A 230686-nucleotide genomic window follows, 5' to 3' on the forward strand; every position below is an offset into this window, starting at 1 on the left:
ATGGAAAAAACGTGTACAAGTGTTTGGGAAAGTTGTCTTGCAGTCATAAAAGATAACATACCAACGCAAAGTTTTAAAACATGGTTCGAGCCCGTTAAAGCTGTACGTCTTGAAGGAAACGTTTTAACTATTCAAGTACCTAGTTTGTTTTTCTATGAGTGGCTAGAAGAACATTATGTAGGTATTCTCAGAAAAACAGTTAAAAAATTCTTGGGCGAGCAAGGTCGTTTGGAGTACAACATCGTTGTAGAAAAATCATCTGCAAACCCACCTTACACCACCAACATTCCTTCAAATGGAAATGGTGCTGAAGGAAAGAAACAATCTATTCCTGTTCCTGTTGCATTGAATAAGAACATCAAGAATCCTTTCGTGATTCCGGGCTTAAAGAAACTGCAAGTTGATCCTCAATTAAATCAAAATTATACTTTCGACAACTTCATTGAAGGAGAATGTAACCGTTTGGCTCGTTCGGCTGGATATGCTGTCGCAAATAAACCCGGAGGAACTTCTTTCAACCCTTTAATGGTCTATGGAGATGTTGGATTGGGAAAAACCCACCTTGCTCAAGCAATTGGTAATGAAATCAAACGTAATCTACCAGATAAGTTGGTGATCTACGTGTCATGTGAAAAGTTCTGTCAACAGTTTGTTGATTCCCTTAAGAACAATACCATCAATGATTTCGTGAATTTTTACCAAGCGATGGATGTCATCATCATGGATGATGTACACAATTTTGCAGGTAAAGAGAAAACACAGGATATTTTCTTCCACATTTTTAATCACTTACACCAAACTGGTAAACAAATCATCCTGACATCGGATAAAGCGCCAAAAGATCTTTCTGGTCTCGAAGAAAGGCTGTTGAGCCGCTTTAAATGGGGATTATCTGCAGATATTCAAGTGCCTGACTTGGAAACAAGAATGGCTATCCTCAAGAAAAAGATGTATTCAGATGGTATTGAGCTCCCAGAGAATGTAGTGGAATACGTGGCGAATCAGATTGACAACAGTGTCAGAGAATTAGAAGGTGCTATGGTTTCTTTATTGGCTCAATCCACTCTTAACAAAAGAGAAATTGACCTGAATTTAGCAAAGTCAATGTTGAAAAACTTTGTGAAGAATACACATAAAGAAATATCAATGGAGTACATTCAGAAATTAGTATGTGAATACTTTGAGGTACCAGTTGAAATGGTTAAATCGAAAGTTCGTAAACGTGAAATCGTACAAGCAAGACAGATTTCAATGTATTTGGCAAAAAATCACACCAAATCATCCCTGAAATCAATCGGTAATTTCTTCGGCGGTCGCGACCACTCTACCGTAATCTATGCTTGCCAAACAGTAGAAGACCTTATCGAAACGGATAAGAAATTCAAAACCTATGTGCAAGACATACAAAAGAAATTAAAAGCGTCTTAAAAACAACAAAACATTGTAAAGAAAAGAAATTTAAAAGCTTGGGATATTCTCCCAAGCTTTTTTTTTGTTGAAACGCAAGTCAACCCTATGCTCAGGCCGGCGCGTAAGACTTGCGTTAGCAAATCCTAAAGATGGCTGGTGTCACCACCAGCCATGGCGTTCAATAAGTTTGGTTCACGAAGCCGTGGTCGGTGTCCTCACCGACCACTATGAGGCGACAAATTGCTGGCTGGTGGGGACATCAGCCAGGGCATAATGCTGAGGCCTCGGTGCGTTGGGCTTACCCTTCGACTCCGCTCAGGGACCGCCCATCGACTCCGCCCATGGACCGCCCTCCGTTTTCTAGCTTCGGCAGAACCCATTCCATAAGACGTTTAATATCTCAAATCTCAAATCCCACATCCCAAAAAACCAAAAAAGGGACTGCACCTCGTGCAATCCCTTTTCTTATTTATGAAACATGAATATTAGTTAGCTTATTGTACTTGTGGTTCAGGCATCTTTTTAGTTGCGCGTTCTTCCACGATTTTAAACGTACAATGGTTTTTGTTCATCTGTCAAAATTTCACTTACTTTTTTGTCTAAGTCAGCATTTAAAGCCTCAATTTGTTGAACTTGAGCCTCTGCTGCAACAGTAGTATCTGATTTTAAAGCATGTTTTGATTTTTTATGCTCTAAGACAACTGTATAGATAGCTGTTTGTTGTTCTGGTGTTAGTTGCAACTTCTCAGTCCATTCGGTAACTGTTGCTTTTGCTTTTTCTTCAGGATTTACTTCCTGTGCGAATGTTAGACTTAACGAAAATAATACTGCGGATACTGCTAAAAATAACTTTTTCATGATTTTAATTTTTTTGTTTAACACTTTTATTATTTACTCCGTTTCTGTACAATAAATAACAACCCTTTCGTATGTTTTATTGTGCAATTGTATCATGTTTGTTACTTTTTAACATTTCTTAACAAGTTAAGGAATTCAACTAAGGGTGATTTTATTATTCAAATACTGGCTTAACATAGGGTTTAAGCAAGATTTCAGTTAAATTATATTTATTTTAGTTGAATAGAAAAAAAAATATATATCTGTTACAACAATCCTTGGGAAAAGAGAATACAAGAATTAAGGATGGGACATTTATAGTCTCGAGTTCAATAAATAATAACCTTGATTTTTAGAATTAATTTATCTTAATATAGAAGTTTCCAATTCTTGGAAAAATTGATCTTCATCTTCTATTATTATATCGATAGGAATATAATATACAGGAATGCCTTCCAATCTATTTAATAAAAGTCTTTGAGCATCCTTTTCGGTAGTCAATAGAATACAATCTCCGTCTGCGTTTAATTTCTCAAACCTGGCATTGATTACCTTATAATCAAATTCATCAAAGTTGTGGTGGTCAGGAAACTTGAGATGCTCCTTTTTTACGGCATTTATCCTTAAGTATTCTGCTAAAGGTTGCGGATTCGCAATACCCGTTACCAACAAAACATTTTTTGGGAGACCTATGATTCCTGTGGCGTTTTCAGATATAGGAATCAATTCTTTATAACCAATTTTGCTGTAATAAATAGTAGTCGTTTTGTTGTATGATTTTATTTTGGACTCAATTTTATTCTTTTCCATGGCCGGAATTTCATCTGGACATTTAGTGATGAGAACAATATCTGCTCTTTTGGTTTGATTAAAAGTATCTCTATAATTACCAGTAGGTAATAAAAAGATCGGATTGAGAATGGAGTTATATTCAAAAAGGAGAATAGAACATTTTGGAGTTACCTTACGGTGTTGAAAAGCATCATCCAATATTATTAAATCATGATCTTTCTGAAGGATTTCTATTCCTTCTGTTCTATTTTCATTAACGGCAATAGTAATATTTGGGAAGTTCTTTTTAAACTGTAAAGGTTCATCACCAACATTTTCAACACTGTCTTCTACTTCCACCAATCTAAAGCCTTTGGTTTTTCTGCCGTACCCTCTGCTTAAGGTAGCGACACGGTATTTGTTGCTAAAGTATTGGATTAGTTTTTGGGTCAGCGGACTTTTGCCAGCACCTCCGACGGCCAAATTCCCAACCACAATAGTCTTGACAGGAAAAGTTTGTGAGGGGAAGACCTTTAGGTCATACAACTTGTTTCTAACCCATATGATAAGGGTATAGAGGATGGTAAAAGGAAATAGTAACCATCGAAGCCATTGCATAATTATCTCTTTATAATCTTGATACCAACATCGTTTATTCCCCTTAATGGGTTTTCACGCATAGACTGACCAACAGAAAAAACATATTTTCCCGTATCTGGAAAGGTGAAATTCTCTCTTAACAGAACTGTTTGCCCATATAGGTTGCCGGCAGAGTTTCCCAACCATCTACCGTCGGATTCAGCCAATTTAATCTCCGAACGGATTATGCTGTCTTGAAGCTGTTTCTGTTCTATATAAAAGGAGAAGTTAGAATAAGGATAATAGGCGGTATGTCGAATATTAAAGAACAGATCGAATCGATCCTCTTTATTTTCCACCTCGACTTGGAATTGAGGTTTAAAACTGCTATCCCACAGTTGTTTGGGGATAGCAGAATTTCTTTCATAGAAGGGCCCTTCCTGACAGGAGGTCAGCAAAAGCGTAACAATAGCTATAAATACATATTTGCGCATTGGATTAATAATTAACCCTCAGAGTTATTGTCTTTGTTTCTATTATTATTGTTGTTGTTTCTTCTATTTCTGTTCTGAGGTCTTCTTCTATTTTGATTAGAGTCGTCCCCATTTTCAGCTTTTCCTTGATTTTCTCTAGGCTTGTTCTGATTTTGACCGTTATTCGGGTTCTTGTTTTCAGGCTTTGGCCTTTGAGGTTTGTTCTCAGCGTTTTGACCTTGTGCATTTTGAGCATTCTCAGGCTTACGTTTCGGTTTACGCTTTTTCTTCTTTTTGTTTCGCTCATCAAGACGAGTTAAGCTGTCCTGTCCTACCACATTTTCGTAATCTGGATTAGGAACATTTACAACCTCTTCTTTTTCAGGAACGATTAATTCCTGAGGTTTCTTGCCCTGTGAGTTCAATTCAGCAAATTCCTTAACTTGATCTACCGTCAACGGTATCCAAGACTCTGCATGTGGGTATGAAAACCACATTGTTTTCTTGAAAATATCCGTTTTCTGCAAATAAGCAACACCTGAATGTGTTTCAATGCGGTCAATATTGTTTGGAATATCTTTTAGAGCATCCATATAGCTGTCTAACTCATAGTTCAGACAACATTTTAATTTTCCGCATTGTCCCGCTAATTTCAATGTGTTCAAGGACAGATTCTGATATCTTGCAGCTGAAGTTGAAACCGTTTTAAAATCCGTTAACCAAGTTGAACAACATAGTTCACGGCCACATGAGCCGATACCACCAAGTCTGCTGGCTTCTTGGCGCATCCCGATCTGTCTCATTTCGATACGGATACGGAAGGCCTCAGCCATTCTTTTGATCAATTCACGGAAATCCACACGGCCTTCAGCCGTATAATAGAATGTCGCTTTCGTCTTGTCACCCTGATAATCAACATCAGAAATCTTCATGGACAAACCCAGTTCGAGCGCTAGATTACGCGCTCTATGCATGGTTTCCCATTCGAGATCTTTGGCTAAATTATACTTGGCAACATCGTTCTCATTCGCCTTTCTATATACTTTCTTTACAACGTCGTCAGGTTTAACGTTGTTCTTTTTCAATTGAAGCCTTACCAATTCACCAGTCAGTGAAACATGGCCAATGTCATATCCGCCTGTATTAGGCTCAACAACAACCATCTCTCCCATTTCAAGGTAAATATTGTCCGTATTTACAAAAAACTCCTTTCTAGAGCCTTTAAAACGAACTTCAACAATATCAAAAGGTTTATAGTTAGATGGTAAGTCCATATCGACTAACCAATCGTAAACATCCAATTTATTACATCCGCTGGTCATGCACGTACCATTGTTATTGCAACCTGCTGGTACTGTGCCTAGTGATTTACTTCCGCAACCACCCCCGGATGAGCAACTGCCACATCCCATATTTGTTTAATTATATATATTGAGTCCCCTTAGGGAACGTATTGTATTTAAATAGTAAAACTAACTGCAAAGATAAATCTAAAAATAATATTTTAGGATTTGCATTTCTTTCAACAGAATAATGCGTTTTCTCAAGCATATCTATCGCAGTTTCCAACTTCTCCAAAGTCGTTATCTCGCTGAACTTTTGGACAAAATCCAATTCAGCATTCTTTAAAAAGACTAGTTCATGCAGCCCTTGGTTTAATAACACAATCTGTCTTAAGACATTGATGCTATACATCAAGAACAATTTTTGGTTCTCCCGCCCCAATTTGCTGATCTCATCATCACAGATTTGAATAATATTCAAACCCGCATCAGTGACGATACATCTTAACCAACGAATCAACAGATCGAAATTTTCATTTGATGCTTCCGCAATTTGATCAAGAGCAGTCTGAATATTGCCCTCAGCAATGAAGGAAATCTCATTTGCGCGATTGGCCTCAATGCCCTTTTCGTCAATCAGGTATTGCATCAGCTCTTCATGTGAATACTTATTCACCTTTACCAATTGCGTTCTTGAGATTATCGTATTTAAGATTTTATCCTGATTCTCTGCAACCAATAAAAAGAGGGTCTTTGCTGGCGGCTCCTCAATGAGCTTCAACAATGCATTCCCTTGCGTATCCAAATATTCGGGCAGCCACACGATCAAAACCTTGTATTCCGCTTCAAAGGATTTAAGGCTTAATTTTTTGATGATATCATGTGCCTCAGCAATGTTGATGTTTGCTTGTTTGTTTTCCGCCTCCAATTGATTGCGCCAATGCCCTAAGCTCATATAGGGGTTTTCTAAAAATGCCTTCCGCCAATCTTCAATAAAAGTCGTGGCAGTGTCATCTTTGTGCTTGGCAAAAAATGGGTAAGAAAAATGAAGGTCAGGGTGGATCAATTTATCATATTTTATGCAGGATGGACAGGTGCCACAACTATCAATTTCCAAGCGTTGCTCACAATTGATAAATTGCGCGTAAGCCAATGCCAATGCTAAACTACCAGACCCCTCAGGGCCTAAAAATAGTTGTGCGTGACTTACACGGTTTTCAGCAACCGTAGAAATTAGATGTTGTTTGAGCTCCTGATGCCCTACGATATTTTTAAATTGCATACCTAATCTTACAAATGTACAAATTTTAATGCAGTGCTTTTTAATGTTTATGTAAGCGAAGTCTAATTTGAATTGCAAAAAATCAGATTCTTTTCTGTATAATTGCAATAAAATCTATTAGCTAAAAGAAATGAGATTTATTGTATCAACATCTATATTACTGAAACAATTACAAGCTATTAGTGGCGCCTCTAGCTCCAGTACGGTGCTACCTATTCTAGAGAATTTTTTGTTTGAGATCAAAGACAACATCCTGACTATTTCAGCAACCGACTTGCAAACCAGTATGGTTACTACTTTGCAGATTGAAGCAAAAGAAGAAGGACGTGTGGCCATGCCATCAAAAATCTTGATCGAAACCCTAAAAACTCTCCCAGATCAACCTGTAGCATTCTCAGTAGATACTAAAACTCTAGCAATCGAGATTTCTGCCGGTGACGGTAAGTACAAACTTAGCGGTGAAAACGCCGATGATTTCCCGAAAATTCCTGTCGTAGAAAATATATCAACAGTAAATATTGCTGCACCAATTCTCTTGGAAGCAATCAATAAAACAATCTTTGCAGTGAGCAACGATGAACTTCGACCAGCAATGTCCGGTGTGTATGTTCAATTGGCTGAGCAATCAACCACATTTGTCGCTACAGATGCACACAAGCTTGTACGTTATCGTAGAACTGATGTAAGCGCCGAAAAACCTACATCAATCATTCTGCCTAAAAAAGCACTAACTCTTTTAAAATCGTCACTTCCATCAGATGATGTGAATGTGTCAATTGAATACAACAACACAAATGCTTTCTTCCAATTTGGCACCATTAACCTGATCTGTCGTTTGATCGATGAGCGTTATCCAGATTATGAAGCTGTTATTCCGCGCCTCAACCCGAACAAACTTACCGTAGACCGTTCTTTATTTTTGAACACCCTACGTCGTGTCGTAATCTTTGCAAACAAAACAACCCATCAGGTTCGTTTAAAGATTTCAGGAAGCGAATTGCATATCTCTGCTGAAGATCTGGACTTTTCAAATGAAGCACATGAAAGATTGAGCTGCCAATTTGAAGGGGAAGACATGGAAATCGGATTTAATGCTAAGTTCTTGGTTGAAATGCTTAATAACTTGAATTGTGAAGAAGTAGTTCTTGAAATGAGCACGCCTAATCGTGCAGGTTTATTAGTTCCAGCAGTAAAAGAAGACCATGAGGATATCTTAATGTTGGTAATGCCTGTAATGTTGAACAATATTTAATAGCATAGAACTTTGGATTTAATTTATTCCCTAATTGACTTTATCCTCCATATTGATGACCATTTGGTGGAAATCGTCAATAACTATCAGACTTGGACCTATTTGATCCTGTTCCTGATTATTTTTGCCGAAACAGGTCTTGTTGTGACACCATTCCTTCCCGGAGACTCACTTTTATTTGCTGCAGGTGCTATTATAGCAAAACCTGAAACAAACCTGAACGTTTTTGTAATGTGGGGATTGTTAATGGTTGCGGGAATTCTAGGAGATATGGTCAACTACCATATCGGTAAATACATTGGTCCAAAAGCATTCTCAGGAAAATATAAGTTCCTGAAAAAAGAATACCTGGAAAAAACAGAGAAATTCTACGAAAAATACGGTGGAAAGACCATTATCTATGCGCGCTTTGTCCCAATCGTTAGAACATTCGCCCCATTTGTAGCTGGTGTAGGATCCATGTCCTATGGTAAATTCGCCTCATACAATGTAATCGGTGCAATCCTGTGGGTAACCTCATTCTTATTTATTGGCTATTTCTTCGGTGGTCTGCCAATTATCAAAGACAACTTTACAATCGTAGTATTTGCAATTATATTCTTGTCAATACTCCCTCCAATCATAGAGATCGTAAAAGAAAAATTTTCAAAAAAGAAGGAAGCTGAGTAAGCTTCCTTTTTTTATGTCTTGCGGGTCCTGCGTGGAGGAATTGGAAAGTTAAATCGCACTACCTTGGTTCAATTGTTGCTTTATACAGATTGAATATATTATCATGGAATTTATATCTGCCTTAATCGATTTTATTCTTCATATCGACAAACATCTGATCGATATCACGCAAGAATATCAAACATGGACTTACTTGATTCTTTTCTTGATCATCTTTGCTGAAACGGGCCTTGTTGTAACCCCTTTTTTGCCGGGCGATTCTGTTTTGTTTGCCATGGGTGCTTTGATTGCAAAGCCAGAAACAAATCTTAGCTTATGGATAATGATGCTTTTATTGATTGCCGCAGCTATTATTGGCGATTTTGTAAACTACGAAATTGGTAAGCATTTTGGTCAACGCGTCTTTACCAAGGATTCCAAGATATTTAAACTTTCCTACCTTGAGAAAACACAGAACTTTTATGGCAAATACGGATTAAAAACCATTATTTATGCTCGTTTTGTTCCCATTGTAAGGACATTTGCGCCATTTGTTGCAGGAATAGCCAAGATGCCTTACTCAAAATTTGGACTCTACAATATTGTTGGGGGCGTGTTATGGGTGAGCATGTTCCTTTTGGGCGGTTATTTTTTCGGACAGATCTCTTTTGTCAAAGAAAATTTCTCCATTGTCGTTCTTGCTATTATCGGTATTTCTCTCTTACCTCCTATTATTGAGTTGATTAAGGAGAAAACTTCAAAAAAAACGGTTTAAAATGAAAAGCCTGTTTAAACGTTGAGTTTTAAACGGAGTCTTTATTCTTAAACATTTCTATGAGGTATCTATTATTTGCTTTTATCCTATGGGCCCAGCCTATCTTGGCTCAAAATATTCGAGTTGACCGTCGTGAGGCCAAACAGGCCTATAATTATTTGAACGATTTTAGGATGAATCCTAAAAAATATGGCCGACAAATCCGTGTTAACAATCTTAGAAACGTAAAACAATCAAAACTTGTTTGGAATGATAAGCTTGCCAAGGTTGCTGAAGAACGCGCAAAAGACATGGCAAGGCGCAATTATTTCGACCATACCGACCCAGATGGATATGGTCCCAACTATCATATCAGCCAAGCTGGATATGCACTGAATCCTGATTGGTTGAAGAAAAGATCTACCAATAATTTCGAATCCATTGGTGCCAACCATGATACGGCCATCGAAGGAATCCAATCTTTTATTGTCGGAAAAGGATCTCCGGGTTTTATGCACCGAAAACATATGTTGGGCTTAGATGCTTGGAATGCCTCCTTGAAAGACGTAGGAATCGGATTTGTAAGGGTAAAAAAAGGTGCTGCCTATAAAACATATCTCTGCGTATTAATCGCAAAGCATGATTGGTAATTTCTTTTCGTAATTTTTATACCTTTGCATATGATAAAATCGATGACAGGTTATGGTATTGGTACTGCAGAGAACGGTACTGTAAAATATACCGTAGAGATCAAATCCTTAAATTCTAAGTTCCTCGAACTAAACCTTCGCTTGCCAAAAGCTGTTTCCGACAAAGAATTATTACTGCGTGGGGAATGTAGCAAGTTAATCGAACGTGGTAAGGTAAATATTAACATCAGCACCGAATACGTTGATCAGACCACCAAAGGGGCAAACATCAATGCAGACTTATTAAAAGCATATTACAAGCAATTGCAGGATATCGGCTTTCAATTGGGCGATACCAAGGCAAATATGTTTGAATTAGCATTGAATATGCCGGAAGTAATCAGCCATGATGATGAGATCGATGAAGAAGAAGGAAAGGTATTAGTAGATGCATTTCACGCTGCCGTGGTTCAGTTCAATAAATTTAGGGGAGATGAAGGTGCTGTCCTTAAGAAAGACCTTCAGCATCGTGTATCCTTGATTTTATCATACTTAAAAGAAGTTGAAGCAGTAGAAGGTAGCCGCATTCCTTTGATCCGTGAAAGGATCAACCAATATATGGAGGAAGCTGTAGGGAAAGAAAATGTCGATATGAACCGTTTCGAACAAGAATTGGTGTTCTATATTGAGAAATTAGATATCACAGAGGAAAAGGTTCGCTTACGCTCACACTGCGACTATTTTGTACAAGCATTAAACAGCGATGACTCAAACGGTAAAAAACTAGGTTTTATTTCTCAGGAGATGGGTCGTGAGATCAATACTCTTGGTTCAAAAGCCAACAATGCGCAGATCCAACAAATCGTTGTTAAAATGAAGGATGAGTTGGAAAAAGTAAAGGAACAACTATTAAACGTATTGTAATATGAGCGGCAAACTAATTATTTTTTCTGCTCCTTCTGGCGCAGGAAAAACCACTATTGTCAGAAGATTATTGGATAAACATGGCGACAAGATTGCTTTTTCGATCTCTGCAAGTACACGCCAACCACGTGGTGCGGAAGTCGATGGGGTTGACTATTATTTTGTTTCCAAAGAAGACTTTTTGCACAAAGTTGCTAAACACGAGTTTATAGAATTTGAAGAGGTTTATTCAGGAACATTCTATGGAACTTTACGTTCTGAAGTTGAGCGTATTTGGAATGAAGGAAAGCATGTAATCTTTGATATTGATGTAGTAGGAGGTCTGAGATTGAAATCGAAGTTTCCTAATGAAGCGCTCGCTATATTTGTTAATCCACCATCACTGGAAATATTGAAAGAAAGGCTTGCTGGGAGAGGAACAGATTCTGAAGAGAAACTGAAAGAGCGATTTGCCAAAGCGGAACATGAGCTGAGCTTTGCCAACAAATTCGACGTTATTCTACAGAACAATGATTTAGAAACAGCCTGTGCTGAAGCCGAGAAATTAGTCCTGGATTTTATTAATTCTTAATATGTCAAATAGTAAAGTTGGTTTATTCTTCGGTTCGTTCAATCCTATTCACATAGGACACCTGATTATAGCCAATTATATGGCCAACTATACTACCTTGGATGAAGTGTGGTTTGTTGTATCTCCCCAGAATCCTTTTAAAGATAAAAAGAGCCTCGGGAATATGTATGACCGCCTTGAAATGGTAAACCTTGCTATTGAAGGTTCTGAAAATTTGCGCGCAAGTGATATCGAATTCAGTCTGCCACAACCATCCTATACAATAGATACCCTAACACATCTTGCCGAAAAATATCCGAATAAAGACTTCTTACTGATTATGGGTGAGGACAATCTGCAGGGGTTGATGAAATGGAAGAATGCAGATATTATCTTGCGGGATTATAAAATCATTGTTTATCCTAGGCCGGGCTATAATGCTGGCGAAATGAAAGAACACCCGTCCGTATTGATGACTGATACACCTGTAATGGAACTTTCATCGACTTTCCTCCGAAATGCTATCAAAGAAGGTAAATCTGTAAAATTCTATACCCCTGATGCGGTAATCGATTTTATTGATAAAAAAGGGCTGTATTCTTCTTAAGTACCAAGTTTATCAATTAACATTTTTTCACAAAACCATTTTTTTCAGCTTCTGTTTAACCTTTATAATTAAACAATAGGAGGAAATTTAAAATGGATAGATTAGATTTAAAAGGAAAATGGAACGAGTTGAAGGGTAAAATCAAACAACAGTATGCAGAATGGACTGATGATGATTTAGCTTATGAAGAAGGAAAAGATGATGAGTTATTAGGAAAGCTTCAACAAAAATTGGGAAAATCCAGAGAAGAGGTAATTGACTGGTTGAATAAACTGGGTTAATCCCTAAACAAAATAGTGAAGGCCGACAAAACTGTCGGCTTTTTTATTTTCCACTGTCCTGGAATTCCACGTCCCTGGAAATCCACTGCCCTGGTTGGTGTCCCCACCAACCAGACATTCAAGTTTGTCAATGCCCTGGTTTACCAATATCATTAGGTTAAGAAAAAAATCGCCCCGTTTTCCTCACGACATGCTTGTTCATTCCTTATCGCAAGATAAGGAAACTAATTTTGTGAAATAGATAAAAGAAAATAGACAATTCACAGTTCAGTGGCAGGTGGAGACACCAACCCACGGCTTTGCTAGCGCCTTCCTATCTCATATCTCATATCTCAGATCTCAAATCTCACTCATATCTCACATCTCACATCTGACTTTTTTTTCCACTCTTCTTCCACTCTCGTTCCTACCTCGTTCCACTCTCCGTCCTCTTTCGTTCGGACCTTGTTCGGACCTTGTTCGGGTGTTTTCCGAAGCAGCTCCGAACGAGGTCCGAAGGAAGTCCGAACGAGAGACGAACGAGAGTGGAAGGAGAGTATAATGAGAGTGGAAGGAGAACGAATAGAAAGTATAAATAAACCTCCAATGCTGTCTTAATAAAAGTTTAACATCTTACTGATTTAAGTCACATCATTTTGAAGGCATATTTTACTAACTTAGCGCTATGACAAAAAAGAGACCCACTATACTTGTTGTAAATGATGACGGTATTACTGCTCCAGGAATCAAGGTTCTTTTAGAGGTGATGCAAGAGATCGGGGATGTTGTAGTTGTTGCTCCTGACAGCCCACAATCAGGAATGGGACATGCTATAACGATCGGAAAGCCATTGAGGTTAGATAAAATCGACCTTTATGAAGGTGTTGAGATGTATAAATGCTCAGGTACTCCTGTAGACTGTGTTAAATTGGCAGTAAACAAGATCTTCAAGGGCAAGAAGCCAGATTTATGTGTTTCTGGAATCAACCATGGCTTGAACTATTCTATCAATGTGTTGTATTCGGGCACGATGTCTGCAGCAGTGGAAGGAGCCATAGAAGGAATTCCATCAATTGGTTACTCTTTGGACGACTTTCATCACAATGCAGATTTCTCGCATACGAGACCTTGGGTAAAGACAATCGCAGAGCAGGTTCTGTTAAATGGATTGCCTAAGAATTCTTTATTGAACGTTAACTTTCCGAACAAAAGAGAGGAAATCAAGGGCATTAAGATCTGTAGGCAGGCGAACGCGAAGTGGTTTGAGGAGTTTGATGAAAGGTTGGACCCATATAACAGGGAATATTTCTGGATGACTGGAAACTTCGATCTTCAGGATCGCGGTGAGGACACGGATGCTTATGCTATCCTTAACGGTTATGTATCCATTGTTCCGACGCAATTTGACATGACGGCTCATCACGTTATACCGGAGTTGAATTCATGGTCTTTTGACAAATAACAACAGGTCTATGAAGAACAGTATTGGTTTGGGTTTTGTTGTTGGCTTGATGTGTCCATTGGCGGCTTTTTTGCTGATGCGGTACAGTAATGTGCAGGCGGATTTTTTTCCGGACAAACCGGCGGGTTTGTATGTTATTGCTGCAGCGATCAATTTGGTTGGTTGTTGGATCAGTTATAAAAAGGAATTGGACAAGTTTGGCAATGGTCTTGTTTTGGCTACATTTCTAGGTATGTTAGCCTTGGTGTTCACCAAGAACATCAGTATATTTTAATAATTAGAGAATGGAATTAACATTGGGGTTTTCTCCCTGTCCTAACGATACATTTATTTTTGACGCCTTGATCCATGACAAGATAAACTGCGAGGGCTTACAGTTTCACGTGGAATATCATGATGTGGAGACTTTGAATGCCAAGGCGTTCCGCGGCGACCTGGATATCACCAAGCTGAGTTACCACGCCTTTGCCTATGCTGTAGAGGATTATGAGCTCCTGGATGCGGGTTCAGCGTTGGGATTTGGCGTCGGTCCACTTTTGATCTGCAAGGACAAGGATCTGGCAGCCGAACTTTCGCAATATGTAGGCAAGGATCTTCCCGAAAAACTGAAAGACCTAAAGGTTGGCATACCAGGTAAATATACAACCGCCAACTTCCTGCTCGGTCTTGCATTTCCTGAGTTGCAGCAGAAAGAAATCATGGTGTTTTCCGATATCGAGAAATCTCTTTTGGATGGCACTATCGATGTAGGGTTGATCATCCACGAAAATAGATTCACCTATATGGACAAAGGACTCCATAAAATCGTAGACCTGGGCGACTATTGGGAACAAACGACAGGCTCCCCTATTCCATTGGGCGGAATTGTGATCAAAAGATCCCTGCCAGAAGAGGTTAAGAACAAAGTCAATAGGCTGATTGCTGAAAGCGTAAAATTTGGGTTTGACCATCCGAAGTCAGGGCTGGATTATATCAGATTCCCATGCTCAGGAAATGGATGAATCAGTAATGTACAAACATATTGAACTGTATGTAAATAAGTTTTCAGAGAACCTTGGAGACGAAGGAAAAAGAGCTATAAACCAGATGTTTGAAAAGGCTCGGGAATTAAACTTGGTACCTAGTACGGAGAAAAATTTGTTTTTGGTAAAATAATTAATAAAAAAGAATGGGGAAAGTATTAGTTATCAACCTTAATAACTAAATTTGCCCGATTAATGTCAAAATGTCTGCTTAATTGAATTGGAGTCATTATTGTACATGCGAATAGAGAAATAGAATATTATGTTAAAGTTTTTAAGCAAATTATTTGGTAGTAAGTCTGAGCGAGATGTCAAAGGAGTACAACCATTAGTAAATAAAATCAAGGAAGAATACGAGAAACTATCCTCATTAACACATGATGAGTTGCGTGGGAAGACAGCAGATTTTAAACAAAGAATCAGCGACTATTTGCAGGATATCGACAATGAAATCAACGGTCTGAAAACAGAGGCAGAAGCTACCGAAGATATGGAGCTGAAAACTTCAACCTACGACAAGATTGACAAATTGACAAAAGATCGCGACAAAAAGCTTGAGGAAGTATTATTAGATATATTACCTGAAGCTTTTGCTGTTGTTAAGGAGACTGCACGTCGCTTTACAGAAAATAAAGAAATCGAGGTTACAGCTTCGCAATTCGATAGAGATATTGCAGCTCGCAAACCAAATGTTACCATAGAGGGTGACAAAGCACGTTGGAAAAATACATGGACGGCAGCCGGTACTGAAGTTACCTGGAATATGGTTCACTATGATGTTCAGTTGATCGGTGGTATCGTTCTGCACCAAGGTAAGATTGCTGAGATGTCAACGGGTGAAGGTAAAACTTTAGTAGGAACATTGCCGACCTATCTGAACGCATTGGCAGGTCAAGGAATACACATTGTAACGGTGAATGATTACTTAGCACGTCGTGACTCGGAATGGAATGGTCCAATCTTCGAGTTCCACGGAATGAGTGTTGACTGTATCGACAAATACCAACCTAACTCACCACAACGCCGTCAAGCCTATATGTGTGATATCGTTTATGGTACAAACAATGAGTTTGGTTTTGACTATTTACGTGACAACATGACCAATACCAAGGAGTCTATGGTTCAGCGCAAACTTCACTTTGCAATGATCGATGAGGTGGATTCGGTATTGATTGATGATGCCCGTACGCCATTGATTATCTCTGGTCCTATCCCATTGGGAGATCAACATGAGTTCTATCAGTTGAAACCTAGGATCGAGCGTTTGGTAAATGCTCAGAAAGCATATATCAATACGGTATTGAACCAAGCTAAGAAAGCTATTGCAGACAATGATACCGATCCTGAAAAAGGAGGATTGGCATTGTTCCGTGCTTATAGAGGTTTGCCAAAGAACAAAGCATTAATTAAATATTTGTCTGAAGGCAATCACCGTCAGATTCTTCAAAAGGTTGAAAACTACTATATGCAAGAGCAGAATCGCCATATGCCTAAAGCAGATGCGGAATTGTTCTTTGTAATTGATGAGAAAAACAACCAAGTTGAACTTACTGAAAAAGGAATTGAATTAATTACAGCAACAGGTGAAGATCCAAACTTCTTTATCCTTCCAGATGTAGGTACCGAGATCGCTGAGATCGAAAAATCAAGTATTCCTGTTGAAGAGAAAGCACAAAGAAAAGAAGAGTTAATGCGTGATTATTCTGTTAAAGCAGAGCGTATTCACTCTATCAACCAATTGTTGAAAGCATATACCTTATTTGAAATCGATGATCAATATATCGTTGATGATGGTAAAGTAAAGATCGTTGATGAGCAAACTGGTCGTATCATGGATGGCCGTCGTTATTCTGACGGGTTGCACCAAGCGATTGAGGCGAAAGAAAACGTTAAGGTTGAGGATGCAACTCAAACATATGCTACCATTACTTTACAGAACTACTTCCGTATGTACCATAAATTGTCAGGTATGACTGGTACAGCCTCTACTGAAGCGGGTGAGTTATGGGAAATCTACAAATTGGATGTGGTTGAGATACCTACAAACAAGGCTATCCAGCGCGATGACCGTCAGGATTTAATTTATCGTACGGCTCGTGAAAAATATAATGCGGTTGCACAAGAGATCCAAACGTTGACAGAACAAGGCCGTCCGGTATTGGTTGGTACGACCTCTGTTGAGATTTCGGAATTATTGAGCCGTATGTTGAAGTTACGTGGTGTTAAGCACAATGTATTGAACGCGAAATTACACCAGAAAGAGGCTGATATCGTTGCTGAGGCAGGTCGTCCAGGTCAGGTAACTATTGCTACCAACATGGCTGGTCGTGGTACGGATATTAAGCTTACTTCTGAGGTTATCAATGCAGGTGGTTTAGCAATTATTGGTACGGAGCGTCACGAATCTCGTCGTGTTGACCGTCAGTTAAGAGGTCGTGCAGGACGTCAAGGTGACCCAGGATCATCACAGTTCTTTGTATCACTTGAAGATCCATTGATGCGTTTATTCGCTTCAGAGCGTATTTCAAACCTAATGGTTAAGATGGGTGTTGAAGATGGTGAGGTGATGCAACATGGTATGTTGACTAAGTCCATCGAAAGAGCACAACGCAAAGTCGAGGAAAACAACTTCGGAACACGTAAGCATTTGTTGGAATATGACGACGTGATGAACTCACAGCGTACTGTAATCTATACTAAACGTAAAAATGCGTTGTTCGGTGAGCGTTTAGACGTTGATTTGAACAATACAATTTATGATGTTGTTGAAGACGTTGTTTTGGAAGCAAAACAAGACAATTCATTTGATGAGTTTCAAATTGAGGTGATTCGTATTTTTGCGATCAACCCTGAGATTTCTCAAGAAGAATTTGCAAGTAATTCTGCTCCTACATTAGTTGACAAGCTATTTGACCAAGTTATTTCACATTACCACCGCAAGGCAGTAAATATTGCTGAGCAAACCCTGCCAGTCCTTACAAATGTATTGGCTGAACGTGGTGGAATGATAGAAAATATCATCGTTCCTTTTTCAGATGGAATTCGTGGCATTCAAGTTGCTACAAATCTTCAAAAAGCTGTAGAAAGTAAAGGTAAAGAAGTTTTCAAATCATTCGAGAAAGGCATTGTATTGGCTTTGATCGATGAGGCATGGAAAGAGCATCTTCGTGAGATGGATGATTTGAAACAATCTGTACAGAATGCTAGATATGAGCAAAAAGATCCGATCATTATCTATAAAATGGAGGCTTACAACTTATTTAAAACGATGTTGGCCGGCATGAACAAAGATATTGTCAGCTTCTTGTTCAAAGGCGAAATTCCTGGACAGCAGCAAGAACCTCAAAACATTCAAGCAGCACGCCCAGAGGCACCGAAGGTAAAGGTAAAAGAGACAAAAGAAGAGTTAAGTTCACCAACAGGGGTATCAGAGGAAGACTTGAATACACAAGAGCCTCAAGTTACTCAGCCGATCCGTAAAGATCAGGCAATTGGTAGAAACGATGAATGTCCTTGTGGTTCTGGGTTGAAGTACAAAAACTGTCACGGGAAACAAGGTTAATAAAACAATGAAATACAAAGGATTTATAGTAAGCTGTTTAATTCTATTTGCTACAGTTACAATTTCTAAAGCACAAGAGAATAAGGTATTGGTTGAAAAAGATTCATTAATTGGTCTTTTGCAGGAATATCGGTCATTTTACGCATTAAATCCAACTACTTCTACAAAAGCAGTAAGTCTAGAGCCTAAAACCATAGATAAATCGAGAGCTACTCGTGTTAAAGTCCGTGGTTTTAGGGTTCAGATTTTCTCAGGGTCAAGCCGTAGGGAGGCTGAAAACGTTCAGCGTTCTTTCCAAAGCCAAAACTCTGATATCAATGCTTATTTAGATTATGTAGAACCAAACTACAGAATCAAAGTAGGCGACTTTACAAGCCGTTCTGCAGCAACTGCATATATGAGAGAACTTCGAGGAAAATACAGAAATGTTTTTGTGTTTGTCGAAGATGTCTGGACATGGCAATAGTGGAGGATCATCATGCCAATAACAAAACAACGAATTCAAGAACTAGCGAATTCCTATTTTCAAGATACCGTAGATAACAGAAGGTTTTTACATCAGAACCCTGAACTTTCATTTGAGGAGTATAATACTTCTGCATATGTGAAGCAAAAGTTAACTGATCTGAATATTCCCTTTGAATCTATGGCCAACACTGGAGTTGTAGGGATTATCAAAGGTGATTTACCTTCACATAAAGTATTGGCGTTAAGAGCCGATATGGACGCCCTTCCCATTACTGAGGTTGAAGGTCGATCCTACGGTTCGAAGAATATTGGTGTTATGCATGCATGTGGACATGATGTCCATACCTCTTCCCTTTTGGGCGTAGCCAAAATCTTAAATAATCTGAAGTCAGAGTTTGGAGGAACTATAAAGTTGATTTTCCAACCTGGTGAGGAACGTCTTCCGGGTGGAGCATCATTGATGATCAAAGAAGGTGTTTTACAGAATCCAGAGCCACAAGGGATTGTTGGCCAACATGTGATGCCATTTATAGAATCTGGCAAAGTTGGTTTTCGATCTGGGAAGTACATGGCTTCCTGTGACGAGTTATTTATGACTGTGAAAGGTAAGGGTGGTCATGGTGCCATGCCTCACCAAAATATAGATCCTATTGCGATTACTGCACAAATTATCACCGCTTTGCAACAAGTCGTGAGCAGGAATGCTGATCCAAGAACGCCTTCCGTGCTTTCTTGGGGTAAGATTATCGGAAATGGAGCTACGAATGTTATCCCTGACGAAGTTAATTTAGAAGGTACATTCCGTACTTTTGACGAGAAATGGAGAGCAGATGCGCATGAGAGAATGGTGAAAATGGCCGTTGGTATTGCTGAGAGCATGGGGGCAACCTGTGACTTTGAAGTAAGAAAAGGCTATCCATTTTTAGTCAATGAACCAGGCATCACTGCTGCTGCACAATCTTATGCTATCGAATACTTAGGCGCAGAAAATGTCGTTGAATTAGATTTATGGCCGGCAGCGGAAGATTTCGCCTATTATTCTCAAGAAACCAATGCTTGTTTTTATAGATTGGGTACAGGAAATAAAGAAAAAGGTATAAATTCTGCCGTTCATACACCAACATTTGATATAGACGAAAAAGCGTTGGAAACCAGCATTGGGTTGATGTCTTATATTGCTGTCCAGTATTTAGGGAATTAATACTATTCGTATGTCATCCCATCACATAGTCCGTGAGAATCAGGAACCAGCCCTGTTTATAGCAAACCCAGACTGTCTTGCTGACGACTATTTGAATCAACTCCTTGAATGGAGCCCTACCATAATAACTCTTTCTGAGCATTATGATTTATTAAAATCTCGAGAAATAAAAGTTGACGTGGTCCTTGATAACCAAGGGATCGACATTAAAGAAATAGAAGAAAACCTTATCCTAATACCCTACTCCCAAAACTATTTTATTCCCCTCTTTAAATACCTTGATAAAAAGAAAAATCATGCTGTCAATATCTTAACAGAACGAGTTAACATCGTTGATTACGAGCCGTATTTGGAGGATTTTGTCATTATTTTATTAAATGCTGAGCGGAAATCACTTTTATTAAAAAAATATGAGAAATGGCTTCCCAAAGGATATTCATTGATTATTGAGAATTATAGAGGGAATGAGGAAGATTTGAAGAATTTAACCCATCTTGATAACAACTGTTATGTAGTGGCGTCTGATGGTTTTATTTCTATCCCAGAACAAGACAATTACCTATTAATATCTGAAGAGCTATGATCCAGATTATAAAAGCAAAGATTGAGGACGCAAAATTGATTCAACAATTGGCTCATGCAATTTGGTATCCTACCTATACTGAAATCTTATCTAAAGAGCAGATAGATTTTATGCTTGAACACCTATATTCCATAGAAACACTTCAGAGTTCTATACTAGGAAACACAACATTTTATATTCTGTATGAAGGGAATGTTGCGGTTGGATTTATTGGTTTTGGTCCTAAGGGAGATGTTTTGAAGATTGATAAAATCTATTTGTTGCCAAGTACGCAAGGAAAAGGCTTTGGCAAAATGCTGATTGATCTTGCTGCGGAGGAGGCGAAAAACCTCGGTTTTAAAGAGCTTGAACTGAACGTAAACAGATTCAATAAAGCTTATAATTTTTACCTTAAGCAAGGTTTTAAAGTAGTAGAGGAAGTTGATATCCCCTACTACGAATTTTTTCTAAATGATTACGTTATGCGTAAATCCTTAATCTCTTAGTTTTTCTACTCTACTAGGTGTTTGAGATCCATTAATGATTCCAATTGCACCAGTTGCAATTGCTTCAATGCTGGATTTGATATTATTGATATCTAGCGTGCTTACTTCGTCCTTTACAGTGTGGTAATACTGATCTTTGTCGATTTGTGATGTTGAAAACGTATGTGCTGGAACACCCAATGCTGCCAATACTGCATTATCACTTCTATAGAATAGGTTTTGTGTGGTATAAGGGTCTGGATGAAATGTAAATGCTGATCCCTTTAGGTTTTCTTGCATTAGCTTTCCTAAGTTTGACGCTTCATATCCTGTTATATATAGGCTATTTGGGCCAAACTTTGAATCCTTTCCTATCATCTCAATATTGATCATGGCAACCACTTTTTCGGGATCTATATTGTTAGAGAAGTATTTAGAACCAAACATTCCAATTTCTTCACCCGTAAATGCTACAAAAATCAATGTTCTTTCGTTGTTGTTCAGTTTCTTATAATACCTTGCCAATTCTATCATTGCTGTTGTTCCTGAGGCATCATCATCCGCACCATTAGCTATTGAATCTTGTTCCACAGGTTGAATAATGCCAATATGATCATAATGGCAAGAAATGATCACGAATTCATCTGGTTTTGATTTTCCAGGAATAATGCCAGCAACATTGAACATTGAGAATTCCTGGCTATCCTTCTTTTGAGAAATATTATATTTATTTTCAATTCCATCAGCAATAATGAAAACCTTGGCCCCTTTTGAGAGCGTGTTTTGGTCTTTAAACTTAACTTGTTCTCTGTTGTAGATTTTTTTAAACCTTGCTAACAGCGGAGCATGTTTTTTACCAACAAGGATCACTGCTGTGGAGGTATCTTTCTGTACAATATTTCGGAACTCTTGAGAGAAATCTTGTTCATCCGTAATGGTATATTGTTTAGTGTTTTTGTCTTTTTCGGTTATGGTACCTTTAAGGTCTCCCCATATCAGGAATTCATCTTCAGGGAGATTTTTTTTGCCGAATTTTACATTTTGTTCGGTTACTTTGGAGCGTTCGACTATAAACGATTGTCTAAAGGTTTCTTCTGCATATGGTTTAAGTCCGATTTCTTTGAATTCATTGGCAATAAAATCTGCAGCTTTTCCGATATCATTGATATTTAGAGCCGACCTTCCTCTCATATCATCAGAGGCAAGTGTGTTCAATATTCTGGAAATATTTTCAGTATTTGTTATTTGTGTTTCCTGTGCTATGCTGAAGTTGGACAGCAAGGCTATAAATAGCAGGGATAATAATTGATTTCTCATATATAATTTTTTTACGATGAAAATAACAAAAATTCTAAACTATTTGGGGACAGTTTGAATTCAAAAATCTTTATATTTGATAAAAAGCACACTATGAAGGAAATTAGCGTTCAAGAATTAAAGGACATGATGGACCACAACGTTGAGTTTCAATTGATCGACGTTCGTGAGCCTTTCGAATATGAAGTATCTAATTTAAATGGGATTAACATTCCATTGTCAGGAGTTGTAATTGAGTCTGAAAAGATTTCAAGAGATATTCCAGTAGTGATTCATTGTCGTTCAGGAAAACGTAGTGCTCAAGCAGTTATGTTGTTGGAGCAGGAAGGATTTACAAATTTATCGAATCTTCAAGGCGGGATTTTAGCTTGGAAAGAAGCATTTGATCCTGAAATGGATGTTTATTAAAAAACAGTAAATCAATAAAAAGCTCAAGGACACCTTGAGCTTTTTATTTTTAAGGCTATTTGTTGCATAAATAGCAATTTTTGGGCGGTCTTATTAATATTTGTTAAAAAATTATGTTTTTATTTCTTTCTGCATTGTAAAAATTATAAAAGAGCTAACTTTATATCATTGTACCAAGAGTAAACAAAAACATAATTTTATGTCACAACATTCCAACACAACTCAGAGCTTCTTTCAAGGAGTAGGCCGTAATTTTGACAAGGCGGCCAAGTTTACCAAATTCTCTTCTGGCATACTTGAACAAATCAAGGCATGTAATTCTATTTTGAGGGTTAGATTCCCTGTTAAGATAGGAGATAATGTAGAAGTTATCGAAGCTTATCGTGTTCAGCATTCGCATCATAAATTACCATGTAAGGGCGGGATCCGTTTTAGCATGGAAGTTGATCAGGATGAGGTGATGGCCTTGGCATCTTTGATGACTTACAAATGTGCCATTGTAAACGTTCCTTTTGGAGGAGCTAAAGGTGGGGTAAAAATCGATACCAAAAAGTATACTGAATATGAACTGGAAAAGATTACCCGTCGTTATACTACAGAGCTGGTAAAGAAAAACTTTATTGGACCGGGAACAGATGTTCCTGCCCCAGATTATGGTACTAGTGCAAGGGAAATGAGTTGGATCGTTGATACCTATACTACCTTAAACCCCAATGATATCAATGCTCAGGCTTGTGTAACTGGAAAACCTGTTTCTCAGGGCGGTGTTCGCGGAAAGAACGGAGGCTACAGGTCTTGGTGTTTTCTTTGGTGTCAGAGAAGCTTGTAAGAATGAAGAGGACATGCAAAGACTAGGTCTTACAACTGGAGTTGAAGGAAAAAAAGTGATTGTTCAAGGTTTAGGAAATGTAGGTTACCATGCTGCTAAGTATTTTGAAGAAGGCGGTTCGATCTTAGTTGGATTAATTGAATACGAAGGAGCAATTTATAATGAAAACGGGTTGGATTTGGAGGAAGTTGTTGCTCACCGTAAATCAACAGGATCCATATTAAACTTTCCAGGAGCTACCAATATTGAAGACCCTTCCAAAGGATTAGAATACCCTTGTGATATATTGATTCCCGCAGCATTAGAGTCTGTAATTAATGGTTCAAATGCCGAACGTATCCAAGCACAAATTATTGGGGAAGCAGCAAATGGTCCATTGACACCTGACGCTGATGAAGTATTCAACAGAAAAGGAAAATTGGTAATTCCTGATATCTATCTAAATGCCGGCGGTGTAACTGTATCTTATTTTGAATGGTTGAAAAACTTAAGCCACGTAAGGTATGGAAGATTGGAAAAGAGATTTAGCGAAAATATGTTTGCAGAAATTCTGAACATTATCGAATCTATGACCAATCAAAAGGTTTCAAAATTAGAACGTAAAATCATTTTAAGAGGTCCTGATGAAGTTGATTTAGTTTACTCGGGCCTTGAAGATACGATGATTGGTTCTTATCAAGAAATCCATCAGATTTGGAAGAATACAGAAGGAGTTGAAGATTTAAGAACTGCAGCATTTATTTGTGCTATCAATAAAGTTGGAGAATCCTACAAAGAGTTAGGTATTTTCCCATAACCAAGGCTAGGGAATTTATCCTTAACTTTGTTTTATGAATAAATTATTCCACCAGACTAAACAGGCATTCCTATTTAGTCTGGCTTTTTATGTTTTGTCCCTAATCCTTTTTGTGCTGAAGGTTGGCTTTGCTCCTATCCTATTGAGTATCTCCACATTACTGTCTTTGATATGGGTCATATTAGTTTTATTGGAGATCATGCGGTCTACGAGAATATCAAATGGTGAGCGCTTAATATTGGTTTTATTCATTATCATGGGTAATATTTTGGCGGGAATAGTGTATTTTTATTTCATTCGGGAACGGGTTACAGGATTTAAAGTAATAAAGAAAAGATGACAAAGAAGTTTATATTGAATTTACTGCTCAATCTAGGGATTGTATTTTTAGTGTTGAGTGCTTGGGCAGGATATAATAGTGGCCAAATGCTTTATTTGGGTATTTCTATTGCCTTATTGGTGGTGTTGATTTATCTGAAGATTGTATTGTTGAAGCAAGTGAACAGGGATGTTCGTGCAAAACAAGAAGAAAGAGCTAGGTTGGCTCAACAAGAAATGAAACAAAAGAAAAGGGCTAAAAAATAGCCCTTTATTTTTTGAGTTCTTTATTATTTTACAAACGGAGGTTTTCTTACCACAGCTTTGATCGGTTGGTTTCTGATAGAAATAAAGATTTCTGATCCGTCTTTTGCGAAGGCAGCATCTACATAACCTAAACCAATAGATTTTTTAAGGGAAGGTGATTGTGTACCTGAGGTAACACGACCAATCTTGTTTCCTTCAGCATCAACGATTTCGTAATCATGACGAGGGATTCCTCTATCGATCATTTCAAAACCCACTAATTTTTGTGATACACCTTTTTCTTTTTCTGCTTTTAGGTTTTCTGAGTTAACAAAGTCTTTAGTGAATTTTGTTACCCAACCTAGTCCAGCAGCTAACGGTGAAGTGCTATCATCGATATCATTGCCATATAAGCAGAATCCCATTTCCAGGCGTAAAGTATCTCTTGCTCCCAAACCGATTGGTTTGATGCCATACTCTTTTCCTGCTTCCATAATAGCGTTCCATACTTTCTCAGCATGTTCATTTGCAACATAGATTTCGAAACCACCAGCGCCAGTATATCCTGTAGCAGATACCAATACATTTTCTACGCCTGCAAATACACCTTTTTGGAATGAATAGTATTCCATTGGTGCCAATTCGATGTCGGTAAGTTTTTGAAGTGCATCGGCAGCTTTTGGTCCTTGAACAGCAAATAGCGAAGTCTCATCGGAGATATCCTTCATTTCAACACCTTCCGTATTGAATTTGCTGATCCAATTCCAATCTTTTTCGATGTTTGAAGCATTTACTACCAATAAGTATGTGGTCTCGTCAATTTTATAGGTCAGAAAATCATCTACAATACCGCCATTTTCATTTGGCAAATATCCGTATTGAACTTTGCCATCATAAAGTTTGGAAGCATCGTTGGATGATACTTTTTGAATAAGGTCCAAAGCTTTTTCTCCTTTAAGGATAAACTCGCCCATATGACTTACGTCGAACATTCCCACAGCAGTACGTACTGTTTCATGTTCGTCATTGATGCCAGAATATTGAACGGGCATATTAAATCCGGCGAAAGGTACCATTTTAGCTCCTAAAGCGATATGAACGTCTGTTAACGCAGTATTTTTCATGTTATTTCAATGATTTTTAGTTAATGCAAAAGTAGGAATTTTATTCTTTATTTGCCATTACATGGCAAAGGTCGTTTTTTTAATTATGCCAATAATGACATGGCTGGTGGCTCCATGAACGCCAGGTTGGCGGCAACACGACCGCCATGGTTGGTGTCCCCACCAACCATCCATCGGCTGAGCTAATCTTCACTAATTAATAATGCCATTTCATGGCAAGATGACGTTACTTTTGAGGCGCAAAAGTAACCAAAAACGCTTGCTCATTTAAGGTGGCTTGTCGCACAGAGCCAATGCACATGGACAAAATGCCTTATTGCCGAGGATACCGTTCTAATCAATTATCTCTTTTGAGGAGATAATTGCTTGAAAGCATCCAAGGGCAATCCCAACCGCACAATGGCCGCGGCATTTTATCCATCCTGCCGCCACTGAAAATGAGCGGGCTGAAGATTGACGGCCATGTTTGAGAGCTTGAGGCCGATTTTTGGGGGAATGTTGTTGCGGCTCGCCGCAACAACATTCCCCCAAAAATCGGCCTTTTTAAAAAAAAAGGCGTCTGTCATCGAGCTTTAGCTCGGGAAACTATTTAGGCGCTATAATAGTTACAACCCTACAGGGTTTAATGCCGTTGTAAAATCTTTTCTATAATAGTTCCGACCCTCTGGGGCGGCATGGCGTGATATGTCTTTTGAGTGGCTGGTGGGGACACCAGCCACGGCAGAGGGTTATGACCTGCGCCAGCGTCTGGGATTTCTATTGATTTTACACCGGGGGCTTCGGCTCCGCTCAGCCACCGTCGTCTACAGATGATGTATCGTTGGGGTTAGGCTGCCGGGGGCTTCGGCTCCGATCGGCCACCGTCGTCCACTGATGATGTATCGGTGGGTTAGGCTGACGGGGGCTTCGGCTCCGCTCGGCCACTGGCGTCTACTGTCTTATGTCTTGAGTCTTATGTCTACTGTCTACCGTCTACTGTCTTATCCCCAAAATCTCCAATGCTCTGGTGAATTCGGACTGTAGATTTGCTTGCATGTGTATATTTTCTTGTGTTCTGGGGTGTTGAAATTCAATGGATTTGGCGTGGAGCAACATGGTATCATGTTGGAATGTTTCTTTCCAGAGTTTATTTTGTTTGTTGCAGCCATGGGGCCTATCCCCTATTATTGGATGGAAGATATGGGCAAAGTGCCTTCTAATCTGATGCATTCTTCCTGTTTGTGGCTTTGCTAGTACCAAGGAGTACCTGGATGTTGGGAACTTGCCGAAAGGTAAGTCTATTTCAGAAAGAGAAATTGTTTGATAATGTGTTAGTGCCTCTTGGAGGGTGCCATTATCTTTTTTTAAGGGGTAATCTATAGTTCCTTCCGGATCTGTATGTCCACGGAGTACAGCAAGGTATTCCTTCTTGATTTTATTTAAGGAAAAAGCCGTCTGAATCAGGCTGTCCATTTCCTTGTTTAAGGAAAACAGCAAAACTCCTCCGGTTTTTCTGTCGAGGCGGTGAGCTGGATACACTGTTTTTCCGATTTGATCTCTCAGGATCTGTAATGCAAATTCTGAAGTATCAGCAGCAATTGATGATCGATGAACCAATAGCCCATGGGGTTTATTAACAGCAATTAGTTCGTCATCTTGGTAGATAATTTCCAGCATTATTGGTTTTTTAATGCGTCCATCAACATACCTGCTTTTTCATCGATCTTGTCACTGATCCAAACTTGGCCAAAAGCCCCTCCTCCTATTACCACTTCTTCACTGTTCCAATTGATTTTAGTTAATGAAAAAAGGTAATAGTTATCCGTATGTGTATAGTTATTGACGAATTCTTTAACGACTTGATCTCCAAAAAGCATCATTCCGAAATCTACAGCATCTTTATGTTTGTAGTCAAGTTGATTTTTCAGTATTTCTTTAGCTTTCAGGGTTAATTTATCGTTTATTTTTTCCTTAGACGGATTAGTGAATACCGCTGTTAACATAATAACGATTCCCAACAATGCAAATATTCTTGTTTTGCTCATGGCTACAAAATTATGTTATTTTATTAACAACCATTAAAATATTAATCCCATTAACCAAACAGTCAATGCATACATGGCATAAATAAACAGAACGATGAGAATGAAAAGTACCAATCCTAATGTTATGAGTATTCTTTTTGCACTGCCCTGATGTTTGTTGTCGTAATAATGTTCTTTCAATAGTTTGATGTTCTTCTCATTCGCCTTGTTGAAGAAGTCAAAAACGTTACCGAATAGCGGTATTGATCCTATTAATGCGTCCCAAGTAACGTTAAGCAACATTTTTACGGCTACTTTGCTACTTGCGCCATTTCGATACATGACAGAAACAAGTACCAAAGAGATTATAAAAGTTGCGATTTGACCACCAAAAGGTATAAAATTTAGGATTGGGTCTAATCCAAATCTGAAGTTTCCAATGCGGAAACGACTATCCATTAATACAGATAGTCGTTTAACCCATTGAAAATCTTTATCTATTTTTTCTAAATTATAGGTAGATCTATTTTCCATTTTTATTTGAGCTCGAATACAGCGTCTATATTGCAAGTAAGTTTTATCGGGCGAACCTCAAGGTCTAGACCGTTATTGGCAGAATCCATTTCTGCATTGCTTGCTTTCAATGCATACATGCGCGGTTGTGGAGCGATTTCATTCCAGTTAAAGCTGCTGTTATCATTTATTAAAATCACTTTTCCTACGTTTTCTGCATCAGCGGCAGCTAAAATCTCTGCATTTGTTCTAGCATCCCTAACGGCCAATGTTTTAAGTTCTTTTTCTATTTCACGTTTTTGTGAATGGTCATAACCTGAGATATTGGTGCTTTGTAATCCCCTAGCATCTACTTCTTCAAGCATGGTGTTTAATTTCTTAAGGTCGGCAACTTTGATTCTATATTGCCTAGCTTGAAGTAACTCGTTGTTTTTCTTTTTATCGGCTACGTTGTAGCTATAGATGTTTTGAACTGTAAAGTCTTCTTTTTTTACACCGTTTTTCATTGCTGCATCGAAAAGTTGTTTTTCCAATTGATCAATTGCTACTTTCTTTTTGGTATTACCATCTTGGTAATATTCTTTCAGAGAAATAGATAAATAGACGATGTCTGGCGTAATTTCTTTTTCAGCATAACCACGAGTTGCTACTCGCCTAGTGTTTTCCATATTATTAGTTTGTGCGTTTACTGCAGTAAGCATTCCGAAGAGTGCAATAAGTGTTAAAAATTTTTTCATGTCTCTTTAAATTAAAATGTTGTTGACAAAAACCTTTCCAATTTCTGCGTTTTAAAAAATAGACTCTTAATAATTGAAAATGTTTATTACATTTAACGATTAAATTTAATTGGTATTCAAAAAATAATGATACCTTTAGAAAAAACAATAGTAATTATTATGCAAGAAGGAGTAGTAAAATTCTTTAATGAAGCCAAAGGTTTCGGCTTCATCATTCCAAATTCTGGCGAGAGTGAAATCTTCGTTCACGTTTCTGGATTAGTTGACAAGGTTCGTGAAAACGACCATGTTTCTTACGAAGTACAACAAGGTCGTAAGGGACTAAACGCGGTAAATGTAAAACTTATCTAATAATTAGATTCAATATATTTATTGTGGAAACCCATTGGAATACAAACTCCAATGGGTTTTTTCATGCCTTAATTTCCAAAAATTTCTTCTAGGATGTAAAGGGAATTTACTTCTCCAAAATTCTCTGTATGGAGCCGATAATAATCGACAATTTTTTGCAATAAATATGATCGATCTTCTCTTGTAAGCTTAATCTTGTTACAATTTGTGAAACTACTTTGCAATATTTCCCGGAAGCATGCACTATAAGGTTCTTGCAAAACATGAACATGGCCCGGAAGGCTGTTTGTGAATTGGCCTTCGATCAGATCAAAATAAGGTAAATTACTTATTATGGGCTTAAAACCTAGGTAGTGGGTTAGTTTGGCAAGAAATACAAGGTGATAGTTTGCTAACCCGTCGTTTGCCTCATCCAGCCAAATAATTGCATTTTCTAAGAATTGAAATAGTTGTGGTTCAGGGTGCTGATGTCGCAGTACTTTGTACAGTACTTCGTTCAAGAACATAGCTATTGAACTTTTAACGATATCTAAGGGTATTGTTTTTAAAGGAGGAAATTGTTGAGCTTCTTTTATTCGTTGCAGGTTGTTGTTTTCCTTGTTGTATACCACCAGCTCCAGCAAATGGAAAGGCTGCAACATATTATTTCCGATTTTTGCTTTTGGTTTTCGCGCTCCATTGATTAAATAGGATTGCAATCCCAATGATTCCGTATAGATCTGGGCGACCACGCTACTTTCGGAATAGTTGGTCACTTTGAGTGTAATTCCTTTTGTTTGTTGCAGCATTAATTGTTCTGCTTTTTATTGGATTTACGGTGATCAATTATGGTGTTTCTATCAATTTTACGGAACATTCGATAAATCAAAGTAATAAATCCATATCCAAAGGATAATACACCAGCGATCAATAGGATTTTGTACCAGAGGTTATCGGTGAGGTCCGATTTCATGAGATTTATGCCATAATACAGGCATAATATACCGACTACTGTAAAGGCCGTTCCCCTAATTAAATATTTGTTCATTGTGAATTGTTGAAAACTATTGTTGTCTTCCTTTTAAAATATAATGCAAAATACAGTAATTTTGTTGACTTTAGACTCCTTTCCACGAATATTTTAAAATAATTCGAGAATTAATGTTGTATTTCCGAAAAGAAATATAGATATTTGCACACTCGTTTCTAAGGGACGATAATTGAATAAGAACAACATTAAAAATCGAATATCATGTCAAGAATTTGTGATTTAACAGGCAAGACGGCATTAAAAGGAAATAACGTATCACACTCGAACGTTAAAACTAAGCGTAAATTTTATCCTAATTTACAGACTAAGCGTTTTTATCTTCCAGAAGAAGATCGTTGGATTACTTTAAAAGTATCTACATCAGCGATTAAAACGATCAACAAGAACGGTATTACAGCCTCTATCGAGAAATTTATTAAAAAAGGTCACATTTAATAGATAGTAGCCTGTTATATCAACAGAAAACAGAATCATGAAATTCACCCGTGAGGGTATAAATAAAGTAAGGCAATGGCAAAAAAAGGAAATAGAGTACAAGTTATCTTAGAATGTACTGAGCACAAAGAAAGTGGTCTTCCAGGAATGTCTCGTTACATTACCACAAAGAACAAAAAGAACACTACTGAGCGTTTGGAGTTGAAAAAATTCAACCCTGTATTGAGAAAAGTAACAGTTCACAAAGAAATTAAGTAATTAACGTATTGGATTTTAAGGATCCATATTAAAAATAGTATACCATGGCAAAGAAAGCAGTTGCATCATTACAAAAAGGTGGTGGTAAAGAGTTTACAAAAGTTGTTATCACTACAAAATCTGCAAAAACTGGCGCTTATACTTTCAAAGAAAGTATGGTACACAACGACAAGGTAAAAGAGGTTGTTGCTGGGGCTTCTAAATAAGCAGTTAGATATTCCTTTTTTTAAAGTTTTTCTTTAAAAATCTTATAATTAGCCGTTTTGGGTGTACCAAAAGGGCTTTTTTAGTATTCTCTATTTCAGTATCTTTGATACTGTTCAGAATCCATTATCTATAACATATCCATCATGGGATTATTTGATTTTTTTAAAAAGAAGCAAGAAACACCTGAAGCTCAAGAGGCTTTGGACAAAGGTTTAGAAAAGACCAAAGAAGGTTTTTTCAGCAAGATTACTAAAGCAGTTGTAGGGAAGTCTACCATTGATGATGAGGTGTTGGATAATCTGGAAGAAGTATTGGTCACTTCAGATGTTGGGGTTACAACAACCCTGAAGATCGTGGACCGTATCCAAAAACGCGCTGCTCAAGACAAATATGTTACTACTGATGACTTGAACCGCCTCCTAAAAGATGAGATTCAAGGATTATTGGCAGAAAATAACAGCAACGATTTTGAATCTTTTTGAATATGGAAATCAAAAACCATACGTGATTATGGTCGTTGGAGTCAATGGCGTTGGTAAAACAACCACTATTGGAAAGCTTGCGCATCAATTAAAAGAAGCTGGCAACAAGGTTGTGTTGGGTGCTGCGGATACGTTTAGAGCTGCTGCGGTAGATCAAATCCAATTGTGGGGTGATCGGGTAGGAGTACGTGTTGTTGCCCAACCGATGGGATCAGACCCTGCTTCAGTTGCATTTGACACCGTTAAATCTGCAGTAGCAAATGGAGATGACGTAGCGATAATTGATACAGCAGGACGATTGCACAATAAAGTAGGCTTAATGAATGAGCTTACCAAGATCAAGAATGTGATGCAAAAGGTAATTCCTGATGCTCCACACGAAATTCTATTGGTTTTGGATGCTTCAACTGGCCAAAATGCAATCGAGCAAGCGACACAATTTACCCAAGCAACTGATGTGAACGCCCTGGCGTTGACAAAATTAGATGGTACTGCCAAAGGTGGCGTCGTGATCGGAATCTCAGATCAGTTTAAAATTCCTGTTAAATATATTGGAGTGGGAGAGAAGATCGGTGATTTGCAATTATTTAACAAAAAAGACTTTGTAGACTCGCTATTTAAGTAGGCTACAACATAATATGAAAACGAAACAATCAAAAATTGCTCCCAGTGTAGCAAAACCACGTGTGAACGTGGTGACCTTGGGTTGCTCTAAAAATATACACGATAGTGAAGTTCTGATGGGCCAGTTAAAAGGCAATCAGATGGAAGTTGTGCATGAAGCAAGCAATATTCAGGCGAATGACATTGTCGTAATTAATACCTGTGGGTTTATTGACAATGCTAAGCAAGAGTCCATTGATACTATTCTACAATTTTCAGAACTGAAAGATCAGGGAAAAGTTAATAAAGTAATCGTTACGGGCTGTTTATCGGAGCGGTATAAGCCAGAATTGCAATCTGAAATCCCTAGTGTTGATGCATTTTTCGGTACAAATGATCTTCCTGAATTATTATCGACCATAGGAGCTGATTACCGACATGAATTATTAGGGGAGCGTTTGCTGACTACGCCTTCACATTTTTCTTATTTTAAAATTGCTGAGGGTTGTAACCGTCCATGTTCATTCTGTGCGATTCCTTTGATGCGTGGTAAACATGTGTCAAAATCGATTGATGACCTGGTCAAAGAAGCTAAATTTTTGGCTTCCAATGGCACGAAAGAATTGATTTTAATTGCTCAGGATCTAACCTATTACGGATTGGACATTTATGGCAAGCGTAATTTATCTGATCTTTTGAGACATCTTTCTGATGTTGAAGGGATTGATTGGATCCGTTTACAATATGCATACCCATCCGGTTTTCCGATGGATATCTTAGACGCCATGAATGAGCGTTCCAATATCTGTAATTACTTGGATATGCCCCTACAGCATATTTCTGACTCGATGTTGAAGTCTATGCGTAGAGGAACTACCAAACAAAAACAGATTGATTTAGTAAACCAAATTCGTGATAAAGTTCCTAATATTGCATTAAGAACGACTCTTATTTGCGGTTACCCCGGTGAAACGGAGCAGGATTTTCAGGAGATGTTGGAATGGGTTGAAGAGACAAGATTTGACCGTTTAGGGTGTTTTACTTATTCACATGAGGAGAAAACTCATGCTTATGATTTGAATGACGATGTTCCTGAGGAAGTTAAGCAGGATCGTGTAGATCAAATCATGGAGGTTCAACAAGGCATTTCGTATGACATCAACCAAGAAAAAGTTGGAAAGACCTTTAAAGTTTTGGTGGATAGGGTAGATGGCGATTATTTTATCGGCAGAACAGAATTTGACTCACCAGAAGTTGATAATGAAGTTGTATTGGAAGCCAAGAATAATTACGCAAGAATCGGAGACTTCGTTCAGGTAAAAGTAGACCGAGCTGAGGACTTTGATTTATACGGCAATATTGTCAAATAACTATAACAATTGTGGTGAGTAGTCGTGCTTTTTTTAAATTTTTGTATTTTGTATACTGATTGCGTATACATTTGTAAAAGTTTAAAAACGGTAAATGAAAGCCACATATATTGATTATAACGACACTAACAGTTTTTCCAAGACCTTAATAGCTTATCTCGGCCATAATGAAGCATTAGCTCCATTTTATGGCAATAAGCCTGATTACAATGGTTTTGGGGAACAGATGAGTAAGAAGAAGAATTTTGCTCATCGAGAGCTGTTGACACAAGTATTAAGTGATCAATATGCGGATCTATTGGACACTTCGCCCGAAGTGGCTCAGAACATTATCCGATTAAAGGACGAAAACACTTATACGGTCACCACTGGCCATCAATTAAATATCTTCACAGGTCCCTTATATTTTATCTTCAAAATAGTTACTGCAATCAAATTGGCACAAGATCTCAAGGAAAAATTTCCTGACAAAGAATTTGTCCCTGTTTATTGGATGGCTACTGAGGATCATGACTTTGAGGAAATTAACCACACCCGCGTATTTGGCAAGAAGATTTCATGGGAAGTGGACAAACACGCGGCAACCGGAAGGATAAGCACGGACACGATTCGTGAAACTGTAAAGACCTATTGCAATACCTTTGGTTTATCTGAAAACGCCACAGAACTCACTAAATTGGTTGAGGAGGCGTATTTAAAAGGCAGAAGCTTGGCAGATGCAACCAGGGTCTTTGTCAATTCGTTATTCAAACAATATGGCTTAATTATATTGGATGCTGACCGTAAAGAGCTGAAGAAGGTTTTTGCTCCGATAATGGAGGAGGATATTTTGAAAGAAAAAAGCTTTAAGGCCATTGAGCAAACTTCGGCTCAATTACTTGAAGCTGGATTTTCGACTCAAGTGCATGCTCGTGAGATCAATTTCTTTTATCTTACTGACGAATTCAGGGAGCGAATTGTTCATCTTGAAGATGGAAGGTTTGAGGTTTTGCACCAGGATTTGTTTTTTACTGAAGCAGAGCTCAAAAAAGAAATTCAGTCACATCCTGAGCGATTCAGCCCTAATGTGGTGATGAGGCCTATGTACGAAGAGGTGATATTGCCCAACCTTGCTTATATCGGTGGAGGAGCAGAAATCGTTTATTGGCTGCAATTAAAAGCCAATTTTGATCAGTATAAGGTTCAATTTCCAATTTTGATTCCTCGAAATTCCGCCATGATTACAGATGATCAAATGGCAGGTAAAATATTTAGACTGGACTTTACCTTCAAGAGTATTTTTAAACCTTCAGAAACGTTAAAGAAAGATTACGTCAAACGGATTACGAAACACCGACTGAACTTGCATGATGAATGGATGGAGTTTAACTCTATCTTTGGTAAGATAAAATTAAGGGCCCATAAAATAGACCCCAGTCTTGGCCCTAGTACCGATGCCGTAAAAGCAAGGTTAAAGAAGGCTGTAAACAATCTCGAGAAAAAATTGCTCAAGGCCGAGAAAAGAAATCATGAAGATGCCTTGATTCAAATTGATAGGATAAAAGAAAAGCTGTTTCCAAAAGGGGCTTTGCAGGAACGGACCGAGAATTTTGCGGAATTATACCTGAAACATGGCACTGAATTGATCCCAGATTTGGTAAAAAGCTTTAATCCATTGGATTTCAAATTCACTATACTTTATTAATATGGACATGAAAGACCTGATAGGCAGTAATTTCTATAAGTATTATACCGAGAAAGCTTTATTGGATGACTGTGATTTTGAGAAGTTGCTTCCCTATTTTGAGTTTCGTGAATTGTCTCACAATCAATTGATCTTACGTGCTGGCGAGGTATGTAAGCATTTTCTTTTTGTGGACGAGGGATTATTACAATTTGTTTCGCTTGATGAAAAGGGTGTTGAGCATATCCTGCAATTTGCGCCTGAGAACTGGCTGATGGCCGATCGTTCCAGCATGTATTTTGACGAGCCATCTCTATATTATATCAAAGCCATAGAGCCTAGTAAAGTTGTTTTTTTGCATCCAAACTTCTTTTCAGAAGCTGCAAAATTGAGATTTGAGTTTTCCTTGTTTACAGAGAAGTCATTACAGCGAAGCATCTATTATCTTCAGCGCAGGATCAATTCCCTGCTAGCAATGACTGCCAAAGAGCGGTATTTAGAATTTATTGAGCTGTACCCAAATCTATTGTTACGGGTGCCTCAGTGGATGATTGCTTCGTATTTAGGTATTACTCCGGAAAGCTTGAGCCGGGTAAGGCGGGAGATTGCAAAAGATAGTTTTTAATAGCGGAGGTTTTCTTAATTGAAAACCTCAGCCATCATACATCTTGCGCTGCCACCACCGTATTTCTCAATACTGAATAATGGCGCATGGATTATTTTGCCATGTTGCTCTAATTGCTCTTTTTGTTCATCTTCTAAAGCCTCAAATGCTTGAGAGCTCATGCAGATAATGGGATCGCCCTCAATATTCTTGACCTCGAGAATATTTCCTGCAAAATGATTCATCTGATCTTCCGTAATGACAATGATATCTTTTCCGGTAGCCAATAATTTTGACTTTACAAGTTCTCTTTCTTCTTCAGTTCTTATAACCTCCAAACAGATCAAGCTGAAGTTCGTTCCTATCGACATCATGACGTTGGTATGGTAGATGGGGTAGAAAAGGTCTCCTAATGTTTGTGTTGCATGAAACACTACCGGTTCATAGCCTTGGTCTTCGCAGAAGATATGAAACAACTCCTCATTTGCTCTATCTGACAAAGAGCAATAAGCAATTTTATTTACCCGATCCAAGATCATTGAACCAGTTCCCTCTAAGAATTTATTGTTTTCTTCCCAAGCGGTATAATCTTGTGTTTTTTCAAAATGGATCCCGTTCATGTCCAATTTGCCCAAATAATTGAGTAAACGTTCATTTCTTCTGTTTTCGGCAAACATGGGATAAATGATCGCCTTATTATGATGGAATGATATTACATTGTTAGGGAAAATACTATCTGGGGTATCTAATCTTCCTGGATCTTGGACAACAACGACCTTTATCCCTGCGGCTTTTAGGATATTCACAAAGTTGTCGAATTCAGTTACCGCGAGATCTGCCAATCTATCGGTTCTTTCGTTTTCTGCTTGAAAAAAATTGTTCACAGCAGTTTCTTCATTCCTTCTAAAATAGAAGGGTCTCACCATGAGGACTGTATTGGTCGTTTGCATTATTTTCTTATTAGGGGTAAAGTAGAACAACGAAGTAAGCCTTCTTGTTTTCCGATTTCATGGTAAGGGATTTTCTCAACAATTATATTTTGCTCTCGCAGCCAATTGTTCAGCCGAGTAAAGTTCTTTTCACTAACTACTACATTTGGGGATATGGAGAAAACATTGGAGAACATTTCATACATCTCATCCGCTGAGATTTGAAATAAGTTGTTTTCACCAAAAAGGTCTTTTAGAAAATCAACGTCTTCTTTTTTTCTGAATCCTCCTGGAAATATGATCGCTTTTTCTTCGCCAACAGGTTGAAAACAACAGTCCAGGTGCAAGGCATTTGCTCTTGGGTTTGTCATAGACTTGATTAGATCAAAATCTTTGACAATTTTATTCGGGAACTTTTCTTTAATAAATTCTACACCGGCTTTATTGGTCCTTGCGGTATTTATTTGAGAATAGTCTTCTCCGGAATAAGTTCCAATAAAAATATATTCTTTCCATAGGATTACATCTCCACCTTCCATATGTATATGTTCAGGAGCTGTAATTACTTTTTGGGGGTCGATTTGATCAATGATGTAAAGAATTGCTTCCCATTCTTTTGCTCTATCGGGGAGGATATTGGATTTGATGAAATAGTCGTCGATTACGAATCCTATATCTCTGGTAAATATCTGGTTCAGGTTTTCTATGGTTTCAGGGCGGTAAACTTCCACACCATATCTGTTTAACACATCTTTGAACGCTGTTAGTTCGAATACCATATCTGATTCACTGGGATATGTTCCTGCAAGGATGTGTTCTAATGATTTTGGGTCATAGGCTTCTTCGGCAGTAGGAGTGGGGCCATTGCTATTTGCTATTCCTAATATGACGGCAGACAGGCGGTTGGTTTCATTCCTAACGTTTAATTTAAGCATACATTTATAAATTGATTCAGGCCTAAATTAGCAAAGATTCCTATTTTAAATATAATGATAAAAATTATTGTAAATATTTAATATTAAGTCCTTTAATGCTAAAATAAAGGTATCAAAGATTGGTAGTTTAATGCAGAAAATTAAATGTTTTGGGGGATTTATTGCCGTTTTTTTAATACCTAGGTCAAATTGTTGAGTCGTATCTATGTGTTCTGATGTTGTATAATTTTGTTCATTTAAAATAAATGAAAGGATTCGCTACTACAATGCTAAATTATTGAGGGAATTATTGTTTGTAATTCAAAAAAGTATGCAATCGATTGATGTGTTAATAAAAGTTTTTCAACTGATGGTGTCCATTAAAATTACCTTTAAAAACCGTATCTTTGCACATCTAAATTTTTGAATAGGAATTCTATTTAAATATTATGGATAACAGATAGTTAATCAGTCTCAAAAGTTACAATCAATACGAAAATGAGTAACGTATTTTACCAAGAAAAATTTGAGGATCGTCATAATGGTCCTAGCTCTGCCCAAGTAGAGGAAATGTTAAACGTGCTTGGTGTTGGGTCAGTAGATGAACTGATCGAGCAGACCGTTCCTGCACAAATCCGCAAGAAACAAGCTTTAAATCTTCCTCCAGCGCTTAGCGAAGTTGCTTATTTGGAAAAAATCGCTCAAATAGCAGAAAAAAACAAGGTTTTCAAGTCGTATATCGGTCAAGGATATAATGATGTAATCCTTCCAGGAGTTATTCAACGTAATGTTTTCGAGAATCCAGGATGGTATACACAATATACACCATACCAAGCTGAAATCGCTCAAGGACGTCTTCAAGCATTATTAAACTTCCAAACAATGGTTTCGGACTTAACAGGTTTGGAAATCGCGAATGCATCCTTATTGGATGAGGCTACTGCAGCAGCAGAAGGTATGTTTATGCTGTACAGCACTCGTAAGAATAAAGATGCTAATGTCTTCTTGGTTACTCCAAATGTTTACCCTCAAACTTTAGACGTTTTACAAACTAGAGCTGTTCCATTTGGTGTTGAGATCCGTGTTGCTGACCTAACAGTCGAAAATCTGACTGACGATGTGTTTGCAACATTTGTACAATATCCAGCTGCCGACGGTACTGTAAATGACTATAAAGAATTTGCTGCATATGCTCATGATAAAGATATCACGGTTTGTGTGGCTACAGATTTAATGTCTTTGGCATTATTGACGCCTCCAGGAGAATGGGGTGCTGATGTTGTGGTAGGTAACTCACAACGCTTTGGTGTACCAATGGGATTTGGTGGACCTCACGCAGCATTTTTCGCTACTAAAGATAGCTACAAACGTAATATTCCAGGAAGAATCATTGGCGTAACTTCTGATTCGAACGGTGAATATGCATTGCGTATGGCCTTACAGACACGTGAACAACATATTCGTAGAGATAAAGCTTCTTCCAACATCTGTACTGCTCAAGCTCTATTGGCTATTATGGCATCATTCTACGCTGTATATCATGGTCCTCAAGGCATCAAAAATATTGCTCAGCGCATCAACGATCTGACCAAACTGACTGATAAAGCTATTCAAGCATTAGGATACAAACAAGTAAATAAATCTTACTTTGATACTCTTCGTTTTGAATTAGGTGAAGAAGTTGGTGGATTGAAAAGTGAAGCTTTGAACAATGAAGTAAATTTCTTCTACCAAGATGGTACTGTAGGAATTTCAATCGATGAAACAACAACTTTTGAAGATATCCAGACTATTGTTAAGGTATTTGCTAAAATCAAAGGAAAATCTGCTAATGATGTAGATTTGGAATCATTGGTTAAGGAGATCGGTACTTCTATTCCTGAGGAATTGGAAAGATCTTCAGAATACTTAACCCACCCTGTATTTAACAGCTACCACTCAGAAAGTGAGATGCTACGTTATATCAAGTCTCTTGAGGCAAAAGATCTTTCTTTGTGTCATTCTATGATTCCTTTGGGATCATGTACAATGAAATTGAATGCAACAACAGAGATGGTTCCTGTGACTTGGGCACGTTTTGGAGGCTTGCATCCATTTGCGCCAGCTGACCAAACAGGAGGATATATGCAATTGATCAATGAATTAAACGATTGGTTGTGTGAGATTACTGGTTTTGCTAAGATGTCATTCCAACCAAACTCAGGTGCTCAAGGTGAATATGCTGGATTAATGGTAATCCGTGCTTATCACCATAGCCGTGGTGACTTTGAGAGAAACATCTGTTTGATTCCTGCTTCTGCGCATGGTACAAACCCAGCTTCTGCATCGATGGCAGGATTAAAAGTTGTGGTTGTTAAATGTGACGAACGAGGAAATATTGATGTTGAGGATTTAAGAGCGAAAGCAACTGAGCATGCTGCTCACTTAAATTCATTAATGGTTACTTATCCATCTACTCACGGTGTATTTGAGGAGCCTATTATTGAGATCTGTAATATCATACATGAAAATGGTGGTCAGGTATATATGGACGGTGCAAATATGAATGCTCAGGTAGGCTTGACAAGTCCTGGATTTATCGGAGCTGACGTTTGTCACTTAAACTTGCACAAGACATTCTGTATTCCACATGGTGGTGGTGGTCCAGGTATGGGTCCTATCGGTGTAGCGGAACACTTGGTTCCTTTCTTGCCTAACCATGAGATTATAGAGATTTCAGGAGAAGAAGGTATCTCTGCAGTTTCTGCTGCTCCATTTGGTTCTGCTTCAATTTTAGTTATTTCTCATGCATATATCGCTATGATGGGTGCTGAAGGATTAACCAATGCAACCAAAACAGCAATCTTGAACGCAAATTATATTAAAGCTCGTTTAGAGCAACACTACCCAGTATTATATGCTGGTGCGAATGGTCGTTGTGCACACGAGATGATTTTGGATTGTCGTGCCTTCAAAAATGCCGGAATCGAAGTTGCCGATATCGCTAAGCGTTTAATGGACTATGGTTTCCATGCTCCAACTGTTTCATTCCCTGTTGCTGGTACCTTAATGGTTGAGCCAACGGAGTCTGAGTCTAAAGCAGAGTTAGACAGGTTCTGTGATGCATTGATCGCTATCCGTTCTGAAATTGCTGCGGTTGAAAGTGGTGATGCTGATCAAAAAGACAATGTCTTGAAAAATGCTCCACACACTGCAAGAGTAGTAACTGCAGACGAATGGGACAGACCATATTCACGTCAAACTGCTGCTTATCCTATTGAGTACTTAAGAGTCAACAAATTCTGGCCTTCAGTAGGTCGTGTTAATGATTCTCAAGGTGACAGAACATTGATCTGTTCATGTCCTCCAATGGAAGCATACGCAGAGATTTAATAGATTTCTGCATACATATTCATAAAGCCTTTGCTCTATTTTTGAGCAAAGGCTTTTTTCATTTTAGGGATGTGGAAAGAGTCCTATAAGTTTTTCTTATTTTAGGTTTTCAAACAACAACATTAGAACATGAAAACCTATATTTCTATCCTCATTATCTTTAGTTTTCTTTTTTTAGGTATCCAATTTGCGGTAGCTCAGCAGAAACTTTTTCAATTTGGTGTTGAAAAGAGTTTTGATGAATCCATTTTGAATGGCAAAGGAAAGGGCAAGCCTATTCAATGGTTTGATGTTAACACTTCTGATACGACTTGGAAGGCGAAGGGCAAATTGCTGCAGAACAGTGGTAATCCGATTGGTGTTGTAAGGTCGGAGAAGATGTATGAGAATTTTATTATGCACGTTGAGTGGCGTCATTTGGAGAAGGGGGGTAATTCGGGGATTTTTGTGTGGTGTGATGCTAAAGCTGACCCTAATTCCAGGCTGCCAATGGGAATGGAAGTGCAGATGTTGGAGTTGGATTGGGTGAACCAGCATGCTGTTAATGGACAACAACAGCCCATTGCTTATGTCCATGGGGAGTTGTTTGGTGCTGGAGGAATGACCGCATCGCCAGATAATCCAAGGGGAGTGCGCAGCAAATCGCTGGAGAACAGATGTCTTGGTGTTGGAGAATGGAACAAGTATACGGTTGTATGCGTTGATGGAACTGTGAAACTCGCTGTAAATGGAAAATTTGTAAACAGCATCCGCCTTGCATCTAAGCGTAAAGGCTATCTTTGTTTAGAGGCGGAAGGTGCAAAAATGGAGTTTAGAAACTTACAGATCATTGAACTGGAACCGGGAATGGATCGACCAGAATTTGTTGTAGATGCCTTATAGCAGAAATTAATTAATTTTTAATGATGATAAAAAGATACTTAGTTTATTTTACTGTTGCCTTAGCACTTAGCTCTTGTGGGGGTGGAAAGTATGCTAGCACAGAGAAAATTTATAAGAAGAAAGCGAAAGACTTTTCTGAAGTTTATAAGGAAGCGCCTGTAAAAGGGCAGTTGGAAAGAGTTAATACCAATAATAAGGAATGGATTGCTTCGACAAATTTTGGTGTTAGAAAGCCAAATTATGTTATGATCCATCATACTGCACAGAAAGATTTGGATCAAACGGTGAGAACCTTTCATAATGAAAAGGTTGGTGTTAGCTCACATTATGTGATTGGTCGAGATGGGAAAGTGGTCCAAATGGTGAATGATCTATACCGTGCTCATCATGCTGGTTTAGGCCGTTGGGGCAATGATACCGACATGAACTCATCATCTATTGGGATAGAACTGGACAATAATGGAATCAGTGATCCATGGCCAGAGGTTCAGATCAATGCCTTGGTTCAATTGTTGGCTTATTTGAAAGAAACTTATAAAATCCCTCAGGCAAACTTTATCGGCCATATGGACTATGCTCCAACGCGGAAGAATGATCCTTCACGATTCCCGTGGAAGATTTTAGCTGAAAAGGGTTTTGGATATTGGTATGATGATGTTTTGGAGAATCCGCCTATTGGATTTGATCCGAAGATTGCATTAAGAGTTATAGGCTATGACGTAAAGAATTTAGATGCTGCGATTAAAGGGTTTAAGCATCACTATACTCAGATGGATGTGAGCAGTGCGACCTTAACTGAGCATGATCTGAAGATTCTGTATTCAGTCCTTAAAAAGTATTTATAATAGAAAGGGGCAAATAAAATTTTGCCCCTTTCTATTTGATATATTCTTATACTGTTTTTACGAATTTCTCGTCATAGTTTTCGATATCCACGATATATCTATTGTTGATTAGGAAGTCAAACAAAGGTTTAGCTTCTTCGGCTACAGGGAGATTTTTGGTGGTTATAATTTTATCTGATTTTTTGTCCAGATAAGGGTATGCATATAGCTTCACGTTTTTACTGAACATCCCTGAGATATAGCTTAGGAGTTCGTTTGTGTAGTTTTCTTTGTTGTAATTATCGGTGTTGAAGATATTCTTCAAATTGGCCGTATTTGTTGCGATGCCGACATGCTTTGGTTTGAAAGTCTGAACGAACTCTGCCAAGTGGTTGTTCCTTCTGAAGTTTGAAACCAAGATATTGTTTCCTGTGGAACATAGGTATTCTGCACGTTCGGCGAAATAGATCAAATCTTCATTGGATATATTGGTGTTTTCATCCAGAACATTCCCCATCAGTACCTCAATCAGCACAACCGTGTTTTCTGGAACTGCCTTTGTATTTTTTAAGAACTCCTCGACAGCGAGGTTAAAGAGATCAAAGTTAGGATTTGATTTCTGGCGGTATTTGGTGCGCAGGATGATGATGTTCTTTTTGTATAGATAGTCTTTTATCTGTGCTGCTTTTCCATCAGGTTTGAAGATGGCAGCTTTGGAGAATCCTTTTGCGATTAAATACAGGTTCAACAGGCGTTCATTTGCCTTTTCAAACAATGGGCCTGAAACTTTCACCAGGTCGATTTCCACAGAACCTACTGATAGGTTGTCGACAAGAGATTCGATCATTGTCTGTGGGTTCTCTGAGTAGTAATATGCTGCAAAAACTAGATTTACCCCTAATATCCCCAATACTTTGGTCTGCAATCTATTGTCACTGTCCAATAGCCTTACGTGGATAATGATATCGTTTGTAGGGCCGCCGACTTCATGTTGGAATCTGATTCCTATCCATCCATGAGGTTCGTTAGTTTTAGTGAAGTTAAGGGTTGTTACGGTATCGGCAAAAGCGAAGAATGTTTTACTGCAGTATTTTTCACCATGAAGGCGTTCTGTTAGCAGGTTGTATTCATGGTCAAGCATTTTTGTGAGCCTTGTTCTGCTCACATATCTTCCTGAATCTTCTACTCCATAGATTGCGTCACTGAAGGCCATGTCATAAGCTGACATTGTCTTCGCAATGGTTCCGGATGCGGCACCTGCTTCGAAGAAATTGCGGGCGACTTCCTGTCCTGCTCCGATTTCTGCAAAAGTCCCGTAAATATCAGGATTAAGGTTAATTTTTAACGCTTTTCGCTTGGTTTCGTAAATTTCTCTTGCCATGCGGCAAAGATACGAAAACAGCGTCAATTATTGTGTAAAGAGGGAAGTATAAAGAATAAAGTTAGGCAAGGTTATAGCTTGCCTAACTTTTTTAATGTATAGAATAGAGCAGAGGTATGTAATGCCTGCCCGATCTTATTGTCAAATAGAAACAGTTTGGCATCTTCAAGATCCATCAATACCACATCAATGTCTTCAGAAGGATCAAGTTCTTGTTCCTGCACCTTCCTTCCTCCAGTCAGAAGGTAGGTATAAGTTAGATTTCCTGAGGTTGCGGGATTTGCGTACAGCTCGCAGACGTATGAAATATCATCGAATGCATAGCCTGTTTCTTCCAAAAGTTCTCTGCGTGCTGCAATTTCGGGGTCTTCGTTTTCTTCTACGACTCCAGCTGGAAGCTCAACCATAATCTGGCTAGCACCATGACGATACTGCTTCACGAAAATTACTTGGTTGTCTTCTGTAATGGCAACCATATTGACCCAGGTGGGATACTCCAGAACATAATATTCATCTTTTATATTGCCATTGGGCATCTCCAGCTTGTCGACGCGAAGAGTTGCCCAAGGACGTTGAATAATATATTTAGAGTCTATTGTTTTCCATTTTTCCATTAATCCTTCACAATATCTGCCATCATCTCTCTGACCTTGTCATCTAGGCGGTTAGAAATCTGTCCTAATTCAGTGGTAAATTCAAGATTTTCCCTTACTGAACAATAGAATTTTATTTTCGGCTCCGTACCTGAAGGTCTTGCGGAAATTACGTCACCATCTTTTGTGATAAATTGTAACACATCAGACTTCGGTAAGTCAATTTTAGATTTTTTACCAGTGGCCATGTCTGTAGCTTCGCTGCTTTCATAATCTCTAACTTCGGTTACTTCAATTGATCCCAAAGTCTTAGGAAGATTTGCTCGAAGGTCTGCCATCATCTGTTTGATTTCATCCGCACCAGCTTTTCCTTTTTTCGTTAATGATATCAGCTTTTCTTTGTAATAACCGTAATCTAGGTATAGCTTAATCAAAACATCATAAAGAGATTTTCCTTGGCTTTTGAAATATGCTGTCATTTCAGCAATAAATGCACATGAATTTACCGCATCTTTATCTCTGACCAAATCACCTACCAGGAATCCATAACTTTCTTCTCCACCAACCAAATAAGTCTCCTTGCCTTCCAACTTGGTCATCACCTCTCCGATGAACTTAAAGCCCGTTAATGTTTCATAAGTTTTAACATCAAAAGATTTGGCAATATCTGAGAATAGGTTAGACGTTACAATGGTTTTAACGATGTATTGGTTATCCTTTAATTGACCGAGGTCTTTTTTGCTTGAAAGTACATAATAGGTCAATAAACTTCCGATTTGATTACCATTGATGAGTTGGAATTCTCCCGAAGGCAATTTTACAGCTACCCCTACGCGGTCAGCGTCAGGGTCTGTTGCCATGACAACATCCGCATCGATTTCTTCGCCTTTTCTCATGGCCATTGACATCGCATCTTCTTCCTCTGGATTTGGATAAACCACCGTTGGAAAATTCCCGTCCGGTTTAGCCTGCTCATCAACAACCGTAATGTTCGTAAAACCCCAAGCCTCAAGCATTTTAGGGACAATGGTTATACCAGTTCCGTGAATTGGAGAATAGACAATTTTAAGGTCTTTCTGTGATTTTACAGCCTCCGGATGAATGCTTAGTTTCAGGTTTGCATCAATGTAGATTTGATCAAAGTCCTCATCCACCAAATGGATATTCTTTTCGTTTCTGTCAAATTTAATGTCCTTAACAGATTTGATTTTATTGACTTCAGTAATAACCTCTTCGTCATGAGGTGCTACCAGCTGGCCACCGTCATTCCAATATGCTTTATAGCCATTGTATTCTTTTGGGTTGTGTGAAGCTGTTAGCATCACTCCTCCCTGACATTTGAAATGGCGCACCGCAAAAGATAATATTGGGGTAGGTCTTAATTCTTTAAATAAATAGACCTGAAACTCATTTGCGGAGAAAACATCGGCAACCAAATGACCAAATTCTTGGGAATTGTTCCTGCTATCATAGGATACTGCCACTTTGATTTCTTGGTCAGGGAATTGTTTTTTCAAATAATTCGCTAATCCTTGTGTTGCCTTGCCAATGGTATATTTGTTCATTCTATTTGAACCAACACCCATAATGCCTCTAAGTCCTCCTGTTCCGAACTCTAATTCTTTGTAGAAAGAATCTAAGAGTTCTGTCTCTTGGTTATTGTCCACTAACTCTTGGACTTTAGCGACCGTGTCTTTATCATATTCTGAAGTCAGCCACTGGTCAATTCTTGCTTGTGTGTCTTTATCTAAATTATCCATGTCTTGGATTTTTTGTCGTGATTTTATATTTCAATTAATAATTAGGCATCGCAATTACCATAAGAACGGTCCAATAGCGTTACATACCAAGAACCCTCAAATTGTTTAACATGAAATATTAAAAAGTGTTCGTCTGTAGGGTTTAAAATCACTCGATAACTACCGTCTTCAAGAGCAGAAACTCGAGAAAGTGTTTTATCATCGTATTTTACTTCATTGAATTCACCTTGATATTTCATGATGGTGTCTAGTAAATGGGTTACGCTTTTAGCGGTTGTATCACTAGAGAAGCCATATTTTGTCCATTTATCTGTTTCACATTTAAATTCAGGAAGTGATTCAAATGTTAACATTTTATCATTCTGAAATGTGGAATATGGATAAGACTCAGGTACAGGAGATTTAAAGTCAAAAGTATCCACTAATTTAAAATCATCCATGACGCCTGGTCGATAGATAATCGCCATTCCGTGTTCAGGATGAATTAGGGCATTGATTTTTTCATTGTCTTGGCTCAGATAAGCGCGCACAAAACGAGTAATGACCTCTGAGATTTGCTGGATCTCTTCGGGTTTGTTAAGGGTTGCTCGTTTCACTGTATCCTGTTGTGCCGAGGCACTTTTTTGAGAATTATTACAAGAGCCCAATAGCACGATGAATGCTATTAAAGCCAGACCGTAATTTTTGATCATGATTATTTGTTGTTTTTCCGGATAGTTTGTTCTATAGTGTCCCACATTTCTGCTGGGATTGCTTCCATTCCATTCATTTGACCTGCTCCTTGCAACCATTCTCCACCATCAATGCTGATTATCTCGCCATTAATATAGCCAGCAAAATCAGATATCAAGAAAGCTGCCAAGTTTTCCAATTCTTGGTGTTCACCCACGCGTTTCAAAGGGACTCTATTTTTAAAGTCGAATTTCTGCGCCAATTCTCCAGGAAGGAGCCTGTCCCAAGCACCTTTGGTAGGGAAAGGTCCTGGTGCAATTGCATTATGACGGATGCCATATTTACCCCATTCTACGGCCAATGATTTCGTAAGTGTCACTACCCCTCCTTTTGCCACAGCCGAAGGAACGACATAACCTGAGCCCGTAAAGGCATAGGTCGTGACTATGTTCAAAACATTTGCTGCTTGTTTGTTTTCAATCCAATGTTTTCCAAATTCCAAAGTACAGTTAACTGTACCCTTCAGGACAATGTCAATAATCGTTGAAAAAGCGTTTGCTGACAGTCTTTCAGTTGGTGATATAAAATTCCCAGCAGCATTGTTTACCAATACATCTACCCTTCCAAAGAGTTGGATTGCTTTTTCTCGGACCAGCTTAATTTCTTCCGTATTGCGGATGTCACATGCAACTGGTAAAACAGGATATCCTGTTTTATTTTGTATCTCTTTTGCGGTTTCTTCAAGGACTTCGAGTTTTCTACTGGTAATAACCACATTGGCTCCCAACTCGGAAAAATAAGTCGACATCGCCTTACCCAAGCCAGTTCCACCACCTGTTACGACTACTGTTTTGCCTTTTAATGCATCTTTCTGTAAAGCTCCTTGTACGCTCATATAATTAAGATTTTTTAGTAAGGTTATCAATTATGGTCTTCAAAATAGACCTTGTGGAAGGTGCCCACCAACGTTCCAATACTTGGTCGATTGCTGCACCTTTTGTTTCTTGAACTTGTTGGATTAGATGTTTGCGGATATTTAATTTTGAAGCCTGCCACGCATTTGGCTCAAACTGTAAGTATTGTTTGACTTTGCGTGTTGCGGTTCCTTGGATTCGGTCAAAATTTACGACTTCATCAATTAATCCAGCACTTAAAGCCTCTTGAGGGTTCAGTAACTTTCCCTCCAAAAGGAAGCGGCTTGCATTGCCAGAGCCAATCCAGAAGCTGTATAGTTCGAAAATACTGCTAGGTACTATGATGCCTACAGGTACTTCGTTCAACCCTATGATATATTCACCTGCTGCCATAACACGGTAATCGGAACATACTGCTAAAACACATCCCCCAGCAGGACTATGCCTGTAACTGCCGTAACAAAAGGTTTTGGAAAGGATACGAGTTGTTCGATCAGGTTGATGAATTTGTCCCAAAAAGCCCTCATCTGAACTTCGTCATATTGATAAAGCGTAATTAGGTCAAGACCAGAAGTGAAAAAACCCTCCTTACCCTGTAAGACTACTGCAAATATGGTAGGATCGTCCTTTAAGGTCTGAAAAGTGTTCGAGATTTCTTCAATCATCTCCAAATGCATAGCATTTGATTTTCCACGATCTAATTGGATATAACAGATGTGATCTGAGATTTGAGTATTTAAGAATGCACCCATATGGTTTTACTTTGTTAAGTATGGAAATTTACGGAAAAAATAAAGTTTATAGCAACAATTTACCGTTTATAAACAGCTTTGTGGATAATATTTGAAGGTATAAAGCAATTAAAGATAAGAAGGTGTCTAAAAAGGCACCTTCTTCTGTTTTATAGCTTTCTGGAGCTCCATTATAATTTCATGAGCAATATTAGGCTGCAAGTCGATGTTTTGTACTTTTCAGCATGTTGATGGCTTGATTTATCGCAAACAGGGAGTTTTTGCCACCTGGTTTACCGATAAAAGCTTTGTCTTTCCACTTTTTTGCCCATTTTCTGAGGTTATGGGCAATGGCCATCAAACCGAATTCCACAGCGACCTTCTCCAGACCTTTCATTGTGAACCGGGTAAACCTGTTGTTGCTTTTCATCTGACCGAAAACGGCTTCCACTTCTATGGGTCGCTTGCTCCGATGGTACATTCCCTCTTCCGACAGCAGTCTTTCCCGGGCTTTAGCCTTGAGCTTATTGAGCCTGTGGTTCACTTCAATGAGCCGATCGCCTGTAGCTTTATGGCACCCACTCCGCATCGGGCAGCCTTCGCATCGCCGAGCCTGGTAACAGCTGACCCGGGCAGTGTATCCGTTGGCACTGACTCTGGTTGCATGACCGATAAAGCTGAGCTTCTGTCCGGCCGGACATACATAATAGTCATCCTGCTGGTTGTAATATAGGTTCTGTACCGAGAAAGGATCCTGTTTATGCTTGCGTTTCTGTTCCATATGGAAGTAATTGTACTTCACAAAAGCGGTTATACCCTGTCCTTCCATCAGCTCGTAGTTCTGCTCGCTACCATATCCGGCATCTGCGACGATGGATTCACTCTGTTTTCCGTAATGGGACTCAAAGCCTTCCAGGTGTTCGGGCAGGGTTGTGGTATCTGCGGCCGTTTGATGGATGCTATAATGGGTGATGAACTGGTCTTCGGTGCTGATCTGGGTATTGTAGGCCGGTTTAAGCTGGCCATTTTTCATGTGGTCCTCTTTCATCCGCATAAACACGGCATCGGTATCGGTCTTGCTATAACTGTTGCGATCTCCCAGTACTTCCAGTTGCTCCTCATATTTCTGCAATCGGGGCAGATAGTCGTCTTCAAGCTTCCTCAGCTGCCTATCGGTGGATCTATCCACTCCTTTGAGCTTGGCATTGATCGCTCTGATCTTTTCCTTCAGCTGGGCACTATCGATGGCCTTGCTGACTTGCTGATCCCCTAATGAAGATTGGTCCTGGCTGATCTGTGCATCGATATCCGAAAGGACCGAAGCGATGTTCGCCTCCAGCTTTACCTTGTTCTTCTCGATCGATCTCTTCCAAACGAAGGTATAGCGACCGGCGGCCGATTCGATCTTGGTACCATCTACATACTGGACTTTCAGGCTGACATACTCCATGTCATGCAGCATCCGAACGATACTGGCAAACAGCTCCTGTATCTGTCCCTTAAGACGCTTTCCCCTGAAATAATTGATCGTACGGTAATCCGGCGTACTGTTGCCCGAAAGCCACATGAAATGGATGTTCTCGTGCAGGGCGCGCTCGATCTTGCGGCAAGAATAGATATTGCTCAGATACGCGTAGAACAGTACCTTGATGAGCATCCTGGGATGGAAACTGGTCGTGCCTCCGCCTTTATACTGACGGATGATATGTTCCAGATCCAACTGGTCAACAACCTGACTCACCAAACGAACCGGATGGTTCAAGGGGATACGGTCTAAAATATTCTCAGGAAAAAGACTCGGACTATTGGATGGAAGCGCTTTGAATTGTATGTTTGCCATATTGTTTTTTGGGTGCACCTTAAGATACAAAATCTTGAGGACAAAAAACAGAAAAACCCCGCCATTTTTTAATGACGGGGTTATTTTTTTAAGAGACCTTTTTAGACAGCCCCTTTCTTATTTTACGTCGAAGTTGATGATCTTTCGGAGGATTTTGCCTTGAAAATCAATTCCTTCAATAATCATTCTGTAAGTTCCGGCCTCATCGGACGTGAAGAAGTCAAATTTTGCCTTACCATCCTTATCTGCCACAATTCCAGCTTCCCAGTGAATGGTAGTTCTCAGGTCATTTTGGAATTGTTTGTCTGAGCTTACATCGTATACTGGTTTATAGAATTCCTTGGATATGGATATTCCTTTCGGAGTGATTGATAATATTCCCGTAGGTTGGAATGAAGATCGCTGCGCATCTCTTCCGGTTTTTGAAGTGATAATAATGACTCCACCGCCACCAAATGAGCCGTAGATAGCTGTATAGTTTGTATTTCTCAAGACCTCCACACTTTGAACGTCTTGTGGATTAATCATCGATAACATATCGGATTCCACGTACATACCATCTATAACCACTTGCATCGGAACATTTCCTCTCGTATTCATCGGCACACCATTTTGGAAAAATACGCCCATAAGTCTTCCGTTCAGACACATCTCCAATGTTGCGCAAGTGCTGAGTTCTTCTGCTGTGATGATTTGGTCTGCATTACCCGGACCGTTTAGGTTGGAAGATCTTTCGGAGGCTTTTGGTCGCTGTGCACGAACGGTTACTTCCTCGATTTGAAAAACCTTGTCCATAATCCCTTTTCTTTCCAATTGATCGTAGAACTTCTTATTAGCTAATAGCTGATCTTCATTCAGTTTATTGATATCATTCAAAATTAAAGGAGCACTTTTGTCGAAATTGATTTCTGGTCTTACAGGTTTGTCTTCGATAATATCGACAAAGTTCTTTCCTTTTTGATTCCTTGCAGAGATCAAGAATTTGACACTGTCTGGAAACAAGAGGTTGTCGAAGGAGAAGTGCCCTTCCGAGTTCGTAACCGTATCGATAAAATCCATGAAATTGTTCGTGGAGATCAGTTGGACCTTGGAGTTGGGAATCCCTGTCTTTCTACCGACCTTATTGATATTTCCACTGATGGTAAGTCCTTTTTCAGCTGGATATTTAGGCGTAGAAGCATCTATTGAATCAAGTTTGTTGAGATTAATTTTTCTCCACCCTTGAGTCAAGAGCAAATTATCTAAATCAGTGGCTTTAATTGTTCCGTCTTCATTGAAATAAAAGCTAGGCTTTTCAATAAATCCCTTAATATCCGCATTGAGATATAGCGAGCTCAAGATACTCACCGAATTTGGAACATCATCCTTGTAGTTCTTCATGTTGACCACCGAAGCTGACATTGCAGCATACCTTAAGCTGTCTCCCGGATTTCCTACCTCTATTTCAGTATTTACTTTTTCTCTTAGACCGTAGCTCTGTTTATCCAATTTAATCTCATTTTGCATCAAGCTGGATGCGGAATAATTAAACATCGGTCTTTCAGAAATCGGCAAGAAATCTTTGTTCAGCAAACTGACTGTCAATACCCCTGTTGGAAGATTTTCTTTAGGCACCGTGAACAATACATTGGTTTTATTTGCCTTGTTTTTAGACATGTAAAAAATGGTTCCCAAATGTTGAACTGCCAAATAGATTTCTTCACTATTTATTCTGTCCTCTGATATATTGGCTTGAACAAAAAATTTGTCTGGATTAGTGTTGTTCAATGCAATGGAGATACTGCTCGTAGGTATATCACTCATATCCATTGTTTGCTCGGTTCCGTCTTCAAACTTTGTTACAATCTTGAACTTTTCCCCCGTTGCGAAATAGCTAGATACAGATCCCATACCCAGTTCATTGGTTTCAAGTGTTGCTGCAGTCTCTCCATTAGGGGTTACTATAGTTATTTGGGCTTTAATCCCAAGTCCTTTAGGGTTCAATGTTTTGAAAGCAATCCTGTTCACCTCATTGCCGACGATCTGACCTCCTTCAGGAAAATACTGCACACTGTTTTCTTTGTTGAAGATATTGGTGTTGATCAACTTTTTTACCGTGGATTCATCCACATTTTTGAAGCGTAGGGAAATCGGTTTTCCACGGTTTTTATCGGTTACTTTTATTTTTATGGTACCATCAGGCTGCATGGTTTCTCGCCCACGATCTATCACCTCTTCACCATTTAATACAGCATATGATACGGAAGACTTCTTCCATTCAGCATTATTTGGATTCTTGAATTGTAGAAGATAGTATTCATTCTCACCCTCTGATATCAATTGCGTACTGCTGATGATGTTATCTGCCCTGAGGTTACCAATATTCAGGACTTTCTCGAAATAATAATCGCTGCTGCTGTTGCGCATCCAATTGGTATATGCCCGCATTCGATAAGAGCCCTCCACCAAGGTGTCGGAAAGAGTTATATCTCCGACAGCAACACCACTGAACAATGAGTTTATTTTTTGGGATGTGACCTCGCCAGATGGGCTGATCAGTTCAACATAGGCTACGTTGGACAGCACAGATATTTTGTTTGCGATGTCGATCGTCGAATACATCTTGTACCAAATGGTTTCGCCTGCACCATAGTTGTTGCGGTCTGTCTGTATATGTAATTTTTCTTGTGGGAATTTATCGGCAATCTGCGTCATTTTGGTTTGAAATGCATCGGTAGACTGTGCAGAGGCTTGGAATAGAAAACTGGCTAAACCCAGTACGCCTATTAAGGCTAAGAGTTTCTTCATAATTAAGCTGGCTAATTCTTTATAATTATACGAAAATTTAGGCTTATTCTCTATAAAATATTTTTTTGAAATCGGATTTCTCATCTGCTTCAATATCTTTGCGGTATGAATATTCTGATCATCGGCTCTGGAGGTAGAGAGTCTGCCTTTGCCTATAAAATCTCACAAAGCCCAAAACTAAGCAAATTATATATCGCTCCAGGGAATGCTGGAACTGAACAATACGGCGAAAATGTTCCGTTGAAAGTTACTGACTTTGAAGGAATCGCCGATTTTGCTTTAAAGAATAATGTGGAAATGATTGTTGTAGGTCCTGAAGAGCCATTGGTAAAAGGTATTCATGATTTCTTCCTTTCGAGAGAAGACCTCAAAAATATCGCTATCGTAGGTCCTCAACAAGAAGGAGCACAGCTGGAAGGATCAAAGGATTTCTCCAAGGAATTCATGATTCGCCATAATATCCCGACTGCAGCGTTCAAGTCATTCGATAAAACAAACCTTGATGAAGGATTGGCATATTTGGACACTCAAAAATTACCGATCGTATTGAAAGCCGATGGACTGGCACAAGGAAAGGGTGTTTTGATCTTAGATTCTTACGAAGAGGCTAAAGCTGAATTGAAAGAAATGATCAACGAGTCCAAATTTGGAGCTGCATCTGATGTAGTCGTGGTAGAGGAGTTCTTGAAAGGGATTGAACTATCCGTATTTGTTCTTACAGACGGACATGACTATAAAGTATTGCCTTCAGCAAAGGATTATAAAAGGATAGGTGAAGGTGATACAGGATTGAACACCGGTGGTATGGGTTCTGTTTCTCCAGTTCCATTTGCTGATCAAGCGTTTTTGGACAAAGTGGAATCACGAATTATAAAACCTACCGTTGATGGCTTGAAGAAAGATGGTATTCCTTATAAAGGATTTATCTTTATAGGTCTGATGAATGTGGATGGAGAGCCTTATGTTATCGAATATAATGTACGTATGGGTGACCCAGAGACAGAATCTGTTCTTGTACGTATTGAGTCTGATTTAGTGGATCTATTGGAAGGTGTTGCTAAGGAAGATCTTGCCAGCCGTTCTTATACCGTTACCGATAAGACTGCAGCTACTGTGGTTATTGTTTCTGGTGGCTATCCAGGAAAATATGAAACAGGAAAGGTTATCTCGAACATGGAGAACGTGAAAGAGTCTATTGTCTTCCATGCGGGCACAAAACAAGAAGGCGCCAATGTAGTGACTGCAGGCGGCAGGGTATTGGCCGTTACCGCTCTTGAAGAGGATTTGTTTTCAGCTTTGCAACAGGCAACCGCTGACGCTGGACGCATATTTTTCGAAGGAAAGTACTTCAGAACAGACATTGGATTTGATTTAATATAAAAATATTGATTTCAGAGCCAAGGAGTTATATTTTTGCAGGTGAAAATATTTTGGAAGAATAGATAAAGCTTCTATATTTGCATCACCAAAGCAAAATGGCCCGTTCGTCTAGGGGTTAGGACGCAAGATTTTCATTCTTGAAACAGGGGTTCGATTCCCCTACGGGCTACCAGATCTAAGATCAAAACATACAAAAGCTTGCAAATTGAACGTTTGCAGGCTTTTTTGTTTTTATGGCCGGTCAAAATGTTCAGAAATTCGCAAACTTTTAGTGAGTCATTAAATTCGATTGAAGTACTCACTGAAACATATTCAAATCACTGGCTTACAACATGTTCTATAATTGAACATCTTGATACGATTTTGCTGCAAGGCTAATTTTGTTACACTTTTAAATGTTAAATTATGAGTGCAAATTATTCCTTGCTCTTCTATTTGAAGAAACCAAAGAATTATGTCAGTGGAGCTAAGCCCATTTACATGAGAATTACGATCAATGGATCAGTCTGTGAAATCTCTACAGGAAAGAATTGTGACCCCAATCGATGGAATTCTAAAGCAAATCGATCAAAAGGAAATACCGAGGAGGTAAAAACTTTAAACAGCTATTTGGAAACCTTGAATCTGAAAGTTGCAGCTATCCACCTTGAAATCCTGAAAATGGGAGAAACCCCAACAATTGAACTGTTAAAGGCTAAAATTACAGGGAAGGTAGAAAACCAAAAGAGATTATTGACGGTTTTAAAAGATCATAACCATAAAATGGATTCCTTGCTGGGTAATGGGTTTCGGGAAAATACCTTAAAGGGTTATAAAACAACCTACTCGCATTTAGAAAATTATATTTCAAAAGAATAAGGGAATATAGGTGTAACCCAGCTTCATTAAGTGGAGGAGGGCAGGAATCTTTACTCGTGAGTTCTCATTAAATGGCATTATCTCGTTTCGAAGATTTCATTAAACAATAATTCCAAGTCCTTTTTAACTTCATCAAAAGCCGGTAGCTTTCTACTTGCGATCTGATGCCCTAAACTATTTTTCCATGCTCGTTTCACCTTGTTTTCAATTTTAGCATTCAGAAGCTGATCTACACCCGTAAACTCGAGTCCTTTAAATGCCATTTTCTCTAAAAAAGCCTGTTTAATTTCTGTCCAAGGCAGATTGTCAACATATTTCGACAAATACCAAATATCATAATAGTCTCGAGGTGCTGTATAGGAGCGTTGAATCAGAGCTCTTAACTTTTCAGATAACACTTCTCTTATATCGTAACAGACAATTTCATTGACTGCAGAACTCAGCTGATCAGAATAGTCATGGTACACTGTTTTCATACTAGGTTCAAACAGCATCTTCTCGTACAAAATAATTTCAATCTTAATCGAAGTCGTCCAACGGGAAGGATCTGGAGGAATTTGGTCCTTCGAATGATCGGCTCCCCAAAACTTTACAATCGCAGCGTAGCCAGTTGGCATATCGTTATGTCGAAGATCGGTGAGCTTTTCTAAATGTAATTGCATACCAGTACGTTCTTGTACTATTGATATGATTTGTCGCAATAAATCTTCATCCAATTGAAAATCAGGACTGATGGATGTGAAATCTAAATCTTCTGAAAAACGATAATCCGGGATATAACATTTTCGTAAACATGTTCCTCCTTTGAATATTAACGCTTCTCTAAAGGAATCTATCGAAAATATAGCATCGACAAAATGACCTAATACCCAATCCTTGTCAATGGTACTTCTGGACACTTCGTGTTCCCAACGCTTTTTTTTCTATTTCCTTTTTCAGTATCATTTAGTATTGTTTATTGGATATGTCTAACAATTCTTCCCGGCTGATATTTAACCTTAATCGCCATTCCGAAACAAATTCACCTTCTTCCAATCCCTGGGGATCAAACAAGTTGTATCTATTATTTACCTGTTTCTTGGCAAAATCTATAAAAGTTTCCATACCTATGATTTGGAGAAGTTCGACCAAGTAGCCAATTCGTTTGGTAACCGCTATATTATTAATAGCCTGGCAATATTCGACTAATTTATTTGATTGCAATTTCGCTTGTCCGACGGCTCTGATCAGTTCCGCGTAGCCCCCGGAATGTTGAGGTAAATCAAAGCAATCTACTATTGTTTTTTCTATATCAGTGATCGGGTAATGAAGATTACCATAACCATTGTGTATGATACCCAGTTTTTTATTGGGCGCAATCTTGACGAATTTATAAGAAGTACCTAGAATTGATTTGTCATATTTTTTATGTGTAGTTTGAATAAAGACAGTATTAGAAAACTGTTCCGTCAACCCATGTAAATTGAGTGCAGACCAATACCCAACAGCACTGTTGTCTGCGATGAAAGTCCCTATGACATATTCATCCCTAAAACCTTGTTTGCAAAATTTGCCCTTCTCAATCCGTACAAGCAGTTCCTTGTCTACCAGATTTTCTAGGATTTCACTTAAGTTGTCAAACTTTTGCCCCAATAACTGTTCGATTTCGGTAAATTTGAATAGCTGAATTTCATAGTCATCCAGCAACTTCAAGAACTCGAGTTGGGGTTTAGTGAGGTTTTCTGATATATAAACGCTGTCTGCCATATTACCTTTTGTGGAACGATAAGACCTAAAAATTGGGTCTTATCGTTCCACGATTGGTAAAGATAAGTAACAATTCTTCAAAAAGCAACGTTTAATAACAAATCTCAACAGACCTCTGAAAGAAACTAAAGCGTACCAGTTTATTAATATTTTTAAGATGTATATTCCAATTCGTTATCTTAATACCAAAATAAAAACAAGTGGAGTTCACTAACGACGACATAAGCTATCTTCTCAACCTTTTTAAAGGTCGCGAAGACGTATTTGCTTTACGCTGGGAGAAGGGAAATAAGCGGGTATATGCCGGCCTATAGCTATGATCCATACCATTATCGACTACATAAAGCTAATGGTGGTACTTTTCAAAGCTATGCACACAAAACTTACCTGCCATTGTCAGAAATGGAAGTTGCTAAACATCTTAAAGGCCTTCAACAGGTTGGAATTTATCCGCTATTGCAAGACAATACCTCTTGGTTTTTAGTAGCTGATTTCGATAAATCCGACTGGAAAGAACAGGCATTGAAATTTTTAGAAGCGTGTACTGCTAAAAACGTTCCCGCTTATCTTGAACGGTCCCGTTCCGGCAATGGCGCACATATCTGGATTTTCTTTGAGAGCCCTTATTCAGCAAGCAAGAGCCGTAAGCTATTTATAAATATTTTGGAACAATGCGGTGCATTCTCGCCATTTGATAAGAGTTCCAGCTTTGACCGTCTGTTTCCAAATCAAGATCGCCTGTCAGGGAAAGGTTTAGGAAACCTAATTGCGCTGCCCTTATATTTGCCGGCTGTACAGAAGGGCAACAGTTCCTTTGTCGATCCTAAAACAATGGATCCATTTCCTGATCAAATCGCATATCTAAAAGAAGTAAAAAGAGTAAGTTTAAATTTACTTGAGGAATTATATAACGATACTGGGGCTACTAGTGCAGATAGCTATATCCCAGCTATTGACGAAAAACTTAAGATTACCCTAAGCAATACGATCCGTCTAAATAGTCACGCTATACCTTTTGTACTCATCAATTTTTTGAAGGAGCAACTTAATTTTGCCAATTCAGCCTTTATTATCAAGAAAAAGTCAGGGAGAAGCACTTTCGAAACGCCAAGATTTTTAAATTAATTGAAGAAACGGAAAATGAAATCCTCATCCCAAGAGGATTTATTGGGAAATTGCTACGATTCTGTAGAGAAGCACATTTAGCACATGACTTTGTCGACAATAGGCGTGAACTCCCGACAATCCAATTCTCTTTTAATGCCGCGTTGCGAAAACATCAAACCACTGCTGTAGGCGCAGTACGAAAAAAAGATTTCGGGGTAATCGTCGCACCACCAGGAACGGGAAAAACTGTTATTGGCTTGAAGATAATTTCAGTCAAACAACAACCTGCACTTATTGTCGTGCACCGTAAACAGTTGTTAGATCAATGGGTAGAACGTATAGAATCATTCTTGGGGATACCAAAAGCAGATATCGGAATTATAGGGCAGGGAAAAGTAAAATTGGGTACTGGTAAAAATAACCGTTGCAACGATACAAAGTCTTCCAAAACATATCGAAATTATTCAGGACAAATTTGGCACAATTCTAATCGACGAATGCCATCATGTTCCGGCGGAATCTTACCGTGCTACCGTCGGAAAACTGAACAGTGTCTATTGCTACAGTCTCACAGCGACTCCTTTTCGGAAATATAATGATGATAAATTGATCTTTACTTATCTCGGTGATATCATTATGGAAATCCAACCAGAAGAAATTGAAGATTACAAAAGGGCAAATATCATCGTCCGGAATACCAAACTCCATATTCCCTATAATTCTAAAAGCGACAGTTTCGAAACACTTTCCCAAATTCTAATTCATGATACAGCAAGAAACAGATTAATAGTAGACGATGTATCCGCAGAGCTAAATCAAGGGAAAAAGGCGGTTATAATTACCGAAAGAAAAGAACATATCGAGACGCTTAATCTATTGCTAAAATCAAATTATGAAACTATAACGCTCAGCGGAGATGATTCAGACAGCAGCAAGAAAGCGAAATGGAAAACATTGTCAGAAGGGAATTTTCAAGTACTTATTACGACAGGTCAGTATTTTGGCGAAGGTTCGGATATTCAGCATATCAGCACACTTCTTTTGGCCTATCCCTTTGCTTTCCATGGTAAATTGATTCAATACATCGGTCGGGTGCAGCGATCCGAGATCAATCCAACGATATACGACTATCGGGATGTACAGATCGATTACCTAGACAAAATGTTTCTCAAACGAAATATATATTACCGTAAAATAACCAAACAGGCAACGCTTTTCGACGAACCTACAATGGATTTCCAACCTCAAACCGGTCACCTATTTACTTTAGAAAAGAGTGCCAAAATAGCCGTTGAGGATCTATCGTTCCATTATGGCTATGTAGCCTTTACTTACAAGGTTCAAGAGATGCATACAGTTTTAGAATTTCATATCGAAAATTTGGAGATTAGGCCTGAGTTTGAGGTATTAAAACCTTACTTTATCAAGATAATGAAAACTAAAAACATCAAAGTTCAGTTAAACGCAGAATTTGAGTATGGAAAACTGGTTGCACAGATTGCCACATCAGAAGATATTGAACGGATAAATAAAGAAATTGTGGAAGGGGTAAAATTTCAGTTTCTGAACAAGGGGGTATTAAGCAAGCTGCCTTTTCAAAAGCAAAATATTTTGACTTCGGACCAGTTACAGGATGGTGAGACTGTATATGCAAACGAAGAGGAATTATTATCTGAAATCCTTAAACTACGAAAATACAAACACTCTAGGCAAGTTCAATTTTTAGCAGATCACCACCAAAGTAATATAATGAAGATTAGGTTTGTTCTCAGTCCATTCGCGTTTGTATTTCTTCTGTCGGGTGATCAGAAGTACCACGTAATTCTTGAAACCCTAGATACCGAGGAGGCAACATATATCTGGCACATAGAAAAAGATAGGACTACTCTGAAAGAAGCCATTGTGACGATAGATAAAGATCTGCAGATTATTCGTGAAAAAGATAGACAAAGATTCTTGGAAAATAATCTCCCTGCGAACTTCAACCGTATTTTACATGATTATAGCGATCCGGATAGAGGTTTTATTCTCTGGAAAGCATGCTTGGAAGAAATCCTTCATTGAGAAAGATAAGTTTAAGGTTGAAGTTAAAACCGTGTCATACTGGGAAATATAAAAAATAATGTAACAAGCCCCGACTTTCTCCAGCTTTAGGGATTCTATCCGAAAAATAAAAAAAACCAGCTGATTATCAGTAGATTTTATCAAAACGACAGCATTCGAATCACTGAAGTTAATAAAAAAATAAATTTTACAATTAAATAATATTAACAAAAATTACTAAATTTATTTAATAGCAAATTGCAGCAAAAAAATATATCAAATCAGTGAGTTATTCGATGAGTTGGAAAAGCGAAGGTTTGTAAGCGGCGGATAAAGAGACTGTTGCCTTAGAGGTGTTATTCCCCTACGGGCTACTAAACAGGACAAATGAAATTTATTTTCGTTTGTCCTGGTCTTATTTTGGAGTAATCCTTTGATTATCTGAAAGATATAGTTTGCGATTGCGTTCATTCGGGTAGTTCGATACGTTTTTCCGTCAAACTCCAATTTTTCAGGGAATATCGAACCTATTATACCTCTCCTTGTGTTGATTTCACCCTCGCAGTACATTTTGGAAATGTTTTCTATATACTTTAAAGCCCTGTCCAGAGACTTATCTATATTGATTTTATTTGTGTCAGAACCGTCTTTGCTCAACTATTCTTCCAAACTCTCGATTCGTTTCTTACACTCATTTTTGATTTCGAGGTATTCCTCATCATCAATAATTTCAGATAACAGTTTGTTGCGTGCTACTGATAACCTTGCATTTAGTTTATCCATTTCCTGTGCAATCAGTTTCTTTTCGTCAAACGGATTTTTTACGAATTTCTTGTAGTTGTCCAGCAACAGTTTTTTCACTATTTGAGCATTGCCGTTTAAAGCAAACTGTCGCATACTCTTTTCAAAAATATCGTTGGCTAATTCGGCTTTTTGACGGAAGCCACAGGAGGAAACGCAATGATAGTAGTAATAACGGCTTGTTCTATATTTTTATTATTTTCAACAATGAAGAGGGAATGTATATAGTTCCCTCTTTTATCAGGTATAGCCATAAGAAAGACCTAAGCAGCTGAATTTCCAAAAGCGTTCATTCCATTGCTTCAGCACTCCGTTCAACTTTGAAACAAAAAGCGCATAAAAAAATAATAAATTTCTTTCGAAACCGAATGGTTGTATTTAAGTCTGTAATTTAACGGTTTATTAAATCATGATAAACTGGTAAAAGTCGTTGTTGCCGAACGAACGGATCGGTTTCGAAATCTGTGGACTGAACAAATAATTTGGTCAATCTTAACAGGAAGAAATTGATGTTACCTACACCTCTAAACTGACTTGTGAAAGCCTTTATTTTGACATTGAATGTTTCTGCCGATGCATTTGTACTCTTGTTGTCGAAGTAGTTCAATATGTTCTTTTTGAAGGATATTTATGTTCTGGGGACGGTATTCAAGGATTTAAACTCTACCTTCCCAACTTTAACCGTTCACCTATGAATGTTGGTGACTGAAATTGACCCTGGACTCGTTAGAAGTAAGTTCTTTGGTAGTGGACTTAGAGAGGTTTCCACATTTGGTTTAAATAATAATCCTATGATCAACATGTTTATAGAAACAGACATCAAAAATGTTGGAACCTGAAGATGGCACACAACTTGCGGAATATCAGTTGATTTCATTTTGGCTCGGAGGAAATTCAGGCTCCGTGGACATAGCCATCAGATTACCTAAAGCCCCCAACAATATGAGAAATGCATTGACTCTTGCCATCTGTCTTTTTCTGAACTTCACAATCAAAGGCCAGACCGGTCAGGAGAACGGCATGTTCGATGAACTGGAGAGGAATTCCTGGTACCTTCCTACAGCTGACGGAAAAGCCAGACTGTACATTACTTCCTTGGGAAGAGGAGATACCGTCGTTTCTCTCCACGGAGGTCCAGGAAATAACTTCAATTATCTGGTGGATGCCGTCCGGGGAAGCACCGATTCCACTTGTTTTGTACTATTTGACCAAAGGGGAAGCCTATATTCCAGGGTACAGGATTCCTCCGTGAGAGACCTTTCCCTCGACATCCTGGTAGACGACCTGGAATCGCTCCGAAAGGAAATCGGGCAGGAAAAATTGACCCTTTTCGCCCATTCCTTTGGGACGGTCCTGGCCATCTCCTATTATTTGAAATATCCCCAAAATGTTCGCGGAATGGTGCTTACGGCGTCCATGCCGCCATTTATACCCCGCGGAAAGACCTTTATCGACCTGGTTCCTGAATTCCACAAGAGGATAAAAGCCCTTAGGAACCGACCGGAGGTTGAAGCCATACTTAGGGATGAGGGACTATGGGAAGAAGAAGGACTGAACAAAAAACAGCAATCTGACCGCTATAAGATTACGGGGCTCGCTTCTTTCAATATGATCGACCTACGGAACTGGCGATCTTTCAAGGGAGGGAGGGCTTTCTTCAATTCGGCCGTAGAGGGTGCGATCGGAGGGTCCATGCCCGAAAGCTATGATATCCGACCTACCTTGGAGCGGTTCCCAATTACCATATCGATCATCCAGGGAACGGAGGACTATCTATCGGCAGATAGCTGGAAACTGATCTCAGACCTATTAGACCATGTTTCGGTCCACCTGATAGAACATTCCTCACATTACATATGGCTCGACCGGGCAGAAGAATTCAATCACATCCTGAGCTCCTCTTTCCCATGGAACAGAAATAGACAAGAATGACATGGTGATAACTTTTCCTTAATTTTGCTGAATGACAACTGTACAGATTTCCACCACTATCCAATCCTACCCTGAGCCTTGTAAACATCCACGCTCCAGTTTGTAGGGAAATTTGGTCAATGATTAAGTTATCCACCTATTCGGTCCATAAGATAATAGAATTTGGATCTTCCCATAAATTCTTTATCGTGCTTGATGCTCTTGGAAACCAAGGGATTGTCCACTCTTTCATCGGAAAAAAAATGAACAGGAAAAATTATTGATCTCCATAGGTAAGTTTAAAGTCCTACCAAGATTCCTATGGGTATATAGCATAATATCCTAATTTTCTGACAACCCCTTTTAAAAACTTTGGATTATTAAACCGATATTTCAGGAATCAGATAGAATGGAATAAAATGATCTTGTAAAATCCTTAAATTTTCGGATACCATTTTACAGAAACACAATTGACCAATAACTTGAATGCCCCACTATGATGAATAACTTTTTTCTACCGATCAAACTGCAGATTTTCTGTGGCATACGCTTAAGTCCGTGGCATTACACTGATAAGATCTCGATAAGATCGGGAATGAACCAGTTCTGCAACAAGTTTTTACATAATTTTGTTATATTAGCGGACATGCATATTTCTGATAAAATTAACGATATGCTGAATCAACAATTCTAATATAATGAAAGACTTCAACCATCCAAACTTGGTCATAATCAACAGTTTTTTTAGGCGCACGCATTGAGGTCTGAGGAAGTCCTGTATGAGGTGCTTCACCAAGAGATAAGGTGGCATGTGCCGGGAAAACACGCACTGAGTGGAACCAAAACAGGCATTGAGGAGACAATAGAAGATATGGACAGACTGGCAGAATTCAAATTCAGTGCCGAAGGAATAGTTCTGGGCTATTCTGATGAGCATATCATAGATTGCCACAGGATATGGAACAATCATGGGAACTGTCCTGCGATCAGTTGTCTGTCCTGCATTTTATGGAAGCTCGGGGAAGGAAAGATCCGGGAAGTTTTCCCTTTTTCCCAAGACCAGCATCAGGTAGACGATTTTTTCAATTCCCAGCTGGAACTTTAAAAAGCATTGGACCACTACGGTGAACAAAATTTGAGCATTTCTCCAGGCAGAAAATTTGGGAATTCTTTTGTCTCGCCGGAGCAATGTGCCTTCGGTCATCTGCTTACGGTCCACTAGCACATTAGAATGTGGACATATAATTAATTTTTTCTACAAAAAAATATCCGTACTGACCCTCAAACTCTGGCTATGCTGAAGGGCTATCTCCCTATGTCCCTACCCATCTGATAGAAAAAATCTCACTATCAATGGATTTTCGAGCAGGTCCTCAGCAAAAAGTGCATTTGTCCAAACTATTCTCTCCTTCTGATATCCTTTTTTTGTAGTAATTCGAAACTTATGAATGGGCTGGATTAATTCACTTAAACAACTTAAACATCCTAAAATACTTATTTAATCCTAGTTACTGAATAATGCCATCAGAAAAGCAAAATGGAGGTCAGATAGCCAGTAGTTTGGCCCGACGGAAAGTGCCTAGAAAGAAAGCCCTTCTGTTTTAAGATTTCTGACCATCAAAAAATCTACCCACTTACATATTTCCCATACGGCAATTTCCGAATAGCATATGTAATCGCAATGGATACAATAACGGCACTTATGGTTGCCAATGGGATTACCCAGACCGTGCTGAAGTATTTGGAAATTAGTGGGTGCAAGAAGTTTAAAGGAATAATATGGCTTAGGAATATTCCAAAACTATAATGGTCAATACCAGAAATCCAGGTTGGCACCTTCGTATCTTTTACCGCATCTTTAACCCATAGGAAGAGGGATCCGGCAGCTATTGCTGTAGTTACAAATAGGTAGTTATAGAAGAAGGTGTTTAGTTTTTTTGCATCTTGATTGAGTAGGTTTGTGCAATTAGCACCTATTACTACCATAAGAATATAAATAAGTGCGAAGACGAGAGCATTCATATTGAACTTAAACTCCTTGATGCTTAAGTAATATCCGAGGACCAAGTATCCGATATAGCCGGAAAAGAAAGTGAGGTCAAATTTTGGCATTACGGAATATAGTGGTTTACTGGTAAAGCACATGGAAATGAGCCAAAGAACCAGAAAAAGCTCAATTTCACGAGTACTGGATTGAATAAGAATTTTCCTCAAAAATGGAATCGCCAAATAAAGCCCGATGATCATGTAAAAATACCATAGGTGGGCATTTGCTCCATGGAGAACCTTATCAAGAATAATGGACCAGATCTTTTCTGTAGAAAGCGTTTCAAAATTGGTGTAGCGATAGAAATAATAAATCAGATAGACTATGGTCCAAAATATAAAGGGATAGATGAGTTTCGGAAGTCTAGTTTTGTAAAAGGTCCATGTATTTTCATTTTTATGAAGGAGTAGATACCCAGAGATCATGACAAAAATCGGCACTGAACATCTTGTTGCGGCATTTATCCAATTGGCATAATTCCAGTTGAAACCATTGGTGTCAATATGGTAGAGAAAACCCGTTGACGCATGGATCAAGACTACAAATATGGCTGCAATAGCACGTAGGTAGCTGATGAAATTATATTTTTCTGCCATGATGTAAAAGTAGGAATAATTGAATTCTATTTCTCTTTCTCAAATACCAATTCCATTCCATTTTGGAATAAGTTCAAACTGTGAATTTCATCGTCTTGCTTTTGAATTTTATTGTTGCATCAACAATGGTGTAAAACAGTTCTAGTTCTGAGGTTGCATAAACTTTAGCAGCCGGCTGGCCTGTTAATTGGGCGAATAATTTCCCTTCATCATTCACTGTAATATGGTATTTAAGGTTTTTATTTTGGGTGAATGCATAAGTTCCTATCAACGGATTGATTTGAAAGTCCATTAAAACTACCCCTTTTCCAAATTCTTCAATTGAAACTTTTGGAGGAGTATCATTTTTAAGAATTTTATCTACAGCAGCCATTATTGGCATTACACCAATAAGGTTCATCTTGTTTAACAAAAGTGCTACAAACTGTTTTTTTGAAGGATTACGAACGATTAATGTTTGGTAACCCGGCCAACCACCGCTATGGAAGTGCATCTTTTCATTTTCGGTTTTATCCATAAACATCCATCCAAATCCCGAATAACTATCCATCATTCCGACTGTTAGGCTATCGTTATTGAGCTTTCCAGTGCTAATGGATTCTTGAAATTCTTTATTGGGCTATAATACACATACCTGGATAAGAAGTTTAAAACTAAACATTAATTAGAAAGAGCATGAAAACGATATATAAATTTTCAGCAATGCTATTGATCCTTGCTTCCATTATGGCAGCAGGATGTAAAAAAGTGGATGTTGGATACTTGAGCGACAATATCCGTTATGGCGCAAACCCAGTGGTGGTGGACAAAGGGGTATTCAAAATTGTAACTGGTATTATTCCTGATAATTCAACTCCTCCATTTAAGATTACTCTTTTGGATGTGAGAAACAAAGAAACAGGCAAGAGGGAAGAAGCATTTTTTAAAGAGTCTGAAATCACGGTTTGGAAAGAAAAATATGACCCAAAGACCGATACAACATTAGAGTTAATTAATGCTAAGCGTGTAAAAGAAATGAGTTTGCCGCTTCAGGTTATCGAAAAGAGCGGTCAATTAATGTTTACCCAAGCAACAGATAATGTTCCTCCAGGGGAATATTTATTAGACCTACAAATCGAAAATCCTAATGGCACCAAAAAATACGAAGGGATAACGTCCATTAAGGTAAACAATCCAGTTCTCTATGAAATATCCACAGCACCATATTTCATCTTGGTAGAGCCTAGAACAGGAAATAGCAAAAGGTATCCTCATGACGTGGACTGGTTCGACATCAATAAAATACAAAGTGCAAATACCAAAATTAATGTAAGCAGAGATGCAAATGGTCCTAACCAGATTATCTTAAAAGTATATGATAAAAATGGAAAAGTTTTCCCTGGAAAAGCTTTGGAAAAAAGACCTAGTGGAAACACGTTCTTGAACACTTGGGAAACATTTGCATATAAAACTACCGTAACAGAAAACTCCGTGATTTACGATTATGCGCAGGCTCGATTCCCTGATGTATATTGGGATAATCAACCAAATGGCGTGTTCTGTTATTACAGGATCTATGACAAATGGATAGAGTCAGTAGATTATGTGGACGCGTGGAATCCACCAAATTCAGTAACATATAAGACAGATTCAAATCCGTATATCTTACAGATCAGGTTTGACTTTAAATTCAATCTCCCAGGAACTTACCATGTGGACATGCATTTAAAAGCAACCAAAAAGGACGGCGTTAATTAATTATTAGATAAACAGAGTGTGGCTCCGACAATTGTTGGAGCCACTTTTTTTATGTATATCTTGGAACAATTTATGCACAATAACATAGATAGCTTTCAGGTATTAAAATAGAAAATCATGAAAAACTTTAATAATTCATTCAGAAACTCAGCCCTTCTATTTACGTCTATTGCTTTTTTTGCTAGTTGTAACAGCCCTGGTAAAAATGATCATAGCGCAGACACACTCGCAGACTCCATGTCTATTTCGGAATCAATTGATTCTGCAACTAGTATTCCTGCTAAAGCATTGGAACTGAAATCGAGTTGGGATTCTATTAGACTTCATAAAATATCAAAGCAATCGGATACTATCGTAATCAATAGCAACGGATTTAAAAATTTGAATGCTGAAATAGTCAGTTCTAAACCGGGAAATATTAGAATAAATCAAATTATATCTCCAGACAGCAACAGTGATGGACCATTCGGAAAAGATTTAGAATATAAATTGAACCAACAAGGCGAGGTTAAATTGATTATAGGCGAGAGCTTAATGCAGGGAGATCCTTTCGAAGGGGACTATATATTAAAGGTCATAGGTAAATAAAAAGAACCTAGCTACTGGGAATAGCTAGGTTCAGACGATAACCTATTTTTAATTAGAAACTGTTCAAATTATATCTGATGGTAACACCAAATGTTCTGGGATCAGCAACGATCCCTGCATATTGACCATAACTACCAGGAGCTGCCAACAATTGTTCGTAGTATTTTTTATCTGTTAGATTCCTGCTCCATACAGAGATTGAAATTCCATTATCTGCCTTAAATCCCAATCTTGCATTCAATATAGCATAGCCATCAATGTTTAAATATTGGGATGGAGAGGGACTTGAAGAGAATTCTGACCTATAGAAAAGGTCTGTTCCCAAAAAATAGGAGCCTTCCAAGCCAATTAAACTTCCGTTTTGGGAAAATTCGGCACCAATTGAGGATGACCACTTTGATATTCCCGGCAATCTTCCTCCCGAAATATCTTTAAAAGCTTCTGGTCCGCCAACCTCCTCTAATGGAACTGGAGCATTAGTGAACTTAACATATTGGCCATCCGTATAGGCAGCAGCAGCATTCAGACGAAGATAATTCCCAACACGAAGGCTTCCGTCCAACTCAACTCCTTGAACACGAACTTTTTCTGCATTTGCAAGATAACCCCTGTTGACCCCAGGCTCAGGAGTTTGCACCAAGGTCTGGTAGTCTTTAATGTCCGTTTGATAAAATGTAAGATTTAAGATTGAATTTCTATTCGGGCTTGATTTTATACCAATTTCTTTATGATCTACAGACTCTGGTTTTACTCTAGCTAAGTCCAACAATACCTCTCCCCTAGATGTGGGCAATCCGCCGACATTGATACCAACGGGTTTATAGGTGATGGCATAGGTGGCGAAAGCATTGAGATTTCTGCTCCAACGATATTGAGCGGATAATTGGCCTGAAAAATTCCCTGCAGATGCATCTGTATTAAAAGCTTGATTTGTGTACACCGCATTTTTAAGAGCTAATAACGCAGGATCTTCAGTTTGAAGCCCACCATAGGTTTGGCGATCATAATGAGCTTCTTTCTTGTCATAATTATATCTAATTCCTGGCAGGAAGTGTAATTTGTCTGTTATTGCCCAATCAATCTGTGTGTATGTTGCCAAACTTGTAGTTTTAATGCCATATCTCGTCTTTATTCCAAAGTTGTCAAACAGACCTGGAGTTTTCCAAAGGTCGCTGTTTGTGTTCTGTGCAAACCTCCACAATGAAGAACCAGCTTCTTCGGTGTGTACCGGGTCGGTTCTTAGGTCTTGGTAAAGACCAAATAATCCAACGACAAGTTCTATGTTTTCGCGGATTTTGCCAGAGTATCTAAATTCCTGTGAATATTGGTCGTGAGCAGAATTTCCGGCGGAGATAGTAAATACTGGGAGGCCAAGATAATCGCGGTCATTTAATGGAACCCATTTCCAATAACGCCATGCCGTCGTAGAGGTCAAGGTTCCATCCCCGATTTTAAAGTCCGTATTTACTGAAATGCCTCCCAATTCATTGTCAGCTTTTGATTGTGTGTTTAGATCAACCTTCCTTTCAAAAGCACTGTTATAAGGTAATTCATAGCCTAAATCTTTGATAATATTATTGAATTGTCTGTAATCTGCGCGTTGTGTCTCTACGACTCCCGCAACTCCCCAGCCATATCCGTCAGGCTTCTGAATGCTTTTATCTGCAGCAACGGTTATATGGATATAATCATTTGGTTTGTACAGCAATTGCGCCCTTAGTCCCAAATTATTCATATTGTTGATTGCGCGACCTGAAGATTCATTATATAAGGTTCCGTTCCTTTGAGTTCCGGAGAAGGAAACACGAGCCGCCAGTTTTTTGGTCAAAGGACCGGTGATTGACGCTTTGCCTTGGATGAAACCGTAATTGCCATAGCTCAACTCAAAATTAGCTGAAGGGTTAAATTCTGCAGTTCTGGATGTCACATTGAAAGCCCCTGATGTCGTGTTCATACCAAACAAAGTCCCTTGTGGACCTCGTAGAACCTCCACCTGTTCAATATCTATAAAATCCAACCACGTGGCGGCAGGTCTTGCCAAGTATACACCATCCAAATAAAACCCAACACCAGGATCAATTCCATCGTTGGTTAGCCCGTAGGTAGAACCCAAACCACGAATGTTTAACGTTGTGTTTCTGGCATTAGATGCGTACAACTGAACTGTAGGCGCTAGTTCTTTGATTCGGTTAACATTGAATGCCCTAGCATCGTCTATCGTTGCTGCGTTAATCGTCGTGATAGGAATGGGAACATCCTGAAGCTGCTCTTTTCTTCTTCGGGATGTTACGACGATTTGGTCTATCTTCTCCTGAGTGGGTTGCAACAAGATAACAGCAGGGGATTCTTTTATTACCAATCGTTTTTTCTGGTAACCTATTCTGCTGATAATTAAATTAAATGGAAGTTTCTGTCCTGTTACAAAGTGGAACCGACCGTCTTTGTCAGTTTTCACTTGGTGAGTTACACCTTCAAGTTGCAATGTGACACCCTCAATCGGAAGGTTGCTAATGGAGTCTACGACAGTTCCACTGAGTGTGGCATTAATTATAGCCTTTGGTGTTTCCTGGGATTTGGCAACTGTGATCCCTAGAGTAAAGGCAATAGCGAGGTATAGAAAGCGATATGTTTTCTTGGAATTCATGAAATGAAGATTTAATGGTTGAGAATAAAATCCTATTTAAGGATTCGGGTTAGTATGGATAAGCGGGAACTGGTGGAGTTCCCGCGATATCCTATTTGGGGAAGATAATTTCAGTACACATTCGATTAAAATCAAGTATTTGTTCCTGATTGTTATTTTGGAGCGAAAGATTTAAAGTGTTTTGAGTAATCATATTTTGTCTGTTCATTTTTATGATTTTGTCTGATTTATAAAACAAATATAAAAACAGATATCAATAATAATCTACTAAATCTATAGACATTGTTAAATAATAATGTAAATTATTGATAATAAGGGCAAAAAAATTTTAATTAAATAGGTTGGTTGTTAAAGGTTTTTACAAAAATGGGTAAATAAAATATAATTTTACAGGAAAGATTTGAGTTTTTACACAGGGAAAAATTTGCCTATAATTTGGGCAAAAAACGTTGGTTTTTTGGCTTTGGTTAAAAAACTCTTTTGCTATTAAATGAATATGCTGTAAATTACAGCTACAAGTTATAAACTGAGCAACATCTAACCAATATTTTTAATGTGAGAAGTAAATCTGTACATCTATTTACGATCGTTTATTATTTATTTAATATTTTTTTCTGTCTGATTATATATTGGGCAATATGAACAACACTATATGTCTTTGTGGTTTGTAACCAATTAACGGTCAAATTGTTACGTTGTCTCTGGTAATTAGCACATTTATTATAATAATTCCTGTTCAATCTGAGTTTTTAACAATTAACAATTTTTGGGTAATGAAAATGGTTTCACTACAGACCATTGCTTATAGTTGACTAGCGAAGCATCAAAATGGGGAATGAACGGCAACGGCTGTAGCAGTCAAAAACCCGAAAGAAAAAATTACCTATATTGTTTTGCAGATTTTGTTAATGGTATTATTATTATAGTTAGGAAGCGGGCATTCAACCCGCTTTTGTTTTTGATAAAAATTGATTGAAGGTTTATGTCTTTCCTATCTGAAATTTATATTTTTAGATATAAAAATATCCAAAGATCTATCTAAAATTTCTTGTTATAGTTAATTCATTGTTATCAAAAAAAACTCTATAACATATCGGTACTTTTAATAAAAAACAATAAAAATATTTTGAAATTTGTTGTTGCCTTGAATGTCCATTAAAAACAAACCCACTGTTGAGAAGGTGCCTCGACCAAAATTATTTTAAATAAATTTTTGACCACAACTAATCAGATTTTATTTCGTCAAAAACAGCTTTTGCAATCTGCAAGGTGCGTTTTCATTGGAGTTTTCAGCTATGAAACCATGCACGCTTTCCTCAGTGATTCCAATTGGTCAATCATCTTTGGTAAGATTCTTGTGACATAGAAAATCGACGTTTTTTCAAGACTTATTAATTTAGGGGCTATTATTTTATTGAAGTTGCAATAAAAGGCCTCAAAATTCGTCTAAATAATAATGTACTGTAATACTAACAAGAATTCTTAATATGAAAAAAACTATTTTTTCTTTACTATTATTTGCAGTTTGTGGTTTCAAATCAGCGCAAGCACAATTCTCACGTCCGCTTAGTGTTGGTATTGGAGGAGGTCCTACAATTAACCTCACGGACTTGGCCAACGTCGAAGCAAAATTCGCCGGTCATGTCGATGTAGATGGGTTAATTACCCCGTTCGTTTCAGCCGGTATTCATGCAGAAAAAGGTGTCTTAAGTGGAAATGGTTATGCGAGTACTTTTAAGAACGATTACTGGGCTTTCAATGCAAATGCTAAAGTTAGATTGGGTCAATTTATGAACCTGCCAAATAACTATAGCTATTATAATCTCCAATCAAGTACCTTCCACAAGATGCTTGCAAACGTTTATGTAGGAGCAGGTGCCGGACTTATGAAAAACAACATCGAAAGCAACATTTCAGACCTATATTCTGAATCAGTGATTTCAAATGGAGGTGAAATTTCTGATGACCTAGACGGCTTCCATTTTGTAGTGCCGATTAATGTTGGAGTGGACATCCCGTTTGGCAGAGGATTATATGGACCACAATGGGCAATCAACCTAAATTATCAACACACCATTACGACAAACGATAATCTCGATGCTGTCATAAATAGCAAAAAAGATCACTATAGCTATATTTCTTTGGGCGTTAAATACGCATTGTTTCAAAGAAATTAATACCTAATCAATCATTGAATAAAATTAAAGATGAAACGTATGAATAGAGTATTCATGAATCGAATATATTCCGCAGTGTGTTTATTGTTGGTTTTTGCAATTGCAGGCTGTAACTCTTCAAATAATTTCTATAATGCCCCGAAGGTTAATGCCTTCAAAGGTGGCAAATTGCCAGCTCCTCCGGGAATGGTGTACATCCCTTCTGGAACAATCCTTTTCAAAGGATCATTGGACAGTGGTAATGTGGGTAAGAACATCAGCTTAAGTGCTTTCTTTATCGACGAAACTGAAGTTACCAATAAACAATATCGCCAATTCGTAAACTGGGTAGCAGATTCAATTGCTGTTACGGACTATCTGCAAGATGACCAATACTTCTTGGAGGCTGCAAGCGAAGATGGTGAAGGAAGAAGAATTAACTGGAAAGCTGTAAAAAGGATTTCACCAATATGGAGAAGTTCAGATCCGACAATAGCAGAGCGTATTGCTCCGATGTTGGAAATGAAAGGATCAAATAGAGGCCTTAACCCTGAAGTGGTAAAATATCGCTTCTCCTATTTGAAAACCAAAGGTAACTTGAAGAAAGAATATGTGACCGACACCGTGTCGGTAATCCCAGCAGAAGACATCTGGTCAAAAGATTTCCCTAATGCACAGTTGACCTCACTAGATGCCAATTATTTCACTCACCAATCATTTGATTTCTACCCCGTTGTCGGCGTTTCATGGAGACAGGCAAGAGCATATTCCGATTGGAGAGGTAAAGAAATGATGGCCAATTTGATGAAGAACTCATACTTGAGTGGTTATCAGTTGACATTCAGTTTGCCAACAGAAGCACAATGGCAATATGCTGCTGAAGGTAAAATTGATCCAAGAGATACGATCTCAGGAACCAAATTGACAATCGATGGCGATGATGGCAAAGAAAAACTTGCCGTAAACTATAAACAAGGTGAAGGTACTTATTCACGTGATGGTGCTACGTTTACACTTCCAGTAAAATCGTATACTCCTAACAAATTTGGTGTATACAACATGGCGGGGAATGTGTCTGAATGGACATTGGATGCGTATAGCCCTTCAGCTGTGGCGTTTGTAAATGACTTAAATCCAGTTTTATTATATGATGCGGATGAGGACGACGCTGATGCGTTGAAGAGAAAAGTGGTACGTGGTGGTTCTTGGAAAGATAATGGTGAGCAGTTGAATAGCGAAACCAGAAACTATTCCGTTGACTATGAACCACATTCATATATTGGGTTCCGTTGCGTAATGTCGGCATTCGAATTACCGACGACACAAAGTAAAACCCGCAAATATTAACATTGATTTGTTTACGAATTAAAGATTTTAAAAATGAAAAATTGGATGATGGTAATAGCTGTGGCATTGGGAATTTCCCCTGCTGTAGCACAAAGTATCGATACGATACCAGATAGCACCGTTGTGACAGAGACCTTTATTCAGCCCATAAATGACTCCAATGTAATGGTGCAAGGAGAAGTTTTGGCTGATACCATACCCACAACAGATGGATTTTATCAAGTGAATAACTTGGAAGATGCAGTCCCATTTGCATACCCGGAAGTAAACTTGAAAAATATTAGATTCTATAAAAGGGTATGGAGAGATATCGACTTGAAAGATGAAAGAAACTACATCTATGCAATCCCTGGAAACTCCTTGATGGAAGTGATTATGAAAGGAATTGAAACAGGAAAATTGACTCCATACAATCCTGAGGACGATTCTTTCAAAGGAAAGCTTTCTGCTTCAGAAGGTATCGCAAGATTTGCAGATTCAGTATTGGTTCCCATTTTTGATGATGAGGGTAACCAAATCGATTCGAGAATGACCTTGAATGAGTTTAACCCAGAACGTGTCACCAAATTCAGAATCAAGGAAGATATCTTCTTCGATAAACAAAGAGGTAGACTGGAAACAAGAATTATTGGGGTGGCACCGTTGATGGATATCACGACGTCTTCTGAACTTGCCACTTCGGTGGGTTCAACACCAGCATTCTGGTTGTATTTCCCGCAATTACGCTATAGCCTAGTTAAAGTGGATATTTCAGATCCCGATCGAGGGCTCTATGATATGACAATGGATGACCTCTTTGTACAGAGAAAATTCGCCAGCAAAATTGTAAGGGAATCTTCTCCGGGAATGTTGCAACAAGCTACCTATGCCGGAACGGATAGTACGCAGACAAATAATGCAGCCAACTTGGAGGACAAGCTGGAGACTTACAAAAAGAAATTGTGGACCACTCCAAAAGGTGTTAAGGCTGAAAACCTAGAAGGACATGAGCAAGATCTTAAACGTGAAGAAGAGGAAAAGAGAGCTAGAGAACAACAAGAATTGCAACATCAAAATAGACAACAGCAACAAGAACAGCAATCTGAACAACAGTTAGAGGAGCTATTGCAACAGAGTGAACTACAGAACCAAGAAGGCACTGAAAGTTCAACAGAGGAAGGCGCTACAGAAGAAAGTACATTCCAGGAGGAAAATACAACTGAAGAAAATCAATTCTAAAATCCAGTATTACACATAAAAAAAATAGGGGCATAAAATTTACATTATGAGTAGAAAGAAAGACAATTCAAGATGGCTACATGTTGCCATTTCTTGGGGAGCAAGTATCGTAATTATAGGTGTTTTGTTCAAGATCCTTCATATTGGAGGTTCCATGGCGAATTACATGATTGGTTTAGGACTTACCGTGGAGGCTATTTTATTCTTCCTGATGGGTTTCAATCCGCCGCCACAAGAACCAGACTGGACCCGTGTTTATCCTGAATTGGATGAGAAATTCCAAGGTGAACTGCCTGTAAGATCTGCTCAAGTTGTAAACAGTCCACAAGGACCTTCAGCAACTGCTGCTTTGGATAAAATGTTCGTCGATGCGAATATTGAACCTGCAACAATTGAAAATCTAGGTAGAGGATTAAGAGATTTTGGCGAAAAGGTTTCTGCAATCAATAGAATCAGCGATGTATCATTGGCGACAGATGAATTTACGCAAAAGCTGCGTTCTGCAACATCAACATTCGATAACTTAAGCCTAGCTTTTGAAAAAGCATCTGCGAATCTTGTCGCTATGTCCAACACCAATACGGACACTACCGGATACCATGAACAAGTTCAAAACCTTACTTCGAACCTGCGTCAGCTGAACTCGATGTACGAAAAAGAACTTCGCGACTCTGCATCTCACCTACAATCCATGAATTCTTTCTATGAGAATTTGAAATTTACGATGAATAACTTCAATGAGTCTTTGGATGACTCCAAAGCTTTCAAAGATGAGGTAAACAAATTGGCGAAAAACTTAAATGCATTGAATGCCGTGTATGGTAACATGCTAAGTGCTATGAACCAACCTCGCGTGTAATTCATCCATTAAAATTTTAAACAAAAAAATATGGCAATAGGAAGAGAGACGCCAAGGCAGCGGATGATAAATATTCTTTATCTCGTGTTGCTAGCCTTGCTCGCGTTAAATGTACCCGATTCAATATTGGATGCTTTTAAAAACATCAATAATAGTTTGGAGACTTCCAAATCAAACGTTAATAACTCAGTTCAACAATTGTTTGCCGCTTTTGAAAGTACAAAATTGAAAGATGAACCCGGACGAGCGAAGCCAATCTATGATAAAGCTAAGAATGCTCAGGCAATCATCAACGATTTAAACCAGTACATCAATAGCATCAAAGAAGAATTTGTCGACCAAGGTGGTGGTTATGATGAAAAAACAGGAGACCTTAAGATGCGTGAAAACGAAGATATCGCTCCGAACATCATGATCAATGGCAAAAAAGGCGTTGAACTAAAAGAAAAAATAAACAGTACAAGATCTAAGCTTTTGGGATTGTTGACCCCAGAAGAGCAAAAATCAGTTTCATTTTCACTGGAAGCCAATGACCCAGAAAAAGCAGTAAACGGCAAAAGAAAATGGGAAGAGATAAACTTTGGTAGTGGGACTCCACTTACCGCTGCAATGACCATCCTGACCAAAATCCAAACAGATGCACAGAATGCTGAGTCTGATGTGGTAAAACTTATTTTTGGGTAAGATGGACCAAGCGGTTGTTAATCTTGATAAATTTGCTGCGGTAGCTGTAGCTCCAACTTCATATCTTGTTCAAGGCCAGCCCTATGCTGCAGAGGTATTCTTGACAGCATCTGACTCGAAATCACAACCTTCGATCAGCGTAAATGGAGCCAACCTAGATGTTGTAGATGGTAAAGGTGTATATCGCGTACCAACCAACAGAGAGGGTATCTTTACCTGGTCCGGTGTGATCAAAGTAAAACAAACGGATGGATCTATAAGGGAATACCGTACTCCCGTACAGACTTACCAAGTGGCAAGACCTTCTGCTGTAGTTTCTCCTGACAAAATGAACGTACTGTATATTGGTGTTAACAACCCAATTTCAGTATCGGCTCCAGGAACACCAACAGACAAGGTTAAGGTCAGCATGAGCGGCGGTAGCATCAGTGGTTCTGGTGGTAAATACAATGTAAAGGTAAGTTCGCCAGGAACGGCAAGAATCTCAGTAGCTGCTGAAGTTGCCCCAGGAAAAACCCAAACATTGAGCACAACAGAATTCCGCGTAAAAAGAATCCCTGACCCAATCGCACAATTTGCCGGAAAAACCGGTGGTGCAATGGCAACAGTGGCAATTAAAGCGCAGAATGCAATCTTTGCAAAATTGGATAACTTTGATTTCGATGCGTCATTTAAAGTAACCAAATTCTCACTGATCATTGCAAAACCAAGAGCAGATGCAATCGTTCTTTCCACTTCTGGAAACCGCTTGAGTTCTTCTATGAAATCAGCATTGAACGGCATTACCCCAGGTTCACGTGTAATATTTGATAATATTATTGCCGTAGGACCTGATGGAACTCCTAGACAATTAAACGCTGTGGCTCTGACAGCTAACTAATAAAATAAAAGCCCGATTCTAAAATCGGGCTTTTTTAATATCACAATAGTTTTTAATTTGATCCCAAAGTCCTAAACTCAACAGGACTTTGACCAACAGTCTTCTTGAAGAATCTTGAAAAATGCTGCGGATATTTGAATCCTAAATCATAAGCAACTTCATTGATGCTTTTTTCAGAATCAAAAAGGATTGACTTAGCTTCATTGATCAACTTGTTTTGAATATATTCTTGAGGTGATTTCCCCGTTTCCTTTTTGATTAAGTCTCCGAAGTAATTTGCAGATAAATGCAATTGATCTGCACAGTAAGAAACCGTAGGAATACCTAAGGTCTGAGGAAATTCTGATTTGAAATATTGATTCAACAACTCTTCAAACTTTAATAAAATCCCTTTATTGACATGGTCTCGAGTAATAAATTGACGGTCATAAAAGCGTTCGCAATAATTTAAAAACAGCTCAATATTGGATACAATCAGTTGCTTGCTGTGTTTATCCATGTTTTGCTCCAGTTCATATTCTATCTTGGAAAAACACTCGAGTATAATTTTGCGTTCCTTCTCCGATAAATGCAAAGCTTCATTTACAGCATAGGAAAAGAAGTGATAATCCTTGATTTTCTTGGCTAAGTTTGTCCCATTCAACAACTCAGGGTGAAAAGCCAAAGCAAAACCTTGTGGTTTATATTCTTCTGTGCCATTTTCACCTATCACTTGCCCAGGAGATACAAAAATTAATGTCCCTTCCTCATAGTCATAATTATGGAGCCCATAGCGTAAATCCCCACATTTCACTTTCTTGAGAAAAACCAGGTAAAAATCATATCTCATTTTTCTCAAACTCCTTACGTCAGCCTTGCCTAGATCCACAACGGAAACCAGGGGATGCATTGTCTCATTATTGTTGAAAGCATTGTACTCACTGATATGGTCAAAAATTAATATATCTTCCATCTGAAAAAGTTTTGCATCCTAAAAATAAGGATAGATTTTGCGTAAAATAGAATCCCAGGTCACAATTCAGTAATAATGGTTGTAAAATCCGTAATATGTATAATACATTAATGTATTTTAAGAGATATTTGTTTGAAATAGAATTTTAGAATTCCAATTTGGTGTTCATGAATAAGAATAAGATAGTTACCTTCCGGCCAGTCAGTTTTAGATCCATCTTTATCGATAATCAATTTGATAAAGATATCTTCAAGAAGGGCTATGATCAATTTTTTATTCATTCTCTAAAGGAAGATAAGGTTCATTTGCGTTTGCCACTTCCTGTTCATCGGAAAACAGTAAATGATTTTATGCTGATTACTAAAGGGACCTGCATGAGGCAAGTTGGAATTGACAGTTATGAATTAAAAGCTGGCGATCTATTATTTGTTGCCAGGTCTTCAGTTTCCAGTACAGAGTTTATGTCTGAAGATATCGAGGGGTATTATTGCCATTTCAACGATGAACTGTTAAAGCACTACAGCTGTTTTTTAGAACTAATTATGGCACCATGATCTTTGAAAACCAGAACCTATGGTACGACTTCTGGACTGAGATATATTGAATATACTGCTACTGAAACCGCTTCTCCTTACCCAAAGATCCGGCTGAGAATGAATTTCAACGGCCAGGGTATTGCTATTGATATCTTAAATCTAGTGGGTTTGAATTTTGGGTCAACATACGGCTTGTCAGCACATATTTGGTCAAACGATGAGGGGGCAAATGTCCTCATTAGTTTAGGTGGATGGTATTATTACGCAAATAATCTAGGTAGTGCAGTAAATCTGGAATTATTGAACATCGGTTTATTGGGTACAATCAATGTTATTCAAACACCTTTCAAAAATATTCGATGTGTAAGAAATTAGAATTTAGTGTTAAGTCTAATCCTTTCTTTTTAGCATCCCTCTAGCAGGGGGATGCTTTTTTTATTGTTTACATGAGTTAATTGATTTGCTTATCAGGGGAACTGAAGTAAATTTGTTTACCAGAAAAATTATTAGCCCTATGGAAGTTAACCGAAAGATTCTAGAAAAGAAATCGGATGTCGATTTGGAGAAATACTTAGTTCCAGAAAGTCGTTACGTAGCCACAGCCATGAGATATGCTTATGAAATTTTAAAAGAGAGGGGAAAAGTCTTCTCTGAGGATGAAGAGAAAAGGGTACTAAGCATGATTGAAAATTTGGAGGAAAAAGAAGCTTATTATATCCATCCTGACTATAAAGAGGCAGCGATGTATTTTTGTATACCTGGAGTGATAGGTATCATACTTTTGTTTGTTCGACCGGAGGGTTATGCTGCTGATAACTTCATATTGGATATTTTGAGTATAGCTGTTCAATTAATTCTAGCTTGGTTTACCAGTCGAGGGTTTCATTTTATGAAATACATCTGGATCATATTATTGATAACAAGTATTCCTTCATTAATTTCTGGCATTAATCAAACAAACTTTAATTTAATCCATATTGTTTTATTGCTAGGTCAGATTGCAATTCAAGTTTGGGCAATTATTATTCTATTCAAAATTCCTAAGAACTATAAACCTTTAAATGAAGAAAGCAAAACAATTAAATATGTTTTTAATCTTGGTTTTTTCCTTGGTTTGGCTGGTTAATGGCTTGATTTGTAAAATTTTAAATTTAGTTCCGAGACATCAAGAAATCGTTGCTGAGATATTGGGCCAGGAATACGCTAGGGAGATTACATTCTTGATCGGCTTAGGTGAAGTTGGGATGGCGATCTGGATATTTTCCCGTCGCTGGAGCCATTTTAGTGCGATGATGCAGATCATTCTAGTCGGTGTTATGAATATCTTGGAATTTTTCCTGGTCTCACATTTATTGCTATGGGAAAAATTCAATATTTTATTTGCATTTTGTTTTATAATTTTAGTGTATTATCAAACATTCATCCTGGAACCGAAATTGGAAAATGAATAATCCATGACTAGCCTACTTCAATATCATCCTTTTGCTGTTTCTGCTTATTTTGTTTCATCAACGATTATAACATTTGCTGTTCCGAAGGAAGAATTGGAGCGGTTTGTTCCCGAGCCATTAACCTTGGACCTCCACAATGACCAATGGGCATTTTTGACCATCGCTATGGTGGACACCAAGAATTTAAAACCCAAAGGGATGCCTGATTTTTTTGGAAAGGATTTCATATTGATCGGATATCGGATTTTTGTGAGATATAAAACCTCAAAAGGTAAAAATCTCAGAGGGCTTTACATCATCAAGTCTGAAACCAATAAAGAATTTATGCGATTTTTTGGAAATATCTTCACTCGATATCATTATACGACTACTGATATCAAAAGAACCGCAGAAAATGATATTGTCGAAATAAGTTCCAAAAAGTCAAGATTTCATATTACATATCGCAAGGCATCAGGTGAGTTGACGCCCTTGCCAGAAAATTCGGTCTTCAGTTCATGGAAGGAGGCAAGGCGTTTTGCGGGGCCATTGCCGTTTACATTTGAGGTGGACTCGAAAAAAACGAGAAATATTATTGATCGAAGGAGTGCGACAAAATTGGGAACCTAGACCTATAGAGGTTCTTTCCGGTGATTTTGATTTTATTAATAGTTTAGGTTTTGAGGATATCCGTTTATCCAATGCCTTCGAAATCACAGATATTCCATATTATTGGAAGAAAGGAAGCTTCGATAAATGGTAATCACAAGGAAAAAGTATCAAGGAGTGTTGAACATCGTCAAATTCAATTGGCACCAATATGTCATTGTTGCTGTATTGATCCTCTTATTCTTGAGTTTATCATTGTTTGTGAACGGTTTTTTTCACAATCTGTTTATTTGGGGAGCTATTTTGGCGTTTTTGGCTACCGTTGTTTCCTTATTGGTTTCTTACTATGTCTATGATTATTCTAATTTGTATGAACTTGACTTTGTAGAAGTTCTTGACCAAGAAAAAGTCCTAAATATCAGTGCTGGTTTTGATGAAACGAGTGAAATCCTTTTGAAGAAGTTTCCCCATATTCAATTGACGATGGCAGATTTTTATGATCCACATGTCCATACAGAAGTTTCTATCAAACGTGCCCGCTTAGTCTATCCTTCACATAAGGATACCATGTCTGTTAACACGGATTCTTTTCCTTTTAGGAATCAGTATTTTGATCGGTCGATCTGCATTTTCTCTGCGCATGAGATTCGGAATGAGGAAGAGCGAATTCAGTTTTTGCGAGAAATCAAAAACGTAACTAATTATGAGACTGGACAAATCATCATCACAGAACACTTACGGGATTTCGCAAATTTTTTAGCTTTCAATGTGGGGTTCTTACATTTCTATTCTTTGGATTCCTGGAAATATTGTTTTCGAGAAGCTGGATTGGAATTAGTTCAGGAAAAGAAAATCAATCCTTTTGTATCCACCTTTATTCTTAGGCCAAATGGAACTTCAAATTAGAATTGTTGGGGCGTTGCTTATGGGTTTGGCATGTTTACATATCATATTTCCCAAGTATTTTGATTGGAAGAATGATTTGTCTGGGATACAACTTATAAATCAGTCTTTAATGAAGGTTCATACCTTTTTTATTGGATTGACTGTGTTTATGATGGGCTGTTGTGTTTTACATCATCAGAGGATTTGTTACAAACTTCGTTGGGGAATAAAATTTGTTTAGGGTTAGGAATTTTTTGGTTAATCAGGTTGTTGTTTCAATTTTTTGTTTATCCGTCAGCCTTGTGGAAAGGGAAAAAATTTGAGACAACGATACATATCCTTGCTGTAATTTTTTGGGGATACTTGTGCTATGTATTCATTTTCGGCTATTTTTCTTCTATTTCATCATAAAAGGATTGGTTCTATGAAAAACTTTAGAGAATACTCTCTAGTTTGTAAAATTTATGATAAATTTATAAATGTTGTAACATTATTTTAATGATCACTAGGTAATTACAGATGACTTGTGTAAATTTGTAGCTACAAAATGAAACTATTCGGTAGATTTAATCATAAGTTTACAAACAAAGGTTCAGGTATTAATTGTAGCATGTTATGGAAAGCAGAAAAAACACCGACATCACTTTATCAGAATTAGCTTTACAACGTAAAATATCTTATGCAATCATCTTTGGTGGTACCATTGTTATGGCGATCTTGATTGCCATGGTTGGACTTTTTGTTAAGAAAGACGTTGATTTAGCAATGATTGTTTTAGTAACTGCAACTATTTTGAGTATTATTCCTTCCATTTTGAAGCTGAATAAAATCAATGCAATCATTAAAGCTAAAGAATCTGATGTAGTTTATTCTAGATCATAGCTGGTCTATTCTGTAGGCATTGCAAGATATATCTCATTTTTGGACAAAATCTTCCCGTTTTTGGCGGATGGAATTAACCCGACACCATTCATATCATTATATACTTTATAAATAAAGTAATTATCGCCTTTTTTGAAAGGTCCGATATCCTCTGTCATAGGTATCATTACGGTATTATTGTCAAAGTACTTCACTTCAATTTCTATTTCCTCATTAATAAGTGCAAAATCTTGATCTTCAGCAAAGAATATCTTAAGGGCTTCACCTGCAGGATTTGTTCCTGGTTGTGTCCCGGAGGGCATTTGAATCAATGATTTACCTTTGATGTCATCTGACTTTTTAGCTACCAATGGTTGATTCACAAACTCTTGATTGAAGGTCGCAGTCTGGGAATTTGGTTCCAACCATTCATTAAAAACATCAACCTTAAAAGAGAAGGGTGTTTTGGAACCATAGATTAGGTAGGGTTCTTCAACACGATTTTCTCCAGTCAATGGAGATAATTTTTCTTCTTTGAAAACATTAAATTCATTCTTGTCAAATCCAATATGGATTCCTGCTAAGTCCTTTGGATCAGCATAATTAAAAGATAGTTTCGCATTAATTTTTCCATCCTTTTCTTCAAATGTCAAAGTTTTATTCTGAAAAGGTTCTAATTCTTTGACCCAGTTCAGCTCGTTTGCTGTAAGTTTGCGGTATTCTTCAGTTTGTTTGACATCTTTAATATCTGTAGCGGATATTAAGTTTTCTTGAAAGATGACAACCTCTTTTTTTATAGGATCTACTGTTACTGTTGCTTTTTCAGCGATTAATCCGGGTTGCTCACGCATAAAGAAAGTTCCCAAGATGATATATATAATTTTAATTACTTCCATTTTTTCATTCGAATTGTTGTGTTAACTTTTCAAGTTTTGAATCCGCTTCATTTAATAAGTCTGGGTCAATCTGCAATACCTTGTCGTATTTATTGAGCAGACCCTGTTTATTTTGTATTTGAATATATGCCATTACTGTACCATCACCCCAAAGATGGTCATAAATAAATGCATCTCCAGTATCTGATTCGTCAGTGTATGTTGCTAGGTCTTTGATCCAAGAAAGCATAGGTAAGATCTCGTCGTAATTTTGAGAATATTGGAGAGACATAAAATACCAGATGTTTTTTTCTTCATCGTATTCCTGTTGACATATGGCATAATCATCCTGTAGCAGATTATTCAATAGGTGTCTATTGGACTCGACATTAAAAGCAGGTATATTATCTAAATCTGTTTTACCGTACATCATCCTGGAATCCCACCAATCTAGCCAATTTGAATTCAAGGTGCTTGATTTTGGTCGTGCATCTAAAAATGCATTAAGATTTTCCTTTGAGATCTTAACTTTTAAAAATAAAGAATTTAGTTCAGACATAATCTTATGATTTTTAGTTTAAGGAGTTTTCGACTCAATAATTTATATTGAAGTTAGGTTTTAATGCGTATATTTTAGAGGAATCTTGTATATACAATGTATATACATAAACTTTAATAAATTGATATTCAACAGATTGGTTTGCTTGGCTAGGTTTTTGATGATTTAGATTTTAATTGAATCAATTGAAAAAATTAATAGATTGCCATTACCAATTTTGGGCTCATTTATCTTTATGAAAAACATATTATTTATACTTCTTTTTCTGAGTACTTCGGTTTCATATGGTCAAGGTTTGCTCAAAGGGACGTCTGATGTTCTTCGGAAAATAGATCAGCTGAACTTGAAAAATCAGGATGATGAATCATTAAAGATATTGGATCAAGCCTTAAAAAATCCTGCTAACGGTCCTGACGACTTAATATACCTATATACTTACAAAAGTGGAATTCTTTTGGATAGGGATAGTTTAAAATTGAACAGTAATTTGGTTGATCAAATTTTTGTCCAAGCTCAAAAAACTACTGATTCTGTATCTCAAGCTATGGCTTTGCGATCAAGAGCTTATTTAAATAGTTATTTAAACTTAACTGACCAAGTTATAAAAGACTCTAAGGATGCCTTGAAATTATTGGAGTCCAAGAAGGACCAAAACAGACTGAAATATTATTTGAACTATTTGATATATGCTACTTATAGTGGTTGGAATGAAAGTGACAAAATGGAGCATTATATCAAAGAATGCGAAAAATATGCATTGGCGGAGAACAATCAAAACTTTATAGCGAATGTATATTTGGGATACTCGAGTGTTTTCCTGAATCGATACCGTAAGGATAAGGTGAAATCTGATTTGGACAGTAATTATTTTTATCTACAAAAGGCCTATCATTTATTTGAGAGATATCCGGAGGAGGTGAGCAGTAATACCTTTGTGATTGCATGTATCAATATGGCGAACTATTTACTGGAATTTTCAGAGGGGCCTGTTTCAGATCGGAAGGAAACGGCTTATAGATATTTAGCTAAAGCGGAAGAGGAGCTGAAGCATGACCGCGCAAGATTCAGTCGATGGATCAATATATATGGGATTAAGAGCGATTTTGCCCTGAAAGAGGGTAATATTCCATTAGCTGAACAGTATTTGTTGGAGGCGATCAACCGATTGGATACCAGAAAGGACAATAATTTATTGCGTCTTTGAATATTCAGTTTACAAACATTTGTCTGATATTTCTGAGAAAAAAGGAGATTTAAATTCAGCACTTAACTATCAGAAGAAGTCGGAATCTATATTAAAACAGAATTTCGACCAACAACAGATTGCGAGTGCTCAGAAATTGGAAGTTCAATATGAGACTGAGAAGAAGGATGAGCAATTAAAGTTATTGGGTGAAACGGCAGCGTTGAGGCAGCGCCAGAACTATTTATATGGTGGCTTGGCCGTTTTGGCGATGTTGGGATTGGCTTTTATGTTTCGTTCGTATCATTTTAAGCTGCGTTATTCCATCGAGCGTGAAAAGCAATTGTCGAAGGAAAAAGAGGATGCTGAGCGCAATGCAGAGATGCAGGTAAGGTTGGAAAAAGAGGAACAAGCGAGGTTGAAGGCCGAGCAAGATTTGCTTGAATTAAAGCATTCGCAGTTGCAGAAGGAAGCCTTGGCAAACTCACTGATCATTGATCATAAAAATGATATGCTGAAGCAGATTCAGAGCAAACTGCAGGATGGCGATTCAAGGGACATACAGAAATTATTGAAGGAAGAGACCTTGTTGAATGCCGACTTTGAGGACATAAAGTGGCAGATCCAGCAATTGCATCCGACATTTTTCTCCCAACTGATTGAACGGGCAAATCAAAAACTGACACCATTGGATTTGAGGTACTGTGCCTATATTTATTTACAGATGTCGACCAAGCAAATTGCCCAGGTTTTTGCATGTTGAGGCTCAATCAGTACGGATGTTCAAATATAGATTGAAACAGAAATTTGGCCTATCAAAGGAAAGTGATTTAGAAACTTTTTTGCAAGAGGTAGGTTCCTAAAAATCAAAAAGCTCCAAAATGTTTTTGGAGCTTTTTTAATAATAATATAATCTAGTTTTAGTAACCTGGATTTTGTGTTAATCCACCACCCAATGAAATTTGAGCTGTTGGAATAGGGTAAACCAAAAACTGTTCATTAGTCAAATTATATTTTCTCATTGCCAGTTTCGTTCTGACATAATCGAACCAAGTTTCACCTTCGAACATCAATTCGCGTTCTTTTTCTTCCTGTACACCAGTAATAAAGTTCGCCAAGTTGCTGAAGCTAGTGATTGGCTGTACTACTCCGGCACGTTCTTGTACCATCTTCAGTGAGTTATAAGCTGCTTGGCTCACGCTGTTGTCCACTCTAGCTTTTGCTTCAGCATGGATCAGGTAAACCTCTGCTAAACGGATCGCTGGTACATTTTGACTAGCAGGAGAGAAATTAGGGTATTTACCCATAAAATAATTGTCATTACTTCCTTTCTTGATAGTAAATGCTTTTCGCTTGTCTGCATCTTTGTAGATATCAAGCACCGTTGAATCTTTTGCAAAGAACAATACCGAAGGGTTGTCATTTGAAACTGCTGCCAAAGTATTGGTCGCTTGGTCATCAAACTGTATTTCAAATATTGCTTCGTTGGTATTTTGCGTGGTGAAGATGGTTGTAAAATCTTGCACCAAATTATATCCGCCAGCCGTGATAACTTCGTTAGCCAAGTCCGCTGCTTTCTTGTAGTCATTGGTGAATGAAGCTTCGTACAGATAAACCTTTGCTAACAGAGCTTTTGCTCCATAGTGTGATGCTCTACCTCTAGCGGCATCTCCTGAATATGGATTTTCCTTTGGTAGGTCAGCAATTGCTTCGGTTAAGTCTTTTACGATTTGAGCATAGGTTTCTTTTTTCTCCACTTGCGGAGTTGCTAAATCATCTCCTTCTTTTGTTGCAGTAAGTTTCAAAGGGATTCTATCAAATGCACGCACCAAGAAGAAATAGTTGAATGCTCTTAAGAATTTTGCTTCCGCTATGAACAGCTTCTTTTTATCATCAGAGATCATTGAAGCATCCATTTTAGGAACTTCGTCGATGATATTGTTAGCGGCATTGATAGTTGCATATAGCGCTTGCCATAAATTGGATGTCCACGGATTATTAGCTTGTACTTCATGGGCTGCAAACATTTCGTATTCTGGGAATACGGCTGAATGTCTGACATGGACCGCTGAGAATTCGGGAACTATAATGGTAGACTGACCCCAGGAGAATGAATTCATCATGGACCTATATGCGCCGATAACAGCGGCATTTGCATTGGTTTCAGAATTGAAGAATTCGTCTTGAGCAATTTGTCCTAAAGGATCTTTGTCTAAGAATTTATTACATGATGTACTTGCAAAAGCCATCAATGCAACGAATGTTAAGGATAATATTCTATTTTTCATTTTCATTTTTGAGGCTTTTAGAAAGTTAAATTAATACCAGTTGTAAATATTCTAGGTTGTGGGTAACTACCGTAATCATATCCATAAATCAATCCGGTATTCGCCCCGCCATGACTAGAACTTACCTCTGGATCATAACCTCTATATTTTGTAAATACGTAAGCGTTTTGTACGGTTACATAGAATCTCAATCTTTTCATTTTGATGCGTTCTGCGACTTCGGTCGGCAAAGAATAGCCCAATGTTATATTTCTTAATCTAAAGAAGGAGCCATCTTCTACGAATCTAGAGGACACCGCACCGTTGTCCAAACTACCTGGAGCAGGTCTAGTACATCAGTGATGTCTCCTGGTTGGCGCCATCTGTCGACAAAATCTATAAATTGGTTAGAACTCGGGTTGAATCCTTCAAGTCCTGATGCCAAATTGTAGTTGAAGATGTCATTTCCATATGAAAATTGACCCAAGATGCTTAAGTCAAAATTCTTGTATTCGAAGTTATTGGTAATACCACCGAAGAATTTTGGGTTTGGATCTCCAATCATTACATGATCTTCATAGTCTGTTGGAGCTACCATTTGTCCATCTTTACCAAGGTAATCGATCATTCCTGTTTCAGGGTTTACACCCATTGCTTGCCAGCCATAGAATACACCCAATGGTTGGCCGGGGATAGCTCTGTTTAGGTCGCCCACACCACCGCGCATTTCAGTTAATCCTTCAGGCAATGCTAATACCTTGTTTCTATTGAATGTCATGTTTAAGGAAGTATTCCATTTGAACTCACCTACAAGGTTCTTGCTGCTGATTTCGAATTCAAAACCTTTGTTTTCGATATCACCTGAATTGGTGAACCTGTTTATATATCCTGAACTAGTCAAAATAGGTAGGCCGATCAATAAATCCGAAGTCTTTTTGTAATAGTAATCAGCTAATAGGGTAATTCTGTCATTGAACAAACCTACATCTGTTCCGACATTCCATTGTCTGGTCGTTTCCCATTTAAGGCCTTTGTCTCCCAAAACATTTGGAACAAATCCTGCTAGGCCCATGTAGTTATTTCCTCCAGAGTATAGAGAGCGGCTGGCGTAGTTTCCGATATTTTGGTTACCAGTAATACCCCAACTTGCTCTAAGTTTCAAGTCGCTGAAGGTTGCATTGTCTTGTAGGAAATCTTCTTCTGAGATTCTCCATGCTCCGGCCAATGAAGGGAATACTGCCCAACGGTTGTCGGCACCGAATCTAGAAGATCCATCCATACGCACATTTGCATTTAAAATATATTTATCCTTGTAGATATAGGTTGCTCTAGCAAATCCAGAGGCTATTGCCCATTCTTCCGGATATGCATTTGCTCCTGTTATTACACCGCCAGCAGTTACATAAGGGATGTCATTGTTAGGGAATCCTGCACGTTGAGCATGGGTGAACTCTAATCGAGATCCTTGAACTGAGAAACCTGCCAATGCATTAATGCTGTGGTCACCGAATCCTTTATCAAAAGTTAAGGTTGTCTCATTGATCCATAATTGATCTCTGGTGCTTCTGCTTGCTCCTATACCACCTTGTCCTGCGTATGAGCGCAAGCCTGTTGGAGGCATAAAGAAAGTTTCATCGATAAAGCTTAAGTCAGTTCCAAAACTGGTCTTCAATAACAATTCTGGGATGATGTTATATTCAGCACTGGCATTGGCCAAGATGCGGTATGTTTTAGCTTCATTAACTGGAAGTTCAAGCATTGCCACAGGGTTCTCACGGGTCAACCTAACTTGATCGTAATAATAGTTTCCATCTGGGCCATATACTGGAATGTTTGGAGGAGAGAAGATCCCTGTTTTTGTTGATCCTTCTTTTGAGTTTTCTTCCTGTACACGGTGGTTTGTTGCTTTTGTTAGGTTGATGGAAGTAGCAAACCTCAGTTTGTCATTATGTTGATGATTTAAGTTCAAGCGACCGCTCAATCTGTCAAAATCTGAAGACAGAATGACCCCGCCTTGTTTCATATAACCAACGGAGGTATAATATTGAGTTTTGTCACTGCCGCCAGAAGCAGAAAGCTCATAGTTTCTAGTAGCTGCAGTTCTGAAGATTTCATCTTGCCAATTTGTATTGAGGTTTGGGTTTGCAAAAATCTGATCAGGGATTGTTGCATTTGGATCTTGTTGTTGCAATATACTGTAATAGTCTTTCATATAATCCTGGTATTGCGCAGTATTCATGAAGTCATAATATCTTTCAGTAGGAACTTGTGAGAATCCTTCATACATATTGAAGTTGAATTGGCTCTGTCCAGCCAGTCCTTTTTTAGTTGTAATGAGCACGACACCATTTGCGGCACGAGATCCATAAATTGAAGATGATGCGGCATCTTTTAGCACTTCGATAGATTGCACATCGGAAGGGTTAATTGATGAGAGCACATTGATACCTTGGGTACCACCACCAAAATCAAAGGTGGATCCTCCAGTAAAGTTTGTTGTACTGTTTACGGGTATTCCATCTACTACATACAAAGGGTCTGAGCTGGCGTTGATGGATGTTGTACCACGAACACGGATGCTGATACCACCACCTGGCGAACCTGATTTTTGAGTAACTTGTACACCACCAGCTTTACCTTGGATTGCTTGTGTTACACTTGGTAACACTTCATCTTCGATTTCATTGGCGCCTATACTGGAAACTGCTGTTGGTAAGGTAGCTCTTTTCATTGTGCCATATCCCACCGCTACCACCTGTACAGATTCGATTGTATTGGTTTCCGTTTGCATCAATACTTGGATGTCTTTTCGGTTTCCCACGGTCTGAGTGATGGGCTGATAGCCTACAGAAGTGAATTGGATTTTATTTTGTGGTCCAGCTGCGATTTCAAATTTACCGTTTTGATCCGTACTTGCTGATAGATCAGTTCCGACTACTTTGACTGTTATTCCAGGGAGCGGTCCTGAAGGACCAGTTACCGTACCTGTTACTACCTGCTGACCGGATGGAGCTGTAGTTGTTCCGGTAGGTTGAGCGGCCGTGCTATCTGTTACCGTAGTCTTTGTGCTATCGGTTATGATAGTTTGGGTGCTGTCCGTTTGGATGATTGTTGAATCTGTTTGTGTAACGGTGCTATCTGTAACAGCGGTCGTACTGTCTGTAGCTTGGGTTTCTGCGGCCTCAGATTCTGCTGTAGCAGTTGACAACTTAACATCCAATTGTTTTTGGTTGTTGACATGGATTTCTTGAGTAGCATATCCCGATTTTAGGAAAACCAATATTCCATTTGGATTAGCGGCGATTTTATATTCGCCATTTTGATCCGATAATGTACTGTTGGTTGTTCCTTTTTCAGTAATTACCACTCCTTCCACAGCAGTTCCCGTTGAATCTGTTATTTTACCAACAATATCCAAAGAATCTAATTCGGGAGTTGAAAGTTTAGTTAAGTAGTTTGTTTCAAATTTGTGGGCCTTTTCTGTTGTACTTGCCCGGCCATGTAGGCAAAATAGCATAAGAGCGCACGCTAAGAAAAGGCAACGATTAAGGATTTGCATTATATGTTTAATTAATTTACAGGGTAATTTTCACTAAAAATTCTTTTTATCAGGTGATTATTATAGCCAAAATGTGAGGGAACATATTCAAGCTTATTCACGACCATTATATCAAGTTTGTTACATTTATATGTATGTATTAAACGCACTCAAACGTATTTTGTTGTTAATTTTTGTGAAATAATTAAAATCTATCCCTTTTATGCTTATATCGTGTAGGAGCATCAATTTGGGTTAGGAGCCTAGGAGGGCGATTTTGACGGTTTTTTGAGGGGAAATTTTAGATATAAAAAAAGCCAATATTTGTTGGACTATTTGTATGAAAAAAGAGCCGATCTGAACAGAACGGCTCTTTAATTTTATATAGTTAGGGAGATTATTTTAGCCCTAATATTTCTCTATTGAAATCTTCATTTGCTCCAGTTGCAGCAAAGTCATCAAATGCTTTATCGGTAACTTTAATGATATGATCTTTTATAAATTTGGCACCTTCAGTTGCGCCATCTACAGAGTTTTTGATAGCACACTCCCACTCCATTACAGCCCATCCATCAAAATCATAAGCTGCAAGCTTACTGAATATTCCTTTGAAGTCTACTTGTCCATCTCCTAAAGATCTAAATCTTCCAGCTCTTTCTACCCAGCCAGAATAGCCACCGTATAAACCTTGTTTTCCCGTAGGGGTTGAATTCAGCGTCTTTGACATGGAACATTTTTATTCTATCGTGATAATGATCGATATAACTTAAATAATCCATTCCTTGCAATAAAAGGTGGGATGGATCATAAAGCAGGCAAGCCCGGGATGATTATTTGCGGCTTCCAAGAATCGCTCATAGCTCACGCCATCATGAAGGTCTTCACCAGGGTGTATTTCGTAACACACGTCCACACCGTGTTTATCAAATTCATCTAATATTGGCAACCAACGATTTGCCAATTCTTTAAATCCTGTTTCTACAGCACCAGCAGGACGTTGTGGCCATGGATAAACCATATGCCATAACAAGGCACCACTAAATGTAGCGTGCGCATTAAGACCAAGATTAGCAGAAGCTTTTGCTGCTAATTTCAATTGATCGATAGCCCATTCTGTTCTTGCTTTGGGGTTGTTTCTAAGTTTTTCAGGAGCAAAACCATCAAAAAGTTTATCATAGGCAGGATGTACAGCCACCAATTGACCTTGCAAGTGAGTTGAAAGTTCTGTGATCTCAACACCTTGTTCATTTAGTTTTTCCTTTGATTTCATCGGCATAGGTCTTGCTTTCAGCAACTTTGGCCATGTCAAAGAAATTTGGGTCGTTAGTAGGGATCTGAACTCCTTTGAATCCTAAGGAACTTGCCCATTTACTAATGCTTTCTAAATTATTGTAAGGTGCTTCATCTGCTATAAATTGGGCTAGGAAAATGCCCGGACCTTTTAATGTTTTCATAAATTATTAGTTTTAATAAATATAACAAATCCATTCATTAAATAGTGTTTTGCTAACACTAAATTCTACTTTTATAACGAATCATTTGCAATTTTTAACTTAAGTGCAAGGTTTCTTTTTATCTGATTTAACAATTATTGGCATAATGATTGAAAGTATGCCCAAGAGTTAAGAATTAGTGAAATTATAAAAGAAAAGAATAAGATATTATGAAAAAGTTTTTGATCTTGGGTTTAGTGGCATTGGGTTTTTCTTCTTGTAGCAAGGAGACTATTGACAGTGCGGGAAGAGATGTGGCTCAAAACGTTATTAGAACGGGCGAATGGAAAAATGTTGTTAAAACAGTGAATGTTGCGGGGAAAGTAGTTTTAAGAGATACCATTGCAGCACAATCAAAAGGAACATATCTAGATTTTGATAAGGATGGGTTTGCTTATGTTTATGATGGAAAAGGTGGTTCTAAATCGTTTGCTTACGATATGCCAACTAACAAATCGATGAATTTTGATAAGGTTTCTTATATGATTAAAGAAAATATTATCCAATCTACAGTGAAATTTACTTTACAAAATTCTTCAGAAACTACAACAACAACAATAGAGTTTAAGAGATAATAAAAATTAGGCTTAATTTTGAGAACTGGCGCATGCGTTTTACGTGTGCGCTTTTTTATTTTTTGCTTCTATCCATTGCGACATATATTTTGTAGCAAGAAACTGGTTAGTCCATAAAATCTCCACCTACTATATTCATGGAACGGTGATGCTGTAGATCTGTTTGTATGGATTTAATTTTATTGATGAAGTCGGTTCCCCAATTCTCATCAAATAATGCTTTCAAAGCCTCCTCTGATTTTTCTCTTGCTAATTCCCATTGCTTTTGGTTTTCATGAAGTACAATTGCATGGTCAATCAGTTCTTCATTATTACCAGCTATAAACCCTGGCCATTGGAAATTATTCATCATTCCTTCGGCTCCAACTTGCGTAGTTACAGAGGGAGTGCCAGCGAATAACGCATCTATAAATTTACCCTTTTGTCCAGCACCGAAAGGAATAGGTGCAAGGAGTACGCGGTAATGTTCCATCGTTTCAATTGCATTTTCTGCACGCCCTTTTATGATGAAACCATGTTGGGCATTGTGAAGTTGAAACACTTTTTCTGAAGGATATGCTCCATAAATATGGATTTCAGCTTGTGGTAATCGTTTTCGAACCTGTGGCCACAATTCTTTGAGAACCTGGACAGTTTTCCAATTTGGCTCATGCAAGAAATTTCCGATGAACATAAAGTTTTTACGCTCTGAATATGCTGGGGTCGGTTTGTTTCTTTTAGTGACCTGAAAAGGTAAGTATTCCAAAATCTTTGGATCGATTCTGAATTGCTCATCTAATAATTGCATTTCATATTCCGAAATAATCAAGCTCAGGTCTGATCTATAGATGGACGCTAATTCGCGTTTTGCAAGGTCATTGTTGAAATTGATTTCATTTTTCGCAAGTCCTTTTTTATAGGCTTCCTGTCTAGCATTCCTAACAAAATGCAAGTCTTCGGTATCCAAAATCCTAATGGCATTGGGGCATGATTGGGCCACCCTCCAGCTGAATTGTTCTTCAACCATAAATCGGTCAAATAAAACAAGGTCTGGATTCAATTCTTTGATATATTCATCGAAGGAGGAGTCGTTCAGGAGAATTTCTTTTTCAATAATACCTTTGCTGTTTAATGGGAAAGAATGTTCAGATTTGCTTGCTGCTGAAGCGAATGTAATAGCGTATCCATTATGGAGAAATAAGTCAATGATCTGCAGCATCCTCCATCCTGCGGCTGAAGACGTTGGTTCTGGCCACACCAACCCAATAATTAGCAATGATTTACTCATGTTGCAAATTACTATATTTTCATCTATTTAGTGGGATGATTTTGTTTTGATTACCTTTTGTGGATATTTTTCATGTTATGTTAGGACTTAAACTTTTGACAGACCCGAGGTGGGCCAATATTGCAGAATCCAATCTGGAGGAGATTCTTACTGATCATGCGTGGTGTGAGCAAAAAGCAGCTTCCAATGCCATTTCATTAATTACTCAAAATTCAGAACATGAAGATTTGGTGCATGAACTTACTGCAATTGCCATTGAAGAAATGGAGCATTTCAAAATGGTAATCGATATAATCAAAGAAAGAGGTTACGAGCTGGGCAGAGAGCGAAAAGATGATTACGTAGGGCAGCTGATGAAATTTGCGAAGAAAGATGGTTCAAGAAACCAGGCTTTTATTGACCGGTTGTTGTTTGCTGCTATGATCGAAGCTAGAAGCTGTGAACGTTTTAGAGTGCTCTCAAAAAATATTCAAGATCAGGATTTGGCGAAATTCTACCATGACTTGATGGTTTCTGAAGCAAACCATTATACCACGTTTTTTAAACTTTGCCAAGAAATATTCGAAGGATGTGGATGTCGACAAGCGATGGAAGGAATGGTTGGAGTTTGAAGGAAATCTGATTCAATCGTATGGTAAAAAGGAGCAAATCCATGGATAAAGGAAAAGGGCTGAAAAAACTTCAGCCCTTTTTTATGTTTTAGTTTACCTGGTCGGCTTCCTTTTCCTTAATTGCTAATTGTCCACAAGCGGCATCAATATCTTTTCCACGACTTCTTCTCACGTTTGTGATAATTCCTTGACTACGAAGGTAGGCAGCGAATTCATCTATCTTATCAGCCTCAGCATTTACAAAATCTGCTAGTGCAATGGGGTTGTATTCTATGATATTGACCTTGCAAGGTACATTTTTACAGAATTTTGCTAATTCTTTTGCGTCCTGGATTTCATCATTGAAATTATTGAAAACAATATATTCAAAGGTGATTGGGCTTTTAGTTTTAGCATAGAAGTATTTCAGTGCTTCTGCTAATGCTGCCAATGAATTCTGCTCATTAATGGGCATGATTTCATTTCGTTTTTTGTCATTTGCAGCATGGAGAGAAAGAGCAAGATTGAACCTTACCTCATCATCTCCGAGTTTTTTGATCATTTTGGCTATACCAGCTGTCGATACGGTGATTCGCTTAGCTGCCATATTTAATCCGTCAGGAGAAGTGATGCGATCCACTGACTTCATCATATTGCTATAATTCAACAAGGGTTCGCCCATTCCCATATAGACAATATTGGTCAATGGATGGCCGTATTTTTCTTCAGCTTGTTTAGCAATCAACACAACTTGATCGTATATTTCATCTGCATTCAAATTACGCTTTCTGTCCATATAACCAGTTGCGCAGAATTTACAGGTCAAGCTACATCCTACTTGAGAACTGACACAAGCCGTCATTCTATCATCTGCAGGAATCAATACACCTTCAATGATATTATTGTCGTACAAGGTGAAACTACTTTTAATGGTTTTGTCGGAACTGATTTGAGACTGCTTTACTTTTACGGCATTGATTGTGAAATTCGCTTTTAAAGTTTCGCGTAGTGATTTGCTCAGGTTACTCATTTCATCGAAATCGGTACAGGATTTTTGCCACAGCCATTCATAAATCTGTTTTGCACGAAAGCCTTGTTCACCCATTTCAACTAGTGAATCTTTTAATTGAGCTAAACTTAAGCTCCTGATATCTACCTGTTTTACTGCTTTTTCCACGGTACAAAGATACATCAAAAATTATAAGCTAGAAGTAATAAAATTCCTAGAGCCTTTGCGAGAGGGTTGAATGCTAAATAAAGATTAACTGATTATTAACTTTTTCCTGTCATGATAATGGTTCAAATGATTATTTCTATACTTATAAAATTTTTGTGGATTAATATTCATTAGTATTGAAAATCAGTTATTTACTTTTTCTTGTGCCCTTTTTTATGCTGTCATGTTTACAGGTTAAGAGGAGTTCTTGTGTGCAAGATTTTAAAGAAAGTTTTGCAGAAATAAAGGAATCTGGAAACATCGATTTTGAATCTGTAAATTGTTTTCCTTGGGATACTTTAATGATGTTAGCACCCTATCATTACAACGAACAGATCAAAGAAGAAACCGGAATTGTACTTCCCAATAAACTCTCGAAGCCTTATTCAGATAAAGCCTATTTTGTTTTCATCCATCATAATCAAGTTCAAGAAATCATAACCATCAGCACAGAACAATTTGATTTAATCCAATATATCCGACAAAGAGCATTTTCAAGAAGCTATATTTTATGGGATAGAGAGAATTTAAAGGATCTAGATTTCTAAATCTGAACGTTCTCTATATTCTTATTTTGTTTTCTTTTTTTGATTACTTTTTTGATGACAAAAATCAGAGTTCCCAAAATTATCCAAACAGGCCATAATCCAATGATCCCTAAAATTAGGCTTTCTATTATATTCCATCCGAAATTTATGGATTCTTTGATCTGTACCCAGAAAGAATTGCTTCCCATCGGTAAGTTCGCTTGGTACTCAAACAGGTTTACTGTTAGTGTGCTGTAATTGATTTGATTGCTTAAATTTCGATAGGTCGCTTCATTGCTATCAATATCTTCTTGCAATTGTCTGATCTGTTCTTGGATTTCCAATAATTCTTTTACGTTTTTAGCACTCGATACCATCGCCTGATAACGCTCAAGGTAGGCTCGTTTACTTTTCAATCTAGACTGAAGGTCAAAATATTGCAAGGACACATCTTCTGCTGATATATTCTTCTCGGTTACATTGTCTTCACCGCTTTCTAGGGCTGTCATCATGCTTTCGAAAGAAGTTGTTGGTACTCGAATAATTAAATTATAGGAGGTAAGGTCATTATTGTTGTTGGTAGTTTCTTGTTGATAATATGCGCTGAACCTTTTCATCAACGCATCCAGGTTTTTCTTACTCTTTGTGATATTTTTGGATTCAATAGAAACATTTCCGTTTTTGATGATCTTGACATGATTTGGAATGCTTAATTCTACTTTATCACGAGGCTCAAGTGCATAATCTTTAACTCCTGCAAATTCATCATCCGCCGCTTCCGCAGGTTCCATTAAAGTTGCTGGTGAAATTTCAACTGATTTTGAAGATGTTTCATCATTTTTATCTGCGCATGATCCCATTGCAATCAGCAAGATCAGGATCCATAAATTATTTCTTTTCATAACGATAATTTAAAGTGGGATGCTAGACTTGCTGAAATTCCATAAATAAAAAAAGGGCCTAAGCCCTTTAGTTTTATTTTAATGCATCTTTCACTTTTGGGATGATCTGATTACCATAAAGTTCGATTGCTTTCATCATTTTGCTGTGATCAGGGCTACCCACATCTGTATGTGCTGAGAATCTTGTCAACCCGAAGGTTTCATGCAATTGAAGGATCTTATCTACAGACTCATTAACATCCCCAACAATCAAGTGTCCGTGGTTTGATCTGCCATAATCATATTGCGTACGTTGGTATGGAGGCCACCCTCTAGAAGAGCCTATTCTATTCATCTGTGCTGAATAATATGGGTAATACCAATCAGCAATTTCCTTTGAGTTTTCTCCAAAGAAAGAGTGCATATGTACTCCAACTTGATATTTGCTCATATCGTGGCCATTGTCTTTATACGCCTGTTCATAGACTTCAAACAGAGGTTTGAAGTTTATTGGAGAACCTCCGATAATAGCGAACATCACTGGCAATCCCAATCTGCCTGCTCTAATTACCGATTCTGTTGTTCCGCCTACGGCAATCCAAATCGGAAGCTTGTCATTGACAGCTCTCGGATAAATGGTTTGGTTGATTAAACTTGCGCGATGCTTTCCTGTCCAGTTTACCGTTTGTGAATTATTTATTCGAAGCAATAGATCGAGTTTTTCCTCAAACAAGGAGCTGTAATCTTTCAAGTCATACCCAAAAAGCGGGAATGATTCGATAAAAGAACCTCTACCGGCCATTATCTCGGCTCTACCGTTTGAGATTAAGTCTACGGTTGCAAAATCTTGATAAAGTTTAACAGGGTCAGAGGAACTCAACACTGATACTGCCGAGCCTAATTTTATTCTATTGGTAACCGTTGCTGCGGCAGCTAGAACTATTTCTGGCGCTGCAACTGCATAATCTGCCCTATGGTGTTCACCCATTCCGAAGAAATCCACTCCGACTTCATCCATCAACTTTATTTCCTCAATGATTTCTTGAAGTCTTTGTTTAGCGGGTTGTATATTTCCTGTTTGAGAATCAATTTGCAAGTCCCCAAACATGCCTATTCCTAATTCCATCATAATATTTTCCTTAAAGTATACTACAAAAGTACGACCTGAATTGTTCTGATTTCTTGATGTATGGTAAGAAAGAGGGAGTTGATTTAAACTTCAGTTCATGTTCTGTTTATCTTGAAAAGGTAGATTTAGGCAAAAACCGTTATGCTGCATAGATACTTCCGATCGTTGGTTCATCTTTTTTTTCCAGAACTGTGCATGGGTTGCAATAACAGTTTGGTGGAACAAGAAGAAATGGTTTGTACAGCCTGTCTATTCCATCTTCCGAAAACTGATTTCCATATGGATTGTAATAATGATTCGGTTCAATTACTGAAAGGCAAGTTTCAATTTAAGTTTGCCTGTTCCATGTTGTATCTTTCTTCAGGATCATTAGTGGAGAGGCTTATCTACCACTTGAAATATAACAATCATCCACAGGTAGGTTATTATTTTGGAAGGCTCTATGGCAAGGACTTGCTGGATTCTCCATTCATGGAGAAGATCGATCTTGTAGTGCCGATTCCATTGCACCGAAAGCGATTGAACAAAAGGGGCTATAACCAAAGCGAGTATTTCGCTAAGGGATTAGCAAAATCACTAGGGTCCAAAGTTGATAGCAAAACTTTAATCAGAAGAACCTACCAATCTAGCCAAACGAAATTGTTGACTTTCGAAAGGTTTCTGAACGTAGAAGATGCGTTCCAATGTATTGACCCTGAAAAATTTGGTAATATGAATATTTTGTTAGTTGATGATGTATTGACTACCGGTTCAACGATTGCATCAGCTGCAAATGAACTCAATAAATCGGCGCCATCTTGTAAGATTTACATCGCCAGTTTAGCTCGCGCCAAGATTTAAGAGTATTGGAATTTTCTGTTGTACAGCAGTAAATAACTAAATAATGCCATCCCGATTCCTACATAGTCTGCAAAGATATCCCACCAATCTGCCTGTCTAGTATTTGTAAAATACATTTGGGCACCTTCAGTAAAGAATGCAAATAGCGATGCAACACAGAATACAACGATAAAAGTTTTCACTTTTGTTGCTCTTCTTTTGGTGTCCACAAGTCGTCCAAATAGGATTAGAGTTGTCAGTAAATAAAAGCTTCCGGTATGAACTAGTTTGTCAAAACCAGGAAAAAAACCATCTACGGGGATGTCGTTAGCGGGTAGCAACATTAAAAGCATCATGATGATTGCCCAAAGAATTGCCCAAGCATAATTAATTATCCAATTCATTGATGTTAAAAGTCGTATTTAAAACTCAGATATAAAAGCTTTTAAAGCTTTTTTTTGTTGTCCAAATGAGTGCCAAAAAAAATATTTAAAAATTATTATACTGAAAATCAGGTATTTATATATTTTGCACCAAAAAATATAGTACTATGTATTGCAAAGTACCATCCAAAGGATATATCTTTGTATTGTTATGATAGCTGAAAATACACAAACCCAAATGAGGAAAGGAATACTGGAATACTGTATTCTTTCAATTATTTCTCGGGGAGAAATATACGCCTCGGACATTATCAGCGAGTTGAAGAAAGCTGAGTTGTTGGTGGTTGAAGGCACACTATATCCATTGCTTACGAGATTGAAAAACAACGGTCTCTTGAGCTATATCTGGAAGGAGTCAACTTCTGGTCCACCAAGAAAATATTATCAAATCACTTCCGAAGGAATGGAAGTATTAAAAAGATTGGATGTAACCTGGAAAGAATTGGTATTCGCTGTGGAGACATCCTTACAAAACAGAGAAATATAACTATACCATTAACTAAATACAGCCATGAACAAAACAATAATTATCAATATAAACAGTATCGTCTTCCACATTGAGGAGGATGCATATGAAACCCTTCGATCATACATGATCGAGATCAAGAGGCATTTCGGGAATTCCGAGGATAGCCGCGAGATTCTAGAAGATATCGAGAACCGTATTGCGGAGATGTTTTCTGAGCGTATCCAAACAGGGCGCAAGGAGGTCATCAACCGTGAGGACGTGGATCAAGTAATTGCTCAAATGGGTAGAGTAAGTGATTTTGATGCTGAATTGGGCGATGAACCGAAAGTTGAATCAAAAGTTGAAACAGATCCAAAAGCAGCTTTTGCTGATACTGCGGAACAAGTAAATTCTGACGAGCCTGAGTTCAAGGAAAACCCAGAGCAAGGTTCTGACTATGGATTCACAGAATACCTTACCTCCAAGAAGTTAATGCGTGACATGGACGATAAGGTGTTGAGCGGTGTTTGTAGCGGATTGGCTCATTACTTCAATATTGAAGCGAAATGGGTACGAATTATTTTCGTATTATTCTTTCTGTTCGGTGGATCTGGTGTGCTATTGTACTTTGTGCTTTGGGCGGTAATGCCTAAGGCTACAACCCGAGCTGATAAATTGGCGATGCGCGGTGAACAGGCCAACCTACACAACTTCAAGAAATCTTTTGATGAAGAAATGAAAGGTGTCCGTGAAAATTTTTCGGGGGCCGGCGAGCATATTAGTCGAGGCGCTCGTTCGGTTGGAGACTCCTTAGGATCTTTTTTCTCGGTAATTGGAAAAATATTAGCCGTATTGGTTCTGATTTGGGCAGGTTTGAGCATCATCGGTATTTTCGTGTTCTTTGTGTTCAATGTGTTGAATATTATGGGTTACCAAAACCCAATGTTCTTCCCTCCATTAGAAGTACTTGACCCGGCATCAGCATTTTTTGCCATACTAGCTGGGACAGTAGCTATCATCATACCTCTATTGGCTATATTCTTTATCATGCTACGCGTGATCTTCAAAACTAAGCCAATGAACAATTATGCAACCATGTCATTGTGGGCAGCATGGATTGTTTCTATTGTCATGATCCTTTACTTCGTAGTGGTTACCAATCAGGATTTTGTTGAAGAAAGTACCATTTCAATAGAAAAGCCAATTGAACAAAAGGATACTTACATCATCAGTGAAAATGATGTGAGAGTAATTAGGGCCTCAGATGAAGATTTTGTGCAGAACAGAATTGGTTCTGGAAAGAATGGTTTGTTGAAGGGTAACTACCTGCGTAATGAAATTGCCATCTATATTGAACCATTGGATTCATTAAAAGCTCCTTATATCCAATACAACTATAATGCTAAGGGTTCTTCATATGCGGATGCTTCAGCAAGAGCTTCGAAAATCGCTTACCAAGTGAATCAAAAAGGTGAAAATATCAACTTCGACAGTCATTTTACCTTACAAGACAAGCAATTGATTCGTGATCAAAATGTTCGAATGAATCTATATTTACCAGTTGGTACTAAGGTTTTGTTGAATCGTAATATGGATTGGAAAGTTAGGGATATTTGGGCGCATGATTGCAAAGGTGATGACAAGGCAAAATTTTCTGAATGGATTATGACGAAAAGTGGTCTAAAATGCATCATTAAATTAGAAGAAGAAAAAGCTAAAGAAGCGGAGAAATTAAAAGAAGAGCAAGAGGAGAAAGAAAAGGAAGCTAAAAAGGAAAAGAAAAAAGATAAAGAAGAAGCAACTTCAGAAGACGAAAAATCGTCTTCTGAGGAAAACTTAGCATAATATTAAAATTTACCAAACCAACGATTAACATACATACTAACCAAAATTATAATGGGGACGAATAATTACAATGATGATCCTCTTTCTTGCTGCGATTGCAAGTAAAGCCCTAGCTAACCCGATGGCTCAGGATACAGATATCAAAGGTCGCGTATTGAATCAGGATAATCAGCCTGTTGCAGCAGCCTCTGTATATCTGATGTCTTCAACTGCAAATGTATTGATAAAGAGTGCCGTGACAGATGAAAACGGGGTTTACACCATCATCAAGGCTCCCAAAGGGAGTTATTATATCGAGGTAACTTCAGTAGGATACAGCAAGGGCAAATCAGCCGTGTTTGAATTGGGGGATCAAACCTATCAAGCAGAGGACATTAAATTAAGTCCAAGTAGTCAAAGCATTGAAACAGTAACTGTTCAAGGTCAGATGCCAAACCGTTCGAAATGTCAATGGCAAGCTCGTATTGAACGTTGAGAATTCTACATTGGCGGCAGGTAACAATGCGCTAGAAGTCGTAAAAACGTGCACCAGGCGTAAGTGTTGACAAGGATGATAACCTTCAACTTATGGGGCAACAAGGTGTTACGGTTACAATTGATGGTAGACAAACCTATATGACAGGTGAACAGTTGTCGAATTTCTTGAAATCTACAGATGCTGCGCAGATCAAAAGTGTAGAAGTATCGACCACCAGATCTGCAAAAGAAGATGCAGAAGGTGCAGTAGGCTCCATTAATATAGTGCTTAAAAAGAATAATACCGAAGGTTTCAATGGTTCATTTATAGCGAGTGCAGCTCATGGTAAACATTTACGTGGTAACAGTTCTTTGAGCTTGAACTATAAGAAAAGAAATACTACGCTTTTTGGATCCTACGCCTATACAAACGATAAACAAGAAAACACTCTAAACCTATATCGTGAAATTAGAAATAGAGAAAACATCACATATTTTGATCAGAAGGCTAAATTCTTAGAAAGAAGTAAGAACCATAACTTCCGTGCAGGTATTGAGCAAAAAACATCCGAAAACAACACAATGATGTTTCAGGTTTCTGGAAACAGTTATTCTGAAAAATCCGAGAACTCTAGTTTTACCAACATTGGGTCCGCACCGTCGAAGATAGACTCGATCTTAAGATCTCCTGCTAAAAATGATATGGGGCTGGATCGTATCTCCCTAAACTTCAATAATGAATACAAGATGGATACATTGGGTCAGAAATTGACCTTGGATTTAGATTGGAGTATTTTCAATAATGATGCAAACATGAACTACGACAACAGGATGGAGTTTCCTGATGGTAGTTTGGTAAAACCAGAACAGATCGATAGAAGTATCATGCCAACGGACATCGACATCTATGTTGGGAAGTTGGATTATGTTAAGCCATTCAAAAAAGGAAACCTAGAAGCGGGATTGAAGTATAGCAAAGTGAAATCGGACAACAATATGATTTACGACAGGCTGGATGGTGATGTGTGGGAGAATATAGCTAAACGCTCTAGCCATTTCGTTTATGATGAACAAATTGCTGCAGGTTATTTGGATTACAGCAGACCTTTTGGAAAATGGACCGCAAAAGTTGGTTTACGTGCTGAATACACCATTTCAGATGCACAGTTTATTTCAAATGATGCAAGTGTGAAACGTGATTATTTGGATTTGTTCCCTTCGGCAAATATTGGTTACAACATGAGTGAAAATCATATTTTCTCTTTGGGATATGCCAAGAAAATCACCCGTCCGAACTATAGGTTCTTAAATCCATTCAGGTATTATATTGATGAGAAAACGTATCAATTGGGTAATCCAGGTGTTAAACCTCAGTATACTCATGGCTTTACATTGAACTATACTTTGATGCAGATGTTCAATTTCACATTAGGTACCGATATCACCAATGATGCGATTGTTGAAAGCATGGGTCAGGATTCTGTGTTGAATGAAACTTGGGTTACTCGTGAAAACCTAGGTAGATCGGTAACGTCATATTTGAATATGAATATACCATTCAAGGTTGGTAAAATTTGGACAATGAACAATAACATTACGGGTATTTACATGCATTTCAAAGGTCCAATTGCAGGATATGAAGTTGACCGTGGGTCGTTTTTCATTCAAGCAAATAGCTTCCACAACTTCAGAATAAACCCTCAGTGGTCATTTGAAGCATCAGTAAATGGAAATACTCCATTCATCTATAACCTTTTTAAAATTCAAGGAAGGATCAATACCGACCTAGGGGCTAATTACAACTTCAAGGACCAAAAAAGCTCTTTAAAACTAGCGGTAACGGACGTTTTCAGAAGCAACAGAAATAATTTAGATACAGATTTCAACGAATTCAGATCAAGTATTCGTCAATATAACGATAATCAAACAGTGCGTTTGACATTCACCTACAAATTCGGAAACCTAAAACAACAGATCCGAAAAAGCGATTCCAAAAACGAGGAAAAGGACAGGGTGTCAACCAACTAATAAGGTCTTTGTTTCAATGTTTAGTTAATAAGGTCCCAGATCGGGCGATCTGGGGCTTTCTTGTTTTATTAGATATGAGATATGAGATATGAGATTTGAGATATTAAACTGGATATGGGATTTGAGATATGAGATTTGAGATATGGAGTAGCGTTTTTCTATCCCATATCCCACGTCTCACATCTATTCCCTATATTTACCCACATGAAACTTAATCAAATCGTAGTTTTCTGTGCTTCGAGTCCGGGGCATGGTCAAGCATTTTTAGAGGCTGCTAAGGAAGTTGGGAAGGTGTTTGTAGAAAAGCAGATTACGTTGGTTTATGGCGGAGGCAGGGTTGGATTGATGGGAGCAGTGGCAGATGCAGTTATGGAAAATGGCGGCCATGTCATTGGTGTGATTCCTCAATTTCTCAATAGCAAAGAGATTGGACATAGTGGAATTACAACCTTGATTGAGGTGGATACCATGCATGAGCGCAAAGCTAAGATGAATGCTCTCTGTGATGGAGTGATTGCGATGCCAGGAGGATTTGGTACTATGGAGGAATTATTTGAAATGACTACTTGGGGGCAGTTGGGCTTGCATAAAAAACCAATTGGCATATTGAATGTCGATGGTTTTTACGATCATTTCATTGCTTTTATCCAGCATATGGTAGACTCTGGTTTATTGAAAGAAGAAAACCAAAAGATGATATTATATTCAGATAATATCGAAGATCTATTGGAACAAATGGAAGCTTATGAAGCGCCACCTGTTCCAAAATGGTTGAATATCGAAAGGTCCTAGATCTTATTTCTTAAACGGGAAGTAATTTTTGGCATTGTAATAACAAATGTCCTGGATTACTTTACCTATCCATTTGATATCATTTGGTAACTCGCCATTTACAATATCTTCCGCGAAGATATTGCATAATAATCTCCGGAAATATTCGTGTCTTGGGAATGAAAGGAAGCTCCTGGAATCGGTTAACATCCCAACAAAACGACTGATCAAACCAATATTAGACAAACTATTGATCTGTTTGGTCATTCCATCCTTTTGATCATGATACCACCAAGCCGATCCATATTGTATCTTCCCAGCGATGGATCCATCGTTGAAGTTTCCACACATCGCTGCAAAAAGATCGTTGTCAGAAGCATTTAAGTTATAGAGGATTGTTTTGCCTAAGGTCTCTTTTTCAGCTAATTTTCCCAGGAACTTCACCAAGCCCAATCCTTGACTGTAATCACCAATACTGTCAAAACCAGTATCAGGACCAAGTTTCTTGAGAGCACCAGAATTGGTATTTCTGAAAGCTCCAACATGAAATTGTTGAACCCAATTTTTTTCATGGTCCCACTCTGCAAAATAAATCAGCAGCGCAGATTTGAACTTATTGATCTCTTCCAGGTTTAGATCACTTCCCGATCTTACTTTTTGGAAAATGCTTGAAATTTCCGATTCCGTATACTCTTCAGCGTAAAGATGACTCAAGCCGTGATCAGATACACAACAGCCATTTTCAGCAAAATAGTCATGTCTAGATTTTAATGCATCGATATATTGTTGGAAGCTCTGGATATCTTGATCTATTACTATACCTAATTTATCAACATACTGATTGAAAGCCTCCTTATTTTCGGGACTCATAGCTTTGTCTGGTCTGAAAGCGGGAAACATACTGAAACTTGCCGGATTTTTGGCATATGCCTGATGATATTCCAATGAATCAATCGGGTCATCGGTAGTACAAATGGTCTCGACGCGCATCTGTTCCAATAAACCATGAACAGATTTCTCAGGGTTTCTTAATTCAGCACTTGCTTTATCATAAACTTCGTCAGCATTTTCAGCTGACAATAGATCAGGAATACCAAAATAGCGCTGCAATTCTAAGTGGGTCCAGTGATAAAGTGGATTTCTCAGGGTATATGGTACAGTTTCCAGCCCATTTTTTGAACTTTTCTTGATCTGTAGCAGAACCAGTAATGTATTTCTCATCAATACCATTGGCTCGCATAGCTCTCCCATTTATAATGATCTCCATGCAGCCAAATTTCTGTGATATTTGAAAATTGTTTGTTTTCAGCTACTTCATTTGGGGGTAAGTGATTGTGATAATCTATAATAGGCAGATCTTTAGCGAAATCATGGTAAAGTTCTTCCGAAGTCCGGCTCTGTAATAGGAAGTTTTCGTCCAAGAATGGTTTCATGTTCAATTTTTGTTGTTTATAAGTTTAGAATCGATTGAGTCTGAAAATAAGTAATTCTGAATTAAAAGCTAACAAAACCTTTAAAAAATGTTATATTTATAGTTAGAGTCTCATTAACAACCATATTAATATGAAAACAACAATAATATTCGCACTTCTTTTGTTCTGTACTCAAATAGGGTTTGGCCAAAAGAAATTGACCCAGCTTTGGGAATCTAAGGAACAACTGCCAACCCCGGAATCAGTCCTTTACGATCCAGGGAAATCTGTACTTTATGTTTCATTGATCGATGGCGATGGTTCTGCAAAGGATGGCAAAGGTGGTGTAGCCATATTAAACCCTGATGGTAGTCTTAAAGATGCAACATGGGTACAAGGATTGAACGCTCCTAAAGGTCTGGCTATGTACAAAGATTTATTGTACGTTGCTGATATCGACGAAGTCGTAGTCATTGATATGATCACTGGAAATGTAATCAATCAAATCAAAGTGCCAGAGGCTCAGTTCTTGAACGATGTAACTGTAGACAACAATGGTAAAGTATATGTTTCCGATACAAGAAGAGGAGAGATCTATTTAATTCATAATAATAAACCAAGTTTGTTTATGAAAAATGTAATCGATGTAAATGGTCTAAGAGTCGTTGATGGAACATTATATGCAATGGCAGGGCCAGAATTGTGGAAAATCGATGCAAATAAAAACCATACCGTAGTTGCAAAAGGACTTACTCTTGGTGGCGATGGCTTAGAGCCAGTTGGAGATGGAAGTTTCTTGGTGACTTGTTGGGGAGGACTAATTTATCATATTGGTGCAGATGGAAAAGTAAATGAGCTGCTGGATGTGAGAGGCAATATGAAAACCGCAGATTTAGGTTTCAATCAGAAAGAACAAATCCTATACGTTCCAACATTTTTGAACAACAGTGTTGTAGCTTACAAATTGGATTAAAAACATAAACAGGTTGAATAATATCTTTATTCAACCTGCTTTTTTATCTTTTCTATAGTAGGAATTATCAACCAAACGGTATCTAACTACTAAATACTTTCTACATTATACTATTTTAAGATTTCTCTTAACTTATTGTTCAAGTCTTCCACCGTGTAAGTTTTCTGGCAACAACTTTTCCTTCTGGGTCTACCAAGATGTTTTGTGGAATAGCTTTTACGCCATATGCTTGACCTGCGGAGTTGTTTCCAGCCCTGAAGGTCGGATACATGTTTCCAGGTTAGATTATCGTCTTTTACTGCCTTTGCCCAAGCGTCAAATTCGCGATCGAAAGAACCCCCAAGATTTCAAAGTTTTTATCTTTGAATTCCGCATAAGTTTTCACCAATTTCGGATTCTCTTCACGACATGGAGGACACCAAGAAGCCCAAAAGTCAATCAATACATACTTGCCTTTTAAATCAGAGAGTGTGTAAGGTTCACCGTTTAAGTCCAATTGTGTGATGCTAGGTGATTTTTTACCTGGCATGGTATTTTTAAGTGCGTCCAAATATCTTTCAAATAACTTTCCGTCATTTGTTTTTCTAACTTTTTTGTCCAATTGCTTGAATAGGCCAGCCAATTCTTGATAGTCTGGATAGTAACCACCTACCTTTTGAATGAGGCGGATGGAGTTGACATCTTTTGGATTTGCTTTTACCTGTGCTATTAATTCTTCCTTTGTTTGGGAAAACAATAAGCTGGGAATAAGGGCTATTAATAATAATAATTTCTTCATTTTATGTTTTTCTGTAGGCCAAATTTATGGAATAACTACCAAACTACTAGATTTTTTTTTGTAAAAATCTCATTGCTGTATTTATTCTTTAATGATTCTCTTAGTAAATAATAACACTGATTGGGTGTAATTATTGGTTAAACAATTTTCAAAAGTGCGATTATTTGCTTTTAGAGCGACAAAAACAAAAAGATTTGCATTTTTTGTGGGCTGAGGCTTATAAATTACTAAATTTGAGGCTCACTAAGGTATTTTTCAATTTAAATGGCAAGATTAAATTTATTAGAGGAAACCCGCTTTGAGAAAGTTCCGGTAACGGTTTATCCCTCTCAAGACGAAGCTTCTGTAAAAGTTGCTGAGCGCATCGCTACTATCATTAAAGATAAGCAAGCAAAAGGGGAAAAGGCAGTTCTTGGATTAGCCACAGGAGCTACGCCGGTCAAAGTCTACAAAGAACTTGTTAGAATGCACAAAGAAGATGGTTTAAGTTTCAACAATGTTGTCACTTTCAACCTGGATGAGTATTATCCGATGCTTCCAACTGCAGAGCAGAGTTATGTAGCATTTATGAACAAGCATTTGTTCAGCCATGTTGATATTCCACAAGAAAACATCAACATTCCTGATGGTACGCTAGCACCAGAAGATGTTCAAGCTTTTTGTGAAGCTTATGAACAAAAGATCTCCAACTTAGGAGGTTTAGATATCCAACTATTGGGTATCGGTCGTACAGGACACATCGGTTTCAACGAACCAGGTTCTGCGCCAAACTCAGGTACTCGCTTGGTAACCTTAGATGACCTTACTAGAAGAGATGCTTCTCGCGAATTCGGTGGTAAGGAAAATGTACCAACAAAAGCGATTACAATGGGGGTCGGTACAATCTTTAAAGCCAAAGAGATTGTATTGATGGCATGGAACGAAAAGAAAGCTGAAATCGTGAAAAAAGCAGTTGAAGGAGAAATTTCATCTGAAATCCCTGCAACTTACCTTCAGATGTCTGACCATGTTGAATTTGTATTGGATGAAGATGCTGCGTCAGCATTGACACGTTTTAACCTTCCTTGGTTGGCTCATGATGTCATCTGGACCGATAAATTGGTTAAAAAAGCTGTCGTTTGGTTGTCACGGCATTTGGATAAAGCAATATTGAAACTTACAGATGATGACTACAATAACAACGGTATGGCTCAACTCATTACCGAGCAAGGTACCGCTTATAGCATCAACATCAGGATTTTCAATGAATTGCAACGTACGATCACAGGTTGGCCGGGAGGAAAACCAGGTGTAGACGATTCCAATCGACCTGAAAGAGCCGAACCTGCTCACAAAAATGTAATCCTATTCTCTCCACACCCTGATGACGACGTAATATCAATGGGTGGTACATTTATCCGTTTGGCGGATCAAGGTCACAATGTACATGTTGCTTACCAAACTTCAGGTAACACAGCAGTATGGGATGATGATGTATTGCGTTATTTAGAATTTGTTCAGGATTTCGCTGTAGCTATTGAAGATGATAATGGGGTAACCCGTAATATCTATGATGAAGCGCGTGAATTCTTCAAGGTAAAAACTCCTAACCAAGTAGATCCTGAGATTATCAGAACTATTAAAGGGTTAATCCGTAAAGGTGAAGCTATCGCTGGAGCTCGTTTTGTTGGTCTTCCGGATGAAAATATCCACTTTATGGACCTTCCATTCTATGACCGCGGTAAATTCTCCAAAGAAATCAACTTCGAAGATGATATTCAGCAAACAATGGAACTACTGCGTAAAGTTAAACCTCAACAGGTATTTGCAGCAGGAGATTTTGCAGATCCACATGGAACACACAAAGTTTGTTTCGATATTATCCTTGAAGCATTGCTTCGCTTAAGAGAAACTGATGAATGGACTAAAGATTGTTGGTTATGGTTGTACAGAGGAGCATGGCATGAATATCCTATCCACGATATCGAAATGGCTGTTCCACTATCACCACAAGAAGTGAAACGCAAGCGTTTGGCAATCTTCAAACATCAATCACAAAAAGACCTTCCTGTATTCCCTGGAGATGATCCAAGAGAATTCTGGGTTCGTGCTGAAGATCGTACTAGCGAAACTGCTGGCTTATACCACCAACTTGGTTTGGCGAACTATGAAGCAATCGAAGCTTTCGTACGTTGGAAATTTGATTAATAGTATCAGATATATACTTCTAAATGCCCCTTCTGTTAGGAGGGGCATTTTTTACGTCAAAAATTTCGGATTTTGAAGCTTTTTGTCGGATTCTTTATTTTTTAAATGTCTCTTCAACATTACTTTTGTTGCACTATTTAGAATTAGTACAAATAAAAGCAATGAAAATATCACATCTACTATTTTTCATTGGTGCAACTTTCTTTTATACAGCAGTTAATGCACAAACAACTATAAAAGGTAAATTAAGTACCAATAACAACGAGTCAATCTCTGGATTGAATATCAAAGTTAAAGATAAGGTTACCATGTCCGATACAGCAGGTAACTTTGATTATACATTCCATTCACTGGGAATTTCCAAGTTGAAATTACAGGTATGGGCTTTCATAAGGAGACCATTTTTGTAAATCCAAAAGATGAAGAAACATTCCTGGGAACCATAGTGATAAAACATTCCAACAACAATATCCAACAAGTCGATGTTACGGGTTACAATTCTTTGAATGAAAAGGTTCTGAACATTGGCAAGGCTGGCATCTTGGATCGTGATTTACCACAGGCTGTTCAGATTGTCAATGCTCAAGTTATCGAGGATCAACAGATCAATAGATTGAGCGACGCCTTGAAAAATGCCAATGGTGTTGCAATGGGGGCCAATAGAGGTGGTGTAAATGAGAATTTCTATGCTCGTGGATACAGTTTAGGTTCCAACAATATTTTCAAAAATGGAGCAAGGACAAACAATGGTGGATCAATCGAAGCAAGTACATTAGAATCGGTGGAGATATTAAAAGGTAGTGCTGCTATCTTATATGGCGGGGTTACAGGTGGTGCCGTTGTAAACTTGGTTACCAAAAAACCTAAGTTTGAATATGGTGGCGAGGTATCTATGCGTGTTGGAAGTTTTAATCAGTACAAACCAATTGTGATGTATATGGGCCGCTGTCGAAAAAGTTAGCTTTTCGTGTCGTAGGAACAGGCGAATACGCTGAAAGTTATAGAGATTATGTGGAGAGCAAACGCTTTTATATCAATCCATCATTATTATATCAGATCACTGAGAAATCTAGCTTGAATTTTATGTTCGATTACCTTAAATCAGACTTTACACCAGACTTTGGAATTGGATCGGTAGATGGTAAAATTAATGAAGAGGTAGGAAGAAATACATTTATAAATACGCCTTGGGCTTTTAATAAGACGAATTCTTCAAATGGGCAGATCAATTTTGAACATAAATTCTCTAACAATTGGGATTTACAAGCTATTGCGAGTTATCAAAAGTATGATCGTGATTATTATGGTTCGGAAGGATTCAAGCAAAGGCAGATGGTTTTGCACCGAGAGCTCTAAACAGAACCGAAACAAATGAATTAACATTCAATCAACAACTGAATTTGAAAGGAACAGTAATGACTGGAACCATAAAACATCAAATCTTAATTGGTGCCGATGCTGATCAATCAATTACCGAAAATTATGCTTTTAATATTTATGGGAAAGGGTTAGATCAAAAGCCTAATACTGCGTATGATACCATCAATGTGTTTGATCCTTATAATTCTATTTCTAGAACCGATATCCCTGGTGTAGATTTAAAAACTAGGACCACAACTGATATTTACAGATACGGTACCTTTGTTCAGGATTTAGTTTCATTGACAAAAGAATTCAAGGTGTTAGCAGGTATCCGTTATACGTATCAAAAGACCAAAAATGCCGAGGTATATGATTATGCAACAGGGGAAACAACAACAACTCCGAATAAAGGAAAAGATGATGTGGATATGGGAAATAAGATAGATAAAAGCATGGTCACCAAAAGTAGCTTTGATCTATCAACCCATCCCTACAACTAGTCTTTATGTAAGTTATGCAAATAATTTCACCTCAAATTCTGGGTATGACATCAATTATCAACCCATGGGACCATCATTGATAGATCAATATGAAGCTGGTGTAAAGAATGATTTCTTTAATGGTCGTGTGACAGCAAATCTGACCTGGTATAAAATAGTGAACAATAGGTTTGCACAGACCATTATCGAAGCAGACGGATCAGTAAAAAGATGCCAATATGAAGGAATTTACTGGTAAAACAGCTTCAGATGGTATCGAACTTGATGTATCAGGAAAGATTACCGAAGGGTTGAATATTTTAGCCGGATACAGCTACAATTTTATGAGATACCTGGAAACCAATGATAATGGAAATGTGGAAGATGTTCGTTTGGTTGGAACAACTGTCCACACAGCAAATGGAACAATTTTCTATACCTTACAAAATGGATCACTGAAAGGTCTGAAATTAGGATTTTCAACATTCTATACCGGAAAAAAGAAATGCAGGATGGAATAATACCAAAGTAAATGAAGAGAAGGTGTAAATAGATTGATCCCAGTTGATCCTTTCACAACATTTGATTTTTTCTGCAGGATACACTTATAAAAATTGGAGCATTCTAGGAAAGATCGCAAATATCGGAATGCATTCAATACTATGTAACATGAAAACTACAGTGTAAATCCAATTCCTCCTAGAAACTTTACAGGTACCTTGAGCTATAGATTCTAAGATTTGTTTCATAAATAGTAATAATTGCAAAAAGCTGCTTCAAATTTGAAGCAGCTTTTTTTATTAAAATAGATGGAGTATTGCTTTAGAATAAATGAATGGAGTTCAATATCTCAGGGATAGCCTGAACTCCCTCGTGTACCACCAGAAAAGTATAGCGCAATGAGTTGGGAATAATACCAAAAATACTTCTTGAATGCCGTAGTAAAATGAGTTGAATGCTTATAGCCTGTCATCCTTGCCACATCAGAAACACGATATTTGCCCATAAGAATCAGTTTTTTTGGCATGCTCCATTTTCATTTCCGTAATATAAGCTCATGATGGTCTTGCCGTAGTATTGCTTAAAGTGTTTTTTAAGATACTGTTCATTCGTGCCTACTGCTTTTGCAAGTTCGGTGATAGTGTGATTTTGCGAAAGATCCTCGTCAATTAACTTTTTTGGCCATTTGGATCTTTTTTCATAATGATTTTTATTGGAAATAATCTCTTTATTATCGTTCTCAACATACAAGCTCTCTACTTGATGAATGATAACCTCCAGCAATAATGATTGAATCTTAAGCTGATTTAAATATGAATCAGCTTCATATAAATCAAAAACCTGATTTAACGATAAAGAAATTCTTCCATCAGATTTGGTCAATAGGCCATGCAGAAAGCGCTGCTGATCCTCAACGTATTTATTATGGAAAGCTAAGAGTTTATCACTTGGAATAAGCATCAACAGGATTCTATTGTCTAGACAGATGCTTTTCAAATCAAAATGATCTCCCTTATTCATGTGAATCAGCATGTTCTCCCCTGACTGTAAGAGGTAAGAATTCTGCTGAATCTGTAGTCCGCAATTGGCAGAATCCTCTAGGACCAATAAATTTAAATAGCCTTCAATAGGTGAAATAAAGCTAAACCGTTGCCTTCCTTTAAGCACAGTGAAATACATCAATGTGCCCAATTCGAGCATATTGGCAGATAATTCATTGTTCTTTTTAGTTAAAATTTCCGATTGCGTAGCTTTTTTTTCCGATTGCGTCATTTTGCTATTTAGAATAATTCTACATTTGCAGCAGTATTTATTTAGACTTGTTCTAAAGAAAATCAAAATTAGTACATTAATCTGGAATAATGAAACATTTTTGCCTTACCAACTTATTTTTATTGATCACTACCTTGCTGTTTGCACAGCAGTCTACGATCACTGGAAAGGTTCATTTATTAGATGGAACACCTGTTTCAAAAGCAACAATCCGTATAGAAGGAACAAAGATCGTATCAGTTTCTGACGATCAAGGTCTTTATAAATTAGAACAAGTGCCATATGGTAAACAAACCATCTTGGTAACATCTGTCGAAATCAAATCCAAAAAGCTTCCGTTAGAAGTCAATAAGCCAACTTACGATCTTCATATTCATATCGATCCTAGAGGAGATATCAGCTTAGATGAAGTAAGGGTACAGGGCAATTCCGTAAAAAGACAAATTGAAACAAAGGGTTTTGCTGTAAATGTAATTGAAACTAAAGAAGCTTCTACAAGGAATATTCAAACCAATGAATTGCTGGATCGAACTGTAGGAGTAAGAGTTCGCCAGAGTGGAGGCCTTGGTTCTGAAGTGCAATATAATCTGAATGGAATGGACGGGTCGCTCAGTAGGAATATTTATTGATGGCATTGAAATTTCAACCTATGGATCTTCCTTCAACCTTAATAATATTCCTCCAGCCATGATTGAACGCATAGAGGTGTATAAAGGCGTATTGCCTGCACATTTAACAGGCGACCTATTAGGAGGAGCAATTAATATCGTACTCAAAAAAGGTACTTCAACAAATAACTTGTCTGCATCAATTTCTTACGGTCTTTTAATACTTCACAGGCGGATGTAAGTGGATTGTATAGAAATCCAAAATCTGGGTTTACAACCCGAGTTTCTGGAAGTTTTTTGAATACCGACAATGATTATGAAATATGGGGTAAGTTTTCTAAGTATATCGAGCCTAATGGTGTCGTTCAGCGTAATTATAGAACCAAAAGATTTTTTGATGGATATAGAGAATTGTCAGGAAGATTTGAAGCTGGATTCACTGATGTAAAATGGGCAGATGCTTTTTTCTTAGGTTATAATATCTCTGATTCATATAACGAAATACAACATGGACAAACGATGGGTACACCCTATATGGGAAGAACATCAGAAGCAAGTGCCAATGTATTAAGCTTAACATATAACAAAAAGGATCTATTAATTCCTGGCCTAGGATTGTCAACTAATGCAGTTCACAGTTTTAGAAATACAAATATCTTGATACTGTGCCTTGGGCATACAACTGGGATGGACAAATCCGTCTCGATTTAAATGGGAATCCTATACGGACACTTGATGGCGCTCAGCAAGGGAAACCTTCAATGACTGACATTGACCGTCAGGTAACTAATATCCGTACAAATTTAAGTTATGACATATTCTCAGGACATAGATTGTCCGTGAACCATGTTTTCTATTCCGTAGCCCGGAAGGATAAGAATTTGTTGATTAAGGACGGAAACACTGGTATTAATAGTTCAAACGACCTAGCAAAAAATGTAATTTCATTTAACTACGAGGCTCAAACCCTAAATAATAAACTTACTACAAATTTATTCTATAAAATTTACCAGCAGTCGATTGGTAGTAATATTTTCCGAAGTATTATTGAAAATGACCAAACTGTTATTGTCAAGGACGAAATGAAGGACAATAGAACGAATACGGGTTATGGACTTGCTGCTTCTTATAGGTTATTTGATCGTGTAATATTATTGGCTTCTGCTGAAAGAGCTGTCCGTATGCCTGTAGACATGGAAACTTTTGGAAGCCCAGAAGATAATGTGTTGGCAAATCCAGGGATATCTCCGGAAATCAGTAATAACTACAATGCTGGATTTAGATTAGGAACTTATCAGTTCGATAATCACAAGATTTCACTAGGGACAAATGTTTTCTGGAGAAATACTAAGGACCGGATTATGCCTAAAGCAAATGAATTGATCAACAATCAGGAGATTGAATTGACTCAGTATATTAACTTAGGGCTTTCTCAATCAGTAGGGTTCGAAGGAGAATTGACTTATGCTCATAAAGATAATCTCACGGTGATGTTCAATTTCTCGAAATTCAATTCACTATTCAAACAAGAATTTGATGAAAGCACAGGCCAAAAAATGACCTACTATAATAAACAGATCCCGAATGAACCATTCTACACCATGAATGGAAATGTTCATTACCGCTTGGATAATTTGATTCAAAAATCATCTCAATTGAACTTGTTTTACAACATTGGCTATGTTGCACCATTCAGTACTGTATGGCCAGATTCAGAATGGTTTGTTACTCCAGCTCAATATGCTCAAAATCTAGGTATGAGCTATGTTTTCCCTAGCAAGAAAATAATTCTGGCATTAGATGTCAAGAATGTTTTCAACGCGGAAATCTATGACAATTTTGGGGTTCAAAAACCTGGTCGTGGACTTTATCTAAAGCTGAATTACTCAATTAATAATATATAATAATTACTCTTAAATTTTTTTACAATGAAAATGAACATGCTAAAGTTTGCCCTAATAGGTGCAGTCGTTTCAACTATAAGTTTTTCAAGTTGTACCAAAGATAGTGGGCCAGTTACTGAAAATGAAGACAATGTTCGTTGGGTAACTGTTTCTGGAGCTTTAATGGATACAGAACCAGGTGATGGAAATGCAGGAACCATGGTTTTTGCCATGAAACTCGAAGACGTAAAAAACCCTGCATTCTCGGTTAATGTTTTTGACCAAGGACAGCACGTGAAATCATCAAGAACAGCTCGTCTGCAAGCATCTTCTGATGGTAAATACCTTTACAATATTCAATATACAGGTGATGATGGTGGTATGTTCCAAAAATATAGAGTGCGCGGTGGTAAGAATTTAGTTCCTGAAGGACCAGAAGTGCAAACTGCAATCTATGTTAGCACATCACCACGCTGGTTAAAAGCTGCTGAAGGAATTGGTGTAGCAGTTAGAGGAACAGGAAATGATGTAGTTTTTACAGGAGAGAAACCAAAGTTTGTGTATAAAGAAAGATCTTCGAAAATTGACGTTATTTCTTTGGATTTGAATAACCCTCAAATTACTAAAACCACTTCTTATGAATTGAAATTAACTCCAGAAGAAATTGAAAAAGGATACTACGTAAGCAGAATCGATGTTCCTGTAATCAACAAAGCTGGAAATAAGGTGTTTATTGGTGCTGCAGTAACCATGGATAACAAATCTTCATTCACCATAGGAACGGATGGCAAACCAACATGGTCAGAAGATAGAACGGGACAAAAAAGCTGGGCTAAAACATTGGTTTTAGATTACCCTTCATTAACTAACCCTAAAGTTCTTACATCAAACAAAACCAGAGGTAATACGAATGGATACAGAAGTACTATGCAATATGTAGGCACAGACGGACATGTGTATCAGGCAACATCTGGTGAAGCAGCAGGAGATGGTGGTTCAAAAATCTTAAGAATAAGCTCTGCTACGAACGATTACGACAATTCATTTGCTTTCAGTTTGGACCAAGCTTTAGGAGTTAAAGATTCTTACATCGAAACTTGGAAATATGTTGGAGATGGAATCGGGTTTGTAGTTTACAATATTGCAGGAAAAGGTGGGTATATCGCAAGAATTGACCTGAAAAACAATACCGCGAAAAAATATACAATTCCTAATGAAGATGAATTGAAATTCCGTCAGATCCAAAATATTTCTTTAGAAGGTGATGATGTGTTTATTGCAATTGCACCTGTAGGAAAAGATGGAAATATCTATGTATTCAACAGAAAAACGGGAGATATGGCTGTTGGAGCAAAACTTATTAATAAAACAGGTAACCAATATATCGGAGTTTATTAACAGAACTCTTCTAAAATATTCTTTCAGGTGAGCAAATTCTTGCTCACCTGATTTTTGATTTAAAAAAATTAGTATAAAGAGAGAGATGAGTAAAAGAGTAAAGAAAACGACAACATGGATGAAGGTGAGAAAGTTCTTCAACGACATCCATTTATGGGGAGGATTGATTTCAGGAATAGTGGTCTTTGTGGTCTGTATTACTGGTACTATATATACCTATAATACTGAAATTAGAGCCTGGGCACAACCGGAATTCAATAAAGTAAAGGTTGAGGGTCAAAAAAAGAATGCTGATGAGCTTTTAGCTGCGGTTCAGCCTGAAGTAAAGGGTAAAATCGTAGGCGTAAAAGTTCCTTATGCAGACAATGCGCCAACCATGTTCTTGTACAATAAAAAGGAAAAAGAAGGTGAAGGAAAAGGTTCAGCTGAAGGTAGGGGTCGTGAAGAAAGAAAAGGGTCAAACGAGTTAAAAAGTCCTGAACAAGGGAAAGAACGCGCAGGAGAAGGTAAATCCGAAGAGGGGAAAGAAGCTAAAACAGAGGCTATCCCAAATGTTAAGGCTGAAACTGAACCGGAAAAGAAAGTTGAAGGAACAAAACCAAATGCTGAACAAGGAAAACCTTCTGAGGTAAAAGGACCTCAAGGAGGCCAAAGAGGTGCTGGAGGCCCCGGTGGAGGCCGTGGTCCAAGAGCTAATCAATTGGCAGTAAATCCTTATTCTGGGCAGATTATTGGCGATCCTAGCGATGTAAAAACTAAAACTGCTGATTTTATGCAGAAAATGTTCAGCCTGCATAGATGGTTAATGTTGAATGAAATCGAAGAGCCAATCTTTGAAGGCATCGAAAATAGGAAATTAGGTTCTTGGATTACGGGTACTGCGACTTTATTGTTTCTTTTTGGGGTAATAACAGGAATTGTAATTTGGTTCCCAAATAAAATGAGATCATGGAAGAATGGATTGAACATCCGTTGGAGTGCAAACTGGAAACGGTTAAACCATGATCTGCACAATACATTAGGATTTTACAGCTGTATTATTTTATTCCTGATGGCAGTTACAGGACCATTCTGGTCTTTTGAATGGTACCGTGCAGGATGGCAAAAAACTTGGGGAACTTATAAATCTCCAGATGCTCCAAAAGAAGAAAAAGCACCTGTATTTTCCACATTACCGGCTAATGGTAAAAATCCGTTGAATATTGAAGAAACAATATTGGCGGTCAACAAAATCCTTCCATATGATGGCGATTACACCATCAATTTTGCTAAAGATAGTGTAGGAACCGTTACTGTTAGCAAAAACAGAGTGGGATTCTTCGCGCCATCAGCAGGAGATAAACTGACTTTGGATCAATATTCAGGGGAGGTTTTGGAAAAAGATATCTTCAGAGAGAAACCTTTTAATGAACGCGCTTCGGCATCCATAAAGGCACTTCATATTGGAGATATTTATGGACCATTTTACAAAACTACTCTATTTTATATCTTGTCTGATTGCTACTTCATTGCCTGTTACAGGCGTTATGATATGGATCAATAAGATGAAAAAAACAAAAAAATAGCTTTTAATTTCTCTTTATACGATTGGGTCTAATCTAATATAGGTTAGGCCCAATTTTTTTTTCAAAAACAAAAAGCCCAGCTACGATGCTCGGCTTTTAGTTTGTTTTTTCAATAAGGTTTTTCTGTTTATTTTTTGCTGTCGCTGCCCATTCTTCCAATAATCATTTCGATAATGGCAACTACAATCGCAAAGAATACTGCAGGCCAAAATCCAGCAACGTCAAATTTCGATCCCATAATTTTGTCAGACAACATAATCATCAAAACAGTGATGATAAATGATACAAGACCAAATGTTAACCAATTTAATGGGAAAGTAAATAATCGTAGAATTCCACCTACAACTGCATTCACGAAACCTATAACCAATCCTGTTAGGATGGCCCATCCGAATCCAGCAACTGTTACCCCTGGAATGACCCAAGACGCAAGTGCAACAACTAAACCTGTAACCAAGAGACTAATAATGAACCTCATAACTTAAATTATTTGTGTGTATTAAAAGGGTTCAAAATTAATGCCAATAAAGTGCAGAATGATGGTTATTTTAAGGCGTAACGAAAAAATTATTATGCTAACATAGAATAATTTATGTATATTGAACCAACAATTTTAAACACAAAGGTTATGAGACAAATAGTTGCAACATTCTGTGCCCTATTATTTTCCATTGCATTATTTGCGCAAGGCAATGATCCGATCTTAGGAAAATGGGAGAACCCAAGTGGGGAAGGACGCATAGAAATCTACAAAAAGAACAATAAGTATTTCGGAAAACTTTATTGGATAAAAGAATCCTCCAAGAAGGATGTTAAAAATCCAAACCCAGACTTAAGAAGCAGAAATATCCAAGGCACGGAGATTTTGACCAATTTCACCAAGAATGGTAAAACCTATGAAGGCGGCGAAATTTATGACCCAAAATCGGGAAAAACTTACAGCTGTAAGATGACCCTAAAAGGAGATGATAAATTAGATATACGAGGTTTTATAGGAATCAGCCTCATCGGGCGAAGTGAAACCTGGAAACGAATCAAATAGGAATAAATTAAGGGCTTTTTAAAGCCCTTTTTTTGTTTATAGGGCTCTTTATGAAACGTTCATGCATTTTGGACAAACGTTTTCGTGGTTTCGACATCCAAAAAAAGGTTATCTTTATTGCGGATAAATTGAATTACTATGTATAAAACTCTAAAACCAGCCCTTGAAAAGGAACTTGCAGAAATTAAAGACGCAGGTTTATACAAAGAAGAACGCATTATTGTTACTCCACAAGGAGCAGATATTAAAATCAGTACTGGCCAAGAAGTGATCAACTTCTGTGCAAATAACTATTTGGGGTTATCGTCACATCCAAAAGTTATCGAAGCTGCCAAAGCTGCTATCGATAGCCATGGCTATGGAATGTCTTCGGTACGTTTTATCTGCGGTACTCAAGATGTCCACAAAGAATTAGAAGCTAACATCTCCAAGTTCTTGGGAACTGAAGATACCATCCTTTATGCGGCAGCATTTGATGCCAATGGTGGTGTTTTCGAACCCTTATTAGGTGCTGAAGATGCAATCATCTCCGATGAATTGAACCATGCATCCATTATCGACGGGGTTCGTCTTTGTAAAGCTCAACGATTCCGTTATAAAAATGCTGACATGGAAGACCTTGAAGCACAATTAAAAGCTGCTGCAGGAGCTAGACATAAAATCATCGTAACTGACGGAGCGTTCTCAATGGATGGTTCAGTAGCTCCATTGGATAAAATCTGTGATTTAGCAGATAAATATGAAGCATTGGTGATGATCGATGAATCCCACTGTTCTGGATTTATTGGTAAGACAGGTCGTGGAACACATGAACTTTTCAATGTGATAGACCGTGTTGATATTATTACAGGTACATTGGGTAAAGCGTTAGGTGGTGCATCTGGCGGTTTTACTTCGGGTCGCAAAGAAATCATTGATATGCTTCGCCAACGTTCGCGTCCTTATTTGTTTTCAAACACCTTAGCCCCAGCAATTGCAGGTGCTTCTGTAGCTGTGTTGGATATGTTGAGCGAAACAACAGAATTGCGCGACAAATTAGAAGATAACACCAAATATTTCCGTGAAAAAATGACCGAAGCCGGTTTCGATATCAAACCTGGTTTCCACCCAATCGTGCCAGTAATGCTTTATGATGCTAAATTAGCTCAAGAGTTCGCAGCAAAAATGTTGGATGAAGGAATTTATGTAATCGGATTCTACTACCCTGTAGTACCTAAAGACAAAGCACGTATCCGTGTTCAGATCTCTGCAGGACACAGCAAAGAACATATTGATAAGGCTATCGCAGCATTTACCAAAGTAGGTAAAGAACTCGGAGTTATTAAATAAATAAGATACTCATCTTAGGATGAGGTAAAAAGTCCTTATAATCTAAATAATGGGCGAAATTGAGGAAATAGAGCGGAGATTTACCGATGTTCTAATCCGCAATTTCGCCCATTTTACATGAAAAGAATGTGTCATTCTTGAGCTTTAGCTCAAGAAGCTATTTTGGCGCATAAAGTTCTTTAATCAATGAACTATTTACGATTGGATAATATTAAAAAGTCTGAGTGATTACATTTGAATTGAAATTCTGATCAATTGTAACTGCAAAAGATTCATTTTTGTCCTTGTTTATATCCTCAAATAACTTTCCTGATAACCTTGTAATTGTATTAGGAATTAAACGAACATTTAAAATCTCTTTGCTTAAGATAACCTTTCCTGTACTATCTAATACATTTATTTTAACAGGTGAGGTTCTTTCAAATTGTTCTGTGAACTTTTGGTCAATCGTTAAGATATTTGAGGAAATTATTTGATTGGATAATGTTCTCAGAGAACTAATGTCTATCACGTTGCTCACAAAATCTGTGTTATACGGATAGGTAATATTATCTTTTAAATCTTTTGATAGTGTGTAAAAACTTGAACTGGAATTTGTTGCAATTTCTATATAAGAAGCTTCTGTTGGGATTTTATCTAAAATGTTTAATTCAATTTTTGAAGTTATTCTCTTTAAAGCCAACTTAGAATATGTGGAATCTTTTGATACTTTAAAAGATTTGTTTAAAATAAAAACATCACTTATATCGTAATCTTTAATTTTAAATATTTCTTTTTCTATAAATCTTGTGAATACCGATTGATATTTTGTATACAATGAATGTGTATTACTATTGTCAAAACCTACTGCTCTCAATGTATAATCTCCATTTGGAAGTTTCAAGCTTAGTGAACTAGCTGAACCTTTTACAGGTCTCATTAATGTATCTATGGGTAGTAAGTCTTTGTCAAGCAAAACATACAGAATATTATTAATTGGACTTGCTGCAGTAGAACTCGAAGTTGCAGCTTTGCTGTCCATGGGTATATGGGATTCATTAAAACCACTAACTGTAAATTTCAGTTCATGCAATTTTGAATTGTCAATTGGATTTGGTTCATTGTTGTTTTTTGAACAGCTCATAACAAGAGACATCCCCCACAACGGTTAATAATGCTTGTATAATTTTATCAAAAAAAGATTAGTAAAAAGCAAAATTAAGCAAAACGGCTAAATCCGTTACTATACAGTAGTTTATAAATTGATGGTCTAACAATCAATGCAACATTGGCACAAATGGGTTGTTCGTTGTTGTGGAATATGTTTCGCTATGGAATGACCGAAAACAGAGGTTTTTTCCTAAATCTGAAAAATTTCCACACCCAACCCCTAAAAGTCGCCTGACCGCAAAAGTCTAAGGGGGGCTGTCTGCTATATTGCTCACAAGCAAATGTAGCAGACAGCCCCCCTTAGACTTTTACTTAACGCTTACCTACCGTTTGTGGTATTTTTTCTACCTTAAGGTTTTTGATTCCAACAGCTGTTTTTAGATGCAGACGTGTCAGTGTCTGATCGACAAAAAATAAGCTGGTTAAATTTGTCGTACCGTGATCTGCAAATAGTTCGATTGAACTGCGATCCACCAACACGGTGAACTCCAGGTTGTCCTCTTTAGAAGCCCTTGGCGCCACAGCTCGCTGTACATACCTTTCGCTGAATGCCACATGTCCGGCCTTACTCCTGTCGATATAGTATTCGTTCTTACCTTTATTATAACCAAATAGCAGTTTGTCTCCCTGCGCATTTGCTAAGGTAAACTCGAAATCAGCCCGCTGATCTGCGGAGAATGCCAACCTAAACTGACTTCCGACCTCTATGGAGTCCGTTTTTAAGGTTTCCGTGTCAAGGTTTATCGGCGATGTAACGCTTTGCAGTTCCTTTACCGGTTCAGAGGCCAGAATCCACTTGTCAGCGACCTTACTCAAAGAAAGTTCACGGGCAATCGTCATGGCACTTCTCCATTTTGAAGCAGGTACGACATTGGCATATTCCCAATTGCTCATCCAGCCCACCAAGATATGGCGTTCTCCTACATTAGAAAACGTGACGCCTGCATAATCGTCCGGTCCATAGTCCATCCAACGGGTATCCGTTTGGGTAGAGGTAAATGCCTTGCCATCAAAATCTCCAACAAAATATTGCGTTGCCGAACCGGTATTCGGACCTCCGGGATTGAGGCTGACGATAAGCACCCATTTGTCACCTTCGGAAGTAGAGAACTTCAACAGATCTGGACACTCCCATACACCACCGTGCGCGCCAACACCTTCTCCAAATTCGCCGGAGTGCGACCATTCTTTCAAATTAGGCGAAGTATAAAACTAATGGTTTGTTTGGTCGCCAATACCATCACCCATTGTGAACTGCCTTCATGCCAGAAAACTTTGGGGTCTCGAAAATCCCATATACCGGGATTAGGCAGTACCGGATTCCCTTCGTATTTCGTCCAGCTACGACCCTTATCGGTACTGTAGGCAATGCTCTGGTACTGGTGAAGCCCCGTTTTTTCGTGTTCAATAGCTTGGTTATGATGCGTAAAGATCGCTACCATGGCATTCTCTCCGAAACCCGCTGTATTGCTTTTGTCTACGACAGCGCTTCCGAAAAAATTGTTCCTAAAGAATCAGGATAGAGAGCGATTTTCTGCTCTTCCCAATGGATCAAATCTTTACTGATGGCATGTCCCCAATGCATGGGGCCCCAAACAGTAGAATCTGGGTTGTGCTGAAAAAACAGGTGGTATTCGCCATCCAAATAGACAAGACCGTTCGGGTCATTCATCCAGCCACTATCCGGTGAAAAGTGATACGCCGGGCGGTAGAGTTCCAAACTATCCTGGACCACCTCTGCATTATCATCGCTTTTCTGACCACCACAGGCCATCAAACTCATCGCAAATACAGCTACTGCAAATGTCTTTCTCATGTTTTTGTTCATTTTATAATTGATTTATCGTACAAAAGGGTTATTCATGCTATCTTTTAGTATTCAATTTATGGGATCCCTACATACACAACGCCTGTCATCAAGCTTTTGTTCGGGTTTTCCAAATTCATCCATCATTCCTAAGAAGCCTTCTCGACGGTTAGACCACTTACCTTAACTGTTCCTTTATCAGCAAAGATAGTCCAAGGATTTTGGTTCATTTTCGTGATACGATTCGTAAAAGCAACCTGATCATTTATGTAGACAATGCACAAGGATTTCTCCATCACAATCTTCACATCGAACACTTTGTTAGACGGTACAACAAGCGGCGTAAAATTAAGTTCTGCTTTGTTGGTAACAGATGTACCTGTGTTTTTCGCTTCTTGATGCATGAATACAGATGGCATGCCCCAACGACCGGAAGACGTCAAATCGAACGATACCGAATAGATCTCGGACAAATCTCCACAGACTCCGAATGAAAATCCGAATTGGTCGGATTGCGAAGCGTCGATCGTCATCGATATCTTGACAGGCGAAGTATTCCTGTTAAATAAGGCATAACTTCTGGATGATGATTGGGCGGTGACGATATACGACCCATTGTCACCTAATACAGTTCCTTCCGATGTTATTTTGGCAAGAGGTAGGCGAGAGCTGAATTTCGCATCTACCGCATCCGGGATAGCTGATATAATTTCCCGCTGGGCTGTTGGACCAGCTTATGCGTAATCAGTGATCCAGACCAATGGAGCTCGTTATTACTGTTTACGGTCTGGCCGGTAGATGCCCAACCGGAAAGGTATCGCGTATTGCCATCACTTGCAGTCTTGGCAGCATACATATAGAGCCCATCAAACGTTTCATGATGTCCGCTTGCGTCCCTGCATATCTTCCAAGGTCCATTTGGTGAATCGGCAATGCGATAAAACGTTTTGCGATGTTCGTCTCGGTTGATCCGGGAGAAAGTAAGGTACCACTTACTACCGATCTTAAAAATATCCGGACACTCCAGAATTTCAGCATCAGTTTCGATTTCGTAAACTCCTGGGTTGTTGGAACTCGTCGCCACCAAAGGTTCGATCTGCGACCAATTAGTCAAATCAGTTGATGTATAGCGGGCAATAACACCTTGATCATCTTTCCGCGTGGTAACAAGCATGACATAACTATTACGCGTATCGTCCCAATAGACGTGCGGATCGCGAAAATTATTTTGATCGTAGCCATTTGAGGCCTGAAATGTCGCAGTAGGCTGCTTCGTCCAGTTCAATAGATCAGCAGATGTCGCCAACATGACTTTTTCGGCAGGACTTAGATTTCCGTTGTGACCTGTATAGAAACAATAATATACATGGTCCTTTTTGATGAAACTTCCGGTACCGATCCATTCTTCTTGACTGCCCGGCGCACCGGCGGGAAGCACCTCCATAAATCCGTCAAACGTAGCATAATCATTCGTTCTAGTAAGATAGATGGGGTGTTTATTTGCATTTTCATAAAGATAAAAGAGATAGAATTTATTATCATCAGTATTATAATAAGGCATAGGATCCCCCACATACCCGTGTTGGGGTTTGTAAAAAGTCTGATAAAGGCCAGTCTCTTCAGGGCTTCTGCATGTCGTTGACATATCCACCGATGGATTGTCGTCATCGGGCACCACGGTATCTTTTTCGCTGCTGCATCCGGATATGATATGCAACAACATCACTAATGGGAATATATACATGGGCTGTTTCATTATGTATTTCATTCTACTTGTTTTTTAGAAAAGGAATATACGCATTTATGTGTGTATCCCGATATTGTCATCACAATCCCTTGGTAGAACGGTGAAGCAATCTGAAGAAAGCATTTAGCCACTTCATCAGATTACTTCGTCGCCCCCCTCGTCATGATATCATATTTTACTCTTTTGGCAGCGCCTTCAGTTCATCCCAATACATCCGCTGCGTCGGGAAAGCTACCGGCTGTCCATTTGCATGTTCGTGCGGCATCACAAGAATATTGCTAATGATCGCGGTACGGTCGGCCGGGATATAGAAGATCAGCTCCTGCCATTGGCCTAGATGTTCTTCGGAGTACCAAGCTCTCAACCAGGCTTTGTCAGTTTCACCGTCGGCCTGTATTTCCAGCTGTACATCGCCTGCAACCTGTTTGAGTACCATAAGTGAAAAACGGCTATATTCTGCAGGATCGACATTCACTTTATTTTCATTCCATAGTGCACCGCCATGCCACCCTTCTCCGGTACTCGCATTCCTTTCAAAAGAAGCACAGAAGTCCGTGGTGTTGATACCACCTGTCTTTGGATTAGGTGTACTGCTATCAACTGGCCCTCCGCCCAATTGAGCCCACTGCCGCATGACATCTTCGCCATTATACAGCACCAAAGGAAGTATAGGTTCGTCACCTAACATCACCGTTACCGTGTATGTAAACCTCTCTCCTTGATAGGTCAGTGTATACGTGACAGGCGAAGTGAAATCCACATAACTACCTTGATCGGGTGATATTGCCGCTCCTTCGGTATATGCGATGACAGGGCTCAACGCTGTGACGTCCGTACTCTCGGGCAAATATATCAACACCGTTTTTTCGCTTTGATTAACGATACCGGTTCGCCCTCCGATCCTAAACGAAGTAATCTCTGCTTTGATCTCCTTGACCGTCACCTTGTAGGTAGTATAGAGATTGCCGTTGAATACGCGGTATTCGATCGGCGTAGTGGCCGAGTAGGTAAAGTTCTGAGCAACGCCTGAGGCGGGGGCTATCGTGGCATTTGCAGGCAACGTAATAACGGGGGATACCGCTGCCAGGTTGGTGCCAGCTGGCACGAACACGGTAATTGTACCAGCCTCATTGTCCACAACACCTTCTGCACCGTTTACCGCAAAAGATGTGATATTTACATCAGAGTCAAGTACCAAAGGGTCGCTTGTCTCATCCTTACAGGCTGTGGTGATACAGGCAAAAAGCGTGATCAGCACCAGACTTATATTCTTTAATGTTGTCATAAAATTAGATTTTAATTTTTCTGCATTCTTATTGACTCAATTTTAGTAACCCGGATTTTGTTTATACAGGTATTTGCTCAAGGTAATCTGTGCTTCGGGGATGGGCAGATACTCGTGTTTGTCGGTCACGAACTGAGCATTAGCGTAATAAGACCTCCGTGTCCTTTCTACTCCGTAGTATTCATTCATCGCCTGTCCCGCATTCCCCCAGCGTACCAGATCAAAGAAACGACCGTTTTCCATGGCCAGTTCCAGCCGACGTTCCCAACGTAGCGCCTGACGGGCAGTAGACTGGCTCCATGTGATATTTATACCGTCTTGATAGGTTTCGATACGGGATTCGCCCGAAGCATACCCCGTAAGGGCCAGACTGTTTTTAGCCCGAGTGCGAAGCTCATTAATAAGCGGCAAAGCTTCGGAATGCCGCCCTAGCTCGATCAAAGCTTCTGCCCGCATCAACAATACATCGGCAAAACGGATCACAATACGGTTCTTGGAATTTGCGTAAAATGGCACCATCGGCACGAAACAATCACAATCGGGATCTACATTTTCTTTCAACGATGCATACACCGAGTATTCGGCGGGATTACGGTTCCAGCTCTCCTCATAAATACGGTTGCTGTTGTATTTATAGGGCAAGCCCGGAATCGCAACGGTATGGAAAAGACGTGGATCATACTTCTCAGAGGTGCTATAGGCATTCAGCGTGTTGTAATTTGTCAACGGAAGGCCGTCACCCGAGGTACGAAATGCATTGACGAGGCTCTGACTTGGCTTATTGAAATCACAGCATCCCACGCCCATAGGTACAGATAACAAGTCGGATAAGTTGACACGTCCAAATTTTGTACCGTCATCTTTAGAATATTGCACCGAAAAAAGAGCTTCACTACCGTTTTCGTAGCTTCCGGGCAAGAAGTTAAAGGCAAAATCTGATTCCAAAGTATGTCCCGAGGACAAAACCAACTCGGTATTTTCCAGTACTTGCTGCAGATCTGCTTGATTGATGCTCGTGACAGCATGTTTTTCAGCTTCGTCCTGACGGTAAGCCTTGTACAAATAAGTTTTGGCTAGATAACCTGCCGCTGCAAATTTATTGGCACGACCTATTTCGGACTGGACAGGGGGTAGATGCTCCGTAGCATATTCAAAATCATCTACAATCTTCTGCCAAAGCTCGTCGTTGCTTAGTGCTCTATTGGACACCAATTCATATTCATCCACCGGTTTATTTTCATCTACATAAGGGACGTATTTAAACAAAACTTTGAGTAGAAAATAAAAATGTCCCCGAAGAAACCTTGCTTCGCCCATTTTTGCTTCCCTGTTGGCCAAGTTATCCGATTCTTGTATAGCGCGAATCGTGTTGTTCGCGCGTGATATCGCGACATAACACTGAAACCATAGGCGGTCGACTTCTCCGAAATTCGGTAGGATGTTGTTGGATACTTCGAAAAAGTGAAAAGTCTGGATATCCGAAGGGCCGGACCCGCCTTTGTAGGCATCGTCGGACCGTACCGTTCCGTACGGCCAAAGGCTAAGTGGTACATCGTAGTGATCATTTCCCAAAGCTGAATAGGTAGCCGTAAGTAGTTTATCAGGATCGTTTACCTGATCGGCACTCAATACGCCGTTCGGTGTTTCGTTCAGGAAATCAGAGCATCCAGACAATAACAGTGACAACGAAATAAAGGTAAATATTTTATTAAATGCGTTCATAATATGATGATTTAATTTTTACAATCTAAGGTTAAAATGAAACGTTCAATCCGGCAGTCCATGTCGTAGGGATCGGATATCCCCAGCCTACGTTTTCAGGATCTACACCAGTGAAGTTCTTGGATTTTACGGTAAATAGATTCTGACCGCTCACGTAAAAGCGCAATCTGCTCATCTTCCACCTCGACACCATATCCGACGGTAATGTATATCCGAAAGAGATGTTACGCAATTTCATATACGAGCCGTTTTCGATATAGTACGTGGAAAAGCGGCCTTCGTCGTTGCTATTTGTAGTCTGTAGAGCAGGAATAGTAGAACTTGTGTTTTGAGGCGTCCAAGCATCCAACAGACGGGTTCCCTTGTTGGAATTTACATCGTCCACACTCCAAAAGTCAGTCTGCTTTTTCAGCCAATTTTCAACATCTAGTCCCTGCACTCCTTGAAAGTATACCGAAAGATCGAATGCACTATATTTGAGTGCGATATTTAAGCTGTACGAGAAATCGGGATGCGGCGTACCTATCCAAGTACGGTCGAGGTCGTTGATTTCGCTATCACTATCGTTTACGTTTACATAGCGTAAACGCCCGATACCTTTTCCTGTTTGGTTGACATGAGCATCGACCTCATCTTGGTTTTGGAAGATGCCATCCGTAACATAACCGTAGAAAGAACCTAAAGGTCGACCGACTATATTATCTCCCGCACGGCCACCGTAAGAGTTCTCGACGGCTTCGGGCAAGTGGGTGACTTTATTTTTGTACGTTGAAAAAACACCGGTAATGTCGTAATCCAGTCCAAAAGACGTATTGTTTTTAAAACCCGCTGTAATGTCAAATCCCTTATTCTCCATCGAAGCACCATTGGCCCAACGGTATCCGCCCTCGCCTACGACCCCAATGTACGCAGGGTTGATCAGCATGTCTTTTGTTTCTTTTACATACCAGTCAAAAGAGCCATATAAGTTACGTCCGAAGAGTTCAAAATCCAATCCAATATTGGTCTGCGTAGTTGTTTCCCATTTCAGATCGTCGTTTTCGGTCTGTATTTTACGATATCCGGAAGGCAAGCTCCCTGTTCCGCCTCCGGAAATGTCATAAGCTGTTCCGTCTATGATAACCCACGTAGGGTCACCTACGCCATATTCGGGCACAAAAAGTCCGTAAGTAGCCAAGTTGTCTATTCCCTGATTTCCAGTCTGTCCCCAACCAACACGCAATTTCAGATCGGAAATGAAGCCCTTGGTATTTTCCATGAAATTCTCTTCCGAAACCCTCCATCCAGCGGTTACGGCAGGGAACGTAGCAAAGCGGTTGTTTTTACCAAAACGCGATGAACCGTCATGACGCACAGTGAATGAAGCCAGATAACGGTCGTTGTAGGAATAGTTTAATTTTCCGAAATAAGACAATAGCGAAAAACCTGTAGCACCACCACCTACCGCAGCAGTACCCGTACTCACGCCCGGCCACATATATTCTGGTGTCTCAATAGCAAACGCACCTTCCCCAGAGGTATAGGCATTAAAAGTGATGTCGTTTTGACGGTTCATTTCTATACCTCCTAAAATATCAAACGTATGCTTATCTATCGTCTTTCTATAGTTGGCTGTATTGGACCAAGTCCACTTCATCCAGTGCGCCTGTTCCATATTGACACCTGTCCGATTGTTATTCAAGAATCCCGATTGATAGGACACTTCCATATTACGTTTGTAAAAGTTACCGTAATCCACACCATAGCTACTGCGTATATGCAACCCTTCAATAATCTGTACGTCAGCGTATACGTTTCCGAACAAGCGCCAGTAATTGTAAGCGTTATTCCGGTTGTCATATAATAAACGCATCGGGTTATGGCGGTCATTCATCCCTTGCGCAGGGCCACCCCATCCCTCTCCGTCAATAGTGTGTACAGGTATCATCGGCAAAGCCTTTAAGGAAAGATCAAGCACATCACCAGGCACCTGTACTTCTCCGGTCTTGTTCAATGTAAAGTTTTCTCCAACAACCAGCTTTCCGTCAAACAACTTGTAGTCTGTGTTCATACGTGCTGATATACGGTTGAAATTAGTATGTTTGAGTGTGCCGTCATTGTTTAAGTATCCAAGCGAGAAAAAGGAGCTTCCTTTGTCAGTTGCCGAACTAAGAGAGGCATTATACGACTGTATAAGGCCTGTTTTCGATATCTCATCAAACCAGTCGGTATCTGATGCGTACATGGTTCTTTCAGAATCTAAATACTTTGATAGATACGTGTTATTAAGCTGTGGGAGGCCATTGCTGTCATATCCCCAATCAAAATAGTAACCTATATTGTTCGAGTTAGGATTTGCCCCTCCATTCACATTCGCTCGCCAAAGTGCTTGTCCGTATTCTCGTGCATTAAGCACCTCCATCTGGTTATTAAAATATGTACTGGTGAGATAAGAGTCAAAAGTCAGTTTTGGCGCACCTAGCTTACCCTTTTTTGTAGTAACGACAATTACCCCGTTGGCTGCCCGCGAACCGTAGATACTGGCAGAAGAAGCGTCGCGAAGTACCTGTATGCTCTCGATATCATTTGAATTCAGTTCGTGCATCCCCCCTTGGCTGGGCACACCGTCAATCACATAAAGAGGATCCTGACTACTATTTATCGAACCGATACCGCGCATGCGGACTGTAGCTGCGCCGCTGGGATTACCATCGGCCGTTACTGTCATACCGGCGACACGCCCTTGCATCGCTTTCATCGGATTGTTTTCAGCGGATTTCATGATCTCACTAACATTCACAACACTAACTGACCCGGTGAGATCCTTTTTTCTTTCTGTCTGATACCCTGTCACTACGACCTCGTCCAAACTCTCCTGCGCACTAACCAAAAGAATTTCCAAAAACGATTGGCTATTGACCCTAACTATCTGACTTTCATAACCGATATAGGATATTTCTATCGAGGGATTGCTTCCGCTAAGGGCAATGTTAAACTCTCCATTTTCATTTGTTTGGGCTTTTTGCTGCGTGCCCGTAATCGCCAATGACGCTCCAGCTATCGGAGTTCCTGTACTGCTGTCCATGACTCTTCCCCGAAGCATTGCCTGTTGGGCAAAGCCAGACAAGGACAATAGGAGCATGGAAAAGAGCAGTATCGCATTCTCTTTTGTAATCATAAAATTGGTGGTTTATAAATGAATAGAAATTTAAGTTTATTATCAATATTTCGCTTTGTATAATGGATTAAGCCATTGAAAGCGAATAATATCGTTTTGATCATAAGGCGGACAAGCACCACTGCTCTGTGTTACAAATCCACTGATCATCGCTGAAAAATCCATGACGTCCTCAATCAACAACTCTTCGGCAGTTTGAAAGCGTTTGGTTAGGAACGCTGCCAAAAAAGAATCACCACTGCCAATCGTGTCATTGATCTCCACGCGATATGCAGGAAAATGATACACAAGTTCCAAGGATTTTGAATAATATACCGCACCTTCCGCACCATAGGTGATCACTGCTTCTTGCAACTGGTAGATATCCATCAGAGCCCATACCCGCTCGACGTCACGCTCCATATCCAAATTTGTCCAGGAAGAAATCTTCTGCAGTTCGGCCTTGTTCATCTTGACCAAGTCTGCTTTGGAGAGTAATTCCAATACCCGTTCTTCCGTGTAAAAAGGTGTTCTCAGATTGACATCGAAAACCTTAAAGTTAGCCACTTCCAATAGTCGGATAAGCGTATCATACGATACTTCATTTCTGGAAGAAAGGCTTCCGAACACAAAGAAATCGGCATTCTTCACCATATCCAATCCTTGCGCATCCGTCTGGATGAAATCCCAGGCCACAGGAAAGACAATTTCGTAATGTACTTCTTTGTCTTCACCAATCTGTACCTCTACGGTAGAAGTCGGGTATACATCATCCTTTTGAAACAGGGCTGTGGGCACACCGAGATCCCTGCACAATGCTTCGATTTCCTGGCCATTTTCGTCTTCGCCAATACGCGTCAACATAGCCGTAGATACGCCCAAGCGGTTCAAATGATAAGATACATTCAGCGGGGCCCCGCCTAATTTTTTTCCTGTGGGAAGATTATCCCATAATACTTCTCCAAAACAAACGGCTTTATACGACATCATATACTCCTTCCTTATCTTAGTGTAAATTAATTGTGCGATCCATACTTTCCAATGTTCTTCCTTTGGTTTCGGGCATCATCTTCCACACGAACAGTAATTGAAGCACCATAAACCCGGCAAAGACCATAAACGTGTTACCTCCACCGAGCAATTCAGTTAATGCCGGAAAGAAAAAGGTAATAATGGCGGCCATAACCCAATGTGTCAGACTACCTAATGTCTGGCCTTTAGCCCGGACTTCGTTGGGAAATATTTCGGAGATAAACACCCAGATCACAGCACCTTGTGAAAATGCAAAAAAAGCAATGTAGATCATCAGATAAACTAAGATCAATATACCGTCTGTCTGACCTGAATAGAACGAAACGGATACTAATGCTAAAGATGCAATCAAACCGAATGAACCGATCAACATCATCTTACGACGACCTACCTTATCAATAAAATTCAAAGCCAACAACGTGAATGCAAAATTGACGATGCCGATCCCTACCGTAGACAACAGGGAACTCTGGGCTCCCAAACCAGCCATTTCGAATACCCTTGGTGCGTAGTAAATAATAGCATTAATCCCAGAGACCTGATTGAATACAGCAAAAAGAACCGCCAATATAACCGGGGTACGGTATTCTTTTGAGAAAAGGCTTTCCTTCTTGTTTGCCGCCAGCGATCGGGCATGGCTCTGCGAAATAGATTCTAATTCCTGCTCATAAGTGGAAGGATCTATACACTTCAATATGGACTCAGCTTCCGCTTTTTTATTACGGTTTACCAATAACCAACGAGGACTCTCTGGCACCAAGAAAATCAGCGCAAAGAATAAAGCGGCCGGAAATGCCTGTACGCCTAACATCCAACGCCATGACTCTTCGCCTCCCTGCCCAATCAGGTAATTGGATAAATAAGCAATTAGAATCCCGAATACCACATTAAACTGGAAAAGACCAACTAGCTTGCCGCGTGATTTTGCCGGGGATATTTCCGATATATATATAGGTGCAGTCACCGAGGACACCCCTACCCCTATCCCTCCCAAGAAACGGAACAGGATAAATATCGACCAATCGGTCGCTAACGCCGTACCTATCGCAGCAAAGAAATAAAGTACTGCAATAATGAATAGGGTATTCTTACGGCCGATCTTGTCGGATGGCCATGCGCCTAACGCGGCACCCGCGACTGTACCTATTAAAGCGATAGCCATGGTTAGCCCGTGCTGAAACTCACTCAAATTCCAATAAATCTGTACAGCTCTTTCTGCTCCTGAAATTACGGCAGTGTCAAACCCAAAAAGGAAACCACCTAATGCGACCACGAAGGACCACGTCAAAACATTGTTTCTACCCATGTGAATATTTATAATTGATGATACTAAGGTAGAACAAGATTTAAGAGCATGCCACCTCTTTAGTACACAAAAAAATTAAATATTATATCTTTTTAAAAACAAAACACAATAAACTGATTAACAACAATTTAATACTTAACAAGTATTTCCTCATGTTAAAAAAATGAACATTTACTTTTACTCATGTTACACATTTCAAGAAATTCATTTCTACCTGAATACCGTTGTCCATTTCACTTCTTATCTTAAAACACAAAAAAAATGTATATTGGTACCTCTAATCTGGAACATTGTCCATTATGCCAACTAAAAAACTTTGGATATTATGCATACTTATATCATTCATCAGTCTAAGTGGCTGTCATAAGAAAAGTTCGTCCAAAAAGTTAAGAATAGCCTTTTCGCAATGCATAGGTTCTGATGCCTGGCGTGAAACCATGCTCAAGGAGATGAAAAGGGAATTGTCTTTCCATCCCCACATCGAATTTCTTTACACCGACGCTGGCGGTGACAACCAAAAGCAGATCGAACAAGTACGGGAGTTTTTGAAGCAGGATATCGACCTGCTCATCATCTCCCCAAACGAAGCGGAGCCACTCACACCTATTGTAGATAGTGTATTCAGGCAAAATATTCCTGTTATCGTGACCGACCGTAAGACGTCCTCGGGTCTATACAACGCCTATGTAGGAGCCGATAATCACGCTATAGGTGCCTTGGCTGCCCAATACCTATCTAACCACCTGCAAGTGCCGAGTAAAATTGTACTCGTTACCGGACTTCCTGGCACGTCTGCCTCAGTCGAACGTGAAAAAGGATTTAGGGAAGCGGTAAAGGAGTATCCACACCTCCAGATCAAAAAAACGATCAGTGGACAGTGGCTTAAAACAAGCACCATCGGAGAAATTCAAGCAAATATATCTGATTTTCAAAATGTTGACGCTATCTTTGCATTTAACGACCAAATGGCAATGGGCGCCATCCAAAGTTTAAAAACCAACCCTAAAGCTTCTTCTCAGCTGATAGTTGGTGTGGATGCCCTTCCGGGTGGGGGAAATGGCCTTGAAGAAATCCTGAATGGACAAATGACAGCATCACTGCTTTATCCAACAGGGGGTGCAGAATCCATAAAAACCGCATTGGCTATTCTTTATAAACAGTCCTACCAAAGGGAGAACCTCCTTAACACAGCTGTAGTAGACAAAACGAATGCATCCCTGCTCAACCTGCAGTATCAGAAGATCGATGACCAACAAAATGATATCGATAGGCAACAGCAGTTGCTTGATGATCAGCAACGTATATACAACAGTCAAAAGACTACACTCAATGTTCTGATCGTAAGCCTCGTGTTAGCGGTTGTCTTTGGCGGCATTGCCATCATAGCCTTAAAAAGCAACTGGGAGAAGAACAAGCATTTGGAACTGCAGAACAACGAAATCGTGCAACAACAAAATCAGCTTATCCAAATGAGCAACCAGATCAAAGAATCGTCCGACGCACGGAGCAACTTTTTTACCAATATATCGCACGAGTTCAAAACGCCGCTTACCCTGATCATTACTCCGCTGGAAGACCTTATGTATCAAGATGGTCTCCCGAAAGAAACCGTACACCAAATGGAGCGGATGAAACGAAATGCAGAAAAGTTGTTAAAACTCGTCAACGAACTTATTGATATACAGCGATTTTCGAAGGAAAAACTTAGCCTGCAAGCGTCACCACACGATCTCAATAAATTCATGAGCCGCATCGTACAATCTTTCAAACCGCTTTCCATCAAAAAGAAAATAGCCATCACTTACAGTAACCCGACATCGGTGCAATTGCTCTGGTTTGACAGCAACCTGATGGAAAAGGTCTTTGATAACATTATCTCCAATGCGCTCAAGTTCACCGACAAACATGGCCGTATCGATATTCGTACAGAATTAAATCAGTTTGGCGACCACCTTCTGATCCGTATCATTGATAATGGAAAAGGCATTAGCCGGGAACATATCGATCATATCTTCGATCCGTTTTATCAAGGTGTCAGAAGCCACGAGGGTTCGGGTATAGGTCTCGCTTTGGCTAAAGAGATCGTTACGATGCATCATGGGCAGATCACGGTCAGTAGCAAAGAAAATGAAGGCACTTCGTTCACATTACGTCTACCCGTAGGTGACCAACATCTGACCGATGAAGAGAAGGATCTCTCGCCACTCCCTATGCCTGCGGAGGTATTGAAATCCAACATTATCCTGGGTGATGAACCTCCGGAAATAGACCGTTGCCTTGTTATACACAAAGGACACGTACATAGCATTTTGGTTGTTGACGATCATTTTGATATATTAGATCTGCTGGTGGAAAAACTTCAGGATCACTACAACCTCTACACAGCGCCAAATGCGGAACAGGCGATGAAAATTGCACTAAAATCTGTTCCTGATCTTATTATCACCGACGTCATGATGCCCGGAAAAAGCGGGTTTGATCTGGTCAAAACCCTTAAGGCAGATACACGTACCTCCCACGTACCCATTATCGTCCTTTCGGCCATAGATTCGGAAGAGAACAAACTTGAAGGGGCAAGGGCACGGGCAGATGCATATATTACGAAACCGTTCCATCTGGAGAGATTATTGGCGACCGCTGCAAATCTGATCAAATCCCGTGAAGACCTTAAAGGTCGTTATCAAAGCGAAATCAATATTACCAATATCACATCAGACAAAACCACGTCAGATATAGATCGCGCTTTCTTGAATAACCTCTCGGCTATCGTCGAGACACATCTTGCTAACCCGAAGCTCACGGTAGAAGATATTGCCGAGCAGATGAATATTTCCCGTATCCAACTGTACCGACGGGTCAAGTCGCTGTTAGACTGTGGCGTAAACGATTATATTCTTACCCGAAGACTCAAAAAGGCGAAACATCTTATCATGGAGGGTTACAACATCAATGAAATAACAGACAAAGTAGGTTTTGCCTCATCCACCTATTTTGCGACAGCTTTCAAAAAAGCCTATGGCATGAGCCCAACCTCATTTAAGAAAAATCCAGGGGGAGTGTAAATCGTTTACAAAGGAATTTCGGGCTATTGTTTGTAAATTTTCTCCAATGTCTCCTGTAATTCTTCGCCCTTGATATTACGGGCGACTACAACGCCATCCGGATCAATAAGCACATTACTCGGAATAAACCTGACACCATAAAGTGCCACTGCTTCCGTATTCCAGAACGCCAGATCCGACACCTGTGCCCAGTCTAGTCCATCATCCTTTATCGCTTTCAGCCAGCTCGCTTTGTCTTTGTCCAGAGATACCCCAAAGACGGTAAAACCCTTATCCTTGTATTTTCTATATGCCGCTACAATATTGGGATTTTCCCTTCGGCAAGGGCCACACCATGCTGCCCAAAAATCCAGTAAAACATAACCTTTGCCCAGATGATCAGAAAACCGGACTTTTTCTCCGTTAGGACCTGTAGACACGAAATCTATGGCCTTATTTCCAGGAGCTACTGCAGCTTGCTTTTCTGCCAGACCTCGCAAAATCTGTACATATTGCGAACCACCCAAAGACGGATCTAATAAGGCTAGATGCGCATTGATCTCTTCAGGAGACAGATTGTAAGAATAATTGCGAAACAATACATATGGATAAGTACAAGCAGGTCAAATCTTAGCCATCTTGGATGCCCCTGAATTAAAATCACAGCAAAATGCAGCCGAATCAAGATTGCAGTCCCAACAGGCATTATATCTTGCTAGTAAAGCAACGTACGATCGTCTTTTACAAACCAGTAAGACACCTGGTACCATTTCGTCCAATGATCTCGAACAGGCGTATGCAAAACAACAATCAGATTTGGCTCAATTGAAAGCGGCTAGAGCTGCTAGTAATGAAGTTACCGATACCAGAGAATATCTAGTCATCAGAGCACCTTTTAGTGGTATAATCACCGCAAGGAATGTTAGTGCAGGAGCCATTGTTGGTCCATCAGGCAAAGGCTCAGAATTACCGATCTTTTCATTGGTAGAACAAAAGAAATTACGCCTTGTAGTAAGCGTTCCTGACGCATATTCTATAAAGCTGGAGAAGTAAAATTTACCATTGCATCAATACCCAAGGATACCTTAATAGCTAAAATTTCCAGAACAGCCGGAGCATTGGATAGTAGGCTTCGTTCTCAACGTATTGAAATGGATGTTCAGAACAATAACCGTAAACTATTACCGGGAATGGTTACTGAAATCATCGTTCCTTTGCAAAGCGATGAAAACGCACTTACCTTACCATCTTCGGCAGTATTGAGTGCTACGACAGGAACGTTCGTTATTCGGGTAAATAACAAGAAAGCAGAATGGGTTCCTATTAAGCAAGGGATTACAGCAAATGGAATGACCGAAGTAATTGCACAAATATCAATACAGGACAAAATCGTAAAACAGGCAAGTGAAGAGATACGTGATGGCTCTCCTGTTAACACACAATCATATGGGAATTATTGATTGCAAAGCTATTGTATTAGCTGATGGAACCGTGTGCTCGTCGCTAATGGAGTTTGTTAATTCAACAAAATATTAGTTAGAGAGATGAATAATTACTATAAGAAAACAATCCAAAAATTAGAAACAGAAATTGCTGAATTGACATCCGAGTTTGGCAATTCACTACTTTTCTATGAAAGGAGTATCGACTTAATTATTCAAAAGATGATGTTGCTAAAGGAATTTTTACAATCGAATAACTTTAATAGTATAGAAGATGAAATCAATTTTTTCAAAGTACAAAAACCAAGTGTTATTTCCAAGCTCATCTATTTTAACGCCATTTACAAAATTGAAGCTAAAAAACCTTATGGTGGAAAGCAGGCTATAGAAACCTATTTAAACAACGAAATGTTGGAACTTAAAAGGTTTTATGACAAGAATGCTGAATTTTATAAATATTATAGAACGGGCAGTAATTATCTTGACCATAAGTATTTTGTGAGAGGAGAACATGATATTAAGTTAAGCCTCGATACCTATTATTTTGAGGCAGATCACACCTTTTCAACATCCCATGACTATAAAGTTGCCAAGATTATTGCAAATGATTTAATACAAACATATCTAAAAAAACGACTTGCCAATATCACGAATGGTGAAGATACGGATGGGCTAAAAAGAGATGGACAATCTTTAACCTGGACGACCAACAAAACTGACCTCATAGAACTTATTTATGCTTTACATACTCAAGAGGTTTTTAATAACGGAAATATTGACATAAAGGTCATTGCAACCTGTTTTGAACAGTTATTCAATATCGATTTGGGAGACTTCTATCATACCTACTTAGAACTAAGAAACAGGAAGAAAAACCCAACGAAATTTCTTGATTTATTACGTGATGGTCTAATTAAAAAAATGGATGCCCAAGACGAAAAAATAGGATGAAGTATATAATATTCATCCTATTTTTTGTATTTTTGGAACAGATTTACAGAGAATATAGGAAGTTGAATGCAACAAGCACCATTACTAAATCGTTACCGATAGAAATCCCCATTCTTGTAAGCTACTCTTTATTAGTCAGTTTGGGCTCTATTAATTTTTTTCATAAAAAATAATTAGTTGGATTAATAATTGGCCAAAGCTAAAATGATTTTATCGAATCCTAACAAAATTCAGGGACCTAAAAACCGTAATTACGGAAAATATATTTTACAATATCTGTTCCTCGAGAGAAATAACCGCCAATAATGTTAAAGTTACCGTTCTAAAAGTCCCCTCTCGAATCTCCATTAAGTTTGTTAAATATTCCCCATCCGTCAAATTATCGCGGTTTATTTGCCAAGTAATTGAGAATTAATCATAAATAAACCAGAACCTAATAAAAATATAACAGGAATATGTGAAAAATGAGGTGCAAAATATATATCTTTGCACCTCTTATTTTTTATAACACATTATTGCTCAATGCAGAATATCAGAAACATAGCGATTATCGCGCACGTTGACCACGGTAAAACTACCCTAGTCGACAAAATCTTACACTACACAAACCAATTCAGAGACAATGAAAATACAGGAGAATTAATCCTCGATAACAATGACTTGGAACGTGAGCGTGGTATTACAATCGTATCAAAAAACGTATCTGTAAAATACAAAGACACTAAAATCAACATTATTGATACCCCAGGTCACGCCGATTTCGGTGGTGAAGTGGAACGTGTATTGAAAATGGCGGACGGTGTTGTGCTATTAGTAGATGCATTCGAAGGACCAATGCCTCAAACGAGATTCGTAACAGGTAAGGCCCTAGCATTAGGTATCAAACCTATCGTTGTTGTAAACAAGGTGGATAAAGAAAACTGTCGCCCTGAAGAAGTATACGAAAATGTATTCGATCTATTCTTCAGTCTTGGTGCTACAGAAGAACAATTAGACTTCCCAGTATTATATGGTTCATCGAAACAAGGATGGATGTCTACTGATTGGACTAAACCAACAACAGACTTCACTGAATTGCTAGATGCAATCATCACACATATCCCTGCTCCAAAGGTATCTGAAGGTACTTTACAGATGCAGGTTACTTCATTAGATTACTCTACTTTCGTTGGTCGTATCGCGATCGGACGTGTAGTTAGAGGAACAATCAAAGAAAACCAACCTGTTTCATTGGTGAAACGTGATGGAAAAATCATCAAATCACGTGTTAAAGAACTTCAATTGTTTGAAGGACTTGGCCGTGTTAAAGTTCCTGAAGTACATGCTGGTGATATCGTTGCGGTGGTAGGTATCGATGGATTTGAAATCGGTGATACAATCGCTGATTTTGAAAACCCAGAGCAATTGGAAGTTATGCACATTGATGAGCCAACAATGAACATGTTGTTCACCATCAATAACTCTCCATTCTTCGGTAAAGAAGGTAAATTCGTGACTTCACGTCACATCTATGACCGTTTGCAAAAAGAATTAGAAAAGAACTTAGCATTGCGCGTAGTTCCTACTCAATCTCCAGATGCATGGTTAGTATATGGTCGTGGTATTCTTCACTTGTCAGTATTGATCGAGACTATGCGTCGCGAAGGATACGAGTTGCAAGTAGGACAACCACAAGTAATCGTTAAAGAAATCAACGGACAAAAACACGAACCAATCGAAGAATTGGTAGTTGATGTGCCTGCAGACGTTTCTGGTAAAGTAATCGAATTAGTAACTCAACGTAAAGGCGAGTTGTTGATTATGGAAACCAAAGGTGAAATGCAACACTTAGAGTTCTCTATCCCTTCTCGTGGTATTATCGGCTTGCGTAACAACGTATTGACTGCTACTGCGGGTGAAGCTGTAATGGCACACCGCCTTAAAGGATACGAGCCTTGGAAAGGAACAATCCCTGGACGTATGGCTGGTGTATTGATCTCTTTGGATACAGGTTCTACAACTGCATATTCAATCGATAAATTACAAGACCGCGGTCGTTTCTTCGTAGATCCAGGTGTTGAAATCTATGAAGGACAAATCTTGGGTGAGCACATCCGTGATAACGACTTAACAATCAACGTTACTAAAGGAAAGCAATTGACAAACATGCGTGCTTCAGGTTCTGATGACAACACACGTATCGCTCCGGCAATTAAATTCTCTTTAGAAGAATGTATGGAATATATCCAAGCTGACGAATACATCGAGGTTACTCCTCAAAGCATGCGTTTGCGTAAGATTTACCTTACTGAAAAATGAACGTAAAGTAAACGCTAAGAAATTCGTTTAGAATTTAAATTAGCTTAAAATACAAGAGGCTTTCCACACGGAAAGCCTCTTTTTTGTGGTCTTTTGTTTAAATTGCTGTTGATTACTAGAAATAAGATGATGGAGAATTTCGAAGATGATGATTTAGAATGGCACAAAGTACCAGTAAAGATCGATGAAAGCAGGAATTATGTGAAGGCATTGCATGTAGCAGGCAAAAAGCTCTGCTTAATCAAAGAAGGAGAGGTCCTATCAGTTACTTCAAGTAGGTGCCCCCATGCCGGTGCTGACTTGACAAAAGGATGGTGTGAAGAAGGTAAATTGATCTGTCCGTTCCATAGACATCGATTCAATATTGAAAATGGAAAAGGAGATGAGCATCAACATAACTTTATCCGAATCTATCCTTTAAAAAAGGAAAACGGTGAATTTTATGTCGGAATAAAGAAAAACCTGTGGAACAAAATCTTTGGTTAGAACAACCTTCGGATCCATTGGATCATCTTGTTTGTTTTTTCAGTATATGGAAACCAGAACATTGATGAAACAGGCATAATCTTGACATCTGCAACTGCTCTTTCATGAGAAAAGGATTTGAATCCAAATTTACCCATTGATTGCCCGATTCCAGAATTGTTTATTCCTCCAAATGGAAGGTTGGGGTGCATAATCTGAATCATCGCATCATTGATACAGGTTGAACCAGCACTTGTATGCCTGATGATATGTTTTGAAAAATTGGAGTCTTTGCTGAAAATATATAAGGCCAATGGTTTTTCTTTCGAATTGATAAAGTCAATCGCCTCTTGATTCTGTGAATAATAAACAATGGGCAATATAGGACCGAAAATTTCATCTGTCATAAGTGGATTGGTCGCAGCAACATTTGTAATCACCGTGGGTTCAATGTAATTTAACTTAGCATCTAATCTACCACCACTGATGATTACTGCACCTAAGTTCTTGGCAGATTCTAAACCTTCCTTTAACCTCTCGAATTGACTTTCATTAATTATTCTTGCATAATCAGGAGAATTCAATGGATCGCTGCCGAAAGCTTCTTCCAACTCCTTTCTAAACAATTCCTCTATTTGGTGTTTTTGATGCCTGTGGGCTAATATATAATCCGGAGCAATACAAGTTTGCCCAGCATTGACAAACTTCGCCCAGATCAAGTTTTTTACCACCTGTTTAAGATTTACGTTTTTGTCGATTACAGCTGGAGATTTACCACCCAATTCAAGAGTAATGTCTGTCAAATTCTTACTTGCAGCTTCCATCACTATCTTGCCAACTTTTGGAGAACCCGTGAAATGGATATGGTCAAACTTTAAGCCCAAGAGATGTGTAGTTTCTTCAACAGCTCCTTCCACAACCGCAATATGATCTTTTGGGAATAGGTCTGATATGATTTTGCTGATCAATTGATTGCTATATGGAGAAAAACTCTGAAAGCTTGAGGATAATCGTATTCCCAGCAGCTATAGCCGATGCAAGATGGACAATGGGAAGTTGAAATGGATAATTCCAAGGTGTAATAATCAATGCATTTCCTTTTGGTTCATGGTGCAAATAACCCCATTGACATTCGGCATCATTAAAGATCTGCCAACACGCTTATCCCTCATCCAAGATTTTAGATGCTTGGCAATATGTTTTAGCTCCATCTGTACGGACAATACCTCCGTGATAGTTGTCTCTATTCCAGACTTATGGAAATCTTGGTACAAAGCTTTTTCTATCGCTTTCTCTTCAGAATTGATTCTCCGTAATAATGCCTTGATCCAGCCAATCCTCTTTTCCGGAGTGCTATGCTTAATAGCAGATTTGTTCTGAACTTGGGAACGGTAGATTTTATCAATTTCTGAAAGAGTAGTATAAGCCATATGAAATGTGTGTTCTATAAATTTAAATAATAAAATAAAAACCCAGGTCATATTCATGTCTGGGTTTTTATTTTCAACAAATTTTTGGAGTTATTTCTTGCTGGGTTTTGATTCTAATGCTTGATAAACATCGTCGCCAGCAGTATAGATCTTATATTGAACGTCATATTCCTCTGGAACATAAATTACAATAGGCATTTTGCCGTTATATCTGACCATGGTAGGTTGAGCGGAAACAAAAAGATTTCTTTTTGGAGCATCAGGACAACCCATTTGTGTGGAAACCACCTGCCCATCAGTCTTGAAGATATAGTATTGGTATCCCCATCCTTCCAAATCTTTTGTCTCTAAAGTGCCATTGAGTCCAAAATGGTTACAGCCATCAACTTCCATCATCTTACCAACGCTGAACTCAATTTTCTTGCTATTATCATTTTGAGACAGGGGAACTTCAATAACCATTTGTTTATAGCCTTTTTCAGCCTGTGGAAATATGTCAGTATTCACTTTTAAATAAGTTGCTTGTGCATGACTGGCTTGAGGCATTAAGAATAAACCCATCATTAAAATAATAAGGGTTGGTACTGCATTTAATTTCATGTTTTTCAATTTTGTGTTTATCCTTAAACGTTAAATCTTATAAATCTGCTACAGGATTAAGTTTCCCAGGATCTACTGCATTAATAAGTGCTCTTGCCAAAATCCGGTTTGGATCAATGACAGGAAGTCCTGAGTAAGATTTTTCACGTAGTGCCAATGGCAATTCCGTACATCCTAAAATAATAACTTGTGCACCTTCTCCTTTCAATTCCTGAATAGCAGCAACCAACTGGTCATGGGCCCGATTAGTAACAGGAGACGAAAAAGCTTTAATTCCGTAGGTCTCGTCATAAATAGCAGCATGGACTTTATTTTGAAGCGTATCATTAGGTTCAATACATTTCAATCCGAAATCTTCAATCACTTGTTTATATAGTCCTGTATTTCGCGTACCAATGGTTGACAAAACTCCAACAGTAGACTCGGGAAAATGCTCCTTGATAAATCTTGCCGTTTCAGCTACCATGTGCAAAACTTGAACATGAGAGCCGTTATTCTGTAATTCTTCCTGAATAACATCAAATATTCTTGGTGAATGTGCAGTATTGCAAGGTATACCCAAAACCGTAGCTCCTGCTTTTTCAAGCTCTAGAGCAATTTCTGAAATCGCAATGCCCGGGTTAATAGGTTCTTTCCCTAATAGATATTCTGTTCTGTCCGGAATTCTGTGCGATTGCGAGGACAGCAAAACCGGTACGTGGTCCTGATCACGACGCGCATTTGTTTCCTCAATAATTTTTTTTACGATGTCTACCCCTGCTAATGGACCGACACCTCCAACGATTCCAATCATGTTTATATCTTAATTAGTCTAACTCTCCTAGACGCCATTTATACATCCAAAAGGTCTGGTTATTGTTCAAAAATAACGCCAATATATACGGTATTGTTGCGAAACCGCTATCGGAATTGGTAAATGCAACCACGATTTCCTCGCTGTCTGGGTAAGCCAAAAAGAAACATCGGAAACCAGGATTCGACCCTGTATGCCAATAAGATGTGCCCATTTCATTGATCTGCATTCTCATCCCTAATGCGCATGGAACATGCCTGTCATCTGCACTGATTCCTTCAGATTTTTTAGCCTCTGAAAGTCTTTTTAATGCCAATTCATGTGTCTTCTTTTTTAGTCCAAAACCCTCGAAAATGTACTTTTTTATAAATTGACTGTAATCCGCTGCAGTGGTATAGAGTGTATATGCAGCATTACTTTTCCTATACATACCCAGTTTTCTGGGGCTATTGTTTTCATAATGACCAAATGCTGCATTTTGTTCCATACCGTCTTGCCAAACAATTGCTGAATTTTTCATCTTAAAGGGTAGAAGAACTTCTTCCTCAACCAATTGCTGAAAGGTCTTTCCTGTGATGTGTTCCATGGTCTCCTGTAGGAAATAGAAACCCTCACCCGAATACATATAATCTGTTCCCGCTTCAAATTGTGAGGTAAGAGCAGTTTTGCGCCATTCTTCAGAAGGAACATCCCCTTCCCAATTCAATAAGCCTGTTTGGTGTGTTAACACATGTCTTGCAGTTATTTTATCCTTATTTGGATTATGGGCGAGACGATCGTAAGCATAATATGAATATAATGGCTTGTCTAATTCTATTAGACCCTGATCCATTAATCTTAAAAATGTATAAGTTGCAATTACCTTTGTTAAAGAGGCCGCTTGAAATATAGTATTACGATCAATTCTAGATTTAGTTTCGCTATTCTTGAATCCTATATTGTATAGTCGGTTTATTCCATCCTTTTGGTAATTGAGTTGAATAGCAGGAACGTTAGCAGCATGAGCAATTTCTTGTATTTTGCTTAAAGTATCCTGGCTAAATGAAATAGCCGGAATTAAATAAAGCGTCAAGCCAAGGACAGCCTTGGTCAGCTTGTTTCTGAACAGCTTTAGGGAGTTTGTCATAATCTAAAGCATTGTATTTTTTCAAGATTTTTATGGTTTCTTTAATAGGAATGGCTTTGACGGTTCTGCCTTTAACGCCTTTCATATCTTCTGCCATAAACATAGAGTTTAGGATTGCTTCTTCTGTAGCTTCCCATACCGCCATAAATAGGGGAGACATATAATCATTTCCTACTTCATTGGAATTTAGTTCAATGCTTTTTGATTCATGAGGGATATAATTTGATGGATTTGTTGAGAAAGCAATGGAATAATCTCCACTTCCATTAGAAGAGAATGAACCAACATTACCAAATGCGATATACGACCTTTTGGCCAATCTTTCCAAATTGCGAGCAGAAAGAGGAGCATCAGTGGCGATAATAATCATGCATGAACCATCCACCTTATGTGCTTCTTTAGGTTCTTGCATATAATAATTGTGCAATTCTCGACCCACAGGAGCTCCATTAATATTCAGAACCCCTCCGAAATTGGTCTGAACCAACACTCCAACAGTATAGCCACCTCTGGATTCAGGAAGCTTTCGGGATGCCGTTCCAATTCCGCCCTTGAAGCCAAGGCATTCCGTTCCTGTGCCTGCACCAACATTACCCTCCTCTACTTTTCCTGATTTTGCATTTTTGATCGCCTCCAATACATCATTCGATTCAACATGCCTGCCACGGATATCGTTTAATCCCCCATCATTGGTTTCTCCGACAACTGAATTCACAGACCTCACATTTTCATTGCCCGGCAAGGAAAGCATATAGTCAATCAAGCCATTGGCAACTTTAGGAGCATTCAGGGTATTGGTCAATAAAATAGGGGTCTCTATATTCCCGAGTTCCTCGATTTGTGAAATACCCATCATCTTACCGAAACCATTGCCAACATAAACTGCAGCAGGTAATTTCTGTTGGAAGACATTTCCTTGATGTGGAATGATAGCCGTAACCCCTGTACGTACAGAATCCCCTTTGATAATGGTTTTCTGACCCACAGTTACTCCGGCGACATCAGTGATAGCATTGTTGGGTCCTGTCGGTAAAATACCAATATGGATCCCAAAATCCCTGATTCTTCCTCGTTTTTTCTTGTGCTTGGCAGATGTTGGTAATGGTAAATAACGCCAGAGCTAATAGAGTGTATCGCTTGCTCATGCTGTTTAGATTAAATTGCTTGGCAAGTATACAGAATTCTTTACACTTATTCCTCCGCAAATTCTTTCTGGAGCTTGTCCATTCGCCGTTTTATCGAAGCATCAACCCTGTAATCATCTATTTTGTCGATCGCTGTTTTTTCAACAGTTACACCCGTGTCAGACTCAAAATTATGAACTTCTTTCTGATTCTTCAATGCATTATCGTAAGCGTCACGACCACTCATTAATTTTACGAAAACAGGCAAACACTCGAAGAAAATGAACAATAGCGCAATAAAGATTACGGCATATTCAGTAGACTTGTTGACTGTGCCATCGGGTTTTTTGTGTAGATTGCTCAAGGCAGCATTCCGGTCTGCAAATCCCGCAACATTGATTGCGCTATCCAGAGATTTATCAGATAATATTTTTTGATCCAATAACCCCTCTGCAGTCTTTCTCTGCAATAACTCAGATTCTTTGGCTTGTAGTCTTAACCTTAAGCTGTCCAAATACGCTTGTTGGCTATTTAGATTTGCCTCTTTCATTTTTGCGTATGGACCATAACCCATCACGCCTGATGTTTCATCAGTCTTTGTACCGAAGATTTCGTGGTTGAGCTGTTGCCTTGATGTTTTGATGCTGGATTCCAAGGAGTCAGCATGGGTATGCAGAGCTTTTAACTGGCCGTATTCAACGCGGTACTTATTTTCAAAAGTTTTGTTTAGCGTGTCGATCCTAGCATTCTGTTGAACTAAATATTCCGCTCGGAGATACTCTTTGATTTCTTTGTCAAAGATTTTAAGCTCCAACGGGCGAGAAATGACAAGACCAATTAGAATGGCCAATAATATCCTCGGCAGTGCTTGCAATAATTGCATGCCCACACCGCGGCTCTTATCAATACTGAGAACGATGTAACGATCCAGGTTGAAGATTGCTAATCCCCAAATTATTCCAAACAGAAGGGCATAAAAAATAGCAAATGCACTTCCGCTGAAAACAAAATATAAAGCGTAGCCACCAGCTAACGCCGCAAATAGACCTGTAAAAAAGATTGTCGCGCCAATGCTTATATATTTGTTCTGCTCCTCAGGAAACCGGTCTAATGTTTCCTTGTGTACCCCTGCGCACCACCAAAAGAATTCTTTCATTTTCTAAAGCTTTAGTAATTAGACGTTAGCGCGTCGATTTTGTTACAGCTAATTAAGCAAAAAATTTAGAAATTCTTAGTAGTTTGTCAGCCACAAAGAAATGGATTCTTAGACAAAGAATTAGTACCTTTGCACAAAAATTGAAACAAACTATAATAGAATGAATAAAAAAGGGTTTTTACCTTACTGCATGGTGATTGCCAGCTTGTTAGTAGGGTGTAACAACAACGAAACTAAAAAAGAAGAAACTGTAGATTTGAAAAATCCATTATTAGCTAAGTATGAAACTAACTTTGAAGTTCCTCCATTTGATCTAATCAAAGATGAGCACTTCAGACCTGCTTTTAAAGAAGCCTTAAGAATACATGAAGCAGAAATAGACTCTATCCTAAAAATCGAAGATCAACCAACTTTTGCTAATACAATCGTAGCACTAGAAAACTCGGGTCAGTTGTTAAATAAAGTATCTACTGTGTTTTACAACTTGAACAGTGCAAATACAAATGACACGATCCAAGCTATAGCAAAAGATTTGGCGCCAGTATTGTCTGCACACCGTGATGAAATAAATCTGAACCCTGAGCTCTTCAAACGGGTGAAAGCTGTGTATGACCAAAAAGAAAATGCAGGCTTGGATGCGGAAGATTTAAAATTGCTTGAAGAAACTTACAAAGGTTTTGTGCGTTCAGGAGCAAATCTTAAAGATGCTGATAAAGAAAACTAAAGAAAATAAAACGCTGACCTTTCCGTGTTATCTACTCAATATGGTCAAAACCTTTTGGCAGAAACAAATGCTTTCGAAATGTTGATCGACAAAGAAGAGGATTTGGCTGGATTACCTAAGGAATTGAAGGCAGCTGCAGCAGCAGAAGCTAAGGCAAAAGGTCATGATGGTAAATGGTTGTTTACTTTGCAAAATCCTTCCGTAATGCCATTCTTGCAATATGCAGATAACCGTGAATTGCGTAAAAAAATCTGGGATGCTTACCAATTACGTGGTAACAATGATAATGAAGGTGATACGAAAGAGATATTAGTGAAAATCGCTAACCTTCGTCAACAAAAAGCAAAATTATTGGGCTATTCATCTCATGCAGCTTATGTGCTTGAAGAATCAATGGCTGAAAACCCAGCAAATGTAAATGCATTATTGAACAAAATCTGGACGCCAGCATTAGCAAAAGCTAAAGCTGAAGCAGCAGATATTCAAAAAGAAATTGATGCCGCAAAAGATACATTCAATGTAGCTCCATACGATTGGCGTTACTACCAAGAGAAAATTCGCCAAAAACGTTTCGCATTGAATGAAGAAGAAATCAAACCTTATTTCAGCTTAACAGATGTGCGTGAAGGTGCTTTTGCAACAGCTAATAAATTATGGGGAATTTCATTTGTAGCTTTAAACAATGTTCCTGTATACCATCCTGAGGTTGAAGTGTATGAAGTTCGTGATAAGGATGGCTCTCACTTAGGATTATTATATGCTGATTTCTTCCCACGCGCTTCTAAACGTTCTGGTGCTTGGATGACTTCTTATAGATCACAAAGCAGAGAAAACGGGAAACGTGTTGCTCCAGTAATCTCAATCGTATGTAACTTTACAAAACCAGTTGGTGACAATCCTGCACTGTTGACTTTTGATGAAGCTAGCACTTTGTTCCATGAATTTGGCCACGCGTTGCATGGATTGTTCTCAAATGTTAAATACAAAAGCTTAGCTGGAACTTCTGTTCCTCGCGATTTCGTAGAACTTCCTTCCCAAATTATGGAAAACTGGGCAGGAGATCCTGAAGTATTGAAAACATACGCGAAACACTACCAAACAAAAGAAGCAATTCCTGATGCATTGATCGAAAAAATGCAAAAAGCAGGAACTTTTGACCAAGGATTCGCAACAGTTGAATATATAGCAGCTTCTTTATTGGATATGAACTACCACAGTGCAACGTCTCCAATCACTGCTAAAGCAAATGATTTCGAAAAAGCAGCCATGAATAAAATCGGACTAATTGATGCAATTATCCCACGCTACAGAAGTACTTATTTCCAACATATCTTCAGTGGCGGTTATTCAGCAGGTTACTATAGCTATATCTGGTCTGAAGTATTGGATTCAGATGCATTCGCTGCATTTAAAGAAAAAGGTCTTTTCGATCAAAATACAGCTGCTTCGTTCCGTAGCAATATCCTTGAAAGAGGTGGTACCGGAAACCCTGCAGAAATGTACCGCAAATTCCGCGGAGCAGATCCTGACCCAATCCATTTAATGAAAAAAAGAGGACTGAACTAAGAATCAAAAAAAAGGCTGGAAAATTTTTTCCAGCCTTTTTTTGTTAGACACAAGACAATAGACAACAGACATTAGACCGTTGTCAAGTCTCAGTATTTTGAAAAAACTTATATAAAAATATGGTAACTATACCAATTCTAATGTCTTTTGTCTTATGTCTACTGTCTATCTCAAATCTCACATCTCAAATCTCAAATCCCCCAAACTATATCCCTGCAGAATTAAATTGAAGGTCATATAATTTCCTGTAATATCCTTCCAGCTCCAGCAGTTCGTGATGGGTTCCGATTTCTTTGATTTCACCTTTGTCAAGAACGATGATCTTATCAGCTTTTTGAATAGTGGATAATCTATGGGCGATTACGATGGAAGTTCTGCCTTCCATAAGATTTTCGATCGCGTTTTGGATTAATTCCTCTGTTTCTGTGTCGATAGAAGACGTTGCTTCATCGAGGATCAAAATTTTGGGATCATGCACCAATGCTCTGATAAAGGATATCAATTGAGCCTGTCCTGCTGAAAGCGTTGAACCTCTTTCTTGAACTTGGTAGTTGAAATTCCCCGGAAGACGCATAATAAAATCATAAGCACCTACTTTCTTCGCAGCATCTTCAATGGAGTCGAAAGTTATATTAGGGTTATGAAGATTAATATTATTCAAAACAGAGTCTGAAAACAAGAATACATCCTGTAGAACCGTGGCTATGGTTTGTCGAAGGAAGGTAAGGTCATATTCACGGATATCAACACCATCCAAGAGGATTTCTCCTTTTTGGATTTCGTAAAATCTACTCAAAATATTGATGATAGATGACTTACCAGCTCCCGTTGCACCAACTAAAGCAAGGGTTTCACCTTGTTTAACATGAAAACTAACATCTTTCAGAACCCACTTTTCATCATTATAGGCAAACCAAACATTCTTAAAAGTAATTTCTCCTTTGACATGTTCAGGTTTATATTTCCCTGGGTTCGGCGTGAATTCATCAGTGTCCAAAACATCAAAAATACGCTCTGCGGATACCATACCCATTTGCAAGGTGTTGAACTTATCAATCAATTCCCGAATAGGCCTAAAGATCATGTTGATGTACATGATAAAAGCTACGACCACACCTGGAGAGATCACATCCGCCAAAATCTGCCTCGAACCATACCATACCAATAAACCTGTTGCGATGGCTACAATAATTTCTAAAACAGGAAAGAATATGGAGAAATACCAGTTAGCGCGAATGTGAGCATTCCGATGTTCTTTATTGATCGCATCGAATTTTTTTCATCTCCTGATCTTCACGAGCAAAATATTGGATTACGCTCATCCCTGTAATATGTTCCTGCAGGAAAGTGTTCAAATTGGAAACCCATAATCTCACACTTTGGAAAGCTGATTTCATCGCTTCCTTGAAGATATAAGTCGCAGCAATCATTAAAGGCATAGGAACCAAAACCACAAGAGTAAGCCTCCAATCTGTATAGAACATCACACCTAAGATTACCACTAACTGCAATAAATCCCCAATAATCTGAATCAACCCCTCTGAGAAAATATTGGCAATGGTTTCCAAGTCTGAGATTGTTCTGGTAATCAATCTTCCGATTGGCGTATTGTCGAAGTATTTAAGTCGGAGATTGGTGATATGGTTGAATACTTGGATACGGATATCGCGGATTACAGATTGACCAAGCGTATTGGTCATTAAAGTATGAAAATAACGGATTACAGTTTGCGCTATTAATAGGGCAAACATCAGAAAGAGCATATAGTTTAGGCCTTCACCGCTTCCCGAAAGGATATAGTGGTCCAAGGTATATTCCACCAACAAAGGCAATGCAGGTGCAACTGCTGCCAATAAGATCGTTAGTATAACCGATACCCAAAAGATAGTCTTATATGGGCGGATATACTTCGCTAATCTCCCCAGCAATTTACTGTCGTATGCGTTTCCCGAAATTTTCTCTTTCTCCAAAATCTTTGTATTAATCTATATAAGGATAAGCCACTTCTGTTAGATATAGACCGCAGGCAGGAACTGAAGTTCCAGCTTTGGATCTATCCTTACTCTGAATTACCGCTTTAATATGTTCTATAGGTTTCTTGCCTAGGCCGATTTCCATTAATGTACCAACGATTGCACGAACCATATTCCGAAGAAAACGATCCGCTGTAATATGGAAAATCAATTTCTCACCATCCCACACCCATTCTGCACATTTAATATCGCAATTATTCGTGAATACTTGTGTGTTAGATTTGCTGAAACAAGAAAAATCCTGCTTACCTAACAAATCTTGCGCAGCTATGTTCATTTTTTCTATATCCGGTCTATCCCTTAATTGCCAAGAGAACTGATGTAAGAATGGATCTTTTTGAAAATGAACATGATATTCATAACTCCTTTGGGTAGCATCAAATCGTGCATGTGCATCTCTTGAAACCTCAATAAGACGTTTTGCAGAAATATCAAAAGGAAGCAAAGCATTTAAAGAATGAACGAATTTCTCCTTATTCTGCAACACTGAAGACGGATGTGAAAAATGTACAAACAATTGTTTGGCATGAACTCCGGTATCCGTTCTTCCAGCACCAATAGTCTCCACTTCTTCACGCAATAAGATTGCTAAGGCTTGATTCAGCTTTTCTTGTACAGATACAGCATTCTCCTGGATTTGCCATCCATGATAAGCAGTACCATTATAGGAAATTTCTAAAAAGTATCTCGGCATTTGATCTTCCACCATGCAAAGGTAAATATTCTAAGATTAGCTCCTAACAGCATTTAGTAAGTAGCACGTAAAATTAATGCCTACAAAAGAATTACCTGTTTAAATTGAACTTCTTGTACTAGAAACCAAGTACAAAATTTACCACTGAATCAGGTATATATTTCGGCTCCATTTCCCTCTACCTTTACTTCATATATAATACATTGGTTATGAAAAAGATATTATTCGTATTGACATTATTTTTAGGCTGCACATTTGCAGCAAATGCGCAGGGATTTTTAGATAAAATTGATAGAGCATTAAACAAGGTTGAGAACACTTCGAACAAAGTAGATAACGCTTCTCAAAAAGCAGGAAGAATAGGAAGCAAATTAAATAGCCTGATGGGTAAAAAAGGTGAAAGTGCAAATGCCGCTGAAATGACCGTTTTGATTGAAGGAATAAATCTGGCCGAATTGAAGAAAATCTCAACTGGATTGGAATCAAATAAGAAAGTTAGCGATGTTAAAATGAAGTATAATGCATCAGGTTCAACATTGACAGTATTGTTTAATGGTGACTCAGAAGCTTTGTTTGAAACCCTTAAGAAAACTTCACCGCTGATTACAGATGAGTCTGTACAAGCAATAGAGGATGAAGGGATTGCAATTAAAATAGAAAAATAGTTTATCTTTATACGCATCATGCATAGGCAGTGATTATCACTGCCTATTTCTATTTAATAAAACTTATAGATAACTAAATTATGAATGCTAGGCGTAATTTGTTTTTTATCTTCCTACTCCTTGGCATTGCCTTAACAAGTACTGCTACACAGCAGGTTGCATACCCCTATAAAAAAGAAATCGATAGCCTTAAAAAGGTCCTCAACACCAAGCAAAAAGTGGTAGACCGAGCAAGGGTCTTATTTGATCTTTCCTATTATTATTCCTTTTCTGATTCTACCAATGCCCATTATTACCTGGATCAAGGACTGGCCTTGAACGGAAAAGCGCCCATTATTTCAGGGATGGGTAAATTCTATGAAGGCATGTTCTATATGGACTATGACCTCCCAAGAGCAATTGAATTGATGGAGTCGGCAGAAAGTGAACTTGCTGCAATAAATTCTCCGGAAGCCAAAAAATTGAGAGCAAGGACGCTTAACAATATCGCAACAGCTTATCAATGGCAGGATAAACATGTCAAAATGCTAGATGTGCTGATCAATAGAGCATTACCCGTCGCTTTTGATGCAAATGACAATGTTATCACTGGAAATATCCATTATAAGATAGGAATGAACTTTTGGAATAATCTACAATATGTAGAAGCAAACCGTTATTTAAATGATGCGGTCTCTTATCTCAAAAAAGGAAATTATGATCACCTAACCCTTAATGAGATCTATAAATTGCTGATTATTTCACTTCATGCATCAAATGAAACTGAAAAAGCTGATTCGTTAATTGCAGACTTTGAAAGGTTTTCAAAAAAACATAAAGGCGAGTTGCCCTTGGGTGACTACTATTACATCCACGGAACTCATTACAGATTTAAAAAACAATATGACAAGGCATTGGAGCTTATGGACAAGGCTATTGAAGCCACCATCAGAGACAAAGATTCTGATCCAAGGTCATGGGGTGGATTGCATTATCAAAGGACATTGATCAATATTGCTAAGAAAGATTATAAAGCAGCATTGGTCGATCTCAAGAATAATGTAGAAGCCAATATTAAATCTCATACAGCATTTTTTCAAGACAGCTTGAATCTCGCCTTGGCATATGTAAAAATTTATGAAGGATTAGGGGATTATCCGAAAGTCGTGGAATGGATAAAGAAAAAAGATGTCCTGCAAGAAGCAATGTATAATCGCAAAATCAGAGAATCAATTGTTGGCTATGAAGTGAAGTATCAAACTTTACAGAAAGAAAATGAAATCCTTTCTTTAAAAGCAGAACGAGAAAAAACTGAAAGTGATATTAGAAACACGAGAATTATTATTGCATTAGTCGCAATAATGTTGGTCCTTATAGGTTATTTCTTAGTCAAGAACCATCAAAAAAACAAACGTCTATTGCAACAACAGGAAATCAACAATCAACAAAAACTTTTGGATGAGAAACAAAAACAAAAGCTGATGTCCTTGGATGCTATGCTGCAGGGAGAGGAAAAGGAAAGAAATAGGCTCTCCAGAGATCTTCATGATGGTTTGGGAAGTATCTTGGCTTCTATTAAATACAAGGTCTTGGATCTTCAGTTGATTAATCCCCATGACAAGGTAAATTCAGTTTTGATGGATATGGACTACGCAATAACCGAAATGCGCAGGATTTCCCATAACTTAATGCCTGAAGCATTGCGGCGATTTGGATTAGAAGTGTCCTTAAATGATTTGTGCAAAAGCCTCCAAAATATTAACACAAAAATAGAACTGCAAGTTTATGGGTCACTAGAAAACCTAACACTAGATCAACAGACTCATATTTATAGAATTATTCAGGAATTGATCTATAATTCACTGAAACATTCAGGGGCAAAACATATTTTGGTGCAATGTAGTATGGAAGACAACGTGATTTTCATTACCGTGGAAGATGACGGAGTTGGGTTTGCTCCACATATTTTAAACGAAACTTCAAAAGTTGGAGCTGGATTGAAGAACGTGAAAATAAGGGTAAATTACCTACATGGTAAATTAGACATCAGATCTGAGATAGGAAAGGGTACAAGCGTGGATATTGAATTGTCCGTCTAGATTACATCAATTATCTCCATCCATTTTACCAATCCTGGAGAAACCAAATCCTATTTAAGTTGTTTGTATTATATTTGCGGTATAAATAATCTATAAATATGATACAACGTATTCAAACCGTTTGGTTGTTAATCTCAAGCTTGGTTCTTTGTGGACTTTTCATTTTCCCATTTGTAGGATACATTGATTTAGTTGGTCTTGGCAAAAACATTTATGTTACTGGCGTTTATTCTTCAGCTAACAATGTGACGACCAAAGAGTCTGGGTTCCTTTTAATGACTATTGCAACGGTGATATTGGCTTTGATCCCAATATTTATCATATTTCAATATAAAAACAGAAAATTGCAGTTAAACTTAATATTGGTTCAAGTTATACTTATCTGTCTTTTTGCTGTTTGGATGTTTGTTTCAGCAAACAATATCTTGGGATTAATCAATCAAAGTATTGGCGCAAGCAATATCGGAATCGGCTTCTTTCTGTTACCTGTATCGATCTTATGTTTGTCCTTTGCAATTCGTGGCATAAGAAATGATAATAAGTTGATTAAATCGGCCGACAGGCTTCGTTAAAATTATTCTTATGAAACACTTATTTATGATGCTTGGGCTCATCTGTGCTCTGGCATTTCCAAAGCTAACCCTTGCGCAACAGGACAGCTCATTGAATATCGTAGATGATATACAGTTTGACCTGAAATCAATCACAGCATCAGGAGATACCTTGGTGGTGGATGTGTTTGCAATATCTTACGATAAGAATCCTCGTGAATTTAGATTGAATGTATTTGCCTCAGCAATCATAGACTCTGAAGATCAATCTCATATGTTAACATCTGTTCAAATGGATAGAGTAGTAGTTCAATTGTCCGACAGACAGAATTATTTGAATTATCTTCTACATCAAGATAAACCAGTTGCAATCAAACTGAAACTTTCACCATTGACTGAAGAAATAAAAAATGCAAAACTTGTCAAAATTGTCTTCAATGCTTTAGACGACGAAGGACAATTTCTAGAAGCATTTATAGATCTAAACAAAGAAGAGGAGCTTTAAGCTTCTCTTCTATTTTTGATATTCTTCTTCTAACTTGATCAAATCTTCATAATTCTTGTCCAATTTCTTGATTAATCGAATATAGATTGCTTTATAATAAAGCTTGACAAGCTTGATGATTAACCAACCAAAACCTGTCATAAAAATAGTTAATAAGGTGAAGAACAATATATTATGGCTTATGGATCTGTTCATAATATCTTCTTCCCAGATCAGGCTTAAACTCGAAATACTAATCGCGAAAATGATGAGGTAAATGTTGAACTTGATATAATATCCAACGGTTTTCCTAGTATTCAAAATATCAGAAAGTAAATCTTTAGTATTGTTTGTGTTTTTAATCTTCCTATAAGATCTAAAGAAAGCATAAATAAAATAAATGATAACGATATACGACAATACATCTATAATATTACTAAATATATCCAAAGCATTATCTTGTTGTTCATCCACCTTGAAATATAAAAAAACATTTAAGGTTATACCTACAATCAATTCGATCACACTGATAATGAAAATCCATTTTACCAATGATGAAGAGCTTTTATAGAGCATAGTTTGGATCTGTTCCTTATTAATTTTAGGAAACTCCTGGTCTTTTTGCCAATGCTGTTTCAGAAAGTCTAATTCATCCATTATACCACTCCTTTTTTTGTAAGCATTTGTTTTAATTTGCTTTTAATTCGATTCATTTTTACTCGAGCATTTACCTCGCTGATCCCCAATGTCTCTGAAATCTCCGTGTAATCCTTGTCCTCCAGATACATATATACCAATGCCTTGTCGATGTCATTGAGCTGTCTAACAGCATCATATAAGTATTTAAGCTGGTCCTCAGTTTCTGAATTGTACTCTTCGTAACGAATATTGGTTAATGAATAATCCCAATCCACTGTTTCAATTTTAGTTTTCCTGCCACGGTATAGCGAGATCGCGGTGTTCAAAGAAACTCGATACGCCCATGTTGAAAACTTAGAATCACCCTTGAATTTTGGGTATGATTTCCATAGTTGAATCACCATCTCCTGGAACAGATCCTGATGTGAAGCCAAGTCTGCGGTATATAGCTTGCAGATCTTATGAAGGATGTTCTGATTATCCTCCAAAAGACTCACAAATTCTTGCTCTAGGGTTTGATTCATTTATTGGTATTTGTCGACAATAGTAAGTTATTGTTACAACATCTAGAGACATTTTTTTAAATTCGCTCAATGGCAAAATCAAAATCAGCATATTTCTGTCAATCCTGTGGATATGAATCTCCTAAATGGCTAGGTCAATGTCCTTCATGTAAACAGTGGAATACTTTCGTAGAGGAAGTTGTGGAAAAGGCATCCAGCAGAGTGCCTGAATGGAGAAGCACAACCTCAACCCCAGGTGTACAGAAAAGAGCAAACAAAGCTGCAGTAATACATGAAATCGTATATTCTGAAGAACAAAGAATCCATGCTCCAGACAAAGAATTCAATCGCGTACTGGGAGGAGGAATTGTACCTGGATCGTTGGTCCTGATCGGAGGGGAACCCGGAATCGGTAAATCAACTCTAATGTTACAACTTGCATTATCAATTCCGAAAGTCAAAACACTTTATATCTCAGGCGAGGAAAGCGAACAGCAAATAAAAATGAGGGCCGAACGGTTGTCACAAAACTCAAATGCTAATTGCTATATATTGACGGAAACGTCAATGCAGAATATCTTTAAACAGATTGACCAAGTGGAACCCAATGTCGTTGTCATTGATTCTATCCAAACGCTGCACTCGGCACAGATTGAATCAGCACCCGGCTCGGTTTCCCAGGTCAGAGAATGTACCGCTGAATTGTTGCGCTTCGCAAAAGAAACAAATACACCGGTATTTATAGTCGGCCATATCACCAAGGACGGATCTATCGCCGGACCAAAAGTATTGGAACATATGGTGGATACGGTTTTGCAGTTTGAAGGAGATCGGAACCATGTATACCGTATTTTACGAGCAGTAAAAAACAGATTTGGATCATCCTCGGAATTAGGAATTTATGAAATGCAGGGTTCTGGATTAAGAGAAGTTTCCAATCCTTCAGAAATTATGCTTTCCCAAAGAGAAGAGCAGGTCAGTGGAATTGCTGTAGCGGCCATGTTAGAGGGTATGAGGCCCTTAATGATTGAAGTGCAGGCACTGGTCTCAAATTCAGCGTATGGAACGCCACAGCGAAGCTCTACAGGTTTTGATACAAAGAGATTGAACATGTTGCTGGCAGTCCTGGAAAAAAGATTCGGATTCAGATTGAGTGCACAGGATGTATTCTTGAATATTGCAGGTGGATTGAGAGTCGAAGACCCAGCAATTGACCTCGCCGTTATTGCTGCAATCATCTCTTCGCAACAAGATATAGCTTTGGAATCTAATATTACATTTGCCGGTGAAGTAGGCCTCTCCGGGGAAATAAGAGCTGTAAATAGAATTGAACAAAGAATTCAAGAAGCAGAAAAATTAGGGTTCGAACAGATTTTTATTTCGAAATACAACACCAAAGGATTAGATATTAAAAGATATCAGATATTGGTCAGACCAGTGGCAACATTAGAGGATATATTCAGAATATTATTTGGCTAAACGGCTACTTAATTCATAAAAAAAGCGAGCCTAGATTCTTCTAGGCTCGCTTTTTTTTATCGGTAATCTATTTGATTACTTCCGCTAATTTTGCTTCTAATGCGGGTCCACGAAGGTTAGTCGCGATGATTTTTCCTTCTGGATCTAATAGGAAGTTTTGTGGAATTCCTTCGATACCATAAAGATCAACAACTTCAGATTGCCAGAATTTTAAATCCGACACTTGTGGCCAACCAGTAAGGTTGTCATCTTTAATCGCTTGCAACCAATCTGCTTTGCCTGACTCGCGGTCCAATGAAACCCCAAATACAGTGAAATTTTTATCCTTGAATTTGTTGAAAGCAGCTACTACTGTAGGGTTTTCATGTCTACAAGGTCCACACCAACTTGCCCAAAAATCAATCAGCACATATTTTCCACGTAAAGAGGATAGCTTAACAACATTTCCCGAAGTATCAGGCAACGCAATTTCAGGTGCAACTGAACCGATTGCAACTTTTTTAAGTTTATCGATCTTGGCTGCCAAAGCTTTTCCCTTAGTCGTGTTTTTCAATGCTCCAGATAATTTATCATAGGTTGGAACAACTACGTCATTTACATTCTCAGCGCTTACCATTTCTTCCAACAAGCCCAAAGTAACATAGCTATTTGGGTTTGCTTTCACATATTCCTCATTGATTTTCTTTTGTTGGTCAAATAGTCCTTGCGCTTTTGCTTGCAGTCCACCTACAAATGCTTCATCTTGTTGTTGTTCCGGGCTTGCTGCTTGAAACTCCTTGTTTAAAGCGGCAAATTGATCCGTAACACCCTTGATAGAGGTTTTATATTTTGCAAAATCTTTGTTGATTTCATTTCCTGTGACTTCCGACGCAGCTAATGTCTCACCATTCACATTGATAACTCCCTTTGCTAAATAAAGCATAGTCATATCAGGGTTGCTAAGTTCGCGAAGTGATTTTCCATCGGCAGATAATATCAATTGTGCTTGTGTTGGTTCGGCAACAATACCATTGTAGGTAAATTGTCCTTTTTCAACGTTAGCAGAATCAATATGGCGCTGCCCGCCGTCTACATACATCAAATACACTTTCGCTGGCGCATCCACATTTTTCAAAGTTCCCTTTATGGAGAAATCCTCTTGCGCAAATAGCAATGATGGGACCGCTGCCAATACAGCTAACATTGTTTTTTTCATATCGCTTTTTTTATAATAGTTTCATACATATATCGTTCCAATTACCATCTTCCGCTAGCACCACCGCCACCGAAACCTCCGCCGCCAAATCCGCCAAAGCCGCCACCGCCGCCTCCACCGAATCCGCCGCCAAAGCCACCACCACCGTTATCTCCACCACGGCCACCGCCCAATGAGTTCAATAAGGTCCACCAGAATAAATCTGAAGAACCTCGACCGCCCATAACACGACCACCGCCGTTCTTACCGCCACCTCCGGATTTCGAAATCAGTGATATAACAATGATAATAACGATAATAATGAATATAATAGGAACTCCTCCACCGCCTTCGGTAGAATAGCTATCCTTAGGATCTGCCTTATATTCCCCTTTTGTGTAAGAAATAATGGCACTTGTGCCATCGTCAATCCCTTTGAAATAATCTCCCTGTCGAAAGGCTGGTTTTACTTCATTCTCTATTATCCTATAAGCAATGGCATCAGGAACGGCACCTTCAAGACCATATCCAGTACGGATAGTAACAGCACGATCCCCCAACGCTACTAAAAATAAAATACCGTTCTCATATTTTTTATTCCCAACACCCCACTTCTGGGCTAATCGGTCGCCATAGTCCGCAATATCATAATCTCCAGTGCTATTCATGACCACTACTGCAATCTGAATCGTGGTAGAGGCTTCAAATGCCAACAGCTTATTCTCCAATTGTTGCTTCTGTCCAGAAGATAACGTGTTCGTATAGTCTGTTACCAAGGACGTCGCAACAGGTGGAAAATCCTGCGCATAGGTTTGAAAATGAAACAATAATCCTACAAAGAAACTGAGGAATATTTTAGTTGAAAATTTCACAGTTAGTGATGCTTTCTGCATAAAAATTTAAGATTTACCGAAATAAATATCATTCGGAAGTTCATTCACATCGTCCGCTCTCCTAGGGAAATAGGTGGCTAATTGATCACCTGCTTTTTGGATGCCTTCAATTAGGCCCTCAGCAAAATCTCCCTTTTTAAAATAACCAAGCATTAACTCCTTGGTTGATTCCCAAAAATCCTCTGGAACCTTATTGTTGATTCCCGTGTCGCCGATGATGGCAAACTGATGGTCATCTGTGGCAAGATAAATAAGAACACCATTTCTTTGTGTGGTCTCATGCATCTTCAGCTTTTCGAAATAGTATTTTGCTTGATCAATAGCGTCCATATTATGTACCCTACGCTCAACCACCAACCGGATTTCGCCTGAAGTGCGGTTCTCAGCAAGGCTTATCGCATGAACTACTTGCTCTTGTTCTTCTTGATTGAATATCTCCATGGGTATCTAAATAGAAAAGATGAATGCAGAAGTGAAAGCCCCCAACATTCATCTTTACGTTATATTAACAACAATAAAAATGCATTAAAACTGAACTGTCGGTGCTTTATCAGAACCTTCAGCAGCTTTGAACGTACCTTTAGCCTTAAATCCAAAGATTCCAGCCATAATATTGTTAGGGAAGCTACGGACAGTAGTGTTGTAGTCCTGAACAGCCTCATTGTAAGCTCTGCGCTCAACCGAAATGCGGTTCTCAGTACCCTCTAACTGTGCTTGTAACTCCTGAAAGTTTGAATTAGCTTTCAAATCCGGGTAGTCTTCTACACTAACCAATAAACGACCGATAGCTTGTGATAGACCATCTTGCGACTGTTGGAAGTTTGCAATTGCCTCTTCACTCAAGTTGTTTGGATCTACTTGTACAGAAGTCGCTTTTGCACGAGCCTCAGTTACTGCTGTCAAAGTCCCTTGTTCATGCTGTGCAGCTCCTTTAACAGTGTTCACTAAGTTAGGGATCAAGTCCGCCCTACGTTGGTAAGCATTTTCAACCTGCGCCCATTTTCCTTTTACATTTTCATCCTTCGATACCATGGTATTGTACCCACAAGAACTGAATGAAAGGGCAGTCAATAAACCTACAAATACGATTAATAATCTTTTCATGTGTAATGTTTTAACAAGTAATATTTAAAAGTAAGAATTTGTTTTCACAAAAAAGCAATATCAAATGACATACCAATACACGCAAAAAACGAAATTCTGTCAGTTTTTGGTATCTTTGCATTGCTTTTTGGGATAAAACCCCAACATCATTATGCAAAAAGAAATCGAAATCGCCTTAAGTCCCGACTTTGTACAGGACGAAAAACGTATCCTTGCTGAAGGATCTAAAAAACTTAGAGTACATCCCAATAGAATCAACGGGTTCCACATCAGGAAACGATCAATTGACGCTCGTGGAAAGCAGGTCTTGTTTAGAATGAGAGTGGTCTTTTTTATCGATGAGCCTGTTCAAGCTCCCCATTACCATACGAAACTTAAAAATGTAAAGGATGCAAAACCTGTTATCATAATAGGGGCCGGCCCTGCAGGCTTGTTTGCAGCTTACAGATGCCTAGAAGTAGGTTTAAAACCTATCGTGATCGAAAGGGGGAAAAAAGTACAGGATAGAAGAAGAGACCTGGCAAAAATCAATCGAGAAGGATTTGTCAATCCTGAATCTAATTATTGCTTTGGTGAAGGGGGAGCTGGAACATATTCGGATGGTAAACTATATACCCGTTCAAATAAACGGGGTGATGTGCAGCAGGTACTTTCCATATTCGTCGAACATGGTGCTACTGAAGATATATTGGTCGACGCGAGACCGCATATCGGAACTAATAAATTACCACATATCATCGAAAGTATCCGTGAAAGAATAATTGAAATGGGGGGTGAAGTCCATTTTGATTGTAAGGTGATCGATATTATCGAACAATTTGGTAAAGTGCAAGGTGTAAGGACTGAAAACGCAGGTATTATTAATGCTGATCATGTAATAGTCGCTACAGGACATTCTGCTAGAGATATATTTGAACTGTTCCGCTCCAAGAACTGGCTTTTGGAAGCAAAACCCTTTGCCTTGGGAGTGCGTATTGAACACCCTCAATCCGTCATTGACTCAGCACAATACCATTGCAGCATCCGTCCGGAAAACTTGCCACCAGCTTATTATAGCCTGGTAGAAACAGGTGGATGGAAGAGGAGTTTTTTCATTCTGTATGTGTCCCGGTGGAATTATTGCACCTTGCGCAACAGATCAAAACGAAATTGTAGTAAACGGATGGTCTCCATCTAAAAGAAATAATCCTCATGCCAATTCTGGAACGGTGATCCAGATAAATCTTGAAGATGTCGTAGGTGCTGACCAAGATCCTTTCGCATTGTTGGAATTTCAAAGACAGATAGAACAGAAGGCATTTGAACTTGGCGGAGGTAACTTAGTTGCTCCAGCACAAAGAATGGAAGATTTTGTCAATAACAGAGTGTCGATAGACTTACCCGAGAATTCTTATAAGCCTGGAACCCGTTCTGTAGACTTGAGAGAAGTTTTGCCAAAATTCGTGTATTCGGCACTGCAAGGTGCTTTGCCTGTATTTGGAAAGAAGATGAAAGGATATTATAGCAATGAAGCTATCTTAGTCGGGGTAGAATCGAGGACATCATCCCCTGTTCGGATTCCAAGAGATAAGGAGACTCTGCAACACCCGCAAGTGACTGGTTTATATCCATGTGCAGAAGGAGCAGGTTATGCTGGAGGGATAGTTTCGGCAGCAATAGACGGTATGAATTGTGTAGATGCGATCAAAGCAACTCTATAAGATTGTAAATATTTGCAAAAATATCACCCTTGATATTGACAGGAAGCAAGTATTATTGTATTTTTGTACCACTTTCAAGCGAAAGTAGCTCAGTTGGTAGAGCACAACCTTGCCAAGGTTGGGGTCGCGAGTTCGAATCTCGTCTTTCGCTCAAAAAAAAAGCTTCCAAATATTGGAAGCTTTTTTTATTTTAGAATATGCCAAATTATAAGTCTAGATGGGACAACTATAATTTCTTTTTTGCTTACGGAATACTTATCCCAGTATTTTTGGTCATGCTCATTTTTAGCGATGCAACAGCCAAAGAATGGCTTATGGTAATGTTCTCATTGCTTGGTGGAATAACAGTTCTTTTGTTAATCATTTACTTCACAACATCTTATAAAATTGATGGCCAATATTTAAGGTATAGTAGCTTTATTTTTTTCGGTAAAATAAAGATTAAAAATATCAATAAACTAGAGGTGGGTAAAACCATGTATGTAGGAATGAAACCTGCATTTGCAAGGCATGGAATTATTGTTAGATATAATAAATACGATGAGATTTATATCTCACCACCTGATAACAATGAATTTGTAGAAGAATTACTGAAGATTAACCTGAAATCGAGGTTGTAAGAGCTTAATTCTCCTCATCCATTAGAACTTGTTCTTTCAAGCCCCAACTTCATTAAACTCGGCGTCATAAATGAAACTACACCTAAAACAATACACAACAGTCCTGCGATAATAAATGCATTAGCTACTCCGATATGATCCGCAATATTTCCAGCAAACAATAAACCGATCAAACTTGGAATAATTGCAAAACTAAAATATAATGAGAATACTCTACCCAACATATCTGCTGCAATTTCTTCTTGTATAATAGTCATGAAGACGGCATTGAATATCGACATGGAAGCCCCACCAAAACCCGTCAAAACAACAAAAAGAATAAATGATGATGGTGGTAGAATTCCTGATAAAACGAAGGTCAATCCAAGAACAATGTGCATAACATTGATCAGGAGAATTTTTCGGAAAGACACCTTGAATGCACTTAATGCCGATCCTCCAACTAGCATTCCAACACCCCAGACTACTTCGATAATGCTCATTTCTAACTTGTCCTCCACCAAAGTGACCTATGGTCATTAAAGGAAACATAATGGCGACTGGTAATACACCCATCATTGCTAGGATAGAGTAAAGGAACATCCTATTCAACCCTTTGTTTTGATGAATTGCCAGAAATCCTAATTTCAAATCTCGCCATACCTGCCTTATAGTTGCCAAGCTCTCAGGTTTAATATAAGGAATACTGATAAACATCAAACTAACAATAGCAAAGGCAGCGCCTATTATATCTAGATATAATACCTGGTGTATCGGAAGGGCAGCAATAGCCAAAGCACCTAATGCAGGACCTGCAATAGCACTTACTGAATGTAAGATCTGATTGACCCCTGATACCCGAAGCAATTGGTCTTGTGGAACAATCAATGGAGCTACTGCCTGAAGAGCAGGTTGGTGGAATGCTGAACCTATTGAACGACAAGCCATCAATAGATACATCCAATTTAATTGTACTTGACCATCACGCAAGGCGAAGGTCATTAACAATGTACAAGTCGCGATAAAGGCATCCGCATAAAATCATAACCTTCTTCTTGTCCCATCCGATCGATATATACTCCAGCAAATGGACCAATAATAGCTTAAGGCAGTAATGCAGCAATAGCTGCAACCGCCAGAACCTCAGCAGACTTGAATTCTAAACTTAACCAAATAATAACCGCAAAGTTTACGGCTGAGCTACTTATCAAAGAGACAAATTGCCCTATCCATATATAAATATAGTCTTAAACCAATGGTTCTTTTCCATGAAATAAATATTGAATGATTAAAAATACAGACAGCCAAATATTCGACTGAACATCTTTGAGTTTTGAATGCTTAAAGCTAACTCAATAGAGCAAGGGGCTCTTGATTAATGCTGTATATTGGTAAGTGCTCATAAAGCAAATATAATCCAATTACTTGAAATCCAAATGCATTAAATAAAAAAAAGCGTTTTAACTTTCGCCAAAACGCTTTTATACTAAAACTACACTACTATTATTTTCTTTCTAATCCTTTCGCTACCAATTCCTCCACATAGTTTCTAACATTTTCGTCAGAGAACCTCGAAGTCACATCGAAAGCAAAAGCGTGCACCAATAAAATGCGTGCACTTTCTTCACCGATACCACGAGCACGAAGATAGAACAATGCATCGTTGTCAAATTGACCCATGGTACATCCATGTGAACATTTAACGTCGTCAGCAAAAATCTCTAACTGCGGCTTAGTATAGATGGTTGATTTATCACCAATCAACATATTGTTGTTTTGTTGAAATGCATTTGTTTTTTGAGCATCCTCGCGAACGAAAATCTTACCGTTAAATACTGCAGTAGATTCGTCTTGCGGAATGTTCTTGTACCATTCATAAGATTCACAATGTGGTTTCATGTGATCTACGACCGTATGGTTGTCCACAAATTGTTTGTCTGCCAATAAATTTGATGCCATAAAGATGGGACTCAACTTCTTCAGCATCCAAGCGTACATTTAAATCATTGCGAACAAATGCAACACCTGGGAAATTACAATTGTAGTTGTTGTATAAACTGTGCTTCGTTTGATAAACTTCAGTATGGTTTGATATAGTGACTATTATTGGATGCTAATTGCAAGTAATAATGTTGCAATTTCGCATTCTCTTCAACCACAATCTCAGTAACCTTGTTGTTCAAGTTGAAAGCGGCACCATCCAAGGTGATAAAAGATTCGATGATCTCTGCTTCTGCATTTTGCTCAAGGATATACAAATTACGCGTTTGGGCAAAGAAATCTTGATTTCCAGTTGCCACATGCACGATCTGAATAGGCTTGCTAACTACTTTATTCCTGTTTACTTGCAAGAAAATCCCTGAAGTATGGAATGCCGTGTTCAGTGCAACCGTTGTGCTTTCAGTTTTGTCAGCATGTTTTGCAAAATGCTGTTGGAACTTCGGTTCATGTTGTGCCTCTTCAATAGGTTTAACAATCAAACCTATCTCATCCTCAAGAGATGAAAAAGCAAATACATATTGACCATTGATCAACACGATGCGGTGAGCATCTAATCCTGGGATATCTGCTGCACTAAGATCTAAATCTGAAACATCAACATCCTCATTTAATAAGTAGTTTCTGTTTACCAATCCATGGATATTCGTATATTTCCAATCCTCATTCTTCACTGTTGGAAAACCAAGATCATGAAAGCGTGTGAAAGCCTCCTCGCGAAGAGCCTTAACCGCAGACGTATCATTGCTTGTTTCCAATTCCTGAAATGTTGATGTCAACTGTTGGAATAAGGAGTTTGCTACTAGTGTACTCATGTTATTTGTTGTCAATCCGCTCATTACCTCGTTTCTTAATACAACTGATTAGGCGTTTTGCGTATCTAATTCTTTTAACCAGTCGTAACCTTTTTCTTCTAATTCTAATGCCAATTCTTTTGTGCCCGATTTTACAATGCGACCATTGTGCAATACGTGTACAAAATCTGGGACGATATAATCCAACAAACGTTGGTAGTGTGTAATGACGATAAATGCATTGTCTTTGGAACGCAATTGGTTTACACCATTAGCTACAATCCTTAATGCATCGATGTCCAAACCTGAATCTGTTTCATCCAAAATCGATAATTTTGGATTTAACATCGCCAATTGGAAAATCTCATTACGTTTTTTCTCGCCTCCTGAGAATCCTTCGTTCAAAGAACGGTTAGCCAAGTTTGCTGAAAACTCAACCAATTGTTGCTTTTCCTTAACCATCTTCAAGAAGTCTTTTGCTTCCATCGGTTGCAATCCCTTATATTCACGGATATCGTTGACCGCAGTCTTCAAGAAGTTGATGTTAGAGACCCCAGGGATTTCAACAGGATATTGAAATGCTAAGAACAATCCCTCACGAGCACGATCCTCTGGTGATAATTCCAATAGATCAACACCATCTAGAAAAGCTTCCCCTTCAGTAACTTCGTAAGAGTCACGTCCGGCCAAAACATTTCCTAAAGTGCTCTTTCCAGCACCGTTAGGGCCCATGATCGCATGAACTTCTCCGGCTTTAACTTCTAAATTCAGTCCCTTTAATATTTGTTTGTCGTCAATCGACGCATGCAAATTCTTAATGCTTAACATATTCTATCTTATTTCTATCCTACCGACCCTTCTAAGGAGATCGCTAATAATTTCTGTGCCTCAACGGCAAATTCCATTGGTAATTGATTCAATACTTCTTTAGCATAACCATTCACGATGAGACCAACAGCTTTCTCCGAATCAATACCACGTTGATTTAAATAGAAAACTTGATCCTCGCCGATTTTTGATGTGGTCGCTTCGTGCTCTAGAGTAGCAGTTTTGTTCTTGCTCTCGATATATGGGAATGTGTGGGCTCCACAGCGGTCTCCAATCAATAAACTGTCACATTGTGTGAAGTTTCTTGAATTGTCCGCGTTAGGACCAATTCTCACCAATCCTCTGTAACTATTGTGACTGTGTCCAGCAGAGATACCTTTAGAAATAATCTTCGAACGAGTATTCTTTCCTAAGTGAATCATTTTTGTTCCTGTATCTGCTAATTGCTTGTTCCTAGTCATTGCAACTGAATAGAACTCACCTACGGAATGGTCACCCTTAAGGATAACGCCTGGATACTTCCATGTAATAGCAGAACCTGTTTCAACCTGAGTCCATGAAATTTTAGAATGGTCCCCTTTACAGATACCACGTTTCGTCACAAAGTTGTAGATACCGCCTTTTCCGTCTTTGTCACCAGGATACCAGTTCTGAACAGTCGAATACTTAATCTCTGCATTGCGCATAGCAATTAATTCAACAACCGCAGCATGCAATTGGTTCTCATCACGCATTGGAGCTGTACAGCCCTCTAAGTATGAAACATATGAATCGTCATCCGCAATGATCAAGGTGCGCTCAAACTGACCCGTATTCTGAGCATTGATACGAAAATAGGTCGATAGTTCCATCGGGCAACGAACACCCTTTGGAATATAAACAAATGAACCATCTGAAAATACCGCAGAATTCAATGCCGCATAGATGTTATCTGTTTGGGGAACAACAGTTCCTAAATATTGTTTAACTAATTCTGGATGCTCTTGAACAGCCTCGCCAAACGAACAGAAAATTACTCCTTGTTCTTTCAGCTTTTCCCTAAAGGTAGTTTTAACCGATACGGAATCAAATACTGCATCAACAGCTACTACACCCGCAAGAATCTTTTGCTCATCCAATGGAATGCCTAACTTTTCAAAAGTTGACAATAACTCCGGATCAACCTCGTCTAAACTCTCCAATTGCTTCTTTGGCTTCGGAGCTGCATAGTAAGATAAATCTTGAAAATCAACTTCTGGGTTCTTGAAGTTCTGCCATGTAGGCATGCTCATCTTCAAGAAATGTTGATAGGCCTTCAAACGCCACTCCAATAACCATTCCGGCTCGTTTTTCTTCTGAGAAATCAATCGGATAGTATCTTCGTTAAGCCCTTTTGGCGCAATTTCCATCTCGATGTCGGTCGTAAAACCGTACTTATATTCTTCGAGCTCTAACTCTTTTAATAAATCGTCGTCTTTGGTGCTCATATCTCTTTCACTTTAAAAATGGGTAAGCGCCCACTAGTTTTGAATTGCAAAGTTACGACTAAAAAAGCATAAAATAGCCTGTTTTGTGTTCTTCTTACACCCCATATCATAAAAAAAATGATAAAAGTCATTTCTCTCGCATTTCAAGCTATTTAGAATCGTTATATTATGACAATAGAATGATTGATATAAATAAAATCAATTAATAATGTTTCTTAAAATCAATTGTAACTATATAATACCCCGCCAACAAATTGGAAATACATTTTGCATTAAACCAAATAAAATTTTGTATATTTATCGTTCTTTAATTTTATTTAAATGCCTATGTCTTACCAACCAGATAAAACGGACTTAAAAATCTTGAAGTTGCTTCAGGAAAACGGACGTATCACGAATTTGCAATTGGCGACCAATATTGGACTATCGCCCGCTCCCACTTTGGAACGCGTCCGCAAGCTCGAAAATTCTGGTTTCATCAAAAGTTATCACGCTTTTGTAGATGAAGAAAAATTAGGACTGGGAATTAAATCTTTTATACAAATCTCACTAGACTTTCATACGCATAACGCAATCCCAGAATTTGTCGAAGCTGTACGTGCAATACCGGAAGTTACGGAATGTCATCACGTAACGGGAAACTGCGACTTTATGTTGAAAGTATATGTCAAAGATATTAAGGCATATGAAGCCGTAATCATGGAAAAAATCTCAAAAATACCTTTTGTCAAAACTTTCCAGACGATGATGATTATGTCAACAAGTAAAAAGGAACCAATTGTACCGCTAGAGTATTAATCTTTTTAGAATGTCATATCAAGATTCTGCAATCATATTGACATGGCCAGATGCCACCATACGTGGAGATGAAAAATGGATGATGTTTTTCAAAAAAATCGGTATTGTCAAAAACCTGAACTTTAAGGTAGGTCACACCGGAGTCGTTTTGGTAAATCACCGAAACGGAGAAATGTTCTTTTATGACTTTGGAAGATATATTACTCCCAGAGGATACGGCAGAGCAAGGTCAAAAGACTCCGACCCCATGCTCGAAATTAAAGTCAAAGCAAAAATCGAAAATTCCGAAATCCAAAATATCGAAGGAATCGTCAAGCACTTTGAAACATTGAAGTCTGCAATGTATGGTGAAGGTAGATTGTTCTTCAGCATAGCAAAAAACATAAACTTTGATATCGCAAAAGAATATGGCGACCAATGTGTACAAGAAGGAACATTCCCTTATGGTGCAGTAGCAAAAAACAACAATAATTGCTCCCGATTTATTACAAGAATGTTGATGAAATCCTCGCCGAAGTATCACTATTGGCATGGAATTAACCTTCCGGAAACAATTAAAGCAAGCCCCATCAGCAATATTGTTAACGTATGCAATAGCAGAATGGTCAGTAGCTATACCCCACAAGAAGGATTGAAAACCTTCAAAATGAACCGATGGAAATCATTCTTTTTCCTGGTTAAACAATTGGGTGATAACGTATTCAGGAATAAAGCTAGTCTGCTGCCTAATGATATTATAATCGGTGCAGTAAACTTTAGGTCTAAACCAATATCTGTCCCTAAGCATGCTAAATACTTAGGCGGTGTAGGTGATGGAGCTTGGTATTACCTTAACGAAAGACCTGACAACCACATTGAATCAGTCGTTATTCAACACAGGGAAAATCTCGAGTATGTAGTGTTGGGTGAAGCTGTTCAGCCAATAGATTTTCATGCAGATTGGGAAATAACATACGATAGCCATATGATGTTTACTCATATCATCCCAAAATGACCAGAAGATAAAGATCAATCACATCGAAATCTTATCAACTGAAGATTACAAGTATAAAAACTTAATCGAGCGGTACGCTTAGATTACACTATACCCTGCCAGTCAATCGGCAGTTTATTATGAATATCTCAAATATTCGTTTGCTTTCGAGAAATGAGCACAGCCGAAAAACCCACGATACACGGATAGGGGTGAAGGATGGACTGCCGTTAAAATAAGATGCTTTTTGCTGTCTATCAGAGCCGATTTCTTGATTGCATAACTTCCCCAAAGTAAGAAAAACAACATTTTCTGCTTGGTCTGAAAATGGATTTTATAATCTCATCGGTAAAAAATTCCCAACCTTTCTTTTGGTGAGAACCAGCTTCATGTGCCCTAACAGTAAGCGTGGCGTTCAGCAATAAGACACCTTGTTCTGCCCATTTGCTAAGATTACCATGATTAGGGTATTTGAACCCCGGGATATCCGTAACCAATTCAGTATAAATATTTCTCAAGCTTGGTGGAATTGCAATCCCAGCAGGAACAGAAAACGATAGACCATGCGCCTGACCATCATTATGATAAGGATCCTGACCCAAAATTACAACCTTCAGGTTGTTCAACGGAGTCAGCCGAAAAGCATTGAAAACCAAGTCTGCCGACGGAAAAACCTGATGTAAACTCCGCTCGTTCCTCACAAATTCTGAGAGCTCCTGTAGTTTTGAAGTCTGAAATAATGGTTTTATAATAGAATCCCAAGATGAATCGAAACGTTCTGACATAGCTTTTGATAAAATTTTACATTATTTTGCTGTAACAAGTTGTATACTACAGCAATTTAACGGATATTTGCAAACTTACAGTATTAAGCATAATTATGTCAAATATAGTTCGCATTATAATTTGTAGTTTATTGGTAATCGGAACAGTTGCTTTGTTCTGGATTGGACAATGGGGCTGGGGGATTTTAGCAATCCTGATTACGATTTTGGCTTGGGTGACCGTTTTCTTCAACGAGAAAATGTTGATCGCACAATGGTTCCTCCGTAAAGAACGTATGGATAAAGCCGAAGTATGGTTGAACAAAATCAAAAACTACGAAAAGAATTAATCAATGCACAGCACGGTTATTACCATATGCTGTTAGGATTGATCGAATCCCAAAGAGCACCGTTACAATCAGAAAAATATTTCAAAAAAGCCCTAACCATGGGTCTACATATGGACCATAATGTCGCTTTGGCGAAATTATCCCTTGCAGGAATCGCAATGGCAAAACGTAATAAACGCGAAGCTGAAAAACTCCTGGCAGAAGCTAAAAAAGCTGATAAAAACAAACTCCTTGAAGAGCAAATCAAAATGATGAAAGCTCAAATGGGAATGATGGATAAACAACAATTTAGGTATTCTAGATAGACAATAGACAATAGACACTAGACATAAGACATTAGAAATTGCATAGTTTCGAGAAAGGTCAGGAGGAAATCCTGACCTTTTTTATTTTTACAGCAAGCCGAGGCGGGTGTGGACACCAACCACGGCAGAACAAGACCATACACCCCAAAAACCCTATCGGGCAATGTCATTAAGTAAAAAAAAATAAGGCAATTGACATATTTTCAGTGGCAGGTGGGGACACCTGCCACGGCGAGAACAAGGCAATACTTCTCAAAAACCCCATCGGGGTTAAGTGCCATAGGCATGAAATATATCTTAAATGCCGTAGGCATGTAATATCTATAGCATGAATATCGCCTCATTAACCAACGCCGTAGGTGTGGCATGTTTGTTTAAATTCGCCGAGCCAACCCCAGTGGGTTGTAACTATTATAGTTTTTTTGGGCCGCCGCGACTTTTTTAAATAGCCGTATCCGCAATTGATGGTTGGTGGGGACACCAACCATGGCAGGAAAAATGATCGCTTTCCACTATCTCAAATCTCAAATCTCACATCTCATATCCGGCATCGCCTACTGTCTATTCCCCCTCATTCTCCCTTAAAAGCCTCAAGAAATTCTGCCCCATTATTTTGGCTACATCTTCTTCACTATATCCTCTTTCCAGCAACGCTTTGGTCAATACCGGAAACTTAGAAACATCTTCCAACCCTTGAGGTGGAGACTCGATACCATCGAAATCAGAACCAATAGCAACATGGTCTATCCCAACTTTTTTAACTAAATAATCAATATGTTCCAAAACTTTCTCAAAAGGGGCATTTGCCAAGTGTTTCTGCTTTGCGGAAAGAGCGGAATACATTTTTCCAATAGAATATTTCCTGTTGACGCTGTCTTTTTTATGAGATTTAAAATATAGGTCTCGAACCCGCTTTACGTATTTGGAATCCAAAAATTCTGAATAAAAATTGACGCCTATAACCCCTCCATTCTTCTTCAAGGCTTCCAACTGAGCATCCTTGAGGTTGCGATAGTGTGGAGTCAAAGCCGCAGCATTGCTATGGGATACCAAAACTGGTTTCGTCGTTATGCTCAACACATCATAGAAAGTTTGCTCGCCAGCATGTGAAAGGTCTACCATCATGCCCAATTCATTCATCTTACGGATAATATTTTTCCCTTGCTCTGTCAGCCCTTTCCCTTTGCTTCCTTTTGTCTTAACCTCCTCAGCAGCCGCAGTGACCCACGGAAGGTTATAGTTCCAAGTCAAGGTCAGGTATCTAGCCCCACGATTATACAAGGCTTCTAAGTTGGCTTCACTGCCCTCGATCATATTTCCACCTTCAATACCAATTAAAGCAGCTATCTTACCAACTTCAATAATCCTTTGAATATCCGAGGAATTCTTGGCCAGCTCAATTTTCTCGGGATTCTTGAAAATGACCTTTTCCAATGCGTCAATCTGATCGTTGGCATGTTTAAATGCATTCTTTTTCCACTTCTTATCATCCGACCAAACAGCAAATACTTGAACATCCACTCCTCCTTCTTTCAATCTAGGTAGATCTGTATGATCGCTTTTTAACCGCTTGCTGATGTCTTTCCCAGGAAGAATGCTCGTTATAATAACATCATTATGACCATCTACAACGATCAAATCCTCATGGATCTTTTTATAATCGGTTTGAGCCATGCTTTTTAAAGCAATTCCTCCTAATAGGAATGAAAATATGAGTAGCTTTTTCATTATTTAGCGTTAAAGATAGTCTCATAAATAACGTCTTGAATCCTGCTCCTGACATTCAAGTCGTAGATTTTGGTGGATACTTGCGGATGGACTCTGTTGGAAAGGAATATATAGATAAATTGATTGCTAGGATCTACCCATATACATGTTCCTGTATACCCAGTATGTCCATATACAGATGAATTCGCTAGTTTCGAAGGGTAATCAGCACCTTTTTTGGGATCAAATCTGTCAAATCCCAAGCCACGGCGACTTGTTTTTAGATTGTTTTGATGTAAATAAATCGATTGTCTCAGGTCTGAAATATCGAACACCACCATATTCACCTCTATTCAACAATAACTGACCATAAATAGCCAAATCATTGGCCGAGGCAAATAGTCCAGCATGTCCTGCAACTCCACCAGCCATAGCAGCACCTTCATCATGGACATAACCCTGCAATAATACTTTTCTAAAGGCGGTGTCTTGTTGAGTAGGAACTATTTGATTTTTATTGAAACGGTCCCTAGGTAAGTAGCCCGCAGTTTTCATCCCAATAGGCTGATACAGAATTTCCTGAACATAATCTTGCATAGGAGTAGATGTCTCATGTTCTGAAACCTCCTTCATAACATACATACTGATGTCTGAATATACATAGTTGCCGATAGGCTTCACTGTTGAATTCAACATCTCTGGCCACATTACATCCCTATAATAATTGTTTTTCAGATAGGCATTGTCAGCAACCTTTACCTGATGGGTTGCTGAGGCTGTTGTTTGGAGATCTCCAGGTTTTAAATTCTTATAAAAAGGAATAAATGGAGTAAATCCCGCCTCATGCAACAAAACTGTCCTTAAAGTGATATTGGCTTTGTTGCTGTTTTTTGCTTGCCATAGATAATGACCCATCGTACTGTCTAGATGGATGATATTATTTTCCTGCAGATGCATGACAACAGGCGTCGTCCCAGCTATCTTGCTGATTGAAGCAAGATCGTAGATGTCATAAATGCTATTGGCTTGTTTTTTATCATAGGTGTGGCTACCGTATGCCTTTTCAAAAATTACCTGTCCGTCCTTAATGGCCATGACCATCATACCTGGAGCAGCAAGTTGTTCTATAGCATCTTTGGCAATTGCGTCAATTTGATTGGTCATTTTCCCAATATCAAGCCCTGATTGTTTCCCTTTCGTATATTGCAATCGTGTCTGTGTAGTCTTGTTAGAACCAGAAGTAATGCTAAACCACCGAAAATAGACATAGCAGCATTGGCTTGTGCCTCCTCGTTTAAATCTGGAGAGGTCAAAATACTCGCAAATCTCCCTAAATTTGCAGCTGATAAGCCAATATTAACGTAATTTATATCATTGCCGAATTTACAGAGAATCACATCTTTTCGGTTGACAGCAGATTGTAATACCATCGCTAAATGATCAGGTCTGAGTTCCTCAACAGTACCGGCAACAATAATGGTATTATAATACTTGGTATGTTCGTCGTATTGCTCAAATCCAAAATTCTTGACCTCAGCATAACGTTGTAACTGCTGGATAAAAGGAGCATATTTTACACTGTCGGAGGTAATTACAGCGATTCTACGAGCATCTAATCTAGTGAATGGAATAATATTGCGGTTGTTGTTTAATAGTACAGTTTCATTTTGAATGACTTGTTTGTACTGTGCCTGCGCATAAGATAAGCCAATAGCTAGAAAAATACCTAGTAGATTGAGAAAACGAATCATAATTGTTTAAGGGTTTCTTAATGTAAATGTACAAATAAAACGCACAAACACGCATGGCAAGCGTGTAATAATTCTGTATATTTGGTTTATGCCAGAATTAGTGGATAACAAAACTGTATTTACCTTATTGGAGGTGTCGAGAAGCATTCAAAAGACGATTGCAGACCGATATAAAAGCCTTTATTGGATAAAAGCAGAAATGAATAAACTCAACCATTATTCCCACTCCGGTCATTGTTATCCCGAATTATTAGAAAAAAAAGAAGGTAAGGTCGTGGCTGAAATGCGCTCCATCCTTTGGAAAATGGACTATCAGCGCATAAACAAGCAATTTAAAGAGGTTTTAGGAGAACCACTGCGCGAAGGTATCACCATGCTCTTTCAGGCAGGGATATCCTATGACCCTTTATATGGCTTCAGCCTGAAAATCGTTGACATTGATCCCCACATTCGTTTTGGGTGAGTTGGAAAAGGAAAAAAAGGAAAGCATCAAAAATCTCCAAGAGGAAGGAATATTTGATGCCAACAGAAGATTGCCTTTTCCGTTGATTCCAAAAAGGCTCGCAATAATTTCAGTTGAAACAAGTAAAGGACTGTCTGACTTCTTTAAAATTATAGATGGTAACCCCTGGGGATACAAAATAGAATATACCCTCTTTCCAGCACTATTACAAGGTGATAAATCCATCAGTTCTATAATCAAGCAATTGGAAGTAATTGCAGATAGATTGGAGAATTTTGATACCGTTGCCATAATTCGAGGTGGTGGGGGTGACGTAGGACTGAGTTCATATAATAATTACTTTTTATCCAAGGCGATAGCAATTTTCCCTATCCCTGTTTTAACGGGTATTGGACACTCAACTAATGAGACGGTCAGCGAAATGGTCGCTTACAAAAATGCAATTACTCCAAGTGAATTGGCAGATTTCCTGTTGCAGAAATTCCATAATTTCGCAATTCCAGTCGATCAAGCCCAAGAAAGGATTGTAAGAGCAGTACGTAGTACCTTTGATGATGAAAGCGCAAAATTAAAGCATATCATCTCAGCAATCTCTTGGAACAGTAAAACAAGGTTGCTCAAAGACAAGTCCCTAATCAATAACCTACAAAATCACCTGATCCGCCATAGTAGACAAAAAATTAAAGAAAATCAATCGCAATTACAACATATTGAGCGTATACTAGGAATTGTAAACCCAATTCATATCCTCAAAAGAGGATTCAGTATTGTAAGAATAGATGGAAAATCCGTCCATAAATTAGACCAGGTAGAAGTAGGATCCCAATTAGTAATCCAGCTCGAAGACGGTAAACTGATTTCAAAAGTTATACAAAAAGATGAACAAAATGGAAAATAAATATACCTATAAAGATGCTTTCGAAGAACTACAAAACATCGTTGCTGATATTGAAGATGGTGAAATTGCAGTCGACGAACTAACCGAAAAAATCAATAGAGCATCTGAACTGCTGACAATCTGTAAAGCGAAACTAACAGCTTCCGAAGCCGAAGTAGAAAAACTCCTGCAAAAACTGGAAAAGGAAAATGATTAGAAAGAAGATTTGAGATGTGAGATTTGAGATGTGAGATAGACATAAGACATAAGACAATAGACAGTAGACATACAATAGATAATAGGCTCGGAATCCCTCCTTTTTTCCTAATTACTCAAAAAAAATCTTCATTTCGTTAAATAATATTTTTTGCGTTATTTTGCGTAGTTTAGAATTAGTCTTAATTGTCCTTTGTTAAGAAACATCTACATATTATTGTTTTCTGTATTATTTCCCCTTTGCAGCCTTGCTCAGGTTTATACATTATCTGGTTCTATCAAAGACAGTAAGGGCGAACCTATGGCTAATGTTTCTATCGAAGTAAAAGATAACATAAGCTTTAATACCTTTTCTGATGAACAGGGATTATTTGTCATATCAAACCTCCCGAAAGGAACTTATCAACTTCAATTTTCTCATGTAGGACTAAATCCGATTTCTAGAACCTTCCGAATAGAAAGCGATAGAGAAACGCAGATTGTTTTCAGTCAAGATGAAATAAACATTGATGAAGTCCATGTCACGGCAAAGGAATCCAAAAATATCAGTACCAGCTCCATAATCACCAGAGATGCCATGCAGCACCTGCAACCATCAAGTATTGCTGATATACTGGAGTTATTGCCAGGTGGTAGAACTGGAACTCACGCTTTAGATCAGGTGAGGGGAATCAATTTGAGAACCCCAACCAATGCTTCAATGTCTGGTTATTCAACAAATTCTTTAGGAACAATGTTCTCGGTGGATGGAATGAGTCTGAACTCACAGTCCATGATCGACCCTACCCAAGGATTTGGAATTGGTGTGCCTAATAATAATAGAAACACATCAAATATTGGAGTGGATATGCGAACAATCGCAACCGATAACATTCAAAGTGTAGAAATTATACGTGGTATTCCATCTGTTGAATATGGAAATCTAACCAGTGGGGTAGTGTTGATCGAAAGAATAAATGGATATGAACCTTGGTCAGCAAGATTTAAATCCGACGGATACAGCAAGTTGTTCAACTTAGGAAAAGGGTTTGACTTAAATCAGTACAAACTTAATTTTGATGCGGGCTATCTCAACTCACTCAAAAAAGTATCAGATATCTTTAATGGTTACAAACGTATTAACGCTTCCATTCGTGGTGAAAAATTCTGGAACTTAAACCGATATCGATTAATTTGGAGTCATAATGTAGATTTCAATACCACTATTGACAATGAAAGATTTGACCCAGATAATGATTATGCTTTAACAGATCGTTATAATAATTCGGTACAAAGAATTACCGTGGGCAATAGTGTGAAAATATTCTCCTCTAATCCTAAAGGAGCGTTCCGTAATGCTACATTTTCAGTGAATGTCAATCATTCGTCCAATCAAATCGATGTAGACAAGTTAGTGCAGCCACTTGCTGTTAATGTGTTAATGAACTCTTTGATTGCAGGTAGTCATGAAATGTCCTTTCTGTCTTCAAAGTATGTTACGAATATGCAAATTGATAGCCGACCACTTGACGTCAACCTAAAAGCAGTCAGCAATTGGAATGTGAAAGCATTAGTAAAGCATCAAATAAAAGGAGGAATAGAATATTCCTATGCCAAAAACTTGGGAAAAGGTCAGCAATATGATTTAAATAAACCATTGAACATGACCATTACAGCAAGACCGCGCGATTTTAGCAAGATTCCTGCGATGAGCAATTTGGCATTATTTGCTGAAGATAGATTCTTTATCAACTTTGGCAAGGTGTTGTTTGAAAATAATCTGGGTATTAGAGCATTCACACTACTAAATTTAGATAACAGATATCATATCGATGGCAAAATATACCTTGAGCCAAGATATAATGCTAAGCTTCATTTACCCCAAACTAGCCTATTCGGAAAAAATCTAAAGTCAAATATATTCGCAGGCTATGGAATTCAAACTTTGATGCCAAACCAGAATCTATTATACCCTGCATTGCATTATAACGATATTACAGAACTTTCTTTTTACCCAAATAATCCTGAACACAGGCTAGCATGGGGAATGACTAACATATATGACCCAACAAACTTTAATTTAAAGCCTGCAAAAAATTTTAAATGGGAAGTAGGAACACAGTTTGATCTCGAAGGAAATACATTTTCCATCAACTATTTTAATGAGAAAATGAACAATGGATTACGAGATGTCACCCTGTTCAATCCAATTGCATTTACAAAATATGACGTTAATTCTGTAGACCCATCAACGATAACTGCAAAACCTTCTATCGAAGATTTTACCGGAGAAAATCAAGCCCAATACCATAGTTATACAAAAAATGAGAATGGTAGTCTAACAGAAAAAAATGGTATTGAATATCAATTTACCTCAAGACGGATAAAAGGAATCAATACCAGATTTACAATCAATGGAGCATGGTTGAAAATAAATAATAGAAATATTCAACCCGTATATTCCGTAATAGATCAAAATTTAGTGACCGACGGAAAAGTGAGACAATACATTGCTTCTTATAGAAATGGAAGTTCAGGGGGTACTTATGAATCATTCAACACCAATCTGACGGCGGATTCTTACCTACCGAAATTAGGTTTTAATCTATCTGTTTCTGTACAAAGCTTATGGTATAATTCATCCCAAAGATTGTTTAGAGACGATTTGCCAATTGGTTATTATGATATTGACCAAAATTATCATGAGTATACGGAGGCTGACCGGTATGATCCAATTCTTAGGAATTTTGACCTTAAAACGGATCCTTATACTTATTATAAATTCACACAACCCATCGATCTACTGGTCAATGTGAAAGCAACAAAAGTTATCAAGGAAAAAATCAGAATAGCCATGTTCGTAAATAGGCTTTTTATTTACAAACCTAATTATACTCAACATGGACACTATTTTATCAGAAGAAATAATGCGGAAGATAACCCCTATTTCGGTATGGAATTAAATATTAAAATATAAAATATAGATAACAATGAAAAATACATCCCTTTTTAAATGGCTTTGCTTTGGACTAATGCTGTTTTCCTTGAGTTCATGTATGAAAGATGAATTTTTGGAATCTCGCTCCAATGTCTTTATTGAATTAGACAATTCAAAATTAGTGGGCGAATACAGCATCAGCAATGTCAATATCCAATTACAAGAGATAAACTCCGAAGTTATTACTTCCTCAACACTAGGAACAGGAGCAGACACCGCTAAAGCAAATCTAACTTACGGCACATATACAGCAACTTTAAATGGAGAAATCACCATAAAAGTTAATGGCGCCGACAAAAAAATGGAACTGAAAGCTCGCAAATCCAATATTGTAGTAAACTCCGAAACAACAAATATTACACTGCAAACTTTCCTGTCAGATCCAACAGCAAATTTCGTGTTCAAAGAAATCTTCTTCACAGGAAACCTGACACCTGAAGGAAAAGTATATAATGGTGACAAGTATTTTATTGTCCATAATAATTCAAATGATACATTGTATGCTGATGGAATGTTCCTTGCTCAATCCCAGTTTTTGACCACTACAAAAAGAGTCTATACCCCTGATGTCATGAAAGATGCTTTCACATCTTCAGAAATCATCTTGCTGCCCGGAACCGGAAAACAATACCCTGTAGCGCCAGGCGAAGATATTATCATCGCAAATAATGCAATAAACCATACTGAAGCAAATCCTAATTCCTTCGATTTGAGTAAGGCAAATTTTGAAATTGAACTCATCAAAAACATCAATATCGATAATCCGCAAGTGCCAAATGCAACCAATGTTGCAGGGAATTTATTGATGACCGTGCAGGGCAATAAATCCTATGTGATGGGTAGATTCCCTGAAAGAATGGATGCAGAAAAATTCAAAACTGAAAATGCTTATAACTTTAGTTACGTAGCCGTAAATGGCGCTGTGATCAAAAATGATTCCTATAAAATCCCAAACAGCTATATCCTAGATGCGGTCAATGTTTCTCAAAAAACAGGTTTTGAATGGTTGGTGACTTCCGAAACATTAGACATGGGATGGACTTACGCAGGTGATAAAACTGATGAAAGATATGGAAAAGCTGTCATTAGAAAACCATTAGGTGTATTGGACAACGGAAAACCTTTCTTGCAGGACACCAATAATTCAACCGTTGATTTTAACCATGCCACTCCATATTCATTGAAATAAGGACCATGAGAAAATTGATGTCCATAGGTATCCTCAGTTGTTTATTTGCCTTTTCCGCAAATGCACAAGACTCCCTGCAATTACATTTGCAAGGAATCAAGGAAAGGGTTAGTCAAGGCAGGGCAATCAGGAATGATTTCTATAAATTACCTGCGCTCAGACCTTTTCAATATAAACAATCTATGACACCTGTGGACATTTCATACTTTTCTGATAATAAGGAACTATATAATTATCAAATAGGATCAGGAGATAAAGGATTTAGGATTAAAACAGACTCATATATTAAGAATTCATTCCCTAATCTCACCCTGTGGGGATATGCAACCTATGAAAAATGTTAAAGTCCAAGATCTAAAGTTTAATGAAACATCTGATTATCATCTTGTTTTCCCATATCTTATTGCAGATTCAGTAGGTGGGAATTTGAACGCTGAGGTTTACCAATTTTCAGGAGGAATCGCCAAGGAAATCGGAAATTGGGTGCTGGCAGGGGAAGCTGGATACAAAGCGAACTTATCCCATCGAAAAAGAGATCCAAGACCTGATAATAATTCCTCTGATATATATGCACAACTAGGAGCTTCTTATTTTTTAACACCCACCTATCTAATTTCCGCACATGTAGGTGGCAGGTTCTATAAACAAAGAAATACATTGGATTTTATATCCGAAAAAGGAAGACCTCAAGTATTTTACTTTAATGGATTAGCAGCTTATAATAGGTTATTGTCTGGGTCATTTAATCCACCAGGGCAATTTTTATATAATGTTAACGGCATCAATGCTAAATTATCCTTTGCTCCAAAAAATGATGCTGGATTTATGGCTGAGGTTGGAGTTTCCCAAAATTCCGGAAAAAGAACATTGCCATTATCATCTACAAATGCCAATGATTGGACCGACCAGGTCATTTCAGGGAAATTAGGATATGTAAACGCGAATGATAGTTGGTGTTATGGAGCAATGGCTAAAATGGATCTACAGACTAGGAAAGGATCCGAAGGACTATTTAATAATGATGGAGCCGTTACTGGGGGTTATACCAAAATCTCTGAAATATCATCCTATAGATATTACAACTTCGAATATAATCTTGAAGCTTTTATCGGAAAAGAAAATTGGAGCATTAAGCCATTTGCAACTTTTACTCAAATCAAGGAACAGTACTTGAACCCATTCAGAGAACAATGGGCAGATATTGTAAAAGTTGGGGTACAAGGGCAGTATTTATATCAAATGAAGGACGGTTTGTTTGGAATTAGTTTAAATTTGCAGAAGCAGAAGGTTTTAGATAAAAATTCTGTGTTCAATATCACTAGGGGGACTGCCCTGGAAGATTTATTGTCGCAGAATTACATGTTCTTGACTGCCGAACCGTTCACAGTGGGAGGAGAAGCGCGTTATGACTTCGTCGTCAATGAACAGGTGAAACCTTTCGTGAAGGCAAATGCCCTAACATCTACAGAAATAAAACAAAAATATTATGCACTGACCCTAGGGTTCGTGTTTTAAAAACGGAAATGAAGAGAATATTAGTTATAGGTTTGGTAATGGGAATTACAGTGTTAAGCACTGCATTCTTAAGTGATAAGGGAATTCAAGATCTAAGAAGTCTATATAGCAGACCTATTAGTGAATGGCCTAAACCAACTATTGACTCAGGAGTAGTATATGAGGAATTTAAATCTCTTCCAAAACTCGATACAAGCTATTTCTCCCTAATGGAACAACCAAAAGTGAAATTAGGCAAGCTTCTGTTTTTCGATCCTATCCTTTCGGGATCAAACCAAATCTCATGCAGTTCGTGCCATAATCCACAGACTTCCTGGGGAGACCATTCAACAGTCCCAGTGGGTCATGACCATTTAGTAGGCACAAGAAATACCCTTTCTTTATTGAATGTTGGACAACGGAAAAGTATGTTTTGGGACGGTAGAGCAAATTCCCTCGAGGAGCAGGCATTAAGCCCAATCGAAGCACACAATGAAATGGCTATGGACCTAACAAAATTGGTCCCAAAACTCAAAGCAATTCCAGAATATAACAAGCTTTTCAAGCAAGCGTTTGGGGACGATGATTTCTCAATGCCCGAGATCATGAGTGCACTGGCCACTTTCCAAAGAACTTTAACATCCAAAAGAAGTCGTTTCGATGAATTCCTAGATGGTAAATATGATGCCCTAAATGACGAAGAAATCGCAGGATTACACCTCTTCAGAACAAAGGCTCGATGTATGAACTGTCATAATGGTCAATATTTTACAGATGAAGATTTCCATAATATTGGATTGACCTATTACCAACGTAAATATGAAGATTTGGGACGATATATCGTCACCAAAGACCCTAAAGATGTTGGAAAATTCAGGACACCTTCGTTGAGAGATGTCATGAATACCAATCCATGGATGCACAATGGGCTGTTTGATAACATAATTGGAGTCATCAATATGTACAATTCAGGCATGACCATGAACAATCCAAGAAATCCAGAACAAGAGGCTGACCCTATTCATCCTCGCATCGATCCTCTCATGAAGAAACTGGATTTGACCCGAGACGAAATCAGACAGGTTGCAGCATTTTTGGAATCTATCACAGCAACGAAATACCGTATGCCAAGACCTGAGAAACTTCCACGCTAACAATGTAACTATGTTGTAAACTAATCGTTTTTGTTTAGTTTAACGGAAGGTCTTTTCATGAGTTTTGCCTAACTTTGAAAGTTATGCAAAAAAATGCTACCCATAATCCAAAATCCCATATTCAAATTAAAGGTGCTCGTGTAAACAACCTGAAAAATATTGATGTTGATATCCCTAAAAAACCAGTTGGTTGTAATCACAGGGATGTCGGGATCCGGAAAATCTTCTCTCGCCTTTGATACCTTATACGCAGAAGGTCAACGTAGATATGTAGAAAGTCTTTCTTCCTATGCTAGGCAGTTCATGGGAAGGATGAACAAACCTGATGTAGATTATATCAAAGGAATTGCACCGGCGATCGCTATCGAACAAAAAGTGATCTCTAGCAACCCCAGATCTACCGTAGGAACATCCACTGAAATATATGATTATTTAAAACTTCTATATGCAAGAATTGGTAAAACTATTTCCCCAATTTCTGGAAAAGAAGTAACAAAAGATACCGTAACATCCATTGTAGACAAAATATTGTCCTATGAAGATGATGCTAGAGTAACCATCTATAGCCCACTTATCCCTACAAATAACAGAAAACTCAAAGAAGAACTTTCTTTGTTGTTGCAAAAAGGATTTGTACGTGTCAAGCTTAATGATTCTATCCAAAAAATAGAATCCATTATTGAAGATAAAGAAGTATCAAACAAAGCTTTTAAGGAAGGTGATATTTTCATCGTAATAGATCGTGTTCGTTTAGAACATAATGACGATACCATCAATCGCTTGGCCGATTCGGTACAGACTGCATACTTTGAAGGAAAAGGAGAATGTGAAGTGGAAATAGATGCTGACATTTTCCATTTCTCAGACAAGTTTGAACTTGATGGAATTACTTTTGAAGAACCTTCACCTAACTTTTTCAGTTTCAATAATCCTTATGGTGCTTGTAAACGTTGTGAAGGGTACGGTAAAATAATAGGCATCGACCCGGATTTAGTCATCCCGGATAAAAGCAGATCTGTATTTGATGGTGCCATAGCCCCTTGGCGTGGCGAGAAAATGGGTGCTTGGCTTGATAAATTAGTGCGATCAGCACTCAAATTTGATTTCCCTATTCATCGTGCTTATGCTGACCTCAGCAAAGAACAACAAGAACTGATTTGGACCGGAAACAAATACTTCAGGGGATTGAATGATTTCTTTGCGGAACTGGAAGAGCAAACATATAAGATTCAATATCGAGTGATGCTATCTCGGTACAGAGGAAAAACAGATTGTCCCGAATGTAAAGGAACTAGATTGCGCAAAGATGCATCATATGTGAAAATCAACGGTTATTCTATTACCGATGTTGTATTGTTGCCTTTGGAACAAGCCTTAAATCTGTTTCAAAATCTAAACCTCTCGGACAATGAAGCAATTATAGCAAAACGCTTGCTTGCAGAAATTGTAAACCGATTGCAGTTCTTGTGTGATGTAGGATTAAGTTATTTGACCTTGAACCGATTGAGCAATAGCCTTTCTGGTGGTGAATCTCAACGGATAAACCTGGCCACTTCATTGGGATCCTCTCTAGTGGGGTCAATCTATGTTCTGGATGAACCCAGTATTGGTCTGCACCCTCGTGATACGCAAAAGTTAATTGGCGTATTGAAATCCCTTCGTGATGCCGGTAATACCGTGATAGTCGTAGAACATGAGCAAGAAATGATGGAAGCTGCAGATTACCTCATTGATATTGGGCCAGAAGCTGGTATTAATGGTGGGGAATTAGTATTTGCAGGAACCTATAAAGAAATTTTAAAAGATAAAAATAGCCTTACAGGTAAATACCTTGGCGGTGACCTTTCTATCATAGTTCCAGAGAAACGTAAAAAATGGAATGAAAGCATCCGAATCAATGGTGCTAGAGAAAATAACCTAAAAGGCGTAAATGTTGATTTCCCTTTGAATGTGTTTACCGTTGTGTCCGGGGTTTCTGGTTCTGGTAAAACATCATTGGTAAAAAGAATTCTATATCCAGCATTACAAAAAGCAATTGGAACGTACTCTGGAGAACAAACAGGACTTTACGACGGGATTGAAGGTGCATTGGATCAAATCGAACAAGTTGAAATGGTAGATCAAAACCCTATCGGCAGGTCTACGCGATCCAATCCTGTAACTTATGTAAAGGCTTGGGATGAAATCCGAGCACTGTATTCTTCACTGCCAGCAGCAAAAGCAAATGGTTTGAAACCTTCAGCATTCTCTTTTAATGTCGAAGGTGGGCGATGTGAAGTATGCCAAGGTGAAGGAGTGGTAAAAATTGAAATGCAATTTATGGCGGATATCATTCTGCCGTGTGAAGCATGCGATGGTAAAAGATTTAAACAGCATGTCCTTGATGTGCAATACAAGGAAAAATCAGTTTCCGATATCTTAGATCTGAGTGTGGACGAGGCAATAGAATTTTTTGCCGATCAACCGAAAATCCTGAACAAATTAGGACCGTTGCAAGAAGTAGGATTAGGCTATGTGAAGTTGGGACAATCTTCCAGCACCCTCTCAGGAGGTGAAGCCCAGCGGATTAAATTGGCCTCTTTCCTGATCAAAGGAAACAATCAGAAAAAAACAATGTTTATCTTTGATGAACCAACAACAGGTTTGCATTTCCATGATATCAGTAAGCTCTTGAAAGCATTCAATGCTTTGATAGCTCTCGGAAATACAGTATTAGTAATCGAACACAACCTAGATATGATTAAATCTGCTGACTGGGTAATAGACATCGGTCCTGAAGGTGGAGAAAAAGGCGGTAAAGTGGTTTTCGCCGGAACTCCCGAAGATTTGGTCAAGTGTAAAGACTCTTATACGGGTGATTTCTTAAAACGTCACCTAAATTTTAAACCCTAAATAATAATTAATAATGTATAGAAAGTTAAGTATTTCTATGTTGTTCTTATGCTTCTGTACCTTGCTATCAGCACAGGTAGAGCGGCCGAAATTAGTAGTAGGATTGATGGTTGACCAAATGCGCTGGGACTACCTTTATAGGTTTGCCGATCGCTATGGCAATGACGGATTCAAGCGCCTTTTGCATGAAGGGTTCTCCTGTGAAAACGCAATGATCAACTATGTGCCTACCTTTACTGCAATCGGTCACAGCTCTGTATATACAGGAAGTGTACCTTCTATCCACGGAATCGCGGGAAATGACTGGATAGAGCAACAAACTGGAACTTCTATGTATTGTACCCAAGATGATGCGGTGGAAGGCGTAGGAACAACAGAAAAAGAAGGTAAACAAATCACCTAGAAACCTATTGGCCTCAACGGTGACTGACCAATTGAAATTGGCCACAAACTTCAACTCAAAAGTAATCGGTATTGCGATCAAAGATAGGGGCGGAATCCTACCTGCTGGTCATTTCGCCGATGCTGCATATTGGTTTGAAGCGAAATCAGGAGATTGGATCAGCAGTACCTACTACATGGAAAACTTGCCAGAATGGGTAAAAGGATTCAACCAACAGAAATTGGCTGACAAATATCTTAAACAAGATTGGAATACACTTTACCCAATCGATACCTATAAAACTAACAGTATCGACGATGACAACATCTACGAAGGAAAATGGGCAGGAGAAGAAACTGCTGCATTCCCTCGGAAAACATCGCTGTTGATGAAAGATGCCGGCTATGAACTGATAAAATCAACTCCTTATGGCAACACATTAACACTAGACTTTGCAAAAGATGCTATCAAAAATGAAAAATTAGGCCATAACCCTAAAAATGCTACTGATTTCTTATGTGTAAGTCTTTCAGCTACTGATTACGTCGGACACAGGTATTCATTATCATCCGTAGAAATCGAAGATATCTACCTACGACTTGACCAAGAACTAGCCGAATTCTTCAAATATTTGGATAAAACAGTAGGAAAAGGAAATTATACATTCTTCTTGACTGCCGACCATGCCGCATCCTATAACTCTCGTTACTTTATGGATATGCGTGGAAATGGAGGCTATTTCTTCTCCAGACAGCTACAGAGAACAATGAATGAAGAACTGAAAAAAGAATTTGGTTCAGAAAACCTGATTGTTAGCCTTTTGAATTACCAAGTCCATTTGAACTATGATGCAATTGAAAAAGCGAATCTGGACGAAGAAAAAGTGAAGAAATCCATTATCAAAATGTTGAGACACGAAGATGGTGTAGCTTATGTGGTAGATATGGAAGGCGGTGAGAACATGATGGTGCCAGCAGAAATCCGTGAAAAGATTATCAATGGGTACAATCGTAAGCGCAGCGGTGCCATTCAGATTATCACAGAACCGCAATGGTATGATGGAACTCCACGTTCGACCGGTACAACACATGGTACTTGGACACCTTATGACTCTCATATTCCATTGGTATTCATGGGCTGGGGTGTAAAACATGGAACGACCAATAAAGTTGTCAATATTACAGATATTGCTCCCACTATTTCTTCCTTACTCCATGTGATGGAACCAAATGGCTCTATTGGGCGACCGATTGTAGACGTATTGCAGAAATAGCTTTATTTTTTATACTTTTGATGAATTAAGACCAGACAGGTTTGATATGCTATCGAAGAAAACGAAATACGCGATAAAAGCCCTTATGGTATTGGGCAGAAACTACGGAAAAGAACCTATGCAGATTGGCAAAATCGCCGAAGAAGAAAGGATCCCCAAGAAATTCTTGGAACAAATCCTTCTGGAGATGCGCAATGCCGGGATTCTTTATTCCAAAAAAGGTGCTGGAGGGGGTTATAGCCTCAACAAAGCTCCAGAAGATATCTATTTGTCGCAAGTAATGCGCCTGATTGATGGACCTATTGCCCTATTGCCTTGTGTCAGCTTGAATTTCTACCGCTCCTGCGAAGAGTGTGTGGAGGAGCATGCATGTGGCATCCGTGATACTTTTGTCGAAGTTAGAAATGCTATGCTGCAAATCTTGAACGATACCAGTATCTCAAATTTAATAAACAAAGAAAAAGAACTTAACCTAGAAGTAGGTAAGGACTAGACTTCATAAAGTTCTAATGGAAGCCCATCGGGGTCGGTGAAAAAAGTGAATTTCTTATCGCTCGTTTTATCAACACGGATGGGCTCCGTTTTTATACCCATATTATTAAGCAAGGCAACTTGTTTTTCAATGTTTTCAACCGCAAAGGCCAAATGCCGTAATCCCCTTGCTTCTGGATAGCTAGGTCTTTCGGCAGGATCCGGAAAGGAAAACAGCTCAATGATATATTGTCCATTCAGGGCTAAATCCAGTTTGTAGGAATCGCGCTCCTCCCGATAGACCTCCTGCAAAATCTCAAACCCCAAAACTTCCGTGTAAAAGGCCTTGGAAACAGAATAATTACTGCAGATAATGGCAATATGGTGGATGCCCTTAAGATCTAACATTACAATACATCGATTAATTTCTCGAAAGCCATCCCTCGGGATGCTTTCAAAAGAATCATAAAATCTTCCAATGGGTTTTCCTCAAGGTCTTTTTTCAAATCATCTGTGCTTTCAAAAAAGCTAGCGCCCTCGTCTTTTAACGCATAAAAAGCTTTTCCGACAAAAATTAATTTGTCGACTTTTAGGCTCTTTGCTTTTTCGATTACTTTTTTATGTTCTACTTCACTTTGATCTCCCATTTCAAACATATCCCCAAGGATTGCTACTTTGCGGTCTGCTTGGATAACGTCCAAATTCCCCAATGCCGCTGCCATACTGCTGGCATTTGCATTATAATAATCAGCAATTATGGTGTTCTTTTCTGTTTGGGTGATTTGAGATCGGTTGTTCTGTGGAATATAATTGCTCAGTCCGTTGTTTATCTCTTCGGTATTCAGCCCAAAAGTTTTCCCCAGCGCAATGGACGCCAACATGTTTTCAATGTTATAGGCGCCTGTTAAATTGGTTTTAACTTCATTTCTCTGCTCTTCACCTTTGATGTTCCAGAAAATCGTCAGAAAAGGATCAGCAACAACTAAACCTCCCTGGATTTCATTCTTCTCCGAAAAACCATAATAAATTACATGTTGGAGATCCCTGTCTTTTGCCATTTCGGTGAGATAGTCATTGTCACCTTGAATATAGATCTGGCCATTGTTTTCTTTCAGGTAATCATAAAGTTCACCTTTGGCTTTCATAACGCCTTCAAACGACCCAAATCCTTCGAGGTGAGCTTTGCCAACATTGGTGATAAAGCCATGGGTAGGTTGCGAAATACTGCATAAAAAAGCAATTTCATGGACATGGTTTGCCCCCATCTCTACAATGGCAATTTCTACATCATCAGTTAAGGAAAGGATGGTCAGCGGAACGCCAATATGATTGTTGAGATTACCTTTTGTTGCGTAGGTATGGTACTTCTGAGATAGGACACTGTTCAGTAGCTCCTTGCTGGTGGTTTTTCCGTTGGTTCCAGTGATTCCTATAAAAGGGATGTTTAAATGTTTCCTGTGGAACCTTGCAAGTTCTTGCAGCGCAGTGAGTACATCATCTACCAAAACATAAGCAGGATCTTCCTTGTAAAATGAACTGTCGTCAACAATCACATATTTTGCCCCAGCCTCAAGTGCTTTTTCAGCAAAACTATTTCCATTGAAGTTGTCTCCTTTCAGCGCAAAGAATAAACAGTCCTTGCTGATTTTACGAGTATCTGTACAAATGTTCGGGAAATCCTTGTAGATCTGGTAGAGTTGAGCTATCTGCATCATTTTTAATTTTAAACAAATGTAAGCAATAGTGAATAGATGGAAAAAAGTTGTTTTGCCAATACCCTCAATTTTTGTCTGCCTGACCATTCTCCTTCCACTCTCATTTTACTCTTGTTCCACTCTCCTTCGTCTCTCCTTCGTCTCTCCTTCGGACTTCGTTCGGACCTTGTTCGGAGCTGCTTCGGAAAAATACCCGAACAAGGTCCGAACAAGGTCCGAACAAAAGAGGACGGAGAGTGGAACGAGGTAGGAACGAGAGTGGAACAAGACACGAATAAGGAACAAAAAATTACTGGTTGGTGGGGACACCAACCAGGGCAAAGGAGCCGCAACGAAAAAAGGCCTGCCCAAACGGGCAAGCCTTTACTTTTATTCTTGTTGACCTTTACAAAGAAAGTATCTCTACGATTCTTGTTAGGTTTTCGTTTACTTTATCGATGTGTTTTATTGCTTTGTTGAATGGGGTAAATTGGACGTTTCCACAAATCAGACCCGCCATTTCACCTTTACGGCCCTCAATCAAGCCTTCTACTGCAGCAACACCTAGGCGACTGGCCAATACACGGTCCATACATGTTGGTGAGCCTCCACGCTGAATGTGACCTAGAATAGAAAGACGAACATCGTATGCTGGGAAGTTTGATTGAATCTTTTCAGCAACCACCATACCTCCTTCTTTGTCTCCTTCAGCAACAATGATAATACGGGATGATTTGTTCTTTCTGGTTTTATCCAGACGTTTCATGATGGCGTCGTAGTCTACTTCAAGCTCTGGAATCAAAACGGCCTCAGCACCTGTGCTGATTCCTGAACGCAAAGCAATCAGACCAGAGTCACGACCCATTACTTCAACAACGAAAAGACGGTCATGAGACTCCGCTGTATCACGGATCTTGTCTACAGCATCTACAACAGTGTTGATAGCGGTGTCATAGCCAATGGTGAAGTCAGTGCCGTTCAAGTCATTGTCGATCGTGCCTGGCATCCCTATAATTGGAATGTCAAACTCTTCAATGAATTTGGAAGCACCAGTAAATGTTCCGTCACCACCGATTACAACCAAAGCATCTATATTTAGTTTTTTTAAGTTCTCATAAGCTTTCTGTCTGCCTTCAACAGTACGGAATTCATCGCTTCTAGCAGTTTTAAGAATGGTCCCTCCGCGTTGAATAATGTTTGCTACAGATTTTGCGTCCATAGGAGTAATATCTCCTTGAACCAACCCATCGTATCCTCTGCGGATACCAAACATGTTCTTCCCATGATAAATCCCTGTTCTTATTACTGCACGAATACCTGCATTCATGCCTGGGGAATCGCCCCCTGACGTTAATACTGCGATGTTATTAATGTTGCTCATACGTCAAATATACCTAAATACTTATTTTTTTTGTACAAAATTATAAGAAAGCCTATTTCTTCGCTTTGTAAGCGTCGATTGCAGATTGTAAATACGCTCTGTAGCTTTCGATATTATAATTTGCACCGCTAGTCGGCACCAACAATTGTTCATCATTGTCCAACATGGCATATAATGGCTGTGAGTTACTGTTGAATTTAGAAATTTGGAAATCTGTGTTTTTACGTCCAACCGTGTTGATTTTCTTTCCCGTGGTCGGAGAAACGAACTGTTCAGATTCTGGAAGTTTTAGATCATAATCATCTACATAAAGTTCTGCAAGGATAAAGTTCTCATTTATCATCTGCTTGATTCCTGGATCAGACCATACATCAGCTTCCATCTTACGACAGTTTACACAGTTCCAACCTGTGAAGTCTACCAATAAAGGTTTGTCCTGTGCCCTGGCAGCAGCTAATGCCTCATCGTAATCATAATATGGATCCATTCCCTTGATCGTTGCGCGGTCATGGAAGTGGCTGAAATACTTTCTGTTGTTTGCATCAGCAGAGGTACCATGCCCCGGACCTGCTGCAACACCAGCAGAAATATCGAAATCCTGTGTTCCAATCGGAGGCAAGAATGCAGCAATGGATTTCAACGGAGCACCCCACATACCCGGAACCATATACACCACAAAGGAAAATACAATGATGGCAATGATGGTGCGGGGAACTGACATATATTTTAGGTCGCTGTCATGCGAGAATTTAATCTTTCCGATCAAGTATAATCCCATTAGTCCGAATATGACAATCCATAAAGACAAGAAGACCTCACGATCTAGGAATTGCCAGTTGTATGCTAAGTCTACATTCGACAAGAATTTAAGCGCCAATGCTAATTCCAAGAATCCCAATACTACTTTTACACTATTCAACCAACCGCCAGATTTAGGCATTGATTTTAATAGTGCTGGGAACATAGCGAATAAAACGAATGGAATCGCTAAGGCGAAAGAGAACCCGAACATCGCAATTGCAGGGCCTAAACGGTCACCTTTTACAGCTGCATTGACCAATACAGTACCGATAATTGGTCCTGTACAAGAAAAAGATACAACCGCAAGGCTGGCAGCCATAAAGAAGTAGCCGATAAGACCACCTTTATCAGACTTCTCATCAATTTTGTTCACGAATTTGCTAGGCAATGTAATCTCAAATGCTCCAAAGAATGAGGCTGCGAAAAAGACGAGCATCAGGAAGAAGAAGAAGTTGAAGATACCATTCGTAGATAGCGCATTCATGGCTTCTGGACCGAAAGCTATCGTAATCAACATACCCAAAGCCACGTAAATTACGATAATAAACAAACCATAAGTCAGGGCTTGGGAGACCGCTTGTAGCTTGGATGCTGATTTTTTAGTAAAAAAACTTACCGTAAGAGGAACCATAGGGAAGATACAAGGCATTAGGAATGCCAAGAATCCACCTAATAAACCCTCAATGAATATTCCCCATAGGGAAGTATTCGCTTCTTGATTATCAGTAGAATCAACAGTGGGAGCTACAGTAGCGGTACTATCAGTAGCAGCTGTATCTTCTCCTGAAGAGAATTCAACCCCCTCAAGGTCAGAAATTAATGTGTCAGTGCTGCCGGTCTCTTCTTGACCAGAGCTGAACTCTACATCATCTATGTTGATCAGGGTGTCTTGTGAAATTCCTTTTAACGGAGTTATAGAAATTAGCAATAGCCAACCAAAGGCTATCAAAGCATTTTTAAAGCTAAACATAATTGAGTGTTAACGGGAGAAATTAAGAAAAAGGCAGGGAAGACCTGCCTTTTGGTATTTTTCTAAACTGTTATTTCGCTATTTGATTGTTACCGCGAATTCATATTCATCTGGTGGTAAACAACGCTCTTTATCACAAGCCATAAAGGTGGCAACACCTTTTACTGTAGTAGGTTTGTTGTTCGCCAATTTAACTTTCTGTTGGAAAATTACTTCTCCATTGTAATAAGGAACATTCATTTTGAAGACATCTTCAAATTTGGTCTTAGGTTCCTTTGCTGCAGGTTTACCTGTCACTTTAGCACCATTCCCAGGAGTAAAGGTAAATGAAGTAGAAATAGGGCCTCCTGATGGTACATTAAGTCCATAGATATGCCATCCTTGCTCTACATTAGCTTTTAAAAGGATAACTGCTTCATTGTTGGGAAGTTTTTTAAACCCTACTGACCATTTCACTGGATTTTCCACTTGAGCGAAAACTCCTGATACAGCAAAGATTAAAAATGCAATTAATAGATTTATTTTTTTCATAAAAAACCGTTTTATTCTATTTTTTGACTAATTTATATTTATAAAGTTTAATTCAAAGTTAGTATTATCTCTATAATTAATGAAGTTGTAATCATTTTATTGCATTTGAAAAACAACTTCTTTGAAATAATAGGTTTTTACCTCATCTTTTGTTCGTAGGTATAATTGTCCATTCCCATCAACTTTAACCAACGTTGCTTCGAATGATATATTACTAGACGAGTAATATGCAGGAATGTCCCTTCTAAAAAGATTATTGTTGTATTCTATCAGTAAGTCTTTGTCTGTCAGTGTGTTTTTTTTGTGTCTTTCAACTCTTTTAGCAATGAAAGCAAGCAAGTTTAGGCATTCTGACTCCAGGTCTTCGGTAAAAATTCCGGTTTCATTCAGAATCGAACTCGCTCGGTTGCTGAATTCCTCTGAAAATTGCTTTTGGTTGACATTTAAACCAATCCCAATAATGGATTGTCTTATTTCTTTGCTGTTGCTAATATTTTCGATCAATATCCCTGATATTTTCCTGTTGCCGATCATGATATCATTGGGCCATTTTATGGTTGAATCAATTTGGAGCGACTTTAGCCAATCTATAATCCCCAAGCTTACCAGCATATTTAAGGTGAAATGCTGTTGCAGGGAAAGATGATTTGGATAAATGACAAAACTGAAGGTGATATTGCTATTAGGTTCTGATTTCCAGGAGTTTTGTCGTTGTCCTCTGCCCATGGTTTGGTTTTTTGCCATTATGGCAGTCCATTCCGGTAGTGGCTTGAAATTTGACAATTTAGATTTTAAATAATCATTGGTAGACCCGATTTCGTCCAAAACAATTAATTTTTGACGTAGTGATTCTCCCGAAAATGTGTTATTTTGCAAAAGATATTGTATTTAAAGTAGTTTGAAAACAATTTAATTAGTCAAAAGTATAACAAATCTTGATGAGTAAAAACAAAAAATCTTCGTTGTCGGAGAAATTAGCAGACGTGATTATCCACGGGATGCAGGAAAAAAAGGGCAACGAAATTGTGAGGATGGATATGCGAGAGGTGAATGGAGCCTTGTCTGACTATTTTGTGATCTGCCATGCCGATTCTAATGTTCAAGTAAACGCTATTGCAAAGAGCGTTGAGGATGAAGTTTATAAAGCATTTGGTCAAGACCCTTGGCATAAAGAAGGCCAGGGCAATGGCGAATGGATTTTGCTTGATTTTGTGGACGTCGTAGTCCATATCTTCAAGACGGATATGCGTGATCATTATAGGATAGAGGATCTTTGGGGCGATGCAGCCATGAATAAATACCAAAGCGCATAATAATTGTTGTGAAACGTAGTATAAGAGTTATAAATGAAGAAAGTTCCGAGTAAGAAGATTACGCCAATGCCACCGAAATTTAATATGATCTGGCTTTGGATTGCGATGATAGTGGGGTTTTTTGGGCTTCAATACTTATTTAGTGGCGAATCATCTAAAAAGATTACCTATAAAGAGTTTGAACAAAACAGTCTTATTCCTGGCGATGTTGAAAAGCTGGTTGCCTATAAAAGCAATGACCTGATCGATGTCGAAGTATATATTAAGAGCGATAGATTAGACCAAGAGAAATACAAAGATATTTCTAAGAGTCCTAACAATCTGTCTTTTTCTAATGCCACAGGTCCTCAGTTCAACTTTACTGAGCCGTCTGCGGAGATTTTAGAACAGAAGTTAAAAGCTTCACAAGACAGTTTGGCAGTTGGACAACCTAGAATTGGAGTGACTTACGAAGATAGATCAAACCCATATGCGGGATGGTTTATTTCGTTTATGTTGCCTTTGTTGATCATTGTGGTAATCTGGATATTCTTAATGCGCCGCATGAATGGTGGTGCAGGTGGAGGCGGTGGTGCGATTTTCAATATTGGAAAATCTAAAGCACAATTGTTCGACAAAGAATCGCAAATCAACATCACATTTAATGATGTTGCTGGCCTCGAAGAGGCTAAACAAGAGGTCATGGAAATCGTTGACTTCTTGAAAAATCCTAAAAAATACACTGACCTAGGAGGTAAGATTCCAAAAGGAGCCTTATTGGTAGGCCCTCCGGGAACTGGTAAAACATTATTGGCAAAAGCGGTTGCTGGTGAAGCGCAAGTTCCTTTCTTTTCATTATCAGGTTCTGATTTTGTGGAAATGTTCGTCGGAGTGGGTGCCTCTCGTGTTCGTGACTTGTTTAAACAAGCCAAAGAGAAAGCGCCATGTATCATTTTCATCGATGAGATCGATGCTATCGGGCGTGCCCGTGGTAAAAACTCAATTATGGGTGGAAATGATGAGCGTGAAAATACATTAAACCAGTTATTGGTGGAAATGGACGGTTTTTGGTACTAACGTTGGGGTTATTATCCTAGCAGCAACCAACCGTTTGGATGTTTTGGATACCGCATTATTGCGTCCAGGACGTTTCGACAGACAAATCTCTATCGATAAACCTGACTTGATCGGACGTGAGCATATCTTTAACGTTCACTTAAAGCCTTTGAAACTTGCCGAAGAGGTAGATGCAAAGAAATTATCCGCCCAAACGCCAGGATTTGCTGGTGCTGAAATTGCAAACGTATGTAACGAGGCAGCTTTGATCGCTGCTCGTAAAAACAAAAAAGCAATTGAAATGCAGGATTTCCAAGATGCTATAGACCGTGTCATCGGAGGTCTGGAGAAGAAAAATAAAATTATCTCTCCTGAGGAGAAGAAAATTGTTGCTTACCATGAAGCAGGACATGCAATTGCTGGATGGTTCTTGGAACATGCTGACCCTTTGGTAAAAGTATCGATAGTTCCACGTGGTGTTGCAGCATTGGGATATGCGCAGTATTTGCCTAAAGAGCAATTCTTGTACACAACTGAACAATTGATAGACAGTATGTGTATGACCATGGGTGGCCGTGTAGCTGAAGATATCACTTTTGGTAGAATCAGTACAGGGGCACAGAATGACCTTGAACGTATTACTAAATTGGCTTATGCCATGACTGCTGTATATGGTATGAACCATAAAGTAGGTAATGTATCCTTTAGAGATAGTTCAGGAGATAGCCAATTCCAAAAACCATATTCAGATCAGACTGCAGAGTTGATCGATGATGAAGTAAGGGTATTGATATCTGAAGTATACGAGAGAACCAAAAACTTGTTGTTAGAAAAACAAGACGGTTTGATCAAGATTGCTGAGAAACTATTGGAAAAAGAGATTTTATTCCAAACGGATTTGGAGGAAATCTTGGGTAAGCGTCCTTTCACCAACAAAACGACTTACGATGAGTTTGTAAATGGTGGTGCAGATGGAGGTGGAGTTCCACAAACGGATCTTCCCGTACCATCTACCGATAGGGAAGATGTACAGGCAAACCCTGAGGAGCAGAAGAAATTAGATTCAGAATAATTAGAATATTTTAGCAGACAGGACCCGGAGTCCTGTCTGTTTTTATGATATGAATATCAGGAATACCACGGCAAAGGAAAAGATGCTGAAAAAGATTCGGCAGGCATTGCTTCAAAAAAAGGAGAATTCACATCCTATGTTTGAAGAGAATCAGCTGTATAAGGATGAGGAGGATTCTTTGGATGTCACTTTTGCTAGAGAGTTTACTCAGATGTCCGGTAACTTTATATACTGCGATGGAGAGATCAATCTGATTGAGAACCTGATTATTCTTGTGGAAAAAATAAATATCAGTAAGATCTACATTTGGGAAAAACCCATTCAGCAAATGATGGATCAATTTGGTTTTCCATATCGTAAATCCCAACAAGCTTTGGAGGAAATTGAAGCCAGTATTACGGGTTGCGAAGCTTTGATAGCCAGAAATGGCAGTATCATGGTTTCAAATGCCTCTGAATCAGGGCGACGATTAAGTGTCTATCCTCCGGTGCATATCGTAATTGCCAGAGCGTCACAGCTGGTCATGGATGTCAAACATGCCATGGCTCAGATCAAAGAACGCTATGGGGATGATCTACCTACCATGATAACAACAATAACAGGTCCAAGTAGAACAGCCGATATCGAAAAGAGATTGGTGTTGGGAGCACATGGACCAAAACAACTATACTTATTCTTGTTAGAAGACCGTTTTTAAAATGATCCAATATTATCTTACCACTACTCCTGTTGCCAGTATTATTTTTGCTTTGACCATCGGTTTGAGTATCTATGTATTTTCTAAACCTGAGTTATATGGCAAATGGATGCTGCATCCATATACCGTATACCGTGATAAAAGCAGATGGTACCTCATGCTTACTAGTGGGTTGATCCATAAAGACTGGATGCACTTGATCTTTAATATGATCACCTTTTATTACTTCGGTTTCGGTCTTGAGCAGATATTTGTAGAGATAAGTGGCTCAATGGGGCATTTGCTGTTCGCCCTGCTGTATATTGTATCCCTGATTTTGAGTGATATCCCAACTGTAATTCAACAAAAGAACAATTACCATTACCATAGCCTAGGAGCTTCAGGGGCAATTAGTGCCGTTTTGTTCAGTTATATCCTGTTCAACCCTAAGATGATGCTGGGAATTTTTATGATTATTCCTATGCCAGCTTATATCTTCGCATTTGTCTATCTGGCATATTGTATCTGGGCTTCTAAAAATTCTAACGATGGTATAAACCATGATGCCCATTTATTCGGGGCATTGACAGGCTTAGTCTTTACCATTATAGCCTATCCTTGGGTAATCAAGCACTTTATTCAACAGTTTTAGAAATCATTAGTTTCCATTTTCTTGTCATAGGACAATTATATTCTATTCATCATCCCTTAATTTTGATGGATAAAATAAGCCTATGAAAAATAAAATTATAGTACCGGTGATTGTTAATTCTACTTTGGAAAAAGTTTGGGATGCTTGGACTTTAGAAGAAAATGTAAAAATATGGAATGTCCCATTTTCTGATTGGCATTGCCCATTTGTGGAGAATAATGTGGTAACTGGAGGGAAATTTCACTTCCGGATGGAAAATCTGAATGGTACTGAAGGATTTGATTACAAAGGAGAATACACCCAAGTGATTCCATATGCAAAAATTATCAACCTTCAGGAAGACAAAAGGATCTCAACAATTACTTTTGAAGAGAGTCAAGGAAAAGTTTTCTTAACCGAAGAGTTTGAACCTGAAGAAAAAACTGATTTAAATTTGCAGAGGGAGTTCTGCCAATCTGTTTTGGAAAGGTTTAAATCTTTTGTTGAAAAGTCGAATTGAGCAATTCCTTAATTTTCACGCCATGGTTGGTGTCCCCACCAACCATCCTATTTATACAAACATGCCACACCTACGGCGTTGGTTATTGAGGCGATAATCAAATCTATAGATATTACATGCCTACGGCATTTAAGAGATATTTCATGCCTCCGGCATTTTACCCCGATGGGGTTTTCTCGCCGTGGCAGGTGTCCCCACCCGCCACTGAAAATATGCCAATGGCCTTATTTTTTTCTTAACATAATGACATTGCCCGTTGGGGTAGTTAGACAGGGTTAGTGTCACCAATCATGGTGATTAGAGCCCGCTAGGCATCCTTAATTCTCAGATTTCGGGATATAGGTTAAAATAACCCCGCCATTTTTTAAGACATTGGCTGAAGATAGATTTAAGACATAAGACTTGAGATCTTTTTTGAACAAAGGATTTCCATTGCCAAGGATAACTGGAGATATCCCGATCCTATATTCATCGAATAAATTTTCATTCATCAATGTTTCTGAAAGATTGGCACTCCCAAAGACGTACATATCCTTGCCCCCTTCTTCTTTTAATCTTTTGATTTCATTAGAAATATCTCCCCGGATTAAGGAAGTATTATTCCAATCGGCTGATTTTAAAGTCCTGGAGACAACAATTTTTGGAATACAGTTCATTAAATCTGCTATTGAACCTTTTTCATTTTTCCAATACGCTGCCATACCTTCATAAGTCTTGCGTCCGAAGACCAGAAAATCGGCTGATTCTAATTGTTGTAAGCCAAATTCCTCAGTTTCCGGTCCCCAAATATTTTCATGGAAAGATAAATCCCATTCTTTAGTTCCTTCAAAATAACCATCCAAGGTCAGGATATTCCACATGATTAATTTCCTTTTCATCTTTTCTTAGTTTAATTCATAAATAAATTCTACTATTTCTTCTTGTCTGGCATTAGCAAAGCCTTTGTTTTCTCCAACTTTGACAAAATCACATTTCTCCAATACTTTCTGAGAACCGAAATTATCAAAAGTCACACGTCCAAATACGGGTCTATCAGTCATCATTTCCAGAAATGCCGAGAGTGCTTTTGTTGCTATCCCCTTGCCCCAATATTTGCTATCAATCCAATATGTGATCTCTGTTTTGCCATTTAAAATAAATTTAGCCATGCTCCCAACAATTACATTGTCTAAAAGAATCGTCTGATTGTTAGTCGATGGATCTTGTAAGATTTTTTCATACTTAGCTAAATATGCATTTTTATCTGTAGGGTCTTTTGGAGTAAAAGCCGCTTGATGTATGCCTTCTTTGTCAGTTTGAAATTCAAACAATTGTTCAAGATCATTAAGGACTGTTTTTCTAAGCTGTAAATCTGGGTTTCTTTCATGTTGGTAAAGGACTTTCTGTAAAATAAATTTTTTAGAAATAGATAATCAAGTATCCTAAAAATAATTTTAATAGAACTTGTCATAGGACAATAAAATTATGTAGTTACTTATTTGAACTTTTCCAGGTCATTATTGGCTTACTCATAGCCTCACCAATAGCTTGGATATCAATGAATAAATGGCTTGATGGAATTACTTATCATATCGATTTGCAATGGTGGATGTTGACAATTCCTGGTGGATTTGCTATCCTAATTGATTTGATGACGGTTAGTTCACAATCTATCAAAGCCTCTTGGAAAACTTCTGTTGATAGTTTGATGGATGAGTAAATATTATATTCTTATATAATTTATAGTCTCATAAAACGATGTTTCTTGTGTCCTTTATTTATTAGGATGTTAGAATTCTGCAATGTTCCAATTATATTTTCTTTAATGTGAAAACATAACAATAGCTTTAACTCTTTTTTGTGGTCAAATTAAAAATTTGTTATATATTAACCTTAATTTACTAACCAATTAAAATATTAAATTAAGTATTGGCATGAAAAAAATAAACCTTACAATTATTTTCATACTTTTCACCAAAATATCTCTATTTGCTCAGAATGAAAGTTTAACTGAGTTGTCGAAAAGGTTTTTAGATACTGTTCAAACAAATGCATATCTAGCTAAAAATGTAAACTGGGATTCCATTAGACCAATAGTCCTAGAAAAAGCCAGTAAAATAGAAGATCCCAATAAGCTATTACCTGTATTCAATGATGTGATCAGTGGATTGAATGATTTACATTCATCTGTTATTTTCAATAAATACGTTGATGGGCAACCCTCAGAAAAAAGCATGATTGAGAAGCTGATGAAGATGAGCGACAAAGACCTAGGCTTTAAGCCAAAACATTTTGATCATAGAATGATAGACAATAAATATGCATATATCAATATTCCTGCTGTGATGTCCGAACACGGAAACTATATTGACACAATGCGTAATCAAATCTCTTTTCTCGACTCAAAAAAACCAAAAGCGTGGATTATTGACCTTACTGAAAATCACGGGGGATCCTATCTTCCTATGATTTGGAACCTATATAATCTTATAGACAAGAATCACAATTTCAGCATGCATCATGCAAACGGTAACGAAAAGTTGCAGGAAGTGGTTTTTAACAATGATACAGAAGATGAAACAATGAGGTTATTCTTTGATGTTTTTGATTTAAAGAATAAAAAACCATATAAGATAAAAAATAACAAAGTACCAATCATAGTGCTGACTAGTAACCTGACTGCAAGTTCAGGAGAAATAATGACAGCATTTTTCCTTGGACAAAAAAATGTTCGTGTTATAGGACAACGAACGATGGGTATGACGACTGGAAATGATGCAATTAAACTTAACAATAGCTTTGTTATCAATTTAGCAATAGCCACTTTTAAAGACAGAAAAGGTAAGATATATGAGATAGGCGAATCTATCTCACCAGATATTCTTATAGACTTTGATTTTAAAAAGCATGCTAAAACAGGTGAAAAAATAAATCTAGAATTAGCTGAAAAAATATTGATCGAAAATAAGGATCCATTTATTAAAAAAGCCATTCAAGTGATAGAAAATGGCGGGAATTCTTAATCAAGATTATTTTACGTTTTATACCATGATCGTTCTTAGGGTTTAAGAAAAGAATGGATGATTCCGTTATTTAATTTTCTCTTTTGTAACAGGTGAATTCCTTATCCAGTCCAATTCTCTCTATCCAAGTTCCTGAATTGAATGGCTTCTGCTAGATGTTCGTTCTGTATTTCTACCGACTCTTCCAGGTCAGCTATTGTTCTGGCGACTTTTAGAATTCTATCATATGCTCTTGCTGAGAGGTTGAGCCTTTCCATGGCCTTTTTAAGAAGTTTTTTTCCTCCTTCATCGATAATGCAGATCTCTTGGATATTTTTTGCCCGCATATGTGCATTGGCATGGATATTTGGATTTCTTTTAAAACGCTGTTCCTGAATTTTCCTTGCATTGATAACCCTAGATCTTACAACCTCACTTTTTTCGGATTTCCTAGTGTCCGTGAGTTCGTTGAACTCTACAGGTGTAACCTCGATATGGATATCTATTCTGTCCAACAAAGGTCCAGAAATTTTAAAGATATACTTCTGTACGGTATAAGGTCCGCAGATGCAATTTCTGGTAGGGTGGTTGTGAAATCCGCATGGGCATTCATGCGTTGCCCTGTTTGCATTTTGAACAACAAATCAGTAAACCTCTACCAAAATCGACACCGATAAATCCACAAACCCTTGGAGAGCATATCAGGAAGAAAAGGATGGAGCTAAAGCTGTTTCAAAAGGATGTAGCAGCCATATTTAATGTTAGCGAAGACTGCATCACCTATTGGGAGAACAATAGAAATGAACCTCAAATTCAATACTATCCACCCATCTTCGGGTTCTTAGGATATTGTCCGTTTAAACTTGATAAGTCTACGTTTGCTGGCAAGATTAAAGCTTATAGATATTTAAACGGGCTTACTCAAAAGCGATTTGCAAAGTTGATGAACGTAGACCCTGCTACCGTTAGTCGTTGGGAAGATGGAAAAGGTGGAGGTGTCAAGAAGAACGAGATTGATGCTGTTTTATCGAGTTGTAGCATAGTCGTAAAGCAAGATCTAACGAAAGGTTTAAATTCTGATTAGTCAGAAAATAACAAGACTTTGATTTTATAATCCGTTGTCGTTCGTCACGAAGGCAAATGTTTCGGTGATAACTTCTATTGGGCCGAAAGGTATAGAAACTATGTTTGATTTTATAAGGAGAATATCCTTATCCCCTTTTTTAATCTTCCAATAAAGTGATATCGGGTATAAATCATCTTGGAAGATAGATTTCCGTCTTGAAAATGACACTTCACTAAGGTGGGAAAGTGGCGTATTCGGTTTGCAAAGTAATGGTGTGTCCTCAATTACTTGACCGAATATCCTCAACAGATTACGAAAAGCTGAATTATCAGTATGTATCGTGGAATCGATTCCCACAGCATTCAGAAAATTAGACAACTCATCTTGTAACGAGGTGACGAAGGAAAGCCTTTTTTTAAGCGAGGGATGACGAGCTATATTATATTCACCGTGGATTTCGGCATCGATAAGAAAATCGTTCAACTCACGTAGGAAACCCTGTACGGTAGCGTTGTCCAGCTGACTGTGCAAAGTCCAGTTCGCGCACATGCGCAAGTTCCAATACCCATCTATGTGCTGTTGTTCAATGTATTTTCTGATTTGCGCAAGTATGTAAATACACTCCGCTTCGGACTCGATCCCTTTGGTTACAAGTGTTGCAATCTTATCGAGAATACTTTCTTTCATTTATTTTAAATGGGTTTTATTGACATGATAAAGATCCGATAAAACAATCAACAAATTCATATAGAGTTTTGGCAAATTAGCGATTTCCCATTTCTTTTCAAAACTCAAGATTGCTGGCATGTATAGAATAAACATCACCAACATATAAACTCGGTATATTAATAAGAACTAGGATCTGAGTTTACTAAATCCTATGGTGTACATAAATGCTTTTTCATTAATAACTTGAATGATTAGTCCATCATATCCTATTAGACTGGATAATGAGGTTGTTCAGTGGAAGATATCAATGGTACCATCAGGACACAATTAAATTTGATGGCTAAAAAAACAAAGGTAAATTGCTTAAATCTGCCAATTCAGTGTATTAATTTCCTATCTCGGAAATGTTTTTTGTATTTTTAGGGGTTAAAATGATGGTTTAAAAACAAGCTTAGTGTAAATTTCAATTTTCCATAATTTTTTTTAAACTTAGTTTTCAATTGATCTAACGTGTACAGTTCAATCTCGTTGAAAGAGGCTAATAATATAACCCCCATGTAAAGGGAATAAAATTTAAGAATGCTTTTCAGAATAGAAAAATAAGATTTAAATTGGCGTGAGATAAAGGTCTCGAAACCAATTTAATAAATTATAAATGAATTTTCAAAGAAATATTTTGCTTTTTTTTTACCAGTTTATAACAATGTTTGCTTTGCAGGCTGTAGCGCAGGAAAAAGCAGACTCATTAATTTCTATTGTTATAGACTCTATGTACGCTAAAAAAAATATTTCGTATGAGTTCAAAAGAGAGGTAAGGCAACAGTCAATAGGGAATAACAATGACTTTGGAGGAAGTGTTTTTCTATTTTTTACTAAAAATAAATTGGGATGCAACTTCATTTTTGAAAACGATAGATATAGAGAAGTATATAATGGAAGCAAATCATTTACAATCGACAAAAAGGAAAAGACACTTATCTATAATCCAACCAACCTTTCCCAGGTTAATGGTTTTTCATTTTTTAAATATTCATTCCTTAATTTAAGGAATTTTTTACCTAAGATTGTTAAAAACCAAATTGTTAAGAAAGAAATTAGAGATACTGTAATCTCGGACCAGGAGTGTTTTATAATTGAATTCAACATACCGAACAAAATAATTGATAATCTTGGAAATCTCATGGATGTTCCTAATGAAGATCATTTATATTCTATAATTATAGATAAAACCAAGTATCTACCTATTCAATTGTTTAGAAAAAATCTAAATAATTTAGATTATGTATCCTGTTCTTTTCGTTATTTTGTTTTGGAAAAACAAATTCCTGAAGAGGAATTCTTCCCCGAGAATTTTCTTGATGATTATAAGACAATAGAGGGGTTTAGCTTTTTTTAACCTTTTATTATGATAAAGTCCAATCCTTTCCAATTATGCCTTTTAATGCTTTTATTTTTTTTGCAAACAATGCAATAGCCCAAGAAGCAAGCATGTCCTTATTGTTCAAGACAGTATTACCAATCAGAGAATGGATTCTGTTGAGATACGCCATTTAGTAAAAAATAACTTAGTTTCTTATTCAAAAGGCTACTATTTATTACAAGCAAAAACAAAATTCATAGGGAGTCTTTTGTTTTCCCTGAATGGTTATGAGTCAAAGACTTTAAGCGAAAGGGATTGTAAATGGAAAGTGGCCCAGCATTGAGCGAAATCAATGGCCCATCATGCGCCGAAAATAGTGGCCCGTTAACTCCGAAATAAACAATATTTGATTTGACGGTTCGATTTGTGCCACAGTCCGTCAATCATCATTTATGTCACTACTATCTAAACAACAATGGTTTACGGTTTGATTTGTGCCATTTTTTGAGATCAATAAATTACCTTGTCGCCAAAAAAAATCAGCGACATGGCCAATATACTTGATCCCATGGACTTAAAACAGATCCTTACATTACATCTTGATGGTTTGAGCAATCGTAGAATAGCCGCCATTTTAGGTATTTCACGCAATACCGTAAATACCTATATCAAACTGTTCACTGCCAGTGATTACCCTTTCACGTCTCTTCTGGAGTTGGACAATGCCGCTTTAGCTGAACTATTTTCCTCTTATACTACGATCGATACCGACCGTCACAATGAACTGATGCTGTATTTCGAGGGTGTAAACAGAGTCCGTCACCACCCTGGCTTCACCTTACTTTACCACTATCAGCAATATGTCGAACAGAGCAAAGATCCATATAGCTATACCCAGTTCCTGAAACATTACCGCCGTAAATATCCTGTAGAAAAAGGTTCCATGAAGCTCGACCATGTGGACGGCCAGGAAATGTTCATCGACTTTGCTGGAAAGAAGCTCCAGATTGTCGACCGTCAAACCGGCGGAGTAATGAACGTTGAAGTATTTGTCGCTATTCTTCCCTATAGCCAATACACCTATGTTCAGGCATGTATGACACAAAAGCGGGCAGATCTGATATCCTGTTGCGGGAATGCCCTGCAGTTTTTTCAGGGCGTTCCCAAAGCCATCGTATCGGACAACCTTAAATCAGCGGTCAATAGGGCCAGTAAGTACGAAGCTGAGATCAACCGGACCTTCAAGGATTTTGCCCGTCATTACAACTGCGTGATCAATCCTACCCGGAGCTATGCAGCACAGGACAAGGCCCTAGTGGAAAATGCCGTTCACCTAACTTATCAACGCATCTATTACCCAATACGACAGATGACATTTTTTTCACTGGATGAACTGAATGTCCATATCAAACAGCTCTTGAAGCGCTATAATGAACTGTTCTTCAAGCGAAAGCTGGCAGGAGCTGGCAGTTTCAGAACACCAAGGTTGGTTGATAGAGAGGCCAAGGGTGTTGGCAACAAGAACGCCATGGTTGGTGTCCTCACCAACCATGCATAGGAATAATGTCATTAGATTGCAGGATGACGTTACTTTTAGGTGGAAAAGTAACCAAAAAGCTTGCTCATTTAAGGTGGCATGTCGCACTGGTCCAACTCACATGGACAAAATGCCTATAATAGTTTCACACCTACATTTTTGCCTTGCCCTGTTTGCATTTTGATCAAAAAATCAGTAAGCCTTTTCCAGTATTGATTCCTTTAAATGCAGCGACTCTTGGAGAACATAAGAATGAGAAGAATGGAGCTAAGGCTGTTTCAAAAGGATGTAACAGCCATATACTATCCATCTATCTTCGGGTTCTTGGGATATTGTACATTTAAACTTGATGTATCTACGTTTCCCGGCAAGATGAAAGCTTATAGATATTTAAATGGGCTCACTCAAAAGCTATTTTCAAAGTTGATAAACCTTGCCCCTGCATTCGTTGGTCGTTGGGGAAATGGGAAGGGACATAGCGTGAAAAAAGAGCTAGTTGAAGCTTTTTTATCAAATTTTAGCATTGTTGTTAATCAAGATCTGACAAAAGGTATAAATTCTGATTAGTCGGACATTAACAGGACTTTGATTTGAATCGGTTGTCGTTCATCATGAAAGCAAATGTTTCGGTGATAATCTCATTTGGGCAAAAAAAAATAGAGACTATATTTGGTTTTATAACGAGAACCTTCCAAAAAAGTGAAATCGGATATAAATTGGATTTCCCTAAGTACCACTTTGGGGGGGGCCAACTTACATTATATTCTTGTCGAGGTATATTGAATTCTTAATAGAAGGAAAGATTAGTCCCAATTCAGATCAGTAAGAAGCTGTAAAAATTCTTTACTTTAAGAAAATTAGTCCTAATGTTTCTCATGAAAAGGCTTAAATCCAAATGGGATGAATTATGGATACTTTCAATTAATAAATGGTCGACCATTGTATTTCCTGCCGTTGAACCGAAACTTAACACAAAGAATACATCAATATATAACTAATCTTTCAAAATTTAAAGGTGTGTTGTTCCTTTATAAATACTTGCACACTGACTTAAAAAGCATTAGCTAATAGGAGAAATCAAGTTTCATTGATAGAGTGTTTTAGAGTTGTTTGCAGCAAATCCTCTATCTTAGGTGCTTTATGTGCACAAGGTTGTTTAGGCGTGGAATCCGTAAACTTAAGTATCTTTACGGGTAATTTTCCCAAATCCACCTTGATATGGGATCTAATTTCTGTCTATAAAGCATAACACCTGTATAAGGGATGATTCTGAATGTTGTGCATAACGCAAATTATTAGGATATTAAACAATTATTTCACTGTCATTAGTTTGACTATAATTTAAAATTTATGTCACAACTCAATTTATATTTTATTGCAATATTCATATTTTTGGGTTTCCCCCGTGTTGTAGTAGGTCAAGACTCCATCAAGTTTCAAGTTAACATCCACAATCTTAATAAGGAAGATTTAGTTGTTCAATATGATGATGGGCTTGTATTAAAAAAGTTAGATTTAAGTCAAGGCGATTCATCCTTTTCTTTTACAGAACCAAACAACACACTTTATCCAAGAGTAACCTTTATTTATAAGGAAAATACTAAATCTTATTTTCTCAATAATGATAAAGCTGTATTAAATATCCAAGCTGTTCAAAATGGAAAGGAATTAACGTTCTACACTTTGAGTAATCATAATATTAGTATGGTTTATGATACAGTTTCCCATTTAGGCTATCGAAATCTTAGAAGAAAACAAATTCCAGATCTTTTAAAGATAAACGAGATCATGGTAAACAAAGGTCCAGATGCTTTTAATAATGATTCTTTAAAATATGAACTATCTACCTTAGCAAAGTCAATTAATAAAAAAGCTTTGGACTATATTCGATCAAATCCAAATGAATTTCTTTCTTTTTATTACTTTAAAGATCAACTTATGAGTTTTACAGAGATGTTTATAGGTACTGATAGTTCTTATTATCGTATGATATTAGACTATTATAGCAGCGTATTCCCCCAAAAATATAGAAATACCCCAGAAGGAGAAAAGCTAAAGACCATTTTAGTTCAAAAATCTTCCTCCTTTCAACTTAAAGAAAATGATGAATTGCCAGATGTAATTTTAAGGGATTTAGAAGGAGAACAAATAGTTCTCAAAAATAGAATTTCAAATTTTATATTACTAGATTTTTGGGCTAGTTGGTGTGCCCCTTGTATAAACCAAATACCAGAGATTAAAATATTAAATAACGAATTCTCAGATAAAGAACTAAAAATAATAGGAATATCTATTGATCGTGATTTAATTGCTCTTAAAGAGAGTTTAAAGAAACATAATATAGATTGGGTAAATTATCATGATAAAGGAGGTGTTATTTCGGCCCAATTGGGTATAACAAGTATTCCAGTTACTGTTCTAATCAACCGGTCAGGAAAAATTGTATATTTAAAACAAGGAGGTCAACTTGACTTAGATAAAATTCGAAGTACCATTATTGCGGACAAATGACAAAATATTAATATGGATTAATTCTCTTGTGTAAGAGAAAATTAATAATTACTTTTTTGTGATTAATAAATCAAAGGAAAATTTCGGTAAATATGAATCTTGAATTTTGGAATAATCCTAAAATCACTATAACAAATCACTTTAAGGACTACTAAAAATGTCAAATAATTTTTTTTAATCTATTGAGGGCTAAAAGATTTGAGTGCAATTTTTATTATCTAATATTTTTTTATTACTAATGAAGTATTTATCTTATAAACTTTGGAGAGTTTGTTTAATTTTCTTCACCTTATTTATGAGCTTCTTTTTTCAAACTGTTAAAGGAGTCGAATTCAAAACAAATCTTTCTTTCAAGTTTGTTTTAATTAATAACAAAATAGTAATAAAAGTTCCAGCATCAGATGGGAGAATAATGAATTTTATATTTGACTCAGGCTCAAACGACTTTTTGGTTAATAATCTGTCTGTCAGAGAAAATAATATTAAAATTTATGATCAAAAAAGAATTGTCCCCTTAATAAATGGAAGCCTAGAGGGCAAATTATTCAAAAATATTAATATATTTAAGGACAGCTTGTTGAATAGATTTTATCAAAGTGGGGCATTGTTAAACCTAGATTTACTCTCGCAAAATACTGGTATGCATATTGACGGTTTGATTGGATTGAATGAGTCAATTAAAATCAAACTAAATCTCAATTTTAAAGACCACACTCTTTCATTTTCGGATAAACTCCCTGAACATGTAATGAATCCTAATTTTGCAAAATTCAAAATGTTTTATACAGACAATGGAAATGAAACAAAATTTAGCAAGTATATAAGGAGAATGCCAGCTTTTAAAGCATGTTTTTTTATTAATAAAAATTATAAAATTGAGACTAATGTATTATTTGATACAGGTTTTAATCAAACTTTTGCATTATTAAGTAATTTAAATGTTGATTCTTTGGCATATAGTTTTGCTTGGGCATCGAGGAAAGAATTAAACAAAAAAACCTCTATTGGCAAAGGGCGTGCAACTGTATATACTATTGATTGTGACTCAATTATTATTGATGGTTTTAAGGGAAATTTTCCAAAATCATTTTATATGAGTTCAACATCGGATGTAGCAATTTCAATGTTTGGAGAATCAAATTGGATGGGACTTGCTGGTGTACAATTTATGAAAATGTATGAAGAAATTTATTTTGATTTTTCGAAAAAGGAAATACACATCAAGAAAGTTAAATAATATTGTGTATGGTGATTTGAACGTGAAGTTAAAGTTGTGCATATTCCAGTAATATGCCAATTAGCATACTTCTTCGGAGAAAAAGTTCTCAAAATGAAATTTTAACCTCATCGATATTCATGAGACAAAAATGTCAATGAAGCCTTTTCTTAGGTTAGAGCTTATTTTTTTAATATGAAAAATTGTATCTATGCCATATTCTAGAATCTTTTATGCACACTTTTTCGTGGTCTTGTATTTTTCGAAACAACATTCCTGCGTTGCCCTGTTCGCGTCAAGAACGGCATTTGAGCAAGCCTAATGCGGTTTTCGTTCCTGAAACACCATCCTTTTTGGGGGAGCATATAAGGAAGAAAAGGATAGAGAAAGGATTGTTCCAGAGTGATCTAGCGAGGCTATTTAAGGTCACTCCGGATTGTATCACTTATTGGGAAAATAACAGGAGTAAACCTCAAGTTCAACATTACCCCAATATTATAGAATTTTTAGGGTACTTCCCATTTGAACTTGAAATATCAACGTTTGAAGGCAAGATTAAAGCATATAGATATGTAAATGGACTAAGCCAGAAGAGTTTTGCAAAGAACATGGGTGTAGACCCTGCGACCGTTAACCGTTGGGAAGAAGGCAAAGGGCAAGGGGTTAAGAAAAAGCAAATGGATGAAGTTTAATCAGTTGGAATTATATCATGCGTCCAGCGTAAATCGACCTTAAAAGACGAACATTTAGAAGGAGTTTTGGTTGGCAGTTCGCTTCATTTATCAATGAAGCGAGTGTTAATAAATGTGTTTTTCAAGGTGTTTACCCGGTCAGCAAGATTATATGAAGAAGATGATATTCGTGAAATAGAATAACTCAAGTTTACCTTTCTTTTAGAAAAGAGAGCTTTCTTATAGCTCTCTTAATATCTCACTGATTAGTTTCCTTTTTATGATGTCTTTGTCTTTTCTTTCATGTTCGTACATTTCGTGGATGTCATCATAAGAGAAAGGTCCTTTCATCTTTTCTAAGTGTTTTTTAACCAATAATTTTAAGGTCTTCCGATTCAGTGAGGATTTGATTCATCTGTCTTCCTAGCATCCTCGCAGAAGCAATTGAAGGTTCGAAATTTTCGTCGATGGAGGTCATCATGATAGGTGTCATAGAGTGCCTCTCCTGCAATAGTGAAATAATTTAAGGAGGATGTAGTAAAAATCTCCTAAATCCTTTACATACCGATCACTTTTTTCATGACCCGATATTAGTTTCATTATACAGAGGCCAGGCAGAGTACAAACTTTGAACTTCCGCCCGTCTTTAATAATATTTGCAGCATGGTTAAGCACCTCCATATTTCCAAAAACAGATATTTGTAGCTCCGTTTTTCCATTTAGATGTACATGTCGATCGTTTCTATTCCGCCAAATGGTAGCAAATCTACAATTACATGCTCTGGAGATTGCATACGAAATGGCTCGGCAAACTCTATAAATCCTTCATGGATTGATAGATATTCTTTGACGTTTGTAAAGTCACTATACTCATTTATAAATAGAGAAAAGTCAATGTCTCTGGTAAGTTCTTCTCATGGGGAGGTCTTCTATATGGCTTAACCACATTTCACGAGCGAACGCACCAATCAGGTAAAAATCAATGTTGTATTTTTCAAATGCATTTTCTAATGCTCTGAAAGTGTTTTTCATCGCGCCGTTTCGAAGCTTTTCTATATTAATTTCCAAGAAGTCCATCAATCAACTTTTTTGCAGTTTCGATATTTCTAGGGTCTCCGGTGTTTACTAAATCAGCATATACTAAAATTGTAGGAACGACATTTGGTCTTTTGTCGTTGAACATCCAGAACCTAGAATTATATTTTAAGGTTTCCTTTTCCAGGTGCTATTTTGAGTTTCTTTATTAAGTCGATACTGTTTTCTTTTGTATAAAGTGTTAACTCTGCCGGCTGTAAATAATTGGTCAGTAAATCGCCTGCAGGTTCACCTCCCCATTGACTGTTTATACCCAAGGGGACTTTCGTCCAATCTTTTGCATACTCGTTAATAAAACGGAATTCTCCTAAAAATAATGTAGGTTTTAATTTTTCATCATATTCTAAAATCCATCGCTCTAGCAGTTTATCTCGGTTTATTATTCTCAACGTCTTATTTTTGCCTTTGGCAATGTAGCCTTGTTCCTTAAGAGAATTTATTATTTTATTGACATTACCTAAGGATATTTTATAGTCTTCTGCAATTTGTCTGTATGTCGTGTTGAGGTAATTTTCATCATTGAGAAAATGAAATACGAGAATTAGACCTGTTCGTGTGAAGCCATCTTTCTGTACACTTTTCTTAGATGGAGCTCGGAGGCCATCAATGAGAAAGTGCCAGTCATTAATTTGAATAAAACAGTTGCCTGTACTGTCAATATAGTTTATCCCCATTTCTCTTAGACGATCTCTTATTGTGGGAAATATCTGTTCAGAAAGAACAATCAGATTTTGATTAGTTTCCTTTAAATCTTTAAGGGCGACTAGGTGGAATGGCTTGATCTCTTTTTTATATTCGGCGGGTAGTTTGTAAATTACTTTTGAGTTATCAAGTTCCAAAACACCATCGATGCCATGATCTTGATTTTTATCATACCACCGACCTTTTAATGATGTCTTATTCTGAAGTTCGTACAGAATTTGAAATATTGGCTGTGTTTTCATGTTCACCTTTGCGATGTGTTCACTTTTTTGTGAACACTAATTTATAGTGAACATTTGACATTATCAAATATTTCCGATAATAATTCCTCCTGCACTTGATATATCCTCAAAATTGTTGTGCAATTCGTTAATATATGGTTTGGCTAGGGTTCCGACGGGACAGCCAACCTATTCCTAAAGCACTGCATGTAAGAGCTATTGTTTGCATTAGTGCTCCGGCATCTCTCCAGACAAGACTTTCGGAATTATTATAGTACTTATCCGTTCTATATGGATGGATAATAAACCAGAGTAAAGTTCCTTTCCTACTGGGGAAAGCCAATGAGATATGGTTAATAAAGCTTTGTACTTTTTCCTCTAAAAAATCTAGCCTATATACTCCGTGTTCAAACGGACTATAGATGGAGAAGAAATTATCCCCTGCATGATTGATCAGTATATCTATAGGATGAACAGCGCCTGCGGATGGTGAAGGCCGCTTGGAAAGAATGTAATCTTCATCAACATACGCATCACGTGTTCGGCTGCTATACCATAAAAGAAAATCAAGTTGATTCGCCTCTAATGGTAATAACTCCTTGTTGCTGCGTCGGTCTTCAATAACCTTGAAGAAATCTATATGCTTTGGTTTACTAGGTCGAGTTAACTCCTTTTTTATTCCTATGTAGGGATAAGTATATGAATTGACGTTGATTGACTTTGTTCTAGGTGTAGGATTCATATGCACCTCCTTTGATCTCGTACATTACTTGCAGGTACTTATTGCACCCTCGACAATTTCCGCATGGAGAATTTGACTTATGGCAAGAGTGTGCCCATAGTAGCAAATTGTCAGGTACATTTGACGCTCGGACGAGTTCTGCTGATGTGTAATGAATGGCAGGGCTTGTTATCGATACCCCACCTTCTTGATAACTCGATAAGTCGTTAAGTAACTGATAAAATTTTTCTGTGCCGTCTTTGTGAAATCCATCAGATTTTACAGATCCGACCATTAATTCTTTTACTCCCAGAGATATAGCTTTCATAACAGCAAGTGTTACCAATAACTGGTTTCTATAGGGCCACCATTCAGACGAAGGGGAATCTTCAATAGAATCTTGATCAAGTAGGTCTCCGCTCCCTAAACTGCTACAATCTATATTAATCCTGTGATGAATGATGTTCAATTCGTTGCAGATGGCTGCACTGGCCAGGAATTCAGCCTCAGCCGGAATCTGACCATAATTTATAGTAAAAGCATATTTAGGTCTTTTCAGGTAGGCAAGGGCAATAGAGTCTATGCCGCCGGATAGTAAAATGCCAGTGCTCATTTATTTTTCTCTCTTTCTGCAAGCACCCAAAGACATTTGTACAATGCTGTAGCGAAATCGTCGACAATAAGGCAGCCAGTACCTGCAATCATAAGTAAGTTCCCTTCAGTTTCATTTTCTGCGTATACGATGACAGGAATTTGCATTTTAACGGCATATCCGATTTCGAAAATTGTTCCTGAGTCAAGACCGTCCACTATTGCAAATACGATGTCGCAGTTTTCCAGACCTTTAAGGTCTTGATCTGCAATTCCTTCGTCGACTGTGCCTTCTCCTACATCATGTAACGGAGAAAAGACTTTCATACCTAATCCATATAGACATTCCCGTGCTTCGTTAATAATCCATTTTTGACTAAAATTGAAAAATGGACCAGCAAGATACACTTTCCCTGTAGGGTAGTTATCTATCTCGAGCGGAGTTATGAAATCATTTTCAGTTGTTACCGAAATACCATAATTCTTGCTATTACAGTAAAGGGCAGTAGCATAAGATGCCTCTTGAGCTGATTCAACAGCTGATTTGTCCAATACAGCCCAATTGTATGCAAAAATGGCAGCAAAAATATCTCCGGAACCTATCGGCCAGACATTATTTGTTTTGTATACCGGTACAATTCGAGGGGTTTCTCCTTTAACAAATACCTTTGCTCCTTTAGGCCCCATTTTCAAAATCAGTACCTCAGCCTTCTCAACCTCAAAGAAAAATTCAACAATTTTCTCCTCTTCAGGTGCACCAGCAATTAGTTTTGCTTCCTTATGGTTGATCACAACTGCAAGATGATCAGCACTAGAGCCAGTCTTTGAAAAGGGAATGGGTTTAACCGGTGATTGAGGGTCATAAATGACTTTTACACCAGACACTTTAAAAGATCCTTCTAGCATGCCGTAGACTAAGATATTTTCATCTTTAACCTCAATAGGTTCCGATTGAACGATAAGGTCAGGCCTAGGATAAATTTGAGGGGTCCTTAGTGGATGATCATAATGAAATGTAATAGTCTGATCGGACGCATAAAATTCTGTCTTGATGTTCAGTGCTTGACCACTACTGTGAAGACCAATCTCTTCCTCAGTAGGTGCGTAACTATGGAATTTAATATCTACATCCTGATTTATACCACGGATTGCTCTACAGGCTCTAAAACCTGAACCATTTTTTTCGTCGAAGTGCGGATAAAAACAATATTCGTTGTAAAATCCTCCAATTATAGAAATCATGCTCTTCGACTATAAATTGATACTTGACAATCGCCTCCAGCAACGCTTGTTACCTCAGCTACATATTCTGTTCCGCCTATAATACAAGTAATCAATTTGGTGAGATTTACACTCAAAATAGATCCTGCCACATCTCCCTCTGGAGTAGTAGCCTGAATTGGACCGGTTGGGCCTGCTAGTCTGATAATTAAGCGATCTCCTGTTTTTTAACTCAGAGACCACAGCCGGTATGGGAGATGCTAATCGTGTTTTTATAAACAAGTCTTCGCAACTAATGCTACCGACACTGGAACTTGGGTGAAATCCTGAACTTCCTGACATTATTTAAGCTAATCTAAGTTGGATAATATATTTAGAGCTAATTTATTGTTTTTTTTCATATAACTCCAAATAATTGCATCCATATCAGATGGCCTTACAGCCAAACTATTACAAAAATTTAAATAACTGGCTTCCAACGAAAAGTACTGCGTGTTGATATTGAGGTCTTTTTCAAAAAATCCGGTAATCATACCAGCGCGTAAAATGTGGATATCAAGTATGGCAACACGTTCACTTCTGAGCCAATTCCTAGTTATCCAAGATGCTGTTTTAGGTCCAATGCCTTTAAGGTCTATAAGCCAGTTTCTTAATTCGAGATCATTTGAGCAAGGTATGTTCTTTAAATCCTCTCTACTTAGGAAGTCATATATGTAATATGATTTTTGATTAGCAAATCGGTATTTTACCGGACGCCCATTTATCTGTTATAAAAGGAGTTTTCAAAGCCTCATAAATTCTTTCAAAAGCTACATCCCCAGTAATTAGTTTTTGCTCCCTTAATCGATTAAAGGCCATAGTTCCCATTTCAGATGGAATTCCGTACCCCCCCAATATGCATTGTACTATTTCTTCTATTAACGTTGTTCCAATCTTATGGGCACTAGAGTCCTCGGTGAAAGGATACATTAAATACTGTAATTTCCAAAATGCGGGAGTATAGAGTTGATAACATGTACCCCATTTTAATCCAGGTAATAATTCTGTCTGAGCGTCTGGAAAATCTGCAATAAATGATTTCATATCATCCCAAAGCGCAGACTCGTCCAATTCAGCAGTTTGCTCGTTCTCGGTTTCGAACATTGTCAATTGATTATCTCCGTAACGTCTCATGTTGTACTAGTTTTTTTCCATTTTAAATAAGATATCATAAATCCAGGCAGGAGCTTTAGCTACATCTTCAAGCAAAAAATCCTTCCTTTCCTTTGTTATAGCTTGATTTAGTTTCGACAAAATATCTTCATTGACATTGTTTTTTCCAATTGCTTCTAAAGCTTGTATGACTAGCGAGCTTGTCTCTCCTCTCATGGATAGTTTGTTTGGAGTAGAGGGCTTGAATATTATAGTTTGATCTTGGATCTTTAAATTTTTTGGTTCTCCGTCAGTGATGTAAACTAAACGTTTGGGCATTTCAGGTATAATATTGAGCTTATATAAAGCGATTTCTCCTGAAGGTAACAAACGAATATTGTGTTTTTTTGATATTGCCTTTAATACATCATCAACATCTATTTTGACTTCCTTTTTATTGTTTTTACTTGATTTTACATAGATCCCATGGCATAATCGTTTAAGTCCACCGGTTTGAGATATCCTAGACAAACTCATCTTAATGGCTGATGTTGTACCTAGTCCCCTGAAGTCTGAAAGGAAAAGTATCTTTCCCGTTTTTGTGCTTTCAAGATAATTGAGGATGTTTTTGTGGTATGACATATTGTTACAAAATTAGCTAAAAATGTAACAAAAATCAAGATTATTATTTCGGTATTGTTGATGCTTTTGTTTTACTATAAACTAGGTGTTCAGAACGACTCATTAAAACAGGTCCGCCTCAACCTCAAATTGGTAGTTATTTAGCTATTGGGACAGAGGTTTTACCAAGTTGGATTTATGATTTGCTATAGTTAGCTTAACTATGCTAAAGCGTCTTGGAAATCATTATCTTTAGCTAATTTTTTATAATTTATGAGAGACACTCCAAACAAATTACCTGAATCAAGAGCCTACTTTAAAAAGTTTTTATCGGCAATGATGCCTGATTATATGGATGTCTATAGGGCACTTGGGAATCCGTCCAAATCGGGATATGGAAGATATAAGAATGATAACAATATGTCCCAGCATTTAACGTCGTTGGTCATGCATCTGAATGAGACATTCCAGGATGTTAGTATCCCAGAAGTTTTCAGTAGCGAAAAGCTATTGGCTATCGAATGGAAGAAATTCTATGATTACATCCTGACTCAAGATGAACTAATTGCCAAAACAAAGGACACTTTTACGGAAATGCCGGAACCATTTATAATGATTCTTAAAATCCATGATAGTATTAAAGCATGTCTTGAGGCGATTCTGGATATGTCTGAAGTTCAGGACGTGCTTATTGGAAAATCTGTATCAAATCAGCAATCTAACGTAGAGGTTGGTGACCAAGCTGATGTGGTTATTATAACCGCACTTCACGATACAGAGTTTGAGGCTTTTGTGGAATTATTACCATCGTTTACAGATATGGAATCGGTAGATACAACGCATTACATTAGAGGCAATATTGATGGAAGGAAAGTTATTGTTGCAACGGATGATAAAATGGGAATGGCCGCGGCTACAGCTTTAACATTGAAAATGCTGACTCTATTTAGACCCAATTACATTATTATGGGAGGGATTGCTGCTGGTGTTAAGTCGGAGGAAAGGAATTTTGGTGATGTTTTGGTAGCCAGGCATACATTTAATTACGAATCAGGGAAATATCAATTTAAAAGAAAGCTTAAGCAGACAGTCTTTGAGCCAAATCCTGAACCAATAGAACTAGATGGAACATTTACTTCGGTAATTAATCGTTTAAAAGTAGATAAAGCCCGAATGGCTACTATTCATAAAGTCTTTAATGCAACTCGGAACAATAAAAAGCCCGAGGATGTATTTGCAGTGCACTTTGGACCAATAGCTTCTGGCTCTGCGGTTTTAGCTGATGATAAAAAAGTTGAAGATATTAAAGCGCATAGCAGAAAGCTCATAGGGATTGATATGGAAACATTTGGAGTGTATTATGGCTGCCAGTCCTTTAGATCTGTGCATCAATGTAAGGCTATTAGTATTAAAAGTATATCCGACTTTGCAGATAAAATGAAAAATGATGGCTATCGAAATTATGCCGCGCATACTAGCGCAAGTTTTATCATAGAGCTAATAAAGGGCTTATAGCAGTGAATTAAATATATGGGGTTGTTTGTTTTTAAGCTTTCAGACCACTGCTCATCTACCTATCTGAAAATAGGTGGAAAGTGCTTTCTTGGTTAAAATTTGACACTTTAAATCCATTCTTCTTCAGGATGATTGATTTCAATCGAATAGCATTCATGCGTTGCCCTGTTTGCTTTTTGAACAACAAATCAATAAACCTCTGCTGGCGTCGATGCCATTAAATCCTACCACTCTTGGAGAACATATCAGGAAGAGAAGATTGGAGCTAAAACTGTTTCAAAAGGACGTAGCGGCAATATTCAATGTAAGCGACGACTGCGTTACATATTGGGAGAACAACAGAAGTGAACCTCAAATTCAATACTATCCACTCATTTTCGGGTTCTTGGAATACTGCCCATTTGAACTTGATACATCTACTCTCATGGGAAGGATAAAAGCTTATAGATATGTGAACGGGCTTAGTCAAAACAGATTAGCTAGGATGGTAGGTGTTGATCCTTCTACAATCCTTGCCTGGGAAAATGAGAAAGGACGTGTGTCTGAAAGATTGAAGGTGCTATTGGCGAGTTATGAATTTATTATAAATCATAAAAGAAATGGAAACCATAGAATAAATCGTAAAACTGTAAATACAAAACTACAACTTAGGCGCCTTAGTAAAAAATAAACAATCAATTACTTACCAATTCGGATAGCTAAAAGAATCAAAGGATGACTGACAATTAGGAGAGAAATTAAAGAAGATTTTATCTGATGGAAAACTTTCAATAACAAAACTATTTGTGAGCTTTGGATGAAGAAAATAAAAAGCAAATGCAGATTAAATGTGTTTGTTAGATTAATTAATATATATAGTTAACGTGTTAAAATTCCATTTTCCTAAGCTTACCAATTTCAATGCAATCATCGCTGTGATAGTTTTGGCTAAAGAATTAACACTAAAAATAGAATTCTATGAGGCATTAGTTCCTTCAGAACCTAAAAACTTTTTTGCGATATTAATTTGTTGTTTCATTAAAATAATAAACTGCTTTTTCGGAATTCTTTTATCAATTGATTTTTACAATCCAAAAACACAAAAATAGGTCCGACCAAGATATCATACTATAGCTTTTGTTTTCCCCACCAATCCATAAGAATTCCATCTACCATATTTATTAAATCCATCAATAGCGATGGATTTTTTGTTTTCAATAGTTTACATTTGGAGTCAACAATTCTTTTGTTTGCAATTTAGAATGATAAAATTATGAGTGAGATTTTAAGACGTCAAATTGAGAAAATTACGCCATTAACTGACCAGGAGTTCGAGTACATCCTGTCTCATTTTACCTTGAGAAGATTTAAAAAACATCAGATTTTAATTCTAGAAGGAGATACCGTACAAAATGATTATTTTGTGATTAATGGTTTGTTAAAAGCTTCTTACCTGAATAAAGAAGGGAAAGAGCACATCATGCAGTTTGCAATGGAAGATTGGTGGATTACGGATTATCAAGCATATTTTAATCAAACGGAAGCTACTTTTACCATTGATGCATTAGAATCTACCGAAGTACTTACTTTGTCTCTCTATAACCGAGAGAAACTCTGTGCAGATATGCATAAAATAGAACATTTTTTCAGGAAAAAGTCTAGTAATGGTTATATCGCCCTCCAAAGAAGGATTTTGTCTCTGCTGAATAGCAATGCTAAAGAACGCTACGAACAATTTATTTCTCAATATCCCACACTTTTACAACGATTGCCCAAAACATTAATCGCTTCATATTTAGGTGTTTCCAGAGAAACCTTGAGTCGGCTTTTTGTGTAATGTGATGTAGGTCACAAAAAAGTTGTGAGGTAGGTCCTGTTGTTTGTGGGGAGCTGCATTTACCTTTGCACTATCAAATCATTAAAAATCAATAGTAAAATGAATCACAACAAGTTTTTATCCAAGATTATTTTCTTAACGGGTTGTATTCTTTTTTTTTAGGGATTAATATGATAAATGCACAAACAATAAAATCTAACGAAATGAGCAAAAAAGTATTATTCGTGGTTACGAGCCACGGCGAATTGGGAAACACAGGTGAATCTACCGGTTATTATTTGGGTGAAGTTACGCATCCTTGGGCTGTATTGGTAGATGCTGGTTACGAAATAGATTTCGTGAGTCCAAAAGGTGGAAACCCGCCGTATTATGGAAATACTCCAGATGATAAGGTTAATGAAAGATTTTTGGCAGATGAATATTATCAAAATAAAATTCAGAACACCATGACTCCTTCAGAAGTAAATCCTGATGAATATGTGGGGATTCTTTATGCTGGAGGTCACGGTACGATGTGGGATTTTGCAGATAATGAAGAATTGGCAGTAATCGCACAAAAAATATACGAAAAAAATGGAATCGTAAGTGCGGTTTGTCACGGTCCTGCTGGATTGGTGAACATTAAACTCAGCAATGGAAAATACTTGGTAGATGGCAAAAAAATCAATGCTTTCACCAACGAAGAAGAAGCTGCTGTGAAATTAGATGAAGTGGTTCCATTTAGATTAGAATCTAAATTAATCGAACGCGGAGCCAAGTTTGAAAAATCTGGTTTATGGCAAACTCACGTTACCGTAGACGAAAGAGTGGTAACAGGACAAAATCCTCAATCTGCTCATGCAGTTGGCGAAGCTGTTTTAGAAGAACTTAAAAAGCTTCAATAATTAAGAATAGAAAAGAGACTGTTTCAGTATCTTTTTTTTGTGCTAAATTGAAATTTTATTCGACTAATAAAGATAAATCTTGTAATCATCGCAAAGGTTCAACCTTTCCCAAAATGATATAAAAAAATGGAGCTGGGGAAATGCCTGGCTCCATTTAACTGTATTAAAAATTTGTGTTCGATTGCTTACTTTACTGCTAGTTGAGAAAAATTTGAGTGATGCTAGACTTCAAAATCCATTCAATAATAGCCCTACTGATACACCAATATCACCACTTTCACGTACAATAGAAATTAATATTCGACAATTATTAAATGAGACCGAAATCCCTAAGCCTATTGAAGCCCAAGGATTTTATCTTATGTAATGTTCGAAAATAACGTATAATCTTAAAGTATAGTTATCATGGCTCAAGAATTTAATGACGAGAATATGGCCGGTTTTGTTCAGGTTCGAGGAGCAAAAGAACACAACTTAAATAATATAGATGTAGATATTCCAAGAAATAAACTTGTTGTTTTTACAGGAATATCAGGATCAGGTAAATCTTCCTTGGCCTTTGGTACTATATATGCCGAAGCCCAAAGAAGGTATCTGGAATCCGTATCACCTTATGCTAGAAGATTATTTAATCAGATGTCTGTTCCAGATGTTGAAGCTATTCATGGTCTTCCACCAGCGGTTGCTCTGCAACAAAGCCGTGGAGGAACAACCGTGCGTTCTACCGTAGGAAGTGTTACGACTATTTCTAATTTACTACGGATGTTGTATTCCAGAGGTGGAGATTATCCTGCCAATCAGTCTATTATTTATGCGGAAGGATTTTCTGCAAATACACCTGAGGGAGCTTGTCCAAAATGTCATGGTATTGGTCGTGTTTATGATGTTACGGAAAAATCTATGGTACCGAATGATTCTTTGACTATACGAGAAAGAGCAGTTGAGGCATGGCCATCAGCATGGCAAGGACAGAATCTTCGTGAAATATTAATGACTTTGGGTTTCGATGTGGATAAACCATGGAAAGATCTACCACAAAAAGATCGTGACTGGATTTTATTTACAGATGAAACGCCAACAGTTCCGGTTTATTCAGGGTTGTCGGCTCCAGAGGTAAAAAGAGCTTTGGAATTGAATCTGCCTGCAAGTTATATGGGAACATTCACCGGTGCAAAACGATATGTTCTTCAAACTTTTGCTAATACAAACAGCCAAATGATGAAACGAAGAGTTTCAAAATATATTCTTAACACAGAATGTCCCGTATGTCATGGAAAAAGACTTAAAAGAGAATCATTATCTGTAAAATTTGATGGATATGATATTATTGATCTGTCCAATCTATCCCTTTCACAATTGATGGATATTTTTAGGTCTTATGCCGAAGGGCAATTTTTAAATAAAGAAAAAGATAAATTTCCTGAAAAAGCTATAGTAGCCCAAAATATCGCTATTGATCTTGTCGCAAGATTAAAAATCATGATTGATCTAAGACTGGGATACCTTTCATTAGAACGTAGTACACCAAGTATATCTCCTGGAGAATTACAAAGATTGCGATTGGCAACACAGGTGCACTCTAATCTTTTTGGAGTAATTTATGTTTTGGACGAACCCTCCGCTGGACTACATCCTGCTGATACCGAAGCGTTATTTACGGTACTTCAAAAACTAAAGGATGTTGGTAATTCCATGTTTATTGTTGAGCACGAAGTGGATATCATCAGGCACTGTGATTGGATTGTTGATGTTGGCCCAGAAGCAGGAACCAACGGTGGAGAAATATTGTATAGTGGCACTTTAGAGGGCTTACAATCGGTCGAAAGATCATTGACCCGTCATTATATCACCCCAAAACCTATAGCTAAAAAGAAGGTTAGAAAAGCCGAGCAATGGTTGCAAGTAAAAAATATTAGCCGAAATAATATTCAGAATCTTGATGTGTCCTTTCCATTAGGAGTTCTTACCAGTATTACCGGAACATCGGGTTATCCGTCCTACGAAGATCCAAGCAAAAACTGCTAGCACAAAAAAACGGGTCTAATAGACCCGTTTGGTTTACTACTTCCACTCGGTTACCTCGGGTTCACTAATCGAAGTATTAACGCCATAGCATACCTCGATTACTGGCTGTCTGAATAACTTCATCACCATGGGCAATCACAGGTATTACCCCCGGGCTATTTTCGGTAATTGGATCCACATTGTATTTATTTCCATCGGCCGGTATAATCTTTAGACGCCAGATTGCGCTTAATGAGCTTGTCGTAGTATAGTCTGTGCCCACCAGCAGATAGTTCCCATCTGGCGAAAATTCAGGAAGCACCTCCCGATCATTGCTTTCTGTCACCTGAACAAAATTGTTACCGTCGATATCCATCATATAAATATGATTATTTGCCGATAACGCAATTTTAGTACCGGCGGCATTAACGGTAATACGACCCCCAATCTTCAAAATTCATCTCTTTTATTAATTTCCCATTTGTGTAAGGGGGATCAAGCCGGATGATTGAGGACTTGTGAGTAAATATAAGAGAATTACCTGGGAGCCAAACTATAGCGGATCCTCTTTTCGGTTTTTCGCCATTTATAGCATCGATATGTCCTAACAGAGACCCATCCCTGTTAAGTAAAACGAATCCTGCTTCAAATGTTGGTGCAATCGCAATAAGTTTGTTGTCTGGTGACAATATGCCCGAGTGAAATCCACTCCCGCCATTTAAAGGAGTATAATCAAACTGGTTTATAATTTCACCAGTAGACATTCGGCTAATTACAAACGTAATATTTTCATTCCAAACATTTGTTTTGTTAGCAGTAAGAACTAACTCTTTATCTCTGGATATATCCCATCCATTTCGTTTAGAATCGCTTGGTAGGAAAAGTGATTTAACGCCAGTCTCTGTGTTGATTGATAAGGTACCTTCATCGGCCCAATCGAAATATAAGCTTCCTTTTAGATTTGACGGTATAATAATTTCAGACCTATCATCTTTAGAACAACCTATAAAAAATAAGACTAATACTGATAAAAAATGTATAACTTTCATATCTCGAATTTTTCTTACATGCAATTTATACATTATATAATTTACGTGCTATCCACGAAAACAGGTATTTTAAGTCTCACAAAACGAACGTTTTATAAAATAATAAATCTTAATAATGAAAGAGGCTTTTAATTATCTTAGTAAGTTAACTGAGATCGAGCGCAAAAACAGCCCTGAATTTTTTTTTAAGAAGGAAATTATTCTTTATTAGAAAATGGAAGACGAGTAAACTCTTCGAAAAGTTAAGGAAAGGTGATACTGTTGTTGTTTGGAAATTAGATCGTCTCGGCAGATCTCTAATAGATCTAATTGATCTAATCACAAAGATGCAGCAACTGGATGTTAGCTTCCTTAGCATACAAGATGGTTTCAACACAAATACTGCCACTGGACGATTTACGTTTAACATATTTGCGTCCCTAGCTGAATTCGAAAGAGAAATTATATCCGAAAGAACAAAGGCGGGATTAACCTCCGCCAGAGCACGCGGACGAAAAGGGGGGAAGACCTCCCGGTTATAGTAAAGATACGATCAAAAAGATTAAAGCCGTAAAAACCCTTTATGAATCGAGTAATAGTCCTTCAGTTCAGGATATAGCCGAAAGTCTTCAAATAAGTCGAGCGACATGTTATAGGTATCTTAAAGCGTATGAAAATCTCCCAAATAAATAATCCCAGAAACATAGGCAACTCTTGCTGGATATATAGCCAGTCTCATCAATTGGAGGCCCAGCTGTGAAAGTGGTTCTTAAATCATGCCCCATTCCCGTGCACGCTGCAGAAGAAGGACTGTTTTGTTCACTTCGAATTTTTGCATCAAGCTTTTTCGGTGGCTGTCGACCGTGACGGCGCTCACGAACATTTTTTCCGCGATCTGGGGAGTAGTGAGACCGTCGGCAAGATATTTCAGCACTTCTTTTTCACGTTTAGTGACGGGAGGAATTTCAATGAGTTCTTGCGCGGTGATGGTAGTAAGAATTTTTTGCGCTTCTTTGCCGAAATGGAGGTTTCCATCGACGATGTTGCGGATGGCTTTTTCAATTTCGGCCGTGGATGAGCTTTTGAGCAGATAGCCCGAGGCTCCGTTATGCAACATTCTTAAGATGATGCTTCGCTCGTTGAAGTTGCTTAACGCCAGTATTTTCAATTCGGGATATTTTTTTTTTATTTCGGGGCACAGTTCCAACCCATTGCCATCGGGCAAATTAATATCGAGCAAGAGGATATCTGCCGATGTGATGGCTAATGTTTCTCTCAATTCTCGGGCAGTAGTTGCCGTGGCCACGATGATTAAGTCTTCTTTTTGCCCGATAAAACTGCTCAATCCCTGGGCAATAAGAGGATGGTCGTCGCAAACAATGATTTCAATCCGTT

The 230686-nt window shown here is 38.2% G+C and carries 225 protein-coding genes, 2 tRNA genes and 18 pseudogenes (1 of these 245 cut by a window edge); 134 read left to right on the forward strand and 111 right to left on the reverse strand.

Annotation, left to right across the window (positions count from 1 at the left end; translation table 11 throughout):
* A partial coding sequence (gene dnaA, locus FGL31_RS00005; protein ID WP_099369238.1) for a chromosomal replication initiator protein DnaA occupies positions 1-1428 on the forward strand: 1428 nt, incomplete at its 5' end.
* Positions 1429-1956: 528 nt separating this feature from the next.
* Here the strand turns inward: dnaA and FGL31_RS00010 are convergent.
* The 5 genes from FGL31_RS00010 to FGL31_RS00030 all read right to left on the reverse strand — a co-directional run bounded on the left by FGL31_RS00010 (position 1957) and on the right by FGL31_RS00030 (position 6635).
* Positions 1957-2268, reverse strand: a complete 312-nt coding sequence (locus FGL31_RS00010) for a hypothetical protein (RefSeq protein WP_138089332.1) — start codon at positions 2266-2268, stop codon at positions 1957-1959.
* A gap of 342 nt (positions 2269-2610) precedes the next feature.
* The gene (lpxK, locus tag FGL31_RS00015) at positions 2611-3636 is read right to left on the reverse strand and encodes a tetraacyldisaccharide 4'-kinase (RefSeq protein WP_138089333.1); all 1026 of its coding nucleotides are present in this window, start codon (positions 3634-3636) and stop codon (positions 2611-2613) included.
* A gap of 2 nt (positions 3637-3638) precedes the next feature.
* The gene (locus FGL31_RS00020; RefSeq protein WP_099369242.1) at positions 3639-4091 is read right to left on the reverse strand and encodes a gliding motility lipoprotein GldH; all 453 of its coding nucleotides are present in this window, start codon (positions 4089-4091) and stop codon (positions 3639-3641) included.
* An 11-nt stretch (positions 4092-4102) separates the two neighbouring features.
* On the reverse strand, positions 4103-5392 hold the full coding sequence (locus FGL31_RS00025) for a PSP1 domain-containing protein (RefSeq protein WP_138089334.1): 1290 nt from the start codon (positions 5390-5392) through the stop codon (positions 4103-4105).
* A 100-nt stretch (positions 5393-5492) separates the two neighbouring features.
* Complete coding sequence (locus FGL31_RS00030; protein WP_138089335.1) at positions 5493-6635, reverse strand: DNA polymerase III subunit; 1143 nt, start codon at positions 6633-6635, stop codon at positions 5493-5495.
* A 130-nt stretch (positions 6636-6765) separates the two neighbouring features.
* Between FGL31_RS00030 and dnaN the strand changes: the two genes are divergently transcribed.
* The 16 genes and pseudogenes from dnaN to FGL31_RS00110 all read left to right on the forward strand — a co-directional run bounded on the left by dnaN (position 6766) and on the right by FGL31_RS00110 (position 21042).
* Positions 6766-7887 carry a DNA polymerase III subunit beta gene (gene dnaN, locus FGL31_RS00035; protein ID WP_099369245.1) on the forward strand — a complete coding sequence of 374 codons (1122 nt, stop codon included), beginning with the start codon at positions 6766-6768 and terminating at the stop codon, positions 7885-7887.
* A 12-nt stretch (positions 7888-7899) separates the two neighbouring features.
* Positions 7900-8556, forward strand: coding sequence for a DedA family protein (locus tag FGL31_RS00040; RefSeq protein WP_099369246.1), 657 nt, complete (start codon positions 7900-7902; stop codon positions 8554-8556).
* Positions 8557-8659: 103 nt separating this feature from the next.
* Positions 8660-9310, forward strand: a complete 651-nt coding sequence (locus FGL31_RS00045) for a DedA family protein (protein ID WP_138089336.1) — start codon at positions 8660-8662, stop codon at positions 9308-9310.
* Between the two features lie 59 nt (positions 9311-9369).
* On the forward strand, positions 9370-9939 hold the full coding sequence (locus tag FGL31_RS00050) for a CAP domain-containing protein (protein ID WP_138089337.1): 570 nt from the start codon (positions 9370-9372) through the stop codon (positions 9937-9939).
* A 30-nt stretch (positions 9940-9969) separates the two neighbouring features.
* Positions 9970-10842: a YicC/YloC family endoribonuclease gene (locus FGL31_RS00055; protein WP_138089338.1), complete on the forward strand. Its 873-nt coding sequence runs from the start codon at positions 9970-9972 to the stop codon at positions 10840-10842.
* A 1-nt stretch (position 10843) separates the two neighbouring features.
* Positions 10844-11413, forward strand: a complete 570-nt coding sequence (gene gmk / locus FGL31_RS00060; RefSeq protein WP_138089339.1) for a guanylate kinase — start codon at positions 10844-10846, stop codon at positions 11411-11413.
* Between the two features lies 1 nt (position 11414).
* A complete protein-coding gene (nadD, locus tag FGL31_RS00065; protein WP_099369251.1) occupies positions 11415-11999 on the forward strand; it encodes a nicotinate (nicotinamide) nucleotide adenylyltransferase in 585 nt (194 codons plus the stop codon).
* Positions 12000-12091: 92 nt separating this feature from the next.
* Positions 12092-12280, forward strand: a complete 189-nt coding sequence (locus tag FGL31_RS00070) for a CsbD family protein (RefSeq protein WP_138089340.1) — start codon at positions 12092-12094, stop codon at positions 12278-12280.
* A 664-nt stretch (positions 12281-12944) separates the two neighbouring features.
* The gene (gene surE / locus FGL31_RS00075; protein WP_099369253.1) at positions 12945-13721 is read left to right on the forward strand and encodes a 5'/3'-nucleotidase SurE; all 777 of its coding nucleotides are present in this window, start codon (positions 12945-12947) and stop codon (positions 13719-13721) included.
* Between the two features lie 10 nt (positions 13722-13731).
* Positions 13732-13995 (forward strand): hypothetical protein, encoded by a 264-nt coding sequence (locus FGL31_RS00080; RefSeq protein ID WP_138089341.1) that lies wholly within the window; start codon positions 13732-13734, stop codon positions 13993-13995.
* Between the two features lie 10 nt (positions 13996-14005).
* Positions 14006-14876, forward strand: a pseudogene (locus FGL31_RS00085) (1,4-dihydroxy-6-naphtoate synthase).
* Between the two features lie 129 nt (positions 14877-15005).
* On the forward strand, positions 15006-18305 hold the full coding sequence (gene secA / locus FGL31_RS00090) for a preprotein translocase subunit SecA (RefSeq protein WP_138089342.1): 3300 nt from the start codon (positions 15006-15008) through the stop codon (positions 18303-18305).
* 7 nt (positions 18306-18312) lie between these two features.
* Positions 18313-18771: an SPOR domain-containing protein gene (locus FGL31_RS00095; protein ID WP_138089343.1), complete on the forward strand. Its 459-nt coding sequence runs from the start codon at positions 18313-18315 to the stop codon at positions 18769-18771.
* 18 nt (positions 18772-18789) lie between these two features.
* The gene (locus tag FGL31_RS00100) at positions 18790-19974 is read left to right on the forward strand and encodes a M20 metallopeptidase family protein (protein WP_394366169.1); all 1185 of its coding nucleotides are present in this window, start codon (positions 18790-18792) and stop codon (positions 19972-19974) included.
* 10 nt (positions 19975-19984) lie between these two features.
* On the forward strand, positions 19985-20557 hold the full coding sequence (locus FGL31_RS00105; RefSeq protein WP_138089345.1) for a hypothetical protein: 573 nt from the start codon (positions 19985-19987) through the stop codon (positions 20555-20557).
* Positions 20554-21042 carry a GNAT family N-acetyltransferase gene (locus FGL31_RS00110; RefSeq protein WP_138089346.1) on the forward strand — a complete coding sequence of 163 codons (489 nt, stop codon included), beginning with the start codon at positions 20554-20556 and terminating at the stop codon, positions 21040-21042. The genes FGL31_RS00105 and FGL31_RS00110 overlap by 4 nt, the downstream gene beginning before the upstream one ends.
* Here the strand turns inward: FGL31_RS00110 and FGL31_RS00115 are convergent.
* Positions 21031-22338 (reverse strand): M28 family metallopeptidase, encoded by a 1308-nt coding sequence (locus FGL31_RS00115; protein ID WP_138089347.1) that lies wholly within the window; start codon positions 22336-22338, stop codon positions 21031-21033. The two genes, FGL31_RS00110 and FGL31_RS00115, sit on opposite strands and share 12 nt — an antisense overlap.
* A gap of 93 nt (positions 22339-22431) precedes the next feature.
* Here FGL31_RS00115 and FGL31_RS00120 point away from each other — a divergent pair, with 93 nt between their 5' ends.
* Positions 22432-22746, forward strand: coding sequence for a rhodanese-like domain-containing protein (locus FGL31_RS00120; protein ID WP_099369262.1), 315 nt, complete (start codon positions 22432-22434; stop codon positions 22744-22746).
* 199 nt (positions 22747-22945) lie between these two features.
* Positions 22946-24371: pseudogene (locus FGL31_RS00125) on the forward strand (Glu/Leu/Phe/Val family dehydrogenase).
* 87 nt (positions 24372-24458) lie between these two features.
* On the opposite strand, the gene FGL31_RS22450 reads toward FGL31_RS00125, so the two are convergent.
* Complete coding sequence (locus FGL31_RS22450) at positions 24459-24629, reverse strand: hypothetical protein (RefSeq protein ID WP_232046119.1); 171 nt, start codon at positions 24627-24629, stop codon at positions 24459-24461.
* A 78-nt stretch (positions 24630-24707) separates the two neighbouring features.
* Here FGL31_RS22450 and FGL31_RS00135 point away from each other — a divergent pair, with 78 nt between their 5' ends.
* Positions 24708-24956, forward strand: a complete 249-nt coding sequence (locus FGL31_RS00135) for a DUF6358 family protein (protein ID WP_099369265.1) — start codon at positions 24708-24710, stop codon at positions 24954-24956.
* A gap of 23 nt (positions 24957-24979) precedes the next feature.
* Here FGL31_RS00135 and gcvT read toward each other — a convergent pair whose 3' ends face one another.
* The 6 genes from gcvT to FGL31_RS00160 form a co-directional block, all read right to left on the reverse strand.
* Entirely contained in the window at positions 24980-26059 is a 1080-nt protein-coding gene (gene gcvT / locus FGL31_RS00140; RefSeq protein ID WP_138089349.1) for a glycine cleavage system aminomethyltransferase GcvT, read from the reverse strand.
* A 413-nt stretch (positions 26060-26472) separates the two neighbouring features.
* Complete coding sequence (locus tag FGL31_RS22455) at positions 26473-26625, reverse strand: hypothetical protein (RefSeq protein WP_171017489.1); 153 nt, start codon at positions 26623-26625, stop codon at positions 26473-26475.
* 406 nt (positions 26626-27031) lie between these two features.
* Entirely contained in the window at positions 27032-27715 is a 684-nt protein-coding gene (locus FGL31_RS00145) for a pseudouridine synthase (protein WP_138089350.1), read from the reverse strand.
* Positions 27715-28083 carry a DUF4359 domain-containing protein gene (locus FGL31_RS00150; RefSeq protein ID WP_138089351.1) on the reverse strand — a complete coding sequence of 123 codons (369 nt, stop codon included), beginning with the start codon at positions 28081-28083 and terminating at the stop codon, positions 27715-27717. The genes FGL31_RS00145 and FGL31_RS00150 overlap by 1 nt, the downstream gene beginning before the upstream one ends.
* Positions 28084-28116: 33 nt before the next feature.
* Entirely contained in the window at positions 28117-28596 is a 480-nt protein-coding gene (locus FGL31_RS00155) for a DUF4112 domain-containing protein (RefSeq protein WP_099369269.1), read from the reverse strand.
* A 2-nt stretch (positions 28597-28598) separates the two neighbouring features.
* Positions 28599-29312 carry an SIMPL domain-containing protein gene (locus tag FGL31_RS00160; protein WP_138089352.1) on the reverse strand — a complete coding sequence of 238 codons (714 nt, stop codon included), beginning with the start codon at positions 29310-29312 and terminating at the stop codon, positions 28599-28601.
* Between the two features lie 159 nt (positions 29313-29471).
* Between FGL31_RS00160 and FGL31_RS00165 the strand changes: the two genes are divergently transcribed.
* Positions 29472-29663, forward strand: coding sequence for a cold-shock protein (locus tag FGL31_RS00165; RefSeq protein ID WP_093100014.1), 192 nt, complete (start codon positions 29472-29474; stop codon positions 29661-29663).
* Between the two features lie 68 nt (positions 29664-29731).
* Here FGL31_RS00165 and recO read toward each other — a convergent pair whose 3' ends face one another.
* Positions 29732-30451: a DNA repair protein RecO gene (gene recO / locus FGL31_RS00170; RefSeq protein WP_138089353.1), complete on the reverse strand. Its 720-nt coding sequence runs from the start codon at positions 30449-30451 to the stop codon at positions 29732-29734.
* Positions 30451-30690: a signal peptidase gene (locus FGL31_RS00175; protein ID WP_138089354.1), complete on the reverse strand. Its 240-nt coding sequence runs from the start codon at positions 30688-30690 to the stop codon at positions 30451-30453. The genes recO and FGL31_RS00175 overlap by 1 nt, the downstream gene beginning before the upstream one ends.
* A gap of 204 nt (positions 30691-30894) precedes the next feature.
* Here FGL31_RS00175 and rpmB point away from each other — a divergent pair, with 204 nt between their 5' ends.
* The 7 genes and pseudogenes from rpmB to FGL31_RS00210 all read left to right on the forward strand — a co-directional run bounded on the left by rpmB (position 30895) and on the right by FGL31_RS00210 (position 36336).
* Positions 30895-31128, forward strand: a complete 234-nt coding sequence (gene rpmB, locus FGL31_RS00180) for a 50S ribosomal protein L28 (protein ID WP_099369272.1) — start codon at positions 30895-30897, stop codon at positions 31126-31128.
* A 75-nt stretch (positions 31129-31203) separates the two neighbouring features.
* Positions 31204-31386, forward strand: coding sequence for a 50S ribosomal protein L33 (gene rpmG, locus FGL31_RS00185; protein WP_002998409.1), 183 nt, complete (start codon positions 31204-31206; stop codon positions 31384-31386).
* Between the two features lie 44 nt (positions 31387-31430).
* Positions 31431-31592, forward strand: a complete 162-nt coding sequence (locus tag FGL31_RS00190; RefSeq protein ID WP_099369273.1) for a DUF4295 domain-containing protein — start codon at positions 31431-31433, stop codon at positions 31590-31592.
* 144 nt (positions 31593-31736) lie between these two features.
* A pseudogene (ftsY, locus tag FGL31_RS00195) lies at positions 31737-32700 on the forward strand (signal recognition particle-docking protein FtsY).
* 13 nt (positions 32701-32713) lie between these two features.
* Positions 32714-34048, forward strand: a complete 1335-nt coding sequence (gene rimO, locus FGL31_RS00200) for a 30S ribosomal protein S12 methylthiotransferase RimO (protein WP_138089355.1) — start codon at positions 32714-32716, stop codon at positions 34046-34048.
* Positions 34049-34142: 94 nt separating this feature from the next.
* Positions 34143-35732, forward strand: coding sequence for a bacillithiol biosynthesis cysteine-adding enzyme BshC (gene bshC / locus FGL31_RS00205; protein ID WP_138089356.1), 1590 nt, complete (start codon positions 34143-34145; stop codon positions 35730-35732).
* Between the two features lie 7 nt (positions 35733-35739).
* Positions 35740-36336 (forward strand): Crp/Fnr family transcriptional regulator, encoded by a 597-nt coding sequence (locus FGL31_RS00210; protein ID WP_138089357.1) that lies wholly within the window; start codon positions 35740-35742, stop codon positions 36334-36336.
* Between the two features lie 14 nt (positions 36337-36350).
* On the opposite strand, the gene ctlX is transcribed toward FGL31_RS00210, so the two are convergent.
* Both ctlX and FGL31_RS00220 read right to left on the reverse strand, forming a co-directional pair.
* Complete coding sequence (gene ctlX, locus FGL31_RS00215) at positions 36351-37265, reverse strand: citrulline utilization hydrolase CtlX (protein WP_099369277.1); 915 nt, start codon at positions 37263-37265, stop codon at positions 36351-36353.
* A complete protein-coding gene (locus FGL31_RS00220; protein ID WP_138089358.1) occupies positions 37265-38179 on the reverse strand; it encodes a dimethylarginine dimethylaminohydrolase family protein in 915 nt (304 codons plus the stop codon). Before FGL31_RS00220 ends, ctlX begins: the two co-directional genes overlap by 1 nt.
* 477 nt (positions 38180-38656) lie before the next feature.
* Between FGL31_RS00220 and gcvP the strand changes: the two genes are divergently transcribed.
* The 3 genes from gcvP (at position 38657) to FGL31_RS00235 (ending at position 43257) form a co-directional block, all read left to right on the forward strand.
* Positions 38657-41530: an aminomethyl-transferring glycine dehydrogenase gene (gene gcvP / locus FGL31_RS00225; RefSeq protein ID WP_138089359.1), complete on the forward strand. Its 2874-nt coding sequence runs from the start codon at positions 38657-38659 to the stop codon at positions 41528-41530.
* Positions 41531-41659: 129 nt separating this feature from the next.
* Entirely contained in the window at positions 41660-42412 is a 753-nt protein-coding gene (locus FGL31_RS00230) for a 3-keto-disaccharide hydrolase (RefSeq protein ID WP_138089360.1), read from the forward strand.
* A 20-nt stretch (positions 42413-42432) separates the two neighbouring features.
* Entirely contained in the window at positions 42433-43257 is an 825-nt protein-coding gene (locus FGL31_RS00235) for an N-acetylmuramoyl-L-alanine amidase (RefSeq protein ID WP_232046120.1), read from the forward strand.
* 46 nt (positions 43258-43303) lie between these two features.
* Here the strand turns inward: FGL31_RS00235 and FGL31_RS00240 are convergent, their stop codons facing one another.
* The 8 genes and pseudogenes from FGL31_RS00240 to FGL31_RS00275 form a co-directional block, all read right to left on the reverse strand.
* Positions 43304-44617: a nicotinamide mononucleotide adenylyltransferase gene (locus FGL31_RS00240; RefSeq protein WP_099369282.1), complete on the reverse strand. Its 1314-nt coding sequence runs from the start codon at positions 44615-44617 to the stop codon at positions 43304-43306.
* 71 nt (positions 44618-44688) lie between these two features.
* Positions 44689-45231 carry an NUDIX hydrolase gene (locus tag FGL31_RS00245; RefSeq protein WP_099369283.1) on the reverse strand — a complete coding sequence of 181 codons (543 nt, stop codon included), beginning with the start codon at positions 45229-45231 and terminating at the stop codon, positions 44689-44691.
* A complete protein-coding gene (locus FGL31_RS00250) occupies positions 45231-46970 on the reverse strand; it encodes a phospho-sugar mutase (RefSeq protein WP_138089361.1) in 1740 nt (579 codons plus the stop codon). Before FGL31_RS00250 ends, FGL31_RS00245 begins: the two co-directional genes overlap by 1 nt.
* A 41-nt stretch (positions 46971-47011) precedes the next feature.
* On the reverse strand, positions 47012-47662 hold the full coding sequence (locus tag FGL31_RS00255; protein WP_138089362.1) for a hypothetical protein: 651 nt from the start codon (positions 47660-47662) through the stop codon (positions 47012-47014).
* Positions 47663-47664: 2 nt separating this feature from the next.
* The gene (locus FGL31_RS00260; RefSeq protein ID WP_138089363.1) at positions 47665-48537 is read right to left on the reverse strand and encodes an SDR family oxidoreductase; all 873 of its coding nucleotides are present in this window, start codon (positions 48535-48537) and stop codon (positions 47665-47667) included.
* A 4-nt stretch (positions 48538-48541) separates the two neighbouring features.
* Positions 48542-49308 (reverse strand): annotated as a pseudogene (locus FGL31_RS29500) (enoyl-CoA hydratase/isomerase family protein).
* A 298-nt stretch (positions 49309-49606) separates the two neighbouring features.
* Positions 49607-51127: pseudogene (locus tag FGL31_RS00270) on the reverse strand (IS1182 family transposase); the annotation flags it as partial.
* Between the two features lie 117 nt (positions 51128-51244).
* Entirely contained in the window at positions 51245-53914 is a 2670-nt protein-coding gene (locus FGL31_RS00275; protein WP_171017490.1) for a TonB-dependent receptor plug domain-containing protein, read from the reverse strand.
* Between the two features lie 105 nt (positions 53915-54019).
* Here FGL31_RS00275 and purD point away from each other — a divergent pair, with 105 nt between their 5' ends.
* The 3 genes from purD (at position 54020) to FGL31_RS00290 (ending at position 56152) form a co-directional block, all read left to right on the forward strand.
* Complete coding sequence (purD, locus tag FGL31_RS00280; RefSeq protein WP_099369289.1) at positions 54020-55294, forward strand: phosphoribosylamine--glycine ligase; 1275 nt, start codon at positions 54020-54022, stop codon at positions 55292-55294.
* Positions 55295-55391: 97 nt separating this feature from the next.
* Positions 55392-55466, forward strand: a tRNA-Glu gene (locus FGL31_RS00285).
* Positions 55467-55699: 233 nt separating this feature from the next.
* Complete coding sequence (locus FGL31_RS00290; RefSeq protein ID WP_138089365.1) at positions 55700-56152, forward strand: Arm DNA-binding domain-containing protein; 453 nt, start codon at positions 55700-55702, stop codon at positions 56150-56152.
* Between the two features lie 77 nt (positions 56153-56229).
* Here FGL31_RS00290 and FGL31_RS00295 read toward each other — a convergent pair whose 3' ends face one another.
* Both FGL31_RS00295 and FGL31_RS00300 read right to left on the reverse strand, forming a co-directional pair.
* Complete coding sequence (locus FGL31_RS00295) at positions 56230-57051, reverse strand: nucleotidyl transferase AbiEii/AbiGii toxin family protein (RefSeq protein WP_197734033.1); 822 nt, start codon at positions 57049-57051, stop codon at positions 56230-56232.
* A gap of 46 nt (positions 57052-57097) precedes the next feature.
* Entirely contained in the window at positions 57098-57898 is an 801-nt protein-coding gene (locus FGL31_RS00300) for a type IV toxin-antitoxin system AbiEi family antitoxin domain-containing protein (protein WP_138089366.1), read from the reverse strand.
* A gap of 264 nt (positions 57899-58162) precedes the next feature.
* On the opposite strand from FGL31_RS00300, the gene FGL31_RS22880 reads away from it, so the two are divergent.
* The 4 genes and pseudogenes from FGL31_RS22880 to FGL31_RS22890 all read left to right on the forward strand — a co-directional run bounded on the left by FGL31_RS22880 (position 58163) and on the right by FGL31_RS22890 (position 61069).
* Entirely contained in the window at positions 58163-59023 is an 861-nt protein-coding gene (locus FGL31_RS22880; RefSeq protein ID WP_394366109.1) for a TOTE conflict system archaeo-eukaryotic primase domain-containing protein, read from the forward strand.
* Positions 59024-59166: 143 nt separating this feature from the next.
* Positions 59167-59346 (forward strand): annotated as a pseudogene (locus tag FGL31_RS29505) (DEAD/DEAH box helicase family protein); the annotation flags it as partial.
* 121 nt (positions 59347-59467) lie between these two features.
* Positions 59468-59533 (forward strand): annotated as a pseudogene (locus FGL31_RS29510) (hypothetical protein); the annotation flags it as partial.
* 78 nt (positions 59534-59611) lie between these two features.
* Complete coding sequence (locus tag FGL31_RS22890) at positions 59612-61069, forward strand: DEAD/DEAH box helicase (protein WP_232047113.1); 1458 nt, start codon at positions 59612-59614, stop codon at positions 61067-61069.
* Between the two features lie 636 nt (positions 61070-61705).
* Here FGL31_RS22890 and FGL31_RS00310 read toward each other — a convergent pair.
* Positions 61706-61945, reverse strand: a complete 240-nt coding sequence (locus tag FGL31_RS00310) for a hypothetical protein (RefSeq protein WP_099369295.1) — start codon at positions 61943-61945, stop codon at positions 61706-61708.
* Between the two features lie 295 nt (positions 61946-62240).
* The gene (locus FGL31_RS24060; RefSeq protein WP_232046122.1) at positions 62241-62456 is read right to left on the reverse strand and encodes a transposase; all 216 of its coding nucleotides are present in this window, start codon (positions 62454-62456) and stop codon (positions 62241-62243) included.
* 218 nt (positions 62457-62674) lie between these two features.
* Here FGL31_RS24060 and FGL31_RS00320 point away from each other — a divergent pair, with 218 nt between their 5' ends.
* Both FGL31_RS00320 and FGL31_RS00325 read left to right on the forward strand, forming a co-directional pair.
* On the forward strand, positions 62675-63781 hold the full coding sequence (locus FGL31_RS00320; RefSeq protein WP_138089367.1) for an alpha/beta fold hydrolase: 1107 nt from the start codon (positions 62675-62677) through the stop codon (positions 63779-63781).
* Positions 63782-64571: 790 nt separating this feature from the next.
* Positions 64572-64865 carry a nuclear transport factor 2 family protein gene (locus FGL31_RS00325; RefSeq protein WP_138089368.1) on the forward strand — a complete coding sequence of 98 codons (294 nt, stop codon included), beginning with the start codon at positions 64572-64574 and terminating at the stop codon, positions 64863-64865.
* A gap of 521 nt (positions 64866-65386) precedes the next feature.
* On the opposite strand, the gene FGL31_RS00330 is transcribed toward FGL31_RS00325, so the two are convergent.
* Positions 65387-66403 (reverse strand): acyltransferase, encoded by a 1017-nt coding sequence (locus FGL31_RS00330; RefSeq protein WP_099369298.1) that lies wholly within the window; start codon positions 66401-66403, stop codon positions 65387-65389.
* Between the two features lie 73 nt (positions 66404-66476).
* Positions 66477-66998, reverse strand: coding sequence for a serine hydrolase (locus tag FGL31_RS00335; RefSeq protein ID WP_262709214.1), 522 nt, complete (start codon positions 66996-66998; stop codon positions 66477-66479).
* Positions 66999-67078: 80 nt separating this feature from the next.
* On the opposite strand from FGL31_RS00335, the gene FGL31_RS00340 reads away from it, so the two are divergent.
* On the forward strand, positions 67079-68140 hold the full coding sequence (locus FGL31_RS00340; RefSeq protein WP_138089370.1) for a DUF5007 domain-containing protein: 1062 nt from the start codon (positions 67079-67081) through the stop codon (positions 68138-68140).
* Between the two features lie 117 nt (positions 68141-68257).
* A complete protein-coding gene (locus FGL31_RS00345; protein ID WP_138089371.1) occupies positions 68258-68728 on the forward strand; it encodes a hypothetical protein in 471 nt (156 codons plus the stop codon).
* A gap of 52 nt (positions 68729-68780) precedes the next feature.
* Here the strand turns inward: FGL31_RS00345 and FGL31_RS00350 are convergent, their stop codons facing one another.
* The gene (locus tag FGL31_RS00350) at positions 68781-71372 is read right to left on the reverse strand and encodes a TonB-dependent receptor (protein WP_099369302.1); all 2592 of its coding nucleotides are present in this window, start codon (positions 71370-71372) and stop codon (positions 68781-68783) included.
* A 1487-nt stretch (positions 71373-72859) separates the two neighbouring features.
* On the opposite strand from FGL31_RS00350, the gene FGL31_RS00355 reads away from it, so the two are divergent.
* Genes FGL31_RS00355 through porM form a run of 6 tightly spaced genes read left to right on the forward strand, consistent with a single transcriptional unit; the run spans position 72860 to position 78516 of the window.
* Complete coding sequence (locus tag FGL31_RS00355; RefSeq protein ID WP_138089372.1) at positions 72860-73549, forward strand: outer membrane beta-barrel protein; 690 nt, start codon at positions 72860-72862, stop codon at positions 73547-73549.
* A gap of 39 nt (positions 73550-73588) precedes the next feature.
* Positions 73589-74875 carry a T9SS ring complex lipoprotein PorK/GldK gene (gene porK / locus FGL31_RS00360; RefSeq protein WP_171017491.1) on the forward strand — a complete coding sequence of 429 codons (1287 nt, stop codon included), beginning with the start codon at positions 73589-73591 and terminating at the stop codon, positions 74873-74875.
* A gap of 45 nt (positions 74876-74920) precedes the next feature.
* On the forward strand, positions 74921-76093 hold the full coding sequence (porN, locus tag FGL31_RS00365; RefSeq protein ID WP_171017492.1) for a type IX secretion system ring subunit PorN/GldN: 1173 nt from the start codon (positions 74921-74923) through the stop codon (positions 76091-76093).
* Positions 76094-76139: 46 nt separating this feature from the next.
* The gene (gene porL / locus FGL31_RS00375; RefSeq protein ID WP_138089374.1) at positions 76140-76952 is read left to right on the forward strand and encodes a type IX secretion system motor protein PorL/GldL; all 813 of its coding nucleotides are present in this window, start codon (positions 76140-76142) and stop codon (positions 76950-76952) included.
* A 30-nt stretch (positions 76953-76982) separates the two neighbouring features.
* Positions 76983-77636 (forward strand): hypothetical protein, encoded by a 654-nt coding sequence (locus tag FGL31_RS28635; RefSeq protein WP_317130928.1) that lies wholly within the window; start codon positions 76983-76985, stop codon positions 77634-77636.
* 1 nt (position 77637) lies between these two features.
* Positions 77638-78516, forward strand: coding sequence for a type IX secretion system motor protein PorM/GldM (gene porM, locus FGL31_RS28640; RefSeq protein ID WP_317130929.1), 879 nt, complete (start codon positions 77638-77640; stop codon positions 78514-78516).
* A gap of 52 nt (positions 78517-78568) precedes the next feature.
* Here the strand turns inward: porM and FGL31_RS00385 are convergent, their stop codons facing one another.
* Positions 78569-79468, reverse strand: a complete 900-nt coding sequence (locus FGL31_RS00385) for a helix-turn-helix domain-containing protein (protein ID WP_138089375.1) — start codon at positions 79466-79468, stop codon at positions 78569-78571.
* 167 nt (positions 79469-79635) lie between these two features.
* Between FGL31_RS00385 and FGL31_RS00390 the strand changes: the two genes are divergently transcribed.
* The 7 genes from FGL31_RS00390 (at position 79636) to FGL31_RS00425 (ending at position 83810) form a co-directional block, all read left to right on the forward strand.
* Positions 79636-80022, forward strand: coding sequence for a hypothetical protein (locus tag FGL31_RS00390; protein ID WP_099369309.1), 387 nt, complete (start codon positions 79636-79638; stop codon positions 80020-80022).
* A gap of 3 nt (positions 80023-80025) precedes the next feature.
* On the forward strand, positions 80026-80379 hold the full coding sequence (locus FGL31_RS00395; protein ID WP_099369310.1) for a hypothetical protein: 354 nt from the start codon (positions 80026-80028) through the stop codon (positions 80377-80379).
* 184 nt (positions 80380-80563) lie between these two features.
* Positions 80564-81130 carry a hypothetical protein gene (locus FGL31_RS00400; protein ID WP_138089376.1) on the forward strand — a complete coding sequence of 189 codons (567 nt, stop codon included), beginning with the start codon at positions 80564-80566 and terminating at the stop codon, positions 81128-81130.
* A 4-nt stretch (positions 81131-81134) separates the two neighbouring features.
* The gene (locus FGL31_RS00405; protein WP_197734037.1) at positions 81135-81455 is read left to right on the forward strand and encodes a DoxX-like family protein; all 321 of its coding nucleotides are present in this window, start codon (positions 81135-81137) and stop codon (positions 81453-81455) included.
* A gap of 3 nt (positions 81456-81458) precedes the next feature.
* The gene (locus tag FGL31_RS00410; RefSeq protein WP_232046123.1) at positions 81459-82064 is read left to right on the forward strand and encodes a DUF2071 domain-containing protein; all 606 of its coding nucleotides are present in this window, start codon (positions 81459-81461) and stop codon (positions 82062-82064) included.
* 126 nt (positions 82065-82190) lie between these two features.
* Positions 82191-82949: a class I SAM-dependent methyltransferase gene (locus FGL31_RS00415; protein ID WP_138089377.1), complete on the forward strand. Its 759-nt coding sequence runs from the start codon at positions 82191-82193 to the stop codon at positions 82947-82949.
* 594 nt (positions 82950-83543) lie between these two features.
* Complete coding sequence (locus FGL31_RS00425; protein ID WP_099369316.1) at positions 83544-83810, forward strand: hypothetical protein; 267 nt, start codon at positions 83544-83546, stop codon at positions 83808-83810.
* A 5-nt stretch (positions 83811-83815) separates the two neighbouring features.
* On the opposite strand, the gene FGL31_RS00430 is transcribed toward FGL31_RS00425, so the two are convergent.
* Both FGL31_RS00430 and FGL31_RS00435 read right to left on the reverse strand, forming a co-directional pair.
* A complete protein-coding gene (locus tag FGL31_RS00430; protein ID WP_138089378.1) occupies positions 83816-84685 on the reverse strand; it encodes a hypothetical protein in 870 nt (289 codons plus the stop codon).
* A 4-nt stretch (positions 84686-84689) separates the two neighbouring features.
* Entirely contained in the window at positions 84690-85223 is a 534-nt protein-coding gene (locus FGL31_RS00435) for a hypothetical protein (protein ID WP_138089379.1), read from the reverse strand.
* A 235-nt stretch (positions 85224-85458) separates the two neighbouring features.
* Between FGL31_RS00435 and FGL31_RS00440 the strand changes: the two genes are divergently transcribed.
* Positions 85459-86427: a hypothetical protein gene (locus FGL31_RS00440; protein WP_138089380.1), complete on the forward strand. Its 969-nt coding sequence runs from the start codon at positions 85459-85461 to the stop codon at positions 86425-86427.
* Between the two features lie 19 nt (positions 86428-86446).
* Positions 86447-87169, forward strand: coding sequence for a hypothetical protein (locus FGL31_RS00445; RefSeq protein WP_138089381.1), 723 nt, complete (start codon positions 86447-86449; stop codon positions 87167-87169).
* A gap of 157 nt (positions 87170-87326) precedes the next feature.
* Here FGL31_RS00445 and FGL31_RS00450 read toward each other — a convergent pair whose 3' ends face one another.
* The 4 genes and pseudogenes from FGL31_RS00450 to FGL31_RS00460 form a co-directional block, all read right to left on the reverse strand.
* Positions 87327-88694: a RagB/SusD family nutrient uptake outer membrane protein gene (locus tag FGL31_RS00450; RefSeq protein WP_171017493.1), complete on the reverse strand. Its 1368-nt coding sequence runs from the start codon at positions 88692-88694 to the stop codon at positions 87327-87329.
* Positions 88695-88711: 17 nt separating this feature from the next.
* A complete protein-coding gene (locus FGL31_RS24065; RefSeq protein ID WP_232046124.1) occupies positions 88712-88990 on the reverse strand; it encodes a hypothetical protein in 279 nt (92 codons plus the stop codon).
* Positions 88972-92190, reverse strand: coding sequence for a SusC/RagA family TonB-linked outer membrane protein (locus tag FGL31_RS00455; RefSeq protein WP_232046125.1), 3219 nt, complete (start codon positions 92188-92190; stop codon positions 88972-88974). Before FGL31_RS00455 ends, FGL31_RS24065 begins: the two co-directional genes overlap by 19 nt.
* 418 nt (positions 92191-92608) lie before the next feature.
* A pseudogene (locus tag FGL31_RS00460) lies at positions 92609-93665 on the reverse strand (sugar phosphate isomerase/epimerase family protein).
* Between the two features lie 209 nt (positions 93666-93874).
* Here FGL31_RS00460 and FGL31_RS00465 point away from each other — a divergent pair.
* Positions 93875-94279, forward strand: coding sequence for a hypothetical protein (locus tag FGL31_RS00465; RefSeq protein WP_138089382.1), 405 nt, complete (start codon positions 93875-93877; stop codon positions 94277-94279).
* Between the two features lie 106 nt (positions 94280-94385).
* Here the strand turns inward: FGL31_RS00465 and FGL31_RS00470 are convergent, their stop codons facing one another.
* Entirely contained in the window at positions 94386-95546 is a 1161-nt protein-coding gene (locus tag FGL31_RS00470) for a glycosyltransferase (RefSeq protein ID WP_232046126.1), read from the reverse strand.
* A 77-nt stretch (positions 95547-95623) separates the two neighbouring features.
* Between FGL31_RS00470 and FGL31_RS00475 the strand changes: the two genes are divergently transcribed.
* Positions 95624-96157, forward strand: coding sequence for a MiaE family protein (locus FGL31_RS00475; protein WP_232046127.1), 534 nt, complete (start codon positions 95624-95626; stop codon positions 96155-96157).
* A gap of 88 nt (positions 96158-96245) precedes the next feature.
* On the opposite strand, the gene rlmN is transcribed toward FGL31_RS00475, so the two are convergent.
* Positions 96246-97328, reverse strand: a complete 1083-nt coding sequence (gene rlmN, locus FGL31_RS00480) for a dual-specificity RNA methyltransferase RlmN (RefSeq protein WP_099369324.1) — start codon at positions 97326-97328, stop codon at positions 96246-96248.
* Between the two features lie 236 nt (positions 97329-97564).
* Between rlmN and FGL31_RS00485 the strand changes: the two genes are divergently transcribed.
* Entirely contained in the window at positions 97565-97900 is a 336-nt protein-coding gene (locus FGL31_RS00485; RefSeq protein WP_099369325.1) for a hypothetical protein, read from the forward strand.
* Here FGL31_RS00485 and FGL31_RS00490 read toward each other — a convergent pair.
* On the reverse strand, positions 97897-98781 hold the full coding sequence (locus FGL31_RS00490; protein WP_138089383.1) for a DUF4349 domain-containing protein: 885 nt from the start codon (positions 98779-98781) through the stop codon (positions 97897-97899). The genes FGL31_RS00485 and FGL31_RS00490 overlap by 4 nt on opposite strands.
* 73 nt (positions 98782-98854) lie before the next feature.
* Positions 98855-99889, reverse strand: a complete 1035-nt coding sequence (locus tag FGL31_RS00495; RefSeq protein WP_306473153.1) for an LLM class flavin-dependent oxidoreductase — start codon at positions 99887-99889, stop codon at positions 98855-98857.
* Between the two features lie 216 nt (positions 99890-100105).
* Between FGL31_RS00495 and FGL31_RS00500 the strand changes: the two genes are divergently transcribed.
* Positions 100106-100729 (forward strand): ComF family protein, encoded by a 624-nt coding sequence (locus FGL31_RS00500; RefSeq protein WP_232046128.1) that lies wholly within the window; start codon positions 100106-100108, stop codon positions 100727-100729.
* Here FGL31_RS00500 and FGL31_RS00505 read toward each other — a convergent pair.
* Positions 100726-101112 (reverse strand): VanZ family protein, encoded by a 387-nt coding sequence (locus FGL31_RS00505; protein WP_099369328.1) that lies wholly within the window; start codon positions 101110-101112, stop codon positions 100726-100728. The two genes, FGL31_RS00500 and FGL31_RS00505, sit on opposite strands and share 4 nt — an antisense overlap.
* Positions 101113-101302: 190 nt before the next feature.
* Between FGL31_RS00505 and FGL31_RS00510 the strand changes: the two genes are divergently transcribed.
* The 5 genes from FGL31_RS00510 to FGL31_RS00525 all read left to right on the forward strand — a co-directional run bounded on the left by FGL31_RS00510 (position 101303) and on the right by FGL31_RS00525 (position 106720).
* Positions 101303-101638, forward strand: coding sequence for a PadR family transcriptional regulator (locus tag FGL31_RS00510; protein WP_099369329.1), 336 nt, complete (start codon positions 101303-101305; stop codon positions 101636-101638).
* Positions 101639-101662: 24 nt separating this feature from the next.
* Positions 101663-103444, forward strand: a complete 1782-nt coding sequence (locus tag FGL31_RS00515) for a PspC domain-containing protein (protein ID WP_099369330.1) — start codon at positions 101663-101665, stop codon at positions 103442-103444.
* 70 nt (positions 103445-103514) lie between these two features.
* On the forward strand, positions 103515-103919 hold the full coding sequence (locus FGL31_RS24070; protein ID WP_232046129.1) for a carboxypeptidase regulatory-like domain-containing protein: 405 nt from the start codon (positions 103515-103517) through the stop codon (positions 103917-103919).
* A 92-nt stretch (positions 103920-104011) separates the two neighbouring features.
* A complete protein-coding gene (locus tag FGL31_RS00520) occupies positions 104012-105928 on the forward strand; it encodes an outer membrane beta-barrel family protein (RefSeq protein WP_232046130.1) in 1917 nt (638 codons plus the stop codon).
* Between the two features lie 204 nt (positions 105929-106132).
* The gene (locus tag FGL31_RS00525; RefSeq protein ID WP_099369332.1) at positions 106133-106720 is read left to right on the forward strand and encodes an LOG family protein; all 588 of its coding nucleotides are present in this window, start codon (positions 106133-106135) and stop codon (positions 106718-106720) included.
* 3 nt (positions 106721-106723) lie between these two features.
* Here FGL31_RS00525 and uxaC read toward each other — a convergent pair.
* Positions 106724-108132, reverse strand: a pseudogene (gene uxaC, locus FGL31_RS00530) (glucuronate isomerase).
* 130 nt (positions 108133-108262) lie between these two features.
* On the opposite strand from uxaC, the gene FGL31_RS00535 reads away from it, so the two are divergent.
* A complete protein-coding gene (locus FGL31_RS00535) occupies positions 108263-109084 on the forward strand; it encodes an SMP-30/gluconolactonase/LRE family protein (RefSeq protein ID WP_138089384.1) in 822 nt (273 codons plus the stop codon).
* 139 nt (positions 109085-109223) lie between these two features.
* Here FGL31_RS00535 and FGL31_RS27255 read toward each other — a convergent pair whose 3' ends face one another.
* Positions 109224-109355, reverse strand: coding sequence for a TlpA family protein disulfide reductase (locus FGL31_RS27255; protein WP_262709006.1), 132 nt, complete (start codon positions 109353-109355; stop codon positions 109224-109226).
* 24 nt (positions 109356-109379) lie between these two features.
* Positions 109380-109862, reverse strand: coding sequence for a TlpA disulfide reductase family protein (locus tag FGL31_RS00540; protein WP_232046131.1), 483 nt, complete (start codon positions 109860-109862; stop codon positions 109380-109382).
* 264 nt (positions 109863-110126) lie between these two features.
* On the opposite strand from FGL31_RS00540, the gene nagB reads away from it, so the two are divergent.
* From nagB to FGL31_RS00575, 7 genes are all read left to right on the forward strand, one after another.
* Positions 110127-112049 carry a glucosamine-6-phosphate deaminase gene (nagB, locus tag FGL31_RS00545; RefSeq protein WP_138089385.1) on the forward strand — a complete coding sequence of 641 codons (1923 nt, stop codon included), beginning with the start codon at positions 110127-110129 and terminating at the stop codon, positions 112047-112049.
* A gap of 161 nt (positions 112050-112210) precedes the next feature.
* Positions 112211-112459 carry a hypothetical protein gene (locus FGL31_RS00550; protein ID WP_138089386.1) on the forward strand — a complete coding sequence of 83 codons (249 nt, stop codon included), beginning with the start codon at positions 112211-112213 and terminating at the stop codon, positions 112457-112459.
* Positions 112429-113010 carry a TonB-dependent receptor plug domain-containing protein gene (locus FGL31_RS00555; RefSeq protein WP_138089387.1) on the forward strand — a complete coding sequence of 194 codons (582 nt, stop codon included), beginning with the start codon at positions 112429-112431 and terminating at the stop codon, positions 113008-113010. Before FGL31_RS00550 ends, FGL31_RS00555 begins: the two co-directional genes overlap by 31 nt.
* Before the next feature lie 50 nt (positions 113011-113060).
* Positions 113061-113405, forward strand: a complete 345-nt coding sequence (locus tag FGL31_RS00560; RefSeq protein WP_138089388.1) for a hypothetical protein — start codon at positions 113061-113063, stop codon at positions 113403-113405.
* Between the two features lie 44 nt (positions 113406-113449).
* A complete protein-coding gene (locus FGL31_RS00565) occupies positions 113450-113911 on the forward strand; it encodes a TonB-dependent receptor domain-containing protein (RefSeq protein ID WP_138089389.1) in 462 nt (153 codons plus the stop codon).
* On the forward strand, positions 113883-114149 hold the full coding sequence (locus FGL31_RS00570; protein ID WP_171017494.1) for a TonB-dependent receptor domain-containing protein: 267 nt from the start codon (positions 113883-113885) through the stop codon (positions 114147-114149). Before FGL31_RS00565 ends, FGL31_RS00570 begins: the two co-directional genes overlap by 29 nt.
* Entirely contained in the window at positions 114130-114411 is a 282-nt protein-coding gene (locus FGL31_RS00575; protein ID WP_138089391.1) for a TonB-dependent receptor, read from the forward strand. The genes FGL31_RS00570 and FGL31_RS00575 overlap by 20 nt, the downstream gene beginning before the upstream one ends.
* Before the next feature lie 329 nt (positions 114412-114740).
* On the opposite strand, the gene FGL31_RS22460 is transcribed toward FGL31_RS00575, so the two are convergent.
* Both FGL31_RS22460 and FGL31_RS00580 read right to left on the reverse strand, forming a co-directional pair.
* Positions 114741-114896 (reverse strand): helix-turn-helix transcriptional regulator, encoded by a 156-nt coding sequence (locus FGL31_RS22460; RefSeq protein WP_171017495.1) that lies wholly within the window; start codon positions 114894-114896, stop codon positions 114741-114743.
* Between the two features lie 5 nt (positions 114897-114901).
* Positions 114902-115663, reverse strand: coding sequence for a helix-turn-helix transcriptional regulator (locus FGL31_RS00580; RefSeq protein WP_138089392.1), 762 nt, complete (start codon positions 115661-115663; stop codon positions 114902-114904).
* 89 nt (positions 115664-115752) lie between these two features.
* Here FGL31_RS00580 and FGL31_RS22895 point away from each other — a divergent pair, with 89 nt between their 5' ends.
* From FGL31_RS22895 to FGL31_RS00595, 6 genes are all read left to right on the forward strand, one after another.
* Entirely contained in the window at positions 115753-116292 is a 540-nt protein-coding gene (locus FGL31_RS22895; protein ID WP_197734038.1) for a carboxypeptidase-like regulatory domain-containing protein, read from the forward strand.
* Positions 116255-116512: a TonB-dependent receptor plug domain-containing protein gene (locus tag FGL31_RS22900; protein ID WP_197734039.1), complete on the forward strand. Its 258-nt coding sequence runs from the start codon at positions 116255-116257 to the stop codon at positions 116510-116512. Before FGL31_RS22895 ends, FGL31_RS22900 begins: the two co-directional genes overlap by 38 nt.
* A 5-nt stretch (positions 116513-116517) precedes the next feature.
* Entirely contained in the window at positions 116518-116982 is a 465-nt protein-coding gene (locus FGL31_RS22905; protein ID WP_197734040.1) for a hypothetical protein, read from the forward strand.
* Positions 116937-118175 (forward strand): TonB-dependent receptor, encoded by a 1239-nt coding sequence (locus FGL31_RS22910; protein ID WP_197734041.1) that lies wholly within the window; start codon positions 116937-116939, stop codon positions 118173-118175. Before FGL31_RS22905 ends, FGL31_RS22910 begins: the two co-directional genes overlap by 46 nt.
* A gap of 24 nt (positions 118176-118199) precedes the next feature.
* On the forward strand, positions 118200-119552 hold the full coding sequence (locus tag FGL31_RS00590) for a hypothetical protein (protein WP_138089393.1): 1353 nt from the start codon (positions 118200-118202) through the stop codon (positions 119550-119552).
* A gap of 85 nt (positions 119553-119637) precedes the next feature.
* Entirely contained in the window at positions 119638-121095 is a 1458-nt protein-coding gene (locus FGL31_RS00595) for a PepSY-associated TM helix domain-containing protein (RefSeq protein WP_138089394.1), read from the forward strand.
* A gap of 149 nt (positions 121096-121244) precedes the next feature.
* Here FGL31_RS00595 and FGL31_RS00600 read toward each other — a convergent pair whose 3' ends face one another.
* Positions 121245-121595 carry a phage holin family protein gene (locus FGL31_RS00600; protein ID WP_099369341.1) on the reverse strand — a complete coding sequence of 117 codons (351 nt, stop codon included), beginning with the start codon at positions 121593-121595 and terminating at the stop codon, positions 121245-121247.
* A gap of 150 nt (positions 121596-121745) precedes the next feature.
* On the opposite strand from FGL31_RS00600, the gene FGL31_RS00605 reads away from it, so the two are divergent.
* Complete coding sequence (locus tag FGL31_RS00605) at positions 121746-122159, forward strand: DUF2147 domain-containing protein (RefSeq protein ID WP_138089395.1); 414 nt, start codon at positions 121746-121748, stop codon at positions 122157-122159.
* Positions 122160-122297: 138 nt separating this feature from the next.
* Positions 122298-123488, forward strand: coding sequence for a glycine C-acetyltransferase (kbl, locus tag FGL31_RS00610; protein WP_138089396.1), 1191 nt, complete (start codon positions 122298-122300; stop codon positions 123486-123488).
* 211 nt (positions 123489-123699) lie between these two features.
* Here the strand turns inward: kbl and FGL31_RS00615 are convergent, their stop codons facing one another.
* The 11 genes from FGL31_RS00615 to FGL31_RS00655 form a co-directional block, all read right to left on the reverse strand.
* Positions 123700-124623 carry a hypothetical protein gene (locus tag FGL31_RS00615; protein ID WP_138089397.1) on the reverse strand — a complete coding sequence of 308 codons (924 nt, stop codon included), beginning with the start codon at positions 124621-124623 and terminating at the stop codon, positions 123700-123702.
* Between the two features lie 326 nt (positions 124624-124949).
* On the reverse strand, positions 124950-125831 hold the full coding sequence (locus FGL31_RS27260) for a glycoside hydrolase family 32 protein (RefSeq protein ID WP_197734042.1): 882 nt from the start codon (positions 125829-125831) through the stop codon (positions 124950-124952).
* Positions 125828-126079: a glycoside hydrolase family protein gene (locus tag FGL31_RS29515; protein ID WP_394366110.1), complete on the reverse strand. Its 252-nt coding sequence runs from the start codon at positions 126077-126079 to the stop codon at positions 125828-125830. The genes FGL31_RS27260 and FGL31_RS29515 overlap by 4 nt, the downstream gene beginning before the upstream one ends.
* Before the next feature lie 35 nt (positions 126080-126114).
* A complete protein-coding gene (locus FGL31_RS27265; protein ID WP_197734043.1) occupies positions 126115-126453 on the reverse strand; it encodes a hypothetical protein in 339 nt (112 codons plus the stop codon).
* Between the two features lie 140 nt (positions 126454-126593).
* Complete coding sequence (locus FGL31_RS00625) at positions 126594-127154, reverse strand: glycoside hydrolase domain-containing protein (RefSeq protein ID WP_138089398.1); 561 nt, start codon at positions 127152-127154, stop codon at positions 126594-126596.
* Positions 127127-128089, reverse strand: coding sequence for a family 43 glycosylhydrolase (locus tag FGL31_RS00630; RefSeq protein ID WP_171017496.1), 963 nt, complete (start codon positions 128087-128089; stop codon positions 127127-127129). Before FGL31_RS00630 ends, FGL31_RS00625 begins: the two co-directional genes overlap by 28 nt.
* 277 nt (positions 128090-128366) lie before the next feature.
* Positions 128367-129476, reverse strand: coding sequence for an SGBP N-terminal domain-containing protein (locus tag FGL31_RS00635; RefSeq protein ID WP_138089400.1), 1110 nt, complete (start codon positions 129474-129476; stop codon positions 128367-128369).
* Positions 129477-129518: 42 nt separating this feature from the next.
* On the reverse strand, positions 129519-131198 hold the full coding sequence (locus FGL31_RS00640; RefSeq protein WP_138089401.1) for a RagB/SusD family nutrient uptake outer membrane protein: 1680 nt from the start codon (positions 131196-131198) through the stop codon (positions 129519-129521).
* Between the two features lie 31 nt (positions 131199-131229).
* On the reverse strand, positions 131230-134280 hold the full coding sequence (locus FGL31_RS00645; protein ID WP_232046132.1) for a SusC/RagA family TonB-linked outer membrane protein: 3051 nt from the start codon (positions 134278-134280) through the stop codon (positions 131230-131232).
* 117 nt (positions 134281-134397) lie between these two features.
* Positions 134398-135324 (reverse strand): carbohydrate kinase family protein, encoded by a 927-nt coding sequence (locus FGL31_RS00650; RefSeq protein WP_138089403.1) that lies wholly within the window; start codon positions 135322-135324, stop codon positions 134398-134400.
* A 16-nt stretch (positions 135325-135340) separates the two neighbouring features.
* Positions 135341-136654, reverse strand: coding sequence for a sugar porter family MFS transporter (locus FGL31_RS00655; protein WP_232046134.1), 1314 nt, complete (start codon positions 136652-136654; stop codon positions 135341-135343).
* A 317-nt stretch (positions 136655-136971) separates the two neighbouring features.
* On the opposite strand from FGL31_RS00655, the gene FGL31_RS00660 reads away from it, so the two are divergent.
* On the forward strand, positions 136972-139734 hold the full coding sequence (locus FGL31_RS00660) for a hybrid sensor histidine kinase/response regulator transcription factor (protein WP_138089405.1): 2763 nt from the start codon (positions 136972-136974) through the stop codon (positions 139732-139734).
* 23 nt (positions 139735-139757) lie between these two features.
* On the opposite strand, the gene FGL31_RS00665 is transcribed toward FGL31_RS00660, so the two are convergent.
* Positions 139758-140312 carry a peroxiredoxin family protein gene (locus tag FGL31_RS00665; protein WP_138089406.1) on the reverse strand — a complete coding sequence of 185 codons (555 nt, stop codon included), beginning with the start codon at positions 140310-140312 and terminating at the stop codon, positions 139758-139760.
* A 40-nt stretch (positions 140313-140352) separates the two neighbouring features.
* Between FGL31_RS00665 and FGL31_RS00670 the strand changes: the two genes are divergently transcribed.
* From FGL31_RS00670 to FGL31_RS00690, 5 genes and pseudogenes are all read left to right on the forward strand, one after another.
* Positions 140353-140766 (forward strand): efflux RND transporter periplasmic adaptor subunit, encoded by a 414-nt coding sequence (locus FGL31_RS00670; protein ID WP_138089407.1) that lies wholly within the window; start codon positions 140353-140355, stop codon positions 140764-140766.
* Between the two features lie 65 nt (positions 140767-140831).
* On the forward strand, positions 140832-141173 hold the full coding sequence (locus FGL31_RS00675; protein ID WP_138089408.1) for an efflux RND transporter periplasmic adaptor subunit: 342 nt from the start codon (positions 140832-140834) through the stop codon (positions 141171-141173).
* A gap of 84 nt (positions 141174-141257) precedes the next feature.
* Positions 141258-142106 (forward strand): RteC domain-containing protein, encoded by an 849-nt coding sequence (locus tag FGL31_RS00680; protein WP_138089409.1) that lies wholly within the window; start codon positions 141258-141260, stop codon positions 142104-142106.
* Between the two features lie 522 nt (positions 142107-142628).
* Positions 142629-144435 (forward strand): annotated as a pseudogene (gene typA, locus FGL31_RS00685) (translational GTPase TypA).
* Positions 144436-144530: 95 nt separating this feature from the next.
* Complete coding sequence (locus FGL31_RS00690; RefSeq protein WP_138089411.1) at positions 144531-144890, forward strand: Rieske (2Fe-2S) protein; 360 nt, start codon at positions 144531-144533, stop codon at positions 144888-144890.
* Here the strand turns inward: FGL31_RS00690 and FGL31_RS00695 are convergent.
* The 8 genes from FGL31_RS00695 to FGL31_RS00720 all read right to left on the reverse strand — a co-directional run bounded on the left by FGL31_RS00695 (position 144887) and on the right by FGL31_RS00720 (position 151098).
* Positions 144887-145894 (reverse strand): aldehyde dehydrogenase family protein, encoded by a 1008-nt coding sequence (locus FGL31_RS00695; protein ID WP_317131121.1) that lies wholly within the window; start codon positions 145892-145894, stop codon positions 144887-144889. The genes FGL31_RS00690 and FGL31_RS00695 overlap by 4 nt on opposite strands.
* Positions 145845-145985: an aldehyde dehydrogenase family protein gene (locus FGL31_RS27270; RefSeq protein ID WP_317130930.1), complete on the reverse strand. Its 141-nt coding sequence runs from the start codon at positions 145983-145985 to the stop codon at positions 145845-145847. Before FGL31_RS27270 ends, FGL31_RS00695 begins: the two co-directional genes overlap by 50 nt.
* The gene (locus FGL31_RS24085) at positions 145955-146299 is read right to left on the reverse strand and encodes an aldehyde dehydrogenase family protein (protein ID WP_232046135.1); all 345 of its coding nucleotides are present in this window, start codon (positions 146297-146299) and stop codon (positions 145955-145957) included. Before FGL31_RS24085 ends, FGL31_RS27270 begins: the two co-directional genes overlap by 31 nt.
* 90 nt (positions 146300-146389) lie before the next feature.
* Entirely contained in the window at positions 146390-146899 is a 510-nt protein-coding gene (locus FGL31_RS00700; RefSeq protein WP_197734045.1) for an ecotin, read from the reverse strand.
* A gap of 37 nt (positions 146900-146936) precedes the next feature.
* The gene (locus FGL31_RS00705; protein ID WP_099369346.1) at positions 146937-147692 is read right to left on the reverse strand and encodes an aspartate/glutamate racemase family protein; all 756 of its coding nucleotides are present in this window, start codon (positions 147690-147692) and stop codon (positions 146937-146939) included.
* A gap of 13 nt (positions 147693-147705) precedes the next feature.
* A complete protein-coding gene (locus tag FGL31_RS00710) occupies positions 147706-148818 on the reverse strand; it encodes a serine hydrolase domain-containing protein (RefSeq protein WP_099369347.1) in 1113 nt (370 codons plus the stop codon).
* Positions 148730-149881: a DmpA family aminopeptidase gene (locus FGL31_RS00715; RefSeq protein WP_138089412.1), complete on the reverse strand. Its 1152-nt coding sequence runs from the start codon at positions 149879-149881 to the stop codon at positions 148730-148732. Before FGL31_RS00715 ends, FGL31_RS00710 begins: the two co-directional genes overlap by 89 nt.
* Positions 149882-150009: 128 nt before the next feature.
* Positions 150010-151098: a DUF4407 domain-containing protein gene (locus FGL31_RS00720; RefSeq protein WP_138089413.1), complete on the reverse strand. Its 1089-nt coding sequence runs from the start codon at positions 151096-151098 to the stop codon at positions 150010-150012.
* A 160-nt stretch (positions 151099-151258) separates the two neighbouring features.
* Between FGL31_RS00720 and FGL31_RS24090 the strand changes: the two genes are divergently transcribed.
* Both FGL31_RS24090 and FGL31_RS00725 read left to right on the forward strand, forming a co-directional pair.
* The gene (locus tag FGL31_RS24090; protein ID WP_232046137.1) at positions 151259-151822 is read left to right on the forward strand and encodes a gluzincin family metallopeptidase; all 564 of its coding nucleotides are present in this window, start codon (positions 151259-151261) and stop codon (positions 151820-151822) included.
* Between the two features lie 24 nt (positions 151823-151846).
* Positions 151847-153388 carry a M3 family metallopeptidase gene (locus FGL31_RS00725; protein WP_232046138.1) on the forward strand — a complete coding sequence of 514 codons (1542 nt, stop codon included), beginning with the start codon at positions 151847-151849 and terminating at the stop codon, positions 153386-153388.
* 205 nt (positions 153389-153593) lie between these two features.
* Here the strand turns inward: FGL31_RS00725 and FGL31_RS00730 are convergent.
* Positions 153594-155358 (reverse strand): annotated as a pseudogene (locus tag FGL31_RS00730) (ABC transporter ATP-binding protein).
* A gap of 10 nt (positions 155359-155368) precedes the next feature.
* Complete coding sequence (gene truA, locus FGL31_RS00735; RefSeq protein ID WP_171017498.1) at positions 155369-156130, reverse strand: tRNA pseudouridine(38-40) synthase TruA; 762 nt, start codon at positions 156128-156130, stop codon at positions 155369-155371.
* Positions 156131-156324: 194 nt separating this feature from the next.
* Between truA and FGL31_RS00740 the strand changes: the two genes are divergently transcribed.
* The 4 genes from FGL31_RS00740 (at position 156325) to FGL31_RS00755 (ending at position 159914) form a co-directional block, all read left to right on the forward strand.
* A complete protein-coding gene (locus FGL31_RS00740; RefSeq protein WP_138089414.1) occupies positions 156325-156780 on the forward strand; it encodes a hypothetical protein in 456 nt (151 codons plus the stop codon).
* Between the two features lie 80 nt (positions 156781-156860).
* Positions 156861-158858, forward strand: a complete 1998-nt coding sequence (locus FGL31_RS00745) for a tetratricopeptide repeat-containing sensor histidine kinase (protein WP_138089415.1) — start codon at positions 156861-156863, stop codon at positions 158856-158858.
* A gap of 98 nt (positions 158859-158956) precedes the next feature.
* Positions 158957-159430, forward strand: coding sequence for a DUF4293 domain-containing protein (locus FGL31_RS00750; RefSeq protein WP_099369355.1), 474 nt, complete (start codon positions 158957-158959; stop codon positions 159428-159430).
* A gap of 10 nt (positions 159431-159440) precedes the next feature.
* Positions 159441-159914: a hypothetical protein gene (locus FGL31_RS00755; RefSeq protein ID WP_138089416.1), complete on the forward strand. Its 474-nt coding sequence runs from the start codon at positions 159441-159443 to the stop codon at positions 159912-159914.
* Positions 159915-159923: 9 nt separating this feature from the next.
* Here the strand turns inward: FGL31_RS00755 and FGL31_RS00760 are convergent, their stop codons facing one another.
* Together FGL31_RS00760 and FGL31_RS00765 are read right to left on the reverse strand one after the other, a co-directional pair.
* On the reverse strand, positions 159924-160550 hold the full coding sequence (locus tag FGL31_RS00760; RefSeq protein WP_099369357.1) for a DUF8845 family protein: 627 nt from the start codon (positions 160548-160550) through the stop codon (positions 159924-159926).
* Positions 160550-161056, reverse strand: a complete 507-nt coding sequence (locus tag FGL31_RS00765; RefSeq protein ID WP_099369358.1) for an RNA polymerase sigma factor — start codon at positions 161054-161056, stop codon at positions 160550-160552. Before FGL31_RS00765 ends, FGL31_RS00760 begins: the two co-directional genes overlap by 1 nt.
* Positions 161057-161125: 69 nt before the next feature.
* On the opposite strand from FGL31_RS00765, the gene radA reads away from it, so the two are divergent.
* Positions 161126-162514, forward strand: coding sequence for a DNA repair protein RadA (radA, locus tag FGL31_RS00770; RefSeq protein WP_099369359.1), 1389 nt, complete (start codon positions 161126-161128; stop codon positions 162512-162514).
* A 67-nt stretch (positions 162515-162581) separates the two neighbouring features.
* Here the strand turns inward: radA and FGL31_RS00775 are convergent, their stop codons facing one another.
* The 4 genes from FGL31_RS00775 to FGL31_RS00790 all read right to left on the reverse strand — a co-directional run bounded on the left by FGL31_RS00775 (position 162582) and on the right by FGL31_RS00790 (position 165685).
* A complete protein-coding gene (locus tag FGL31_RS00775) occupies positions 162582-163709 on the reverse strand; it encodes a TlpA disulfide reductase family protein (protein ID WP_138089417.1) in 1128 nt (375 codons plus the stop codon).
* 41 nt (positions 163710-163750) lie between these two features.
* Positions 163751-164581, reverse strand: a complete 831-nt coding sequence (locus FGL31_RS00780; protein WP_138089418.1) for a TPM domain-containing protein — start codon at positions 164579-164581, stop codon at positions 163751-163753.
* Between the two features lie 6 nt (positions 164582-164587).
* Positions 164588-165022 carry a TPM domain-containing protein gene (locus FGL31_RS00785; RefSeq protein WP_099369362.1) on the reverse strand — a complete coding sequence of 145 codons (435 nt, stop codon included), beginning with the start codon at positions 165020-165022 and terminating at the stop codon, positions 164588-164590.
* Between the two features lie 84 nt (positions 165023-165106).
* On the reverse strand, positions 165107-165685 hold the full coding sequence (locus FGL31_RS00790; RefSeq protein WP_099369363.1) for a LemA family protein: 579 nt from the start codon (positions 165683-165685) through the stop codon (positions 165107-165109).
* A 151-nt stretch (positions 165686-165836) separates the two neighbouring features.
* On the opposite strand from FGL31_RS00790, the pseudogene FGL31_RS00795 reads away from it, so the two are divergent.
* From FGL31_RS00795 to FGL31_RS00805, 3 genes and pseudogenes are all read left to right on the forward strand, one after another.
* Positions 165837-167385 (forward strand): annotated as a pseudogene (locus tag FGL31_RS00795) (NAD(P)/FAD-dependent oxidoreductase).
* A gap of 78 nt (positions 167386-167463) precedes the next feature.
* Positions 167464-167536, forward strand: a tRNA-Gly gene (locus FGL31_RS00800).
* A gap of 46 nt (positions 167537-167582) precedes the next feature.
* Complete coding sequence (locus FGL31_RS00805; protein ID WP_138089419.1) at positions 167583-168005, forward strand: PH domain-containing protein; 423 nt, start codon at positions 167583-167585, stop codon at positions 168003-168005.
* A gap of 14 nt (positions 168006-168019) precedes the next feature.
* Here FGL31_RS00805 and FGL31_RS29520 read toward each other — a convergent pair.
* The 5 genes and pseudogenes from FGL31_RS29520 to sufB all read right to left on the reverse strand — a co-directional run bounded on the left by FGL31_RS29520 (position 168020) and on the right by sufB (position 173070).
* Positions 168020-169254 (reverse strand): annotated as a pseudogene (locus tag FGL31_RS29520) (MFS transporter).
* A 233-nt stretch (positions 169255-169487) separates the two neighbouring features.
* Positions 169488-169970 carry a SufD family Fe-S cluster assembly protein gene (locus tag FGL31_RS27275; RefSeq protein WP_262709009.1) on the reverse strand — a complete coding sequence of 161 codons (483 nt, stop codon included), beginning with the start codon at positions 169968-169970 and terminating at the stop codon, positions 169488-169490.
* Between the two features lie 92 nt (positions 169971-170062).
* Entirely contained in the window at positions 170063-170797 is a 735-nt protein-coding gene (locus tag FGL31_RS27280) for a SufD family Fe-S cluster assembly protein (RefSeq protein ID WP_262709010.1), read from the reverse strand.
* A 48-nt stretch (positions 170798-170845) separates the two neighbouring features.
* A complete protein-coding gene (gene sufC, locus FGL31_RS00820; RefSeq protein ID WP_138089420.1) occupies positions 170846-171604 on the reverse strand; it encodes a Fe-S cluster assembly ATPase SufC in 759 nt (252 codons plus the stop codon).
* Between the two features lie 14 nt (positions 171605-171618).
* The gene (gene sufB / locus FGL31_RS00825; RefSeq protein WP_099369368.1) at positions 171619-173070 is read right to left on the reverse strand and encodes a Fe-S cluster assembly protein SufB; all 1452 of its coding nucleotides are present in this window, start codon (positions 173068-173070) and stop codon (positions 171619-171621) included.
* Positions 173071-173397: 327 nt separating this feature from the next.
* Here sufB and FGL31_RS00830 point away from each other — a divergent pair, with 327 nt between their 5' ends.
* Both FGL31_RS00830 and FGL31_RS00835 read left to right on the forward strand, forming a co-directional pair.
* Positions 173398-173868 (forward strand): Lrp/AsnC family transcriptional regulator, encoded by a 471-nt coding sequence (locus FGL31_RS00830; RefSeq protein WP_093101265.1) that lies wholly within the window; start codon positions 173398-173400, stop codon positions 173866-173868.
* A 10-nt stretch (positions 173869-173878) separates the two neighbouring features.
* Positions 173879-174862, forward strand: a complete 984-nt coding sequence (locus tag FGL31_RS00835; RefSeq protein ID WP_232046140.1) for a DUF6695 family protein — start codon at positions 173879-173881, stop codon at positions 174860-174862.
* 117 nt (positions 174863-174979) lie between these two features.
* Here the strand turns inward: FGL31_RS00835 and FGL31_RS29525 are convergent, their stop codons facing one another.
* Positions 174980-175150: a uracil-DNA glycosylase family protein gene (locus tag FGL31_RS29525; protein ID WP_394366111.1), complete on the reverse strand. Its 171-nt coding sequence runs from the start codon at positions 175148-175150 to the stop codon at positions 174980-174982.
* On the reverse strand, positions 175099-175626 hold the full coding sequence (locus FGL31_RS00840) for a uracil-DNA glycosylase (RefSeq protein WP_317130931.1): 528 nt from the start codon (positions 175624-175626) through the stop codon (positions 175099-175101). Before FGL31_RS00840 ends, FGL31_RS29525 begins: the two co-directional genes overlap by 52 nt.
* A gap of 95 nt (positions 175627-175721) precedes the next feature.
* On the opposite strand from FGL31_RS00840, the pseudogene FGL31_RS00845 reads away from it, so the two are divergent.
* Positions 175722-176260: pseudogene (locus tag FGL31_RS00845) on the forward strand (tetratricopeptide repeat protein).
* Between the two features lie 561 nt (positions 176261-176821).
* Here the strand turns inward: FGL31_RS00845 and FGL31_RS00850 are convergent.
* Genes FGL31_RS00850 through FGL31_RS24115 form a run of 4 tightly spaced genes read right to left on the reverse strand, consistent with a single transcriptional unit; the run spans position 176822 to position 179718 of the window.
* Positions 176822-177988 carry a dipeptidase gene (locus FGL31_RS00850; protein WP_138089421.1) on the reverse strand — a complete coding sequence of 389 codons (1167 nt, stop codon included), beginning with the start codon at positions 177986-177988 and terminating at the stop codon, positions 176822-176824.
* Positions 177988-178230 carry a serine hydrolase gene (locus tag FGL31_RS24105; RefSeq protein ID WP_232046141.1) on the reverse strand — a complete coding sequence of 81 codons (243 nt, stop codon included), beginning with the start codon at positions 178228-178230 and terminating at the stop codon, positions 177988-177990. Before FGL31_RS24105 ends, FGL31_RS00850 begins: the two co-directional genes overlap by 1 nt.
* A complete protein-coding gene (locus tag FGL31_RS24110) occupies positions 178220-179131 on the reverse strand; it encodes a serine hydrolase domain-containing protein (protein WP_232046142.1) in 912 nt (303 codons plus the stop codon). The genes FGL31_RS24105 and FGL31_RS24110 overlap by 11 nt, the downstream gene beginning before the upstream one ends.
* Positions 179128-179718 (reverse strand): hypothetical protein, encoded by a 591-nt coding sequence (locus FGL31_RS24115; RefSeq protein WP_232046143.1) that lies wholly within the window; start codon positions 179716-179718, stop codon positions 179128-179130. The genes FGL31_RS24110 and FGL31_RS24115 overlap by 4 nt, the downstream gene beginning before the upstream one ends.
* An 88-nt stretch (positions 179719-179806) precedes the next feature.
* Between FGL31_RS24115 and FGL31_RS24120 the strand changes: the two genes are divergently transcribed.
* From FGL31_RS24120 to FGL31_RS00905, 12 genes and pseudogenes are all read left to right on the forward strand, one after another.
* Positions 179807-180181, forward strand: coding sequence for an exodeoxyribonuclease VII large subunit (locus FGL31_RS24120; RefSeq protein ID WP_232046144.1), 375 nt, complete (start codon positions 179807-179809; stop codon positions 180179-180181).
* The gene (xseA, locus tag FGL31_RS00860) at positions 180156-181079 is read left to right on the forward strand and encodes an exodeoxyribonuclease VII large subunit (protein ID WP_232046145.1); all 924 of its coding nucleotides are present in this window, start codon (positions 180156-180158) and stop codon (positions 181077-181079) included. The genes FGL31_RS24120 and xseA overlap by 26 nt, the downstream gene beginning before the upstream one ends.
* Complete coding sequence (xseB, locus tag FGL31_RS00865) at positions 181069-181275, forward strand: exodeoxyribonuclease VII small subunit (RefSeq protein WP_099369375.1); 207 nt, start codon at positions 181069-181071, stop codon at positions 181273-181275. Before xseA ends, xseB begins: the two co-directional genes overlap by 11 nt.
* 192 nt (positions 181276-181467) lie before the next feature.
* Entirely contained in the window at positions 181468-184230 is a 2763-nt protein-coding gene (locus FGL31_RS00870; RefSeq protein WP_171017499.1) for a TonB-dependent receptor, read from the forward strand.
* Positions 184231-184243: 13 nt separating this feature from the next.
* Positions 184244-185440 carry a DUF4876 domain-containing protein gene (locus tag FGL31_RS00875; protein ID WP_138089423.1) on the forward strand — a complete coding sequence of 399 codons (1197 nt, stop codon included), beginning with the start codon at positions 184244-184246 and terminating at the stop codon, positions 185438-185440.
* Between the two features lie 5 nt (positions 185441-185445).
* Positions 185446-185784, forward strand: a complete 339-nt coding sequence (locus tag FGL31_RS00880; protein WP_138089424.1) for a DUF6850 family outer membrane beta-barrel protein — start codon at positions 185446-185448, stop codon at positions 185782-185784.
* Positions 185771-186955, forward strand: coding sequence for a DUF6850 family outer membrane beta-barrel protein (locus FGL31_RS00885; RefSeq protein WP_138089425.1), 1185 nt, complete (start codon positions 185771-185773; stop codon positions 186953-186955). The genes FGL31_RS00880 and FGL31_RS00885 overlap by 14 nt, the downstream gene beginning before the upstream one ends.
* Before the next feature lie 8 nt (positions 186956-186963).
* Positions 186964-188088: a cytochrome-c peroxidase gene (locus FGL31_RS00890; RefSeq protein WP_138089426.1), complete on the forward strand. Its 1125-nt coding sequence runs from the start codon at positions 186964-186966 to the stop codon at positions 188086-188088.
* Between the two features lie 83 nt (positions 188089-188171).
* Positions 188172-190980: pseudogene (gene uvrA, locus FGL31_RS00895) on the forward strand (excinuclease ABC subunit UvrA).
* Between the two features lie 13 nt (positions 190981-190993).
* Positions 190994-191383, forward strand: coding sequence for an alkaline phosphatase family protein (locus FGL31_RS27285; RefSeq protein WP_262709011.1), 390 nt, complete (start codon positions 190994-190996; stop codon positions 191381-191383).
* 7 nt (positions 191384-191390) lie between these two features.
* Positions 191391-192635, forward strand: a complete 1245-nt coding sequence (locus FGL31_RS00900; RefSeq protein WP_262709012.1) for an alkaline phosphatase family protein — start codon at positions 191391-191393, stop codon at positions 192633-192635.
* Positions 192636-192681: 46 nt separating this feature from the next.
* Positions 192682-193128, forward strand: coding sequence for an RrF2 family transcriptional regulator (locus FGL31_RS00905; RefSeq protein ID WP_099369382.1), 447 nt, complete (start codon positions 192682-192684; stop codon positions 193126-193128).
* Here the strand turns inward: FGL31_RS00905 and gloA2 are convergent.
* The 6 genes from gloA2 to FGL31_RS00935 all read right to left on the reverse strand — a co-directional run bounded on the left by gloA2 (position 193125) and on the right by FGL31_RS00935 (position 199308).
* A complete protein-coding gene (gloA2, locus tag FGL31_RS00910; protein WP_138089427.1) occupies positions 193125-193514 on the reverse strand; it encodes an SMU1112c/YaeR family gloxylase I-like metalloprotein in 390 nt (129 codons plus the stop codon). The genes FGL31_RS00905 and gloA2 overlap by 4 nt on opposite strands.
* Positions 193514-194821 carry a UDP-N-acetylmuramoyl-tripeptide--D-alanyl-D-alanine ligase gene (locus FGL31_RS00915; protein ID WP_317130932.1) on the reverse strand — a complete coding sequence of 436 codons (1308 nt, stop codon included), beginning with the start codon at positions 194819-194821 and terminating at the stop codon, positions 193514-193516. The genes gloA2 and FGL31_RS00915 overlap by 1 nt, the downstream gene beginning before the upstream one ends.
* A gap of 385 nt (positions 194822-195206) precedes the next feature.
* A complete protein-coding gene (gene pfkA, locus FGL31_RS00920; protein ID WP_138089428.1) occupies positions 195207-196181 on the reverse strand; it encodes a 6-phosphofructokinase in 975 nt (324 codons plus the stop codon).
* 52 nt (positions 196182-196233) lie between these two features.
* The gene (locus FGL31_RS00925) at positions 196234-197952 is read right to left on the reverse strand and encodes a protein-disulfide reductase DsbD family protein (RefSeq protein ID WP_138089429.1); all 1719 of its coding nucleotides are present in this window, start codon (positions 197950-197952) and stop codon (positions 196234-196236) included.
* Positions 197953-198030: 78 nt separating this feature from the next.
* Positions 198031-198483, reverse strand: coding sequence for a protein-disulfide reductase DsbD domain-containing protein (locus FGL31_RS00930; RefSeq protein ID WP_099369388.1), 453 nt, complete (start codon positions 198481-198483; stop codon positions 198031-198033).
* A gap of 96 nt (positions 198484-198579) precedes the next feature.
* Complete coding sequence (locus tag FGL31_RS00935; RefSeq protein WP_232046146.1) at positions 198580-199308, reverse strand: biotin--[acetyl-CoA-carboxylase] ligase; 729 nt, start codon at positions 199306-199308, stop codon at positions 198580-198582.
* 113 nt (positions 199309-199421) lie between these two features.
* Between FGL31_RS00935 and rsfS the strand changes: the two genes are divergently transcribed.
* The 5 genes and pseudogenes from rsfS to FGL31_RS00960 all read left to right on the forward strand — a co-directional run bounded on the left by rsfS (position 199422) and on the right by FGL31_RS00960 (position 203730).
* A complete protein-coding gene (gene rsfS / locus FGL31_RS00940; RefSeq protein WP_099369390.1) occupies positions 199422-199796 on the forward strand; it encodes a ribosome silencing factor in 375 nt (124 codons plus the stop codon).
* A 33-nt stretch (positions 199797-199829) separates the two neighbouring features.
* A pseudogene (gene ftsH / locus FGL31_RS27290) lies at positions 199830-201903 on the forward strand (ATP-dependent zinc metalloprotease FtsH).
* Positions 201904-201952: 49 nt separating this feature from the next.
* Complete coding sequence (locus tag FGL31_RS00950) at positions 201953-202600, forward strand: LutC/YkgG family protein (protein WP_138089431.1); 648 nt, start codon at positions 201953-201955, stop codon at positions 202598-202600.
* A gap of 1 nt (position 202601) precedes the next feature.
* Positions 202602-203231, forward strand: a complete 630-nt coding sequence (locus FGL31_RS00955; protein ID WP_138089432.1) for a rhomboid family intramembrane serine protease — start codon at positions 202602-202604, stop codon at positions 203229-203231.
* Between the two features lie 82 nt (positions 203232-203313).
* Complete coding sequence (locus FGL31_RS00960; protein ID WP_138089433.1) at positions 203314-203730, forward strand: SRPBCC domain-containing protein; 417 nt, start codon at positions 203314-203316, stop codon at positions 203728-203730.
* A 317-nt stretch (positions 203731-204047) separates the two neighbouring features.
* Here the strand turns inward: FGL31_RS00960 and FGL31_RS00965 are convergent, their stop codons facing one another.
* Together FGL31_RS00965 and FGL31_RS00970 are read right to left on the reverse strand one after the other, a co-directional pair.
* The gene (locus tag FGL31_RS00965; RefSeq protein WP_138089434.1) at positions 204048-204608 is read right to left on the reverse strand and encodes a dihydrofolate reductase family protein; all 561 of its coding nucleotides are present in this window, start codon (positions 204606-204608) and stop codon (positions 204048-204050) included.
* A gap of 6 nt (positions 204609-204614) precedes the next feature.
* Positions 204615-205121 carry a GNAT family N-acetyltransferase gene (locus FGL31_RS00970; protein WP_138089435.1) on the reverse strand — a complete coding sequence of 169 codons (507 nt, stop codon included), beginning with the start codon at positions 205119-205121 and terminating at the stop codon, positions 204615-204617.
* A 146-nt stretch (positions 205122-205267) separates the two neighbouring features.
* Here FGL31_RS00970 and FGL31_RS22465 point away from each other — a divergent pair, with 146 nt between their 5' ends.
* Together FGL31_RS22465 and FGL31_RS00975 are read left to right on the forward strand one after the other, a co-directional pair.
* Positions 205268-205429 (forward strand): hypothetical protein, encoded by a 162-nt coding sequence (locus FGL31_RS22465; RefSeq protein ID WP_171017501.1) that lies wholly within the window; start codon positions 205268-205270, stop codon positions 205427-205429.
* Positions 205430-205643: 214 nt separating this feature from the next.
* Complete coding sequence (locus FGL31_RS00975) at positions 205644-206732, forward strand: S41 family peptidase (protein WP_138089436.1); 1089 nt, start codon at positions 205644-205646, stop codon at positions 206730-206732.
* A 101-nt stretch (positions 206733-206833) separates the two neighbouring features.
* Here the strand turns inward: FGL31_RS00975 and FGL31_RS00980 are convergent, their stop codons facing one another.
* Together FGL31_RS00980 and FGL31_RS30220 are read right to left on the reverse strand one after the other, a co-directional pair.
* Positions 206834-207229 (reverse strand): magnesium chelatase subunit ChlI family protein, encoded by a 396-nt coding sequence (locus FGL31_RS00980; protein ID WP_446677058.1) that lies wholly within the window; start codon positions 207227-207229, stop codon positions 206834-206836.
* A gap of 6 nt (positions 207230-207235) precedes the next feature.
* A pseudogene (locus tag FGL31_RS30220) lies at positions 207236-207280 on the reverse strand (hypothetical protein); the annotation flags it as partial.
* Between the two features lie 32 nt (positions 207281-207312).
* On the opposite strand from FGL31_RS30220, the gene FGL31_RS00985 reads away from it, so the two are divergent.
* Positions 207313-207795, forward strand: a complete 483-nt coding sequence (locus FGL31_RS00985) for a helix-turn-helix domain-containing protein (RefSeq protein WP_232046148.1) — start codon at positions 207313-207315, stop codon at positions 207793-207795.
* 24 nt (positions 207796-207819) lie between these two features.
* Here FGL31_RS00985 and FGL31_RS00990 read toward each other — a convergent pair whose 3' ends face one another.
* Positions 207820-208464, reverse strand: a complete 645-nt coding sequence (locus tag FGL31_RS00990) for a hypothetical protein (RefSeq protein ID WP_138089437.1) — start codon at positions 208462-208464, stop codon at positions 207820-207822.
* Between the two features lie 694 nt (positions 208465-209158).
* On the opposite strand from FGL31_RS00990, the gene FGL31_RS00995 reads away from it, so the two are divergent.
* The 6 genes from FGL31_RS00995 (at position 209159) to FGL31_RS01020 (ending at position 215762) form a co-directional block, all read left to right on the forward strand.
* Positions 209159-209842: a hypothetical protein gene (locus FGL31_RS00995; protein WP_138089438.1), complete on the forward strand. Its 684-nt coding sequence runs from the start codon at positions 209159-209161 to the stop codon at positions 209840-209842.
* A gap of 511 nt (positions 209843-210353) precedes the next feature.
* Positions 210354-211364 carry an IS21 family transposase gene (gene istA / locus FGL31_RS01000; protein ID WP_232046149.1) on the forward strand — a complete coding sequence of 337 codons (1011 nt, stop codon included), beginning with the start codon at positions 210354-210356 and terminating at the stop codon, positions 211362-211364.
* Positions 211365-211580: 216 nt separating this feature from the next.
* A complete protein-coding gene (locus tag FGL31_RS01005; RefSeq protein WP_171017502.1) occupies positions 211581-211910 on the forward strand; it encodes a hypothetical protein in 330 nt (109 codons plus the stop codon).
* 783 nt (positions 211911-212693) lie between these two features.
* Entirely contained in the window at positions 212694-213854 is a 1161-nt protein-coding gene (locus FGL31_RS01010) for a TlpA family protein disulfide reductase (RefSeq protein WP_138089440.1), read from the forward strand.
* Between the two features lie 295 nt (positions 213855-214149).
* On the forward strand, positions 214150-215091 hold the full coding sequence (locus FGL31_RS01015) for a hypothetical protein (RefSeq protein ID WP_138089441.1): 942 nt from the start codon (positions 214150-214152) through the stop codon (positions 215089-215091).
* 287 nt (positions 215092-215378) lie between these two features.
* Positions 215379-215762 (forward strand): helix-turn-helix domain-containing protein, encoded by a 384-nt coding sequence (locus FGL31_RS01020; protein ID WP_232046150.1) that lies wholly within the window; start codon positions 215379-215381, stop codon positions 215760-215762.
* A 1036-nt stretch (positions 215763-216798) separates the two neighbouring features.
* On the opposite strand, the gene FGL31_RS27295 is transcribed toward FGL31_RS01020, so the two are convergent.
* The 8 genes from FGL31_RS27295 to FGL31_RS01055 all read right to left on the reverse strand — a co-directional run bounded on the left by FGL31_RS27295 (position 216799) and on the right by FGL31_RS01055 (position 222065).
* A complete protein-coding gene (locus FGL31_RS27295; RefSeq protein WP_138089442.1) occupies positions 216799-216924 on the reverse strand; it encodes a type IV toxin-antitoxin system AbiEi family antitoxin in 126 nt (41 codons plus the stop codon).
* Positions 216925-216937: 13 nt separating this feature from the next.
* Positions 216938-217780: a type IV toxin-antitoxin system AbiEi family antitoxin gene (locus FGL31_RS01030; protein ID WP_138089443.1), complete on the reverse strand. Its 843-nt coding sequence runs from the start codon at positions 217778-217780 to the stop codon at positions 216938-216940.
* 127 nt (positions 217781-217907) lie between these two features.
* Positions 217908-218501, reverse strand: coding sequence for a nitroreductase family protein (locus tag FGL31_RS01035; RefSeq protein ID WP_138089444.1), 594 nt, complete (start codon positions 218499-218501; stop codon positions 217908-217910).
* Positions 218485-219093 (reverse strand): 7-cyano-7-deazaguanine synthase, encoded by a 609-nt coding sequence (locus FGL31_RS01040; protein ID WP_138089445.1) that lies wholly within the window; start codon positions 219091-219093, stop codon positions 218485-218487. Before FGL31_RS01040 ends, FGL31_RS01035 begins: the two co-directional genes overlap by 17 nt.
* Positions 219090-220313, reverse strand: a complete 1224-nt coding sequence (locus FGL31_RS01045) for a PfkB family carbohydrate kinase (RefSeq protein ID WP_138089446.1) — start codon at positions 220311-220313, stop codon at positions 219090-219092. Before FGL31_RS01045 ends, FGL31_RS01040 begins: the two co-directional genes overlap by 4 nt.
* 329 nt (positions 220314-220642) lie before the next feature.
* A complete protein-coding gene (locus FGL31_RS29530) occupies positions 220643-221056 on the reverse strand; it encodes an 8-oxoguanine DNA glycosylase (protein WP_394366170.1) in 414 nt (137 codons plus the stop codon).
* A complete protein-coding gene (locus FGL31_RS01050; protein WP_138089447.1) occupies positions 221022-221465 on the reverse strand; it encodes a hypothetical protein in 444 nt (147 codons plus the stop codon). The genes FGL31_RS29530 and FGL31_RS01050 overlap by 35 nt, the downstream gene beginning before the upstream one ends.
* Positions 221466-221471: 6 nt before the next feature.
* Positions 221472-222065: a DUF6088 family protein gene (locus tag FGL31_RS01055; RefSeq protein WP_138089448.1), complete on the reverse strand. Its 594-nt coding sequence runs from the start codon at positions 222063-222065 to the stop codon at positions 221472-221474.
* Between the two features lie 252 nt (positions 222066-222317).
* Here FGL31_RS01055 and FGL31_RS01060 point away from each other — a divergent pair, with 252 nt between their 5' ends.
* From FGL31_RS01060 to FGL31_RS01080, 5 genes are all read left to right on the forward strand, one after another.
* Entirely contained in the window at positions 222318-223559 is a 1242-nt protein-coding gene (locus FGL31_RS01060) for a 5'-methylthioadenosine/S-adenosylhomocysteine nucleosidase family protein (protein WP_138089449.1), read from the forward strand.
* 211 nt (positions 223560-223770) lie between these two features.
* The gene (locus tag FGL31_RS01065) at positions 223771-224229 is read left to right on the forward strand and encodes a helix-turn-helix domain-containing protein (RefSeq protein WP_232046151.1); all 459 of its coding nucleotides are present in this window, start codon (positions 223771-223773) and stop codon (positions 224227-224229) included.
* 582 nt (positions 224230-224811) lie between these two features.
* Positions 224812-225375 (forward strand): Crp/Fnr family transcriptional regulator, encoded by a 564-nt coding sequence (locus tag FGL31_RS01070; protein WP_138089450.1) that lies wholly within the window; start codon positions 224812-224814, stop codon positions 225373-225375.
* A gap of 203 nt (positions 225376-225578) precedes the next feature.
* The gene (locus FGL31_RS01075; RefSeq protein WP_138089451.1) at positions 225579-226259 is read left to right on the forward strand and encodes a type 1 glutamine amidotransferase domain-containing protein; all 681 of its coding nucleotides are present in this window, start codon (positions 225579-225581) and stop codon (positions 226257-226259) included.
* 405 nt (positions 226260-226664) lie between these two features.
* Positions 226665-228284 (forward strand): excinuclease ABC subunit UvrA, encoded by a 1620-nt coding sequence (locus FGL31_RS01080; RefSeq protein ID WP_171017505.1) that lies wholly within the window; start codon positions 226665-226667, stop codon positions 228282-228284.
* Positions 228285-228360: 76 nt separating this feature from the next.
* On the opposite strand, the gene FGL31_RS01085 is transcribed toward FGL31_RS01080, so the two are convergent.
* Both FGL31_RS01085 and FGL31_RS01090 read right to left on the reverse strand, forming a co-directional pair.
* A complete protein-coding gene (locus tag FGL31_RS01085; RefSeq protein ID WP_138089452.1) occupies positions 228361-228717 on the reverse strand; it encodes a TolB family protein in 357 nt (118 codons plus the stop codon).
* Entirely contained in the window at positions 228689-229312 is a 624-nt protein-coding gene (locus FGL31_RS01090; RefSeq protein ID WP_138089453.1) for a hypothetical protein, read from the reverse strand. The genes FGL31_RS01085 and FGL31_RS01090 overlap by 29 nt, the downstream gene beginning before the upstream one ends.
* A gap of 206 nt (positions 229313-229518) precedes the next feature.
* Here FGL31_RS01090 and FGL31_RS29535 point away from each other — a divergent pair, with 206 nt between their 5' ends.
* Both FGL31_RS29535 and FGL31_RS29540 read left to right on the forward strand, forming a co-directional pair.
* On the forward strand, positions 229519-229833 hold the full coding sequence (locus FGL31_RS29535) for a recombinase family protein (RefSeq protein WP_394366171.1): 315 nt from the start codon (positions 229519-229521) through the stop codon (positions 229831-229833).
* Positions 229826-229984, forward strand: a pseudogene (locus FGL31_RS29540) (helix-turn-helix domain-containing protein); the annotation flags it as partial. The gene FGL31_RS29535 and the pseudogene FGL31_RS29540, both read left to right, overlap by 8 nt.
* Positions 229985-230060: 76 nt before the next feature.
* On the opposite strand, the gene FGL31_RS01100 reads toward FGL31_RS29540, so the two are convergent.
* Positions 230061-230686: the 3' portion of a response regulator transcription factor gene (locus tag FGL31_RS01100; RefSeq protein ID WP_171017506.1), read on the reverse strand. 4 nt of this gene lie beyond the right edge of the window; 626 of the gene's 630 nt are visible here — the last part of the coding sequence; the start codon falls outside the window, past its right edge; its stop codon occupies positions 230061-230063.

The sequence above is a fragment of the Sphingobacterium daejeonense genome (assembly GCF_901472535.1).
Classification (GTDB): Bacteria; Bacteroidota; Bacteroidia; order Sphingobacteriales; family Sphingobacteriaceae; genus Sphingobacterium; species Sphingobacterium daejeonense.

Bases quoted from the DNA above. Each gene is read 5' to 3' on its own strand.
- FGL31_RS00025 (WP_138089334.1), bottom strand. From the start codon at position 5,392: ATGACCAGCGGATGTAATAAATTGGATGTTTACGATTGGTTAGTCGAT.
- FGL31_RS00550 (WP_138089386.1), top strand. From the start codon at position 112,211: ATGAAAATATCACATCTACTATTTTTCATTGGTGCAACTTTCTTTTAT.
- FGL31_RS00790 (WP_099369363.1), bottom strand. From the start codon at position 165,685: ATGAAAAGATTATTAATCGTATTTGTAGGTTTATTGACTGCCCTTTCA.
- secA (WP_138089342.1), top strand. From the start codon at position 15,006: ATGTTAAAGTTTTTAAGCAAATTATTTGGTAGTAAGTCTGAGCGAGAT.
- FGL31_RS00635 (WP_138089400.1), bottom strand. From the start codon at position 129,476: ATGACAACATTAAAGAATATAAGTCTGGTGCTGATCACGCTTTTTGCC.
- FGL31_RS24120 (WP_232046144.1), top strand. From the start codon at position 179,807: ATGCCAGAATTAGTGGATAACAAAACTGTATTTACCTTATTGGAGGTG.
- rlmN (WP_099369324.1), bottom strand. From the start codon at position 97,328: ATGTATCTTTGTACCGTGGAAAAAGCAGTAAAACAGGTAGATATCAGG.
- FGL31_RS00805 (WP_138089419.1), top strand. From the start codon at position 167,583: ATGCCAAATTATAAGTCTAGATGGGACAACTATAATTTCTTTTTTGCT.
- FGL31_RS00525 (WP_099369332.1), top strand. From the start codon at position 106,133: ATGAAACTTAATCAAATCGTAGTTTTCTGTGCTTCGAGTCCGGGGCAT.
- FGL31_RS22465 (WP_171017501.1), top strand. From the start codon at position 205,268: ATGAATAAATGGCTTGATGGAATTACTTATCATATCGATTTGCAATGG.
- FGL31_RS00505 (WP_099369328.1), bottom strand. From the start codon at position 101,112: ATGAATTGGATAATTAATTATGCTTGGGCAATTCTTTGGGCAATCATC.
- porM (WP_317130929.1), top strand. From the start codon at position 77,638: ATGGACCAAGCGGTTGTTAATCTTGATAAATTTGCTGCGGTAGCTGTA.
- FGL31_RS01075 (WP_138089451.1), top strand. From the start codon at position 225,579: ATGAGCAAAAAAGTATTATTCGTGGTTACGAGCCACGGCGAATTGGGA.
- FGL31_RS00300 (WP_138089366.1), bottom strand. From the start codon at position 57,898: ATGGCAGACAGCGTTTATATATCAGAAAACCTCACTAAACCCCAACTC.
- FGL31_RS24085 (WP_232046135.1), bottom strand. From the start codon at position 146,299: ATGGCTTATACTACTCTTTCAGAAATTGATAAAATCTACCGTTCCCAA.
- recO (WP_138089353.1), bottom strand. From the start codon at position 30,451: ATGCTGCAACAAACAAAAGGAATTACACTCAAAGTGACCAACTATTCC.
- FGL31_RS24115 (WP_232046143.1), bottom strand. From the start codon at position 179,718: ATGATTCGTTTTCTCAATCTACTAGGTATTTTTCTAGCTATTGGCTTA.
- FGL31_RS00955 (WP_138089432.1), top strand. From the start codon at position 202,602: ATGATCCAATATTATCTTACCACTACTCCTGTTGCCAGTATTATTTTT.
- FGL31_RS00150 (WP_138089351.1), bottom strand. From the start codon at position 28,083: ATGAGCAAAACAAGAATATTTGCATTGTTGGGAATCGTTATTATGTTA.
- FGL31_RS00435 (WP_138089379.1), bottom strand. From the start codon at position 85,223: ATGTCTGAACTAAATTCTTTATTTTTAAAAGTTAAGATCTCAAAGGAA.
- FGL31_RS00705 (WP_099369346.1), bottom strand. From the start codon at position 147,692: ATGATTGGAATCGTTGGAGGTGTCGGTCCATTAGCAGGGGTAGACATC.
- rsfS (WP_099369390.1), top strand. From the start codon at position 199,422: ATGAGTAAAAACAAAAAATCTTCGTTGTCGGAGAAATTAGCAGACGTG.
- rimO (WP_138089355.1), top strand. From the start codon at position 32,714: ATGAAAACGAAACAATCAAAAATTGCTCCCAGTGTAGCAAAACCACGT.
- FGL31_RS00240 (WP_099369282.1), bottom strand. From the start codon at position 44,617: ATGGCAAGAGAAATTTACGAAACCAAGCGAAAAGCGTTAAAAATTAAC.
- FGL31_RS01090 (WP_138089453.1), bottom strand. From the start codon at position 229,312: ATGAAAGTTATACATTTTTTATCAGTATTAGTCTTATTTTTTATAGGT.
- FGL31_RS00880 (WP_138089424.1), top strand. From the start codon at position 185,446: ATGAGAAAATTGATGTCCATAGGTATCCTCAGTTGTTTATTTGCCTTT.
- FGL31_RS00780 (WP_138089418.1), bottom strand. From the start codon at position 164,581: ATGCAGAAAGCATCACTAACTGTGAAATTTTCAACTAAAATATTCCTC.
- FGL31_RS00830 (WP_093101265.1), top strand. From the start codon at position 173,398: ATGTCTTACCAACCAGATAAAACGGACTTAAAAATCTTGAAGTTGCTT.
- FGL31_RS00250 (WP_138089361.1), bottom strand. From the start codon at position 46,970: ATGGATAATTTAGATAAAGACACACAAGCAAGAATTGACCAGTGGCTG.
- FGL31_RS00385 (WP_138089375.1), bottom strand. From the start codon at position 79,468: ATGGAAGATATATTAATTTTTGACCATATCAGTGAGTACAATGCTTTC.
- FGL31_RS00885 (WP_138089425.1), top strand. From the start codon at position 185,771: ATGAAAAATGTTAAAGTCCAAGATCTAAAGTTTAATGAAACATCTGAT.
- FGL31_RS00710 (WP_099369347.1), bottom strand. From the start codon at position 148,818: ATGACAAACTCCCTAAAGCTGTTCAGAAACAAGCTGACCAAGGCTGTC.
- xseB (WP_099369375.1), top strand. From the start codon at position 181,069: ATGGAAAATAAATATACCTATAAAGATGCTTTCGAAGAACTACAAAAC.
- FGL31_RS00600 (WP_099369341.1), bottom strand. From the start codon at position 121,595: ATGAGGTTCATTATTAGTCTCTTGGTTACAGGTTTAGTTGTTGCACTT.
- FGL31_RS00260 (WP_138089363.1), bottom strand. From the start codon at position 48,537: ATGAGCGTACAAGGAGCTTTACAGAAAGATGCATTAAAAGGCAAAACA.
- sufC (WP_138089420.1), bottom strand. From the start codon at position 171,604: ATGTTAAGCATTAAGAATTTGCATGCGTCGATTGACGACAAACAAATA.
- FGL31_RS29525 (WP_394366111.1), bottom strand. From the start codon at position 175,150: ATGTTGTTTTTCTTACTTTGGGGAAGTTATGCAATCAAGAAATCGGCT.
- FGL31_RS01055 (WP_138089448.1), bottom strand. From the start codon at position 222,065: ATGTCATACCACAAAAACATCCTCAATTATCTTGAAAGCACAAAAACG.
- FGL31_RS27275 (WP_262709009.1), bottom strand. From the start codon at position 169,970: ATGCTGAAGAAGTTGAGTCCCATCTTTATGGCATCAAATTTATTGGCA.
- FGL31_RS00645 (WP_232046132.1), bottom strand. From the start codon at position 134,280: ATGCTTCGGGGAAGAGTCATGGACAGCAGTACAGGAACTCCGATAGCT.
- FGL31_RS00165 (WP_093100014.1), top strand. From the start codon at position 29,472: ATGCAAGAAGGAGTAGTAAAATTCTTTAATGAAGCCAAAGGTTTCGGC.
- FGL31_RS00220 (WP_138089358.1), bottom strand. From the start codon at position 38,179: ATGCTTAAATTAAACGTTAGGAATGAAACCAACCGCCTGTCTGCCGTC.
- FGL31_RS00750 (WP_099369355.1), top strand. From the start codon at position 158,957: ATGATACAACGTATTCAAACCGTTTGGTTGTTAATCTCAAGCTTGGTT.
- FGL31_RS00650 (WP_138089403.1), bottom strand. From the start codon at position 135,324: ATGATGTCGTATAAAGCCGTTTGTTTTGGAGAAGTATTATGGGATAAT.
- FGL31_RS00070 (WP_138089340.1), top strand. From the start codon at position 12,092: ATGGATAGATTAGATTTAAAAGGAAAATGGAACGAGTTGAAGGGTAAA.
- FGL31_RS00950 (WP_138089431.1), top strand. From the start codon at position 201,953: ATGAATATCAGGAATACCACGGCAAAGGAAAAGATGCTGAAAAAGATT.
- FGL31_RS00520 (WP_232046130.1), top strand. From the start codon at position 104,012: ATGGGGCAACAAGGTGTTACGGTTACAATTGATGGTAGACAAACCTAT.
- FGL31_RS00595 (WP_138089394.1), top strand. From the start codon at position 119,638: ATGAGTAAAAGAGTAAAGAAAACGACAACATGGATGAAGGTGAGAAAG.
- FGL31_RS00580 (WP_138089392.1), bottom strand. From the start codon at position 115,663: ATGACGCAATCGGAAAAAAAAGCTACGCAATCGGAAATTTTAACTAAA.
- FGL31_RS22455 (WP_171017489.1), bottom strand. From the start codon at position 26,625: ATGACAGACGCCTTTTTTTTTAAAAAGGCCGATTTTTGGGGGAATGTT.
- radA (WP_099369359.1), top strand. From the start codon at position 161,126: ATGGCAAAATCAAAATCAGCATATTTCTGTCAATCCTGTGGATATGAA.
- FGL31_RS00415 (WP_138089377.1), top strand. From the start codon at position 82,191: ATGGTAATCACAAGGAAAAAGTATCAAGGAGTGTTGAACATCGTCAAA.
- FGL31_RS00055 (WP_138089338.1), top strand. From the start codon at position 9,970: ATGATAAAATCGATGACAGGTTATGGTATTGGTACTGCAGAGAACGGT.
- FGL31_RS00175 (WP_138089354.1), bottom strand. From the start codon at position 30,690: ATGAACAAATATTTAATTAGGGGAACGGCCTTTACAGTAGTCGGTATA.
- FGL31_RS00160 (WP_138089352.1), bottom strand. From the start codon at position 29,312: ATGAAAAAATTTTTAACACTTATTGCACTCTTCGGAATGCTTACTGCA.
- FGL31_RS00115 (WP_138089347.1), bottom strand. From the start codon at position 22,338: ATGAGAAATCAATTATTATCCCTGCTATTTATAGCCTTGCTGTCCAAC.
- FGL31_RS00350 (WP_099369302.1), bottom strand. From the start codon at position 71,372: ATGAATTCCAAGAAAACATATCGCTTTCTATACCTCGCTATTGCCTTT.
- FGL31_RS00145 (WP_138089350.1), bottom strand. From the start codon at position 27,715: ATGCTGGAAATTATCTACCAAGATGACGAACTAATTGCTGTTAATAAA.
- purD (WP_099369289.1), top strand. From the start codon at position 54,020: ATGAATATTCTGATCATCGGCTCTGGAGGTAGAGAGTCTGCCTTTGCC.
- FGL31_RS01010 (WP_138089440.1), top strand. From the start codon at position 212,694: ATGTCACAACTCAATTTATATTTTATTGCAATATTCATATTTTTGGGT.
- FGL31_RS22460 (WP_171017495.1), bottom strand. From the start codon at position 114,896: ATGGGCAAATATCGTGTTTCTGATGTGGCAAGGATGACAGGCTATAAG.
- FGL31_RS00020 (WP_099369242.1), bottom strand. From the start codon at position 4,091: ATGCGCAAATATGTATTTATAGCTATTGTTACGCTTTTGCTGACCTCC.
- FGL31_RS01030 (WP_138089443.1), bottom strand. From the start codon at position 217,780: ATGAAAACACAGCCAATATTTCAAATTCTGTACGAACTTCAGAATAAG.
- FGL31_RS00245 (WP_099369283.1), bottom strand. From the start codon at position 45,231: ATGGAAAAATGGAAAACAATAGACTCTAAATATATTATTCAACGTCCT.
- FGL31_RS00515 (WP_099369330.1), top strand. From the start codon at position 101,663: ATGAACAAAACAATAATTATCAATATAAACAGTATCGTCTTCCACATT.
- FGL31_RS00475 (WP_232046127.1), top strand. From the start codon at position 95,624: ATGTTAGGACTTAAACTTTTGACAGACCCGAGGTGGGCCAATATTGCA.
- FGL31_RS00760 (WP_099369357.1), bottom strand. From the start codon at position 160,550: ATGGATGAATTAGACTTTCTGAAACAGCATTGGCAAAAAGACCAGGAG.
- FGL31_RS00410 (WP_232046123.1), top strand. From the start codon at position 81,459: ATGACTAGCCTACTTCAATATCATCCTTTTGCTGTTTCTGCTTATTTT.
- FGL31_RS24110 (WP_232046142.1), bottom strand. From the start codon at position 179,131: ATGACCAATCAAATTGACGCAATTGCCAAAGATGCTATAGAACAACTT.
- FGL31_RS00290 (WP_138089365.1), top strand. From the start codon at position 55,700: ATGAGTGCAAATTATTCCTTGCTCTTCTATTTGAAGAAACCAAAGAAT.
- FGL31_RS00965 (WP_138089434.1), bottom strand. From the start codon at position 204,608: ATGAAAAGGAAATTAATCATGTGGAATATCCTGACCTTGGATGGTTAT.
- FGL31_RS01065 (WP_232046151.1), top strand. From the start codon at position 223,771: ATGCCATTAAATCCTACCACTCTTGGAGAACATATCAGGAAGAGAAGA.
- FGL31_RS01035 (WP_138089444.1), bottom strand. From the start codon at position 218,501: ATGAATCCTACACCTAGAACAAAGTCAATCAACGTCAATTCATATACT.
- FGL31_RS00745 (WP_138089415.1), top strand. From the start codon at position 156,861: ATGAATGCTAGGCGTAATTTGTTTTTTATCTTCCTACTCCTTGGCATT.
- FGL31_RS00510 (WP_099369329.1), top strand. From the start codon at position 101,303: ATGATAGCTGAAAATACACAAACCCAAATGAGGAAAGGAATACTGGAA.
- FGL31_RS00535 (WP_138089384.1), top strand. From the start codon at position 108,263: ATGAAAACAACAATAATATTCGCACTTCTTTTGTTCTGTACTCAAATA.
- FGL31_RS01040 (WP_138089445.1), bottom strand. From the start codon at position 219,093: ATGAGCACTGGCATTTTACTATCCGGCGGCATAGACTCTATTGCCCTT.
- FGL31_RS00890 (WP_138089426.1), top strand. From the start codon at position 186,964: ATGAAGAGAATATTAGTTATAGGTTTGGTAATGGGAATTACAGTGTTA.
- FGL31_RS00110 (WP_138089346.1), top strand. From the start codon at position 20,554: ATGATCCAGATTATAAAAGCAAAGATTGAGGACGCAAAATTGATTCAA.
- ctlX (WP_099369277.1), bottom strand. From the start codon at position 37,265: ATGCAAACGACCAATACAGTCCTCATGGTGAGACCCTTCTATTTTAGA.
- FGL31_RS00275 (WP_171017490.1), bottom strand. From the start codon at position 53,914: ATGAAGAAACTCTTAGCCTTAATAGGCGTACTGGGTTTAGCCAGTTTT.
- FGL31_RS00210 (WP_138089357.1), top strand. From the start codon at position 35,740: ATGAAAGACCTGATAGGCAGTAATTTCTATAAGTATTATACCGAGAAA.
- FGL31_RS27285 (WP_262709011.1), top strand. From the start codon at position 190,994: ATGTATAGAAAGTTAAGTATTTCTATGTTGTTCTTATGCTTCTGTACC.
- FGL31_RS00975 (WP_138089436.1), top strand. From the start codon at position 205,644: ATGAAAAAAATAAACCTTACAATTATTTTCATACTTTTCACCAAAATA.
- gcvT (WP_138089349.1), bottom strand. From the start codon at position 26,059: ATGAAAAATACTGCGTTAACAGACGTTCATATCGCTTTAGGAGCTAAA.
- FGL31_RS00925 (WP_138089429.1), bottom strand. From the start codon at position 197,952: ATGTTTAGCTTTAAAAATGCTTTGATAGCCTTTGGTTGGCTATTGCTA.
- nadD (WP_099369251.1), top strand. From the start codon at position 11,415: ATGTCAAATAGTAAAGTTGGTTTATTCTTCGGTTCGTTCAATCCTATT.
- gloA2 (WP_138089427.1), bottom strand. From the start codon at position 193,514: ATGTTAGATCTTAAGGGCATCCACCATATTGCCATTATCTGCAGTAAT.
- FGL31_RS00045 (WP_138089336.1), top strand. From the start codon at position 8,660: ATGGAATTTATATCTGCCTTAATCGATTTTATTCTTCATATCGACAAA.
- FGL31_RS00340 (WP_138089370.1), top strand. From the start codon at position 67,079: ATGAAAACGATATATAAATTTTCAGCAATGCTATTGATCCTTGCTTCC.
- FGL31_RS00690 (WP_138089411.1), top strand. From the start codon at position 144,531: ATGATGGAGAATTTCGAAGATGATGATTTAGAATGGCACAAAGTACCA.
- FGL31_RS00455 (WP_232046125.1), bottom strand. From the start codon at position 92,190: ATGCTATTTTGCCTACATGGCCGGGCAAGTACAACAGAAAAGGCCCAC.
- FGL31_RS00330 (WP_099369298.1), bottom strand. From the start codon at position 66,403: ATGGCAGAAAAATATAATTTCATCAGCTACCTACGTGCTATTGCAGCC.
- FGL31_RS00615 (WP_138089397.1), bottom strand. From the start codon at position 124,623: ATGTCTCTTGTTATGAGCTGTTCAAAAAACAACAATGAACCAAATCCA.
- FGL31_RS00135 (WP_099369265.1), top strand. From the start codon at position 24,708: ATGACAAAGAAGTTTATATTGAATTTACTGCTCAATCTAGGGATTGTA.
- FGL31_RS00575 (WP_138089391.1), top strand. From the start codon at position 114,130: ATGAAGGAATTTACTGGTAAAACAGCTTCAGATGGTATCGAACTTGAT.
- FGL31_RS01080 (WP_171017505.1), top strand. From the start codon at position 226,665: ATGGCTCAAGAATTTAATGACGAGAATATGGCCGGTTTTGTTCAGGTT.
- FGL31_RS22895 (WP_197734038.1), top strand. From the start codon at position 115,753: ATGAAACATTTTTGCCTTACCAACTTATTTTTATTGATCACTACCTTG.
- FGL31_RS00985 (WP_232046148.1), top strand. From the start codon at position 207,313: ATGGGCATTCATGCGTTGCCCTGTTTGCATTTTGAACAACAAATCAGT.
- FGL31_RS00540 (WP_232046131.1), bottom strand. From the start codon at position 109,862: ATGAAGAAATTATTATTATTAATAGCCCTTATTCCCAGCTTATTGTTT.
- sufB (WP_099369368.1), bottom strand. From the start codon at position 173,070: ATGAGCACCAAAGACGACGATTTATTAAAAGAGTTAGAGCTCGAAGAA.
- dnaN (WP_099369245.1), top strand. From the start codon at position 6,766: ATGAGATTTATTGTATCAACATCTATATTACTGAAACAATTACAAGCT.
- FGL31_RS00155 (WP_099369269.1), bottom strand. From the start codon at position 28,596: ATGGAAAATAGATCTACCTATAATTTAGAAAAAATAGATAAAGATTTT.
- FGL31_RS00230 (WP_138089360.1), top strand. From the start codon at position 41,660: ATGAAAACCTATATTTCTATCCTCATTATCTTTAGTTTTCTTTTTTTA.
- FGL31_RS27255 (WP_262709006.1), bottom strand. From the start codon at position 109,355: ATGTATCCGACCTTCAGGGCTGGAAACAACTCCGCAGGTCAAGCATAT.
- FGL31_RS00785 (WP_099369362.1), bottom strand. From the start codon at position 165,022: ATGGAGATATTCAATCAAGAAGAACAAGAGCAAGTAGTTCATGCGATA.
- FGL31_RS00930 (WP_099369388.1), bottom strand. From the start codon at position 198,483: ATGAAAAAAATAAATCTATTAATTGCATTTTTAATCTTTGCTGTATCA.
- rpmG (WP_002998409.1), top strand. From the start codon at position 31,204: ATGGCAAAAAAAGGAAATAGAGTACAAGTTATCTTAGAATGTACTGAG.
- FGL31_RS00765 (WP_099369358.1), bottom strand. From the start codon at position 161,056: ATGAATCAAACCCTAGAGCAAGAATTTGTGAGTCTTTTGGAGGATAAT.
- FGL31_RS00555 (WP_138089387.1), top strand. From the start codon at position 112,429: ATGGGCTTTCATAAGGAGACCATTTTTGTAAATCCAAAAGATGAAGAA.
- FGL31_RS28635 (WP_317130928.1), top strand. From the start codon at position 76,983: ATGGCAATAGGAAGAGAGACGCCAAGGCAGCGGATGATAAATATTCTT.
- pfkA (WP_138089428.1), bottom strand. From the start codon at position 196,181: ATGAGCAACATTAATAACATCGCAGTATTAACGTCAGGGGGCGATTCC.
- gmk (WP_138089339.1), top strand. From the start codon at position 10,844: ATGAGCGGCAAACTAATTATTTTTTCTGCTCCTTCTGGCGCAGGAAAA.
- surE (WP_099369253.1), top strand. From the start codon at position 12,945: ATGACAAAAAAGAGACCCACTATACTTGTTGTAAATGATGACGGTATT.
- FGL31_RS00430 (WP_138089378.1), bottom strand. From the start codon at position 84,685: ATGGAAGTAATTAAAATTATATATATCATCTTGGGAACTTTCTTTATG.
- FGL31_RS00235 (WP_232046120.1), top strand. From the start codon at position 42,433: ATGATGATAAAAAGATACTTAGTTTATTTTACTGTTGCCTTAGCACTT.
- FGL31_RS00470 (WP_232046126.1), bottom strand. From the start codon at position 95,546: ATGAGTAAATCATTGCTAATTATTGGGTTGGTGTGGCCAGAACCAACG.
- FGL31_RS01070 (WP_138089450.1), top strand. From the start codon at position 224,812: ATGAGTGAGATTTTAAGACGTCAAATTGAGAAAATTACGCCATTAACT.
- FGL31_RS00590 (WP_138089393.1), top strand. From the start codon at position 118,200: ATGAAAATGAACATGCTAAAGTTTGCCCTAATAGGTGCAGTCGTTTCA.
- FGL31_RS00835 (WP_232046140.1), top strand. From the start codon at position 173,879: ATGTCATATCAAGATTCTGCAATCATATTGACATGGCCAGATGCCACC.
- FGL31_RS00755 (WP_138089416.1), top strand. From the start codon at position 159,441: ATGAAACACTTATTTATGATGCTTGGGCTCATCTGTGCTCTGGCATTT.
- FGL31_RS00030 (WP_138089335.1), bottom strand. From the start codon at position 6,635: ATGCAATTTAAAAATATCGTAGGGCATCAGGAGCTCAAACAACATCTA.
- FGL31_RS27265 (WP_197734043.1), bottom strand. From the start codon at position 126,453: ATGAGAAAGACATTTGCAGTAGCTGTATTTGCGATGAGTTTGATGGCC.
- FGL31_RS00345 (WP_138089371.1), top strand. From the start codon at position 68,258: ATGAAAAACTTTAATAATTCATTCAGAAACTCAGCCCTTCTATTTACG.
- FGL31_RS00605 (WP_138089395.1), top strand. From the start codon at position 121,746: ATGAGACAAATAGTTGCAACATTCTGTGCCCTATTATTTTCCATTGCA.
- FGL31_RS00255 (WP_138089362.1), bottom strand. From the start codon at position 47,662: ATGATCAAAAATTACGGTCTGGCTTTAATAGCATTCATCGTGCTATTG.
- FGL31_RS00050 (WP_138089337.1), top strand. From the start codon at position 9,370: ATGAGGTATCTATTATTTGCTTTTATCCTATGGGCCCAGCCTATCTTG.
- FGL31_RS00490 (WP_138089383.1), bottom strand. From the start codon at position 98,781: ATGAAAAGAAATAATTTATGGATCCTGATCTTGCTGATTGCAATGGGA.
- FGL31_RS00390 (WP_099369309.1), top strand. From the start codon at position 79,636: ATGAATAAGAATAAGATAGTTACCTTCCGGCCAGTCAGTTTTAGATCC.
- FGL31_RS00840 (WP_317130931.1), bottom strand. From the start codon at position 175,626: ATGTCAGAACGTTTCGATTCATCTTGGGATTCTATTATAAAACCATTA.
- FGL31_RS24070 (WP_232046129.1), top strand. From the start codon at position 103,515: ATGATGATCCTCTTTCTTGCTGCGATTGCAAGTAAAGCCCTAGCTAAC.
- FGL31_RS29515 (WP_394366110.1), bottom strand. From the start codon at position 126,079: ATGGTAGCGATCTTTACGCATCATAACCAAGCTATTGAACACGAAAAA.
- FGL31_RS00630 (WP_171017496.1), bottom strand. From the start codon at position 128,089: ATGTCAACGACATGCAGAAGCCCTGAAGAGACTGGCCTTTATCAGACT.
- FGL31_RS22450 (WP_232046119.1), bottom strand. From the start codon at position 24,629: ATGATAATGAATAAAACCAATATTAAGCGCTCACCATTTGATATTCTC.
- FGL31_RS00105 (WP_138089345.1), top strand. From the start codon at position 19,985: ATGTCATCCCATCACATAGTCCGTGAGAATCAGGAACCAGCCCTGTTT.
- FGL31_RS00915 (WP_317130932.1), bottom strand. From the start codon at position 194,821: ATGATGCAGATAGCTCAACTCTACCAGATCTACAAGGATTTCCCGAAC.
- FGL31_RS00680 (WP_138089409.1), top strand. From the start codon at position 141,258: ATGAATAATTACTATAAGAAAACAATCCAAAAATTAGAAACAGAAATT.
- FGL31_RS00120 (WP_099369262.1), top strand. From the start codon at position 22,432: ATGAAGGAAATTAGCGTTCAAGAATTAAAGGACATGATGGACCACAAC.
- FGL31_RS00720 (WP_138089413.1), bottom strand. From the start codon at position 151,098: ATGAAAGAATTCTTTTGGTGGTGCGCAGGGGTACACAAGGAAACATTA.
- kbl (WP_138089396.1), top strand. From the start codon at position 122,298: ATGTATAAAACTCTAAAACCAGCCCTTGAAAAGGAACTTGCAGAAATT.
- FGL31_RS01015 (WP_138089441.1), top strand. From the start codon at position 214,150: ATGAGCTTCTTTTTTCAAACTGTTAAAGGAGTCGAATTCAAAACAAAT.
- FGL31_RS00440 (WP_138089380.1), top strand. From the start codon at position 85,459: ATGAAAAACATATTATTTATACTTCTTTTTCTGAGTACTTCGGTTTCA.
- FGL31_RS27295 (WP_138089442.1), bottom strand. From the start codon at position 216,924: ATGTTCAACGACAAAAGACCAAATGTCGTTCCTACAATTTTAGTATAT.
- FGL31_RS22900 (WP_197734039.1), top strand. From the start codon at position 116,255: ATGGAATGGACGGGTCGCTCAGTAGGAATATTTATTGATGGCATTGAA.
- truA (WP_171017498.1), bottom strand. From the start codon at position 156,130: ATGGTGGAAGATCAAATGCCGAGATACTTTTTAGAAATTTCCTATAAT.
- istA (WP_232046149.1), top strand. From the start codon at position 210,354: ATGGCCAATATACTTGATCCCATGGACTTAAAACAGATCCTTACATTA.
- FGL31_RS00495 (WP_306473153.1), bottom strand. From the start codon at position 99,889: ATGATGGAATTAGGAATAGGCATGTTTGGGGACTTGCAAATTGATTCT.
- FGL31_RS00775 (WP_138089417.1), bottom strand. From the start codon at position 163,709: ATGAAAAAAACAATGTTAGCTGTATTGGCAGCGGTCCCATCATTGCTA.
- FGL31_RS00355 (WP_138089372.1), top strand. From the start codon at position 72,860: ATGAAAAAAACTATTTTTTCTTTACTATTATTTGCAGTTTGTGGTTTC.
- bshC (WP_138089356.1), top strand. From the start codon at position 34,143: ATGAAAGCCACATATATTGATTATAACGACACTAACAGTTTTTCCAAG.
- FGL31_RS00850 (WP_138089421.1), bottom strand. From the start codon at position 177,988: ATGAAAAAGCTACTCATATTTTCATTCCTATTAGGAGGAATTGCTTTA.
- FGL31_RS00465 (WP_138089382.1), top strand. From the start codon at position 93,875: ATGAAAAAGTTTTTGATCTTGGGTTTAGTGGCATTGGGTTTTTCTTCT.
- FGL31_RS00310 (WP_099369295.1), bottom strand. From the start codon at position 61,945: ATGCGACAGTTTGCTTTAAACGGCAATGCTCAAATAGTGAAAAAACTG.
- FGL31_RS00700 (WP_197734045.1), bottom strand. From the start codon at position 146,899: ATGAAATTAAATGCAGTACCAACCCTTATTATTTTAATGATGGGTTTA.
- FGL31_RS01060 (WP_138089449.1), top strand. From the start codon at position 222,318: ATGAGAGACACTCCAAACAAATTACCTGAATCAAGAGCCTACTTTAAA.
- porN (WP_171017492.1), top strand. From the start codon at position 74,921: ATGATGGTAATAGCTGTGGCATTGGGAATTTCCCCTGCTGTAGCACAA.
- FGL31_RS00425 (WP_099369316.1), top strand. From the start codon at position 83,544: ATGGAAAGCAGAAAAAACACCGACATCACTTTATCAGAATTAGCTTTA.
- FGL31_RS01050 (WP_138089447.1), bottom strand. From the start codon at position 221,465: ATGAGACGTTACGGAGATAATCAATTGACAATGTTCGAAACCGAGAAC.
- FGL31_RS00660 (WP_138089405.1), top strand. From the start codon at position 136,972: ATGCCAACTAAAAAACTTTGGATATTATGCATACTTATATCATTCATC.
- FGL31_RS24090 (WP_232046137.1), top strand. From the start codon at position 151,259: ATGAATAAAAAAGGGTTTTTACCTTACTGCATGGTGATTGCCAGCTTG.
- nagB (WP_138089385.1), top strand. From the start codon at position 110,127: ATGGCAAGATTAAATTTATTAGAGGAAACCCGCTTTGAGAAAGTTCCG.
- FGL31_RS27280 (WP_262709010.1), bottom strand. From the start codon at position 170,797: ATGAGTACACTAGTAGCAAACTCCTTATTCCAACAGTTGACATCAACA.
- lpxK (WP_138089333.1), bottom strand. From the start codon at position 3,636: ATGCAATGGCTTCGATGGTTACTATTTCCTTTTACCATCCTCTATACC.
- FGL31_RS00450 (WP_171017493.1), bottom strand. From the start codon at position 88,694: ATGAAAAATAGAATATTATCCTTAACATTCGTTGCATTGATGGCTTTT.
- FGL31_RS01045 (WP_138089446.1), bottom strand. From the start codon at position 220,313: ATGATTTCTATAATTGGAGGATTTTACAACGAATATTGTTTTTATCCG.
- FGL31_RS00990 (WP_138089437.1), bottom strand. From the start codon at position 208,464: ATGAAAGAAAGTATTCTCGATAAGATTGCAACACTTGTAACCAAAGGG.
- FGL31_RS00875 (WP_138089423.1), top strand. From the start codon at position 184,244: ATGAAAAATACATCCCTTTTTAAATGGCTTTGCTTTGGACTAATGCTG.
- FGL31_RS00010 (WP_138089332.1), bottom strand. From the start codon at position 2,268: ATGAAAAAGTTATTTTTAGCAGTATCCGCAGTATTATTTTCGTTAAGT.
- FGL31_RS00905 (WP_099369382.1), top strand. From the start codon at position 192,682: ATGCTATCGAAGAAAACGAAATACGCGATAAAAGCCCTTATGGTATTG.
- FGL31_RS00190 (WP_099369273.1), top strand. From the start codon at position 31,431: ATGGCAAAGAAAGCAGTTGCATCATTACAAAAAGGTGGTGGTAAAGAG.
- FGL31_RS00640 (WP_138089401.1), bottom strand. From the start codon at position 131,198: ATGAACGCATTTAATAAAATATTTACCTTTATTTCGTTGTCACTGTTA.
- FGL31_RS00960 (WP_138089433.1), top strand. From the start codon at position 203,314: ATGAAAAATAAAATTATAGTACCGGTGATTGTTAATTCTACTTTGGAA.
- FGL31_RS00740 (WP_138089414.1), top strand. From the start codon at position 156,325: ATGAAAAAGATATTATTCGTATTGACATTATTTTTAGGCTGCACATTT.
- FGL31_RS00320 (WP_138089367.1), top strand. From the start codon at position 62,675: ATGTTGGAACCTGAAGATGGCACACAACTTGCGGAATATCAGTTGATT.
- FGL31_RS00080 (WP_138089341.1), top strand. From the start codon at position 13,732: ATGAAGAACAGTATTGGTTTGGGTTTTGTTGTTGGCTTGATGTGTCCA.
- rpmB (WP_099369272.1), top strand. From the start codon at position 30,895: ATGTCAAGAATTTGTGATTTAACAGGCAAGACGGCATTAAAAGGAAAT.
- FGL31_RS00095 (WP_138089343.1), top strand. From the start codon at position 18,313: ATGAAATACAAAGGATTTATAGTAAGCTGTTTAATTCTATTTGCTACA.
- porL (WP_138089374.1), top strand. From the start codon at position 76,140: ATGAGTAGAAAGAAAGACAATTCAAGATGGCTACATGTTGCCATTTCT.
- gcvP (WP_138089359.1), top strand. From the start codon at position 38,657: ATGAGTAACGTATTTTACCAAGAAAAATTTGAGGATCGTCATAATGGT.
- porK (WP_171017491.1), top strand. From the start codon at position 73,589: ATGAATAGAGTATTCATGAATCGAATATATTCCGCAGTGTGTTTATTG.